Below are 222,033 nucleotides of genomic sequence, written 5' to 3'. Positions count from 1 at the left end.
GCGCGAATTACGAGATCATCGGCAAGCCGGACGGGCGCTGGGGCACCCTGTTCGCGGACCTCGCCGCCAATGTCGCGGAGGCCGCGCCGCACCGCCCGACGCCGCTCTCGCAGGACGGGCTGCTCGGCCTGTTCTCCAGCGAGACCACCGGCCGCGACGTCGTGCTGGTTCCGGCGACCCACGAGGACATGTGCGGCGTCGCCCACGTGTCCAAGCCGTCCCTCGAAGTCGTGTACGACGAGGTCTGACGCGCATGGCCGTCTCCCTCGACATCGCCGATCTGCGGGCCCGCAAGGCGCCGGCCACCATCGACCTCGCCGCGGCGCAGAGCGACGGCCTGGGCTGCCACGCCGGTAAGGACGCGATGGTGGCGGCCGCGGAAGCCGCCGGCATGTCGGAGACCCTGGCGCAGCTGCGCGAGGATTATCCCCAGGGCCCGCACGACCAGCCGCAGAGCATGTGCCCGGCCTTCGGCTCGCTGCGGGTCGGTCTGCGGATGCGCCGCACGGCGACGATCCTGTCGGGCTCGGCCTGCTGCGTGTACGGCCTGACCTTCACGTCGCATTTCTACGGGGCGCGGCGCAGCGTCGGCTACGTGCCGTTCAACTCCGAGACGCTCGTCACCGGCAAGCTGTTCGAGGACATCCGCGAGGCGGTCCACGCGACTGCGAAGCCGGAGGATTACGACGCCGTCGTCGTCATCAACCTCTGCGTTCCGACGGCCTCCGGTGTGCCGCTGCGCCTGCTGCCGAAGGCGATCGACGGCGTCCGGGTGATCGGGATCGACGTGCCGGGCTTCGGCGTCCCGACCCACGCGGAAGCGAAGGACGTGCTCGCCGGCGCCATGCTCAAGGTCGCCCGCGCGGAGGCCGAGCAGGGGCCCGTCGCCGCCCCCCGCGGTGGCCGTTCCGAGCGCCCGAGCGTCGCGCTGCTGGGCGAGGTCTTCCCGGCCGACCCGGTGGTGATCGGATCGCTCCTGGAGCCGCTGGGACTCTCGGCCGGCCCGGTCGTGCCGACCCGGGAATGGCGCGAGCTCTACGCGGCCCTCGACTGCGCGGCGGTGGCGGCGATTCACCCGTTCTACACGGCCTCGATCCGCGAGTTCGAGGCGGCCGGCCGCCCGATCGTCGGCTCCGCTCCCGTCGGCGTCGACGGGACCGCCGACTGGCTCGACCGGATCGGCGAGGCCTGCGGCGTGCCCCGCGCCACCGTCGAGGCCGCCAAGAACCGCATCCTGCCCGGTATCCGCGGCGCGCTCGGCGCGATGCCGATCAAGGGGCGGATCACGCTCTCGGGCTACGAGGGATCGGAGCTGCTCGTGGCGCGCCTCCTCGTCGAGAGCGGCGCCGAGGTCCCCTATGTCGGCACCGCCTGCCCGCGCACGCCCTGGTCGGAGGCGGATCGCGACTGGCTCGAGTCTCGCGGAACGGAGGTCCGCTACCGGGCCTCCCTCGAGGATGATCTGTTCGCCTTCGAAGCGCTGAAGCCCGATCTCGCCATCGGCACGACGCCGGTGGTGCAGCGCGCCAAGGAGCGCGGCACGCCGGCGCTCTACTTCACCAACCTGATCTCGGCGCGCCCGCTGATGGGCGCGGCCGGCGCCGGGTCGCTCGCCACGGTGATCAACGCCGCCCTCGGCAACAGGGCGCGGTTCGACGCCATGCGCGACTTCTTCGAGGGCGTCGGCACCGGCCACGCCGCGGGCGTCTGGCAGGAGGTGCCGCAGAAGCGCCAGGGACCGAAGATCGAGGGTCCGAAGAAGCCGATCGGGGAGATGGCCTGATGCTCATCCTCGATCACGACAGGGCCGGGGGCTACTGGGGCGCGGTCTACGTCTTCACGGCGATCAAGGGCCTGCAGGTCGTCATCGACGGCCCCGTGGGCTGCGAGAACCTGCCGGTCACCTCGGTGCTGCACTACACCGACGCGCTGCCGCCGCACGAGCTGCCGATCGTGGTCACCGGGCTCGCCGAGGAGGAACTCGGCCGGCACGGCACCGAGGGCGCCATGAAGCGCGCCCACGCGACCCTCGATCCGGGCCAGCCCAGCGTCGTGGTCACCGGCTCCATCGCCGAGATGATCGGCGGAGGCGTGACCCCTGAGGGCACCGGCCTCCAGCGCTTCCTGCCGCGCACCATCGACGAGGACCAGTGGCAGGCCGCCGACCGCGCCATGCGCTGGCTCTGGCAGGAATACGGCGCCAAGAAATTCGCCAAGAAGGGCATCCCGGCCCGGCCGGAGAAGAAGCCCGGCGAGAAGCCGCGGGTGAACCTGATCGGCCCGGCCTACGGCACCTTCAACATGCCCTCCGACCTCGCCGAGATCCGGCGGTTGGTCGAGGGGATCGGCGCCGAGGTGAACCTCACCTTCCCGCTCGGCGCGCACCTCGCCGACGTGCCGAAGCTGGTCAACACCGACGCCAATATCTGCCTCTACCGGGAGTTCGGGCGGCTGCTCTGCGAGGATCTGGAGCGCCCGTACCTTCAGGCGCCGATCGGCATCCTGTCCACGACCAAGTTCCTGCGCTCGCTCGGCGAGATCCTGGGCCTCGATCCCGAGCCGTTCATCGAGCGGGAGCGGCACACCACGATCAAGCCGGTCTGGGATCTCTGGCGCTCGGTGACGCAGGACTTCTTCGGGACCGCGAGCTTCGGCATCGTCGCGACCGAGACCTACGCGCGGGGCGTGCGCCACTTCCTAGAAGACGAGATGGGCCTGCCCTGCCACTTCGCCTTCGGGCGCTCGGCCGGTCTGAAGCCCGACAACGCGGCCGTCCGCGCCGCCGTCGCGGCCAAGCCGCCGCTGGTCCTGTTCGGCTCGTTCAACGAGCGGATGTACCTCGCCGAGTGCGGCGCCCGGGCGACCTACGTGCCGGCCTCGTTCCCCGGCGCGATCATCCGGCGGCACACCGGCACGCCGTTCATGGGCTACGCCGGGGCGACCTACCTGGTCCAGGAGGTCTGCAACGCCCTGTTCGACACCCTCTTCCACATCCTGCCGCTCGCCCGCGACATGGACAAGGTCGAGGCCACTCCCACGCGGCGGCACGCCGAGCTGCCGTGGGACGAGGCCGCCCGGCAGGCACTCGACGCCCTCGTCGAGGCCCAGCCGGTGCTCGCCCGGATCTCCGCGGCCAAGCGCCTGCGCGACGCCGCCGAGCGGGCTGCCCGGGACACCGAGGCCGCCGCCGTAGCGCCCGCCCACGTGGCGCGGGCCCGGGCCGCCCTCGCGGGAGGAGTGCCCGCATGAGCCGCCTTTCCGTTTCACCCAGAGGAGACCTGACGATGCGAACGATGGTCCCGACCGGCCGCCAGCACCAGGAAGCGTTTCAGTTCCGGCTGATCCTGGCGGCGACCTACCCGTTCTTCCTCGCCGCCGCGGCGCTGAACCGGTTCCGGCCCAGCCGCGAGACGGCCCGCCCAGGCCTGGCGCCGGCGCGCCGCTCGGTCTTCGGCGAGGCCCGCGCCATGGCGGTTCAGGCGATCCCCTTCGCCTTCATGGGCTGAAACGCCCCTGAGCGAGACGCTTCCGTCCGGTCACGCGGGGGAAGTCGGGCCGTGACAGCCGAAAGGCATCGCGGCTGAACCCGTCGCGCCTCGCCAGAGGCGCGGCCAACACACGGAGGTCTGAACGATGGCGAGTGGACCCGTCACAACAGAAAGACCGAGCAGCCTGTCCGGGCTGACGGAACCGGAAGCCAAGGAGTTCCACGCGATCTTCCTGACGAGCTTCCTCATCTTCACGGCGATCGCCGTGGTCGCCCACATCCTCGTCTGGCTGTGGCGTCCGTGGCTCCCCGGACCGCAGGGCTACGCCTCTCTCGAGGGCGTTCGCGATGCGGCCCACGCCCTCGTCACGATGATCGGCTGAGGAGGATCGGATGCACAAGGTTTGGTTGCTCTTCGATCCGCGGCGCACGCTGGTGGCTCTGTTCACCTTCCTCTTTATCCTGGCGCTGCTGATCCACTTCATCCTGCTCTCGACCGACCGGTTCAACTGGCTGGACGGCCCGAGAAACAACAAGGCGGCCCAGAACACCATCACGCTCGCGCTGCCGCAGATGCCGGCCTGAGTGCCGGTCCGGACCGCGGCGCGCGAGGGCCGCGGTCCACCAACCTTCTTCTCCGGCCTGACTGAGGAGCAGCCGCCATGGCGATGCTGAGCTTCGAGCGCAAATACAGGGTTCGCGGCGGCACCTTGCTCGGAGGCGACCTGTTCGACTTCTGGGTCGGGCCGTTCTTCGTCGGTTTCTTCGGCGTCGTCGGTATGTTCTTCACGGTGCTGGGCACCGCGCTCGTCATCTACGGCGCCGCGATCGGACCGACCTGGAACATCTGGCAGATCAACATCGCGCCGCCCGATGTCAGCTACGGCCTGAGACTCGCGCCGCTGAAGGATGGTGGGCTCTGGCAGATCATCACCATGTGCGCGCTCGGCTCGTTCGTTTCCTGGGCGCTGCGCGAGGTCGAGATCTGCCGCAAGCTCGGGATCGGCTACCACGTCCCCGCGGCCTTCGGCATGGCGATCTTCGCCTACTTCACCCTCGTGGTGATCCGGCCGCTGCTGATGGGCGCCTGGGGCTACGGCTTCCCGTACGGCATCCTCAGCCATCTCGATTGGGTGTCCAACACCGGATACCAGTATCTCCACTTCCACTATAATCCGGCCCACATGCTGGCCGTGACGTTCTTCTTCACGACGACGCTGGCCCTGGCGATGCACGGCGGCCTGATCCTGTCGGCGACCAACCCGAAGAAGGGCGAGACCGTCAAGACGCCCGAGCACGAGGACACCTTCTTCCGCGACACGATCGGCTACTCGATCGGCACGCTCGGCATCCACCGCCTCGGCCTGTTCCTGGCGCTCTCTGCAGGGTTCTGGAGCGCGGTCTGCATCGTCATCAGCGGGCCGTTCTGGACGCAGGGCTGGCCGCAATGGTGGGGCTGGTGGCTCAACCTGCCGGTCTGGCGGTGACGGGTCGGACGCGATCGGAACGAGGGGACTAACGCGGGTCGCCGCCGCTCAGCGCGCGGCACTCCGGGGGAGGGCAGGCCATGGCCTATTACCAGAACATCTTCACGCAGGTTCAGGTGCGCCCGCTCGTGCCGGATCAGGGCGTTCCGGTCGCGGTCGACGAGCGGGTCGGCAAGCCGTTCAACAGCTACCTGTTCGGGCTGATCGGCAACAGCCAGGTCGGGCCGATCTACATCGGCTACATCGCGGCCCTGTCGATCACATGCGGGGTGATCGCCTTCGAGATCATCGGGCTCAACATGTGGGCCTCGGTGAACTGGGACCCGGTCCAGTTCGTCCGGCAATTGCCGTGGCTCGCCCTCGAGCCGCCTCTCCCGAAGTACGGCCTGAAGGTCCTTCCGCCCCTGAACGAGGGCGGGTGGTGGCTCATCGCCGGCTTCTTCCTGACGGCCTCGATCCTGCTGTGGTGGGTCCATCTCTACAAGCGGGCGCGGGCGCTCGGCCTCGGCCTGCACGTGCCGTGGGCCTTCGCGTCGGCGATCTGGCTCTACCTCGTCCTCGGCTTCATCCGGCCGGTGCTGATGGGCTCGTGGTCGGAAGCCGTGCCGTTCGGCATCTTCCCGCACCTCGACTGGACCGCGGCCTTCTCGCTCCGCTACGGGAACCTCTTCTACAACCCGTTCCACATGCTCTCGATCACGTTCCTCTACGGGTCGACGCTGCTGTTCGCGATGCACGGGGGCACGATCCTGGCCTGCTCGCGCTACGGCGCGGAGCGCGAGATCGACCAGATCGTCGACCGCGGCACGGCCACCGAGCGCGCCGCCCTGTTCTGGCGCTGGACCATGGGCTTCAACGCCACGATGGAGTCGGTCCATCGCTGGGCGTGGTGGTTCGCCGTGCTGACGACGCTGACCGGCGGCATCGGCATCCTGCTCACCGGGACCGTGGTCGACAACTGGTACCTCTGGGCCGTCAAGCACGGCGTCGCGCCCTCGTACCCGCAGGTCTACGGCCCGATCGTGGATCCCGCCCATCTCGCACCCGGCATGAAGCCGTGAGGAGGCCGTCATGAAGACGATTCTGGCGGTGGCCGGCGGCGCACTGGCCCTCTTCCTCACCATCGCGATGTTCGGCGGCGCCGGCTGGACCCACCCGCCGATGGCGAACAAGCAGACCGGCTTCCGCGGGACGGGCATGGACCTGATCCGCACCCGCGCCGGCAACGAGGCGCTGGCCGCCGCGAACGTCGCCCCGACCCCGGCCGATCCGGCCGATGCGGGCGGCGACAAGGCCTCGGCCGTCTACCAGAACGTCCAGGTTCTGGGCGATCTTTCGGCCGAGCAGTTCAACCGGCTGATGGTGTCGATCACCGAGTGGGTGGCCCCGCAGCAGGGCTGCACCTACTGCCACAGCACCGAGAACATGGCGTCCGACGAGCTCTACCAGAAGCGCGTCGCCCGGCGGATGCTCCAGATGACCCAGTACATCAACTCGTCCTGGAAAGAGAACCACGTCCATCAAGCGGGCGTGACCTGCTACACCTGTCACCGCGGCAATCCGGTGCCGGCCAATATCTGGTTCGACCGTCCGGTTCAGGGGGCGGGGCGCTTCATCCCGCGCAACAACAGCCAGAACCTCGCCTCCGCAGAAGTCGGCAACACCTCGCTGCCCTACGACGTCTATCAGGCCTTCTATCAGCACAAGGAGACGTCGGAGGACGCGGTCCGGGTCAACGCCACCACGGCGCTGCCGGAGACCAAGGGCAAGCCGATCCAGGACGCCGAGAAGACCTTCGCGATCATGATCAGCATGTCGCAATCGCTCGGGGTCAACTGCACCTTCTGCCACAACACCCGATCGGTGGCGCAGTGGGACACCAGCACGCCCAACCGCGTCCATGCCTGGTACGGCATCCGCATGGTGCGTGACCTGAACCAGGATTACATGGAGCCGCTGAAATCGACATTCCCGCGGAACCGGCTCGGGATCCTGGGCGACGTGCCGAAGATCAACTGCGCCACCTGTCACAACGGCGCCAACAAGCCGCTCAACGGCGCCAACGTGATCGAGCCCTATCCGGAGCTGTCGCACCCGACGATCGCCGTGAGCCTGCCGACCGGCGAGGCCAAGGACCCGATCCCCGGGACCGAGACCCCGACGCCGAAGCCCTGATCCGCCCCGGGGCGGCCGGACCACCGGCCGCCCCGCCCAAGCTACAGGGAACCTCCGTGGGGTAGAGGCGTCGATACCGGCGGCCAAGCTCGGCCCTCAGGAGGCGTCCGTGACCATCACCATCTCGAACCTCCAGCCGCTGATCGCGATACTCGCCGGAATCCTGATCCTGGTGATGCCGCGGCTGCTCAACTACATCGTCGCGATCTACCTGATCGTCGTCGGCGTGATCGGGCTCGGAATCCTGCATTGACGGGCCGCGCCCGCGCCGCGACGGCGCGGACCTGACAGACCGCTCGAGCCGTCAGTCGCGCACGCACAGGGCCATCGCGCGTTCATCTTGCGTTGCGCTGCGGGATGGTCCAACCCCGCCCATCAGCTCGGCCGGCGCCGGGCACCAGATACGGACGGGATCGACATGGCGACCGGCAGCGCGAAGTGGGTCTATGCCTTCGGCGACGGCAAGGCGGAGGGCAAGTCGCAGATGCGCGACCTGCTCGGCGGCAAGGGCGCCAATCTCGCCGAGATGTCCAACCTGGGCCTGCCGGTCCCGCCGGGCTTCACGATCACCACCGAGGTCTGCACCTACTTCTACGATCACGGCAAATCCTATCCGCCGGAACTCAAGGATCAGGTCGCGGAAGCGCTCGCCCAGGTGGGCAAGCTCACCGGCCGCAAGTTCGGCGACGCGACGAACCCGCTGCTCGTGTCGGTCCGCTCGGGTGCGCGCGCCTCGATGCCCGGCATGATGGACACGGTCCTCAATCTCGGCCTCAACGACGAGACCGTCCTGGCCCTCGCCAAGGAGGCCGACGACGAGCGTTTCGCCTACGATTCGTACCGCCGTTTCATCACGATGTACTCGAACGTGGTGCTCGGCGTTGAGCACCACGCCTTCGAGGAGGCGCTGGAGCAGTACAAGGAGGGCAAGGGCTTCGACCTAGACACCGAGCTCGGCGCCGGCGACTGGAAGACCCTCATCCAGACCTACAAGAGCATCGTGCGCGACGAGCACGGCTCGGACTTCCCGCAGGGCGCGGACGACCAGCTCTGGGGCGCGATCGGCGCCGTGTTCAATTCGTGGATGATCCCCCGCGCGAAGAAGTACCGGGAGCTGAACAACATCCCGGAGAGCTGGGGCACGGCCGTCAACGTGCAGGCCATGGTGTTCGGCAACATGGGCGACACGTCGGCCACCGGCGTCGCCTTCACCCGCAACCCCTCCACCGGTGAGAAGGCGCTCTACGGCGAGTTCCTGATCAACGCGCAGGGCGAGGATGTCGTGGCGGGCATCCGCACCCCGCAGAACATCACCGAGAAGGCGCGGGAAGAGGCGGAGAGCGACAAGCCTTCCATGGAGAAGGCCATGCCCGAGAGCTTCGCGGAGCTGACCCGGATCTACGGGATCCTGGAGTCGCACTACCGCGACATGCAGGACATGGAATTCACCATCGAGAAGGGGAAGCTCTGGATGCTCCAGACCCGCAACGGCAAGCGCACGGCCAAGGCCGCCCTGCGCATCGCCGTTGATCTGGCGGGCGAGGGGCTGATCTCCCGCGAGGAGGCGATCGGCCGCGTCGAGCCCGGCGCCCTCGACCAACTCCTGCACCCGACCATCGACCCGAAGGCCGACCGCAAGGTGATCGCCTCCGGCCTGCCGGCCTCGCCCGGCGCGGCGACCGGCGAGATCGTATTCAATTCCGAGGACGCGGAGGCGCACCGCAAGGCCGAGCGCAAGTGCATCCTCGTCCGGATCGAGACCTCGCCCGAGGACATCCACGGCATGCACGCCGCCGAGGGCATCCTCACCACCCGCGGCGGCATGACCAGCCACGCCGCCGTGGTGGCCCGCGGCATGGGCAAGCCCTGCGTCTCCGGCGTCGGCTCGATCCGGATCGACTACAAGGCGCAGACCCTGACGGTCGGCGGCACGACGCTGAAGGCCGGCGACCGGATCACCATCGACGGGTCCACGGGCCAGGTGATCCAGGGCGAGGTGAAGATGCTGGAGCCCGAGCTGTCGGGCGACTTCGCCACGCTGATGGAGTGGGCCGACGCGATCCGCGGCATGAAGGTCCGCGCCAACGCCGACACGCCGACGGACGCCCGGACCGCGCGCAATTTCGGCGCCGAGGGCATCGGCCTCTGCCGCACCGAGCACATGTTCTTCGAGGGTGACCGCATCATCGCGGTCCGCGAGATGATCCTCGCCGACGACGCCGAGGGCCGACGGACGGCGCTGGCGAAGATCCTGCCCTACCAGCGGCAGGACTTCCTCGAGCTGTTCACGATCATGTCCGGCCTGCCGGTCACGATCCGCCTCCTCGACCCGCCGCTCCACGAGTTCCTGCCGCACACCGACGCCGAGGTCGCCGAGGTCGTGAAGGCGACGGGCGTCTCCGAGGAGAAGATCCGGCACCGGACGCGCGAGCTGTCCGAGCACAACCCGATGCTCGGCTTCCGCGGCTGCCGCCTCGCGATCGCCTTCCCGGAGATCGCCGAGATGCAGGCCCGCGCGATCTTCGAGGCCGCGGTCCAGGCGGCCGCCGATACCGGCAAGGCGGTGACGCCCGAGGTGATGGTGCCGCTGGTCTTCACCCGCGCCGAGTTCGACATCGTGAAGGCCCGCATCGACGCCATGGCGAAGGCCGTGGCCGAGGAGAAGGGCGCGACCCTCGACTATCAGGTCGGCACGATGATCGAGCTGCCGCGCGCGGCCCTCAAGGCCAACGAGATCGCCGAGACCGCGGAGTTCTTCTCCTTCGGCACCAACGACCTCACCCAGACGGCGCTGGGCATCTCCCGCGACGACGCCGCCACCTTCCTGGGCCCCTACACCCAGAAGGGCATCCTGCCGGCCGACCCGTTCATCACGATCGACCAGGAAGGCGTGGGCGAGCTGGTGCGCATCGGCGTCGAGCGCGGCCGCAAGACCCGGCCGGACATCAAGCTCGGCATCTGCGGCGAGCACGGCGGCGATCCCGCCTCGGTCGGCTTCTGCCAGGAGGTGGGACTCGATTACGTGTCCTGCTCGCCCTACCGGGTGCCGATTGCCCGGCTGGCGGCCGCCCAGGCGGCGCTCGGCAAGGTCGCCGGCAAGGAAGGCTGAGACCGGTCCGGGGGACGCCGAGCACGTCCCCCTTTCGGCTATCAACCTTCCGTATGAGGATCAGTGGAAAAATTCGCCTTTCGGTCGAACTCGCCTCTTTTTGAGGCGTTCTTCGATTGAATGGGTACGCCCGACGTGCGCCTAATCGGCCCGCGTCGGGTTCAGCATCGCCCGTCAGAAGCGGCCGCCACCATGTCCCACAGCCCATCGCCGCTGTGCCTCGCCGAGACCGAAGCGGTCGCGGCTGTCCCGAGCGTCGCCGTTCGCGCCTACCTCGCTCTCGTCGCCGGTCTCGGCGGTGTCGTCACGGCCGTGATGCTGATGATGTCGGTCGCGGCCAACAGCGGCAGCGAGGCGGAGCGCATCTCGGCGACGCAGGAAGACAGCTACGCGACCACGCTGGTCGGCGCGCTGGCGGTCAACCTGTCCAAGCCTCTGCGCTGAGCGGGTATCCGGCGTCGACCGCCCCGGGTGGCCCGGCCCACTGCGTGGCTCCGATCCGGACGTCCTGACGACGACGGTCGAATCACCGCGCCCCCGACACGGCCCGCGCGGCCGAGCCGGTGAAACGGGTCGGCAGGTCGTCGCCGGGGCTGCGGGGACTGAAGCGCGTAGTGACCCGGTCGGGCGCTGCGCCGACCACCGCGTCGGGCGCGGCGCCGCGCAGGCGCGTGGCGGCCACGTGCACGGGGGTCGCGCGGCTCGCCGGGGCAGCGCCCGGGCCGGCCGATACGGAGTCGAACAGGGCGCGCAGTTGCGCCTTGGCATCCGCGTCCGGAGCCACGAGGGAGCGGGCGCGAGCCGGAACCGCCGCCGCCGGCTTGTCGAGGGCGCGGATCTCGGCCGCCGGCGCGAGGTTGGCCATCCCGCGCTCCAGCGCCGCGAACTGCACAGGGCGGGGCGGCGGCAGGGGCATGTTCAGGCTCGCCGCGACGGCGGCCATATCGGCGGGGCGCCGCGGCGGGAGCGGTGCCGTGACGGCGGTCACGGTATCGTCGACGGCGACCGGCTGACTGGCGGTCAGGAGCGCCTTGGCGTCGGCGGGCCTGGTGTCGGAGGGCTTGGTCTCGGCGCCTTTCGCCTGCGCCCGCTCGGCCAGCGAGCCGCGCAGGGCGTCGTCGGCCGCGGGCGCCGCGTAGGCGAGGGCCGCGCGCGCGCCCGCCGGATCCTGCGGATCGGCGCTCGCCACGGCGACGACGGGCGCGCGGCGCGACTTCCGCGCCGTCTCCACCGGGGCCGGCACCGGCGCGGGTTCCGGTGCCGACCGGCCGCCGCCGAACAGGCTGGCCAGGAAGCCGAACAGGCCGGGCCCGTCCTCCTCCTCGCCGCTGGCCATCTGCGTCGTGAGGCCCGCCACGGTGCCGCCGCGGGCCAGGATCTCGGCCTTGGCCTCCTCGTAGCGAGGGAAGGGGCGGTTGTCGCTCGGGAGCAGGACGGTCTTGCCGTCCGGGAAGAGGCGGGCGAGCTGATCGTGGGTCATGCGCGGCCACATCCGCACCGAGCCCACGTCGAGGTGCACGAACGGCGTTCCGGCATGGGGGTACCAGCCGACGCCGCCGCGCTGCATCCGGAGACCGACCTCCCGGATCCGGTCGATCGACACGTCCGGCAGGAAGAAGTCCATCGCCTTGCCGAGCATGTGCTGGCTGTACTCGGCCACCATCCTGGAGCGGCGGCGCAGCATCGCGTTGGTGCCCGGCGACCGGTAGGCCGACACGACGTGGATCGGCTGCGTCGCCCCGACCTGGCGATAGGCCTCCCAGACCGTATCGAACAGCCGCGGGTCCATCTTTGTCGGCTCGTTGACCCGCCAGTCGCGCAGGAGCCAGTTCAGCTGCTCGAGAGCCGCGCGGTCGTAGCGCCCATCGCGCTTGAACGTGATGGTCGCGCTCTCCTGCGTGTGGGTGTGGTAGATCGACAGGGAGCGGGTGTCGCCGTTGGCGACCGCGTCCTCGGTCTCGGCCGTCCCGGCGATCAGTCCGAGCGCGAGGCCGGACAGGGCGAGAGTGAGGTGGCGAAGGGCGCGCGGGAGACTGGGCACGACGGTCCTGATCCTCTCCCGACAGCCTGACCCGACGCCTGTTGAACCGGGTTCGCGACCGAAACGGCTAAGGCTCGACCGTGGCGAAATCGTGCCCGGCTGTGCGGCCGCGCACCTGAAAGTTGCTGGTGGCGCGGGTGGGCTACCACCACCCGCGCGGCGCCGCCTGCTGCGGCGCGGGCGTCCAGAGGCCGGGCTCGCCGTATTCCGGCGCGCTGTCGGCACGGGCGGCGCGACGCTGGGCGCGGCGCGGCGTCTCCGCCTCCTCGTAGCGCCCGCCCGGCCACGCGTCGGCATCCGCGATCGGCCGCTCGGGCGCGCGGCGATGGACGGTCCGGGGCGCGGGCGGCTTCGGGGCGCGCTCGGCCTTGCGTCGCGCCGGCTCTTCCGGGAGCCTGGCGATCGCCGGACCGCCGCCGCCGGGCAGCCCGAGGGCCGCGCGCATCGGCGCGTCGTAGCCGTAGAGATCCGGCAGGGTGCGGTAGGTGCCGCCGTCGTCCACGAACGCCGTGAAGTAGGCGAGGTGGACCGGCAGCTTCTCCGGCAGCCGGATGGTGCGCTCGCCCTTGCCGATCAGCTTCTTCAGCCGATCCGCGGACCAGTTCGGCAGCACCGCGTCGGCGAGGCGGAACGGGTCGTCGACGCGGACGCAGCCGTGGCTGAAATCGCGCTTCGCGGCCGAGAACAGCGAGCGGTTCGGCGTGTCGTGCAGGTAGACCGCGTGCTGGTTCGGGAACATGAATTTGATGAAGCCGAGCGCGTTGCGCTCCCCCGGGGGCTGGCGCAGCGAGATGTGCCCGCCGCGACGGACGACCTCGTAGCCGCCCCAGGTCTTGCCGCCGTAGCCGGCGAGCTTCGGCGCCATCGTCTTCAGGATCGACGGCGGGACGTACCAGGACGGGTTGACGACCGCATACTCCATCATCCCGGAGAACAGCGGCGTGCGCGATTCCGGCTTGCCGACGATGACCCGCGCCTCGTCGCGCATCACACCGCCCCGGTAGGCGCGCAGGCGATACTCCGGCACGTTGACGAGGATGTAATCCGGCCCCAGATCGCCCGGGAGCCAGCGCCACCGCTCCATGTTGACGATGAGTTCGGCCTCACCGCCCGTCGGGCGCGCCGTGCGGCCGGCATCGGCGAGGGCGAGCACCGTCTGGACGTTCAGGACGCCGTTCCCAGGTAGGCCGCGGCCGCGCTGGAACTTGGCCACCGCGTCGGCGACCATGGAATCGTACTCCTCCGGCTCGCCGGGCCCCTTGTCCAGGGTCGCGGCCGGACGGCTTTCGAGGTTGAAATGTGCCCGCAGCAGCGGGACGCGGGCATCGCGCATGCCGACGCGCAGGGCCGGCCCGGCCGGGAGGCGCAGCGGCTTCACCGCGGTCGGCGCAGGCCCCCGCAGGCTGGCGAGCCGCGCCTTCAGCGCGAGATAGCCCGGAGTCGCCGGGTTGTAGGCCTGCAGTGTCTCGCCGGCTTTCGCGCCGGCCTCGTCGAGCTTCGCCAGGACGTCGTTGCCGGCCGGCAGATCGAGGTGCGGGGTGATCAGCCGCGAGATCGAGGCCAGGTTGATCCGGCCGCCGCGGGCGTCCCGGGCATAGAGAACCGCCGCCGCGGACAGGCGCAGATCGGCGTCGGCGACCGCCTTCTCGTCCGGTTTGTCGGCGAGCGCCGGGACCGTGTAGGCGCGGGGGTCGAGCCCGTCCTCGGCGGCGGCCGCCAGCCGCGCCGACACCGCCTTCGCGGCGTCGGTCCAGGCCCCGCCGGAGATCCAGAGCGGCTTGAAGCTGCGGGCCTCGTAGAAGCTCCGGATCGCGTCGCGGTCCTTGCCGGCGAGGCGGAGCAGCAGGGGCGCGGCATCCGCGAACCGGGCGAAGATTGCGGCGCCGAGCGGGTCCGTCGGGGCGACCGGGGCCGCCGCGGCGGGAGCCGGGGACGGCTCGGCCGCCGGCGCCTCAGGCTTGTAGTCGGGAAGGGCGGTCGCGGCGGGCGCCGATGGGTCCGCCGGCGCGGGCGCCGCCGGCCCCGGCGCGGCAGTGGGCGGGGTCGCGGGGACATCGGTGGCCGGCTGGTCCAGCGCGGCCGTCGCGGCGCGGAGGGAGCCGGCCGGTGCCAGCGTGCCACCGAGAAGGGCGGCCAGCGCGATGAGGCTGGAGCGCGGGACGCGCATTGTGATCTCCCGGGGCGCGGCGGCAGGACCGCACGCTCAGATTGTGATTATCCGCGCAAGCGTGGCTTTGAGCAACCGCAGTTATCGCGAATAGAGGCTCGGTCCTGCAGATGAATGTGTCATTTCTAATGCTGCTCAGCTTACGATCCGCTCAATCATCTGCCGGCGCGACGCAGCAGGGCCGAGAATTTCAGCGACCGTGGCCGAAACGAATGCGCGCGGTGCGCTAGCGCACGCCGCGCTCGATCAGGCCGCGTCCTCGGTTTTATCGTCCTCCTCCAGCCCCAGATCCTTGAGCTTGCGGTAGAGGGTGGAGCGTCCGATGCCGAGGCGGCGCGAGACCTCGGACATCCGCTGCCGGTAGAACTGGAGCGCGAAGCGGATAATCTCCGCCTCCAGGACGTCCATCGGCTTCATCTCGCCGGTCTCCTCGGCGACGAGCGACATAGCGTGCGGGTCGCGGACCTCGACGCGGACGATCTCCCGCACCGGTTCGGGGGCGTAGGCCGGCATCTGCGGCTGGACCGGCGCTGCCGGGATCCGCACGTCGAAGCCCTCGACCTGCGCGGCGATCTGGGGGAATTCGGAGACGGTCAACTCGTCGCCGTCCGCCAGCACGACGGCGCGGAACAGGGCGTTCTCCAGCTGCCGGACGTTGCCCGGCCAGGGATAGCGCGTGAGCAGGGCCATGGCCTCCGGGCTGATCGCCCGCACGCGCTTGCCTTCCTCGGCCGAGAACCGCGCGCAGAACGAGCGGACGAGGTCCGGGATGTCCTCGCGGCGCGCCCGCAGGGGCGGCAGCGTCATCGGGAAGACGTTCAGGCGGTAGTAGAGATCCTCGCGGAACTTGCCCTGCTTCACGAGGTCGAGCAGCGACCGGTTCGTCGCCGAGACGAGTCGGATGTCCACCCGCACCGAGCGCTTGCCGCCGACGGGATCGACCTCGCCCTCCTGGAGGGCCCGGAGCAGCTTCACCTGCGCGTCGAGGGGCAACTCACCGATCTCGTCCAGGAACAGGGTCCCGCCCGAGGCCTCGACGAACTTGCCGGCGTGCTTCTCGGTGGCGCCGGTGAACGCCCCCTTCTCGTGGCCGAACAAAGTGGATTCCACCAGGTTCTCCGGGATCGCCCCGCAATTGACGGTCACGAAAGGCTTGCCGCGCCGGTCGCCGGACCCCTGGATCGCCCGGGCCAGGACCTCCTTGCCGACGCCGGACTCGCCCTCGATCAGAACGGGGATGTTCGACTTCGCCGCCCGCTCGGCGAGGCGGATCACCCGCTCCATGTCGGGGCTCTTCGAGGTGAGATCCTTGAAGGTGAGCGCCCCGGAGGCGCGGCGGCGCATGCGGCGCACCTCCTCCTCAAGCGTGTCGACCCGCAGGGCATTCTTGATCGAGACCTGGAGCCGCTCCGCGCCCGCCGGTTTGACCACGAAATCCACGGCGCCGGCCCGCATGGCGCTGACCACAGTGTCGATGGAGCCGTTGGAGGTCTGGACGATGACCGGCGTGGCGAGGCCGCTCTTGCGCATCTCGGCCAGGACACCGAGCCCGTCGAGCCCCGGCATCACGAGGTCGAGGAGCACGACATCCGCACCCTCGGATCGCAGCAGGGTCAGCGCGTCCGCACCGGTCTCGGCGATCCGCGCCTCGAAGCCGAAGCGGCGCACGGCCGCCTCGGCCAGGCGCCGCTGGACCGGATCGTCATCCACGATGAGCACGGTGGCGGACATGGCGGCTCCCTGAACGGCGCGCGAAGGCCGGACACGCGACGCGGGCTCGACCCGGTCGCGGCCTTCCGATTCGGCGACTGTTTCGTTTCGAGCCGTAGGGTGACCGACAGTCGTAAAGTGCCGCTTAACGACGTTTGCGCCGCGTCGTCACCGATCGCGCGCCGGTCCGACGGTCCCTCCGCGTTGAACGCGTGGCGGCACGCTCGATATCAGGGTACGGGGCCGGAGCCCTTGGAGAGGATCGCACACCATGATGCCGAGCCACACCGCCTCGCCGGTGACTGTCCGCCTGCCGGAGAGCGTGAGTGCCGCGCGCGCCGCCGCGAAGGCTGCCGACCTCGGCCATCTTCCGGAATGGGACCTCACGGATCTCTATTCCGGCCTCGATGATCCGAACTTCTCCGGCGACATGACCCGCGCCGAGGAGGAGTGCCGCCGCTTCTCCGAGACCTACGCCGGCCGGATCGCGGAGCTCGCCGCGGGCCCGGACGCGTCCGCGCGGCTGGCCGAGGCGGTGCGCGCCTACGAGGGCATCGAGGACCTGCTGGGCAAGCTCATGTCCTTCGCGGGTCTCGTCTATTCCGGCGACACCACCGACGAGGCGCGCGCCAAGTTCTACGGCGACACCCGCGAGCGGCTGACCAGCGCCTCGGCGGATCTCCTCTTCTTCGCCCTGGAGCTGAACCGCGTCGACGATACGGCCATGAACGCCGCGATGGCCGAAGGGCCGCTCGCCCACTACGCCCCGTGGATCGAGGACCTGCGGCGGGAGAAGCCGCACCAGCTCGACGATCGCACCGAGAAGCTGTTCCTCGAGAAGTCGGTCACGTCGAACGCCGCCTGGGACCGGCTGTTCAACGAAACGATCGCCGCGCTGCGCTTCACCGTGCAGGGCGAGGAGATGCCGCTGGAGCCGACGCTCAACAAGCTTCAGGATCCGGACGGCGCAGTCCGCAAGGAGGCGGCCGGCGCGATCAGCGCGGTCCTGCGCGGTCAGCTGCGGGTGTTCACGCTCATCACCAACACGCTGGCGAAGGACAAGGAGATCAGCGACCGCTGGCGCGGGTTCAAGGACGTCGCAGACGCGCGCCACCTGTCGAACCGGGTCGAGCCCGAGGTGGTGGAAGCCCTCGTCGACGCCGTGCGGGCGGCCTATCCCCGCCTGTCCCACCGCTACTACACGCTCAAGGCGAAGTGGTTCGGGCAGGAGGCTCTGCCCTACTGGGACCGCAACGCGCCGCTGCCCCGCGTCGAGCAGCGCACGATCCCGTGGACGGAGGCCCGCGACACGGTGCTGTCCGCCTACGACGCCTTCTCGCCGAAGATGGCGGGGATCGCGCGGCGCTTCTTCGACGAGCGCTGGATCGACGCACCGACCCGTCCCGGCAAGGCGCCGGGCGCCTTCGCGCATCCGACCGTGCCCTCCGTCCACCCCTATGTGCTGGTCAACTACCAGGGCAAGCCGCGGGACGTGATGACGCTGGCGCACGAGTTGGGCCACGGCGTCCACCAGGTGCTCGCCGGGCCGAACGGCGCCCTCATGGCGCCGACGCCCCTGACGCTGGCCGAGACGGCGAGCGTCTTCGGCGAGATGCTGACCTTCCGTCGGCTCCTCGCCGCGACCACGGACACGACCCAGCGTCGGGCCATGCTCGCCGCCAAGGTCGAGGACATGATCAACACGGTGGTGCGCCAGATCGCCTTCTACTCGTTCGAGCGGAAGGTCCATCTCGCCCGCGCCAAGGGCGAGCTGACCACAGATCAGATCAACGCGCTGTGGCTGTCCGTCCAGGCAGAATCGCTCGGTCCGGCCATCACGCTGGATTCCGGCTACGAGCCGTTCTGGGCCTACATCCCGCACTTCATCCACTCGCCGTTCTACGTCTACGCCTACGCGTTCGGCGACTGCCTGGTGAACTCGCTCTACGGCGTCTACGCCCGGGCGGAGGACGGCTTCGTGGACCGCTACTTCGCGTTGCTCGCGGCCGGTGGCTCGAAGCCATACGGCGAGCTGCTCGCGCCCTTCGGCCTCGACGCCAAGGACCCGGGCTTCTGGCAGATCGGGCTCGGCATGATCGAGAGCATGATCGTCGAGCTCGAGAGCATGGAAGGACAGGCCTGAGCCGAGCGCCGCGGACCCCGTCGGCCCCCGCGGCGCAGGGACCCACGCCCCTGGTTCGCGGCCGGGGGCGGCTTATCTGCGCATCATCGTCAGACAAGCAGATCGAGTGATGGCCGAGACCGACCGCGAAGCCAACCGCTTCTCCGCCCGCGCCGGGCGCTACGCCAGCGTGGGCGCCAACGTCGGCGGCGTCGCCGCCCGGATGGCCGTGGCACGGCTGTTCGGAAAGGAGGGCACTACCAACGCCGCCGCCCTGGCGCAGGCGCTGGGCGGCCTGAAGGGCCCGATCATGAAGGTGGCCCAGCTGCTGGCCACCGTTCCGGACCTGCTCCCGCCCGAATACGCGACCGAGCTGCAGAAGCTTCAGGCGGACGCTCCGCCGATGGGCGCGGCCTTCGTCCGGCGCCGGATGCAGTCGGAGCTCGGCGCCGGCTGGCAGGAGCGCTTCGGCAGCTTCGACCTCAAACCCGCGGCGGCGGCCTCGCTGGGCCAAGTCCATCGCGCGACCACCAAGGACGGCGAACGTCTCGCCTGCAAGCTCCAGTACCCGGACATGCAGTCGGCCGTGGAGGCCGACCTGAAGCAGCTGGAGGTCGCGTTCGCGCTGCACCGCCGGATGAACACGTGGCTCGACACGCGCGAGATCGCGAAGGAGATCGGCGCCCGGGTGCGCGAGGAGCTCGACTACGAGCGCGAGGCCAAGCACGCGGCGCTCTACGGGGCCGTGCTGAAGGACATCGCGGCGGTGCGCGTGCCGCGCGTCTTTCCGGAGCTCTCGACGAAGCGTCTGCTCACGCTCGGCTGGCTCGACGGGGACAAGATCCTGGGCTTCGCCGACGAGCCGGTCGAGGTGCGCAACCGGATCGCCCAGGCGATGTTCAAGGCGTGGTGGCACCCGTTCAGCCGGGCAGCGGTGATCCACGGCGACCCGCATCTGGGCAATTACACCGTGTTCTCGGACGCCGGCGAGGCCGCGGGAATCAACCTGCTGGACTACGGCTGCGTTCGGATCTTCCATCCGCGCTTCGTCGGCGGCGTCGTGGATCTCTACCGCGGCCTGTTGGAGAACGACGATGCCCGCATCGTCCACGCCTACGAGGTCTGGGGATTCAAGGATCTCGACAAGGAGAAGATCGAGATCCTGAACATCTGGGCCCGCTTCATCTACGGGCCGCTGCTCGAAGACCGTACTCGCACCGTCGCCGACGGCGTGAAGCCGGGGGAGTACGGTCGCCGACAGGCCTTCCAAGTCCATCAGGCCCTGAAGGAGCGCGGGCCCGTGACTGTCCCGCAGGAATTCGTCTTCATGGATCGCGCGGCCGTGGGGCTGGGCGCCGTGTTCCTCCACCTCAGATCTGAGCTCAACTACCACCGGTTGTTCGAGGCCGAGATCGAGCATTTCTCGCTGGACGAACTCACGAAACGCCAGGGCCGGGCACTCACCGAAGCCGGTCTGCCGAAACCGGCCTGATTCGACGCGAAGATGCACCGGGAGAGCGATCAACTTGCGTGCGTCCGATTGCGGCAGGTAAACGCTTGAGCTACATCCGACCGCGACCGCAAGAAGTCGCGTCTTAGGGAAACGAGCGCACGATGGCCGAGAGTGACACGGTGGCCGGGCACACCTACAGCCCGGCGATGGACGCGACGACGCACGAGCAGACCTATCGCGGATTTGTCCGGTTCGTCGAAATCGCCACTGGCGTCGTCATCTGCTGGGTGCTGGCCCTCGCCATCGGCGGGATCCGCGAGGCGTGGCTGCTGGCCATCGTCGGCGTGATCGCCTCCGGAGCCGCGGGCGCGGTGGGCGCCCTCGCGCCGGCCGTGGGGTGGAAGGCCCCGCTGGTCGTCGGCATTCTCCTGGTCCTCTACCTGTTCTTCGCCTGAGAGGGCCGTGGGCGGCGGCGTCGAGCGTCGCCGCGGATGACGAACCCGCTCGCGTTCGCCGGGCGGGTCGCTGACACATTGTTGGCAATTAAATTGGGCGCAAGTTACATTCCGGCCGCATCCATCGCGGTATCGTAGATCCGCCTCTCGAAAAGCTGCGCCGGTTCGCGCATTCGAAAGGCCGAGCTTTTCCAGGGGAACCCTCGCATGCGCATTGCTGTGCTGTCCGAGACGGACTCCGCGGAGCCGCGCGTCGCCGCGGTTCCTGAGACCGTCAAGAAGTTCAAGACTCTCGGTGCCGACGTCGTGGTGCAGTCCGGGGCCGGTCAAAAGGCCGGAATCCTGGACTCCGAGTACGAGGCCGCCGGCGCCAGCATCGCTGGGAGCGCCGCCGATGCTGCCGGGGATGCCGACCTCGTGCTCAAGGTCCGGCGCCCGAGCGCCGAGGAGCTGCCGCAGTTGAAGCGCGGCGCCACCGTGATCGCGATCATGGACCCCTACGGCAACGAGGACGCCCTCAAGGCGATGGCCGAGGCGGGGATCAACGGCTTCGCCATGGAGCTGATGCCCCGCATCACCCGCGCGCAGGTGATGGACGTCCTGTCCTCGCAGGCGAATCTCGCCGGCTACCGCGCGGTCGTCGACGGCGCCGCCGAGTACGGGCGGGCCATGCCGATGATGATGACCGCCGCCGGCACCGTGCCGGCCGCCCGCGTCTTCGTCATGGGCGTCGGCGTGGCCGGCCTCCAGGCCATCGCGACAGCCCGCCGGCTCGGCGCGGTCGTCACCGCCACCGATGTCCGGCCCGCCACCAAGGAGCAGGTCGAATCGCTCGGCGCCAAATTCGTCGCCGTCGAGGACGACGAATTCAAGCAGGCCGAGACGGCCGGCGGTTACGCCAAGGAGATGTCAGCCGAGTACCAGAAGAAGCAGGCGGAGCTGGTCAAGGGCCACATCGCCAAGCAGGACATCGTCATCACCACCGCACTGATCCCGGGCCGGCCGGCGCCGAAGCTGGTCTCCGAGGAGATGGTGGCGTCGATGAAGCCGGGTTCGGTCCTCGTCGATCTTGCGGTGGAGCGCGGCGGCAACGTCGCCGGCGCCAAGGCTGGCGAGGTCGTCACGAACGATCGCGGCGTGAAGATCGTCGGCCACGTCAACGTGCCGGGGCGGCTCGCCGCCACCTCGTCGAGCCTCTACTCTCGCAACCTCTACGCCTTCGTCGAGACCCTGATCGACAAGGAATCGAAGGCGCTGGCCATCAACTGGGACGACGAGCTGGTGAAGGCCACGAACCTCACCCGAGACGGCTCGGTCGTCCACGCATCCTTCCAGCCCAAGACCGATGGCGCAGCCTCGGAAGCCGCCTCCGTGGGGCTGGCCAAGTCGGAGGCCAGCAAGGCGTCCGGTGCGGCCACCCCGGCAGGCGCGCAGTGAAGCCTGGCCGAGAGGAGTAGCAGAATGGCAAACGTCATCGTCCCTCCCGATCAGGCGGCCGATCAGGCCCGCGTGCTGGCCGACGCCGCGCGCGCCGCGGCCGCGGTGGCGCGCAACGCCGCCGACCAGGCGCAGGTCATCGCCGACGGCATGGGCCACGGGCTCAGCGCCGCCACCGGCGGCGCGGTCGATCCGACCGTGTTCCGGCTCGCGATCTTCGTGCTGGCGATCTTCGTCGGCTACTACGTGGTCTGGTCGGTGACCCCGGCCCTGCACACCCCGCTCATGTCGGTGACCAACGCGATCTCGTCGGTGATCATCGTCGGCGCTATCCTGGCGGTCGGCGTTCCGCTGATCGAGAAGGGCACGGGCCTCGCCCGGTTCTTCGGCTTCATCGGCATCGTGCTCGCCAGCGTGAACATCTTCGGCGGCTTCCTCGTCACGCAGCGCATGCTCGGCATGTACAAGAAGAAGGGCTGAGCCGGTGTCAGAGAACGTCTCCTCCCTTCTCTATATCGTCGCCGGCGTCCTGTTCATCATGGCGCTGCGGGGGCTCTCGCACCCCACGACCTCCCGGCAGGGCAACCTGTACGGCATGGTCGGCATGGGGCTCGCCATCCTGACCACTCTGGTCGGCCACCCGCCGGCGGGTGCCGGCGCCTGGATCCTCGTCCTGCTGGGCTTAGGGCTCGGCGGCGGCGCCGGCGCGGTGATCGCCAAGCGCGTGCCGATGACCGCGATGCCGCAGCTCGTGGCGGCCTTCCACTCGCTGGTCGGCCTCGCGGCCGTCTTCGTGGCCGCGGGCGCCCTCTACGCACCGCAAGCGTTCGGCATCATCGAGAACGGGCACTTCCACAAGCAGTCGCTGTTCGAGATGGGTCTCGGCGTGGCCATCGGCGCCATCACCTTCACCGGCTCGGTGATCGCCTTCGCCAAGCTCGACGGGCGCATGTCCGGCAAGCCGATCATGCTGCCTCAGCGCCACCTCATCAACGCGCTGCTGGCCGCCGGCCTCGTGCTGCTGATCGCCCTGTTCATCGGCACCGAGTCGAAGGCGATCTTCTGGCTGATCGTCATCGCCTCGCTGGTGCTCGGCGGCCTGATCATCATCCCGATCGGCGGCGCCGATATGCCGGTGGTCGTGTCGATGCTCAACTCGTACTCGGGCTGGGCGGCGGCCGGGATCGGCTTCACCCTGGGCAACCTCGCGCTGATCATCACCGGCTCGCTGGTCGGGTCCTCGGGCGCGATCCTGTCCTACATCATGTGCCACGCGATGAACCGGTCGTTCATCTCGGTGATCCTCGGCGGCTTCGGTGGCGACACCGCCGCGGCCGGCACCGGCCAGGTCGAGACCCGGCCCGTGAAGCAGGGTTCGGCCGACGACGCGGCCTACATCATGAAGAACGCCGAGCGGGTCATCATCGTCCCGGGCTACGGCATGGCGGTCGCCCAGGCGCAGCACTCCCTGCGCGAGATGGCCGACATGCTGAAGAAGGAGGGCGTCGACGTGAAGTATGCCATCCACCCGGTGGCGGGCCGCATGCCGGGCCACATGAACGTGCTGCTCGCCGAGGCCAACGTGCCCTACGACGAGGTCTTCGAACTGGAGGACATCAACGGTGAGTTCCCGCAGGCGGACGTCGCCTTCGTGATCGGCGCCAACGACGTCACCAACCCGGCCGCCAAGACCGACAAGGCCTCGCCGATCTACGGCATGCCGATCCTCGACGTGGAGAAGGCCAAGACCGTGCTGTTCATCAAGCGCGGCATGGGCTCCGGCTACGCGGGTGTCGAGAACGAGGTGTTCTTCCGCGACAACACCATGATGCTGTTCGGCGACGCCAAGAAGGTCGTGGACAGCGTGCTGAAGTCGCTCTGAGACCCAGGTCTCCGGCAGCGTCGAGGGGCGGGCAGCGATGCCCGCCCTTTCTCGTTGTGGCGATCGGGTTCACCGTCGCTGTTGCGGCGGGGCGCAAGATTCCCCGCGCCGGCCGGTGTAGGGTGGCGCCCGTGTCGTCCGCTCCGCTCCTCGCCGAATTGCCGCCCTTCCTGGGTGTGGCCGCCTCCGTGACCGGCCGGCGCTGGCAGGAGCGCTGCGGCGGCGCGGCCGTCCAGAATCACATCGCCAAGATGGTCCAGGCCCACGGCCTGCCGGAACTGCTGGCCCGGGTGCTCGCGGGACGCGGGATCGTACCGGAGGCGGCGCCCCGCCACCTCGCCCCGCGCCTGCGGGACCTGATGCCGGATCCGGACACGCTGCTCGACATGGAGGCGGCCGTCCGCCGACTCGTTCGGGCGGTGAAGCGCGGGGAGACCGTGGCGGTTTTCGGCGATTACGACGTCGACGGCGCCGCGAGCGCGGCCCTGCTCGCCGGATACCTCCGCGAGCTGGGTTTGCGCGCGCCGATCCACATTCCCGACCGGATCACCGAGGGCTACGGACCCAACATCGCGGCGATCACCGCGCTCGCGGCCGAGGGCGCGACGCTCCTTATCTGCGTCGATTGCGGGACGAGCGGCCACGCGCCCCTGGAGGAGGCCGAGAAATCCGGCCTGGACGTCATCGTCCTCGACCACCACGCGGCCTCCGAGGTGCTCCCGCCGGCTCGCGCCGTGGTCAACCCGAATCGCCTCGACGACCTCTCGGGCCTCGGCCATCTCTGCGCCGCCGGCATCGTGTTCCTGACCCTGGTCGCGCTGAACCGCGCCCTGCGGCAGGACGGCTTCTTCGGCGGCCATCGTCCCGAACCGCAGCTCACCGACGCCCTCGATCTCGTCGCCCTGGCGACCGTTGCCGACGTTGTGCCCCTCACGGGCCTCAACCGGGCCTTCGTGACCCAGGGCCTCACGGTGATGCGCCATCGCGGCCGCACCGGGCTCGCGGCGCTGCTGGACGCCGCCTCGCTCGGCGAGCCGCCGGAAGCCTGGCACCTCGGCTTCGTCCTCGGGCCGCGCATCAATGCCGGGGGCCGCATCGGCGATTCGGCACTGGGCGCCCGCCTGCTGACCACGGCGGACCCGAGCGAGGCGGCCCGGATCGCCGCCGACCTCGATCGGCTGAACCGCGAGCGCCAGGCGATCGAGGCGCAGGCCGTCCAGGAGGCCGAGGCCGAGATGGACCGGGCGCTGACGCTGGATCCGGCCCGCACCGTGCTGGTGATCGCCAGCGCCGAGTGGCACCCCGGCATCGTCGGCCTCATCGCCTCGCGGTTGAAGGAGCGCTTCAACCGCCCGGCCTTCGCGTTCGCGATCCGCCCGGACGGCACCGCCACGGGGTCTGGGCGCTCGATCCCGGGCGCGGATCTCGGGCTCGCGGTCCGCGCCTGCGTCGAGGCCCGGCTCGCCAGCAAGGGCGGCGGCCACGCCATGGCGGCCGGCGTCACCGTGCGGGCCGACGACATCCCACGCTTCGAGGCGCACCTGGCGATGCTGCTCGGGGCGAGCGTCGCGGTGGCCCGCGCGGCCGACGCCCTGCTGATCGACGGCGGCCTCAGCGCCGGCGGCGCCACCGCGGAGACGGTCCGGCTGCTGCAGCAGGCCGGCCCGTTCGGCCAGGGCGCGCCCGAGCCGCTCTTCGCGCTGGGCCGGCATCGCCTCGTCGATGCCGGCGTGGTCGGCTCGAACCATGTCAGGGCGCGACTGCGCAGCCGCGACGGTCAGGTGGTCGGGGCGATCTGCTTCCGCGCGGCCGAACGGCCGCTCGGCCTCGCCCTCCTGAACGGGATCGGCCGAGAGATGCACGTGGCCGGGACCCTCTCCTGCGACCGCTGGCGCGGCGCCGAGCGGGCCCAGCTCCGGATCGTCGATCTCGCGCGGTCCGAACCCTGAGACGCCCCGGCGTCAGGTCCCGGCCATCACGAGCGCCCAGAAGCGCTTGTACCGCGTCGTGGGTGCATCGACCCGGGCGATCCCGATCCTGCGGATTTGCGGGAGCAGCATGTTCTTGTTGTGCTCGGGGCTCGCCTTCCAGCGGGCGAGCACCTGTTCCAGGGTCTCGGAGCCGGCGCTGAGATTCTCGGCTGCCCAGGATCTCGCGAGACCGGCCGACGCCATGCGCGAGGTGAAGCTGCCGCCGGCATCGTGGCTGAGCTGGCCGCGGCGGGCGTTGTTGCCGGCCTGGAAGGCGGCCGCCTTCACGAGAGCCGGATCGACCACGACCGGGCTCAGGCCGTGCTGGACCCGGTAGGCCGAGATCGCCGCGGCGGCCGCGACCTCGTCGAGCACGGCGGTGTGCGTCGCGTTCTCGACAGAGGACTCGGGAAGGACCGAGAGACCGCCGCACCCGGTGAGGGCCAGCAGGAGGGCGGCGGCGATGGCGCGACTGAGTTTGGGCACGGTCCGGACGGCGTTGCGTGAGACGGGATCGCTTCCCTCCGGCGCGGTTGCGGCGAAAGCGCGGCGCGCGGCGCGCCGGCAGGATCCCGCCGACCGGCGTGGCGCCAGAGCCACGCCCGGCCGCGGATCAGGCCGCGAGTTCAAGCTGCGGATTCAGGCCGCCAGGGCGCTGCCTTTGAGCATGGAGGGCGCGAAGGCCCGCAGGAGATCCGGATCCAGATGCCCGGCGCTGTCCGTCATGATCGACAGCGCCTCGGCGGGCGAGGCGGGCTGCCGATAGGTCCGCCGCTCGGTCAGCGCGGAGAACACGTCGCAGATCGTCACGATCCGCACGAGGTCGGAGATCGCGGGGCCGGACAGCCGATCGGGATATCCTTTCCCGTCCAGACGCTCGTGGTGGTGGCGGACCACGTCGATCACCGCGTCCTCGAAATCGCCGTGCGCCCGGAGCAGATCGGCGCCGATGTCGGGATGGCGCTGCATCAGCCGCAATTCCTCGGCGTTGAGCGGCCCCGGCTTGTTGAGGATCTCCACGGGGATGCGCGCCTTGCCGATGTCGTGCAGGAGCGCCGACCGCACCAGCAGTGCGAGATCGGTCTGACCGAGCCCGATCTGCGAGCCGAACGTGGCGGCATGGCCCGCGACGCCGAGGGTGTGCTGATAGACGCCAATCTCGTGGCGCCAGACCTCGGCAAGCCACTCGGAGATCCCGACCTCGGAGATGGCCGCCAGAACGAGCTCGGTCCCGCGATCCGCGTCGGCGCGCTGCAGCCGGGCCCCGAGGGCGGCGCTGTCGAAGATCTCGGCGACGACGGCGGTCGCGCCCGAGACGCGCTCCAGGAGCCGGCGCTGCCGCAGCTCTGCGGACCGCGTCGCCTCCTCGATCATGGCGAAGACGTTCGCCAGAACGAGTTGCCGGGGCGAGGCGGCCGGCAGCTGACGCAGATAGCGGGTAGCCGGCATGGGTTCGCCGCGCACGAGGACGAGGCGCGGAACCGGCGGTCCGTGTTGGGGGAGGGTCGACTGCACTCTGGCGGTCTGGGCCGGCGGCAGGTCGAGGATGACGAGGTGCGGGCGGCCTGACGGTAGCGGCGCGCCGGGCGGGATCGACCAGCAGTTCATCACGAGCGCGATGGCACGCTCGAGGGCCGATCGTTCGGACGGGCGGTCCGATACGAGGAGGACGAAGGGGCCGTCCGAGAAAACCGAGGCTGCGCCGAGGGCCAACGCGGTAGCTCCTCGCCCGCACGGTCAACGATCGGTTCACCCTACGCGTAAAATTTGAGGAAAGCGTTACCCCTACGCACTCTCTGGTATCGCGGATCCAGCTCTGACTTCAGGCGAGCTTGGCGTTCGCGACGTCGGCGGTCGGCTCGACAGTGTTCCGGGCACGGTCGGCGGAGAGGAAGTCCGCGAACTTGACGGTGAGCAGCGCCTGGCAGGCGGCGAAGGCGACAAAGATGGCGAGGAAGCTGGCGATCATCGGATTCTCCGGCGCGGTCTGGAACCGCCTCATGTTGCGACGCAATGCGTGCCATGCTGCTGCGCAACTTGGTATGCCAGATTACGAATACCGATTATGTCGAACATGCATGGGGCGCGCAGATCGAGCCCACAAAGTTCGGATTGTTGCCCAGTCATGCATAAAAATGCACAACCGATCAGCTTTGAAAGGTTGTGGCCTCGCCGAACATGTTCTGCAGTGCATCAACGCTTGCGCGCGATTTATATTCAGGCGCGTGCTGAGCTTGTGTGATAGCCGGCGCGGCAAACGAGGGTTCCCCCCGAGCGCCGCTCGCGCCCTTGGCCCATCATCATGCCGCACAGGCACGAGGTGTCGTCCGGGCCGGGCGATCCGTCAGGCGAGGACTGAACGGTCGCTCAATCCAGATAATCGCCGTAGGTGTCGACGTGCTGCGCGAGACCCAGACCGTGCTCGCGAACGAGTCTCTCGGCCAGATCGGCATCACGGGCTTCGAGCGCCGAGATGATGGCGACGTGCTCCCGGATGGAGCGCTCCGCCCGATCGCCCTGCCGGAGCGCGGTGCTGCGGATGCCGCGCACGTGCATGAGCAAATTGCTGGTCAGATCGGCGATCGCCTCGCAGTGACCCAGCGCGATGATCCGCTGATGGAATCGGATGTTCGCGTCCGAATACTCGTCCATGTGTTCGGACGGCTGGCCCTCGAAGAACTCGGGGAAGGATTCGCGCAGCGAGCGGAGCTGGCCGTCGGTGGCGCGCGCGCAGGCGAGGCGTGCCGCCATGCTCTCCAGCGCCGTCCAGGCGTGGATCATGCTGACGATCTCGCGCTTGTTCTTCTTGATCACGAAGACGCCGCGCCGGGCCTCGGAGCGGACGAAGCCTTCCTGCTCCAGAACCGTCAGGGCCTCCCGCACCGGGGTGCGGCTGACACCGAGATCCTGCGACAGCTTGCGCTCGTCGAGCCGCACCTCGTCCGGACGCCCGTAGATGTCCATGTTGGTGATGGCCGTCTTGAGCGCCTCGTAGGCCAATGTCCGGAGACTGGAGCTGGCGACGATGGGCTTCACGCTCAGCGGTTCGGAATTCGACATCCCTCGTCCAGTCAGCTCACACGCATGATGTCTCGCACGCATTCTCTGTCGTGCGCTCTCAAACGACCTAACCCAAACCTTTGCGAGATCCTAGTCGATCGCGGAGCGGTCCCACAGACCTGTGACCATTGCCGGCGCTCGGCACCTGAAAAATTGGCCGCGGCGCGACCATCACCCGTCGCCTAGCGCGACACGTTCGGGAAGGCGATTTAATCCCCGGTCGCGAACCTGTGTTTTTTTGCAGGTTTGATTGACACCCCGGGATTAAATCAGCACCATCTTGCTGGCATACCGTCGACCATCGGACATCAAGGCCGACTCGGCGTCGGATGCTGCTGTACTGCAGAGATTATTTGTCTGCGGGCCAAGAATTTTTCGAAGAATTCCGATCACGTTGTTCTGACAAGCTGCGCCGTGGCAGGGCATAAGCCCGGTTCGAGCGCGAACGCCGACAAGAATACTGCCAAGAGGGAACGGTATGTCCGAGATCGTCAAACCGGTTGGGCGCGGCCGCTGGCTGCAACTCGCCTTCGGCGTCGTCTGCATGTGCATGATTGCCAATATGCAGTACGGCTGGACCTTCTTCGTGAGCCCGATGCAGGAGCGGCACGGCTGGGATCGCGCGGCGATCCAGGTGGCGTTCACGCTGTTCGTCGTCACCGAGACGTGGCTGGTCCCGATCGAGGGCTGGTTCGTGGACAAGTACGGTCCGCGCATCGTCACGCTGTTCGGCGGCCTGCTCTGCGCCGTCGCGTGGGTGATCAATTCCTACGCGGACTCGCTCACCGTGCTCTACATCGCGGCCGCGATCGGCGGCACCGGTGCAGGCGCGGTTTACGGTACCTGCGTGGGCAACTCGCTGAAGTGGTTCCCCGACCGCCGCGGCCTGGCCGCCGGCATCACCGCCATGGGCTTCGGCGCGGGTTCGGCACTCACGGTCGTGCCGATCCAGGCGATGATCAAGTCCCAGGGCTACGAGGCGGCCTTCTTCTACTTCGGGATCGGGCAGGGCGTGATCGTCATGCTGATCGCCCTGTTCCTGCGCGCGCCGGCCAAGGGCCAGGTTCCGGAAGTCGCCCGGGTCAGCCAGTCGAAGCGGGACTACAAGCCCTCCGAGATGGTCCGCACCCCGATCTTCTGGGTCATGTACGCGATGTTCGTCATGATGGCCGCCGGCGGCCTGATGGCCACCGCGCAGCTCGGCCCGATCGCCAAGGACTTCAAGATCGCCGACGTCCCGGTCTCGCTCCTGGGGATCACGCTGCCGGCGCTGACCTTCGCGGCCACGCTCGACCGGGTTCTCAACGGCGTGACGCGCCCGTTCTTCGGCTGGGTCTCCGACCATATCGGCCGCGAGAACACGATGTTCCTGTCCTTCGCGATCGAGGGCCTGGGCATCTACGCGCTGAGCCAGTTCGGCCAGAATCCGATCGCCTTCGTGCTGCTGACCGGTCTCGTGTTCTTCGCGTGGGGCGAGATCTACTCGCTGTTCCCGGCGACCTGCGGCGACACGTTCGGCTCGAAGTACGCGGCGACCAATGCCGGGCTGCTCTACACGGCCAAGGGCACCGCGGCGCTGATCGTTCCCTACACCAGCGTGCTCACGACCATGACCGGAAGCTGGCACACGGTGTTCCTCGCGGCCGCGGCCCTCAACATCCTCGCGGCCCTGCTGGCGCTGTTCGTCCTCAAGCCGATGCGCGCCGCCTACACCAAGAAGCCCGAGGCGGGCCTCGCGCCGGTGCTGGCGCAGTAGCAGGCCCCGATCGCTCGCCGCCGCGGCGCCGAACCGAAGCGAATAAGCCCGGCGCCGTCTTTACGGCGCCGGGCTTCCTGCATACCGGGAACCGGGCCTTCCGGAGATCGGGCATGGACAGGGACGAGCGGATCGCGCGCGAGGGCGTCGTAGCGGCGGCGCGGGCACTCGACGCACAGGGGCTGAACCGCGGCACGTCGGGCAATGTCTCGGTGCGCTTCCGCGACGGGCTCCTGATCACCCCGTCGGGCGTGCCCACCGAACGGATCGGACCGGACGACGTGGTCCGGATGGGTCTCGACGGCACCCACGCGCCGGATCGGAAGCCGTCATCGGAATGGCGCTTCCACCGGGACATCCTCGCGTCCCGTCCGGAATTCCACGCGGTGGTCCACGCGCATCCGGTCTACTGCACCGCCTTCGCGATGTGCGGAGAGGCCATCCCGGCGGTCCACTACATGATCGCGACCTTCGGCGGCCCGACGGTACGCTGCGCGCCCTACGCGCCCTACGGCACCGCGGAACTCTCGGACCTCGCCCTCGCGGCGCTCGTCGACCGCAACGTCTGCCTCCTGGCCAATCACGGCATGATCGCGGCCGGGGCGAGCCTGGAGAAGGCCCTGTGGCTCGCCGTCGAGCTGGAGACGCTCTGCCAGCAATACGCCGTCGCGCGGCAGATCGGGACGCCGATCATCCTGTCCGACGACGAGATCGGCACGACGGTCGAGCGCTTCCGCGGCTACGGTCTGAATGCGGCGCGGCCGACCGCGCCGGAGACGACCTGACGCGCGGGTGACCTAGCGCCCGAGAAACTGACCGACCGCCAGCCCGGCCTCCCGGGCGTACTCGGCGGCCGCGACCTTCTTGCCGCCCTCCGCCTTGACCTTGCGGATCTCGAGGCGCCCGCCCTGCGCGCAGACGCTGAAGCCCTCGTCGTCGACGGCGATCACCTCGCCGGGCTTGCCGACGACGTCGGCGAGCTTGCGGATCCGATGCAGGCTGCTGTCGAAGATCTGGAGCTTCTTGCCGTCGTGCGTGGTCCAGGCACCGGGTGCCGGGTTCGCCGCGCGGATCAGGTTGTAGATCTGCTCGGCGTGGGCCGACCAGTGGATCTCCGCCTCGGCGCCGCGGAACCAACCCTCGTAGCTCGCGGCGTCCTCGTCCTGATCGATCTCGACATGCTGGCCGGCCACGACGAGGTCGGCCGCCTCGAGCATGGCCTCGACGCCCATCGGGAACAGGTTGTCGAAGTAGACGTCGCCCAGGGTCGCGTCGGCGCCGATCGGGCAGGATTTCTGCAGGATCACCGGCCCCTCGTCGAGACCGTCGGTCGGCCGGAAGATCGTCAGGCCGGTCTGCAACTCGCCCCGGGCGATCGGCCAGTTGATCGAGGAGGGGCCCCGGTAACGCGGCAGCAGGCTCGGATGATACTGGATGGTGCCGTGCTTCGGGATGTTGACGAAGCTCTGCGGCGCGAACTGGAGCACGTAGGCCATGACGCCGATATCGGCGTTCAGGCCGCGCATGGCGTCCTCGGCCTCAGGGCTCTTCAGGCTGGGGAACTGGAAAACCGTCAGCCCCTTCTCGACGGCCGCCGTCTTGAGGACGTCCGGCTTGGCGCCGGGCTTCTCAGGCGCGCAGAACACCGCCGCAACCTCATCGCCTCGTTTGAGGAACGCCTCCAGGACCGCTTTTCCGAAATCCTGTTGACCGATGAAGGCGATGCGCATGCAGGCTCCTGGGTGTCATCCGGACCCTGAGCGGGGCCGGGGAGAAACAAACCGAACGCGGGCTCGGCGGCGCGACCGTGCCCCGGCTGTCGAACGGCGTCACCCGGAATCCGGGGCCGCGCTTCACGCACGCCCCCGGATTGTAACATCGGCGATCCGGGATCTCGCCCCCGGATCGCCGGAGACCGATCACTCCGCCGCGATCTTCTGGACCGCGCCGATCGCGCCAGATTCGGCGATCTCGCCAACCTCGGCCTCGGAGTAGCCGAGCACGGAGCGCAGGATCTCATCGGTGTGCTCACCGAGGAGCGGCGAGCGGGTGACCTCGCTCGGGCTCGCCGACAGCTTGATGGGGTTGCCGACCGTCAGGTACTTGCCGCGGGTCGGGTGATCGACCTCCACGATGGTGCCGGTCTTCCGCAGGGACTCGTCCTCGGCGATCTCCTTCATCGACAGGATCGGGCCGCAGGGGATGTCGTACTTGTTCAGGGTGTCCATCACCTCGAACTTCGACACCTTCATCGTCCAGGCCTCGATCCGCGTGAAGATCTCGTTGAGATGCGGCAGGCGGGCCTTCGGGGTCGCGTAGTTCGGATCGGTCTTCCAATCCGGCTCACCGATGATGTCGCAGATCGGCTCCCAGACGGCGGCCTGGGTGATGACGTAGATGTAGGAGTTCGGGTCCTGCTCCCAGCCCTTGCAGCGCAGGATCCGGCCAGGCTGGCCGCCACCGGAATCGTTGCCCGCACGCGGGGTCGCCTCGCCGAACGGGATGCCCTCGCCGAACTGGCTGTACTCCCTGAGAGGCCCGTGCGCGAGACGCTGCTGGTCGCGCAGCTTGACCCGGCAGAGGTTGAGCACGCCGTCCTGCATGGCGCAGTCGACCTTCTGGCCGAGGCCGCTCTGGGTCCGGTGGTAGAGCGCCGTGACGATGCCGAGGGCGAGGTGCAGGCCGGTGCCGGAATCGCCGATCTGCGCGCCCGTCACCATCGGGATTCCGTCGCGGAAGCCCGTCGTCGACGCGGAGCCGCCGGCGCACTGCGCGACGTTCTCGTAGACCTTGCAATCCTCGTAGCGGCCCGGACCGAAGCCCTTCACGGAGGCCAGGATCATCCGCGGGTTGACCTCATGGATCTTCTCCCAGGTCAGGCCCATGCGGGCGAGGGCGCCGGGCGCGAAATTCTCGACCAGGACGTCGCATTCCTTGATCAGCCGCCAGAGAACCTCCTTGCCCTTCGGGTTCTTCGAGTCGAGCGTGATCGACCGCTTGTTGTGGTTCAGCATCGTGAAATAGAGGCTGTCCACGTCCGGGATGTCCTGAAGCTGCTGACGCGTGGCGTCCCCCGCGCCCGGCCGCTCGACCTTGATGACGTCGGCGCCGAACCAAGCCAGGAGCTGCGTACAGGTCGGGCCGGATTGAACGTGGGTGAAGTCCAGGATGCGGACGCCTTCGAGGGCCTTGGTCATGATCGGTCTCGGAGCTGGAGTCGGTTTGGGGATGTCGGAGGGCGGCTCAGGCCGCGCGGGATATCGGTTCGATGCCTGCACGGGCCCGTGTCGCGCGTGCCGCGACTGAGGGGCAGGGGCCTTCCATCCTCGAACGGATCATGTCTGTTCTCCCTCCCACAGCGCGGTCCCGTCGTATCGCGACACCGTCACGCGGACCCGGGGTGACGAGTCCGCCAATTTGTATACCACATGCCATTTGCCGGATGCGAGTGCCTATTGTGGACACCTCCGGCACCGGCCGATGGCCGACCGTAAGCCGGTGCGGGCTCGCGCTCAACACGCTGCACAGCGTGCAGGGGGTCCGGGGCGGCGACCCCTTGGCATTCGCCGACAGGCGGTCCATGATTTCGCCAAAATTGCCCCAGCCGCGGGATGAAATACGCGTCGCGGCCGTGGGTGAAACGATGTAACGCTGCACGAGGAACGCCCATGCTCGCCAGCACCAGCCTGATCAAGTCGTCCTGGATCGCCGTCGACGTCGCCCACGACCGCGCCGAGCGCGTGTTGGTGGTCGAGACCTACATCGCCGTCAGCCCGCTCGAACCGAATTACGACGCCGCGCAGTACGAGCGGGTGCTCGCTTGCGTTCAGAAGGTGCTCAAGACGCACCCGGAGATCGACCGCGCGTCGATCCTGAGCATGCATCGCGGCTCCGGCTGTACGGCTCTGTTCCGCGACACGCCCGCGAAGCAGCCCGCGGCGGCCTGAGGCGTTCAGGCCTCGCCGCCCTCGGTCGGTCGGGACAGGTCCGGCGGCTCGAGGGCGACTCGGGCCGCGTGGAACCACCAGAGCGGGATGTCGCGATTGGCCTTCGCCAGTTCCGACGCCCATCCCTCCTTGGGCATGACGTCGGCCCGGTCGGCGAACAGGCGCAGCGCCGCCTCCGCGCGCTCCCGTCGGCAACGCTCCTCGATCGCCCGCCGCTCGGCCTCGGCGCGGGCGTCGGTCTGCTCGATGAGGCGCCGGGTCGCGAGATCGTCGGCGTCGAAGGCGAATTGCTGCCAGAACGCCTCGGCTTCCCGCGCGACATCCCGCTCGCGGCGCAGCGTCGCGAGCGCTTCCTCCGCGGTGTGCCGCGCCGTCTCGGCGGCCTCGGCGCGGGCGACGAGGCGGTTGTTCGCCTCCAGCAGCTCCCGCTCGCGCTCGGGCGACATCCTCTGCCGGCGCAGCACCCGCAGTTCCTCCTCGTCGGCATGGCGGGCGGCCATCAGGTCCGCGAGCGGACCGGCCGCCAGGGCGTCGGCGGATCGGCGATAGCGCTCGCGCAGGCCCGGGTGGCGGGCCTCAAGGTCCGTGTCGGTCCAGGCGGCGCGATCCTCCCCGTCCGTCCGCTCGCAATCGTACAGAGCCTGCGCCAGGGCTTCGCGCAGGTCGTCCGGAAATCGTGCCGCGGCGTGTCCGTTCATGAACCTGCATTCGCGTTGAGCGATCAACAGAACCTAGAACGCGCGCGACCGCCGGGAGAGACCGTCGCTGTGTGACGAACGCGTTTTTTTTCGACGCGGCTCGGCCGCGCAGCGGCGGCGATACGCGCCTGTCCACCGAGGCATTCCGGCCGGGATGCCAGCGTCGCCGTCATCCAGCCTCTGGCGCGCATCCTGTCTGCCGGTCTCGTCTGACGGGGGTCGCGGTGCATCATCGCTGACCCTGCTTGCCTGAGCCTGTGTGGCGCGCACCGGGATGCCGATCGCGGTGGCCGATCCGTTCTGGTCCCGGCGCCGGTCTCGGTGCTCGCCGACGCGGCTCGATGTTCGGGAGCTTCATGCGTCTCGGAATCGCGATAGCGCCGACGGATCACCCGGGATACATCGCGAGAAGGCTCATTCACGCGTCGATCGCAGTCGATGGTCCATACTGGCTACAATCCGGCGCTGGTCGCCCTGTCGATCGGCCTCGCGGTCTTCGCGTCCTACACCGCGCTGGACCTGGGCGCGCGGATCCGCGGGCCCGTCGCGGGACCGCGCTGGCCGTGGATCGCCGGCGCCGCCCTCGCCATGGGCGGGGGCATCTGGTCGATGCACTTCATCGGCATGCTGGCCTTCGAGATGGGCCTGCCGGCCGCCTACGATACCGGACTCACGCTCCTGTCCCTCGCGATCGCCGTCGCGGCGACCGGCGCCGCCTTCCTGTGGGTGGCGCGCGTCGGCGAGGGGACCGGCAGCCTTCTCGTCGCCGGCCCGCTGATGGGCCTGGGCGTTGCCGGCATGCACTACACCGGCATGGCGGCGCTGCGGATCCCCGGCGACCTCGCCTATAGCCCGGCGATCATCGCGCTCTCGGTGGCGATCGCCGTGACCGCGGCGACCGCCGCCCTGTGGCTCTCCTTCCGGCAACACGGCGTCTGGCAGAAGCTCGTCGCGGCCTGCGTGATGGGCCTCGCGGTGGCGGGCATGCACTACACCGGCATGGCGGCGGCGACGATCACCGCCGAGGCGGGCGGCGCCCACACCGCCCACGCGGTGACCGGCGCTCCGGCTCAGCAGAACCTCGCCCTCTACGTCGCCGGTGCCACGTTCCTCATCCTGTTCCTGGCGATGCTCGCCTCGTCGCTGGACCAGCAGCGCGTGCAGCGCGAGCTCCAGGCGAGCGAGGCGCGGTTCCGGGCCGCCGTGCAGGCCGTGCGCGGCGTGCTCTGGACTAACGATGCGACGGGCCGGATGCTCGGCGAGCAGCCGGGCTGGAGCGCGATCACCGGTCAGACGCGGGCGGAGTATCAGGGTTACGGCTGGGCCGACGCGGTCCATCCCGACGACATGGAGGCCTCCGTCGAGACGTGGAACGCGACCGTCCGGGCGCGGCGCACCTACGTCCACGAGCACCGGGTTCGGGTGCGCGACGGGACGTGGCGACACTTCGCGATCCGTGCCATCCCGGTCATCGACGCGCGCGGCGAGATCCGCGAGTGGGTCGGCGTCCACACGGACATCACCGAGCAGCGTCAGGCCGAAGCCGACCTGCGCGAGTCCAACGAGGAGATCCAGCGCTACGCCTACATCGTCAGCCACGACCTGCGCGCGCCGCTGGTCAACGTGATGGGATTCACGAGCGAGCTGGAGGCGACCCGGACCGAGGTCGCCGCGGCCCTCCGGGATCACCCCGCGGCAGAGCGGCTCGACGCCGATTTCGGCGAGGCGCTCGGCTTCATCAAGGCGGCGGTGAACCGGATGGAGGGGCTGATCGCCGCCATCCTCAAGCTCTCGCGAGAGGGCCGGCGACAATTCTCGCCCGAGGCCCTCGACATGACGGGCGTGCTCCGCGGCGTGGCCGATGCCCAGCGGCATCAGGCGGAGGCGGTCGGGGCCACGGTGACGATCGCCCGCGACCTGCCCGAGATCGTCGCCGACCGGCTCGCGATCGAGCAGGTCTTCGGCAACCTGCTGGACAACGCCGTGAAATACCTCGACCCGAGCCGGCCTGGACGGATCACCGTCACGGCCAAGGCCGTGGGCGAACGCGGCGTCTGCTTCTCCGTCGCCGACAACGGCCGGGGGATCGCCGCGCGGGACCATGCCCGCGTCTTCGAACTCTTCCGCCGATCGGGCGCCCAGGACCGCCCGGGCGAGGGGATCGGTCTCGCCCACGTGAAGGCGCTGGTGCGCTCGTTCGGGGGCCGGATCGAGATCCGTTCAGAACTCGGTGTGGGCACGACGTTCGACGTGACCTTGCCGCACGGGACAGCTACAGCGGTCCGGATCGACCCCGAACCGGCGCCCATCGCCGCCTAATGAGCGTGGAGCGGCCCGTGCACCCCGTCAGCATCGTGATGATCGAGGATGACGAGGGCCATGCGCGCCTGATCGAGCGCAACATCCGACGCGCCGGCGTCAACAACGACATCGTGCCGTTCCGCAACGGCACTTCGGCGCTGGACTATCTGCTCGGGCCGGACGGCTCCGGCGAGGCGAGCGCCCGACGGCACCTGCTGATCCTGCTCGACCTCAACCTGCCGGACATGACCGGCCTCGACATCCTCGAGAAGGTGAAGGCGAACCCGCACACGCGTCGGTCCCCGGTGGTGGTCCTGACCACGACGGACGACAGCCGCGAGATCCAGCGCTGCTACGACCTCGGGGCCAACGTCTACATCACTAAGCCGGTGAGCTACGACGGCTTCGCGAACGCGATCCGCCAGCTCGGTCTGTTCTTCTCGGTCATGCAGGTTCCGCAGAACCCATGACTGCTCGGCGTGCCAGCGGGGACGGCACCGCCGCGGCGGCACGCATCCTCTACATCGACGACGATCCCGGCCTCGGCCGCCTGGTCCGGCGCGCCCTCGAGGCGCGCGGCTACGCGGTCGAGCTCTGTCCCGACGGCGCGGCGGGGCTGGCGCGGCTCGCCCAGGGCGGGATCGACGCCGTCGCCCTCGACCACCACATGCCGGGACAGACGGGCCTCGACCTGCTGCCCGAGATCCGCGCGCTGCCCGAGGCGCCGCCGGTCATCTACGTGACCGGCTCCGAGGACAGCCGCGTCGCCGTGGCGGCCCTGAAGGCCGGAGCTGTGGACTACGTCTGGAAGGACGTCCAGGGTCAGTTCCGCGAGCTGCTCGGCGAGGCCGTCGCCACCGCCCTCCGGCAGGAGAGCCTGCGGCGCGACAAGGAGCGGGCCGAGGCCGAGATGCGCGAGGCGCGCGACCGCGCCGAGCTGCTGCTGCGCGAGGTCAACCACCGCGTGGCCAACTCCCTGGCCCTCGTCGCCGCCCTGGCGCACATGCAGCGCAACGCCGTCACGGACCCGGCCGCCAAGGCGGCGCTCGACGAGATGCAGGCCCGGATCTCGGCGATCGCCGGCATCCACCGCCGCCTCTACACGTCCGACGACGTCGAATCCGTCGAGCTCGACGCCTACCTGCAGAGCTTGGTCGAGGAGTTGCAGGCCGCCATGCGGGCGAGCGGGCGCGACCACGCGATCCGCCTTCGTGCCGTGCCGGTGCGGCTCTCGACCGACAAGGCCGTGTCGGTCGGCGTTGTCGTGACCGAACTCGTGACCAACGCCTACAAGTACGCCTACCCGGTCGGCACGTCGGGCGAGATCCGCGTCGCGGTCGAGCGGGACGCCGCCGACACCGTGCTGCTCGCCGTCGAGGATGACGGTATCGGCTGGACCGGGGAGGGCGAGGTCCGCGGCACCGGTCTCGGGTCGCGCATCGTGCGCGCCATGGCGTCGAACCTGCGCTCGGCCCTGTCGTATGCCCCCCGAAGCGCCGGGACGCGCGCCGTCCTCGCGTTCCAGGCCTGAGCGTCCGGATCTAGCCGCCGGCTCGCCCGGCGATGCGGTCGAGGGCCTCGAGCATCGGCGCCAGGGCGTCCTCGTCGAGTTGCTGGAAGCCCAGCGCCCGGCTCATGAACAGACCGAGGATGGCGAAGTACAGGACGGAGCCCTCGCCCGGGGGAGCGCCCTCGATCCGTCCGAGCTGGTCCAGCTGATCCGCGACGAACGCCTGGAAGTCTTTCTGCGCCTCCGGTGACTCCATCGATGCCAGCAGGAGTGCGCGCGCCGCTTCGTTGTCGTCGCAGTAGTGCCCGCGGATATGCGCCACCATCGCCCTGGGAAGCTGCGACGGGCCGGCCGGTATCTCCCGCGCGCAGGCGTCGATCTCCGCGCGCACGTCCGCGAGCTTGCGGGCGACCAGCGCCCCCACCAGGGCGTCCTTCGACGCGTAATGGTGCAGGACGCCGCCTTTGCTCAGCCCGGCCTCGGCCGCGACCGCGTCGATGGTCAGCCCGCGGACGCCTCCCTTCAGGAGAACGGCCGCGGCCGCCTCCAGGATGATCTCGGGGCGCGCCGCCAGTCGCTGTCGCTTCGCCTGCATCACGGACCTGCACTAAAAACCGTCTGGACGGTATGTAACGGATGGCGTAGGAACGCGCCACGCAATTCGCACGAGTCGCGCCGACACGGTCGATCGCATGAACCGCATCGCCTTCCTTCCATCCGCATCCGCGCTGCTGATGTTAACCGCGCTCGCGTGGATCGGGTGCGCCCAGGCCGCGCCCGAGACGGCGCTCGACTCCGCCGTGGCGCGCGTGCGGGTCGTGCAGGCGCGTCGCACACCGATGGCGCTCGACGTGGTGGTGACCGGCGACGTCCAGGCCCAGGCGCAGGTCAACGTCTCGTTCCGAACGAACGGGAAGGTCGCCGAGCGGCGCGTCGAGATCGGCGACCACGTCACGGCCAATCAGGTCCTCGCCGTCCTCGAACCCCTGACGCAGCAGGCGAATCTCGACAACGCCAAGGCCGCCCTGGCTTCGGCCGAGGCGCTGCTCACGCAGGCGAAGATGTCGTACGAGCGCCAGAAGCAGCTCCTGGCCGGCGGCTTCACGACCCGCTCGACCTACGACAACGCCGAGCAGGAGCTGCGCACCACGCAGGCGGCGGTCGACTCGGCCAAGGCGGCGCTGGGAACCGCGCAGGAGCAGTTCTCCTATACCGAGCTGCGCGCGGGCGTGTCCGGCGTGGTGACGAGCCGCAGCTTCGAGGTCGGCCAAGTGGTCCAGTCGGGCCAGACCGTGCTGGTCGTCGCGCAGGACGGGCCCCGCGACGCGGTCTTCAACGTCTACGAATCGCTGCTGGCCCAGCCGCCGGCCGGCGACACCGTCGCGGTGGCGCTGCAGTCGGACCCGTCCGTCACCGCGGTCGGGACCGTGCGGGAGATCTCTCCCACCGTGGATGCCGCCAGCGGCACGGTGCGGGTCAAGATCGGCCTTAAGTCGACGCCCGACGCCATGGGGCTCGGCGCCGTCGTGATCGGTCGCGGGCGCTTCGCGCCGCACGAATCGGTGATCCTGCCCTGGTCGGCGCTCTACCGCTACGACGGGAAGCCCTCGGTGTGGGTCTACGATCCGGACCGGAAGACCGTCTCGGTCCGCGCGGTGGAGATCGATCGCTTCGGCCCCGATATCATCGCGCTGAAGCGCGGCGTCGAGCCGGGCGAGCGCGTGGTCATCGCCGGCATCCAGTTCCTGCGTCCCGGCCAGACGGTCGCGGCCGCCGAGATCGGAGACCGCCCATGACAGCGCGCGCGTATCTCGTCCTGGGCCTCCTCGCGACGGCACTGGCCGGGTGCAACGGTCACGGCGAGGAGGGAGGCGAGGCCGCGGCGGCCCCGGTCCGTCCGGTGCTGACGCAGGTTGTCGTACCGAGTGACACCGTCACGTTCGGGCCGTTCGCCGGCACGATCGAGCCGCGCTACCAGGCGCAGCTCGGCTTTCAGATCCCCGGGCGCATGGTCGCGCGGGACGTGACGATCGGCGACCTCGTCACCCGCGGCCAGCGCCTCGCGGCCCTCGACACCATCGTGACCCGTTTCGACCTGACCCGCGCCGAGGCCGACTTGGCCGACGCGAAGGCGCAGGCCGAGAACGCAGAGGCCGCGGAGTCGCGGACCCGGCGCCTGATGACCGGCAACGCCGTCTCCCAGGCGACGCTCGACCAGGCTGTCGCCAAGCGCGAGACCGCCCGGGCCCGGGTGGATCAGGCGATGGCGAGCCTCCAGAAGGCCCGCGACCAGATGGACTACACTGAGCTGAAGGCCGAGTTCGACGGTGTCGTGACCCAGCGCCTCGCCGAAGTCGGCCAAGTGCTCAGCGCCGGCCAGGGCGTCGTGACCGTGGCGCGGCCCGACGTTCGCGAGGCGGTGGTCGACATTCCCGAGGCCCATGTCGGGGCTCTGCCGTCGGACGGCGTGTTCACCGTCGCGCTCCAGAGCGCTCCGGAGCTGACGGCGCGCGGGCGCGTCCGCGAGATCGCGCCCCTCGCCGAGTCGGGGACGCGGTCCAAGCGCATCCGGATCACCCTGGACGATCCCGGCCCGGCCTTCCGGCTCGGCGCGACCATCAACGTGTCGCTCATGCGCAAGGTCGCGCCCACCGTCCTTCTGCCCGCCTCGGCGCTGCTTGAGGACGGTGACCGCCGCTCGGTCTGGGTCGTCTCGCCCGACGGGAAGTCGGTAGCGCGCCGCGACGTCACCGTGGCGGCGCGGGACAACGCCGAGGACGGCCGCGTCGCGGTCGTCGCCGGCCTGAAGGCCGGCGAGCGCGTCGTGGTCGCGGGCGTCCACGTCATCAAGGAAGGCCAGGCCGTGCGCCTGACCGACGGCGCCGTCTGATCCGGCCGCACGGGGTTTTCGCGTGAAGGACTTCAACCTTTCCGACTGGGCGCTCGGGCACCGCTCGTTCGTCTGGTTCCTCATGCTGGTCTCGCTGATCGCGGGCCTGATGGCCTACACCCGCCTCGGCCGTGAGGAGGATCCGCCCTTCACCATCAAGACCATGGTGGTGCAGACCACGTGGCCCGGCGCGACCATCAAGGACACCCTCGATCAGGTCACCGACCGGGTCGAGAAGGAGCTTCAGCAGCTCAACGGCCTCGACTTCGTCCGCAGCTACACGACGCCCGGATCGTCGACAGTCTTCGTCCAGTTCCGCGACACGCTCAAGAAGAACGAGATCCAGCCGGCCTTCTACCAGGTCCGCAAGCGGCTCGGCGACATCAAGGGTCAGTTCCCGGAGGGCGTGCAGGGTCCGTTCTTCAACGACGAGTTCGGCGACGTCTACGGCAATATCTACGCGTTCACGGCCGACGGCCTGACGCACCGGCAGCTGCGCGACTACGTCGAGGGCATCCGCACCGAGGTCCTGCGGGTGCCCAATATCGGCAAGACCCAGCTGATCGGCACGCAGGACGAGACGATCTACCTCGACTTCTCCACCCGGAAGCTCGCCGGCTACGGCATTGATTTCCAGGCCCTGATCAAGGCCCTGCAGGCGCAGAACGCGGTCTCGGCCTCCGGCGTGGTGCAGGCCGGGCCGGAGCGCATCTCGCTGCGGGTCAGCGGCTCCTTCGCCTCCGAGGCCTCGCTCCAGGACTTCAACCTGCGGGTCAATGACCGCTTCTTCCGCCTCGCCGACATCGCCGAGATCAGCCGCGGCTACGAGGATCCGCCCGCACCGCTGTTCCGGGTGGACGGCAAGCCCGCGATCGGCCTCGCCATCGCGATGCGTCCGGGCGCCAACCTGCTGCATTTCGGAGAGGCCCTGAAGGAGCGCATGCGCGCCATCGAGGCCACCCTGCCGCTCGGTGTCGGCGTCCATCTCGTGTCGGACCAGCCCAAGCAGGTCGAGCACGCGGTCGGCGGCTTCACCCAGGCGCTGGTCGAGGCCGTCATCATCGTGCTGGGGGTGAGCTTCGTGAGCCTCGGCGTCCGGGCCGGCCTCGTCGTCTCGGTGTCGATCCCGCTCGTGCTGGCGATCGTCTTCGTCGTCATGCAGATCATGGACGTCACCCTCCAGCGCATCTCCCTCGGCGCGCTGATCATCGCGCTGGGCCTCCTCGTCGACGACGCCATGATCACCGTCGAGATGATGGTGGCCCGCCTGGAGCGGGGCGACACGCTGCGGAAGGCCGCCACCTTCGCGTACACGTCGACGGCGTTCCCGATGCTGACCGGGACGCTCGTGACGGTGGCGGGCTTCCTGCCGATCGGCTTCAACGGCTCCGGCGCCGGCGAGTACACCTACTCGCTGTTCGTGGTGATCGCGGCCTCGCTGCTGGTCTCCTGGGTCGTGGCGGTCCTGTTCGCGCCGCTTGTCGGTGTCACGCTCCTGCCGAAGACCATGAAGCACCACACGGAGAAGGAGGGGATCTTCACGCGCCTGTTCGTCTGGGCGCTGCGGCTCGCCATGCGCTGGCACTGGACGACGGTGGTGGTCTGCCTCGGGCTGATGGCGGCGGCCATCGTCGGGATGGGGCACGTTCAGCAGCAGTTCTTCCCGTCCTCGGACCGGTCCGAGGTGCTGGTCGACCTGACCCTTCCGCAGAACGCCACCATCGCCGAGACCCGGGCGCAGATGGACCGGTTCGAGGCGAACCTGAAGGACGATCCGGACGTGACGAGCTGGTCGTCCTACGTCGGCGAGGGCGCGGTGCGCTTCTACCTCCCGCTCGATCAGCAGCTCGCCAACGCTTTCTTCGGCCAGATCGTCATCGTCACAAAGTCGCTGGAGGTGCGCGACCGCGTGATGGCGCGCCTGCAGACCATCGGCCTGCGCGACTTCGTCGGCACCGACGTGCTGGTGCAGCCCCTGAGCCTCGGGCCGCCCGTGGGCCGGCCGGTGCAGTACCGCCTCAGCGGCCCGAACATGGAGACGGTGCGCCGCCTGTCGCTCGACCTCGCCAACGTGGTCGCGGCCGACAAGCGCCTCGACGTGCCGACCTTCGACTGGAACGAGCCCGGCAAGGTCCTGCGGGTCGAGATCCTCCAGGACAAGGCGCGCCAGCTCGGCGTCACCAGCCAGGACGTCGCCGGCATCCTGAACGGGATCGAGGGCGGCCAGGCGATCACGCAGGTCCGGGACTCGATCTACCTCGTCAACGTCGTCGGCCGCGCCCGCGCCGCCGAGCGGTCGTCGCTGGACACCCTGCAGTCGCTGCAGGTCGGTCTCGCGAATGGCACGGTGGTGCCGGTGCTCGCCTTCGCGCGGATCGGCTACGATCTCGAGCAGCCGATCGTCTGGCGCCGGGACCGCCTCCCGACCGTGACGGTGCGCGCCACGATCCACGACGCGACCCAGCCGGCCACCATCGTGGCCGCCCTGCAGCCCGGTCTCGACGCCTTCATCAAGGCGCTCCCGGAGGGCTACACGGTCCAGACCGGCGGCGCCGTCGAGGAATCCGCCAAGGGCCAGGGCCCGATCGCGGCCGTGGTCCCGGTCATGCTGCTGGCCATGGCGTTCCTGCTGATGATGCAGCTCCAGAGCTTCGGCCGGATGCTCCTCGTCTTCACCGTGGCACCGCTCGGCCTGATCGGCGTGGTGCCGGCGCTGCTCCTGTTCGACAAGCCGATGGGCTTCGTCGCCATCCTGGGCATCCTGGCGCTCATCGGGATCATCATCCGCAATGCGGTGATCCTGGTGAGCCAGATCGAGGAGTTCCGGGCCGAGGGGATGGCGCCCTGGCAGGCGGTCTTCGAGGCGACCCACCACCGCATGCGGCCCATCCTCCTGACTGCGGCCGCGGCGAGCCTGGGCCTGATCCCCATCGCCCGCGAGGTGTTCTGGGGGCCGATGGCCTTCGCGATGATCGGCGGGATCCTGGCGGCGACCTTCCTGACGCTCCTGTTCCTGCCCGCGCTCTACGTCGGCTGCTACCGTATCCGCCCGGAGACGGGCGGCGCGCCGGCGGCCCACGCCGGCTGATCGGCCGGCTCACGCGATCGCGGCGCCCGCGGGCGCTGCGAGAAACGGTCGGCCCGCCCCTCCGCCCCCTCAGGGCGGGCCGACCGTGACGATATTTCACGCGAGCGGGGCCACACCGCCGGAAACCCGACGGTGTTCCGGCGCGTAGGGTGCGACGGAAACGAGGACCGTCCCGCCCATGAACGCCTTCATCGCCGTCGTCCTGGTCTGCGCCAACGGGATCGCGCAGGAGTCCTGCACGGACGCCCAGGCGCTCGAGGTCCGCAAGGTCCGGGTCGCCAACGAACTCGGCTGCGCCACCGGCTGGCAGGAGATCATCGCCCGCACCGAGCTGCGCGAGGAGATCGGCAAGACCGCCTACCTGAAGACGGAGTGCCGCCGGGTGAAGGAGCCGCGGTGACGCACGCGGCGGCCGCTACTTCTCGTACTTGATGTAGGCGAAGCGCGGATCGGTCGGGGTGCCCTCGAGCCCCTGTCCCTCCAGGCCCGGCTGCCAGGAGACGACCTCCTCGATCTTCCGGGCGAGGGCGAAATCCTTGTCGGTGATGCCCTTGGCCGCGTGGTTCATCAGCCGGACCTCGACCCAGGCGTAGGAGGCCGTGATGTCCGGATGGTGCCACGCCGCCTCGGCGAGGTGGCCGACCGTGTTGATCACCATCAGGGTGCTCTTCCAGCCGGACGTCTTGTAGGTGCGCCGGATCCACCCGTCCTCCAGCCGCCAGGCGGGCAGCTCGGCCTTCAGCCGCGCCTCCACGGTCGCGTCGTCCAGTGCGCCCTCGCGTCGCTCGCTCATGATCCATCTCCGATGAAACCGTCGCTGCCGAGGGTGCCGCCGCGGCCGGTTGCGCGCAAGCGTGTTTGCCGCGGTGGACGGAAACCGATGTGAGCCCTATGACCTTTTGGCAATGGCGTCCGGCTCGATCGGCACTCCAGTCTGCCGCCGCTGAAGACTGCGCAATACGATGGGAGAAGGCGTGATGCTGTCACGGCGCGCGATGCTCGCCGGGGGCCTGCTCGGCGGCCTCGGCCTGCGGGCGGCGCGCGCCGACGTGCCGACGATCCGCCTCGGCAGCCTGCCCTTCGGCACGTCTACCTGGGAGGCGGCGGTGATCAAGGCCCGCGGCCTCGACACGGCCAACGGCTTCGAGCTCGACGCGGTCAAGCTCGCCGGCAACGACGCGGCCCGGATCAGCTTCATCGGCGGGCAGGTCGACACGATCATCGGCGACCTGCTCTGGGCTGCCCGCCTCGGCAACGACGGCCAGGCGGTCCGCTTCATCCCGTACTCGACCTCCGAGGGCGGCGTGATGGTGCCGGGCGGCAGCCCGGTGAAGAGCCTCAAGGATCTCGCGGGCAAGCGCCTCGGGGTGGCGGGTGGCCCCCTGGACAAGAACTGGCTCCTCCTCCGGGCACAGGCCAAGGACGCGGCCGGCATCGACCTCGAGCAGGCCGCCGAGATCGCCTACGGCGCCCCGCCTCTGATCACGCTGAAGCTGGAGCAGGGCGCCCTCGACGCGGCGCTGACCTACTGGACCTACTGCGCCCGCCTCAAGGCCAAGGGCTATCGGCAGCTGGTCGGGGCCGAGGACATCATGCACGCCCTTGGGGTCCCGGGCGACGTGGCGCTGATCGGCTACCTGTTCCAGGACGCCACCGTGAAGGAGAAGCCCGCGGCCGTGGCGGCCTTCGCCCGGGCCTCGCGGGCCGCCAAGGACATGCTCGCCTCCGACCCGAGCACGTGGGAGATCGTGCGCCCGCTGATGGCGGCGGAGGACGAGGCGACCTTCGAGGCTCTGAAGCACGATTTCCTGGCCGGCATTCCGCGCCGCTCCATCGCGGAGGAGCGCGCCGACGCCGAGAAGCTCTACGCGGTGATGGCGCGGCTCGGCGGCGCCCGCCTCGTCGGAAAGGGCAACGCGCTCCCGCCGGACCTCTACTACATCGGCCGCAATGGTTGAGGCGGCCGCCCGGCGGGCGCGCGTGTCGACCGTCAAGACTATCAGGATCATCGGGACCGCATGGGCGCGCTGACCCGTATCGCGTCCCTGGCCGTGCTCCTCGCCGCCTGGCAGTTCGCCGCGATGGAGGCGGGCTCCCGCCTGCTGCCGGCGCCCCTCGCGGTGCTGCGCTTCATCGTTCAGGAGGCGGAGCGCGGCGACCTCGCGCACAACGTGGGCATGACGCTGCTCCGCGTGGCGATCTCCTTCACCGTGGCGATGGTCCTCGGCGTCCTCCTCGGCGTCGCGCTCGGACGGTCCAAGGCCGCCGACGTCACCCTCGACACGCCGCTGCTCGTCCTCCTGAACACGCCTGCCCTGGTGATCACGGTCCTGGCCTATGTCTGGGTCGGCCTCACCGAGACCGCCGCGATCCTGGCGGTGGTGCTCAACAAGCTGCCGAACGTCGCGGTGATCGTGCGCGAGGGCGCGCGGAATCTCGATCCCGGGCTCGACGAGATGGCTCGCGCCTACCGGCTCGACCGGCGCAGCTGGGCCCGCGACATCCTGATCCCGCAGCTCCAGCCCTACATGGTCACGGCGGCGCGGTCGGGCCTCTCGCTCGCCTGGAAGATCGTGCTTGTCGTGGAGCTGCTCGGGCGCCCGGACGGGGTCGGCTTCGCGATCAACTACTACTTCGTCCAGAGCACCGACGTGGCGGCCATCATCGGCTACAGCCTCGTCTTCATGGCCGTGATGATCGGCATCGACGTCCTCCTCCTCCAGCGGCTCGAAGCCTATGTCCGTCGCTGGCGCTGAGCCCGTCCTCCAAGTCGCGATCGCGTCGAAATGGTACCGGCCCGCCCGGGCCGAGGCGGTCGAGGCCGTCCGGAACCTGACCTTCGGCGTCGGCGCCGGGGAGATCGTCTGCCTGATCGGGCCGTCGGGCGCCGGCAAGACCACCACCCTGCGGATCCTGCTCGGCCTTGACACCGCCTTCGAGGGCCGCGTCTCCGGCGCGGACCGGGCGGGCATCGTGTTCCAGGAGCCGCGGCTGCTGCCCTGGCGCAGCGTCGAGCACAACGTCCGCCTCGGCCTACCCCGGGCACGGCGCGGGCGCGATCTCGACGATCTGTTCGCGCGGCTCGGCCTGACGGCGTGGCGGACGCGCTACCCGAAGGCCCTGTCGCTGGGCATGCAGCGGCGCGTGGCGCTGGCGCGCGCCCTGGCCGACGGCCCGCGCGTCCTCGTCCTCGACGAACCGTTCGTGTCCCTCGACGACGCCGCCGCCGCGGAACTGCGCGGCCTCGTGGTGGACACGGTGGACCGGGCCGGCATGAGCGTGCTGATGGTGACGCACAACGTCGCCGAGGCGATCGGGATCGCAGACCGGCTGCTCCTCGTGTCGCGGCGCCCGGCCAGTCTCATCGCCGACGTCCGCCTCGACCGGCCGCGCCGGGAACGCGACCGCGCCTGGGCCGAGGCGACGCGGGCGAACCTCGCCGCGCGGCATCCGGAGATCATCGCGCAGTGACGCGTGTCGCGCCGGCCGTTCGGCCGATGCAATCGGTCCAGGTCGGCCACTGCGTTCAGCGCGCCTCCCGAACGGATCGTTGAACCTCCCTCCATCTCAACCTCGGACGATCCCCGGCCAGGTAGGCCATCTCCCCGCGGGACCCGAGCGGCGTAGGGTCGCTCGAGGGAGGTGGGGATCAGTGTCGGCAGGTCGTTCGCGCGGGCGGCCCTCGGCGGTCTCGCGCACGCGGCGCGGGAGGTGCTGGAACGCGGCACCTTCAGCGACGCGGCGGAGGCCGTGTCGGGCAGCGGGGCGAAAGCCTACATGGCGGAAGAGCCGCGGCAGGCGCGACCGCTCGGGATCGCTGCCGCACGGCGGGCGATCCTGCGGCGAGCGGGCGCCGATCGGCCCGGATACGCGAGTCGCGGCGAAGGACCGGGCGGCACGGTTTGTCATCGCATCGCGATACGGACGGGAACGCCGCCGCTATACCGGTGCCCTCGTCGCACCGGCCGGCCGCGGAGCCTTGTCGAATCCAGAGCGTCCCGACGTCCCGCACGTCCCCCTCGGCCATCGACCGCGCGCCCGTCGCCGACCGGTCGGGCACCGGCAATGTAGTCAGGCTAGCCGTCGCGCAGGCCCTCGCCGGCGCGAACTCGACCGTCGTGTTCGCGACGGGCGCGGTCGTCGGCAACATGCTCGCGCCCAGCAAGGTCCTGGCCACATTGCCGATCTCGATCTTCGTGGTCGGGATGGCCGCCTGCGCCCTTCCGACCGGCAGCATCGCCAAGCGCCACGGGCGCCGCACCGCCTTCATTGTCGGCACCGGGTGCGGCGTGCTCGTCGGCCTGCTCTCGGCCTGGGCGATCGTCGCGGCCAGTTTCTGGCTGTTCTGCGCGGCGATGTTCCTCGGGGGCGCCTACGCGGCCGTGGTCTTCTCGTTCCGCTTCGCCGCCGCGGACTGCGTTCCGGCCGACCGCCGCCCGCGGGCGCTGTCGGCCGTCATGGCCGGCGGTGTCTTCGGCGGAGTGATCGGGCCGCAGCTCGTCACCCACACCATGGACCTGTGGCCTCCCTACCTGTTCGCCGCCACCTTCCTGGCCCAGGCCGCCGTCGCCGCCGCGGCCGCCCTGATCCTGGCGGGCGTTCGCCTGCCGCGGCCGTCCACCGGGTCCGTCTCGGGCGGACGACCGCTAGCCGTCATCCTCGCGCAGCCGCGCTTCGTGATCGCGGTGATCTGCGGGGCCGTGTCCTACCTCCTGATGAACTTCGTCATGACGGCCGCCCCGCTGGCCATGCGCCTGTGCGGCCACGCGCAGGAGGATGCCAATCTGGGCCTGCAGTGGCACGTCATCGCCATGTACGGCCCGAGCTTCTTCACCGGGCGGCTGATCACGCGCTTCGGCGCGTCCCGCGTGGTGGCGACCGGCCTCACCTTGACGGGGGCGGCCGCGCTCGTCGGACTCGCGGGCGCGGACGTCGGGCATTTCTGGCTGTCCCTCATCCTCCTCGGCGTCGGATGGAACTTCGGCTTCGTCGGCGCCTCCGCGATGGTGCTGGACTGTCATCGCCCGGAGGAGCGGACGCGGGTGCAGTCGATCAACGACTTCATCGTGTTCGGAATGGTGGCGGTCGGTTCGTTCTCGTCCGGGGGCCTGCTGACGAGCTACGGCTGGGACACGGTTCTCTGGGTGTCCTTCGCGCCCTTGGCGCTGGCCGCGACGGCGCTCGCGCTCACGACAGGGCGCGGCGCGAAGGCGTGGTAGCCTGGATCGTCCCTCGCGGTCGCAGAGCCCGTCGATGACCCTCGATCAGTTGCGCATCTTCGTGGCGGTCGCCGAGCGTCAGCACGTCACCCGCGCGGCCGAGGCCTTGAACATCGTGCAGTCCGCAGTCAGCGCCGCGGTGTCCGGGCTGGAAGAGCGCCACGCGGTGAAGCTGTTCCACCGGGTCGGCCGCGGGATCGAGCTGACCGATGCCGGTCGCGTCTTCCTCGAAGAGGCCCGCGCGGTCCTCGCCCGCGCCGAGGCGGCCGAGCGGGTCTTGGCCGACCTGAGCGGCCTGCGGCGGGGAAGCCTGCGCGTTCACGCGAGCCAGACCATCGCCAGCCACTGGCTGCCCCGCCATCTCGTCGCGTTCCGGGCCGCCCATCCGGACGTCACGATCCGGCTCGCCGTGGGCAACACCGCGGAGGTGGCGCGGGCGGTCGCCGATGGTTCGGCCGAACTCGGCTTCGTCGAGGGCGAAGTCGAGGATCCGATCCTGGCGAGCGCGGCGGTCGCGCAGGATCGGCTCGTGCTCGTCGTGCCGGCCGGCCACCCCTTCTCGGCCCGGGAGACCCTCACGGCCGCCGATCTCGCGGGCCACCCGTGGGTGCTGCGCGAGGCGGGCTCCGGAACGCGCTCCGCCTTCGAGGCGGCGCTCGCGGCGGCGGGGCTGGCGCTCGCGGATGTGACGGTGTCGCTCGAGCTGCCCTCCAACGAGGCCGTGCTCGCCGCGATCGAGGCCGGGGCCGGTGCGGGCGTCCTGTCGGAGGCGGTCGTGGCGGGCAAGCTGGCCGCCGGCGCGCTCGTCGCGCCGCCGTTCCCGTTGCCGGCACGGACCTTCCGGATGCTGCGCCACAGGGAACGGTACCGGAGCCGCGCCGCGGACGCCCTGCTCGGCCTGATCCGGGACGGGACGCCGTGAGCGGCGCAGTCAGGGCCGCGGCTTCAGCGCGGCGAGATAGTCGATGATGGCCTGCCGGTCGGCGGGATCCACGCTGGCCTTGTAGCTGTGAATCATCTTGTCGACGATCCCGCTCCACTGCGCCTTCGACAGGGCGGGCTGCGTGAGGATCATCCCGGCCGAGTGACAGGCGAGGCAGGTGTTGCTGATCGCCTCGGCGCCCGGTCCCGCCGGGAAGACCTGATCGGACGTGGGCCATTCGACCTGCTGCGACGCGAAGCGCATCGGCTCCGGCGCGGCGGCCGCGGAGACGGGGATCAGGGCGAGCGCGGCCAGGCAGCGCGCTATTGGCGTCAGGGACATGAAACTCCTCCTCAGGCGACCTGGAGCGTCACGGTCTCGACGCCGTTCTGCATGAAGCCCGCGCCGTTCCAGACGGGGTCCATCGGCTGCGCGAGTCCGTTCGTGTTGGTGCAGCGGACCTTGATGGCGCGGGTGCCGGTCGCGAGGGCCGGCAAGTCGACGTCGAAGCGGCGGAAACTGTAGGCGCCCGCGTCGGCCCCGAGCCGCGTCGGCGCCCAAGACGCGCCGCCGTCGGTGGAGATCTCCACGGACCTGACCCCGCAATCGCCCCCGAAGGCGATGCCGCGCACGGCCACCGGCGCGCCGACCGCGACCCGGGCGCCGTCCTGCAGGTTCGTCACGAAGGCGCGCGGCACCATGCGGTCGATCGGCACCGTCTTGAAGCCGGTCTGGCCGGGCTGGACGTTGGCTCCCGGCACGTCCGGGATGCGGTAGGCCGTCTCCATCCAGTACTGATCGTCGGGCCTGTCCAGAACCTCGATGTCCGACAGCATCTTGACCCAGTAGGTCGAGTATCGGCCCGGGACGACCAGGCGCAGCGGGAAGCCGTTCAGCAGCGGCAACTGCGCGCCGTTCATCGCGTAGGCGATCATCACCTCGCCGTCGCGGGCATGGTCGAGGGCGAGGGATTTCCGGAAGTGCGGCGCGTCGCTCACGACCGGCTCGTCGAGGCCGGCGAAGCGCACCTGCACGGCCCCAGCCTTCACGCCCGCACGGTCGAGCACGTCCTTCAGGCGCACGCCGGTCCAGAGGGCGTTCCCCATCGCGCCGTTGGCCCACTGCGCGCCGGGGACCCGCGGCACGAACAGGCCCCGCGAATTGCCAGAGCACTGGTTCACCGCCGCGATCTCGAATCGCGGCATGCCGGCGAGCGTGTCGAGGGACAGCGACAGGGCCGTCTCGACGTGGCCGCGCACTGTCAGACGGAAGGACGATGCGTCGATCGCGGTCGGAATCTCGGCCCAGTGCCAGCGCACGTAGAAGCGGTCGTTGGGGGTGAACACGCCCTCGTCGAACACCGCGAAGGGTGTCTCCAGCAGCGGCGGCCGGGTGCGCTGCAGGATCATCGCGCCCTTCCCGGGGAAGGCGGTCGTGATCGCGCGCTGCTCGGGACCGCCGGGCAGAGGGAGTCTGACAGTGCCGGCGGCCCAGGCCGGGGCGGCCGCAGCGAGGCCTCCGAGACCGAGGCCGGCCAGCACGGCACGGCGGGGAAGGGCAGGTTGGCTCACGGCGATGTCTCCTCAACAGCGTGGGGTTAGCTCGGTTTCCGTTGCTCCGCGGTGGGCGGATCGCCGTTCCGCGGCCCGATTTCACTCCTGACGCTCCTCGAACGTGACCCGAGCAGCACCCGATGCCGAGAAGTTGGATCAGGTGGAGACTGACGGCGGCGAGCGAGGCGATCGCCGCCATCGCCACCCGCAGCCCCGATCCGGCGACGCTGCGCAGCTCGCGTTTCCGCACGCGACGAGGATCGCCGAGCGAGCGTGCAGGCCCAGAGCACGGCGGATGATCGCGACCTCGACCGCCGCCAGGGCGACGGCTGCCAGAGTGACGGCGAAGCAGAAGCGAAGCTTGGCTACGGAACCGCGGATGCGGCACGTAATCGAAAGAGAGTTGGTCTTGCTCGACACGGCTCGGCTCCAGATCGGGGAGCCACCATCCCTCTCCACGAGCGTTCAATCCAACAGAACTTATCGAACGAACCGATCGCGATTCTCGATCGTTTGGCCAAACGGCGAATTGCGACGGTGAACCCTGCTTAACGCGGTCGGCACGACAGCCCCCGGTCGGGGCAGCGCCGGCCGTGCGATATCAGGCTCTGCCGCTCGCCTCCGGATCCTGGGCCTCGGGCAGGGCGACGTAGATCATCACGCCGAGGACCGTCATGGCGAAGCGGAAGGCCGATTGCTGGCCGTTCCAGACCTTCGACATCCACATGCCGAACCACTCGGCGCCGATGCCCAGGAAGCCCGCCTGCCAGACCAGGAAGCCGACGCTCAGGCCGGCGATCGCCCAGGTCTTGGCCCGGTCGAAGTCGCCGCGCGGGGCCCGAAGCCGCGCGAGCATCAGCGCGACGCCGATCCAGAGCAGGAGTGCCGTCACAGCCTCCGCGGCGACGATCATTGCGAAGGCGCCGCGCTGCAGTGCCGGATCCGTGATCGCGCGGTCGGCGATGCCCGAATCCGGCAGGATCGTGTCCATCGACAGCACGTGCTGCACGAAGGCGAGGTTCACCGCCGGCTCCGTGACGTTGCCGTACACGACCAGCGTGCAGGTCATCGCAAGGGCCCCGACGAGGGTGACCTTCGAGAGGCGGACGGCGAGCATGGGCGGCCCCTCCTGACATGCGGGCGTCGCCATCGGAGCCGGGCCATGGCCTCGGCCGGTCGCGGCGTCCCTCAGTTCGCCTTCGCCTCGACCTCGAGCCGGTCGAGGACGGCGGCCGGCGAGCGCGCCGCGCCGAGGTCGATGAAGCCGATCCCAGCGGGCTCCTTGGACTTGGCGTGCACCACGAGCTTGCCGGGCTTCATCACGAACTGGCCCATGGCGGCGCCGATTCCCTTGGCGGCCGCGCTGTTGCCAAGGATGATCGGAACGCCGAGCAGGCTGGCGGTGACGTATTCCTTGCGCAGCTCGTCCGGCTTCAGGCTGAGGTCCTTCGACTGCGCGGCCAGGAAGCGCTCGAACAGGCCGGCATTCTCCACCGTCAGGTCCAGGGTCTTGGCGCTGCCCGAGAACATCACCATCGTCGCCGCCGGCAGGGTGCCGGAGAACAGTTCGGGCCCGATGCCTCCGAGCGTGCCGGACAGGCGGACGGTGCCGATGTCGCGCCCGGAGATCGTGACCTCGCGCAGGGCGAGGTCGCGGGCCTTCTCGTCCAGGCTCGCGTCGGCCACGAGGTTGAGGTCGAGGTCCCGGTAGCCGTAGGCCGGCAGCAGGCCGAGGAGCGGCGCGCCCGCGAGCAGGTCGGCGGGCAGGCTCAGGCCGGTGAGGCTGATGCGGGTCGCGCTGGGCACGCCATCGGTCAGCGGGCCGAAGGCCAGGGCCGCCTCGCGCAGCGCGACGCGGGGGGACGTCCGCGGCGACACCGTGACCGCCAGGGGATCCGCGGTCCTGTCGGCCGGCCTGGGCTCGGGTGTCCGCGCCGACCGGCCCGGCTCGGGCAGGGCGCCACGGGCCGGGGGCCGGACGTCGCGGGGAGGCGCCCGCTCGACCTCCGCCTCGGGCGGCAGGTCGATCGACAGGTCGGTGAGGGTGAGCGTGCCGAGCTTCGGCGTCAGGCGACGCATCTCGACGTCGGAGAAGCCGGCGCCGCCCGTCGGCTCGGCGGCGATGCCCTGGAGGGTCGCGACGGTCGGCGCCAGGGAGGTCCCCAGCGCGGCCACGCGGCCGACATGGATCCGCAGCGCGCCGCGGGTCATCGACAGGTTGTCCAGGGTGGTGCCGCCCTCGGAGCCCGAGGAGGTGTAGGCGGCCCGGCCGATCTCGAACAGCACCGGCCCCTTCGGATCGGTGTCGCTGACGCTCAGGCCCTGCATCTCCAGGCTGCCGACCGAGGTGGCGTCGATGAGATCGGCGGCGGCGGCGGCCAGCGGTCGGCGGTCGCTGGCGCCGTCGAAGCCGTTCGCCACGATGGCGAAGGCACCGCTCCAGCCGTCCGGGACCTGCCGGCCGCCGAGGTCGCGGCCGTCGAGGCGGGCGATCTTCACGGTGGTGCCGCGCGCGTCCGAGTAGGTGACGTCCGAGACCTGGATGGTGCCGTAGACGCGCTGGACCGGTCCCTTGCCGTCGCCGGGCACCGTGTAGAGCCGGCTGAGCGCGGCGAGATCCAGGTCCGTGGCGCGCACCTGACCGTAGGTCCCGGACCCGCGGTTCGGCCCCGCGACGGAGCTGACCGTCGCGCCGGCCGCCGTCAGCTCGCCGACGCGGCCGGCCCGGATGTCGCGGGCGACCACGTCGCGGTAGGTGACGGTCTGCCGGTTCTCGCCGGGACCCGCGTTCTCGGAGACGAGGACCGGGACGGTCAGGCTGCCGGCGTCGAGCCGGGCGAGGCGCTGCTCCCAGGGCACGTTGGAATCCGGGCGCAGGATCGCCGCGAGATCCTCCTTGGAGAGGCGGGTGCCGCTGGCCGTCAGCTTCGGAGCCTTCAGCAGCGTGCCGCCCAGCGGGATCACCACGTCGTTGACCGTCACGTCCTGGACGGCGGCGGCGCCCTCCTGCGCGGCGAGCGGCGCGGGCGCGAGGCCGAGAAGGGCCAGCGTGGCGGCCGTCGCCCAGGCCGACCGGAGGCGGAGACGGGCCTTCGGGTGGTTCATGGCAGCGTCCGGACCAGGGCTCTCGCGGGGATGCCCTAGCCGTGCCGTGTTTTGCCGGGCGAGGCAATCGCGCGCGCCGGCCCGGGCGATCGAGCCTGGAAAGGTGTCGTACGGACGCAACGGCGCGTCGGCGCCGGGGCGGGGGCTACAACGAGAAGGAGGTCCCGCAGCCGCAGGAGGCGGTGGCGAGCGGGTTCTCGATCTTGAAAGACTGCCCGATCAGATCGTTCACGAAATCGATGGTCGAGCCGCTCATGTACTCGAGCGAGACCGGATCGACGATCACGGTGGCGCCGTCGCGCTCGATCGCGACGTCCTGCGCCTCGCGGGCGCGGGTGATGTCGAAAGCGTAGGAGAAGCCCGAGCAGCCGCCACCGTTGACGCTGATCCGCAGCGACGAGCCCGCCGGCTCCGCCACCATGATCTCGTTGATGCGCTTGGCCGCGCGGGCGGTCAGGGTGATCTCAGCCATCGGTCTCTGGCCACGCATTCGTTCGGTGGACGGCGCGCCCGGCCCGTTGCCGAGGGCGCCTCGACCCACAAGATATGAGCCGCAAGCCCGCGCCGCAACGCGCCGGGCGGGGAGCCGTCATGAGCAGGGTGCGTGAGTTACAGAGCGGATGCCGTGCGACCGAACGGTGAGCGCTGGCGCGCGCCCTACGCCACCGACCCGGCCCGCACCCGGGGCCGCCTGATCCCGGAGGCCGGCTCGCCGACCCGCAGCGACTTCCAGCGCGACCGGGACCGGATCATCCACTCGACGGCGTTCCGGCGCCTGAAGCACAAGACGCAGGTCTTCGTGCATCACGAGGGCGACCACTACCGCACCCGCCTGACCCACACGCTGGAGGTGAGCCAGATCGGCCGGGCGCTCGCACGCGCCCTCGGGCTCGACGAGGACCTCGCGGAAGCTCTGGCCCTCAGCCACGACCTCGGCCACACCTGCTTCGGCCATACCGGCGAGGACGCCCTCGACACCTGCATGGCGCGCCACGGCGGCTTCGACCACAACGCCCAGGCGCTGCGGATCGTCACCCGGCTGGAGCGGCGCTACGCCGGCTTCGACGGGCTGAACCTCGCCTGGGAGACGCTGGAGGGCCTCGTCAAGCACAACGGTCCGCTGCTCACCGCGGACGGCCACCCGACGCCCCGCTACGCCGCCCGCGGCATCCCGGCGGCGATCCTGGAATACGACGCGCTGAATCCCCTCGACCTGTGGAGCCAGGCCGGCCCCGAGGCCCAGGCCGCCTCGCTGGCGGACGACATCGCCTACGCCGCCCACGACCTCGACGACGGGCTGCGCGCCGGCCTGTTCGAGATCCCGGAGCTGCGGGCGGTCCCGTTCCTGGCCGGGCTGCTCGACGAGATCGACCGGCTGCATCCGGGCCTGGAGCCGTCGCGGATGATCCACGAGCTCGCCCGCCGGGTGATCACCCGCTTCGTCGAGGACGTCATCCGCGAGGGCGGCCGCCGCATCGCCGCCCTGGATCCGCAGCGCGTCGAGGACATCCGCGACGCGGATCAGCCGGTCATCGTGTTCTCGCCGGAGATCGCGGCGGCTGACGCCGAGATCATGCGCTTCCTGTGGGAGCGGATGTATCGGCATCCCGGCGTGGTGGCCGTGCGGAAGAAGGCCGACGCCATCGTCAACGACCTGTTCGCCGCGTTCACCGCGGCGCCGGCCCGGATGCCGGAGGAGTGGAGCGCCGGTCTCGACGGTGCCACCGAGGCCCGGGTCGCCCGCCGTGTTGCCGACTACATCGCCGGCATGACCGACACTTACGCGGTCCTGGCGCACCGCAAGCTCTACGCGACGACGCCGGACCTGCACTGGGAGTTGCCCAGCCGGGGCCTGCCCCTCGCCGAGCCCTGAGGGCCCGGCGCGGGGCCGGCGCGTGTCAGCAGCCGCAGCCGCAGGTGAAGCTGCCGTAGCACCCGCCGTAGCCGTAGCCACCGTAGGCGGCGGGATAGCCGTAACCGTAGCCGTAACCGCCGTAGGCGGCCGGGTAGCCGTAACCGTAGCCGCCATAACCGTAGCCGCCGTAGACGCTGCCGGCGGCGAGCCCGAGCCCGAGGCCGATCCCCGCGCCGGCCAGCCCGTAGCCGAGGGCCCGACCGTAGCCGCCGCGGTAGCCGTAACCGTAGCCGCGCCCGTAGAAGCCGCGGGCCGCGTAGCCACCGCGGTAGCCGTAGCCGCCGCGGTAACCGCCCCGGAATCCGCCACCATGGAATCCGCCACCATGGAATCCGCCGCCGCGGAACCCGCCCGCCTCGGCACTCGGCGTGGCCAGGATGAGCGCGCAGAGCGCCGTGCCCGCAATCGTCAAGGTCTTCATCAGTAACTCCGCGATCGGCCTACTCACGATCGCCAACGATGACACCGTGTCGTCTCGTTCGAGACAAGACGGACACTGGGCGATCCGTATTCGTCGCGCGGGATAACCCGTCGGCGACGCGCACGTGGTTACCGGAGCGATGCCGCGACCGCGGATTCCGCGCGGTCGGTGCGCGGCCCGGCGCCGTGACACCCTCCCGCCCCCTTGCTAGACCGCCGGGGCGGGCGCAGGCCGGACGGGCCGGGCGACGAGACCCCCGCGCGAGCGAGATCGAGACCCATGAACATCTTCGCCCTGTTCGAGGCGCGCGTGCGCGAGGCCGTGGAGGCGCTGACCCGCGCCGGCCACCTGCCCGAGGGCCTCGACCTGGGCCGCGTGGTCGTCGAGCCGCCCCGCGACGCGTCGCACGGCGATCTCGCCACGAATGCCGCCCTGGTGCTCGCCAAGGAGGCGCGGACCAACCCGAAGGCGCTCGGCGAGGCCCTGGCGGAGGAACTCCGCGCGGACCCGCGGATCGTCGAGGCGAGCGTCGCCGGGCCGGGCTTCATCAACCTGCGGCTCGACCCCGCGATCTTCCACGCGGTCGTGCGCGACGCGCTGACGGCGCCGGAGGCGTTCGGCCGCTCGCGGCTGCCCGGCGGCCCGATCAACGTCGAGTACGTGTCGGCGAACCCGACGGGGCCGATGCATGTCGGTCACGGCCGCGGCGCGGTGTTCGGCGACGCCCTGTGCAACCTGCTCGTCGCCGCCGGCCGGCAGGTGACGCGGGAATACTACATCAACGACGCCGGCGTTCAGGTCGACGTGCTGGCCCGCTCGGCCTTCCAGCGCTACCGCGAGGCCCTGGGCGAGCCCTTCGCGATCGCCGAGGGCCTCTACCCGGGCGACTACCTGAAGCCCGTGGGCGCCGCGCTGGCCGAGACCCACGGCCGCGCGCTCCTCGACAAGCCGGAGGCGGAGTGGCTGCCCGCGGTGCGCGAGACCGCGCTCGGCATGATGATGGATATGATCCGGGCCGACCTGGCGGCGATCGGCATCCGCCACGACGTGTTCTTCTCCGAGCGCACGCTCCAGGAGAGCGGGGCCGTGAAGTCCCTGCTCGCGGAACTGCGCGCCAAGGGCCTCGTCTACGAGGGCCGCCTGCCGCCGCCCAAGGGTCAGCTGCCGGAGGATTGGGAGGACCGCGAGCAGACGCTGTTCCGCACCCGGGAATTCGGCGACGACAGCGACCGCCCGCTGCTGAAGTCGGACGGCTCGTACACGTACTTCGCCTCCGACATCGCCTACCACCGGGCCAAGTACCTCGCCGGCGCGACCGAGCTGATCGACGTCCTGGGGGCCGATCACGGTGGCTACGTGAAGCGCATGCAGGCTGCCGTGAAGGCGGTCAGCGACGGCAAGGCCACGCTCGACGTCAAGCTCTGCCAGCTCGTGCGGCTGTTGCGCGCAGGCGCGCCGGTGAAGATGTCCAAGCGGGCCGGCGAGTTCGTGACCCTGCGCGACGTGATCGACGAGGTGGGCCGCGACGCGATCCGGTTCATGATGCTCTACCGGAAGAACGACGCGACTCTGGATTTCGACCTCGCCAAGGTCGTGGAGCAAACGAAGGACAACCCGGTCTTCTACGTCCAGTACGCCCATGCCCGCGTCCGCTCGGTGCAGCGGCAAGCGCGCGAGGCCTTCCCGGACGCCGACCTCTCGGCCGCGGCGCTGGCCCGCGAGGCGGATTTCTCCGTGCTGAGCGACCCGGGCGAGATCGAGATGATGCGCCTCATCGCGCAGTACCCGCGGGTCCTCGAATCCGCGGCGCTGGCGCACGAGCCGCACAGAATCGCCTTCCACCTCTATGAACTGGCCTCCGCGCTGCATAGTTTCTGGAACAAGGGCAAAGACTTGCCGCAATTACGGTTTGTTAATGCAACCGACCGAAAGTCGACGTGGGCCCGGCTGGCGCTCGTCGAAGCTCTGCGGAGCACGCTGGCGGCCGGCCTTGCGATTCTCGGTGTGACCGCGCCGGACGAGATGCGATAGGCCCGGGTGCATCGGGCCGGTCTTCGGCGTTGATGTGAGGATGCTGCCATGACGAACGCTTCGCGCGCTCAGGTCGATTTGGACGCCCTCGCGCGCGATCTGCGTCAGGAGAAGGGCCAGGCGCCGCAGGCGTCCGGCAAGGGCGACCCGCTGGCGGAACTCGCCCGCATCGTCGGCCAGGACGACCCGTTCCGGGCGCTGCTCGCGGCCCGCGACGAGATGCGCGCCGTCGCGCCCGCCGCCCCGCAGCAGGCCGCCTGGAATGCCCGGGTCGAGCCGAGCTTCGCCCCGGAACCCGCCAAGGCCACGCCGGCCGACGCGTTCGACCAGTATCTCGCCTCGGTAGAGCAGGACACGCACCGCGAGGGCGCCGGCTACGCTCCGGAGGGCGGCCCGACCTCGACCGGCGACGAGGAGACCTACGCGGACAGCCGCGCGCTCCGGCGCGCCAATCCGCGGCGGCGGCTCGCCTCGGTGGGTGCCGGCGTCGCCGTGGTGGCGCTCGCCGTCACCGGGGCGCTCACCTACAAGGGCCTGAGCAATTCGGGCCACGGCGGCGTTCCGGTGGTCCAGGCCGATTCTACGCCCCTCAAGGTCGCCCCGAAGGTCGCCGACGGCGTCGAGATCCCGGATCAGAACCGGCAGATCTACGACCCGAAGGGCAAGAAGGACGGCCAGATCAAGATCGTGAACCGCGAGGAGCAGCCCCTCGACGTGGCCGAGGCCGCGCGGGCGGCCCAGGGCCCGTCGCAGCCGAGCGGCGCCCAGGGTGGCACGACGCCGGGCAGCGGCCCGTTCGAGGCCTTCGGGGAGCCGCGCCGCGTCCGCACCGTGGCGGTCAAGCCCGAAGCGCCGCCCGCGCCGCCGCCGCGCGAGCAGCAGGCCGCCGATGCCGGGCCGGCCCCGATCCCCACCATGGTCCTGCCGAGCGACGAGCCGCCCGCTCCGCCGGCCCCGAAGTCCAGGCCCGTCCGCCAGACCGCCGCAGCCATGCCGGCGACCACGGCCACGCCCGTCGACGCGCAGCCGGAAGCCGCGGTCGAGCAGCCGGCGCCCAAGCCGGTGGCCGTGAAGCCGCCGCCGAAGGCCGCCCAGCGCATCGCCGCCGTCGCTCCGGCCGGGGCGGCCGCGCCCGACACCACCGCCAGCACCACGACGGACGACGACGCCGTGAAGTCCGGCCCGGTCAGCGGCTTCTCGGTCCAGCTGGGAGTGCGCAGCTCCGCCGCCGAGGCCAAGGCCGCGTTCCACCAGTTGCAGGCCAAGTACGCGCAGCTCGCCGGCAAGCCCGAGCTGATCCGGCAGGCCGAGGTCAACGGCAAGACGATCTACCGCGTCCGCGTCGGACCGCTGGAGAAGGCTCAGGCCGCGAGCCTGTGCAGCGCCCTGCAGGGCGCGGGCGGCCAGTGCTTCGTGGCCAAGAACTGATCTCCTGACGGCACCTCGCGGACGGGACGGCGTGCCCGTCCGCGGTGATCCGCGTCGCCCGTCCGACCGAGTCCCCTAGGCAACACGGGCGGCGCGATCGCCCCGGCCACTGGTCCGGGGCCCCGGTTTGGTCTTGCCGGCTCCCCGTTCCCGCCCGACTCTGTCGCCATCGATTCGCGCCGCCCGGCGGCCCTGCCGCCGTTCTCGCGCCGTCTTCGCGCCGCCACCGAGCAGTATCCGAGCCGTTCCAGATGACCTCCCGCGCCCTGATTCTCGGCTGCACCGGCCCGTCGCTCACGGCGGAGGAGAGGGCCTTCTTCCGGGACGTGAAGCCCTGGGGCTTCATCCTGTTCAAGCGCAACATCGGGACGCCCGACGAGGTCCGCGCCCTCACCGGGGCACTCCGGGACTGCGTTGGGTCCGACCGGGCGCCGATCCTGATCGACCAGGAAGGCGGCCGGGTCCAGCGGATGGGCCCGCCCCACTGGCCGGCCTATCCGGCCGGCGGTCGCTACGGTCGGCTGAACGGCAGCGCCGCGACCATCGCCCGCCTCGGCGCGCGCCTCATGGCACACGACCTCGCCGAGGTCGGCATCAACGTCGACTGCGCCCCCGTCCTCGACGTGCCGGCGCCGGGCTCGCACGACATCATCGGCGACCGCGCCTACGCGACGAGTCCGGAACGGGTCGCCGAGATCGGACGCGCCGTCGCCGAGGGCCTGATGGCCGGCGGCGTCCTGCCGGTGATGAAGCACATTCCGGGGCACGGGCGCGCCACCTGCGATAGCCACCACGGCCTCCCGGTGGTCGACGCGACCCGCGCGGATCTCGCCGGGCAGGATTTCCGCACCTTCCGCGCCCTCGCAGACCTGCCGATGGCGATGAGCGCGCACGTCGTCTTCACCGCCATTGACCCCGACCGGCCGGCGACCCAATCAGACACCGTCATCCGCGACATCATCCGCGGCGCCATCGGCTTCGACGGCCTGCTGATGACCGACGACCTGTCCATGCACGCGCTGACCGGCACGTTCCGCGACCGGACGGAGCGCGCCTTCGCGGCGGGGATCGACATCGGCCTCCACTGCAACGGCGCGCGCGACGAGATGCAGGCTGTGGCCGAGGCGGCGCCCGAACTGACCGGCGAGGCCGCGCGGCGCGCCGCCGCTGCGCTGGCGCGGCTCGACCCCGCCGGCGACGGGCTCGACGTCGCGGAAGCCCGCGACCGCTTCGCCGCGGCCCTCGCCGCCGCCTGACCTGAGACACCGCGCGGCGATCCATCGCGGCCTTCCACCGGCCGTGGCATCGCCTCTGCTTGTGTTCGGGCGGCGCGATCCCTAGGTTCGCCCCGAAATCCTCAACCGGACGTGGCGTCACGCTCCCGCTTCTTCGGGGCGCCCGCAGGAGGTTGCCATGGGCAGCATGAGTATCTGGCACTGGGTCATCGTCGCGGTCATCGTGATGCTGCTCTTCGGACGCGGCAAGGTGTCCGACCTGATGGGCGACGTCGCCAAGGGCATCAAGGCCTTCAAGAAGGGCATGGCCGAGGACGAGACCCCGCCGGCGGCCCAGGCCGCGCCGCCGCCGGCCGAGCCGGTTCGCACCATCCCGCACACCGCCGAGACGAGCCCCGGCACCGCGATCCCGGCGAGTCATATCCCCGGCGGCGAGCGCAAGCCGGTCTGAGGGCGAGCTTGACTGTAGGACTGTCAGAGCGCGCGCGCTCGTGTAGAGCCTGACGGGGTCCGGCCGCCGTGCCGGATCTCGGGGCAGCAGGACCGTCGACGACATGCTGGACATGAGCTGGGGCGAGGTGATGCTGATCGGCGGCGTCGCCCTCATCGTCATCGGGCCGAAGGATCTGCCGAAGGCGCTGCGCACCGTCGGGCAGATCACCACGAAGCTGCGCCGCATGGCCGGCGAGTTTCAGATGCAGTTCAACGAGGCGATCCGCGAGGCCGAGCTCGACGACGTCCGGCGCGAGGTCGACGGCATCCGCAACACCGTCCGCACGGCGGGCTCGACCTTCAATCCGGTGCAGACGATCCGCGACGAGCTGAAGGGCGCCGTCGAGGGCCGGGCCAAGATGGGTCCGGAGAAGATGGGACCGGAGATGCCCGGCCCCGAGACACCCCCGGTCGAGACCCGGTCGCTGGCCGACGCCACGGCGCAGCTGAAGGCCGAGCAGGAAGCCGCGGCGGCGCCTCACGCCGCCGATACGCATCCGGTGACGCCAGCCGGCGCGTCGGACCATGGTGCGGCGACCGAGGTCGCGGAGGCGCCCCTGCCCGTGCCCGGCTCGGTGGACGATCCGTTCGGCCCTCCGCCCGACCCGCCCGCCGCGCATCCCGCCACCGAAGAGTCCAAGAACGGCACGGCTGCCCGATGATCAGCGAGGCGGACGAGGCCGAGATCGAGGCGTCCCGGGCGCCCCTGCTCGAGCACCTGATCGAATTGCGGTCGCGGCTGATCAAGTCGCTCATCGCCTTCGTGCTGATGTTCTTCGCGTGCTTCTTCTTCTCGCGCGACATCTACAACGTGCTGGTCTACCCCTACGTCTCGATCGTGGGTGCGCAGAACGCCGAGCTGATCGCCACGCACTTTCTCGAGCAGGTCTTCACCAACATCAAGCTCAGCGTCTTCGGCGCGGCCTTCCTGGCCTTCCCGGTGATCGCGACGCAGATCTACGCCTTCGTGGCACCCGGCCTCTACCGCAACGAGCGCAAGGCGTTCCTGCCCTACCTCGTGGCCACCCCGATCTTCTTCCTGCTCGGCGCGCTCGTGGTGTTCTTCCTGGCGATGCCGCTGCTGATCAAATTCTCGGTGTCGCTCCAGCAGGTGGGCGTCGCCGGGGAGCCGACGATCAAGCTGCTCCCGAAGGTCGACGAGTACCTGTCGCTGATCATGACGCTGATCTTCGCGTTCGGCATCGCCTTCCAGCTGCCGGTAATCCTGACGCTCCTCGGCCAGATCGGGATCATCGACGCGGCGTTCCTGCGCGAGAAGCGTCGTTACGCGATCGTGCTGGTCTTCGTCGCCGCCGCCATCCTGACCCCGCCGGACGTCATCTCGCAGCTCTCCCTCGCGATCCCGATGCTGCTCCTCTACGAGGCCTCGGTGTTCTCGGTGGCGCGGGTCGAGAAGCTGCGCGCCGCGCGGCGCGTCGAGGAGGGGCTGGAGCCCTGAGCCGGTGCGCCGGGCTCAGTCCGGCGCGCGCAGGCGGTAGCCGACGCCGGTCTCGGTGAGTAGGTAGCGCGGGCGCTCGGGATCGGGCTCGAGCTTCTGGCGCAGCTGCCGGATGTAGACGCGCAGGTACTGCGGGTCCGACGAGGCCGGCGCGTGGCGCATGAGCTGCGCGTGGGTGAGCACCTTGCCGGCGTGCTGCACCAGCACGCGCAGGAACTCGTATTCCCGCGGCGACAGCTTCACCTCGCGCTCGCCGACGCGGACGATGCGGCGGACGAGGTCGACCGAGAGGTCCTCGACCCGGAAGACCGGCCGCTCCCCCTGCATGGCGAGGCGATGGCGCAGGGCCGCGCGGATGCGCGCCAGCAACTCGTTCATGCTGAAGGGCTTGGTGACGTAGTCGTCGGCGCCGAGATCGAGAGCCTCGACCTTGCCGCGCTCGTCGTCGCGGCTCGACAGGATCACGACCGGCAGGTCGGGCCAGCGCTCGCGGATCGCCGCCAGGAGGGCGTGGCCGGCCATGTCGGGCAGGCCGAGGTCGAGGATCGCGAGATCCACCCCGCCGGCCTCCAGGGCGGCGAGCGCCGCGGCCCCGTCGGCGGCCTCGACGACCGCGTAGTCCTGCGTCCCGAGACCGGTGCGGAGCAGCCGGCGGATCGGCGGCTCGTCGTCGATCACCAGGATGCGGGCTATGCTCACGCGTTCCGTCCCTCGTGGCGGTCTCGGGCGGCCTATTCGGGCCGCAACAGCACGTGCCGCTTCTTGCCGAAGGAGAGCTTGATCACCCCGTCCGCGGTCACGTCGCCGCGGCCGAGGACAGCCTTCTCGTCCGTGACCGGCACGTCGTTGACCCGCAGGCCGCCGCCCTTGATCTGACGGCGCGCCTCGCTGGTGGACGGCACGAGCTTGGCGACCTCCGGCCCGAAGGCGGTGAGCACGCCGAGGCCCGCCTCCAGGGCGGCGGACGGCACGGTGACGCTCGGGAGGTCGGCGGCCAGCGTCCCCTCGACGAAGGTCTTGCGGGCGGTCTCGGCGGCGGCCTCGGCGGCCTCGCGGCCGTGCATCAGCGCGGTCGCCTCCGTGGCCAGCACCGTCTTGGCCGCGTTGATCTCGGAGCCGGCGAGGGCGGAGAGGCGCGCGATCTCCTCCATGGGCAGCAGGGTGAACAGCTTGAGGAAGCGGGCCACGTCCGCGTCCTCGGTGTTCCGCCAGAACTGCCAGTAATCGTAGGGCTTCAGCATGTCCGGGTTGAGCCAGACGGCGCCGGCCGCGGTCTTGCCCATCTTGGCGCCGGACGACGTGGTCAGCAGCGGGCAGGTCAGGGCGTAGAGCTGCGGCGTGCCCATGCGGCGGCCGAGATCGATGCCGTTGACGATGTTGCCCCACTGGTCCGATCCGCCCATCTGCATGACGCAGCCGTAGCGGCGATTCAGCTCCACGAAGTCGTAGGACTGAAGGATCATGTAGTTGAACTCGAGGAACGACAGCTCCTGGTCGCGCTCCAGGCGCAGGCGCACGCTGTCCATCGACAGCATGCGGTTCACCGAGAAATGGCGGCCGACGTCGCGCAGCATCTCGATGTAGTTGAGCTTGGTCAGCCACTCGGCGTTGTCGACCATCACGGCGTCGCCGGCCGCGTCGCCGAAACGCAGGAACCGGTCGAAGGTCTTGCGGATCTCGGCTTTGTTGGCGTCGATCTGCTCGACGGTGAGGATCTTGCGGGTCTCGTCGCGGCCGGACGGGTCGCCGACCCGGGTCGTGCCGCCGCCCATCAGGGCGATGGGCCTGCCCCCGGTGGCCTGCAGCCAGTGCAGCATCATGATCGACAGGAGGTGCCCGACATGGAGCGAGGGCGCCGTGCAGTCGTAGCCGACATAGGTGGTCAGCCGGCCCTCGAGGGCCGCGGCGTCGATGCCGGCGAGGTCCGAGGTCTGGTGGATATAGCCGCGCTCGGTCAGGATCCGCAGGAAGTCGGATTTCGGCGCGAAGCTCTCGGCGGTCATGGATGCCATCTCGGGTCGCGCGCTGGCGCGACAGGCCGAGGCCCCGCATGCTAGCTCGCGCTGGGTTCAGGATACGGCGCGCTCTTAGCAGGGCGTTGACCGAAAGGCACGGGGCAGCACGGCATGGCGATGATGCGCGCGATCGGACTGATGAGCGGCACCTCGCTGGACGGCGTCGACATCGCGCTGATCGAGACCGACGGCGAGCGCGTCCACGTGGTCAAGGGCCACAACAACTTCCTCGAGCCGCTGGGCCCCACCGGCTACCGCGGCTACGCCGACGACGAGAAGGCGCTGCTGCGCGCCGCCACCAAGGACGCCGAATCCGTCCTCCATCCCGCCGACCGGCCGGGGCGTCTGCCGGAGGCCGAGGCCTTCGTCACCCTCGCCCATGCCGAGGCCGTGGAGCGCTTCCTGGAGGAGCACGGCCTGAATGCCTCCGAGATCGACGTGATCGGCTTCCACGGCCAGACCGTGATCCACCGCCCGGACCAGCGGATCTCGATCCAGATCGGCGACGGGCAGGCGCTGGCGACCCGGCTCGGCATCCCGGTCGTCTCGGACCTGCGCCGGGCCGATATCGAGGCGGGCGGGCAGGGGGCGCCGCTGGTGCCGGTCTTCCATAAGGCGCTCGCCGAGGCGTCGGGCTTCGACGGGCCCTTCGGCATCCTCAACATCGGCGGCGTCGCCAACGCGACGCTGATCGACTCGAAGGGGGGCGTCATCGCCTTCGACACCGGTCCCGGAAACGCCCTGATCGACGAGTGGATGCAGGAGCGCGAGGGCAAGAACCTCGACGATGGCGGCCGCACCGCCGCCCGCGGCCGCCCGGACGAGCAGCTGCTCGCCTGGCTCCTGACGCACCCGTTCTTCTTCCGCAAACCGCCGAAGTCGCTGGACCGGAACTGGTTCTCGCACAAGCTCGCCGGGCAACTCTCGACCGAGGACGGCGCCGCGACGCTCACGGCCTTCACGGCCCGGGCCGTGGCCCGGGCCCTCGACCACGCCCCGGAGGTCCCGACCCGCTGGATCGTGGCCGGCGGCGGCGCCCGCAACGGCGAGCTGGTGCGGCTCCTGAACTACCACCTGCGCGCCGAGATCACGACCGCGGACGCGATCGGCTGGTCCTCCGCCTATCTGGAGGCGCAGGCCTTCGCGTACCTCGCGGTGCGCTCGCTCAAGGGCCTGCCGATCACCTTCCCGGCGACCACCGGGGTACGCGAGGCCATCACCGGCGGGGTGCTGGCGCGGCCGTGAGCCTCGGCTACGCCCTCCGGCGGATCGTCGAGGAATACCCGCTCGCCCGGCTCGACCCGCCGGCCGGCCACCCGCTCGCCGCCGTCATCCGCAGGGGTGCGCCGGACGAGCTGCGCGCCGCCCTGGAGCCGATCGACGGGCCGTTCCTGGTGAAGGGCAGCCCGGGGCGCGGGAGCCACTGGGCCGCGATCCCCTGGATCGCCGTGTTCGATCCCGCCGTCACCACCAGCGCCACGCGGGGCTACTACCTCGTCTACCTGTTTCCGGCGAACCGCGAGGCGGTGCACCTGTCGCTGGCGCAGGGAACGGTGGCGGCGATCCGCAGCCACGGTCCGGCGGCCGGTGCCCATCTTCGCGCCAGCGGCGCCGCGCTCAGGACTCGGCTGTCGGACTTCGCCGACGCGCTGCCGAACGCGGCGATCGCCCTCGGCAGCGCGGGCGAATTGCCGGAGGGCTACGAGGCCGCCCACATCCTCGGCCTCACCTACGCCCTCGCCGATCTCGGCGACGAGCGCCGGCTGCGCCGGGATCTCGCGGCGGCGGTCGCGGCGTACCGGGCGCTCAAGGCGCGGGGCGGGCTCGATCTGCCCGGTTCGCCGAAGGCCCGGTGAGGCTGCCGGGCGCTCCGACCCGTCACCGCGCGCGGGTCTGCCCGGCCGCCCTGCACGGGCCGCGTTTGTGCCCCCGCCGCTCCCGCGCTAAGGCAGCCGCGCCATGTCGCACAACACCTTCGGCCACCTGTTCCGCGTCACGACCTTCGGCGAGAGCCACGGGATCGCGCTCGGCTGCGTCGTCGACGGCTGCCCGCCCGGCCTGCCCCTGGAGGCCGAGGAGATCCAGGCCGAGCTGGATCGCCGGAAGCCCGGCCAGTCGCGCTTCACGACGCAGCGCCGCGAGCCCGATCAGGTCAAGATCCTGTCCGGCGTCTTCGCGGACGACCGCACCGGCGGCCGCCAGCTCACCACCGGCACCCCGATCGCGCTGATGATCGAGAACACGGATCAGCGCTCGAAGGACTACTCGGAGATCCGCGACAGCTACCGCCCCGGCCACGCCGACTACACCTACGACGTGAAGTACGGCATCCGCGACTACCGCGGCGGCGGCCGGTCCTCGGCGCGAGAGACCGCCGCGCGGGTCGCGGCCGGCGCGGTGGCGCGCAAGGTCATCCCGGGCGTGACCATCCGGGCGGCCCTCGTGCAGATGGGCCCGCACGCCATCGACCGGTCCCGCTGGGACTGGGACGCGGTCGGCAACAACCCGTTCTTCTGCCCCGATGCCGAGACGGCGTCCTTCTACGAGACCTATCTCGACGGGCTCCGGAAGGACGGCTCGTCGGTCGGCGCCGTCATCGAGGTCGTCGCCGAGGGCGTGCCGCCCGGTCTCGGCGCACCGGTCTACGGCAAGCTGGACGCGGACCTGGCCGCCGCGATGATGTCGATCAACGCCGTGAAGGGCGTCGAGATCGGCGACGGGTTCGCGGCGGCGGCCCTGCGCGGCGAGGACAACGCGGACGAGATGCGGGCCGGCAACGGCGGCCGGCCGCGCTTCCTGGCGAACCACGCGGGCGGCATCCTGGGCGGCATCTCCAACGGCGAGCCGGTCGTGGTGCGGTTCGCCGTGAAGCCGACCTCCTCGATCCTGACCCCGCGCCGCTCCGTCACCCGCGACGGCGGCGAGGTCGATCTCGTCACCAAGGGCCGGCACGATCCCTGTGTCGGCATCCGCGCCGTGCCGGTCGCGGAGGCCATGATGGCCTGCGTGCTGGCCGATCACTATCTGCGCCATCGCGGACAGGTCGGATCCCAGCCCTGATCCGGGTCCGTCCCAACAATTCGAGAATGCCCGTGCCCCACTGCACCGTCACAGAGGCCATCGCGGCCTTCGCCCGCGGCGAGATCGTGGTCGTCACCGACGACGACGACCGCGAGAACGAGGGCGACCTCGTCGTCGCCGCCTCGCTCTGCACGCCGGAGAAGATGGCGTTCATCATCCGCAACACCTGCGGCATCGTCTGCGCGCCGATCACGCAGGCCGAGGCCCGGCGCCTGCACCTCGCGCCGATGGTGGCGTCGAACGACGCACCGCTGGGCACCGCCTTCACGGTCACGGTCGACGTCAAGCACGGGCTGACGACCGGCATCTCGGCGGAGCAGCGCTGCAACACCGTGCGGGCGCTGGCCAACGGCAACATGGGCGCCGGCGACTTCGTGCGGCCCGGCCACGTCTTCCCGCTGATCGCCCGCGACGGCGGCGTGCTCATGCGCTCGGGCCACACCGAGGCCGCCGTCGACCTGTGCCGCCTCGCCGAGCTGCCGCCCGTAGGCGTGATCTGCGAGCTCGCCAACGACGACGGCACCGTCATGAAGGGGCCGCAGATCGAGACCTTCGCCGAGAAGCACGGCCTCAAGCAGGTCTCGGTGGCTGACCTGATCGCCTATCGGCAGGCCCGCGATCGTCTGGTGGAGCGGGTCGGACACTTCCCGGTGCGCTCGAACCACGGCGACCTGAACGCTTACGTCTTCTCGACGCCCTTCGAGTCGATCCAGCAATTCGCGTTCGTGATGGGCGAGATCGGCGACGGCCGCGACGTGCTGGTGCGCCTGCACCGCTCCAACGTCGCTGCCGACGTGATCGGCGGCGGCAAGCAGATCGACGCCGTGCTCAAGCGCTTCGCGGCGGCCGGGCGCGGCGTGCTGGTCTATCTCCGCGACGGCACCGCGGGTGTCCCGGTCAAGAGCGTCACCGACGAGGGAACGGAGGCGCTGCGGGCGCGGCAGTGGCGCGAGGTCGGGCTCGGCGCCCAGATCCTGCGCGATCTCGGCGTGGTCTCGATCCGCAACCTCGCCACCTCGTCCCGCTCCTATGTCGGCCTCTCGGGCTTCGGTATCGAGCTCCTCGGCGACGAGCCCCTGGAGGGCTGAGGCCCGGAAGAGCGCCCCGGTCAGGCGCGGCGCAGGACGGTCCAGAAAGCCGCGCCGGCCATGATCGCCGCGGCGCCGCGGTTCAGCCGCGCGCGAAAGGCCGGCCGCCGGAGAGACTCGCGCGCCCGCGCCGCCAGCGCCGCGTAGGGCGTCATCACGGCGAAGAGGATCGCGGCCGTGATGACGACGAGGGTGACGCAATCCGCCGCCGTCACGCCCCGCAGATCGACGAGCGTTGGCAGGATCGCGAGGTAGAAGACGATCGTCTTCGGATTGCCCAAGGTGATGGTCAGCCCGGCGACGAAGCTGGTCCACGGCCGGTCCCGCGATTCCCCCTCGACCCGGGCTGCGGCTCCGGCCGCGCGCCAGAGCCGGAACGCCAGGTAGGCCAGGTAGAGCGCCGCGCCGTAGCGGACGACGACGAAGACCGCCCCGAGCGCCTCTGCGATCAGCGACAGGCCGAAGATCGCGGCGGCGAGATAGGTCAGGTCGCCGAGGATCAGGCCGAGCGAGAAGGCCATCGCGGCGCCGAAACCGGCGCCCAGGGCCCGGGCGACGAGGGCGACGACGCCGGGCCCGGGGATCGCGGCAGCGACCCCGAGGGCCAGCGCGTAGGTCAGGAAGCCCGCGAGCGTCATCGAGCGGTGCCCGCGGCCGGGACGGGAATGCTCCGCAGGGGTGGGCGCAGACGGCTCCGTGGCGGCATGGCGGCGATCTCCTCCGAGACGCCGATTATCGCCTGCCGCCGGACGACCGCAACGCAGCCGCCGTCAGCGGCCCATCAGCGCGTCGACGTGGGCGGCCACCGACTTGCCGAGGCCCTCGAGGCTGTAGCCGCCCTCGAGGATCGAGACGACCCGGCCGCCCGCGCAGCGCTCGGCCAGGTCCATCAGGCGGCGGGTCGCCCAGCCGAAATCCTCGGCCTCCAGCCGCAGATTGGCGAGCGGGTCCAGCCGGTGCGCGTCGAAGCCGGCGGAGATCACGATCACGTCCGGCCGGAACGCCTCCAGGCGGGAGAGGATGCCGGTCTCGAACGCCTCGCGGAACACCTCGCCGTCGTCGTTCGGCCGCAGCGGCACGTTGACGATCGTGTCCTTCTCGCCCCGCTCGGACGGCGATCCGGTCCCGGGATAGAGCGGCATCTGGTGGGTCGAGCAGTAGAGCACCGAGGCGTCGTTCCAGAAGATGTCCTGGCTGCCGTTGCCGTGGTGGACGTCCCAGTCCACGAGCGCCACCCGCTCGGCGCCGTGCTTCTTCCGGGCGTGCAGGGCCGCGATGGCGGCGTGGTTGAACAGGCAGAAGCCCATCGCGCGGGTCCGCTCCGCGTGGTGGCCGGGCGGGCGCATGGCCACGAAGGCGTTGCGGCACTCGCCGCCGACGACGGCGTCGACGGCGTGCATCCCGCCGCCCACGGCCCGCAGCGTCGCCTCGAGGCTGCCCGCCGACAGGATCGTGTCGGAATCGATGCCGACCATGCCGTGCTCGGGCACCGCCGCCACCAGCGCGTCCACGTACTCGCGCGGGTGCGCGAGGGTGACGGCCTCGATCTCGCCCCGGGGCGCCGTGGCCCGCACGAGGCCCGCGAAGCGCTCGTCCTCCAGGGCCCGCTCCACCGCGCGCATCCGGGCCGGTCGCTCCGGATGCCCCTCGGGGACCTCGTGATCGAAGCTGGCGGGATGGCTCACGTACAGGGTGGTCACGAGGGTCGCTCCCGGGATGCTCGCCTGTCGCGCACCGGCAACAGGAGCCGGCAATGTGCCACGGGCCCAACGCGCGGACTACGGCGGGGTGCCGTTGCCCCCTTATGGTTGCGTGATTCTTCCACGGGACGGACCCGGATCGGCGATCCGCGCGCCCCGTCCGCGGCCGCGACGACCTTCGAGGCGGGGATATGCGCATTATCTCGGGACTCGGCTGCGCCCTGCTGCTGGCGGGCTGCACCTTCAAGGGCGTGCCCGATCCGGCGCTCTCGGCCCGCGACGCCGAGTACATGGCCCTGGTGCCCGAGGCCGAGTTCGATCCGCACTTCGCCCGCTACGAGATCGCCGACCCGACCCGGGAAGCGCCCGGCACGATCGTCGTCGAGACCAAGGAGCGCCAGCTCTACCTCGTCCTGCCGAACGGCCGGGCGATGCGCTACGGCGTGTCGGTGGGCGACGAGGCGTATGGCTGGACCGGCACGGCCCGGATCGACCGCAAGGCGGAGTGGCCGGCCTGGAACCCGCCGGCCGAGATGATCCGGCGCTGGCCGCACGTCCACGCCATGCAGGGCGGCCCGATGAACCCGCTCGGCGCCCGCGCCCTGTACCTGTCGGATCGCGGTCGGGACACGCTCTACCGGATCCACGGCACGAACGAGCCCGAGAAGATCGGCCAGGCGGTCTCCTCGGGCTGCATCCGAATGCGCAACATCGACGTGGTCGACCTCTACAACCGGGTGCCCGTGGGAGCCACGGTCATCGTCCGGTAACGCAACCGGTCAACGTCCCAATAAGCCTGCTTGCTCGGGGGGTGTTTACCTGAACTTCCGTTCAGATCTCGCCATTAACCTCTGGAAGGGGAGCGGTCCCGTAAGCTGAAGACACACAGGGACTAGAGCCGACCGCAACAAAGGTCGGGGAGGCAGGCGATCATGACCACCATTTCCGTTCAACAGTTCTGCAACCATGCTGTCTCGGCCGGCACGATCAGCGACGAGGACCTGCTCGTCCTGAAGCGCGAGGTTCTCCCGGACGGCCTCATGAACCGCGAGGAGGCCGACCTCCTGATCGCCCTCGAGCGGGCGGTGATCGGTTCCGACGCCTTCGCCGACTTCCTGGTCGCCTCGGTCGTCGACTTCGCCGTGTGGGGCTCGCGCCCGACCGGCTACATCGACCGCGACGTCGCCGCGTGGCTCGCCGCCTCGCTCAGCGGCCGCGACGGCCCGAGCGCGGTGGGTGCCCGGATCGCCATGGAAGTCGTCCGCGAGGCCGAGAGCAGCGCCGAATCACTGGTGGCCTTCGCCCTCGAGGCCAACCGTCGCGCCCGCGACACGGTCCAGGCCCCGCGCATGACCTTCGCCCTGGCCGCCTGAGCCTCAGACCAAGGCGCAGCTTCCGTCGGCGGCGCAACTGATCTATCGGGACAGTCAAGCCGGTGCGCAATCCGGCGATCTCGAAAGCAGTGCGCCAGCGATGTTCGACAAGATCCTGATTGCCAACCGGGGTGAGATCGCCTGCCGGGTGATCAAGACGGCCCGGAGGATGGGCATCAAGACCGTAGCGGTCTACTCGGATGCCGATCGCGACGCCGTGCACGTCGCCATGGCCGACGAGGCCGTGCATATCGGGCCCGCTGCCGCCTCCGAATCGTACCTCGTGATCGAGAAGATCGTCGAGGCCTGCAAGAAGACCGGCGCCCAGGCCGTCCATCCGGGATACGGCTTCCTCTCCGAGCGCGAGGCCTTCCCGAAGGCGCTCGAGGCCGCCGGCATCGTGTTCATCGGCCCCAACCCGGGGGCCATCGCCGCCATGGGCGACAAGATCGAGTCGAAGAAGGCGGCGGCCGCCGCCGAGGTCTCGACGGTTCCGGGCTTCCTCGGCGTGATCGAATCACCCGAGCACGCCAGGAAGATCGCCGACGAGATCGGTTACCCGGTGATGATCAAGGCCTCCGCGGGCGGCGGCGGCAAGGGGATGCGCATCGCCTACTCGGGCGAGGAAGTGGCGGAGGGCTTCGCCCGCGCCAAGTCGGAGGCGGCCTCCTCCTTCGGCGACGACCGCGTCTTCATCGAGAAGTTCATCACCGACCCGCGCCACATCGAGATCCAGCTGATCGGCGACAAGCACGGCAACGTCGTCTACCTCGGCGAGCGCGAGTGCTCGATCCAGCGCCGTAACCAGAAAGTGATCGAGGAGGCGCCGTCGCCGCTCCTCGACAAGAAGACCCGCCGCAAGATGGGCGAGCAGGCCGTCGCGCTCGCCAAGGCGGTGAACTACGATTCGGCCGGCACGGTCGAGTTCGTCGCCGGGCAGGACAAGTCCTTCTACTTCCTGGAGATGAACACCCGTCTGCAGGTCGAGCATCCGGTCACCGAGATGATCACCGGCCTCGACCTCGTCGAGCTGATGATCCGCGTCGCGGCCGGCGAGAAGCTGCCGATCACCCAGGACGACGTGAAGCTGAACGGCTGGGCGGTCGAGAGCCGCGTCTACGCCGAGGACCCGACCCGCAACTTCCTGCCCTCGATCGGTCGGCTGACCACCTACCGTCCGCCGGAGGAGGGCCAGCAGGGCACGGCGATCATCCGCAACGATACCGGCGTGGAGGAGGGCGGCGAGATCGCCATCCACTACGACCCGATGATCGCCAAGCTGGTCTCCTGGGCGCCGACCCGGGCCGAGGCGATCGCCGCGCAGGGCGAGGCCCTCGACGCCTTCGCCATCGACGGCATCCGCCACAACATCCCGTTCCTCTCGGCGCTGATGGCCCATCCGCGCTGGCAGGAGGGTCGGCTGTCCACAGGCTTCATCGCCGAGGAATTCCCCGAGGGTTTCACGGCTCCGGAGCCCGCCGGCCCGGTGGCGATCCGCATGATGGCGGCGGCGGCGGCGATCGACCACAAGCTCAACCAGCGCAAGCGCGGCATCTCCGGGCAGATGCGCGCGCCCGGCCTCTTCGCCTTCGAGCGTGAGCGCGTGGTGATCCTGGCGGGTCAATCCTTCCCGGTGACGGTCGAGCCGGAGGGCGAGGACATCCTCGTCACCCGCGACGACGGCACGGCGCTCACGGTGGCGAGCGCCTGGCGCCCGGGCGAGCCGGTCTGGATCGGCACGATCGGCTCGGAGCGCGTGGCGATCCAGGTGCGCAGCCTGCTCAACGGCGTGTTCCTGCAGCACGCCGGCGCGGCCGCCGAGGCCCGGGTCTACACCCGCCGCGAGGCGGAGCTCGCCGCCCTGATGCCGGTGAAGGAGCAGGCCGGCTCGGGCAAGCAGGTGCTCTGCCCGATGCCCGGCCTCGTGAAGCAGATCCTCGTCACCGAGGGCCAGGAGGTGAAGAACGGCGAGCCGATCGCGGTCGTCGAGGCCATGAAGATGGAGAACGTCCTCCGCGCCGAGCGCGACGCGACGGTGGGGAAGATCCACGCCAAGGAGGGCGACAGCCTCGCGGTCGACGCGGTGATCCTGGAATTCGCCTGATCGCGGGGCACGCGTCGCGCTCGCGGCCGTGACTACGGTTCACAATGAGCAGACCAAGCTGCTGGCGACGGCGCTGAACAACATCGCGGTTGCCTACGTCGTCATCGGCTTCGTCACGCCGATGACGGCCGCGAGCTTCGGTGTGCCGAGTGCACCGGCGCTGCGCGTCGAGAACGCGATCTTCACGCTCGTTTGGCTGGGGACCGGCTGCGCAGTACTGTTACGGTGCGAGGCGTGCCCTCCGGAGCCTGAAGCCGTGAACTACGACTGGATCTTCGTAACGTTCGGCATTCCGGCGATCACGCTGGCGATCGCCTACGCGGCCGTGCGCGCGAACGAGCGGGCCGCGCAGCGCCTCGATCCCCCAGCGGGCGAGTAGGCTCTCACAGCTCCGGCATGCCCCTCTATTTCGCCTACGGCGCCAACATGGATGCCGCCGCGATGGCGCTGCGCTGCCCGGTTTCGCGGCTGATCGGCGGCGGACATCTGCCGAACCACCGCTTCATCATCATGCGCGAGGGCTACGCGTCGGTCGTGCCCGATCGAAGGCGCACCGTCTGGGGCGTCCTGTGGGAACTCGCTCCCGACGACATCCCGGCCCTCGACCGCTACGAGGGCGTCGCCGGGGGGCTCTACACCAAGGCGGCGCTGCCGGTCCGCACCGGGGAGGGCGTCAAGCGCGCCCTGATCTATCGCGGATGCTCGACCGCGCCCGGCCGTCCGAGGCCCGGATACCTGGAGGCGGTCGTCGCGGCGGCGCGCGCGGCGCAGCTGCCGCCCGCCTATCTTCGGGAACTCGGCACCTGGGCCCGCGGCCTGCCCGCCTGAGCGTCGCGCAGTTGGTACGCGACATGCTTGCCCACGAGCGAGCTGGAGGGCGAGCGGCAGCACCGCGCCCGTCCGGCCATCCGTGATTGCGCGGCGCGCCCGTCGGTCAACGACGATCGGCGTGCGTTCGCGAGGGAGAGTTGTGCATGTCGTATCTGGCGCCCGCCGATTTCGTGAAGAAGGCCGTCGATGCCGGTGAGGCGAAGGTCTTCATGGCTACCAAGGACACGTTCATCCGAGCCTACATGGCCGGCGCGATCCTGGCGCTCGCCGCCGCCTTCGCGGTGAGCGTCAACCAGGCGACCGGCCAGCCGCTGGTCGCGGCGCTGCTGTTCCCGGTCGGCTTCTCGATGCTGTACCTGCTCGGCTACGACCTGTTCACCGGCGTCTGCGTGCTCACGCCGCTCGCCCTCATCGACAAGCGCCCCGGCGTCACCGTGGCCGGCGTCGCCCGCAACTGGGTGCTGGTCTTCTTCGGCAACTTCGCGGGCGCCCTGACCACCGCGGTGATGATGTCGATCGTCTTCACCTTCGGCTTCGCCACCGAGCCGAACGCCGTCGGCAAGCTCATCGCCGGGATCGGCGAGGCGCGCACCCTCGGCTACGAGAAGTACGGCGCCTCGGGGATGCTGACGCTCTTCGTCCGCGCCATGCTGTGCAACTGGATGGTCTCGACCGGCGTCATCGGCGCCATGCTGTCGACCTCGGTGCCCGGCAAGGTCATCGCGATGTGGATGCCGATCACGGTGTTCTTCTTCATGACCTTCGAGCACTCGGTGGTGAACATGTTCCTGTTCCCGTCGGCGATCCTCATGGGCGGCCACCTCACGGTGATGGACTACCTGCTCTGGAACGAGATCCCGACGCTGATCGGGAACATCGTGGGCGGCATCGCCTTCACGGGCCTGATGCTCTACTCCACGCATGTCCGCACCGGCGCGACGCGGACCCCGGCCCTCGGTGCCGGCATGCGTCGCCCGATCGCGGCCGAGTGAGGCCATCCCGGCCCGCGCCGCCGGCGCGGGCCCATCCAGGCGAGACCGCGCCCGCATGAGCGAGACCCGGACGATCTCCGTCATCGTCACCGGTCGCGTCCAGGGCGTGTCCTACCGGGCCTGGACGCAGTCCGAGGCCCGCGCCCGCGGCCTCGCCGGCTCCGTGCGCAACCGCGACGACGGCACGGTCGAGGCGGTCTTCAGCGGCGCGCCGGAGGCCGTGGCGGAGATGGCGGCCCTGTGCCGGTCGGGTCCGCCGGGTGCGCGCGTGACCGACGTGGCCGCGCGGGACGGCGGCGACGTGCCGCGCGACGGCGAATTCCGGATCCTGCGCGACTGAGATCGCCGCGGCGGGTTCAGCGCGCGCCCGCGGACTGGTATGGCGGACGGCCCCTTCGCGTATCCGCCATCCGGAGACCATGACCGACCTGTCCGCCGGCAGCGCCGCCTTCTCGCATCTCGATCTCGCGGCGCTGCTCTACTTCGTCCTCGCCTGGATCGCCTACGGCCTGTCCGTCGGCCGGCTGCGCGGCAGGATGGTCTCCCTCAGCCAGATCATGAACGGCCACCGGGCCAACTGGGCGCGCCAGGTCATCGGCCGCGACAACCGGGTGGTCGACACGCAGATCAACGCCTCGCTGCAGAACGGTACGGCCTTCTTCGCCTCGACTTCGCTCATCGCGCTGGGTTCCGTCCTGACCCTGTCGCGCTCCGGGGACGACGTCCTGAACCTGTTCGCCACGCTGCCCTTCGGGACGGTGGCCAATCGCCTGACCTGGGAGCTGAAGGTCGCCGGCCTCGCGCTGATCTTCGTCTACGCGTTCTTCAAATTCGCCTGGGCCTACAGGCTGTTCAATTACACGGCGATCCTGCTGGGCGCCGTGCCGCACAAGGGGTCCGGCACGAGCGACGTCGAGATGCTGCGGGCGGTGCGGCGGCTCGCGGCCATGAACGTCAGCGCCGGGCGGCACTTCGCCCGCGGTCAGCGCGCGTTCTTTTTCGCGCTGGCCTATCTCGGCTGGTTCATCAGCCCCTACGTGCTGTTCGTCTCGACGACGGCCGTCGTGATCATCATGTGGCGCCGCCAGTTTGCCTCGGAGATCCGCAAGGCTCTCCTCGAAGCCGGGGAGGGGCCCCACGAGGGACCGCTCGAGGCGCCGCTCCTGTCGCCCGCCGAAGAGGCCCGCACATGACCGACCCACGACCCGACGACGCCGCGATCGAGACGGCGATGCTGCGCCTCGTGGCCGAGCGCGGCGCCGACAAGACCGTCTGCCCCTCGGAGGTCGCCCGCGCCCTCGGCGGCCCGCACCCGGACGGCTGGGGCCCGCTGATGCAGCCTGTGCGCCGGGTCGCGGTGCGGCTCGCCCATGCCGGGCGGATCGCGATCCTGCGGAAGGGGAAGCCCGTCGACCCGGACGATTTCCGCGGGATCTACCGCCTGTCGCTGCCGACCTCCGATGCGGCCTCGGAAGCCCCCCTGGAATCCGGTCCCGGCAGCCAGTCCGGCGTGTAGCCGGACAGGCGATAGGCGACGAGGCCGATCCACTCCTTCACGGCCAGGTCGAACTGGAGCAGCCCGTCCGACGCGAAGCCGTGGAAATGCGCGACGTCGCCCCAGCCGCGGGTCCGGTAATCCACCGGGAACGCGTCCACCGCGAATCCGGCCTGGCGGAAGCAGCCGACCGCCCGGGGCATGTGCCAGGCCGAGGTCACGAGCAGCCAGCGCTCGCCGGGCTTCGGCTGCACCAGGGCCGCCGAGAAGGCGGCGTTCTCGTGGGTGTTGCGCGAGCGGTTCTCCAGGATAAGGCGCGTCCGCGGAACGCCGATCACGTCCGCCTGCCGGCTCACGATGTCGGCTTCGGCCATGCCGCCCGCGATGAAGCCGCTGCCGCCGGAGAAGACCAGCCGCGCCGCCGGGTAGCGCCGGGCGAGGTCGGCGAGATAGATCGGCCGCTCGCCGGCATCGTTGACGACGATCTGGCGACGCGCCTCCGAGAGGCCCGTCTCGATGCCGCCGCCCAGCACGATGATCCCGGCCGGGGCCGGCCCGTCATCCGGATAGGCGGGGAAGCGCTGCTCGAGGGGGATCAGGGCCACGTCCGACAGGGGCGCCAGCCCGGCCGCGCCGAGCAGCAGGGTGCCGAGCAGCGCCAGACCGAGGCCGGCCCTCCGCCACCGCGTCACCGCCGCGACGGCGATCCCGAGCAGGATCGCGAAGATGCAGAAGTTCGACGGGGTGATCAGGAAGAAGATCACCTTCGAGACGGGGAAGAACACGGTGCTCAGGCCGGCTTCGTCTCGGCCTCGAACCGGGCGAGCGCCGCGGCGTCCGGCGGAAGGAGACTCGCGAGGTCGGCGCCGCGCTCGACCTCGCGCTGGATCCAGAGATCGAGGCGCTGCTGCTCGACGGCCTCCAGGGCGACCCGCTCGGCGAGCGCCGCCGGCACGGCGACGAGGCCGCTCGAGTCGCCGACCAGGATATCGCCGGGATGGATGGCGGCGCCGCCGCAGGCGACGCGCTCCTGCGTGCCGACCAGGGCCAGGGCCCCTGTGGCCGCGGCCGGCCGGCACCAGGCGGGGAGGCCGATCTCCTCGGGCAGGGCCGCGTCGGTGATCAGACCGACGGCGCCGCGCTGGGCGAGGCGTGCCGCCAGGATCGCTCCGAATGGCAGGGCGAGGGCGGAGGCCGCGGCATCGATCACGACCACAGCGCCTTCGGGGACGGCATCGATGGCCGCGGCGAGATCGCCCGCGGCGTCGTCGCGGGCCGGGATCATCCGCATCGTGTAGGCGGGCCCGACCACGGTTCCGCTCCCCCGCGCCGAGAGCCCGTGTGGCGTGCAGGCCTTCACCCCGGCCCGCGCAAGGGCGCGGGCGAGGCTCGCCGGTGTCACGGCGGAGAGCGCGTCGCGCAGGGTTGGGTCGATCGCCATCGGGGGCTCCGTGAAAGGCCGGTCCCGGTCCGGGCGGCGCGGTCGGCGAAGGTGGATCGCGCGGGCGTGCCGGCAAGGCTCCGGGCGCCCGCGGCGGCCGTCAGGCGATGGGCTCGCCGAGCGCCCGGGCGGCACCGGGCCGGACGGCGATCCGGTCGTACCAGCGCCGCAGCGCCGGGCGCTCGATCCGCTCGGCCGGAAGGTTCAGCCAGCGATGCGCCGCGCAGCCGAGGGCGATGTCAGCGATGCCGAAGCTGTCGCCGACCGCGTAGGTCCGGTCCGCGAGATGGCGGTCGAGGATCTCCGCCATGGCCTCGCTCTTCTTCAGCGATGCGGCGATCAGGCCGCGGTCCGGATCGGCCGCGCGGTAGAGCTGCCAGAAGGCGTCGCGCATGGCCGGCGTGAAGCTCGTGGCCTGCCAGTCGAGCCACTGCTCCGCGTGGGCGCGCGCCCGGGGGTCAGCCGGCAGGGCCAGGGCCGGGCTCACCGCCGCCAGGTAGCGGAGGATCGCGTTGGATTCCCACAGGACGAAGCCGTCCTCCTCCAAGGTCGGGACGAGGCCGTTCGGGTTCATCGCGCGGTAGCCGGGGTCGTCGACGACCCCGTGGGCGCCGCCGGCCTCGACCCGCTCGTACGGCAGGCCCGTCTCGTCGAGTCCCCACACCGCCTTCTGCACGTTCACCGAGGTGAGGCGGCCCCAAAGCCTGCGCATAATCGAAGAGTCTCCGTCACGCCTTCGGCGGGTAGGCGTGGTCCTGCCCGCCCGGATCGGTCACGCGCACCCCGTCGGGGGTGTCGTGCAGGTAGCCCGGTCCGATCGGCACCTTGCCGTGGCCGCCGGGAATGTCGAGCACGTAGGTCGGCTGGGCGAGGCCGGAGAGGCGGCCGCGCAGGGCGCGCATCAGCGCCTGTCCCTTGGGCACGTCCGTGCGCAGGTGGGCCGTCCCGGGGGCCAAGTCGCCGTGGTGGAGATAGTACGGTTTGATCCGGTTCTCGACGAGGATCCGCATCAGCGCCTCGAGGGTCGCGGCCTCGTCGTTGACGCCGCGCAGGAGCACCGACTGGCTGACCAGGGGAATGCCGGCATCGACCAGCCGGGCGCAGGCGGCGCTGGCGGCGGCGGTGAATTCCCGCGGATGGTTCGCGTGCACGGCGACGAAGACCGCCCGCCCGAACCGCTTGAGCGCCTGGACCAGGGCATCGGAGACGAGATCGGGCTTCACCACGGGCACGCGCGTGTGGACCCGCATGACCCGGACATGGGGGATGGCGGCGAGGCGCTCCGCGATGGCGCCGAGGCGGCGCGGCGAGAGCGCGAACGGGTCGCCGCCGGTGAGCACCACCTCCCAGATCCGCGGATCCTGCGCGATGTAGGCGAGGGCGGCGTCGAGTTCGGCGTCGGTGAGGGTCCCGAGCCCGTCGGGTCCGACCATCTCCCGGCGGAAGCAGAAGCGGCAGTAGACCGGGCAGATGTGGAGCGGCTTCAGCAGCACGCGGTCCGGGTAGCGGTGCACGATCCCCGTCACCGGGGCGTGGGCGGCGTCGCCGATCGGGTCGGCGCGCTCCTCCGGCGTCGCCACGGCTTCCGCGGCGCGGGGCACGAACTGGCGGCCGATCGGGTCGTCGGGGTCCTGCGGGTCGATCAGCTCGGCCATGTCGGGCGTCACCGAGACCGCGTACCGCGCGAGGACGGCGCCGAGGGCCTCGGCCTCCGCCCCCGAGATCAGGCCGGCGGTGAGGAGGTCGTCCGCGCTGCGCAGGACCCGGTTCATGGCCGCGTCTCCGCCACGGGAGTCCAGATCACGTCCTCGACCCGGGTAGCCCCGCAGGCCAGCATCGCCAGGCGGTCGAAGCCCAGGGCAACTCCCGACGCCTCCGCCATGACGGCCAGCGCCGCGAGGAACTCGTCGTCGATCGGGTAGCGCTCGCCGTAGACCCGCTGCTTCTCGGCCATCTCGGCCTCGAACCGGCGGCGCTGCTCCGCCGGGTCGGTCAGCTCGCCGAACGCGTTGGCCAGCTCGACGCCGCAGGCGTAGAGCTCGAACCGCTCGGCCACCCGCGGGTCGTGCGGCGCCGGACGGGCGAGGGCGGCCTCGCTGATCGGGTACTCGCACAGGATGGTCGGGCGGCCGAGGCCGAGATGCGGCTCGATCCGCGCGACGAGAACGCGGGAGAACAGGTCGGCCCAGGTATCGTCCGGGGCGACCCGGAGGCCGGAGGCCGCGACGGCGGCGGCCAGAGTCTCGCGGTCCGTCTCGCCGCCCGGCGCGACGCTCGCCAGAAGGTCGATCCCGGCGAAGCGGTCGAAGGCCTCGGCCAGGGTCAGGCGCTCCGGCTCGGCGAAGGGATCCGTCTCCCGGTCGCGGAAGGTGAAGCGGCGGGCGCCGGCGGTCTCGGCCGCGCCGGCGAGCAGGTCGGCGCAATCCGCCATCAGCGCCGTGTAGGGGTCGCCGGCGCGGTACCACTCGAGCATCGTGAACTCGGGATGGTGCAACGGCCCGCGCTCGCGGTTTCGGAACACCCGGGAGACGCTGAACAGTCGTGGCTCGCCCGCCGCCAGCAGCTTCTTGCAGGCGAATTCCGGCGAGGTGTGCAGGTAGAGCGGCGTGCGGGCGCCGCTCGCGCCGATGGCTTCCGTGGCGAAGGCCGACAGATGCGCCTCGTTGCCGGGCGAGACCTGCAGGCAGGCGGCCTCGACCTCGACGAAGTCGCGGTCCGCGAACCACGCGCGGAACGCCGCGAGGATGCGGTTGCGCAGGATCAGCGCCGGGCGCCGGTCGGCGTGACGGCCGGCCGACCACCAGGGGGAGGCGGGTCCGCTCACGACCGGCCTCTGCACCGGATCGGGACCGGCCGGCTCCGACCGGGACGCGTCGCGTTCTGGAGCACTCTCATCCTCGGACCTGACTGGCTCCGGGCCGCGGAGACGCGCCGCGGCCGATGCCGGTTGCCATCGACGGTCCACGCCCGCCCGCTGGCAACCGCGGCGCAGATGCGATAGTGGCGGGGTCCGAGATGCAGCGCCCGCGCTTGGCGCGTGCCGGCCCCCATGTCAATGCAGGACGCAATTCCGTGAAGGTGATCGCCTCAACGCTCCGTAAGGGCAACGTCGTCGAGAAGGACGGCAAGCTCTACGTGATCCTGTTCGCCGAGAACATCCACCCCGGCAAGGGCACCCCGGTGACCCAGCTCGACATGCGCCGGATCACGGACGGCGTGAAGGTGTCCGAGCGCTACCGGACGACCGAGCAGGTCGAGCGCGCCTTCGTGGAGGATCGCGAGCACACCTTCCTCTACAGCGACGGCGAGGGGTTCCACTTCATGAACCCGGAGAACTACGAGCAGATCGCGGTGCCGCAGGACGTGGTCGGCGACGCCGCCCCGTACCTTCAGGAGGGCATGGCGGTGATGCTCTCCGTCCATAACGGCGTCCCGCTGACCATCGAGCTGCCCCAGCGTGTCACGCTCGAGGTCGCCGAGACCGAGCCGGTCCTGAAGGGCCAGACCGCCTCGTCGTCCTACAAGCCCGCGACCCTGTCGAACGGCGTGCGCACGACCGTGCCGCCCCACATCGCCGCCGGCACCCGCGTCGTCGTCATGACGGCCGACGGATCCTACGTCGAGCGCGCCAAGGACTGATCGGGTCCGCGCCGGCGACCAACCCTGCGAGGTCGGTCGCCGCGTTCAGCGCGCGGATCGCGTGGCGGCCTCCATGGTGGCGTAGCAGCCCTGCGAGATGGCCTGCGCGCGCAGGCGCTCCGTCCCGCTGAAGGGACGGCCATCCTCCCGGAACAGGTCCTCGCGGAGGAGCGCCTCCGAGGTGCAGCGGGCGGCGATGCGGCAGAGCGGCGGCTCGCCGCCGGTGCGCGCGCAGATCGTCACGTAATCGGCGCGGAACGCCCGCAGCCCGGCGCGCGGATTGGCGCCGACCACCGTGACGAGCCCGGTCAGCAGCGCCAGCAGCAGCGGCTGGTGGATGAGGTAGATCGCGAGGCTGTGCCGGCCCGCGAAGGTGGCGGCGCGGCCGAGCCGCGTGCGCGGCGCCCAGGCTCCCAGCCGCGACCGGGCGAGCCGCGGCAGGGCCAGACGACCCAGGACGATGCCGGCCAGCACAAGCCCGAACCAGGGGAAGAGCGGCACGTAGTCGTTCGTCCGCGGCAACACCGAGCCGAGGCCGAGGAAGAACAGGGCCGGCGCGTCGAGGACCGGCGCGTGCACCACGTGCGGCGCGGCGAGCACGGCCGCGGCCGCGACGGCGGTGACCGGGACCGGCAGGAACAGGAACGGCAGCCCGAGCAGGCTCGAGACGGCGATGCAGTGGAGCACGCCGAAGAACACGAAGGCGTCCGGGAACATGACCCAGGTGCCGAGGGTCACGAGGAGCGCCGCCCCGCCGATCCGCGCAAGCCGCAGCAGCGTCGGTCGAAGCCGGACCCCGCGCCCGTTCATCAGCACGAGGCCGATGCCGACCAGGACCAGGAAGGTGCCAGCGATCGCCTCGGCGGCGTGCCGCCCCGTCGGCGTCAGCGCGTAGTTCTCCGCGGTCAGCCGCAGGTGACCGAGATCCCAGAGCGTGTGGTAGCTCGCCATCGCCAGCAGGGCGGCCGCCCGCGCCGCGTCGATGATCGGCAGGCGGCGCCGCTGCGAGGCGGGCGCGACCGGGGAGGCGGCGACGGGACGGTCGAGGGTGACGTCAACGGACATGATGGTGCACCCAAACCATGTCGGGGCCGCCCTTTCCATCGCGCCGTGCGACGGACGCTCCGACCGAGCCCGAAGCGGGTACGTCGGCTCTCGGAAACGTGAACGCCGACGCGGCGTGCGCGGGAGTGCCGGGAGGGAGAGCCGGCATCCGGAAAACCCCTCGGCAGCCCCGACGCTTAAACGCCGGTTTCGCCCGAGCCTGCGACCGATCGACTGTTGCGGCCCCGCCTCCTTGCGCCAAGATTGCAACTTGGCGTCACTGTTCTGCCGGCCAAATGGGCTTCCCGGACATCAGGACTTCGTTAATCTTGCTGGGAGAGCGCGCGGCGTGATTCGGTGTAGGTTGCTCGGCCATGTCTGACGAACGCGGATCCGGGCCGGAGAACCCCGAGCGGGGGATTGTCGCCCGAACCGGCGAACTGGATCAGCACGAGGATGAGGCGCTCGACCTCGTCGAGGTGGCCGGCCGCATCAAGTGGTTCGACGTCTCCAAGGGTTTCGGGTTCATCGTGCCCGACGACGGTGCGCCCGACATCCTGCTCCACGTCACGTGCCTGCGGCGCGACGGCTACCAGGCGGCCAGCGAGGGCGCCCGCATCGTCGTGGAGGCCGTCGAGCGGCCCCGCGGCTGGCAGGCCTTCCGGGTCATCTCCCTCGATCAGGCGACGGCGGTGCATCCCTCCGAGCTGCCGATGCCGCGCACGCACGTCACCGTGACGCCGACCAGCGGGCTCGAGACCGCCGTCGTGAAGTGGTTCAACCGCCTGCGCGGGTTCGGATTCCTGACCCGCGGCGACGGGACGCCGGACATCTTCGTGCACATGGAGACGCTGCGGCGCTACGGGATCGCCGAGCTGAAGCCCGGCGACTCCGTCCTGGTGCGCTACGGCGACGGCTCGAAGGGCGTGATGGCGGCGGAGGTGCGGCTGATCGACGGGACGATGCCCGCGTCCCATTGAGGCCGCGTTTCCCCGGCCCGACATACCCCGTCCTATCTCCTTGCCGATGCTCGGAAAATCCGGAGCCGGATTTCCCTTCGGCATGTCCTGGTCTATCACCGGGCGACGGGCCTCACGGTCCGCGCGCCATCCCACGAGAGGCATGAGCCTGTGAGACCCCTCCTTCGCACCGCCCGGGCGGCCGCCATCGCCTGCCTCGCCCTGACCGCGATCGCCCCGGCGCCCGCCGTCGTGGCGCAGGCGGCCGCCCGGGCCGCCGCGACCAAGTCGGAGCCGCTGACGATCGTCACGAAGGCCGGGCCGAAGCGCTTCGACGTCGAGGTGATGCGCGACGACGCCGCCCGCGCCCGCGGCCTCATGTTCCGCCGGCACATGGCGGCCGACCACGGCATGCTGTTCGACTTCGAGCAGAACCAGCCCGTCACGATGTGGATGAAGAACACCTACCTGCCGCTCGACATGGTGTTCATCCGGCCCGATGGGACGATCAGCCGGATCGCCGCCGACACCGAGCCGCTCTCCACGGCGATCATCCCGTCGGGCGGCCCGGTGGTGGCGGTACTTGAGCTGAACGCCGGCACCGCGGCGAAGCTCGGGATCGCCCCGGGCGACCGGATCGAGCACACCATGTTCAAGGCCCGCTGAGGCGCGCCCGCGCGATTCGCGAACGCACCGGGAACAAGCGCCTTGACCACCGCCGATTTCCGCTCCAGTGTTCCGGCAATGTTCCGGCGCGCCGGAAGGCTGGTTCAGGGCGGAGGACCCGATGGGCGACGCGGCTGAGGTCGAACTGTTCGGCAACGACGACTGGTCGGTGCAGGCGGACGGAATCGAGCACCGCCAGACCGGCTACTTCATCGCCCGCTCCGCGCTCGCGACGCGCCGGGCGGAGGGCCTGTGGGACTGGCCGCTGCAGATGGCCGAGAAGCGCTGGTGCCGGCCGAGCCTGTTCCGCGAGGCGTTCCTCGCCGCTCTCGACCGGTTCGGCATCCCGCGGGACGCCGAGCTGATCCGCTCCTTCGCGCTGGGCTACGGCATCCGCGCCGTGATCTCGCCGGCCGCCGAGACCTTCGTGAGCCTGGGCGACATGCTGAAGCCCCGCGAGATCGCCGAGCCGGCGCGCGCCGCCAGCCCGCGGCCCGTCCGGGCCCTGGCGGCCGCTGGCGCCTGAGGACCCGGCGACGGCGGCCGATTTGACCCGGGCGGCCGCCCGCGGATAGCCCTCAGCCTCGGAACGAGGGAGAGAGCACGATGGCGGATCACGACCGGGCCGGACTCGACGGGTTGATCACGCCGCCCCTGTCGCGACGGGGCTTCGTGATGACGAGCCTGATGAGCGGGCTGACGCTCGCGACCACCCGCGTCGAGGCCCAGGTGATCCACACCGACAGTGCGGGCATCGAGGCCGGCGAGGTGAAGATCCCGGCCGCGGACGGGCCGATGCCGGCCTACCGCGCGGTTCCGGAGGGCGCGGGCCCGTTCCCGATCGTCCTGGTGATCGAGGAGATCTTCGGCGTCCACGACTACATCAAGGACATCTGCCGCAGGCTCGCGAAGGCTGGCTACTGCGCCGTGGCCCCCGAGCTCTACGCCCGCCAGGGCGACCTCTCGACCATGTCGGATCCGAAGCAGATCATCCGCGACGTCATCGCGAAGACGCCGGACGCGCAGTGGATCGGCGATCTCGACGCGACGGTGGCCTGGGCGGCCTCGGCGGCGAAAGGCGACCCGAACCGCCTCGGCGTCATGGGATGGTGCCGCGGCGGGCGCGCCACGTGGCTCTACGCGGCGCATCGTCGCGACCTGAAGGCGGCCGTTGCCTGGTACGGGCCGGTCGGTGGCGAGCGGACCGACATCCAGCCGCGCACCGCCGGCGACGTGGCGGCCGAGATCCACGCGCCGCTCCTCGCCCTCTACGGCGGGGCCGATACCGGCATCCCCGTGGCGGCGGTCGAGGAGGCGCGCGACCGCGCCAGGGCGGCCGGCAAGAGCGTCGAACTCGTGGTTTACCCGGACGCGCCGCACGGCTTCCACGCGGATTATCGTCCGAGCTACCGCCGCGAGGCGGCGGAGGACGGCTGGAAGCGCGCGCTGGCCTTCCTGAAATCGCACGGCGTCGGCTGAATAGTCGGCCCAGGACGCCCGATCGGGCGCGTTCCGGAGTGGCTGTGTTACCCAAGACACGGCCACAACTTCACAATCGTGCAAGGATCCAAGGAGGATCTGTGCCCGCGCGGGTCTGGCCCTTCGCGGCGCTCGGGCGTTGAACCGATCGAAGCGACCGCCGTTCAGCCCCTGTAGAGTGTCCTGGTCCATGAGCGATTCGGTACAGCCTGGCCAGAAGCCCGTGATCCTCGTCGTGGAGGACCAGCCCGACGAGCGCTTCCTCGCGGCCACGCTGCTGGAGGATACCGGCTTCACGGTGATCGAGGCCGAGACCGCCGATCGCGCCCTGGCGATCCTCAACGATCGCGCGGACGAGGTCAGTGTCGTCTTCTCGGACGTCCGCACGCCCGGACCGATCGGCGGCTTCGAGCTCGCGCGGATCATCGGCGTGACTTGGCCGCGCGTGCGGGTCCTGCTGACCTCGGGCGACGCGGGCGACCAGCCGAGCGACCTGCGCGTCTCGGCGACCTTCATCCCGAAGCCGTGGCGCGCCGAAGACATCCTCGCCTGGGTGGAGCAGGCGGCCGGGCGACCCTCGGCCGGGTCGGGACCGTCCGTTATCGGACCGGGCGGCAAAATAATCCCGTCCGGCTTGGAAACCTGAGGCGGCCGCACAGTTGTACGCCACTCCGGAGCGCGCCGCGCCCGGACTTCCGCAGTACAACCGATCCCCGACGCCGCCATGAAGATTGTCGCAACCAACCACGCCGATTCACTCCGACGCCCCGGTTCGCGGGATTCGGCGGAATCCGCCGTTCTCGACACGGTCCGGGAGGGGCTGCTCAGTGTCTACGGCACGGCGGATCGCGACCTGCCGGCGGAATTGGCGGCGCTGGCGCGGCAGCTCGACCGTCCGGGTCCCGCGGGCTGCGGCCCGACCTAGCTTCCGCCGCGGAACCTTGACAGGAGACTGCGCCAGCGGGTCGCCAAGACGAGAGAATCTGCTATTCAGCGCATTCTGACCTGCCGACGCAGTGCGTCTCTCAGTCGAGTCCCGGATGCGTCTCACAGTTCTTCGCGGATCGCTCACCGCCGCCGCGATCCTGACCCTGGCCGGTCTCGCGTCCGTTCAGGCGGCGACCCCGCCGGCCCAGCCCGCCGACGGCGCGGGCGGTGTGGGTGACCGCAAGGCGACGGTGACCAAGCGGCTGCTCGGGCGCGGCACGGCCTCGACTTACGCGTTCTACGCCGCGGGCGCGGCCCCCGAGAAGGGCCGGCCGGTCGCGATCGTCCTGCACGGGTGGGGCGCGGTCAATCCGCAGAGCTACGGCGGCTGGATCGATCATCTCGCCCGCCAGGGCTGGCTCATCTTGTATCCACGATTTCAGGAGGTGAACCGGACCCGCCCGGCCGACGCCCCGGCCATCGCGGAATCCCTCGTCAAGGCGGCCCTCGCCGAGATCGCGACGGACGGCGAGGCGAAGCCCGACCTCGGCCGCGTCGCGATGATCGGCCACCTCGCCGGGGCTCCGCTCGCCATGGATCTGGCTGCCGCGGCCAAGGCCCAGGGCCTGCCGGTGCCGAAGCTGATCTTCGCAGTGATGCCTGGCGGCATCGCCAGCGGGCCGAAATCCCGCGGCATCGCCCTCAACGACCTGTCGGCGATCGATCCCGCGACGCTGATCGTGACCATGGTCGGCGACAAGGACACGCGGGCCGCCGATCTCGCGGCCAAGCGCCTCCTGCGCGAGGCGAGTGCCGTGCCGCTGGAGCGCAAGCTCTTCGTGCGGGCGCTGTCGGACGATCACGGCTTCCCGGCCCTGACGGCGACCCTGGCGGCCCCGGCCGGCGTGGACACGGCCTACGACGGCGGCGCCATCAAGCCGGGCCCTGAGCCGAAGGACGCGCCCAAGGACGCGACGAAGCCGCCGCCGTTCCGCTGGTCCGCCGACATGGCGCTGTCCGGCGAGCAGCAGACCCTGGTCTCGCAGATCAACCTCGCCCGGGTCGACGCACTCGATTATCTCGGTTTCTGGAAGACCTTCGACCTCGCCGCCGCGGCGGCCTTCGCCGGATCGGACGCGACGGCGCTGAAGAACAATCCGCGCCTCGCCGACATGGAGCGCTGGAGCGACGGCTGGCCGGTGAAGCGGCTCGCCGTCGAGACGCCGCGGCCCACGCCGGCCGCGCAGGCCGGGACGCCGGCGCCGGCACCCGCCGGACGCAAGCGCTGAGGTCGGACGGCCCGGCAGCTTGGCCTTGGCGCGCGGCTTGCTAATCTCTCCCCGTTCGACACGGGAGGGAGATCATGCCCGAGTTCGTCGCCAGCCTGCTCGCCGCCGCGGCCTTCTGCCTGACGTTGCTCGCGCTGAACGCGCTGACACGGCTGCTGATCCAGGCGCATATCGCCCCCTCGGATCTCGGCGAGACCGGCTTCCTGCAGGTCGGCGGTGCGCTCCTGATGGCCCGGGCGGCCTACCGGCGGGCGCCCCAGCGCCGACCGGGCTGACGCTCAGCGCAGGAACGCGCCGAACGAGCGTGGGCCGTTGCCCGTCGGGATGGTCGCCAGCACCTTGAGCGTCTTCGAATCGAGAACGCTCAGCGTGTTGTCGCCCCAGTTGGCGACGTAGAGGCGTCCGTCGGGATCCGCGGCGATCCCTTCAGGGTGGTCGCCGACATCGACATCGGCGATCGGCTTGAGCGTGGCGAGGTCGAACGCCGTGACGCTGCCGGCATACTGGTCCGTCACGAAGCCGCGCCCGCCGGCGAGGGCGATGACGTAGGGCCGGCGGCCGGTCGGGATGCGGCCGATCTCGCGCCCTGTCTTCAGATCCAGCACCGAGACGTCGTCGCCGGTCACGTTGGCCGTGTAGGCGCGCCCCGCCGCGGCATCGAGCGTGATTCCGAACGGATGCTGCCCCACCGGGATGACCTTGGTCTCCCGCCGGGTCGCGGCGTCCACGACCGAGACCGTGTCGGCCTCGCGGTTGGCGACGTAGAGCGTCGCCCCGTCGGGGCTGACGGCGATCCCCGAGGGCGAAGCGCCGACGGCGATCTCGCCGTCCGGAACCAGGGTGCCGTCGCGCTCGGTCAGCACGAACAGGCGGTGCCCGTACCAGTCGGCCACGTAGACCGCGCCGCCCCGCGGGTCGGAAGCGACGCCGAGCGGGCCGCCGGGCAGCGGCACCTCGGACAGGACCTTGCCGGCGTCGAGGTCGAGGATCGCGAGGCCGTGCCCCTCCGGCCGCGTGACGTAGGCCCGCCGGCGATCGGGCGACAGGGCGATCCCAGCCGGGGCCCCGTCGACGGGGATGCGGCGCACCACCTTCCCGGCGGCCAGGTCGACGATCTCGACCGCGCCGCCGAGCTGGGCGGTGACGATGGCCTCCCGGGCCGGTTCGGCGCGGGAGGCGGTCGCCACGAGGACGAGGCCGGCGACGAGGGTCGCGCGGCCCCGAGCCGGGCTCACGAGCCCTTCTCGACCTTGGCCTTCAGGTTGGCGAGGCTCGCCTTGATCCAGTCGCCGACGCCCTTCTCGGAGGCCTCGTCGTTCAGATCCGGCGGCGGGTCGTTGTTCATGTAGCCGCGATAGAACGCCGCCTTCCACTCGACCTTCGACTTGGCGTTGCCCTCGGGCTCGACCGTGATGGTCGCCGAGTAGTCGTTCGCCGGAAGATCCTTCACGTCGACCTTGTCGATGTAGTAGGAGAACAGCTTGTCCTCCGGCTTGTACTTGTTGCTGGTCTCGGAGATCTGATTCCCGTTCTTGAGCGTCAGCACACGCTTGAACTTGCCGGCCGGGTCGCCGTTGAGCTCCGTCTTGGTGACGTTCTGCATCCAGTCGGAATTCTTCAGGTCGCCGACCACGGCCCAGACCTTGTCGGCGGGGGCGTTGATCTCGATCGACTCGGTGATCTTGCGCCGGGTCGGGCCGTGGGCCTGCGCGGTCGCCGCCACCAGGGCCGCCGTGGCCGCCAGGGCCAGGGTGATTTTCTTCATCTTGTCCTTCTCCTCCCGCCCTCAGCGGTCGTCGCGATCGAGGACGCGCGCCTCGGGGCCGAGGGCCGCCGCGACCTTGTCCTCGATCCAACCCCAGGCCTCGCGCTCGCGCGGTCCCGCGGTCTTGCCAATGGCGATGGCGAGGTAGGCCATCTCCGTCAACACCTTCTCGGGCTCCAGCATGTGGAGCCGGGTCGAAAGAATGGCGGCCTCGAGGACCGCCGCCTGCGCGCGGTTGAAGCCGATGAACGGCGAATGCGCGGCGCTGTGGACCATCCGGCCACGGAAGCGAGGCCGAGTCTCGTGGGCTTCGACGGAGGCGACCGCGAATTCCGCGTGGCCGAAACTGTCGGCGAGGCGGCGGCCCTCGATCGCCGCGCACGGCAGCGTCGGCCACTCGCGCCGGCCCGTCACCGCGCCGGCGATCACCCGGATGTCGCGCGGGCTCGAGGCCGCGAAGCAGGGATTGGCCTCCAGGTTGACGATCGTCGGCGATGGCCGGAACGGCGCGAGGACGTAGCCCTCATCCTCGCCGATCAGCCCGAACGGGACGAGGTGCAGCTCGCCCGCCGGGGACAAGGTGGTGACGATGGTCTCGAGAATCAGCGGCATGGCCTCACGCCTTGTCGGCGGGGACGAGGCGCCCGCAGACTAGCTTCGACGGCGGATCCTGCGGGCGCTCGGGCGCGACCGCGGCGCGCGCCGCGGCCTCCGGGACGGTCTCGGGCGGGCTCGCGCCGGCCTCGGGCCCGGCCAGGCGCGCGTCGCGGGTCCCGGGCGGGGGCGCGTCGGGTCCGGAATGGCGGGTGTGGCCGGCCTTCTTGAAGGCGGTGGCATCCTCGATGTCGGCGTCGGCCGCGCAGCCCCAGTCGAGGGCCTCGTCCTGAACGTAGCGCTTGCCGAGCCGCCACGCCGTCTCGGCCTTGGCGAGTTCGGCGCCGAGATAGAAGGCGTGGGCGCCGTCGCTCGCCACGTCGAGGTCGGGGAAGAAGGCCATCGCGTCGGTGCCGACCCTGTGGATGTCGCGGTTGTAGAGGTGGATCCCGTCCTCGGCGATCACGATCCGGTAATTTGGGTCACGCACCTCGGCGGCGGCCTGGGCGATCTCGTCGGCGGTCTGCACGAACGGGCGCTTGTCGTGAAGGGCGAGGAGCGCCCGGCCGTAGCCCTTCGGCAGCGCCGAATCGGCCTTGGCCGCGTACATGACCCGCCGGGCGGCGTCGTGCTCCTCGACGGTGCGGCGGGTGTGGTTGGAGACCTGCACGATCAGCACGTTGCGGATCGACAGCTCCGAGCACATCCCGACGAGCAGCGCCGTGACGCCCAGGGAATCGGCCTCGGTCAGCTCGGTGAGGTTGCCGGTGCCCATCATCATGTCGATCTCGGGCCAGCGGACGCGGGTGTCGCGGTAGCGCGCGATCGAGTCGACGAAGCCGTGGTGGATCGGCTCGAGGATCGGGTCGGCCAGGAACGGCCGCCCCGCCTTGAGCATGCGCTCGATCGCGCGATCGAGGGAGGGCAGGTCGTCCGGCCGCATCGGCACGAGGATCGGCATCGCGTCGGTCTCGAAGGCGAGATCGAGGGTCTCCTCGTTCAGGCTCAGCAGGAAGTCGGCGCCGGCGCCGGCGCCCCGGACCAGTTCCTCGCGGGAGAAGGAATCGACGCTGACCCTCAGGCCGGCGCCCTTCAGGGCCCGCACGGAATCCTCGAGGTGCGGGAACGAGGTATCGGGCAGACCGCCGAGATCGATGACGTCCGCGCCGCGCCCGGCGAGATCGAGCCCCTTGGCGAGGATCTGGTCGACGCTCATCTTCGACGCGTCTACGATCTCCGAGAAGATCCGGAGGTCGTGCCGGGACAGGTCGACCTTGCGGGCGGTCAGGCCGAGCCAGGCCGGCAGGTCGACCACCTCGTCGGGGCCGCGCTCCACGGGGACGCCGAAATGCGCCGCGAGGTGCTCGGGATTGGCCCGGCACCGGCCCGGCAGGACGATCCGCGTGGCGCCCTCGGGCAGCACGACCCGCCGGCGGATGATCTCCTCGGTCATCAGCGCCGCGACCTTCACGCCGGCATCCGCGATGCTCCAGTGGAGGGTCTGCGGGAGCCCCGCCGCGACCTTCTCGAGCCGCGCCCGGGCGAGGCGGCCGGTGACGAAGACGATGTGCTCGGCGGTGCTCACGCGGCGGCCCTCGTCTCGACCGCGACGCGGCGGTGCGGTCCCCAGACCTCGATCGTCCCCCCGAAACATGCCGCGAAGCCCGGGAAGGCGGCATCCACGATCCGGTCCCGCGCCAGCGCGGCGGGGTCGACGCCCGGCGGCGCATCGACGGATTTCACCAGGACGCAGCGCTCCGCCCCGACCCGCGCGGCGAGCCAGAGGGCGAGGCTGTCCGAGGTGACGTCCCAGGTCTCCGGGATGTCCGGGTGGCCGGCTCGGAGAGCGCGCGGGTTCCAGACCCGAATCCGCGCGGGCGCCGTCTCAGCCCAGGGCTCCAGGCTCTGCACGAGCCGCGGCTCGATCCCGCGGAAGATGCCGGCCGCGTCGCTCATGGCGTCGAGCGCCCGGCGATGGGCCTCGGCGTCGCCGAAGCGCTCCCGCGCCTGCGCGGCCCGGACGGCGTCCGCGAAGGCGCCGCCGCCCGGCACCACGATGCAGCGCCCGTGCGTGCCGTCGCCGATCGCTTCCAGCAGGGCGCGGCGGCGATGCGGATCCGCCTCGAGGCTGCCGCCGATCTTGATGACGCTCGTCACGCCGCGTCCTGCCGGCTCGGCCGCAGGGCGCGCAGGGCCTCGGCCACGCGCAGCGGATCGATGCCGTTGCGGCGGTCGAAGTCCCGGCACAGGCCGCCGCGGAAGCCGAGGTAATCCGGCCGATGCGCGCAGAGGCCGGGGATGTCGATGACCCGCAGCGACCCGGCGAGGCCGCTCATCAGGCCGTTCGCCCGGCAGGCGGTGGTGAAGGCCGAGAGGTCCGAGGGCGCGGCGAGGTCGGGCAGGCGGGCGCCGGTCTTGCCGGCGGTGTCGATCATGGCGCCGGCAAAGCCGGCCGCCGCCAGGGCGGGCACATGCGGGGCCGCCGGCCCGTCCTCGGCGAACAGCACGGCGATCAGCCGGCCCGGCGCGGCCGCGACGCGATCGGCCAGCGTCGCCGCGTCCCGGATCTCGGCAGGACGTAGACCGACCTTCACCCAGTCGACGCCGGTCCGGGCCAGGGCGGCGACGGATCCGGCCGCCGGATCGGCCACCGCGCTCGTCGCGGCACCGCCGGACACGCGGGCGACGATCTCCCGCACGACGTCCTCGTCCAGGGCGCCGAGCGCCCCGCGCTCCGGGTCCTTGGCGTCGATCAGGTCGGCGCCGGCGAGGCGGGCTGCCTCGGCCTCGGCCGGATCGCGAACGCTGACGAGGAGCCGGGGCAGGGGGTCTTGCTGGATGGTGGACGCGGGCACGAAACACTCGAACTTGAACGGGCCGTCTCAGGACTTCCCGGGCAGCGGCTCGGCGAGCAGGCGGTTCTTGACCACCCAACGCATCGCATGCGCCCAGGTATCGTCGGTGTCGGCCCGGATCGTCACCTGCCCGCCGCGCACCACCTTGCCGGTATCGGCTTCGGCGATCGCGACGCTCAGGTTGAAGATCTGGCCGGACCCCTTCTCCACATAACCGGTCACGACGAGGTCCGCACCCAGGCTCTTGGCGATGTCGGCCGCGCAGCCGTTGCATTTGTAGAGCGGCCCCTCCTTGGCCACGACGTCGGCCTTGGGCGCGGTATCGACGATCTCCAGACCGGCCTTGTCGCGCAGGGCGTTGCGCAACTCGTCGGTGACGAGGGCGAGCTTCCGGGCGTCCACCGGCCGCGTCCGGGATCCGTAGGCGGCACCGGGATCGAACAGCTCGACCGGGAAGACGGCGGCCTTCTCGGCGGCGCCGGCCGCACCGGGCAGGGTGGTCCACAGGACGACGCCGCAGGCGAGCGCGGCGCGGAGAGACGTGTGGCGCATCGGCGGGAGCTTCCTCTCGAGGCGTTCGACCGCCCGAGGCGGCGGCATCGTTCCCGCCATAGGTCGGGCGAAGGGACAATTTGGCAATGTACTTCCGCGCCCGCCTATCCCACGACGGTAACGTGAACGTCGGGACGAGACGCCGCGGTTGAGCGGCCTGAGCGGAAGCTGATAGAGGCCGCGCGCATGCACCATCCTGCACCCGACACGGCCCTCCGGCACAAGACGCGCCCGTCCTGGCTGCGCGCGGCCGCCGTCGCGCTCGCCATCGCCCCGGCGGCGGCGCGGGCCGAGGACCCGGCGCCGGCCGCGGCGGCGCAGCCGGCCCAGGCCGCCGCTCCGCAGGCGCTCGAGACCCATGTCGGCCTGATCTACCGGCCGCAGTCCGCCCCGTCCTCGTACGATGCCGAGGCGGCGCCGGAGGACGAGGGCCTGGCCGGCGCCAAGATGGGCATCGCCGACAACAACACCACCGGCCGCTTCACCAAGCAGACCTACGTCCTGGACGAAGTCGCCCTGACCGACGACAAGCCGGACGCCGTGGCGGCGGCCAAGGAGCTGATCGGCAAGGGCGTGCGCTACTTGGTCCTGGCGCTCCCCGCCGACGCGGTTCTGGCCGTGGCCGACGCCGTCAAGGACACGGGCGCGGTCGTGCTCAACGCGGGGGCGCCCGACGATCGTCTGCGCGGCGCCGAGTGCCGCGCCAACGTGTTCCACATCCTGCCGTCGCGGGCGATGCTCACCGACGCCCTGGCGCAGTACCTGACCGTGATGCGCTGGCGGAAGCTCTTCCTGATCGTCGGCCCGACCGACGCCGACAAGGCCTACGCCGACGCGATGCGCAACTCGGCGCGGAAGTTCGCGCTGAAGATCACCGCCGAGAAGCCCTGGACCTTCGGCCCCCTCGCCAAGGCGCGCGGCGACACGCCGACCCGCGCCGAGGCGATGGTCTTCACCCGGGGCCTCGACTACGACATGGCCATCGTGGCCGACGAGGAGGGCGACTGGGGCGACTACGTGCCCTACCGCACCGTCGATCCGCGCCCCGTCGGCGGCACGCAGGCGCTGACGCCGACGACCTGGTCCCCCGTGCTGGAGACCTGGGGCGCCGCGCAGGCCCAGAACCGGTTCCGGCGGCTCGCCTCCCGGCTGATGCGCCCGCTGGACTATCAGGTCTGGGCCGCGGTGCGGACGGTGGGCGAGGCCGTGACGGCCAAGAAGACCAACGACCCGGCCGTGATCGCCCCGTACCTCGTCGAGCCCGCCTTCACGCTGCCGGCCTACAAGGGCGTGCCGCTGAGCTTCCGGCCCTGGGACCACCAGCTCCGGCAGGCGATCATCGTGGTACAGCCGAAGGCGCTGGTCTCCGTCGCGCCGGAGCAGGGTTTCCTGCACCAGCGCACGCCCCTCGACACGCTGGGCGTCGACCTCCCCGAGACCACCTGCAAGTTCAAGTGAACCCGCGGCCTGCGGCGATGGCGAGCGGCCAAGGCCCTCGCAACGCGCGGAAATCGCACTACAAACGTCCCCCGAGAACGTCCGCCCAGGGCGCCGGGCCGTCGCAAGGGAAGGAAACCGTATGAGCCGCCGCGTCGAGGCATGTCTGAGTGGGGTCGCCCTCGGTGCGTGGTTCGCCCTGTGCGGGCCGGCCGCCGCCTTCACCGCCTACGTGACGAACGAGAAGGGCAACTCGGTCAGCGTCATCGACACCAACACGATGGCGGTGACGGCGACGTGGAAGGTCGGGCGGCGCCCGCGCGGTGTGACCGTCTCCAAGGATGGCAAGGAGCTGTTCGTCTGCGCGAGCGACGACGACCGGATCGACGTGCTCGACACCAGTTCCGGAAAGGTGGTGCGCTCGCTGCGCTCCGGGCCGGATCCGGAGCAGTTCATCCTCGACGCCTCCGGGAACCCGCTCTACGTGGCCAACGAGGACGACAGCCAGGTCACGATCATCGACATCGAGAAGAACAAGGTGCTCGCCGAGGTACCGGTGGGCGTCGAGCCGGAGGGCATGGGCCTGTCGCCGGACGGGAAGATCCTCGTCAACACCTCCGAGACGACCAACATGGCCCACTTCATCGATACGAAGACATTCCAGGTCATCGACAACGTGCTGGTCGACGCCCGGCCGCGCTTCGCCGAGTTCACCGCCGACGGCAAGTTCCTGTGGGTCTCGGCGGAGGTCGGCGGCACGGTGAGCGTGATCGACGTCGCCCAGCGCCGCGTGATCAGGAAGATCACCTTCAAGATCCCGGGCGTGAACGACGAGGCGATCCAGCCGGTGGGCATCCGGATCACCAAGGACGGATCCAAGGCCTTCGTGGCCCTCGGGCCGGCGAACCGCGTCGCCGTGATCGACGCCAAGACCTACGCGGTCGAGAAGTATCTGCCGGTCGGCCAGCGGGTCTGGCAGCTCGCCTTCACGCCTGACCAGAAGCAGCTCTTCACCACGAACGGCACCTCTAACGACGTCTCGGTGATCGACGTGGCCGCCGAGAAGGTGGTGAAGAGCATCCCGGTCGGGCTCCTGCCTTGGGGCGTGGCGATCTCGCCGAACTGATCCGCGCGACCTCCGGGCGCCGAGCGAGGACGGCCGCGCGCGACGCGGCCCTAGGGTGGAACACGACATGACACGCATGTTTCGAACGGCGGCCCTCGGCTTGGCAGGGCTGCTCGCCGCGGCACCGGCCAGTGCCCTCGACCTGACCAAGAAGCGGGAGAACCTGCCCGACCTCGTCCTGGGCGACGATCAGGGCAACGACTTCGTGGTCGAGAACAAGGACATCACGCTGGAATCCGGCAAGGCCTACCGGCTACGGATCGTCGCCAAGGGGCGCCAGGAATACAAATTCTACGCGCCGGAGTTCTTCCGCTACATCTGGTTCAACCAGATCGTGATCGAGCACAAGGAGATCCACGGCGGCGGCCCACCCGATCACCTGGAGTTCGACGATCCCGGTGAGATCGCCATCGAGTTCGTCGCGATCAAGCCCGGCACCTACACGTGGTCGGTGCACGGCCTGGAGTCCAAGGGCATGACCGGCACGCTGACGGTGAAGTGATGCGCATCCTCCTCCTCTCCGCCTGCCTCCTCGCCGCCGGCCCGGCCCTCGCGGCCGACGACGCCTCGTCCTGCGCCGAGGGCATCACGATGATCCGCGACGCCCTCGCCCTGAACCCGCCCGAGACGGCGGTGCCGAAGCTCAGGGAGGCCCTGCGGGTGGCCGAGCGGGAGCAGAAGGAGGGCGAGTTCGACGAGTGCCTCGACGCCGTCTCCGACGCCCGGAAGGTCCTGGGCCGATGAGCGCGACCGAGCCGGCGGCCCTCCTGATCGAGCATGTCGGCCACAAGTTCGGCGCCCGCGCCGCGCTGAACGACGTCTCGATCACGGTGGAGCGTGGCCACTTCGCCGCGCTGCTGGGGCCGAACGGCGCCGGCAAGACGACGCTGTTCTCGGTTATCACCCGGCTCTACAACAACCAGACCGGGCGGGTTTCGATCTTCGGCCACGCCCTGGATCGCGAGCCGTCCCGGGCGCTGGCGCGGCTCGGCGTCGTGTTCCAGGCCCGCACCCTCGACACCGATCTCACCGTCGAGCAGAATCTCCTCTACCACGCGAGCCTGCACGGCATCGCCCGCGGCGCCGCCAAGGTCCGTGTGGGCGAGCTGCTCGACCGCGTCGGACTCGCGGACCGCCGCCACGACAAGGTGCGCACACTCTCGGGCGGCCAGTCGCGCCGGATCGAGATCGCCCGCTCGCTGATCCACCGCCCGGACCTGCTGCTCCTCGACGAGCCCACCGTCGGCCTCGACCTCGAGTCGCGGGCCGACATCGTGGCGATCGTCCGCGCCCTGGTGCGGGAGGAGGGCTTGTCGGTGCTCTGGGCGACCCACATCTTCGAGGAGATCGCGGACGACGACGACGCCGTGGTGCTGCACTGGGGCCGGATCGTCGCCCGGGGCCGGGCCGGCGGGATCGGCAGGCCCGGCGAGGCCCTCGCCGACGCGTTCCGCCGCTTGGTCGCCGAGCCGGGGAGGGCGGCGGCATGACGAACCCGACGCCCCTCGCCACCCGGATCGGCACCGCCCCGCCGCGCGGCCAGGCCGCGCGGATCGGCCGCCTCGATGCGGTCGGCTACCTGATCTGCCTCGGCGGCATCGTCCGCCGCGAGCTGCTGCGATTCTTCAATCAGAAGGAGCGGTTCTTCTCGGCGCTGGTCCGGCCGCTGGTCTGGCTGTTCATCTTCGCGGCCGGCTTCCGCAACACACTCGGCGTGTCCATCGAGCCGCCCTACCAGACCTACGTGCTCTACGAGGTCTACGTGGTGCCGGGCCTCGCCGTGATGATCCAGCTGTTCAACGGCATGCAATCGTCGCTGTCCATGGTCTACGACCGCGAGGTCGGCTCGATGAAGGTGCTGCTCACCTCGCCCTATCCGCGGTGGCTGCTCCTGCTCGCCAAGCTGATCGCCGGCGTCGCCGTGTCGATCGTGCAGGCCTACGCGTTCCTGGCCGTGGCGTATTTCTGGGAGAGCGACATCCCGTGGCTGGGCTACCTCGCGGCCCTGCCGGCCTTCCTGGCCACGGGGCTGATGCTGGGGGCGATCGGGCTGTTCCTGTCCTCGCTGGTCCGCCAGCTCGAGAACTTCGCCAGCGTGATGAACTTCGTGATCTTCCCGATGTTCTTCGCCTCGTCGGCCCTCTACCCCCTGTGGCGGATCCGGGAATCCTCCGAGACCCTCTACTGGATCTGCGAGCTGAACCCGTTCAGCCACGCGGTCCAGCTCGTCCGCTACGCCCTCTACCTCCAGTTCGAGCCGGTCGCCTGCGCCGTGGTGCTGGGCGTGGGGCTCGCCTTCTTCGGCATGGCGGTGGTCGCCTACGACCCCGGCCGCGGCATCATGGCCCGGCGCGGCGGCCCGGCCGGCGACAACACCTGATGGAGTCCGCCCAATGAACGTCCTCCTGACCCGCATCGTCGGCCCGGCGCTCGGGCTCGTGATCCTCGCCGGTCCAGCCCTGGCGCAGCCGAAACAGGATCCGGATTGGCCCTGCGTCCAGCGCAAGGTCGCCACACTCAGTCCCGGCCAGTTCTGGACCGGCCCCGACGTGGAGGCCGCCGGCGACTGGGGCAGCGACAACGACGCCGCCGTCCTGGCGCAGAAGATCGCGTCGCGCCGCACCGACCTCTCGCAGGTCGGCCCGCTCCTCGACACGTTCGCGGAGAAGTTCGGCTCCGACAAGGACGCGAAGGACAAGGCCCTGACCCGCGTCTACTCTGGCGTGTTCGAGGTGCTGAACGGCGAGCGCAACAAGGTGGTCGGCGGCATCGCGCGCTACGCGCAGGGCCAGCGCCGTATGGCCGAGCGGATCCGCGACGAGGCCGACAAGATCAGTCAGGTGAAGGACGCGCCGAGCGCCTCCGACGCCACGGAACTCCCGAAAGACCAGTCCGAGCTGGAGACGAAGTTCGCCTGGGATCGCCGGATCTTTCAGGAGCGGAGCCAGTCGCTGACCTATGTCTGCGAGGTTCCGCAGCTGCTCGAGCAGCGGCTCGGCGAGATCGCGCGCCTGATTCAGGCACGGCTCTGACCACGCGCCGGCGATCATTGCCAAACTATCCCGGGTAGATTGCCGAAATATCCTTAAGTGGCTGAAATCTTTACCGAAACTGTTGCTGTTTAACCACGTGGCGGCGGCTTCGCTCGGCGCAGGCCGGAAATGAGGCCGAAACGCGTCTCACGTGTTCTTGAACCAATTGTGCGCGTTCCCGGCACCCTCCAAGAAAGACCCAAGCTCGGCAGTCACGAGCACGTGTTTGGGTTTGAGGGGGTTGGGGATGTCACTTCGGGCGCTTCGGAGCGGCCTGGTCGCGTCGGCATCGGTTCTCGCCGGGACGGTTCTCCCGGCGGCGGTGCAGGCTCAGCAATCGGTCACGCTCGGCGAGATCAGCGTCGTCTCGACGTCGCCGGTCGGGTCCGGCGGCGGAAATTCGAGCCAGGCGCAGATCTTCAACGGTCCCGGACCGGTGCCGCCGGCCGGCTCCCTGGGACCGAGCACCGGCGTGCGGCTGCGCGGCTCCGAGCAGCCGCTCTACAAGATCCCCAGCACCGTCGAATCGGTCACGGCGAGCGATATCACGATCGATCGCGCCAGCGACAACCTGACCACGACGCTGGCCCGGCGCACGCCCGGCATCAACGTCTCCGACTCGCAGGGCAACAACAACCGCGTCGACATCACCTACCGCGGCTTCACGGCCTCGCCCGTGCAGGGCGTGCCGCAGGGCCTCGCCGTGTATCAGAATGGCGTGCGCATCAACGAGGCCTTCGGCGACATCGTCAACTTCGACCTGATCCCGCCGCAGGCGATCCAGCGCATCGACGTGGTCACCGGCAACCCGGTCTTCGGCCTCAACGCGCTCGGAGGCGCGGTCAACATCCAGATGAAGAACGGCTTCACCTGGCAGGGCACCGAGATCTCGGCCTGGGGCGGCTCGGACGCGCGCACCGCCGGCTATCTCGAGTACGGTAAGGTCTCCGGCCCGTGGAGCGTCTACTTCACCGGCGACGGCCTGAACGACCGCGGCTGGCGCTACGAGAGCCCGAGCACGATCGGCCGCCTCTACGGTGACATCGGCTACCGCTCGCAGGATGCGGAGTTCCACCTGATCGGGCTCGCCGCCCGCAGCTTCTTCGGCGCGGCCGCGGCCACGCCGGTGGACTTCACCCACCGCGACCCGCGGGCGATCTTCACCTTCCCGCAGACCACCACCACCGAGGTCGGCACGCTCCAGCTGACCGGCCGGGTCGACATCTCGCCGACCTGGGATCTCGCCGGCAACGCCTATTTCCGCCGCTTCAGCCAGACCTACGTCGACGGCAACGACGGCAACTTCGAGAACTGCAGCACGCGCTCCAGCTTCCGCGGCAACCTCTGCTTCGAGGATGACGGGTTCAGCCCGGCGGCCGGACAGTCGCAGCTCGCCTTCCGCAACCAGTTCCTGATCCTGGGGCAGCAGAACCAGCGCATCCCGTTCCGGGCGGGCATCCCGTACGGCACGCTTGACACGACCCGAACGGAAGCCACCGGCTTCGGCGGCTCGCTCCAGGCCGCCAATCGCGACCGGATCTTCGGCCTGTCCAACACCTTCGTGGTCGGCGGCAGCATCGACGCGGCCAATTACGGCTTCAAGTCGTCCAGCACGCTCGGCGTCATCAACCCGGATCTGTCGATCACGACCAACCCGAGCAACCCGTTCTACGGCAACGTCCCGGGCCTCGGCACGCCGCAGCTGCGGACCGCCGGCGCGCTCGGCATCGCGCCGAGCTCGGTCAACGGCTCCAACCTCTACATGGGCCTCTACACCCTCGACACGCTCGACGTGACCGACCGGCTGTCGCTGACCGCCGGCGCCCGGCTCAACTTCGCGCGCATCCAGAGCGAGGACCTGACCGGCTTCTCGCCGGACGTAACCGGCACGCACTACTTCAACAAGATCAACCCGGTCGCCGGCCTGACCTACCGGTTCTTCGACGCGCTGAACCTCTACGGCAGCTACTCGGAGTCGAACCGCGCCCCGACCCCGCTGGAGCTGGCCTGCGCCAACCCGGACCGGCCGTGCCTGCTGCCGAACTCGCTGGTGGCCGACCCACCGCTCAAGCAGGTCACCGGGCGGACCTACGAGGTCGGCTTCCGCGGCCAGCTGCCGAACACCTATGACGGCGGCATCATCACCTACAAGATCGGCGCCTTCCGCACCGATCTCGCCAACGACATCCTGTCGCTGGCCACCCCCGGCAACACCGCCCGCGCCTACTTCGTCAACGTGCCGTCGACGCAGCGGCAGGGCATCGAGGTCGGCGGCGAGTACACGGCCGATTACCTGCGGGTCTACGCCAACTACGCGCTGGTCGACGCGACCTTCCAGTTCAACGGCACCCTGTCGTCGCCCAACAACCCGCTCGCGGATGACGGCGCGATCCAGGTCCGCAAGGGCAACGTCGTGCCGCTGGTGCCGACCCACCAGATCAAGGCCGGGTTCGACTACTTCGTCACGCCCAACTGGCAGTTCGGCCTCTACCTCCAGGCCTTCTCCTCGTCCTACTTCCGCGGCGACGAGTCGAACCTGAACCGCAAGCTGCCGCCCTACTACGTTCTGAACTTCCAGACGAAGTATCAGGTGACGAAGAACCTCGAGGTCTTCGGCCTCATCACCAACCTGACCAACAACCGCTACACCACGTTCGGCACCTACGCCGAGCCGGGCGCGGTGGCGGGCAACCTGCGGATCAGCGATCCGCGGACCACGACCCTGGCGCAGCCCTTCTCGGTCTACGCCGGCATCCGCTACGCCTTCGGCGCCGATCCGGTGCCGATGTCGCCGGAGCCGATCATCCGGAAGTACTGATCCGTCAGCGGCGTCGAGAGGCGGGCGCCTCCCGCGGCCAGAAGGCCGCGCGGGGCGCCCGTCGCGTTTCCGCACTACCGCATGCGGCCTCCTGTCTCGGGAACGGGCCCGTTCGCCCGGCGTCTCCCCGGTAGCCGCACCGGCGCATTACCGTCCGCTCATGCATGAGGGGTCGGCGCCGGCCGCATCCCGACACCGTGGAGCCTCGTCCCGATGATCATGCGTTTCGCCGTTGCAGCCCTGGCCCTGGCGGCCGCTACGCCAGCCCTGGCGACCCCGTGCGCCGACGAGGTCGACACGCTGCAGCGGCGGCTGGACAGCGCCGGCGCGGCCTCGGTGACCGGCACGACGCCGCCCGGCGGCACCACGTCCTCGAACTCGCCCAAGGCGCTCGACACGCCGCCAGCGCTCACCAAGTCGGACGCCGCCGTGAAGCCCACCGCCGCGGGCGTCGAGGAAGCCAAGAAGCTGGTCGCGCTGGCGCGCCAGCAGGACAAGGGCGGCGACGCCCAGGGCTGCCGCGACACGATCCTGAAGGCCAAGGAGAAGGCCGGCGCGCTGCCGTAGCGCGCTTCCGGCCGGCACCGCTCCGGTGCCGGCCCTTCCGCTCAGTAGGCGTTCTCGGTCTTGAACAGCGCGAACGGCGTGGTCAGCAAGATCTGCAGATCGAGCAGCACCGACCAGTTCTCAATGTAGTAGAGGTCGTGCTCGACGCGCCGCTGCAGCTTCTCTGAGGTGTCGGTCTCGCCACGCCAGCCGTTGACCTGCGCCCATCCGGTGATGCCGGGCTTGACCTTGTGGCGCGCGAAGTACCCGTCGACCACTTGGTCGTAGAGCGTGTTGGCGGCTTTGGCCTGCAACGCGTGCGGGCGCGGGCCGACCAGCGACAGGTCGCCCTTGAGCACGTTGAACAGCTGCGGCAGCTCGTCGAGCGAGGTCTTCCGGATGAAGCGCCCGACCGGCGTGACCCGGGGATCGCCCCGTGTCACCATCTTGGCCGCGCCGGCGTCGCACTGATCCACGTACATCGAGCGGAACTTGTAGACCTCGATCAGCTCGTTGTTGAACCCGTGGCGCTTCTGCCGGAACAGCACCGGCCCGCGCGATGTCAGCCGGACCGCGAGGGCGATGACCAGCATGAGCGGCGATAGCGCCAGCAGCATCATCAGGCCGACGCAGCGGTCGAACAGCGCCTTCACCACGACGTCCCAGTCGGCGATCGGACGGTCGAACACATCCAGCACCGGGACGGAGCCCAGATACGAGTAGCTGCGCGGGCGCAGGCGCAGCTTTGCGGCGTGCGCCGAGAGGCGGATGTCGATCGGCAGGACCCAGAGCTTGGCGAGCATCTGGAGGATCCGGGCCTCCGCGGTGATCGGGATCGTGAAGACGATCAGGTCGAGCCGGGCGTGTCGCGCGTAGGCGACGAGGTCGTCGACGTTGCCGAGCTTCGGGTGCCCCGCCACCACGTCCGAAGAGCGATCGGCATTGCGGTCGTCGAACACCCCGACGATGCGGATGCCGCTCTCGCTCTGCGTCTCCAGGGCGGCGATCAGGTCCTCCGCGGGCTGCCCGCCGCCCACGATCGCGGTGCGCCGGTCGAACCGTCCTGCCCGGGTCTGGGCATCGATGATGCGGAACAGGACGAAGCGGCCGACCAGCAGCATCACGAGGCCGGTGCCGAAGAAGGTCGCGAGCCAGAGGCGCGAGTAGTGGTCGGCGACCTTGGCCAGCACGAGGCCGGCGGCGACCATCAAGAATGTCATCGACCACGCCGCGATCAGCCGGACGGCGGTCTTGAAGAAGCTCCGGAAGGCAGCGACCCGGTAGCCGCCGGACGCCTGGATCAGCGTCACCGTGATCACCGCGATCATGCCGATCGCGCCCGCGTAGGTCAGTCCGAACGGGACGCGGCCGCGGAGCATCAGCACGTGCAGCAATGCGCCCAAGCCGAAGATGAGCGCGCATTCCAGCCCGCGCACCAGACCGGCCACCACGACGGGCGAGATCGCCGTCGGGCCGGGGACGGCGGTCTCGGCGAGGGGCACGCTGCCCGCGGCCGGGGTCGAGGACGCCTCCATCGGGACGGCGGCCTCGAGAAGATCGCGAATGTCGAACGCGCTCATCGATCGGCTCCCCCCGAGCCTTGCGGTCGCTGCCTCGGCGAAACCCTGGCACGGGGCGTTGTGGGAACATTTAAGAGCGCGGGCGCCGCCGCCTTTTCCACCGCGGCGCACAGGCCCCCGTTCCTCTTGCTGCTGGTCTCGTCGTCAGGCGGTCCGGGCCCCGGCGATCGCGCGCGGTGCGGGATCGCGGCGCTCCGCGCGGGCCTCGAAGGCCGCGGCGTAGCCGGAGATCACCTCGCTGCCCATGCGTTCCAGGGAGAAGCGCTGCCGGATCGAGGCGCTCAGACTCTGCGTCCGCTCGGCCAGGGCCTCCGGCGCGGCGTCGAGGACCCGTCGGATCCCCTCCACGAGCGCCGCCGGGTCGCGCGACGGCACGAGGTCGCGCGCGGCCGCGCCGAAGATCTCCGGGATTCCGCCGACCCGAGTGGCGACCAGGGGCTGCGCCGCCGCGGCAGCTTCCAGCACGACGTAGGGCAGCGACTCCGCGAGCGACGGGACAACGAGGATCCGCCCGCGGGCGAGCACGGAGCGGATCGCCTGCGGCGGCTCGAACGCCACCGCGTCGGCGAGGCCGAGCCGCGCCACGGTGTCGCGAAGGATCTCGGCATCCGGTCCCGACCCAACGAGGAGCAGGCGCAGCGCCCGGCCCTCGGCCCGCAGCCGGACGAGGGCCTCGAGCAGGTAGGGCAGGCCCTTGGCCTCCCGCAGCTCGCCGACGTAGAGCAGGTCGAAGGGCTCGGCGACGCGGTCCAGCGGCGCGAACTCGGCCTCGGCGATGCCGTTGTGCACGATCCGCGTCACCCGCTCGGGACCGCCGACGAAGCTCCGATGGCGGCCGGCGACGTACTCGCTCTCGAACAGGAACGCGTCGGTGCGGCGGGCGAGCACCGCCTCGGCACCCATGTAGAGGCGGTGCAGCGGGCTGCCCGGCCGGTAATTGTAGCTGCCGCCGTGCGGCGTGTAGGCGCGGATCGCCGGACCTGCCGCGGCGAGCCGGGCATAGGCGCCGCCCTTGGCGCCGTGTCCGTGCAGGACCTCCGCGCCGACCTCCGCGGCCCTCTGCGCCACGGCCCGGAGGCAGGACCAGTCCGACGGATGCGGATTGCGGCGCATCGGCAGCCGGACAAGGCCGAGGTCCAGGCAGGGCACCAGGTCCGCCAGGGCGCCCGCAGCGCGGTCGCCGCCGGTGCTGGAATCACAGATGAGACCGACATGGTGCCCCGCGGCCGCCTGGAGGCGAGCGAGATCCATCACGTGCCGAAACAAGCCGCCCACCGGCGCGCGGAACACGTGCAGGATCCGGTAACGCTGAGCGATGCCAGAGTCGTTCGTCTTCGGGACCACGGTCCAGCTCCCGGGAATATCAGTCCCTAGGTTGTGGTTCACCCGTGGTCGCAGGAAACTTAAAGCAGGTCGCCGCGTCTCGACCTTTCCATCAGGACGGTAACCGGAATTTTACGCGCACGATCGCAATCGATCCCAACGCTAAGTCATCGGCGAGCCGTTCAGGCTGGCCCAGATCGTCCCGTAGTGGCAGGCCGTGGCGGCGAGGACGAAGCCGTGCCAGATCGCGTTCTGGAAGGGCAGGGTCCGCCAGATGTGGAACACGACGCCGATCGAATAGAGCGCTCCGCCCATTCCCAAGAGCCACAGGGCGGTCGGCTGAAGCGCCGCGATCACTGATTCGTAGGCGAACAACCCGCTCCAGCCGAGCAACAGGTAGAGCCCGATCGACAGGCGGTCGAACCGGCCCGGCAGAAACAGCTTCACGGCGATCCCGATGAGGGCCACGACCCAGATCATCGCCAGGAGCGCGTAGGCCCGCGGGCCCGACCCGACGAGGGCCACCAGCGGCGTGTAGGTCCCGGCGATCATCAGGTAGATCAGCGCGTGATCGGCGCGGCGCAGGAGCCATTTGCGCGGGCTCACAGGGTAGAGATTGTAGACGGCCGAGACGCCGAGCATCAGGACGAGGGCCGTGGCGTACACGACAACGGCCGCACGTTCGCCGAGCCCGAGATGCGCCGTGACCGCGGTCGCCACCAGGGCAACGGCACCGGCGAGGCCGAGCACCACGCCGAGACCGTGGATCACGCCATCCGCCATGATCTCCCGCGGCGTGTAGTGCCAGGTCAGGGAGAGCGGTCGACCATCCTCCGCGAGAGACATCTTGAAGCCTCCTGCAACGCGTGCAGCTTAAAGCTTGAGAAGTCTTAGTCGTTCCATGTGCAGATTGCTGATGGGGAGTTATCCCAAGGTTCCACTGAAAGCGGTAAAAGTCTCGTGCGGCGCAGCAAGGCCGCTGCACCGCACGAGAGCCTAGATGCGGCCGGCGGCGAGCCCCTCGAAGCCCAGCGGCGGCTCGGCGGCTGCGGGCTCGACCAAGCCGGATCCCCGGCCGAGGCGGGCATGGACGGTGGCCATCGTGAGCACCGCCATGGCGAGCACCTGATGCGCGAGCGCCGCCCAGAGGGGCACGGCGAGGAGCAGCGTCGCGATCCCAAGCGCCATCTGGGCGAGGACGAGGATGACGACCCCCGTGGCCCGCCCGGCCGCGCTCTTCGGGCCGGTGAGCCAGGCGTCGACGGCGTGCAGCACCGCCACGACGAAGACGAGGTAGGCCGTCACCCGGTGGTCGAACTGAACCAAGGCGTGGTTGTCGATGAAATTCTCGATCCACGGCCGGATCGCGAACAGGCTGTCCAACGGAGGGACGAGATGGCCGTCCATGGTCGGCCATGTGTTGTAGACGAGGCCGGCATGCGAGCCGGCGACGAGGCCACCGAGGAAGATCTGCACCAGGACCAGGATCGGCAGCAGCAGGGCGGTCGCCCGCAGGCGCGCCGGGGCGGGCGCCAGGACGCCGGGGCGCTGGCCCGCGGCCAGCCAGACCAGCCCGGCCAGGATCAGGCTCGCGGTGGTGAGGTGCAGGGCGAGCTTGAGCGGCGCCACGGCCGTCATGCCGGGCTGGAGGCCCGAGGCGACCATGATCCAGCCGATGGCGCCCTGGAGGCCGCCGAGCGCGCCTAGACCGAGCAGGCCGAGGCCGAGCCGCCGGCTGATCCGGCCCTGCCACCAGAACACGATTAGCGGCAGGAAGAACACGAGGCCGATCACCCGGCCGAGCAGGCGATGGCCCCATTCCCAGCCGTACAGCACCTTGAAGGCGGACAATCCCATCCCCTGGTTGAGGATGTTGTATTGCGGCGTGTCCCTGTACTTGGCGAACTCGGCCGCCCAGTCTGCCTCCGTCAGCGGCGGGATCGCGCCCGTGACGGGGCGCCACTCGGTGATCGACAGGCCGGACCCGGTCAGCCGCGTCGCACCGCCGACCGCCACCATGGCGACCACCAGGGCCGCGACCACGTAGAGCCAGGTTCGCACCGCCCCCGACCGCCGGTCGCCCGCGCCGCTCATGTCCATGCACGTCCCTTCCGCGGATGCCGGGATGCCCCCCGCAGTGCCCGGGTTAGGGGATGTCCGGTCGCCCATCAACGGCGCCGGCGCCGCAGCCCGCGTCAGCGGGCGCGTTGCCAACCGGGTTCCGGGAAGGTAGCCGTCGCCCGTCCGAGCCCGCGGCGCCGCCCGCGGGACCAGGAGCACAGTCCGAAGGCACGGTCCAGGAACACAGCAATGCGCCGCCGCACCCGGACCCTGATCGGCACTCTCGCCATCCTGGTCTTCGTCTGCCTCTACGGGCCGCTGGCGATGACCCTGGCCGATAGCCGCATCTCGGAGACGCCGGCGGCGGTGCAGGCGGTGATCTACTCGATCCTCGGCATCGCGTGGATCTTCCCACTGATGCCGCTGATCCGGTGGATGGAGCGACCCGATCGCTGAGGCCAACCCTCGATTTCGCCGCACTCGGGGATCACAAGCCTGCCGTCGCCGCTCGAGACCCCCTCCGTGCACCGCCCGACTCTCTGCCTCAAGCCGCTGGCCGCTCTCGTCGTGCTGCTCGCGCCCCTGCCGGCCCTGGCGCAGGGGACACCGCGCTCCATCGGTGAATGCGAGCGTCTCAAGAACGACCTCGCCTACAACCAGTGTCTCGCGATGTTCGGACCGGCGGCCAAGAACGTCGCCGGGGGCTACGCCTCGGCCGATACGGCGGTCGCCATGGCGGCAACGCCCGCGGCGGCCATGGCCGAGCCGATCCCGCAGGTGGAGGAGACGGTCGAGGCCAGCACCAGCCGGCGTCGACGCTACCGGTCCGTGCGCGGCCGTCAATACGCCTCGTTCTCGACCGGCTATCGCCACCGGCGTCGGCGCTAGCGGCCACCGGCCCGCGTCACTGCACTAACGGCGATCCGGAGCTTCGAGCGCCTCGAGGACCCGCGTACCCGGAACCGAACCGTCGCCGGGCCAGACGTTCCAGTCGGCGACCTGATCGAGGGCCTCGGCAAGGCGGCGCTTGTAGACGTGGCGCGGCACCTCCTCGGCACCGAACTGCGACAGGTGGTCGGTGACGAATTGGGTATCGGCGAGCCGGTAGCGCCCGGCGCGCAGGCGGGCCATCAGGTGGACGAGGGCGACCTTCGAGGCGTCGCGGACCTCGTGGAACATGCTCTCGCCGAAGAAGGCCGCCCCCAGCGAGACGCCGTACAGGCCGCCGACGAGCCGGCCGTCCGCGCCCGCGTAGACCTCGACCGTGTGGACGTGGCCGATGTCGAACAGGGCGCCGTAGAGCTCGCGGATCCGCCCGTTGATCCAGGTGCGCTCGCTGTCCCGCCGGGGCGCAGCGCAGCCGTCGATCACCCCGTCGAAATCGGTGTCGCAGCGGACCACGAACTGGTCGGACCGCACCGTCCGGGCGAGGCGCCGGGGAACGCGGAACGTGTCGAGGGGCAGAACGCCGCGCGCCTTGGGTTCGACCCAGTAGAGCGTGGGATCGTCGGCATCCTCCGCCATCGGGAAGATGCCCGCCGCGTAGGCCTTCAGCAGGATCTCAGGGGTGATGTCCACGCGGGCGGTGTCGTGCATGCCGTGAATGTCGCGCGCGGACGGCGCGAAGACCAGATCCCGCGCGCGCCGCGCTCGCCGCAGCCCCGCCCAGGTCCGGTCAGGCTTTCATGCCGCCGTCTTCCAGGAAATGCTCCAGCCAGTGAATGTCGTAAAGGCCGTTTTGCACGTCCGGGTTGCGGACCAGCGTCCGGAACAGCGGCAGCGTCGTGTCGATCCCGTCGATGACGAACTCGTCCAGGGCGCGCCGCAGGCGCATCAGGCACTCGTTGCGGGTCCGGCCGTGGACGATCAGCTTGCCGATCAGCGAATCGTAGTTCGGCGGGATGCGATAGCCCTGGAACGCGGCCGAATCGACCCGGACGCCGAGGCCGCCGGGCGTGTGGTAGTGGGTGATCTCGCCGGGCGACGGCCGGAAGGTCTCCGGGTGCTCGGCGTTGATCCGGCACTCGATGGCGTGGCCCTCGACCTTGATGTCCGCCTGGCTCACCGACAGCGGGCCGCCCGAGGCGACCTGGATCTGCTCGATGACGAGGTCGATCCCGGTGATCATCTCGGTGACCGGATGCTCGACCTGGATGCGGGTGTTCATCTCGATGAAGTAGAAGCGTCCGTCCTCGTAGAGGAACTCGATGGTTCCGGCGCCGAGGTAGCCGAGCTCCTTCATGGCGTTGGCGCAGATGCCGCCGATCTCGGCGCGCATCGACTCGTTGAGGGCCGGCGAGCCGCCTTCCTCCCAGACCTTCTGGTGTCGGCGCTGGAGGGAGCAGTCGCGCTCGGCGAGGTGCACGGCGCCGCCGCGGCCGTCGCCGAGCACCTGCACCTCGATGTGCCGGGGCTTCTCCAGGTATTTCTCGAGATAGACCGCGTCGTCGCCGAAGGCGGCCTTGGCCTCGGACTTGGCCATGCCGATCGCCTGCTCGAGGTCGGCCTCGGAGCGCGCGACCTTCATGCCGCGGCCGCCGCCGCCAGCCGCCGCCTTGACGAGCACCGGGTAGCCGATCCCGGCAGCCACGCGCTTGGCCGTGTCGATGTCGTCGACGCCACCCTCGGAGCCCGGCACGCACGGGATGCCGAGCTTCAGCGCCGTGCGCTTGGCCTCGATCTTGTCGCCCATGGTGCGGATGTGCTGCGCCTTGGGTCCGATGAAGCCGATCTGGTGATGGGCCAGAACCTCGGCGAAGCGGGCATTCTCCGACAGGAAGCCGTAGCCGGGATGCACGGCATCGGCCCCGGTGATCTCGCAGGCCGCGATGATCGACGGGATGTTGAGGTAGCTGTCGCGGGCGGCCGGTGGCCCGATGCAGACGCTCTCGTCGGCGAGGCGCACGTGCATCGCGTCCGCGTCGGCGGTGGAGTGGACCGCCACGGTAGCGATCCCGAGCTCCTTCGCCGCCCGCAGGATGCGCAGGGCGATCTCGCCGCGGTTCGCGATCAGGATCTTGTCGAACATCGGACCCGTTAGGGCGTCCTGGCGATCCCGGACCGCGCAGGATGCTCTATCCTCTCGTGTTGCGGCGTCGTCCGGGACTGGGCGGCGGGCGCCCGGCGGACGTCCTAGGTGATGACGAGCAGGGCCTCGCCGAACTCGACCGGCTGACCGTCCTCGACGAAGATGGCGCTGATCGTGCCGGCGCGGGGCGCCACGATCTCGTTGAAGGTCTTCATCGCCTCGATCAGCAGCAGCTTGTCGCCGACCGCGACCGTCGAGCCGACATCCACGAAGGCCTTGGCGTCGGGCGAGGGGCGGAGATAGGCGGTCCCGACCATCGGCGAGGGCACGGTGCCGGGCTGCGCGCGGGCCGGCTCGGCCGGGGCGAGGGGAGACGACGCGGCGGGCGCGGAAACCGGAGGCGGGGCGACGGCCGCGAGCGGCGCGGGCGCCGCGACCTGCACGCTCACGGGCTCGAGCCGCCGCGCCACGCGGATGCGCAGGTCGCCCTTCTCGACCTCGATCTCGGACAGGCCGGTCTCGGTCACGAGGTTGGCGAGCTCGCGCACGAGCTCGGGATCGATGGCGTCGTTCTTTGGCATCCGGCCTACTTCGTCTCGCGGCACGTCGGTGCGTACATCCGGGCTCGGCCCTGGACCCCACCGCGGCCCTGCGGCTGGCGGCTCTTAGACGAAGGCGCCCCGGCGCGACAAGGCTGCGCGGACCGCCTTCGGGGTTCCTCGGCCCGATCCGTCAGCTCAGCAGGAGGCGTGGCCGCACTGGCGCACGTCGGCGATGGTCTTGCGCATCGGCTCGACGCCGACGGCGCCCGGGATCACCTCGTCGCCGATGATGAAAGCCGGCGTGCCCGACAGGCCCAGGCGGTCGCCGAGGCCGCGGTTCTCGCTGAGCGCGGCCTTCACCTCGGGGGAGGCCATGTCCTTCTGCAGCTTGGCCGTGTCGACGCCCATGTCCTTGGCGACCTGGATCGCGCGGGCGCCGTTCACCCGGCCCTTGGTCTCCAGAAGCTTCTGATGAAACTCGAACAGCTTGTCGCCCTTCAGCTGCTGGCGCACCGCGACGGCGACCTGGCTGGCCTCCAGCGATTCCGGGCCGAGGACCGGGAAGTCCTTGATGACCACCCGCAGCTTCGGGTCGGATTTGATCAGCGCCTGGATGTCGCCCAGGGCCTTGCGGCAGTAGCCGCAATTGTAATCGAAGAACTCGACCAGCGTGACGTCGCCCGACGGGTTGCCGGCAACGACGTCGTGGGGACCGTTGTGGAGAGCCTCGCGCGACTCCTTGAGGGCGGCGGCCTGGGCCAGGCGCTGCGTCTCGGCCTGCTGCTTCTCGGCCTCGGCGAGGGCCTCCTGGAGCACCTCGGGATGCTTGATCAGGTAGTCCTTGACGATCGCCTCGATGCCGGCGCGCTGCGCGTCGGTGAACGGCGCGGCGGGGGGCGTCGCGGTCTGCGCGAGGGCCGGGACGGCGACGAGGCCGAGCGCCAGGACCAGCGCGGGCAGGGGGCGGATGAAGGGCATAGATCCTCGCTTGCGCGGCGGGGCGGCCCGCGCGTGGCGCGAGCGGTAGGGGCTGGGTTAGGCGTTTTCGCGGCGTCCGGTCAATTCCCGCGGCGAGGGCGGCGTGCGCCGCCGGCTTGAGGCGGGAAGGGGGAGCGTCTAACCCCCGGAGGCTCCAGCGTCGTCCGGCTCAGAGCAGACCCCATGATCCCGATCTCCCGGCGCGCCGCCGCCGTCCAGCCGTTCCTCGCGATGGATGTCATGGCCGCCGCCGCCGCCAAGGCGCGGGCCGGCAGCGACGTGGTGCGGATGGAGGTCGGCCAGCCGTCGGCGCCGGCGCCCCGGGCGGTCATCGCGGCCGCGCAGGGGGCGCTCGCGACCGGCCGCGTGCCCTACACCGAGGCCCTGGGCCTGCCGTCCCTGCGCGCCCGCATCGCCCGGGACTACGCGGAGCGGCACGGCGTCGCGGTGAGCCCGGAGCACGTGGTGATCACCACCGGATCCTCGGCCGGCTTCATCCTCGCCTTCATGAGCCTGTTCGACTCCGGCGCCCGGGTCGCCGTCCCGCAGCCCGGCTATCCCGCCTATCGCAGCATCCTGGCCGCCCTCGACCTCGTGCCGGCGCCGATGGTGCTGCGCGCCGAGGACCGCTTCGCGCCGACCGCCGCCCTGCTGCGCGAGACCCACGCCCGCGCGCCAGTCTCCGGGGCACTGGTGATGAGCCCGGCGAACCCCTCCGGCACAGTCATTACGGAGGGCGCCCTGCAGGATCTCTGCGCGGCGGCGCGCGGCCTCGGCCTGCCGCTGATCTCCGACGAGATCTATCACGGCCTCAGCTACGGCGAGCCCACCGTCACGGCCCTGCGCTTCGACCCCGACGCGGTCGTGATCAACTCGTTCTCGAAGTACCACTGCATGACCGGCTGGCGCGTCGGCTGGATGGTCGTGCCGGAGGCGCTGGTCCGCCCGATCGAGCGGCTGGCCCAGAACCTCTACATCTCGGCGCCGTACCTGTCGCAGGTCGGCGCCCTGGCGGCCTTCGATGCGACGGACGAACTCGACGCCGTTCGCGACGGCTACGCACGCAACCGCGCGATCCTCCTGGACGCGCTGCCGGCCCTCGGCCTCGGCCGCGTCCACCCGGCCGACGGCGCCTTCTACCTCTACGCGGACGTCTCGAACCTCACCAACGACGCCTCGGACTTCTGCCGGCGCATGCTCGACGAGGCGCACGTCGCGGCGACGCCGGGCCTCGATTTCGATCCGGACGTGGGCAACCATCACGTCCGCTTCTCCTTCGCGGGCTCGGAGACCGAGTGCCGCGAGGCGGCGCGGCGCCTGAAGGCGTGGCTGCGCTGACAGGTCAGGCCACCGGCACGAGCGCGCCGACCGCCTCGACCAGCTCCGAGAAGTGCTCGATCACCCGGTCGGGCCCGAGCTCGGCGACCGGGCGGTCGGTGTAGCCGAAGGTGACCGCCACCACCGGGATCCCGGCGGCCTTGGCGGTGTCGATGTCGGTGCGGGAATCGCCCACCATCACGGCGCGGGCCGGATCGCCGTCGGCGCGGGCGATGGTGCCGGTCAGGTGGCGGGGGTCGGGCTTCGACTGCGGGAAGGTGTCCCGACCGCAGATCGCCGCGAAGCGGTGGCCGATGCCGAGGAGGCGCAGCAGCTCGACCGACTGCCCCTCGTACTTGTTGGTGCAGACCGCGAGCCGGAAACCCGCCGCCTCGAGGGCGTCGAGCGCCTCGACGACGCCCGGGAAGAGGTGGGACGTGTCGGCGAGGTGCGCCCCGTAATGGGCAATGAAGGCGTCGAACAGCCGGTCGTGGTCCTCCGGCGAGAGTGGCCGGCCCTCGGCCTCGAAACCCCGCCGGATCAGCGCCCGGGCGCCGGCGCCGATCAGCCCGCGCGCCTGCGAGAGGGGCAGCTCGGCCAATCCCTCGCGCTTCATCAGCACGTTGAGGGTGCCGATAAGGTCGCCCGCGGTCTCAGCGAGCGTCCCGTCCAGGTCGAAAACGGCGATCGGGGGCTTGCGCGTCGATTCGGTAGACATGCCTGGGCGGTTCCGTGCTCGGCGGGATCTCGAACGGCGTCGCTATCGGGGCCGGGCACCCGGGGCAAGCCGACTGGCGCAGCACGGCGGATGCGCGGATCGTCTCACCGGGCGCCCCAGACTCGCCCGAAAGCGCAGCGAAAGGCAGCGCGTACCAGCCCCGGGACCCGCGATGAAACTCTTCCTGCCCCTCCTGGCCGCCTGCGCCGCGCTGCAAGCCCTGCCGGCGGCGGCGACCTCCTTCGAGTTCGTGCCCGCCCCGCAGACCGACCTGAACCGGATGTACCGAGTCGACAAGGTGACCGGCGAGGTGACCTCTTGCCAGTACGGCCTCCAGGAATCGGCGGGCGGCATCGGCCAGACGGTCTGCTTCGGATCGGGAGAGGGCGCCGGGCCGCAGACCCCGTCCGAATACGGGCTGGTGGCGAGCCGGCATACCCGCGAGGCCGGCGTCTTCCGGGTGAACTACCGCACCGGCGAGATGAGCATCTGTTTCGTGCTGGTGAAGAAGGAGCAGGTCGTCTGCACCCAGCAGGGCAAGCCGGGCGCCGAGGGCGCGTCCGACGCGCCGCTGACCGGTCCGGCCCCGGGTCGCGCGGGCGCCAGCGCCACCCCGACACAGGGCGGCCGTCCGTGACGCGGCCGTGCGGGCGGGGCGTTCCGGTCGGCCCGGTCCCGTGCTAGGGGCCGCCCGACGCCCACGGAAAGACCGGCTGCCCATGACCCGCGCTCCCTCGCTCCCCCTCGCCGACCGGGCCGTGTCCCGGTGAGTGGGCCGGACCTGCGGCGGGCCGCGGCCGCCCGCGCCCTCGACCTCGTCGAACCGGGCATGCGGCTCGGCCTCGGCACGGGCTCCACGGCGGCGGCCTTCGTGGCGCTCCTCGGCGAGCGCGTCCGCGCCGGCCTCGACATCGTCGGCGTCCCGACCTCCGAGGCCACGCGCGCGCAGGCCGAGGGCCTGGGCATCCGCCTCGCGACCCTGGACGAGCAGCCCGAGCTCGACCTGACCATCGACGGCGCCGACGAGGTCGACGACCGGCTGCGCCTGATCAAGGGCGGCGGCGCGGCACTCCTGCGCGAGAAGATCGTCGCCTGCGCGAGCCATCGCATGGTGGTGATCGCCGACGCGGCCAAGCACGTGGCGCGGCTGGGCGCCTTCCCGCTCCCGATCGAGGTCAATCCCTTCGGCCTCAAGGCCACGCACCGGGCCGTCGAGGCCGCAATCGCCGGGACCGGCTGCTCCGGCGAGGTCCGGCTGCGCGCCCTGACGGATGGCAAGCCCCTGGTCACCGACGGAGGCCATTACATCCTCGACGCGCGCCTCGGAGCGATTCCTGATCCGGAGGCCCTCGGCGCCGCCCTCTGGGCCGTGCCGGGCGTCGTCGAGCACGGTCTGTTCCTCGGCATCGCCGACGCCGCGATCCTGGCGGCGGCGCGGGACGGGCAGGCCGAGGTCACCGTTCTCGGCAGCCTCACCTGAGGCGCCGCCCTCCATCGCCGGCCATCCTCGCAAGAAAGTCCAGCATGTCCCGTCGCCTCACCGCCGTGCCAGGCCTCGCGCTCAGCCTCGCGCTCGGCCTCGCGCTCCCGGCGCTCCCCCACGCGGCGGTCGCGCAGCCGCAGAAGGCCGCGCAGGCCAAGCCGGCGGCGCAGCCGGCCGCCGGCGCCCCCGCGGCCAACAGCCCGGCCGCGGCCACCTACACGCCGGCCCACCTCGCCCTGGCCCGCGAGGTGATGCTCAGCTCCGGCATCGCCCGGTCGTTCGACTCGGTGCTGCCGGCCTTCGCCGACCAGATCCGCAAGCAGGCGGTCACCCGTCCCGAGCTGTCCAAGGACCTCGAGGAGGTCCTGGCCTCCCTGCAGCCGGAGATGGAACTGCAGAAGCAGCGCATGATCGACATCGCGGCGCGCACCTACGCGTCGAAGTTCTCGGAAACCGAGTTGAAGGAGATCGCAACCTTCTTCCGCTCGCCCGCCGGCAAGCACTACGTCGAGGCGCAGCCGCAGCTCCTCGACGAGATGGTGCAGGAGATGCAGGACTGGACGCAGGACGTCTCCGAATACGTCATGGTCCGCGTCCGTGCCGAGATGGGCAAGCGCGGACACCAGATGCAGTGAGGGCAGCCGCTCCCGGGGGCGGATCGCCGTGAGAGGTCGTCCATGAGAGCGGCCGGCCGCATGTACGCGGCGGGCGGCGCGCTCCTCGCGGCCATGCCGCTCGCCATGGTGCTGGCCAACCGGTCGAGCCCGCTGGTCGTCGGGCTGGCGGCGCTCGCCTTCCTGGCCGGACGATGGGCGGAGGACGCGTCCGCCCTGCGCCGCGCGCTGCTGTCCCCGCTGCGGACGCCGCTCGCCGGGGCGGCGCTCGCCTTCCTGGCCTGGGCGCTGGTCTCGCTGGCCTGGAGCCCGTTCGAGGCGGCCTCCCTGCGGGTGCTGGGCGAATTCATCCCGACGCTGCTTGCCGCCTACCTGCTGGCCTGCCTCGCGCCCGGCCGGATCCCGGCCTTCGCGCCGCGGCTCGGCGCGATCGCGATCGCGCTGGCGGGACTCCTGATCGCGGTGGATCTCGCCTCGGATCTGGCCCTGGAGCGAGCCCTCGGGCGCCGGGTCGCGGCCTTCGTGCACAACCGGCCGGCCCTGACCCTCGACCTCGTGGCCGGCCCGCTGGCCCTCGTCCTCTGGAAGGACCGCGCCCGCGGCCTCGCCGCCGCGACGCTCGCCTTCGCGAGCCTCGGCGTGGTCCGCTCGATCAGCGGCGCCGCCCAGCTCGGTCTCCTGGCGGGCGCCGCGATGGCGACCCTCGCGCTTTCGCTGCCCAGGCGGGTCGGCATAGGCCTCGCCGGACTCGGTCTCGGCCTCGCGCTGGTCCTCGCCCCGGTCGAGGGTGACCTCCTCGCCCGCGCCATGCCGGAGGCCGCCCACGAGCGCCTCGTCCAGTCCTCGTCCCGGGCCCGAGTCGCGATCGCGCGCAGCTTCGGGGCCGCGGTGGCGGCCGATCCCTGGCGCGGCGCGGGCGTCGGCACCAGCGCGCGCTTCGCCGAGACAGCCGTCGCGCAGACGGTGCCGCCGGAGATGCGCGTTCTCCTCGGGGTCGGGCACCCGCACAACAGCTTCCTGCAGGTCTGGGCCGAACTCGGCCTGCCCGGCGCGATCCTCGCTGCGCTGACCGCGATGCTGATGCTCGCCCGGATCGCGCGGCTGCCGCGGCCGGACCGCGCGGCGGCGCTCGGCCTCGTGGCCTGCGCGGCTTCGATCGCCTTCGTCGAGCACAACGGCTGGGCCGCGTGGTGGACGGCGGGGCTCGGCGCTGCCATCACCTGGATGCGCGCGGCCCCTCGGGGCGGCGCGATCGTGAGATCCGAGCGGGACGGTCCGGCATGAGCGCGTTCGACGTCGACCTCTTCGTCATCGGCGGCGGGTCCGGTGGTGTCCGCGCGGCGCGGATCGCGGCCGGGTACGGCGCGCGGGTGATGCTGGCCGAGGAGTACCGGGTCGGCGGAACCTGCGTGATCCGCGGCTGCGTCCCGAAGAAGCTGATGGTCTATGCCGGCCGCTTCGCCGACGAGTTCGAGGACGCCGCGGGCTTCGGGTGGACGGTGGATAAGCCCCGCTTCGACTGGGGCACGCTCAAGACGCGGCGCGACGCGGAGGTGACCCGGCTCGAAGGCATCTACGACACCAACCTGATCCGCGCCGGCGTCGAGATCGTACCCGAGCGGGCGGTGATCGAGGATCCCCACACGATCCGCCTCGTCGCGTCCGGCCGCACCATCCGGGCCGAGCGGATCCTGGTGGCGGTCGGCGCGCACCCCGTGAAGGAGCCGGCGGTGCCGGGCATCGACTTAGCGATCACCTCCAACGAGGTGTTCGAGCTGGAGCGCCTGCCGGACCGGATCCTGGTGATCGGCGGCGGCTACATCGCGGTGGAGTTCGCCGGCGTCTTCGCGGCGCTCGGCAGCCGCACGACGCTGCTGCACCGGGGCGACAGGTTGCTGCGCGGGTTCGACGACGAGATCCGCGACGCTCTGGCCGAAGCCTACGCCCAGCGCATGGACCTGCGGCTCGGGCGCACGCTGCGGCGCATCGAGCGCCGGGACGGCGACCTCTGCGCGCAGCTCGACGACGGCGACGAGATCCTGGTGGACGAGGTGCTCGTCGCCACGGGGCGGCGGCCGAACGTCGAGGGCCTCGGCCTCGACCGGGTCGGCATAGAGACCGACGCCGCCGGCGCGATCCCGGTCGACGCCTACTCGCAGACCAAGGTGCCGTCGATCTACGCGGTGGGCGACGTGACCAACCGCGCCAACCTGACGCCGGTGGCGATCCGCGAGGGTCACGCCTTCGCCGACACGGTCTACGGCGGCAAGCCGGCCTGCGTCGACCATCGCCTGATCCCGACCGCGGTGTTCTCGACCCCCGAGATCGGCGTCGTCGGCCACAACGAGGCGGCCGCCCGGGCGATCTACGGCAAGATCGACGTCTACAAGGCGCGCTTCCGCCCGATGAAGGCGACCCTGTCCGGCCGCGAGGAGCGGATCTTCATCAAGGTGCTGGTCGACTGCGCCAGCGACCGCGTGGTCGGCGTCCACATCTTCGGCCACGATGCCGGGGAGGTGATCCAGGCGGTGGGCATCGCCGTGACCATGGGCGCCACGAAGGCCGATTTCGACCGGACCATCGCGGTCCACCCGACAGCCGCCGAGGAGCTGGTGACCATGCGCGTCCCGGAGGTCACCAAGCACCCGGTCGGCGTCGGCTGAGACCTCCGCCGCGGCCGGGGCTCGACGCGGTGCGCGACCGAGCCATATCAGGGTCATGGGCAAGCAGGGCACCGGCAAGGGACGACGCGAGGACGACGCGCACGCGCGGCGGCAGGCGATCATCGACGGCCTGCTGGAGGATGCCCTGCGGCCGGCCTTCCACCGGCCGCCGAGCCACGAGGCCCTCTCCCCCGACATCCGGCATGCGATCGACCGCCTCCTCGCCAAAGCTGAGGCGCAGCGCAGCCGCAACCTGACCTACGACGACCTCGAGGAGGCGCTGCCGCCCCGGGACGTCTCGGCCGAGGATCTGGAGGCGATCTTCTGGATTCTGGCCGAGCACGGGATCGAGGTCGAGGACGGCGAGGCCTGATCCGAGACCTGAATCCGGGACGCGCCTGCCCCCCGGTTCACGGCACTCGCCAGTGTAGAGGAACCTCTCTATAAGCCGCGCTTCGCGCGTAGGCGCGATCGCACGAAGAGGTGCGCGGAGAGAGACCATGGGCGAGCGTTGGACACCGAAGAGCTGGAGACATCTGCCGATCGAGCAGGTCCCCACCTATCCGGACGCCGCCAGCCTCGGTGCCGTCGAGTCGCAGATCGCGAGCTTTCCGCCGCTGGTCTTTGCCGGTGAGGCCCGCAAGCTGAAGGCCGCGCTCGGGCGCGTCGCCGCGGGCCAGGCCTTCCTGCTCCAGGGCGGCGACTGCGCCGAGAGCTTCGACGAGCACTCTGCCGACAACATCCGCGACTTCTTCCGGGTGTTCCTGCAGATGGCGATGGTGCTGACCTTCGCGGGCGGTTCGCCCGTGGTGAAGGTCGGGCGCATCGCCGGGCAGTTCGCCAAGCCGCGCTCGTCGCCGACCGAGACCCTCGAGGGCGTGAGCCTGCCGAGCTACCGGGGCGACATCATCAACGGCATCGGCTTCACCGAGGAGTCGCGGGTGCCGGATCCGCGCCGCCAGCTCGAGGCGTACCGGCAATCGGCCGCGACGCTGAACCTGCTGCGCGCCTTCGCAACCGGCGGTTACGCGAACCTCGAGAATGCGCATCGCTGGATGCTGGGCTTCGTGAAGGATTCGCCGCAATCCTCGCGTTACCAGGACGTGGCCGGCCGCATGACCGACGCGCTCGACTTCATGCGGGCGATCGGCATCAACCCGGAGACCCATCCGGAGGTGCGGACCACCGACTTCTACACCAGTCACGAGGCCCTGCTGCTCGGCTACGAGGAGGCGCTGACCCGCGTCGATTCGACGACCGGCGACTGGTACGCGACCTCCGGCCACATGCTGTGGATCGGCGACCGGACCCGGCAGCCGGACCACGCCCACGTCGAGTACGCCCGCGGCATCAAGAACCCGATCGGCCTCAAGTGCGGCCCGTCCATGAAGGCGGAGGGCCTGATCCGGCTCATCGACCTGCTCAACCCGGAGAACGAGCCGGGGCGCCTCAGCCTGATCTGCCGCTTCGGCGCCGACAAGGTCGGTGACCACCTGCCGGCGCTGATTCGGGCGGTCGAGCGGGAAGGGCGCTCGGTCGTGTGGATCTGCGATCCGATGCACGGCAACACGATCCCGGCCGGCCGCTACAAGACCCGGCCGTTCGAGCGGGTGATGCAGGAGATCGAGGGCTTCTTCGGCGTCCACCGCGCCGAGGGCACCTTCGCGGGCGGCATCCACCTGGAGATGACCGGCAAGGACGTGACCGAGTGCACGGGCGGCGCCCGGGCACTGACGGCGGACGACCTGCAGGACCGCTACCACACCTACTGCGACCCGCGTCTCAACGCGGAGCAGGCGCTGGAGGTGGCGTTTCGCACGGCCGAGCTGGTCAAGGCCGAGCGCAGCCACATCGAGCGCCCGCGCCTCGACGCGGCCGAGTAGGGCGGATCTCCGACCGGTCATCCGACCGGCCAACGACGCGCGCTGTCCCCTCGCGGGGGCGGCGCGCACCGCCGGACGCCACGATGGTCAGGCGATCGCCCGGAGCGTGCCGTTCCAGCGGCGGATGACCGAGGCGACCTCCGAGACGGGGACGGCGCGGCTGAACAGGTAGCCCTGGACCTCGTCGCAGCCCTCGGCACGCAGTTGCGCGAGTTGCGCCTCCGTCTCGACGCCCTCGGCGGTCGTCGTCATGCCGAGGCTGGCACCGAGACCGATCACCGCCCGAACGATGAAATCGGTCCCGTCCTTCACGCACAGGTCGCGCACGAAGGACTGGTCGATCTTGATCTTGTCGAACGGGAAGGAGCGCAGGTAGCTGAGCGACGAGTAGCCGGTGCCGAAATCGTCCATCGCCACGCGCACGCCCAGCGCGCGCAGGCTATGCAGGATCGCCGTCGTCGCACCGGGATTGGCCACCAGGACCGTCTCGGTGATCTCCAGCTCCAGGCGCCGGCCCGGCAACCCGGTCCGCCGCAGCGCCTCGCGCACGGCGGTGACGAGGCTCGCCGAGGTGAACTGCACGGCCGAGACGTTGACGGCGACCTTGAGCTCGTCCGGCCAGCGGGCGGCCTCCTCGCAGGCGCGGCGCAGCACCCACTCGCCGAGCGGCACGATCAGCCCGAGCTCCTCGGCGATCGGGATGAATTCGGCCGGCGAGACGGAGCCGCGGACCGCGTGGTTCCAGCGCAGCAGCGCCTCGAAGCCGCAGATCCGGTCCGTCTCGAGGCTGTAGATCGGCTGGTAGTAGACCTCGAACGCCTCCCGGGCGAGGGCGTCACGCAGGTCGCGCTCCATGATCCGCCGGGCCATGAGGCGGGCATCCATGGCCGGCTCGAAGAAGCGGAACGCGCCCCGCGCCTCGGCCTTGCCCCGGTCGAGGGCGACCTCGGCGTTCTTCAGGAGCTTGTCCGCGTCGGACCCGTCGCTCGGGGCGAGGGTGATGCCGATGGTGAGCCCGACGCAGATCGTGTGGTGGGTGAGGCTGTAGGGCGCGCCGACGACCTCGATGATGCGCCGGGCGAGGATGGCGGCGTCCTCGGGCCGGTCGACGCCGCGCTGGACCACGATGAACTCGTCGGCTCCGAGGCGCGCGACGCAGTCGATCTCGCGCACGCAGGCGGTGAGCCGATTCGCGACCGCGACGAGCAGCTCGTCGCCGATCCCGTGGCCCAGGGTCTCGTTGACCGGCCGGAAGTCGTCGAGGTCGATGGCGAAGACCGCGAAGCCCTGGTCGCGCCCGGCCTGCGCCACGGCCACGTCGATCTGCTGCCCCACCGCCACCCGGTTAGGCAGGCCGGTCAGCATGTCGTGATGCGCCAGGAAGGCGATGCGGGCCTCGGCCCGGCGGCGCTCCGTGACGTCCTCGTAGGTGGCCACGAAGCCGCCATCGGCGGCCTCTCGCCGGTCGATGGCGACGATTCGGCCGTTGCTCAGCTCCTGGAAATGCGTCTGCCAAACGCCGTTGCTGAAGGCGTCCCGCTGCTGGCGCAGCAGCGCTTCGAGATCGCAGCCGGGATGGTTGCCGGCCGCGAGACTGGCGCTCAGGATCTCGAGGGCCGTCATGCCGGGTACGACCGTGCCGGGCGGCAGGCCGTAGATCTCGCCGTAGCGCCGGTTGACCACCATCAACCGATGCTGCGCGTCGTACAGGCAGAGCCCCTGGGACATGGTGTCGAGGGCCGCATCGAGGCGCAGGTTGGTCCGGGTCAGGAAATGCTCCTGCTCCTTGAGCAGGCTGATATCGCTGCACACCGCGATGAAGCCGCCCTGCCGGGTCGCGGTGCGGCTCACCCGCAGCCAGCGGCCGTCGGCCAACCGGACGTCGCCGTCCCGGGCCAGGGCTCCGAAGCGATCCTCCGGGACATCCGAGCGGTAGTCCTGCGGCTCGTGCGCAACCTTCGTCAGCGACAGACCGGCCTCGATGGCAGCGTCGAGCCCGTCGAAGAAGCGCAGGGCCTGCGCGTTGGCCAGGGTGATCCGGCCGTCGGCATCGACCACGACGACGCCTTCCCGTGCTGTCTGCAGCGCGTCCGTCACCTGCGTCTCGGTGCCCCGGCGCTGGCTGCCCTCGCGGAGCGTGAGAGCCCGGATGGTCGACCGCATCGCCGCGACGGCGTTCAGCAGCCGGCTCAACCGGTCGCGGCCGCCGGTGGGGATCCGATCGTCGCGCTGGCCGCCCGCGATCCGTTCGGCCGCCTCGGCCGCCGCGCCGACCGATCCGCCGATGTGGCGGGTGAGCAGCCAGGCGATCAGCCCGCAGGCGATGATCACGAGGGCCGCCGCGATGGCGTGCCACCGGACGACGCCCCGCACGCGCTGCCGCGCAGCCTGTCGGAAGGTGAAGCCGTCGCCGGCCATGACGTTGATCAGGAGATCGATCTGGCCTTCGATTGCGTCGGCCTGCCGTTCGAGAGACGCCTTCTGATCCGGCCGCACCGTCACGGGATCGAAAGCGCGGCGCAGGCTCTCCCAGGACGCCACGCTGGTCTGGACGGCCTCGGCCGTCCGCGCCGCCCGCTCGGACTGGGCCCGCTCGGCCGCGATGGTGAGATCCTCGGCCAGGATCGCCGAGAGGTCGGTGATGTCCGCATCCCGCTTCGCCACCTCGGCAGCGTCGCCGGTCTGCATCCGCCGGACGAGGGCAGCGCGCATCTTCGCGAAGTCGGCCGCCACCGCGCGGGCGAAGCTGATCGAGGTCAGGGATTCGTCGTAGGTCCGTGTGACGAGCGTGCCGACCTGCGTGATCGCCACACCAGCCGAGAGCGCGAGCGCGCCGAGGAGAAGACCGACACAGAGGAAGGCGACGCTGACCGCGGCGCGGATCGATGTGATACGGCCCGTCCGCGTGGCGGCCGCGCGGGTGTGCCCGGCTCGGTCCGCGCACGCCGTCGGTGTCTCGGGATCTCGCATCGCACAGGTCGCTGGGTCACACGTCCGGCCAGCGATAAATGTCACTTGTTAAGAGGCAATTAGCTGGCTTGTCTCAGATCACGGATCAGCTGTGCGCGACCGTCACGGAGCAATCGGCGGATCGTGCACAGTCGACCGCACGATCGGTGAAATCTTCGGCACCGCGCTTGTGCCGGCGAGCGGATCCCGTCGATTGAACGCAACCTTTCATTACGAGTGGCGCGCATTTGAGCAACGGAGCCGACCGGCGCGATGCTCATGTCGCCAGCTCGGCACCGATATACCGACCGGTTTCCGACAGCTCAGAGGCCGTATCCGCGCGCCGGCCCGCCGTCGCGACGCGGTCCGCGGCCGGCGCGCCCGAATGATTCCCGCGGTCGAGTGTTTCCCGCGTTCACCGCTGCGCCGAGCGGAGCGGCCCGGGCGGAGGCGGTGACTTCAGGGGCTCGACCGACTGGCCGTCCCGCAGATCCGGGGCGGGGCTGTAGATGATCCGGCTGTCGGCGGGCAGCCCCGAGTCGAGCTCCAGCGTGCGCCCGAGATCGCGCCGGACGCGGATCGTCCGCCACGTCACCCGGTCGTCGTCGCTGAGGGTGGCGACCCTGAGGTCGTTGCCGTCGAACACCGTCGCCTCGGCGGGGATCGACACGCCGGGCTCGGCCCGGGGGATCTTGAGGGTGACGTAGGCGTACAGCCCGGCCCGCAGCGCCCGGTCGGCGTTGGGGACGTCCACCTGGGTGGTCAGCGTGCGCGACGCCGCGTTCAGCGCGACGGAGCTGCGCTCCACGTAGCCTTCGAAGCGCCGCCCCGGCATCTGCGGCACAGTGATCTCGGCCCGCACCCCGGGTTTGACGCCGACGGCATCCTTCTGCGGCACGTTGACGGTGATGCGCAGCAGGCTGTCCTGATCCATGGTCAGCAGCGGCGTGCCCCCGTTGTCGGCGCGGACGAGGTCGCCGACATCGACGTTGCGCACGGTCACGACCCCGTCGAACGGCGCCACGACACGCTCGAAGGCGGTGAGCGCCTTCAGGCGGTCGACCACGGCCTCCTGCGCCTTGATGTTGGCGGTGGCGACCTTCACGCCGGCCTCGGCGGCGGCGAGCGCGGCAGCTTGGCTCAGCACGCCCGCCTTGGTGTTGTCGGCGTTCTGCCGCGAGGCCCAGCCCTGCACGGCCAGGGTGCTGGTGCGGTTGTTGGTGAGGTTGGCGAGGTTCACATTCGCGCGGGCCTGCTCGACCTGCGCCTGCGCCTGGAGCAGCTGCGCCTTCAGCTGGCCGACCTGCGCCTCGGCCTGCGAGAGCTGCTGGTCGAGATCCGGTGCGGCGATGCGCAGAAGGAGGCCGCCCGCCTTGACCCGGGATCCGATATCAACCCGGCGCTCCGCGATGTAGCCAGTGGCGCGCGCGGCGATCGCCGCCGTGGTGAAGGCCTGGATCTCGCCGGGAAGCACGAGATCGAGGGGGCCCTCGGCCCGCTCGGCGGCCACGGTGCGCACCTGCGGCACGAGGGTCTTGATCCGCTCCAGCGTCGCGGTCGCCTCCACGTCGCGCTGCCAGTGACCGTAGGCACCCCAGGCGAGCAGGCCGAGTCCGGCGAGGCCGACCAGCAGGAACGGGGCCTTGCCGGGCGGCGGAGGGACGTCCGAGCCCGCGTCGTGCGCCTTCATCGATCGGCTCTCCGCCCCGGACATCCGGCCAAGTCACGGTGAGGGTAGCGCCCGGCGGGCCGGCCGGCCAGCGTGTGCATTGGCCGCATCGGCGCGTCGGCCTAACGCGCTGGCCCGGCCACCAGCGGGCGCCGGCTGAGGCGCTTGTGCAGGTGGACCATCAGGGCGATACCGAAGAGGGGCGTCAGCAGGTTGAGGACCGGGACGATCATCAGGCCGGCCAGGAGGCACCCGGCGCCGAGCGTCCGGACCGAGAAGGCGCGGCGCATCTCGGCGGCCTCGGGAAGGGGGCGGAACCGGGCCGCCGCCATCTCGAAGTACTCGCGGGACAGCAGGTAGGCGTTGGCGGCGAAGAAAGCCGCGATCCCGATGACGGGAACGAAGAAGATCACTAGGGCCGCGAGGTTCACCAGCAGCGTCACACCGGCGAAGCGCAGGGCGTAGAGCATGGCGGTCCCGAACGGCATGGCGCGTCCGGGCGGCTCGTTCGGGAAATCGGTACGCTCGACGATCTCGGCCGCGTCGTCGAGGAAGAAGCCCGCCACCAGGATCGAGACCGCCGGCATCAGGTAGGCGAGGGCCACGACCAGACCGAAACCCGCGAGGTAGTAGGCGAGGCTGTCGAGGATCGGGTACTGGGCGGAAATGTGGTGGCTCGCCTGGAAGGCCTGGATCAGCCGGGTCAGGCCGAGCCAGATCAGGAGCAGGAGCCCGACCGTCAGGCCGAGGGACTTCCACAGGATCGCGCGCAGCGGCGGCGAGAAGGTCTGGCGCAAAGCCGCCGCGGCGGACTCGACGAGCATCGGGCGAGAATTCCGGCCTGCGCCGGAAGCGGCGCTGGCGCGTTGTGGAGCGGTGCGGCGACCGGTGCAAGATCGGGCTCCGTCGCAGGGGCGGCAGGGTGCGGGGAGCACGCGTGCAGGACACGACAGGACAGGTCTCGGCGCCGCGGGCGCCCGATCACCGGTGGAGCGACCCGGTCGTCCGGCCCACCTACAGGCCGCGCCTCGCACCTCTACCCGAGAAGCCCGAGGTGCTGGTGATCGGCGCGGGCGCCGCCGGCATCGGCGCGGCCCGCACCCTCGCGGCCCGGGGCGTGTCCGTCGCGGTGCTGGAGGCGCGGGAGCGCGTCGGCGGCCGCGCCCTGACGGTGACCCTGCGCGGCCACGCCCTCGATCTCGGGGCCCACTGGCTCCATGCCGGGCCGATCAACCCCCTGGTGGCTCTCGGCCGGGCGCGCGGCGAGCGGCTCCGCCGGGCCGCGCAGGAGAGCCATGTCTGGGTCGGGGGCCGGCCGGGCCGCGCCGACGACGTCCGGGCCAACGCGCGCGCCTTCGACCGCGCGGACCGCGCCATGACCCGTGGCGCCGCGCAGCCCGGCCCCGACCGACCGGCCGCCAGCGCGCTGCCGCCCGGGCTCGGTGCCTGGGGCGGCCGGGTCGCGCAGGTCCACGGCCTCGTCTCGGGCCGGCCGCTGCAGGCGGTCTCGCTCCACGACTTCCCCAGCATGGAGTACGGCGACAACTACTTCCTGGCCGACGGCTACGGCAGCTACGTCGCCCGCCTGGCGGACGGCCTGCCGGTGGCGCTCGCGACGCCGGTGACCCGGATCGACTGGTCGGGCGGCCGCGTTCGCGCGACCGGCACCGACGGGACCGCGTACGACGCCCGCGCGGTCATCGTGACGGTGCCGATGATGGTGCTCCGGGACGGGCCGGCTTTCACGCCGCCGCTGCCGAACGCGGTGCGCGCCGCCATCGACGGCTTCACCACCGGCATCTACGAGCACGCGGTGCTGCACTGGCCGTCGAGCCCGTTCCGCGGCCGCGACCGGCTCGCCGCGATCCACGGCGGGCGGCGCGCCCCGCCGGGCCTCCTCACCCGCATCGACGACACGCCGTTCCACTACTACGAGCTCGACCTGCACGAGGCCGCGGCGATCGACGCCGCGGGATCCGGCGCGGACGGCGTGCGCCGCCATGTCCGCGCGGTCCTGGGCGAGCATTTCGGCCGGGCGCGGCTGCGCGACCTGACGATCCCCGCGGTGAGCGCGTGGCGCCACGACCGGTGGTCGCGCGGCTCGTGGGCCGTGGTCCCGCCGGGCCACGCGCCGGCGCGACAGGCCCTCCGCGCCGCCGTCGCCGACACCGTCTGGTTCGCCGGCGAGGCGCTGTCCCGGGAGCAGTGGGGCACGGTCGGGGGCGCCTACGCGGAAGGCGTCCGGGCCGCCGAGGCCGTGTCCGCCGTCGTACAGACGGGCGCCGGCAAGCGTATCCGGGCGGGCACAGGCTGAAGCGCGCGCGGCGCGGAACCTGCCGGAACGCTTGCCGCAGCCGGACAAGACAGGCATCCCCCGGCCGAAACGCGACAGGGGGCGGCGATGGATTGGGTCGAGGGCATCGGCTATCTCGGGACGGCGCTGACCATCACGGCGACGGCCATGAGCACGATGATCCCGCTGCGGATCATCTCGCTCTGCGCGAGCTGCGCCGTGATCACCTACGGCATCATGATCGGCAGCATGCCGGTGGTGCTGACCGAATTGATCCAGATGCCGTTCAACGCCTACCGGCTCTGGCAGATGCTGCGCCTCGTCCGGGACGTGGAGACGGCCGCCGAGAACGACCTGTCCCTGGAATGGCTCCGACCCTTCGGCTCCCGACGCCCGTTCGGCATCGGCGAGGTGGTGTTCCGCAAGGGGGATCTCGCCACCGAGATGTACTACATCGAGAGCGGCGTGTTCCGGATCCCGGAGGTCGACCTCGAGGTGCGCCAGGGCGGGATCGTCGGCGAGCTCGGGCTCCTGTCACCCGGCAACGCCCGCACCGCCTCGCTGGTCTGCGTCGAGGCGGGACACGCGCTGTGCGTGTCCTACTCGGACGTGAAGCAGCTCTACTACCAGAACCCCGAATTCGGGTTCTACTTCCTCAAGCTGACCAGCGAGCGGCTCTTCCAGGGTGTGCAGGGCATGTCCAAGCCCCAGGCGGTGGCCGGCGACGCCCTGTGAGGCGCCGCCGTCCGCGGCTCAGAGATCGCCGCTCAGAGCATGCTCGGCAGGATGCGGTCCGGCGGCCGGTGTCCGTCCATGAAGGTCTTGATGTTGATGATGACCTTCTCGCCCATGTCGGTGCGGCTCTCGTAGGTCGCCGAGCCCATGTGGGGCAGGAGGACGACCTTGCCCTGGCGGGCGAGCTTGACGAGGCGCGGGCTGACGGCGGGCTCCTGCTCGAACACGTCGAGGCCGGCCGCCGAGACCTCCCCGCCCTCGATCAGGCGCGCCAGGGCGTTCTCGTCGATCACCTCGCCGCGGGCCGTGTTGACCACGATCGCCTCGGGCTTGAGCAGCTTGAGGCGCCGGGCCGAGAGCAGATGGTAGGTCGCGGGCGTGTGCGGGCAGTTCACCGACACGATGTCGACGCGCGCCAGCATCTGGTCGAGGGATTCCCAGTAGGTCGCGTCCAGCGCGCTCTCGATGGCGGCCGGCACCCGGCGGCGGTTGTGGTAGTGCACCTGCAGTCCGAAGGCGCGGGCGCGCTTGGCCAGCGCTTGGCCGATCCGGCCCATGCCGACGATGCCGAGGCGCTTGCCGGTGATGCGCCGGCCGAGCATCCAGGTCGGCGACCAGCCGGTGGTCCACTCGTCGTCCGGGATGATCCGCGCGCCCTCGGTGACCCGGCGGGCGACCGCGAGGATCAGCGCCATCGTCATGTCGGCGGTGTCCTCGGTCAGCACGCCGGGCGTGTTGGTGACCGTGATGCCGCGCTCCAGTGCCGCCGCCACGTCGATGTGATCGACGCCGTTGCCGAAATTGGCGATCAGGCGGAGGTTCGGGCCGGCCTGGGCGATCAGTCCGGCATCGATCTCGTCGGTCACGGTGGGGACGAGCACGTCGGCCTCGCGCAGGGCCGACGCCATCGCGTCCGGCGCCATCGGCGCGTCCTCGGAATTGAGCCGGACGTCGAACAGTTCGCGCATCCGCGTCTCGACGGCATCCGGCAGGCGCCGCGTCACGACCACCAGCGGCTTGCGCTTCGACACGTCTCTCTCCCCCGTCAGCCCAGCGGCCTTGATTGCGGCTCGCGCCCGGCGGCTCCCGCCCGGACCGCGTCCCGCAAGCGTCCGTTAACCGAACTCGGCCAGACAGGATCGGTCACGGGGCGCCGGTTCCGGAGCCTGTTCCGACCCATCGGCCTCTCTACCAGAGGTGGGCCGGAACACAATCGGATGCGGACCGGTCCGCGTGTCGAACCGGCCCCGCTTTCGACATGTCCGGCGCCCAGCAACCCCACGTCTGGATAGGGAGACGACCATGCGCGTGTCATGCCTCAGCCTCGCCGTCGCGGCGGTGCTGGCCGGCGGCCTCGCGACCGGTGCCCGCGCGGCGCCGCCGACCGGCCCCGAGGCCGGGGTCGGGCCGGTGACCAAGCTGCCGCTGCCGCGCTACGCGAGCCTGAAGACCGATCGCGTCAACCTCCGCGAAGGCCCCTCGAAGGATCACCGGACGCTCTGGGTGTTCCAGCGGGCCGGCCTGCCGGTCGAGATCGTGGGCGAGTTCGAAACCTGGCGCAGGATCCGCGATTCGGAGGGCACCGAGGGCTGGGTGCTGCACTCGCTGCTGTCCGGGCGCCGCACCGCCATCGTGAATGCCGGCCCCGACAAGGGTGTCGAGAAGGCGGCCGTGTCGCTGCGGGCCAAGGCCGACGACGGCGCCGACGACGAGGCCAAGCTCCAGACCGGCGTGATCGGCAGCGTCAAGAGCTGCACCGGCACGTGGTGCCGCATGATCGTCGCGCTTCCCAACAAGCGGGACGTCGACGGCTACATTCGCCAGAATCGCCTGTGGGGCGTCTACCCGAACGAGGTCGTGGAATAGCGGTCCGGGCGCCCCGACGGCGCCCGTCCGTCATCCCGAGCGGCGGCGCGCCAGCTCCCGGCACGCCGGCAGCCCGAAAAAGCGAAGGCCCGGACGATGGCGGGCCTCGCGTCGCTCGCGTACTGCGTTGGACCCGGGCCTCAGCCCTGGCGGCGGCCCGCCGGACGGCTGCGGCGCAGGCGCACGATCACCTCGACCCCGGCGATCTCCATGCCCTCGGGCGCCTCGGGCAGCGAATCGACCGTGATGCCGCAATCCGGCATGTCGATCACCTGGCTCTCGTCCTCCAGGTAGAAATGGTGGTGCTCGGTCGGGTTCGTGTCGAAATAGGCCTTCGACCCGTCGAGCGCCAGTTGGCGCAGGAGCCCGGCCTCGGTGAACTGGTGCAGCGTGTTGTAGACGGTCGCCAGCGAGACCGGCACCTTGGCGCGCATCGCCTCGTCGTACAGCATCTCCGCCGTCAGGTGGCGGTCACCGCGGCCGAAGAGCAGCCAGCCCAGGGACAGGCGCTGCCGCGTCGGGCGCAGGCCGGCCCGACGCAGACGGTCGCGCAGGTCGGACAGCGGACAGCCGCGGCGCGGAGTCCCGTTGGCCTCCAACTGGGGGGCGGGGACCCGGCCGTTGAAGACGGCCTGGAATGGCACCGGTTCGGACATCGCTGGACTGAACGCTCGACGAGGGGCCTGAAGGAACGGATGTCTCCTCAGTATATTGAAGTGGTCGGACAGTCGCAACCCGAGCGTTGCCGCATACCCGCGGCTGCAGGCTTTGAAGGCGCGGCGCCCCGTGCTAACCCGCGCGCCAGCCGATGGGCCGAGTATAGTCGCCCGCGACGCGAAGATCGCGCACATCCGAGGAACCAGCCAACGCAATGCCGCCAGACGCCGAGACACAAGCGCAGGGTGCGAACCGCCGGTCGCACTATTCCTACGAGGATCTTCTGGCCTGCGGGCGCGGCGAACTCTTCGGATCCGGCAACGCGCAGTTGCCGCTGCCGCCGATGCTGATGTTCGACCGGATCACGTCCATCGGGACCGAGGGCGGCGCCCACGGCAAGGGGCACGTGACGGCCGAGCTCGACATCCGGCCGGACCTCTGGTTCTTCCCCTGCCATTTCCAGGGCGACCCGGTGATGCCGGGCTGCCTCGGCCTCGACGCCCTCTGGCAGATGCTGGGCTTCCATCTCGGCTGGCTCGGCTCGCCGGGCCGCGGGCGCGCCCTGGGCGTCGGCGAGGTGAAGCTCGCCGGCCAGGTGCTGCCGACGATCAAGAAGGTCGTCTACAACGTCGACGTGAAGCGGGTCCGTCAGGGCAAGCTCGTGCTCGGCATCGGCGACGGCTGGCTCGAGGCCGACGGCGAGCGCGTCTATCAGGTCCAGGACATGCGGGTCGGCCTGTTCCAGAGCTGAGCCGCAGCCGCCGCGCGTCCGGTTCGCGGCTTGGCCGCAACGCCGGACGGTCTCGGCGGTTGAGATTGTGTCCGCGTCACCTTAGCTGACCGTGACGCGGCCCGGGCGACCGGGACCGCGACGGAGGTAGTGTCACCATCATGCGCCGTGTCGTCATCACCGGGATGGGCATCGTCTCGTCCATCGGCAACAACACGCAGGAGGTGCTCGCCTCCCTGCGCGAGGCCCGCTCGGGCATCGCGCGCGACGCCAGCTACGCCGAGCACGGCTTCCGCAGCCAGGTCTCCGGCGCGCCCACCCTCGATCCCGAAGGCGTGGTGGACCGGCGCGCGATGCGCTTCCACGGCGGCGGGACCGCCTGGAACCACGTCGCCATGGATCAGGCGATCCAGGATGCCGGCCTGGATCAGGGCGACATCTCGAACGAGCGCACCGGCATCATCATGGGCTCGGGCGGTCCCTCGACCCGCGTGATCGTCGAGGCCGCCGGCATCGCGCGGGATAAGGGTCCCAAGCGCATCGGCCCGTTCGCCGTGCCGAAGGCGATGTCGTCGACCGCCTCGGCGACGCTCGCGACGTGGTTCAAGATCCGCGGCGTGAACTACTCGATCTCCTCCGCCTGCGCGACCTCGAATCACTGCATCGGCAACGCCGCCGAGATCATCCAGGGCGGCCGGCAGGACATCATCTTCGCGGGCGGCTGCGAGGATCTCGACTGGACGCTCTCGGTGCTGTTCGACGCCATGGGCGCCATGTCGTCGAAGTACAACGACACGCCGTCCCGTGCCTCCCGCGCCTACGACGCCAACCGCGACGGCTTCGTCATCGCGGGCGGCGCCGGCGTGCTGGTCCTCGAGGAGCTGGAGCACGCCAAGGCGCGCGGCGCCCGGATCTACGGCGAGGTCGCGGGCTACGGCGCCACCTCGGACGGCCACGACATGGTCGCGCCGTCGGGCGAGGGCGCCGTGCGCTGCATGCGCCAGGCGCTGGACGGGCTGAAGGGCGCGCGGATCGACTACATCAACCCGCACGCCACCTCGACCCCGGTCGGCGACGACAAGGAGATCGAGGCGATCCGCGAGGTGTTCGGCCGCGGCGAGGATTGCCCGCCGATCTCGGCCACCAAGTCGCTGACCGGCCATTCCCTGGGCGCCACCGGCGTGCAGGAGGCGATCTACAGCCTGCTGATGATGAACAACGGCTTCATCTGCGAGAGCGCGCACATCGACACGCTCGACCCGGCCTTCGCGGACATGCCGATCCTGCAGCAGCGCCGGGACAACGCGCAGCTCGGCCACGTGCTGACCAATTCCTTCGGCTTCGGCGGCACCAACGCCACCCTGGTCCTGAAGCACGTCGACGCCTGATTGCCCGGCGCGGAACCGCCGGCCGCGGGCCGGCGTTTACCCGCTGTTGAGATCTGGTGGTGGTGATGGGGACTTTCATCTTCGGAACCTTGGGCGGCCTCATGATCGCCGGTGTCGCGGCGATCTACGCGAAGCAGGTCGCGCTGGAAGAAGCCGATTCCCACACGGACGGGCATTTCTGAGCCCGGCCTACCACGCCACAAACGCCCCGCCCGTCGGCGGGGCTTTTTTTTGCCCGCCGTCTGCCGGTGTCGCGTTTGGATCGCGGCGCGAGCCGCGTTAAGGCAGCCTGCCGCGGTTCGCTGGTCGCGACCGCGGTCGGGACCCGCTTCGCGGGTCCGGCGTGGTCGGTCAGGATGTGAGTCGGCATGACGGGTTTGATGGCGGGCAAGCGCGGCCTGATCATGGGCGTCGCGAACGATCACTCGATCGCCTGGGGGATCGCCAAGGCGCTGCACGCCCAGGGCGCGCGACTGGCCTTCACGTACCAGGGCGAGGCCCTGGGCCGCCGGGTGGCGCCCCTCGCCGCCAAGCTCGATTCGGACATCGTTCTGCCCTGCGACGTCGAGGATCTGGCCTCGGTCGACGCGACCTTCGAGGCCCTGGACGCCCGATTCGATGGTGGCCTAGACTTCGTGGTCCACGCCATCGGCTTCTCTGACAAGGCGCAGCTCAAGGGCCGCTACGTCGACGTGACGACGCGCGAGAATTTCGTGCGCACGATGACGATCTCGTGCTTCTCGTTCACCGAGATCGCGCAGCGCGCGGCCAAGCGGATGAACCAGGGCGGCTCGCTGCTGACCCTGACCTACGGCGGCGCGACCCGGGTCATGCCGAACTACAACGTCATGGGCGTCGCCAAGGCGGCGCTCGAGGCCTCGGTGCGCTACCTAGCGAGCGACCTGGGCCCGGACGGGATCCGGGTGAACGCGCTCTCCGCCGGCCCGATGCGGACGCTGGCGGGCGCCGGGATCGCCGACGCGCGGCTGATGTTCAACCACCAGCGGGCGCACGCGCCGCTGCGGCGCACGGTCAGCCTGGAGGATGTCGGCGGTTCGGCCCTCTACCTGCTGTCGCCGCTCTCGGGCGGCGTCACCGGCGAGGTCCACTTCGTCGATGCCGGCTACAACATCATCTCGATGCCGCGCCCGGACGTGCTGCAGGCGCAGGACGAGGCCGGCGTCGTCGGGGACGCCTGAGGCGCCTCACTCCTCCGGGATGCGCCCCGGGGGCAGGGGACCGGCCGGCGAACCGCGCTCGCCGCGGACCGAGCGCCGCTCCCGGGCGGCGCGCGCCTCCTCCGCGGTCGGCGGCGCCGAGGGATAGTTCGACGCGAAGGGGTTCGGCGGCGCCCCGCGCCCGGAGCCGCCGAACAGCTTATCGAGGAAGCCCTCTTCGGCGCTCGCGGGTCGGGCGACCAGGAGAAGGGCGAGGGCGAGGATCGGGCGTAGCTGCATCGTCGTCGTCTGCGTGCCGGGACCGTGCCGGGTTAGGGCCACTTTCCGGCGGATCGGAGGCCGAGGCACCGTCGCCTGGAACCCCGGCGCGTCCGGCGGGTTCGCGGTCAACGATGAGGGCGCGTACAGGAGGCGTGATGTCCGAGGTAACCTATCGCATCGTCGAGCACGACGGCGGCTTCGCCTACAAGGTCGGCGACGTGTTCTCCGAGACGTTCCCGAGCCGCGAGGAGGCGCTGCAGGCGGCGCAGGCCGCGGCGGCGGAGCAGCAGGTCCCCGGGTCGACCGAGGGGATCCGCTACCAGGATCAGGCCGGCGGCTGGCACGACGAGACGGCGCAGGGCAGCGACCGGCCCCGCGCCCGGGTCGTGGAGTAGCCGCGGCGGACGGGACGGACATGCGCGATCGTCCGCAACGGCGGGAAATCTCGTGGCGCGTGCGCGGCGCGTAACCCCGGCCGCGGCGCCGACCGGTCGCAGGGCGCCCGCCCTGCCGAAGGGCGCACGCCGCACGACCCCGTCGCCGGAGACGCTGGCGTCGCTCGGCCCGGACCGGCTGATCGCGCTGATCCTCGGCGAGACCGGGCGCAACCCGGCCTTCAAGAAGCTGGTGAGCGCCGCGCTCGCCTCGCTCCAGGGCCCCGAGGCCGTCGCGGCGATCGTCGACCGGCGGCTGACGGCCCTCGAGGGCGCCCAGGGCTACATCGACTGGCAGAAGCGCCGGACCTTCGCGGCCGACCTCAACACCACCGTGACGGTGATCCTCAACGAGCTGCGGCCCCTCGATCCGGGGGCCGCGCTCGACCGGCTCCGCCGCTTCCTCGACGGCGCCGACGCGGTCCTGAACCGCGTCGACGACAGCACCGGCGCCGTGCAGGGCGTGTTCGACCGCGCCGCCGCGGCGTTCGTGGAGATCGCCGGCGCCCTGCCGCCAGAGGACGCTGCCCGGGTAGCGGCGCGCCTCGTCGAGCCGTTCGCGGCGGATCCGTTCGGCCCACTCGGAACCGTCCTCGGCGAGATGATCCCGGCGCTGCCCGAGCCATCCCTCGCGGAGATCGACGACCGGCTCGCCGCCGCCGAGGCGGCCCTGCCGCAGGGCGGGGATCCCCGCCGCGACGCGACCCACCACCGGCAGGCGGCCCGGATCCAGATCCTGCGCCTGCGCCAGGCCGTCGCCGACCGGCGCGGCGACACCGACACCTTCATCGCCCTGGAGCGGGCGACCTTGCCGGGGCGGGAGAACCGCGTCGCGATTGCCCGGCGGCTCCTCGGCGCGGGGCGCGCCGCCGAGGCGCTGGACTGGATCCGACGCATGCAGGATCCGGGTCTGCGCATCGCCACCCGGGCCGACCTGATCGCCGGCTTCGACCTGCGCGGACCCGAGCGGGAACGGCAGGCGCTGGAGATCGAGATCCTCGACGCGCTCGGCCGGGGCGATGAGGCGCAGGCCCTGCGCTGGGGGCGGTTCGAGCGCGAACTCGACGCGGCGATGCTGCGCACCTTCCTCGCCAAGCTTCCGGATTTCGAGGACGAGGAGGCGCTACGGCGCGCCCTCGACCACGCCGAGGCCTTCCCGCAGCCGCACCGGGCGCTCGCCTTCCTGGCGGCCTGGCCGGATCTGCGCCGTGCGGCCGCGCTGGTCGTCGCGCGGCCTGAGACCTGGCAGGGCGACCAGTACGCGGTGCTGGCGCCGGTCGCCGAGGCGCTGGCGCAGGATCACCCCCGGGCCGCGACGATCCTGTATCGCCGGCTCCTCAACTCGATCCTCGAGACCGGCCGCAGCGCCGCCTACCCGCACGGCGCGCGCTACCTCGCGGAGCTCGACGCCCTGGCGGGGCGCCTCGCGACCGGCGACGTCGATCCGGATCCGCAGGCCTACCGCGCTGCTCTGCGGCGGGCGCACGGCCGCAAGCACGGGTTCTGGAGCCTCGTGCGCGACTGAACCGGATGCGCGGCCGGCTCAGTCCTCCAGCACGATGGCGTCGACCCGGTCCGGGTAGAAAGCCACGTGGTCGCGGATTGCCGCGACGGCCGGGTACGGGTCGCCGTAGCTCCAGACCGCGTCGGGGCGCCGATCGCCGTCGACGACGAGGTCGAAATAGTGGGCGTCGCCCTTGTACGGGCAGTGGCTCGTCCGCGCCGAGGCGACGAAACAATCGGCGCGGATGTCGCTTCGCGGCACGTAGAAGACCGGTGGGTACCGAGCCTCCTGCAGCCGCAGGGCGTTCCGGGTCTCGGCGACCGCGGCGCCCGCCACGACGACGCGGACGCGGCGGGACTCGGGCTCGACGGTGATCGGGTGGTCCGGTCCGGGCAGCTTCATGGCGTGTTCCCTCCCTCGGGCTTCAACTCGACGGTCCCGAGCGCGTCGGCGAGGCGCGTCTTCGCGGTCCCGGGCCGCAGGGGCTTCTGCTGGGTCTCGTGCGGCACCCAGCCCGAGAGCCACAGCACCTCGAAGGTCGCCCGCACGCGACCGTCCGGGTCCGAGAACCGCTCGGCGTAGATCTCGGCCATGCGCAGCAACGTCGCCCGCCGCAGCGGAGTCCGCCGCCGCTCGGTGAGCACGTTGGTCATGCCCATGGCCCGCAGGTCGCGCATCAGGCCGAACGGGTCGGCGTAGCGGACCGTCAGCGTGTCGGTATCGGCCACCGGCAGCGCGAAGCCCGCCCGCTGCAGCAGGCCGCCGGCCTCGCGCACCGCCGCGAAGGGCGCCACGCGGGGGCTGACCCCACCCTCGACCTCGCTCTCGGCCTGGGCGAAGCTCTGGCGCAGCTCCGTCAGCGTCGCGCCGCCGAGCAGGCAGCCGACGAACAGCCCATCCGGACGGAGGGCGCGGCGCAGCTGGATCAGCGTGCCGGGGAGGTCGTTCACGGCGTGGAGGGCCAGCAGCGACACGGCGAGGTCCAGGCTCCCGGTCGCCAGCGGCAGCGCTTCGGGATCTCCGACGATCAGGTCGCCGCCCGGCTCTGGCAGGGCCGCGAGGCGGACATGCCGCGCCGCCGGATAGCGGGCGGCGAGCAGCCGGGTCGCCACGGGACGCGGCGTGGCGAGGTCGAGAACAGAGACGAAGCTGCGCAGGACGGCGCCGAGCCGGTCGTCGAGATCCTCGGCGAGGCGGTCGAGGAGGAAGCCCGGGTAGCCGAGGCGCCCGGCACGGGCGAGGCGGCGGCGGGCGAGGCGCGTGTCGAACAGGGCGGCGGGAGCATCCATCGGGGGGCAGATGGCATCTGCGGTCGCGTCGCGCCACCGTCGCCGCGCACGGTCTCGTGAGCTGCGCTAGGATGCTGGAACGACTCGGGAGCGTCGCTGTTCCTGCTGCAACCGGCCCAACGGCCGAGATTCCTCAGGGAGCACACATCATGAAGCGCATGCTCGTCGGGGCCGCCGTGGCCCTCACCACCCTGGCCGCCGCGGGCGGCGCCGAGGCGAAGGGCTGCATCAAGGGCGCCATCGTCGGCGGCATCGCGGGTCACTACGCCGGCCATCACGGCCTCGTCGGTGCCGCGGCCGGCTGCGCCATCGGCCGCCACCGCGCCAACGCGCGCGACCGTCAGGTCGAGCGGCAGCAGATGGCGCCGCAGGCGCGCCCCGTCTCGGCCCAGTAAGCCAGCTCTGCGGGAGCGCGTCGCGCGCATGACGGCCTTCCAGGCCGTCGCCACGGCCCTGCGCGGTCTGCCGCGCGGGGTCGTCTCCCTGATCTACCCGCCCACCTGCGCGGGCTGCGGCGGCGCCACCGCCGACCCGGGCGCCCTCTGTCCGTCCTGCTGGTCGAGCCTGCGCCTGATCGAGGAACCGGTGTGCCAGCGCTACGGTACACCCTTCGCGGTCGACCTCGGGGTCGGCCCGCTGGTGTCGCCCCGGGCCATCGCGGAACCGCCGGTCTTCGGCCGCGCCCGGGCGGTCGCCCTCTACGATTCCGTGGCGCGGCGGCTCGTCCATCGCCTGAAATACGAGGACCGGCTCGATCTCGCCGGCGTGATGGCCCGGATGATGGCCGCGAGCGGCCGGACTCTGATCGCCGAGGCCGAGTGCCTCGTGCCGGTACCGCTCCATCGCGGACGCCTGTGGCGGCGGCGCTTCAACCAGTCCGCCCTGCTGGCGCGGGCGATCGCGGATGCGGCAGGGCGGCCGTGCGTCGCCACGGCCCTGGTGCGCGTGCGCGCCACGCGATCCCAGGTCGGCCTGAGCCGCGCGGCGCGGGCCGAGAACCTGAGCGGCGCCTTCCGGGTCGCTTCCGCCGAGCAGCACCGCGTCCGCGGGCGCCGGGTCCTTCTCGTGGACGACGTCATGACCACCGGCGCCACCGGCAACGCCGCCGCCCGCGCGCTCCTGCGCGGCGGGGCGACGTCCGTGGATCTCCTGACCTTCGCCCTCGTCGGCGACATCGCCGGCTGAAGCCTGCCTTCAGCGCCCGGCCTGCACCCGCTCCGGGAAGCCCGCCGCCAGGGTGAAGTCGAACGCCTCCGCGATCCCCTCGTACCAGAGCGAGAACGGCGTCGGACGCGCGAGGTGCAGGGCGCCCTCGGTCTCGCGCCCCTCGTGCTGGAGGGCCGCCCCGTGCTTGGCCGCGAGCCGCAGCATGGGCCCGTTTCCCGACAGGCAGCGGACGTGGAGATCCTTGACGCCGCGATGCCGCGCCGCGCGGGCGATCCGGGCGAACAGGGCGGCCCCGATCCCCTTCCGGCGGAAGGTCTGCTCGACCGCGAAGGCCGCCTCAGCGTGCGGCCCCAGGGCGTAGCGGGACGCGCCCGGCCCCATCGGCCGCAACTCGGCGAGACCGCGCAACACGCCGCCCACGAAGGCGCCGTACATCACGCCCTCCGCGGTCAGCGCCTGCGCGGCGTAGGCCCGGACTCCGGCCTCGCTGACATTGCCCATGAAGCGGCTCGCCCGGGTCTCCGGATCCAGCCGCAGGAAATAGTCGAGGACCGCAGCGCGGTCCGCCGGCCAGAGACGCCGGATGGTGTGGGTCGGCCCATCGAGGGCTTGTACCGCCATGATGAAGCTCCGGTTCGTGCGCGCTGCCGCGCGGAGTGATCCGGACGCTCCTCCCAAGAGACCGCCGGGATGTCGCATCCCCGTATTCATTGTGCAATGCAGCAGAGTGCGGGGCCGGCCGGCCGCGGGCCTGCCATGCGTGGGACCGATGCGAGGCTTCGATGGGACGCCTCAATGGGACGCTTGCCCGCGGCTGTTCGGCCGCGGGCTTGATTCAGGCCGAGCTTGCGCGGCACTGGAACAGGCCCCGGGTCGTTGACCGCCGACGCGGGTGCAGGGGGTGCCGAACCGGTACCGCGATCAGCAGCGAGGAACCGGCGGCGTGAACGACAGATCCGGCAAGCCCATAGCTTCGTCGCCGGCGGCGCTCGCCGGTGCGGTCTCGCCAGGCCCGGTCCACGAGCGCTACGAGGCGCTGGTCGCCACCGGCGCCATCGAGCGCGATCCCGCCCAGGCGCACCTCGTGCGCGCCCTCGACCGGCTGGTCGTCGACCTCCAGCGCCGCAAGCGGGCCAGCAAGACGAGCGCCCTGGGGTGGCTGTTCCGTCGCAAGGACGAGGCCGAGGCGATCAAGGGCCTGTACATCTGGGGCTCGGTCGGCCGCGGGAAGACCATGCTGATGGACCTCTTCCACGAGGCGGCGCCGGAGCCGAAGCGGCGCGTCCATTTCCACGGTTTCCTGGCCGACGCGCACGAGCGGATCCACGCCTACCGTCAGGCGCTGAAGGCCGGCACCGTCAAGGGCGACGACCCGATCGGACCGGTGGCCGACCAGCTGGCCGACGAGGCGACCCTGCTGTGCTTCGACGAGTTCACTGTCACCGACATCGCCGACGCGATGATCCTGGGTCGCCTGTTCAACCACCTGTTCCGGCGCGGCGTCACCGTCGTCGCGACCTCGAACGTCGAGCCCGACCGACTCTACGAGGGCGGCCTCAACCGGGCGCTGTTCCTGCCCTTCGTGGCGAACCTCCAGGAACGCGTGACCGTCGTCCGCCTCGACTCCCGGACGGATTTCCGGCTGGAGAAGCTCGGCGGCGCGGCGGTCTACCATGTCCCCGCCGACGCGGCGGCGCGCGCGGCCCTCGACGCCGCCTTCAAGGCCCTGACCGGCAAGGCTCGCGGCCTCCCAGCGACGGTCACGGTCCACGGCCGGGCCGTGGCGGTTCCCGAGCAGGCGACCGGCGTGGCCCGGTTCGGCTTCGACGATCTCTGTCGCCAGCCCCTCGGCGCCTCCGACTACATGGCACTCGCCCGCGCCTACCACACGGTGATCCTCGACGGGATCCCGGTGATGGGCGAGGCGGAGCGGAACGAGGCCAAGCGCTTCATCACGCTGGTCGACACGCTCTACGACCGGCATGTGAAGCTCGTGGCCTCCGCGGCCGCCGAAGCGCAGGACCTCTACACCGCCCGGACCGGCCGCGAGGCCTTCGAGTTCGACCGGACCGTCTCGCGCCTCATCGAGATGCGGTCGCGGGAATATCTCGGCCAGCCGCACGGCCGGCCGGATTCCGAGGCGTCGGGCGCCACCACCGGGCTGGTGGAGACGTGAGCGCCCCGTCGCGTGCCGGATCGATCTTCGGCCTGCGCCGGCGCAATTGGCGCGGCGCCGGCCCGCTGGGCTGGCTCCTCGGCTCGCCCGTCGCCTTCATCCTGCTGATCGTCGCCCTGGGCAGCGGCACGGCCAATTACGTGACCGGCGAGACCGACCGGGCCGCGACCGCCCGGGCGAACGCGACGATCGCCGGGATCGAGCGCCTGATCTCCGAGGTCAAGGACCTGGAGACCGGGGAGCGCGGCTTCGTGCTGGTCGGCAGCGAGGATTACCTCCGTCCCTACACGACCGCCCTCACCAAGATCGACACGGAGCTGACCGGCCTCGGCGCCGCCGCGCAGGAGTCGGTCCGAGCCGGCGGCCCGTCGCTCGCCGGGCTGATCGCGCAGAAGCGCGACTTCGCCGCCCGGGTGGTGGAGGCGCGGCGGAACCGGGGCTTCGACGCCGCCATCGACCTCGTCCGCACCGGCGAGGGCAAGCAGCTGATGGACGCGATCCGCGCCGAATCGGCGGCCCGGCAGGCCGCGACCCTGGAGCAGCTCGCGACCATCCAGGCGCACGAAGCGTGGCGCGAACTCCTGCTGTTCCTCCTCTCCGCGGCGGCGGCCCTCGGAGCGATCGTGCTGCTGGCGCGCCTCGCCCTGGTGCGACGGCAGGAATCCCTGCGGATGTCCCGTCTCCTCGACGGGGTGCTGGCCAACGCGCCGGTGGGGCTCGGCTTCCTCGACCGTGACCTGAAAATCAGGCACATGAACCGGGCGCTCGCCACCATGAGCGAGCGCGGCTTCGGGGCCGATCTCGGCGCGCCGATCTGGGCCATGCTCCCGACGCTGCGGGAGGAGCTGGCCCCGAAGCTGGCCGCGGCCCTGACGGAAGGCCTGGTCTCGCCGAACGTGCCGGTGGCGGTGCCGACCCCCTCGGCGCCGGGCGGCGTGCGGCATTTCTCGATGAGCTTCTATCCGCTCCGGGGCGAGGAGAGCGCGGCGGCCGACCAGAGCGTCGAGGGCGTCGGCCTTGTGGTGGTCGACGAGACCATCCGCCACCTCGCGGAGGCCCGGCTGCGCCGGAGCGAGGAGCGCTTCCGCTCGCTGATCGAGGCGAGCGCCGCCATCGTCTGGACCGCCAACCCGGAAGGGAGCCTCCATCGCCGCCAGACGGCCTGGACCCGCTTCACCGGCCAGGACGAGGCCGCCTACGCGGGGCTCGGCTTCCTCGACGCGGTCCACCCGGAGGACCGTGCGCATACCCGCGCCGCGTGGACCCGCGCTGTCACCAGCCTGGAACCCTACGCCACCGAGCACCGGATCCGAGCCGCCTCCGGGACCTACCGGCACATGAGCGTGCGCGCCGTCCCGATCCTCGAACCCGACGGCACCCTGCGGGAGTGGGTCGGGACCCACACGGACATCACCGAGCGCAAGGAGGCCGAGGCCGCGATCGAGGCGGCGCGCGCGGCGGCCGAGGCCGCCAACGCGGCCAAGAGCCAGTTCCTGGCCAATATGAGCCACGAGCTGCGCACCCCGCTCTCGGCGGTGATCGGCTATTCCGAGATGGTGCAGGAGGAGTTGGAGGATATCGGCGAGGCCGATCTCGTCACCGACATGAAGAAGATCGAGACCAACGCCCGCCACCTCCTCGGCCTGATTAACGACGTGCTCGACATCTCGAAGATCGAGGCCGACCGGGTCGAGATCTACGCGGAGGATTTCGAGGTCGCCGCCGTGGTGCAGGAGGTCGCGGTCACGGTCGAGGGTCTCGTCGCCAAGAAGGGCAACACCCTGGCGCTGGAGCTGGAGCCAGGCCTGGGCAGCGCGCATACCGACGTGACCAAGCTGCGGCAGTGCCTGATCAATCTCCTGAGCAATGCCGCGAAGTTCACCGAGGATGGCCGGATCACCCTGGCGGTCGCCCGGGCGGACGGTGCGCTGCGCTTCTGCGTGACCGACACCGGCATCGGCATGACGCGGGAGCAGGTCGGCAAGCTGTTCGAGCGGTTCACCCAGGCCGACGCCTCCACGACGCGCCGGTTCGGCGGCACCGGGCTCGGCCTCGCGATCACCCGGGCCTTCGCCGAGATGCTGGGCGGCTCGATCACCGTGGACAGCCGCGAGGGGCAGGGCACCACCTTCACGCTGACGTTGCCGGACCGTTTCGAGGCCGCCGCGGCCGAGGACGCGGACCCGGCCGCATCGGGAGACGGCGACCGCGGGACGATCCTGGTGGTCGACGACGACGCCGCGACCCGCGATCTGCTGGCGCGCTTCCTGGAGCGCGAGGGCTTCTCGGTGACGGTCGCCGAGGACGGGCGGCGCGGGCTCGATCTCGCTCGCAGCCTGCATCCGCGGGCCGTTCTCCTCGACGTCACCATGCCGCAGATGGACGGATGGGCGGTGCTGCGGGCCATCCGGGCCGATCCCGAGATCGGCGCGACGCCGATCGTGATGGTGACGGTCCTGGACGAGCAGAACCTCGCCTTCTCCCTCGGCGCCACCGACTACCTGCAGAAGCCGATCGACTGGGGAAGCCTGCGCCAGATCGTCGACCGCTTCCGCCTCGCCTCGGGTGACGGCGCGATCCTCGTCGTCGAGGACGAGGCCGACGTCCGCGAGCACGTCTGCGCCTATCTCGCGCGCGAGGGCTTCCCGGTCCGCGAGGCCGAGAACGGCCTGCGCGCTCTGGCAGCCCTGGAGACGGAGCGCCCATCCCTCATCCTGCTCGACCTGATGATGCCCGAGATGGACGGATTCGCGTTCCTGCGGGCGCTGCGGGCCCGGCCTGACAGCCGCGACGTGCCGGTGGTAGTGCTCACCGCCAAGGACATCACGGCCGAGGACCGGCGCCGTCTGGCCGGTCAGGCCGACAGGGTGCTCGCCAAGGGCTCGACCGGGCTCAAGGAGCTGGCCCGCGAGCTGCGTGCCCTGGTCCCCGCGACGGAGGACGCGCCCGCCCAGGGACCCGGGCCCGGCTGAGCGCCCGCGGACCACGGCGGTCCCGGTCCCGGATCGGGGATGGTGCCGCGTCAGAGACCCCGGAACGCCAGTATCAGCGCGCCGACGGCGATGCCCCACAAGGCCAGCGTCGACCAGATCGCGCGGTAGCGTTCGTTGCGGGCGAAGCGCTCCAGCCGGCGGGCATCGCCGGTGCCGGCCTCGTCGAGGCGGACCAGCACGCGCTTCAACCGTATGGCAAGGTCCGGGATGTCGCCGACGACGTCGGAGACGACCTTGAGGGCGTCCAGGCCGCTCTGCGCCCGGCCGACCGGCCCCATGTTGCGGGCGATCCAGGCGCGCACGACCGGCTCGGCCGTGGTCCACATATCGAGGCGCGGGTCGAGGGAGCGGGCGACGCCCTCCACCACCACCATGGTCTTCTGGAGCATCACCAGCTCGGTGCGGGTGCTCATGTCGAACAGGGCCGTGACGTCGAACAGCAGGGTCAGGACCTTGGCCATCGAGATCTCGTCGGCCCGGCGCTGGTGGATCGGCTCGCCGATGGCGCGGATCGCCTGCGCGAAATCCTCCACGGAGTGATGGGCCGGCACGTAGCCCGCCTCGAAATGGACCTTCGCCACCCGGCGGTAATCCCGCAGGATGAAGCCCAGCAGGATCTCGGCGAGAAACCGGCGCTCGTTCGGGCCGAGGCGGCCCATGATGCCGAAATCGACCGCGACTAGCCGGCCCTCGGCATCGACCAGCAGGTTCCCCTGGTGCATGTCCGCGTGGAAGAAGCCGTCGCGGATCGCGTGCCGCAGGAAGCTCTGGATGACGGTCCGGCCGATTATCTGCGGATCATGCCCCCGGGCGGCGAGCTCCGCGGCGCTGTGCAGGCGGGTCCCCTCGATCCACTCGGCCGACAACACCTCACGGGCGGTCAGCTCCCATTCCGGCCTCGGCACACGGAAGTCCGGATCGTCCTTGGTGTTCTCGGCGAGCTCGGAGGCGGCCGCCGCCTCAAGGCGGAAATCCATCTCCATCAGCACCGAGCGCGCGAGGATCTCCACCACCTCGCGCGGGCGCAGCCGCTCCGCCTGCGGCGACAGGGCGTTCACCACCCGCGCCATGAAGCGCATGACCTCGAGGTCGCGCATGAAGCGCTCGCGGACGCCAGGCCGCATCACCTTCACGGCGAGGGCGCGCTGCGTGCCGTCGGGATCCTGCACGATCGCCTTGTGGACCTGCGCGATCGAGGCGGCGGCGATCGGCTCGCTGAACGACACGAACAGGGCGCTCACGGGCTTGCCGAGGGCGGCCTCGACGGTGCGAAGCGCGACCGCCTGCGGGAAGGGCGGCACCCGGTCCTGCAGTTTCTCCAAGTCGAAGGCCGCGCGCATGCCGACGATGTCGGGCCGCGTCGCCAGGAACTGGCCGAATTTCACGTAGGACGGGCCGAGGCGCGTCATCGCCGCAGAGAGCCGGGCCGCCCCGTCGTCGAGGCCGGGCCGCTCGAGGGAGCGGCCGATCCGCAGGGCGAGGCGCAGGTGCGGGGGCAGCTCAGAGGGGTCGACGAGGGCGAGGGCGCCCTCGCGGGCCAGCACGAAGCCGACCCGCGCGCCGCGAAACAAGTTGACGGCGGCGCTGATCACCGGTGCTGGCTCCCGTCGCGCGCGGCGGCGGTCAAGAGACCTTCCAGCCCGAATGGATCGCCACGATCCCGCCCGTCAGCGCCCGGTCGGTGACGTGCCGGAAACCCGCGCGCTCGATCATGCCCGCGAAGGCGCCGCGGGTCGGGAACTTCCGGATCGACTCCACGAGGTAGCGGTAGGACTCGGCGTCCCCGGCTACCCGGGCGCCGATGCGCGGGATCACGTTGAACGAGTAGGCGTCGTAGATGCGGTCGAGCAGCGGGATGTCGACGGCCGAGAATTCCAGGCAGAGGAAGCGCCCACCGGGCTTCAGCACCCGCCGCGCCTCGGCCAGCGCCGTCTCGATCCGCGGCACGTTCCGGATGCCGAAGGCGATCGTGTAGGCGTCGAAGGACGCGTCCGGCAGCGGCAGCGCCTCGGCGTTGCCGGTCACGAAGGCGATCCGGTCGCCGGCCTCGTCGACCTTGCGCTCCCGTGCCCGCTCGGCGCCGACCCGCAGCATCGACTCGTTGATGTCGAGTACGGTGACGCGGGTGCGCGGACCGCCCGCGGCCAGCACCCGGAAGGCCACGTCGCCGGTGCCGCCGGCGACGTCGAGATGCGCGAAGGCGCGGTTCTGCGGCGGCCGCAGCATCGAGACGAGCTGCGCCTTCCAGGCCCGGTGCAGGCCCGCCGACATCAGGTCGTTCATGATGTCGTAGCGGCGGGCGACCGAGTGGAAGACGCTGTCGACGCGCCCCTGCTTCTCGTCGAGCGCCACGCGCTCGAAGCCGAAATCCGCGCTCGCGCGCTCAGACGCCCCGTCTCCGGCCTTCATGACGCTCCCAATCCTCGATGGGCGCGTCATAGCGAAGGTCGCGCCCGACCGCCATGCGTCGAAACACGCGGCTGGGGACCGACCCCGGTGCTGCGACGCGCCGAAGACGTGTCTCAGCCGACCCGGGTGCGGAGCGCGTCCGCCACCGCGCTGGCCATGGCGCGCGTGCCCATCGGGTTCGTGCCCTCGCCGGCGATGTCGGCGGTGCGCGCGCCGCCCGCGAGGGCGTCGGTGATGGCGCCGTCGAGGGCGTCGGCCGCGTCGCCGAGGCCGAAGGAGTAGCGCAGGCACATGGCGAGCGAGCCGATCATGGCGATCGGGTTGGCCTTGTCCTGGCCGGCGATGTCGGGCGCCGAGCCGTGGACCGGCTCGTAGAGCGCGCGGCGCAGGCCGCTCGCGTCGACCGCGCCGAGGGAGGCCGACGGCAGCATGCCCAGCGAGCCGGTGAGCATGGCGGCGATGTCGGAGAGCACGTCGCCGAACAGGTTGTCGGTCACCAGCACGTCGAACTGCTTGGGCCGGCGCACCAGCTGCATGGCGCAGTTGTCGGCGAGGATGTGCTCGAGCTGCAGGTCGGCGTAGTGCGCGGCGTGCACCTTGGTGACGACCTCCTTCCAGAGAACGCCCGACTTCATCACGTTGTGCTTCTCGGCCGAGGCGACCCGGCCCGAGCGCTTGCCCGCGAGGTCGAAGGCCACGTGGGCGATCCGCTCGATCTCAGCCGTCGTGTAGACCTGGGTGTCGACCGCCCGCTTGGAGCCGTCCTCCAGCGTGGTGATCTCCTTCGGCTCGCCGAAATAGACGCCGCCGGTGAGCTCCCGGACGATCATGATGTCGAGCCCCTCGACGAGTTCGCGCTTCAGCGCCGAGGCCTCGGCCAGCGCCGGGTAGCAGATCGCGGGCCGCAGGTTGGCGAAGAGGTCCAGCTCCTTGCGCAGGCGCAGCAGGCCGGCTTCGGGGCGGTTCTCGTAGGCGACACCGGCCCATTTCGGTCCGCCGACCGCGCCGAGCAGGATGGCGTCCGCGTCACTCGCGCGCTGCAGGGTCGCGTCCGCGAGCGGGACGCCGTGCGCGTCGAGGGCGCTGCCGCCGACGAGGTCGGTCTCGGTCTCGAAGGTCGCGAGACCGGTCTCCTTGAGGGTGTCGAGCACCACCTGCATGCCGCCGGCGACCTCCGGGCCGATCCCGTCGCCGGGGAGGAGCAGGAGCTTGTAGCTGGCCATGACGGTCTCGCGGGTTCGGTCTCGACGTGCCGGCGGGCTTTATCGAGGCTGCACCGTCATTGGCAAGCTTCGGCAAAGCGCCGGCCCGCAGGCCGGGACGGATCGGGCACCGCGGTCAGAGGATCACGACCCGGCCGGTGCCGATGTCGTAGAAGCCGCCCACGACCTTCACCCGCTCGGCGGCGACGGCCTCCGCGATGATGGGGCCGGCCTGCTCGAGGCGCCGGACGCTGTGCCGGACATTCTGGGCGACGGCCTCGGCCAGGGGATCCTGCGCACGCGCCTTTTCGGCCAGATCCACCGCCGGGCGAATCGCCTCGATCAGCACGGGGAGATGACCGGGGAGCGACGCGTTGGTCTTCATGACGTCGATCGTCGCCTTCACGGCCCCGCAATCGGAATGGCCGAGGACGAGGATCAGCGGCGCGCCCAGGACCGACACGCCGTATTCGAGGCTGGCGAGACCGTCGGTGGTGACGAAGTTGCCGGCGACGCGGACGACGAACAGATCGCCCGGTCCCTGGTCGAAGATGAAATCCGGGGCGACCCGGGCATCGGCGCAGCCGACGATACAGGCGATCGGATACTGCGCCGCGGCCCGCGCGGCGCGACCGGCCGAGAAGTCTCGGTTCGTCGACGTGTTGGCGACGTAGCGGCCGTTGCCGTCGCGCAGCCGCGTGAGGGCCGCCTCGGGCGTGATGGCGTTCGATCGCGCGCCGTCGGGGGCCGCCTCGGCCCGCCGGATCCCGGCGGAAGCCCCCATCACGGTACCGGCCGCGGCCGCGGCCAGCAGGCCGCGCCGGGAGAGAGAGGGTCGATGCAGATCGCACACGGTGGACGGTCCCCTTCGGATCTGACGCCGGCCAGGCCCGGCGGACCGCTCGCTCCGGCAGCGCTGAGACAAGCACTGCGAGTCGTATCCCGGCGCGTTCTTCACCACCGAGTCCAAACTTTGCAGGAAATCCTGGACCGAAGGCCGGGCGCGCGGCATCCCTTCGGTCGGGATCCGGCTGAGTCGGGGCGCGGATGTTGGACGATCATTTCCGGGCGCGGATCACTCTGCTTCGATCCGAGCGCGATTTCCGCCCGGCGGTCGCCGGTTACTGCCAGGGCATGATCGAACCGGCGCAGATTGTTTGGCCGAGCCACAAGCTGCTCAATCAGATCGGGCGCTACGTGGTCTCGTTCATGCTGATCCACAACGACTACGCGTGGCGCCATCACGGGGGCCCGCGTCCCACCCTGACGGTCCTCCAGGCGATGGTGGGATCGAGCCCGAGGCAGACGGCCGGCTTCGTGTCGGCCCTGAAGGCCGGGCGCTTCGTCACCGCGGTGGCGGATCGGGGCGACGGGCGCGTGAAATGCCTGCAGGCGGCGCCGGCCCTGGTGACCGAGATCGCGCGGAGCGGGCGCCTGTTCGTCGCCGCCATGGACGCGGTGACCCGTCGCGACCCGGGCCACGCCGGGATGCTCGACGGCCCCGACCGGCTCGGGGAGTTGGTGCGCCTTTCGGCCGCCCACGTGCTGCGGCACGGCACGCTCATCGCGCCGTTCCCGCGGGTGCTCCATTTCGCAGGACGGGACTGCGGCTATCCGCTGCTCACGGCCCTGGTCGGGGCCCACTATGCCGCCACGGTGCCCGGCGCGCCGGCGGCGGTGTCGCTCAGCCTGCGCAGCCTCGCCGAGCGGCTGGACGTGTCGCGGGCCCATGTCGGCAACCTGCTCGGCGAGGCCGAGGCCGCGGGATGGATCCGGATCGCCGGCGGCCACCTGACCGCCTTCGACCCGACGCTGCTGGCGGAGTTCGAGGTCTGGGCCGCGGGGCAGATGCTGTTCTACGACGATCTCGCGGCGGCGATCCTCGCGGACCTGCCGGCCGCGACAGCCCCGGTCCGCGCCTCCGGACGCGCCGGTCTCGCTTGTGTTCCGGTCGATCCGGGGATACCTACGGGCCGCACCGCGCCGTGAGAACGTCCCGCGCGGGTCGCCGACAGGAGAGACGAGCCTTGGCCAGAGCCGGCTCAGCGATCGAGACCGCCCGCGCCGCCTCTACGGCGCTTCGGTCCCGTGCGCGCCGCTCCGGGCTCCTTCTTCCGCTTCTGCTTACCCGCCCCTGAGGGCCGTCCGGGCGCGCGCCTGGGCCTTCAGGGGAGTTCTTTCATTCGCGAATCCGCCCGCGAGGGCACCACGCCGCGCCGCGCCATCACGTGCCGGGCGGCCCGCGACAGGGTAATGCCATGACTACGACCAGCACCGCTTCCGCCCGCGACCGGATCCTGATCTTCGACACGACGCTCCGCGACGGCGAGCAGTGCCCCGGCGCCACCATGACCTTCGACGAGAAGCTCGCGGTCGCCGAGTTACTCGACACGATGGGCGTCGACATCATTGAGGCCGGGTTCCCCATCGCGTCGAACGGCGATTTCGAGGCGGTCTCGGAGATCGCCCAGAGGACCAAGCGCGCGACCATCGCCGGACTCGCCCGCGCGATCCCCGCCGACATCGCCCGGGCCGGCGAGGCCGTGCGCCACGCCAAGCGCGCGCGGATCCACACCTTCGTGTCGACCTCGCCGATCCATCTCGCGCACCAGATGCGCAAGAGCCAGGACGAGGTCGTCGAGATCATCCTGAAGACCGTGGCCCAGGCCCGCGACCTCGTCGAGGACGTGGAGTGGTCGGCCATGGACGCGACCCGCACGCCGCTCGACTACCTGTGCCGCTGCGTCGAGGCGGCGATCAAGGCCGGCGCCACGACGATCAACCTCCCCGATACGGTCGGCTACGCCACGCCGACCGAGTACCGCGACATGTTCGCGAACGTCCGCGCGCGCGTGCCGAACGCCGACAGGGCCGTGTTCTCGGTCCATTGCCACAACGACCTGGGCCTCGCGATCGCCAATTCCCTGGCTGGCATCGAGGGCGGCGCCCGGCAGGTCGAGTGCACGATCAACGGCATCGGCGAGCGGGCCGGCAACGCCGCGCTCGAGGAGATCGTGATGGCGCTGCGCACGCGCGCCGACGTGCTGCCCTACGAGACCGGCGTCGAATCGACCATGCTGACCCGCGCCTCGAAGCTCGTGAGCCACGCCACGAACTTCCCGGTGCAGTTCAACAAGGCGATCGTCGGCCGCAACGCCTTCGCGCACGAGAGCGGCATCCACCAGGACGGCATGCTCAAGAATGCCGAGACCTACGAGATCATGACGCCGGCCTCGGTCGGGCTGACCAAGACCTCCCTGGTGATGGGCAAGCATTCCGGCCGGGCGGCGTTCCGCTCCAAGCTGGAGGATCTCGGCCTGCACCTGTCCGACAACCAGTTCCAGGACGCCTTCGACCGGTTCAAGGCCTTGGCCGACCGGAAAAAGCACGTCTACGACGAGGACATCGAGGCGCTGGTCGACGAGAACCTCGCCACGGCCCACGACCGGATCCGGCTGGTCTCCCTGTCGGTGATCGCCGGAACCCGCGGACCGCAGCGCGCGACGCTGCGGATCGCCGACGAGGCCGGCACGCGGATCGAGGAGGCGGACGGCAACGGGCCGGTCGACGCGGTGTTCAACGCGATCTCGGCGCTGGTCCCGCATCAGGCGCAGCTGGAGCTCTATCAGGTCCATGCCGTGACCGGCGGCACGGACGCGCAGGCGGAGGTCTCGGTGCGGCTGCGGGACGGCGAGCGCAGCGTCACCGCGCGCGGCGCCGATCCGGACACGCTGGTGGCGTCCGCGAAGGCGTATCTCTCGGCGCTGAACAAGCTGTCGGCCCATTCCGTGCGCGTGCATGCACAGCATGCGGCGGCGGAATGAGAAAAAGCGGCGGCCGGGGGTGGACAGGCCCCGGCCGCGTTGGTATCAGCCCGCCACCCCGGACGGACTTGGTGGCCACCGGGCGGTCGCAGAAGCGATCGGGCGCATAGCTCAGTTGGTAGAGCAGCTGACTCTTAATCAGCGGGTCCTAGGTTCGAACCCTAGTGCGCCCACCAAGACTTAGCCTACTTCCTGCGAGCCGGACCTCAATCCCGGTGAGCGAAGGGTAAGAAGGCGAAGCGATCAACAATCTTCATTGCAGCGATGAGCCGCTCTCCGTTCGCCGAACTGCGACGGGCGAGCCAAGTCCGCGGAAGCCTCGCTTCATGGCCGAGGGCTACGATTCGGTTCGCCAAGCCATCGCAGCGCTTCGAGATTGAGTTCTGACGGTCGGCTTCGAAAATACGCGTCGATGGAGGGGACTGGCTCACGATTGTTACCGTCGCACGATTGCGCCTCGCCCGCATTCCCCTCTGTCCGCGCAAGCCGCCGAAAAAGCCCCACGCGGCGGTGCCGGCGGGGCTGAGGGTCGGCGCCGGATGCCCCGATCGACGCTACGCTGCCAACAGCGCGATCCAAGACCCTGCCGCATCCATCCGCTTGGCGCACATCAGGAGGCCATCGGCCGACCGACGCACTTCGACACGATGATGCACGTGTGGAGCGAGGCGTACATGCACACCGAGGTCGAAGCCGCATCGCCCGTCGCCGAAGCCGGCCGCAGCAAGGTCCGACCGGAACTCGGCCGCCACCGCGAACGCGACGACGGCACCGTCTACCAACACGTCCAGGCACAGCGGGGTGTCGGGATGCGCCTCGTCGCGCGCCCAGCCCCCGACGTGCAGCAGGCCATCGCCCGTCACGACGCATCGGTCCAGCCACGCTCGCACCGAGCCCGGCTCTGCCGCACCGTCCAACGAGACAGCGCGGAGGGCTAAGCGCCCGCGCAGCGCGGCCAAGTCGGGGCCGAGTTCGGCGCGCGGAGCGTAGGGCATGCGCCCGGTGCCGACGTCGAGGGCCTGCACGCCATCGAAGCCGCCGCGCACGCCGGGCGCCGCCAGGAAGCTCTCCGCCGGAGCATTCTCCGCGAGCAGCAGGTCGTGGGTGTCCAACTCGACGTGCCAGTATGTGAGATCCGCCACCGCCTCGCCACGCGTGATGCTCGAGCCGTTGACCAGATGTCCCGCGGCCGCGAGCAGCCCGTCCAGCCACAGGCAGTGATCTGGAGAGACAAGCAGGTCGCGGGCGGGCACGCCCTCGCTCAGTGCGTCGGCCCGGATGCGGACGGGGCGCTCGGCCGGGGGAACCATCGATCCCCGGTACGCGCGGGTGCCGATCCAACGGATCGGGCGCGGCGTACCGGCAACCGTGATGGCGAGATCGCCCACCGCGAGCTGCTCCACCGGCACGTCCGAGATGACCCGATCGCGCAGGACACGGATCCGCGTCCCGGTCACGTAGCAGGGTGCAGGGTTGGCCGGCTGAGATGGGTTCGTGGGATTCGTGGGGTTCGGGGCCGTAGCGGCGCGCACGATCGTGCCGCCCTGGCCGTCCGACACCGCCGCGAAGCTGGTCGTGCGGGGGGCCGACAGCACGAAGTTCTCGCTCACCTGGCCGCCACCGGAGCGGGTGCCGGTGATGGTGATCGAGCTGTTCGCACTGTTGTAGCTGACGCTGGAGTTGGTCAGCCCGGCGAGCGCGATCTCGTTGCCCGAACCGAAATTGGAGATGGTGTTGGCGAAGGTGCCACCATTGGTCGGCTGAGCGGCCACGTTGAGCCCGAGGCGCGCTGTCGCCGTCCCCGACATCGTGCCGAAGGTGATCGTCCCCGTGCCGGCCGAGGTCGGACCGCCGAGCTGAAGGGTGCTCGACACAGCGCCGCCGTTCGAACCGATCGCGGTGCCGCCGGAGTAGGTGCTGACCCCTGTCAGCGTCTGCGTGCCACCGGTGACCGCCACGCCGCCAGTACCGGAGATCGCGCCGCTGTAGCTGGTCGAACCGTTGGTGATGGTCAGGGCCTGCGCACCGAGCGTCGTCCCGCCGGTGCCCGAGAGCGTGGTGATCGAGGCACCGGCCGTCGTCCCCGAGATGTCGAACGTGCCGGCGTTGGCTACGGGTCCGAGATTGTTGGGAGCGTTGCCGAGGACGCGCAATGTCGTGGCGCCGCCGGCGATCCCGAGGCCGCCGTTCAGCGTTCCCGTGCTGGGGGTCAGGCTGTTGGTGCCGCCCGTGACGTTGATAGCGACGGCCCGGACGGTTGTGCTGCCGCCGGTGAAGCCGCCCGAGATCGTGCCGGTGTTGGTGATGGCGATGTTCGCGCCGGACAGACCGGCTCCCCCCTGGCCCGCGATGCCCGCCGTGCCACCATTCGCGGCCCCGCCCAGACCACCGTTTCCGCCCGTGATCTGGCCGGTGTTGGTGCCCGTGCTCCCGTAGAGGAAAAGTCCGATGCCGCCCTCACCGCCGGAACCGCCGAAAGCGCCGGGACCGCCGGCGGCACCGCCGGCACCGCCGTTCCCGCCGGTGATCTGAGCGCTGGCGATGAAGGATCCGGGGCCGGGCTCAACGAAGCCGTAACCACCGCTGCCGCCGCCGCCACCTCCGCCCGTCCCGTTGCCGGCACCGCCCGTTCCACCGGTGCCGCCGGTCCGGGAAAAGGTGAAGCCTACGCCATTCCCCGTGTTGGAGAGGTACTGGCCGTGGCTGCCGCCGCCGCCGCCGCCGCCGCCGTCGCCGGGATTCGGACCGGCAAGGCCAGCCCCGCCAGCCCCCCCGAAAAAGCTGGAGCCCGTGTTGGTCGAGTAGGCGCCACCCGTTCCCGACGTGTTGGTGACAGTTCCACCAGCCGCCGCGCCCCCGTTGCCGCCGGCGCCTCCGACCGAGCCTGCGGAACCGCCCGCACCTCCGCCGCTCCCCTGGGCAGAAGCGCCGCCGTTTCCACCGGCCGCGCCGGTGCCGTTCGCCACCTCGTCCGCCCCGGGCTGACCGCCGGTGCCGTTGACCGGATCTGCGCCGCTCCCGCCCTGACCGCCCGACATCGCCGCGTTCCCAACCATCCGCATCTACCCGTCATCCGCAATCTTGCGCGGGCGGGTGCTTGCCGTCAGCGTGGCGCCTGTAGGCCCTCGGAGTCGAGGATGCAGCGTCGCCTAATCGGTGATCGCCGGGCTCGAGACAGCGCTTTTTGATCCGTTGTGCTCTCTCCGCGACAGGAGGTCAGACTGATCTGGCACGGAAACTGATTTGATGGCCTTTCATGCTCCTCTGCTGGGAAGAATAGTTATCAACAAGTCGACGGGTTGGTTCGCACGCCACTCATGCGCCCCAGCGCAGGGGTCGATCCGGATGTGGTCCGTCCGCAGTGTGACATATCTCAGAACGGATTCGGCGAAGTCCCGCGCGACGAATGCCGGCGGGGCTGAGGTCGGCTCAGGGATGAGAGCATAGTCTGCGCGCGGGCGGCGCGGCTCCTGTCAGCCGGGAGGGGGGGGCGGGCGGATCCTTCGGCGCGGTGCGATTGCCGATGATAATCCTGACCATCGGCGTCAAGAGCGCCTGTGCCGGGAGTCAGGCTTGAGCGCGGCCGGATCGGCCGGGCAGGCAATGCGCCACCGCCGCGACAGCTCAGTGTGCGCTGGTCCGGCATCCGCCGCGGCAACCTTGACGCCTGGATTGCGACGTCGAAGACCCATGCACAGCCGATATCGACAGGACGCTCGAAGGCCGAAACCTTAGCTCAGTTTCACTCATGGAGAGCCTTGCGCCCCGGCCTGATGATGGCGCCACGGGCGTAACTGAGGATAGATTTTGCGGTTCTGGCGAGCAGTGTTCTACCATTCAACCTGACACGAAGTATCAGTTTTGATACACGATTAGGTAAGAAGATCATGGAGATCGCCGCGCTCAAGGTCATCAATCTCCTCGCCGAACCGTACCATTTCGGAAAATATTCCGCCAGCTCGACTACCTGTTTCAACGTGAGCTTTTCCCCAGAGACAATATTGATGTATATCTGGTCTCTCAAGTATATATAATTTCTGCGACTCCCAATAATGTCATGGTCAATTTTTCTGGCGGAAAGTATGTGCTTCAAATGTTCCAAACGATTGGAAAATCGTTCTTGACTGTATTGAAGCCGCTCGACTGAAGGCAAGCGCCCGGTCGAGGACATATTTTTATCGTGAACCCTATAGTAGCCCAGCGCCTCATTGAACGTGTAGATTTCGCCCATGAACGGAGCCGCGATAAGGATTACACCGTCCACCGTATCATAGGATGCCTCCCGAAGAAGATCGCACACATCTCTTCGAAAAATATTCCCCGAGGTCGGAGGCGAAACATATGCTCCTGTTTCAGATATGTCCTGAATGTAGGAATTTTTGGTTTTTTGAGCGCTCAGATCAGGGAAAATTCTACCTTGTTCGTCCCCTTTTTCATCGATTATTGACAAGGGAAACTGAAGCTTAGAGTATTTTTCATCTAATGCACCGACAATTTTCCGTAAAGACCCTGAAGAAAGCTTATCGTCAGCATCCAAGAACAGAACGTGCCTCGCTGTCGTATTATCTAAGCCGAGTACGCAGGCGCTTACAGGACCACCGTTTTCCTTACGTAGACATTTTACCCCAGTGCCCTGAATCAAAGTCCACGAATTATCTGTCGATCCATCGTCCACGACCACCAGTTCACAGCCATCAAGGAGCTGTAAACTCACACTTTCGATCGCTTCGACTATATATTTCTCGTAATTATAACAGTTGACAATGATCGCGAGCTTCTTGCCACCCATCTGTCGGCTCCCAGTTCAGCCACTGAAACCCCGGGGGCCCAGCCGCGAATCATCCGCATCTGAATCTATCTTCGACTGCAAATACGGCAAATATCACCCATACGGATACGGGGAATTTCACTGAAGATTTGCTGGCGGCCAATTCAGATCAAGAAAAGTAATTTTTGGTCTCAGCTATCCTTTTTCGGCTCAATCCCACATCATCGCGTAGGAAAATTATTTCATTATTTTTCAATTGCCATCGAATGTTCGGCCCTACGTGACAAAGATTCTAAATCTAGCCGTAATAGCCCCCAGTTTCGGAAACAGTGCTGTGCTCATTTGCCAATGGAGCTTCGAAATAACCGACTGAGCGGTCCGCAACGATTGTGTGGCCGAGAGAAATTCGACTCCTGATCGAGCGCCACCCTCCTTTCAACATTATAGAGGGTGTGGTTGTAGACATCGACCACATCTCGGGATCCCGAGATGTGGTCGAGCAAAGCATCGACACCGTGAGGCAGCACGCCCCGCTCGTTCATGCCGGTGGACACCGTCCGCCGCAGATCGTTCAACCGCCACTCCGTGACGCCAGACCGCTTGTTTGTCGCGGCCTTCGCGTTCAAGAATCCCGAGAACCTGGCGGCGCCCCCACCGAACAGGAGCGGCCAGCCAGCACTGGGCTGGACCTTTGCGAGCAGGTCGAGGCGCGGGACAGTGGCACGTCGAGCAGCAGACTATTCTTGGTCCGCTGGCCCGGTAGTCGCCAGATGCCGCTCGCCAAATCAAGCTCGGCCCGCGTCATGCCCGCCACCTCCTCGCGGCGCTGACCGGTCCGCGTTCGCGAGCGGACGATGCGGCCGAAGTCGTCATCCCGACAAGCCTTCAACGCAACCTTGATCTCGTCGGGCGCGAGCAACCCGGCAGCGCTTCTCCTCCTGGGCCGTCTCGATCGTGCCGACTACTGGGTTGGGCTCGGCCCTGCCGTTCCCGATCAGCCACCCAAAGATGGCTGAGAGCGTGGCCCGCGCCCTTTTCGCCGCGTCCGGCTCGTTCTCCTTCAAGATCACCCCGAGGCGCTCGGCGACTGTCGCCCGGCTCACAGCGTGAAGCGACTCGCGCAGCTTCCCGGTGGCTGCTCGGTCTTCGATCCGAACGTCACGGTGGCCCGCGCCTCGGCGAAATGCTCCTCGTCAGGCGAATCCGACCCGAGCTTGGCCAGCGCCGGCCGCTCGCTCGCCGCTCGCCAGGCATCGGTCGAGCAGCACGACCCGGCCGAGGGTGTCCCGCTTGGTCTGACCGATCGCGTTGCGGTATTGGACGATCCGCTGCCGCGAGCCGCCCGCGCCGACGCGCAGGCCGAAGCCAGGGAAATCGAACACGATCAAGCGTTCTATTCCGACCGAGAGTTCGCGGCGGCAGCGGTCTGATCGGCGAGGCGCATTCCGGCACACAGGCGGAGCGATTTCAACAGTGCCCAGCGTTGGACAATCGGCGGGTCCATTGATTTCGAGAGCGCGCTCGAGCTGTCGGCGACGCCGGCAAGCAGAACATGCGTGTCTCGGCGCCCGGAGCGTCGTCCTCTTACGCAGCGGGTCCGAAGTTCGAACCCCAGCGCGCCCACCGAGCCTTCGAGGACCATGGCCGAACCGCTCGGCAGCGTACTCCGCCAACCTTTCTTGCCTTCGGCGCGTCCTACGAAGGTGCGGCGCGTTTTCCGATCTCGACGTGGGGGCGCCGTCCCGGTTAGCTGGTGTGACACGGATCGGAGGGTCAGGAGGGAGCTGTGACAGGAGTTCGGCTGCGCGTGTCCGCCCCAAGGTGTCGTGCCCGCGCCGGTCGCGTCGGCGTAACGCCCTGCATGTCCGGCGGAGAGCGGGATCGGGAGGGGACATGACGTCCACCGCTCTCGCCGTGATGATGGCCGGCGTGCTGGGGGCCTTCTGCACGATCGTGTTCGCGGTCGACTGGGTACCGGGCTCCGTCGTTGGATTGCCGAACCTGCCGAGCCGGCGGGTGATCGGCCTGTGGGTCTACAACGGCGTTCTCTGCCTCGCCCTGGCCGCTTGGTTGGTGTGCACGTATTTCTGCACCGTCGACGGCTACGACGACATTCCCGCGGTGCGCGACAGCTACTGCAGGCCGCACGCGACCGTGGGCGCGTGACCGGCGCTTCTCCGGGCTCGGCGGGGTGCCGTGGCCCGCACGGGGGCCACGCTGAAAGTCGGGTCCGCGGCAGCGCGGTACGGGTCGGGGCATGATCATCCACTCGCCGCGCGGCATGCCGACGGTGCTGGATCGGCCGGTGACGTCCGGCCGGAATGCCCGGCGCGGATCTGTTAGCTGAGCTTGTCGTCGGGCTCCGTGGGCTCCACGCTCGTGCCCAGCGCACCGCCCGCGGGCGGATCGGTCCGACCGCGCTGGTCCCGGCCCGAGACTCCGTCCGTCTCGCCCGCCCGCTGCCCATGCGGGTGCAGCGCGTGACGGTTGGCGCGGGCCATCTCCTTGTGGGTCGGGATGGACCGCCACGGCGCGGAAGCGGTCCCCAGGCGAAGCGTTGAAGGGGACCGCGTGAGGAACACCGCGAGCAGGACCCACGGAATGACGAACACGGCGAACGCGGTGAGGCCCATGGCGATCCTCCGGAGAATTCAGCAGTAACGGTGGAAACTCCGGCGACTCAGTACTGATCCCGCAAACCTCACTTTAATCGATACTGCACCGCAGCGCGTTCTCCGGCGCGCAAGACGCGGAACACGATCGACCGGCCAGACCGTCGGACCACTGCCGGCAACCCGGCGCGTGACGCGTGCGCGCGGCACGCCTTCGTCCTCCGAGCCCTGTGCCGGCCGCGGTGGGTGACCTCAGCCCGGCGGCCGCGTGCGGACCGTCGCGAATTCCTCGCGCAGATAGGGCGCCGTGCGGCCGGCCGCGGCCGCGGCGACGATCTCGGGCCGGCCGGCGGCCACGACGGTGCCGCCCTGGTCGCCGCCGCCGGGGCCCATGTCGATCACGTGGTCGGCCCGGGCGACGACGCGCATGTCGTGCTCGGCCATGACGACGGTGTTGCCCGCGTCGACCAGACCGTTGAGCTGGACCATGAGGCGGTCGACGTCGGTCGGGTGCAGGCCGGTCGTCGGCTCGTCGAGGACGTAGAGCGTGCCGCCGCGCTGCCCGCGCTGCAGCTCGGTGGCGAGCTTGATGCGCTGGGCCTCTCCACCGGAGAGTTCGGTCGCCGGCTGGCCGAGCCGCAGGTAGCCGAGGCCGAGATCGCGCAGCACGGTGAGCGGCCGCAGCACGGACGGCTCGTCCGCGAAGGCCGCGCAGGCCCGGTCGACGGTCAGCGCGAGCACGTCCGCGATGCTCAGCCCGTTCCACGTCACCGCCAGCGTCTCCGGCGCGTAGCGCGTGCCGTGGCAGGTCGGGCAGGGGGCGTAGACGCTCGGCATGAAGAGCAACTCGACGCTGACGAAGCCCTCGCCCTCGCAGGCCGGGCAGCGCCCCTTGGCCACATTGAAGGAGAAGCGGCCCGCATCGTAGCGGCGCCGCCGAGCCTCCGGGGTCGCGGCGAACAGCTTGCGGACGGCGTCGAACAGGCCCGTGTAGGTGGCGAGGTTCGAGCGCGGCGTGCGCCCGATGGGCTTCTGGTCGACCTGCACCAGGCGCCCGATCCCGTCCATGCCGCCGGCGATGCGGCCCTCCGACGGGCCCGGCACCTCGTCCAGGGGATCGTCCGGCTCGTCCTCGGTCTTCACCGGCCGGCCGAGACGCTCGCCGACCAGCTCGAGCAGGGCCTGACTGACCAAGCTCGACTTCCCGGAGCCCGAGACGCCGGTCACGGTGGTGAGACACCCGATCGGGAAGGGGACCGAGACGCCCTTCAGGTTGTTGCGAACGATGCCTTCGAGGCGCAGCCACCCCGCGGGCTCCCGCGACGGCCGCGGGGGCGCCTCCACCAGCCCGAACAGGTAGAGCCGCGTCCGGGACGCCGCGACGTCACGCAGGCCCTCCGGCGGCCCGCTATAGAGGATCGTGCCGCCGTTCTCGCCCGCTTCCGGCCCGACGTCGACCAGCCAGTCGGCGCGGCGCATGGTGCCGATGTCGTGCTCGACGACGAAGAGCGAATTGCCCGCGGCGAGCAGCCCGGCCAGCGCGTCGTGCATGGCATCCCCGTCGGCGGGGTGCAGACCGGCCGTGGGCTCGTCGAGCACGTAGACGACGCCGAACAGCTGCGAGCGCAGCTGGGTCGCGATGCGGAGGCGCTGCAGCTCACCCGACGACAGGGTCGTGGTGACACGGTCCAGCGAGAGGTAGCCCAGGCCCAGATCCGCGAGCGTCCCGATGCGCGCGATGAGGTCCGAGGCCAGGCGCTGGGCGGCGAGGCGCTTCTCGATCGACAGGTTCGGCGTGACGCGCACGTCCGGCGCGCCCGCATGGGCCGAGCCACCGGACGCGGCACGCTCGGCGCGGTCCTTCCGGCCCACCGCGCGGTCGAGGGTGGCGGGTGCGGCGTCGGCCTCGGGCTGCCGGTCCTCGGCCGCCGGCCTCAGGGCCTCGGCGAGCGCCGAGAGCGGCATGCGCGAGAGCGCGCCGATATCCAGCCCGGCGAACGTGACCGAAAGCGCCTCGGGCTTCAGCCGCTTGCCGTGGCAGGCCGGGCAATCCTCGCTCACGAGGTAGCGCGCGGCGCGGCGGCGCATCAGCGCGCTCTGCGAGTTGGTGAAGGTGCCGAGCACGTGGCGGCGGACGCTGGTGAAGGTGCCCATGTAACTCGGCTCCAGGCCGCGGCGGCGGGCGAGCTGCGTCTGCTCCGGGGTGAGGCCGGCATAGACCGGCTCCTGCGGCTGCTCGTCCGTGAAAAGGATCCAGTCCCGGAGCCTCCGGGGCAGCGCTTTCCAGGGCGTGTCGACGTCGACGCCCCGGCTGACAAGGATGTCCCGCAGGTTCTGGCCGCCCCAGGCCTGCGGCCAGGCCGCGACGGCCCGCTCGCGGATCGTAAGGGACGGGTCCGGCACCATCGAGGCTTCCGTCGCCTGGTAGACCCGCCCGAGGCCGCCGCAGGACGGGCAGGCGCCCTGCGGCGTGTTGGGCGAGAAATCCTCGGCGTAGAGCATCGGCTGGCCGGGCGGGTAGGTGCCGGCGCGCGAGTACATCAGGCGCACGAGGCTCGACAGGGTCGTGACGCTGCCGACCGACGAGCGCGCGCTCGGCGTGCCGCGCTGCTGCTGGAGCGCGACAGCGGGCGGGAGGCCCTCGATCGCGTCGACGTCGGGGACGCCGACCTGGTCGATCATCCGCCGCGCGTAGGGCGCGACCGATTCGAAGTAGCGGCGCTGCGCCTCCGCGTAGAGGGTGCCGAAGGCCAGCGAGGACTTGCCGGATCCGGAGACGCCCGTGAACACAACGAGCGCGTCGCGCGGCATCTCCACGTCGATGTCGCGCAGGTTGTGCTCCCGCGCGCCCCGGACCGTGACGTAGCCCGTCCGCCCCGCACCCGCCCGCGCGATCGTCGTGTCGCGCCGGGGTTTCGCTTGGTCCATGAGCAGCCTTCTCGGAGGAGGCCGGCGCCCCCGGCGGATCGTGAAATCGGGAGACCGGAGACCGGCGCGGGCGACGGGGCCGTCACCGCGCGGGCCGCCGTGGCGACCCGTATACCGTCCGGCCCACAAACCGAAACCGGACCGCGCCGGGAACGCGTCAGACCGCTGGCTTCGCGGCGGAGCGACCGGGATAGCTCGGTCGCAGGCGAGGACCGTCGCCGCAGCACCACCGGACCGGATCAGGTCACGGGCCTTCTCCTCGCTCATGGCGACCGGCGGCCCGAGACGTGGGGTGCGGTCGACGGCCTGGCGATTTTCCGAAGGCGGGCGCAGAACGTGTGGGCGCCCCGTCGAGGAACCGAGCATGGTCAACGAGCACGTCGCGATCCGGACCGAGGACGGCGTATGCGGGACGCACGTCGTCGCGCCGGACGGCGCGGGGCCCTGGCCGGCCGTGATCCTGTACATGGATGCCGGCGGTATCCGACCGGCCCTCGTCGACATGGCGCGGCGGCTCGCGACCGGCGGCTATCTCGTTCTGTTACCGGACCTCTTCTACCGCTACGGGCCCTATGGCCCCTTCGTCCCCGCGGACGTGTTCAAAGGCGATTTCCGAGCGATCCTCGGCCCGCTGATGGCGACGACGGACAATCTCAAGGCCGCGACCGATACAGCGGCGCTCCTCGCCTATCTCGACACGCGCGACGACGTCGCGGGGCGCGCGGTCGGGGCGGTGGGCTTCTGCATGGGCGGCCGCATGGCCATCACGGCGGCCGGCACGTATCCGGACCGGTTCGCCGCCGGCGCCAGCTTCCACGGCGGCAATCTCGCGACCGAGGAACCCGCGAGCCCGCATCGTCTGGCACCCGCGCTGAGGGCCGAGGTGTATATCGCGGCAGCCGAGAACGACGGAAGCTACCCGTCCGCGATGGCCGAGCGGCTGGAGACGGCGCTGTCGCGAGCCGGTGTCCGGTATGCAGCGGAGACCTATCCCGCCGCGCACGGCTGGATGATGCCGGATTTCCCCGTCCACGATCGCGTAGGCGCGGAGCGCGGCTGGGCGGCGATGAGCGCCCTGTTCGACCGCACCCTGCGCAGCACGGGCTGAGCGCGGCTGCGTCGCTAAGCGGCCACCGGCAGCCGCAGCACGTCGTCCATCGTGATCGGCCGGCCGGCCTCGCGGCAGAGGTGGAGCAGGGTGGACTGGCGGAACCGCAGGTCGCCGGTCACCTCCTCGCCGAGCCAAGCGGGCTTGCTGAAGAACTGATCGGCCCGCGCGAGCTCGACCTCGGCCAGGACCATCCCGGCCAGCGAACCCTGGAAGACGTCGACCTCCCAGGTCAGCCCGTCGTGCGGCACGCAGTAGCGGATCTTTTCGATCACGTTGCCGGTGCACACCTGATCGACCATGGCGGCGCCGTCGGCATGCGGGATCTCGTACTCGAACTCCGCGCGGGCGATGCCTTCGCGGGCGCCCTTGACCGTTAGCCAGGCACGCTCGCCGTCGAGCCGCACCCGGACCTTCCCGCGCGCGAAATGACCGACCAAGCCGTCCTTCAGGTGCCGAATGGATGTGGCCGCGTCGCGCCAGCCCGCGCCTGCCACGAGGAACTTCCGCTCGATCTCTAACCGCATCCACGCGTCCATTGCTTCGGCCGGACGCCTCGTAGCCCATCGGGGCCGCCGAGTCAGGCGTACTGGATCATCCGGTGCGGACGCACGGGAACGGGACTCGGCCTCGACGCAGATGTGCCGCTCACCGTTGCGGCAGAACGATCGTCAGCCTCTCGGATCGCCGTCGATCCGGCGACGTCGTGCCCGGGCGCGAACCGTGCCGTCGGCGTGACCGAGTCGATGATCGTGGGAGCGTGAAGAACAAGCGGCGGCGCCGCGAACGATGCGCCTGCAAAGGAACGCGAGCGTTCCTGCACAATATGTTCTCATCGCTGTCTAAATCGGTACCAATGCTGCAGTGCATTGTGAATTCATGACGGTAAAATTCCGGACGCGTCGTCTTCCCGCCGGAAAGCGTCGCAGGAAGGCAAGCCCGTGAGGGGCCCGCCGGTAGCTTTTCATTGTCATTGATAAAAGGCTCTCTCGGCTCAGGGCAACAAATGACGACTGGAAAGTGCAATAGATCGCAGAGTTCGTAACCACATGGGTCGTATTACCTTAGCGGGCGCGAGCTAGATCTTCGGCTGGAGCTGCGCGAGGGCCTCAGGACCCAGTGTCAGAACCACTGGCCGTTCCAGCGCTACGATGTCGGCGCGGTGAACGACCTGCTCTTGCCAGTCTTCGTCGCGGGGTTATACTACAAGACCTTCATGTGGCCCCGGAAATTCTGGGACGAGGTCTACGAGCCGTTCATCCGCGGCGCGGCCGGTCTCGGCAAGGCGCCGACCGAGGCCGATCCGGAGCGCTACGCCAACCGCCACTCCCACTGCGACGTCCTGATCGTCGGCGCCGGGCCGGCCGGCCTCGCGGCCGCGCTGGCGGCGGCGAGGACCGGCAAGCGGGTCATCCTCGCCGATGAGGGCGCGGAGCCCGGCGGCAGCCTTCTGCACGACGTGACCTCCGAGATCGACGGCCGCCCGGCCGCGGAGTGGCTGAAGACCGCCCTCGCCGACCTCGACGGGCGGGAGAACGTCATCCTGCTGCCGCGCACGACGAACTTCGGCTACTGCAACCACAACCACCTCGCGCTGGCCGAGCGGATCACCGACCACCTGCCCGCCGGGTCCGCGCAGACGCCGCGCGAGCGGCTCTGGCAGGTGCACTCCGGCGAGGTCGCGCTCGCCGGCGGCTCGCACGAGCGGCCGCTGGTCTTCGCCGACAACGACCGTCCGGGCATCCTGCTCGCCGAGAGCGTGCGGGTCTTCATCAACCGCTACGGCGTCCTGCCGGGACGGCGCGTCGTGTTCGCGACCGCCGGCGCCTCGGCCTACGTGGCGGCCCTCGACGCCAAGCGGGCCGGGGCCGACGTGACCGTGGTCGACCTGCGTCTCGAGGCCGATTGCGGGACCGAGCCGGCGCGGTCCCCGCTCGTCGGCGGCCAGTTTTCCCCCTCGACCGCCCGATCAACACCCTGTCGGGCGACGAGACTCGGTGGATCGCCCGCCTCGGTCCCGACGAGTGGCTGATCGACGCGCCCGAGACCGATGCCGACATCCTGGCCGCCGCCGTGAGCACCGACCTCGCCGGCCGGACGCACGCCCTCGTGGACGTGTCGCACCGCAATGTCGGGATCGACGTCCGCGGGGACGCGGCCGCGATCGCCCTCAACGCCGGCTGCCCCCTCGACCTCGGCGACGCCGCCTTCCCGGCGGGCAGCGCCACCCGCACGCTCCTCGGCAAGGCCGAGATCGTGCTGATCCGTCGCCCCGGCCCGGTCCCGACATACCGGGTTGAGTGCTGGCGGTCCTTCGCGACCTGCGTGTATGGCTTGCTGCAGGAAGCCGCCTTCGGGGCCGGCCCGCTGGAGAGAGCCGCCGCGCGATGATCAGCGCCTTCGATCTGTTCAAGATCGGGATCGGCCCGTCGAGTTCCCACACGATCGGGCCCATGGTGGCCGCGCGCCGCTTCCGCGACCGCGTCTCCGGCCGGGCCGGCGTCGCGCGGGTGTCCGCGGAGATCTTCGGCTCCCTCGCCTGGACCGGGCGCGGCCACGGCACCGACCTGGCGATCTTCCTCGGCCTGCTCGGCCACGAGCCCGCGACCGTCGATCCGGACGCCGTGACGGACTACACGCGAACCCTGGCCGAGACCGGCGCCATCGGCCTGCCGGGCGTCGCCTTCGACACGACGAAGGACCTTGTCTTCAACTTCGCCGAGGTCCTGCCCCGCCACACCAACGGCATGCGCTTCCGCGCCCTGAACGCCGACGGCGCCGTGCTGGACGAGGTGGTCTGCTACTCGGTCGGCGGCGGCTTCGTCGAGGAGGAGGGGGCGGGGGAGACCGGCGGCCTCGGCGCCGTCGCGGTGCCCCACCCGTTCGAGAGCGGTGCCGACCTGCTGCGGATCTGCGCCGAGACCGGCCTCACCATCCCGCAGGTCCAGATGGCCAACGAGCGCGCCCTGCGCACCGAGGCGGAGATCGAGGCCGGGCTCGACGCCGTCCGCGACGCCATGCTGGCCTGCATCAGTCGTGGCCTGCGCATGGACGGCGAGCTGCCCGGCGGCCTCAGGGTCCGGCGGCGCGCGAAGCGCCTGCACGAGACCCTCGAGGCGAACCGCCTCACGAACAGCCGGCCGGCCCACGAGATCATGGACTGGATCAGCCTGTTCGCCCTGGCGGTGAACGAGGAGAACGCGTCCGGCGGCCGGATCGTCACGGCGCCGACCAACGGCGCGGCCGGGATCGTGCCGGCGGTGCTGCGCTACATCGTCGACTTCTATCCCGGCTGGAGCGAGGCGCGCGGCCGCGACTACCTCCTCGCCGCCGCGGCGATCGGCGGCCTGATCAAGCGCCGGGCCTCGATCTCGGGCGCCGAGGTCGGCTGCCAGGGCGAGGTCGGCTCCGCGGCCGCCATGGCGGCGGCCGGGCTCGCGTCCGTCCTCGGGGGCGACGCGCGGCAGGTCGCCAACGCCGCCGAGATCGCCATGGAGCACCATCTGGGCATGACCTGCGACCCGATCGGGGGGCTCGTCCAGATCCCCTGCATCGAGCGCAACGCCTTCGGTGCCAACAAGGCGGTGGCGGCCGCATCCCTCGCCCTCCACGGCGACGGGGTGCATTTCGTCAGCCTCGATCAGGTCATCGAGACGATGCGCCAGACCGGCCACGATATGCAGGCCAAGTACAAGGAAACCTCCCTCGGCGGCCTCGCGGTCAACGTGGCCGCCTGCTGAGCGCGACGTCCCGCGCGGCCTCGCAGGGGACCGTGTCAGGCCGCCTGCGACGCCCCCGGCAGCGCGAACGGCTCCGGCGCGTGACCCTCCGCGCGGAGCGCGGCCAGCAGGTCGTCGGGCGCGAGGTTGAGGGTGCGCGTGCTCACCAGGGGATGGACGTTGATCCGCGCCTCCGCGAGCAGGCTGTCCTGGACGAAGATCCGCACGCTGCCCGGCGCGGCGTTGAGGGCGGCGAGCGGCGACACCGCGCCGCTCGCGACGCCGAGCTGCGCGCCGAGCGCCTCGGCACTGGCGAAGGACAGGCCGCCCCGCGCGCCGAGGACGGCCCGGAACGCCTTCAGGTCCACCTGGGCGTCGTGACGGAGCGTGACGAGGAAGTGCGTCTTCTTGCCGTCGCGCAGGAACAGGTTCTTGGTGTGCGCGCCGACGATGTCGCCGCAGGCCGCCATCATCGCCTCGACGGTCAGGACCGGCGCGTGCTCGTAGAGCTTGTAGGCGACCCCGAGCGCGCGCAGCCGGGCCAGGAGATCGTCGGAGTTCAAAGGCATCGGGTTCCTCATCGCGGTTCGGAGGCCGGCGGCGCGAGGACGCCGATCCGGCGCAGGTGAGCCAGGATCTCGCGCGCGGCCGCGTCGGGCTCGGGCCGCACGAGCAGGCGCCCGCCGACGGACGCCGCCTCGCCGGTCGCAGCCCTCAGCCGCTCCGCCGCCGAGCCGCCGGACGGCGCACCTTTCACGAGTTTCGGCCGGCGGCGATAGGGGCGTTCCTCGAAGACCGGGACGGGGGCGGCGGCCGCGGCCGGGTCGCCCGCGACGGTCTCGATCACGCCGCGCCGCGCCTGCCCGTAGGCGAAGGGGAGCGGCGCGGGCGCGTCGGGATGGATCGTGGCCAGGACCGGGCCGCGCAGGGTCACGCGGCGGCGCGCGCCGCGGCCGAGGGTCTGGTCGAGGGACAATGCGCCCGCGTCGCCGGCCGCGAGGGCGACGACGTCGGGGATCAGGAGGCCGTCGAGGGCCTCCGCGACCGCGTAGGGAACCATCCCGGTCTCGTCGCCCCCCTGGCCGCGCCGGCCCGCGAGGATCAGGCCGGGCGCCATCCCCGCGAGGCGGGCGGAGAGGGCCGGCACCGGATCTGCCCCCGCCGGCACGCGGACGTGGACGATCCGGGACAGGCCGTGGCCCAGCGCGTCCGCGACGGCGGCCGCGGCCGGCCCGGCATGGAGGCCCACGGCCTCGCCGAGGCCCGTCGCGAGACGGATCGCCTGGGCCTCCAGCCGCGGCAGGGCCGTCGCGCCCGAGACCGGATGCCGTCCCGCGGAGAGGAGCACGACGCTGGTCAGGGGCTGCCCACCGGGCACGCGGCTTCCTCGGCCAGGAGCCGCAGCAGGGCGGGCATGACCGGCTGCGCGTCCTGCACGATGGCGAGGCCCGCCCGCTCGATCATCGCCGCGTGCAGGTCGGTGTTGACTGCCACGACGTGCTCGCAGCCCGCGACACCCTGCAGGTGCTGCGGCGCGCCCGAGATACCGAGGGCGAGGTAGCAGGTCGCCGCCAGGATGGTGCTGGAGGCGCCGACCTGGGTTCGGCGCGGCATCTGCCCGAAATCGCACAGGACCCGGCTCGCGCCCGGGGTTGCGCGGAGCGCCGCGACGAGCTGCCGGAACGCGTCGAGGTCGGTCACCCCGTTCCCCGCGGCGGTGACGAACGCGGCGAGCGCGAGCGGCACCGTGGCCGGATCGGCCGGGACGTGCCGCACCGAGAGGACCGCCGTCCGGGCGGGCGCGAGCCCCGCCATCGCGACCGCCAGCGGCCGCGCTTCCCGGGGCGGGCCGGCATACTCGGCCACCGCGTCGGAGGCGACGGTGGCGAGGAGACCCGGCGCGGCCCTCTGCTCAACGCTGCGGCCGCGCGCCGGGCGGATCAGCCCGGAGGCGGAGACAACCTCGGCCTGGGTGAACAGCGGCGCGCCGAGCCGGACCGCGACCCTTCGGGCCAGGTCGCCGCCGTCGATGGATTCTGGGAACAGGACGTGCCGCGGATCGAGCGCCGTCAGGGCCGCGGCGATCTGGGCGGCCCGGCCGGCGGGATCGTAGGCGCTATCGTGGAAGGCCCGCACGGCGCCGTCGTCGTCCCGGACGATCGCCACCGAGGTCTTGCCGATGTCGACGACCATGACGTCGCCGGCCTCCGGCACGTCGGGCTCGACGCCGACGTAGATCCAGTGGCGGCCGAAGATGACCGCCATGTCGGCCTTGAAGACTTCGGGGCTCAGGTAGAACTCGGCCGGCAGGCTGTAGCCGCGACGGCGCTCGCACCAGAGACGCTGCAGAGGGGTCGGCGTCACGTCGAGCATGGGACCTCCGGAGCCATTCAGGCCCCGAAACTATCGTCGCCGGACCGGCCGCCCGCTGCCACGCCAGCGACACTCGCTTGGTCAACGGCGACGTGGCGTGGACCGGCCCGCGCCGGGGGCCGGGGCGCCGCTACTCGGCGGCCGACCGCGTGACGGTCTCCGCCCCGTCGTCCACGCCGAAGCGCGCGATGCTGTCCTCCAGCCGCAGCGCGGCGTTGATCAGGGCCATGTGGGAGAAGCCCTGCGGCGTGTTCCCGCGCTGTGCCCCGGTGGCCGGGTCGATCTCCTCGGCGAGCAGCCCGACATCGTTGCACCGGGCGATCAGGCGCTCGAATGCGGCCCTAGCCTCGCTGGTCCGCCCGTCGAGGGCGAGGCAGCCGACCCGCCAGAACGCGCAAGCCGTGAACGTGCCCTCGTCGCCCTCCAGCCCGTCCTCCATGCGGTAGCGGTAGATCAGGTCGCCGACGCCCAGTTCGCGCTCGACCGCCGCCAGGGTCTCGCGCATGCGCGGCTCCCGAGGGTCGAGAGCCCCGAACAGGGCGACGCGCAGGACCGCGGCGTCGAGGTGGTGCGAATCGTAGGCGCCGACATAGGCCCGCTTCTCGGCGTTCCAGCCCTTCTCCAGGTATTCCGACCGGATCTCGGCGGCGATCCGCTCCCACTCGGCGATCCTCGCCTCGGGCACGCCCGCGATGTTGCGGGCGATCCGGGCCGCGTCCCGCAGCGCGACCCAGATCATCGCCTTGGTGTGGACCTGCTGGCGCGGCCCGGTGCGCAGCTCCCAGATGCCGTTATCCGCGTCGTGGCGGTGGCGGATGGCCCGGGCGGTGAGGTTGTCCAGCACCTCCGGCAGCCGATCGTTGACCTTCTCGGGCGGGTCGTAATCGACCGCCTCGAGGAAGACGCACAGCGCCCGGATCAGCTCGCCGTAGATGTCGTGCTGGTCCTGGCACTCGGCGATGTTGCCGATCATCACCGGCCCCACGCCGTTCCAGCCGGCGAGGTGGCTCAAGGCCTCCTCCGGCGGCATGTCGCCGGCGATGCCGTACATGAGCCGCGTCTCCCGCCCGAAGGTGCCGTCGCGCTCGCGCAGGAAGCGCAGGAACTCGGACGCCTCGCGGACGTAGCCCAGCATCACGAAGGCGGTGACCGTGAAGGCGGCGTCCCGCATCCAGGTGAAGCGGTAATCGTAGTTGCGGTTGCCCGGGACCGCCTCGGGCAGGCCGGCCGTGGCCGCCGCGACGATCCCGCCCGAGGGTGAGTAGGTCAGCAGCTTCAGGCACAGGGCGGACCGCATCACCGCGTCCCGGTAGGCGCCGCGATAGGTGCTCCGGGCGCACCAGCGGCGCCAGTAATCGGCGGTCGACTCCAGCCGCCTTTGGGCGCCGGCGAAATCCTCGATGCAGGCCTCGTCCTGATCCTCGCCGTGGGTCAGGACGAGGTAGGCGGTCTCGCCCTCCGCGAGGTCGAAGCGGACCTCGGCCGCGTCGCCCGCGAGGGTCGGGCACGCGTGCGCGTTGACCCGCACGCGCCAGTCACCGGCCTCGAACAGGACCGACCCGCCCTCGACCAGCGGGGTGCAGGGGCGGCGGGCGTAGTCGAAGGTCGGGCGGATCCGGAACACGCCCGAGACCCGGCCCTGCTCGCAGGTCAGCAGCCGGATCAGGCGGCTCTCGCTCTCGCCGTCCGGCCCCTCGTCGGGCTCCGGGCTCGGCGGGTTGACGGGCATCAGGTCGACGAGGCGCGCCCGGCCGGTCTCCGTGGTGAAGGTCGTCTCCAGGATGTTGGTGTCGGGCAGGTAGCGGCGCGCGCTCCCGGTCGGGCCGTCGAGGGCGAGGCTGCACGATCCGCCCTTCTCGTCGTCGAGGAGCTTCACGAACAGCGCCGGCGAATCGTGGCGCGGCCAGCACAGCCAGTCGATGGAGCCGTCCCGGGCGATCAGCGCGCAGGAATGGGTGTCACCGATGAGGGCGTAATCGCTGATGGGCTTCGACACGGGGCTTCCGGATGGCGGCACCCGGTCCGCCGGGCAGGACAGAGTCCTGAGGTAGCCGGGCGGCGCCGGGCGGGGAGTCCCGATCGACGATTCGCCGCACGGCCGCGCGCGATCGCTCCCGGTCGGTCAGGCCCCGGGCCGCGGCAGCATGCGGTCGCTGATGATCCGCCGCTGGATCTCGCTCGTGCCCTCGAAGATCGTCGTCAGCCGCGCGTCGCGCCAGTAGCGCTCGACCCGGCGCTCGGTGGTGTAGCCGTTGCCGCCGTGGAGCTGCATCGCTTGGTTGGTGACCCGAACCGCCATCTCGGTGGCCAAGAGCTTCACCATCGCCGACTCGCTCTCGGCGGCCTCGCCCTGGTCGAGGAGGTGGGCGACCTGATGCCAGAAGGCCCGCGCCTGCGCGACCTCGGCGGCCATGTCGGCCAGCGCGAAGCGCAGCGCCTGGAAGTCGCCGATCGGGTGTCCGAACTGGACGCGCTCCTGCAGGTAGCTCTGGCAATCCTCGACCGCCGCGCGTGCGACGCCGACGGCCCGGGCCGCCGTGTGCACCCGGGCGATGTTGAGGCCGCGCTGGACGGCGGCGAACCCTCCGGAATCCGCGTCCGCCCCCTGGTCGCCGTAGAGCCCGGTGAGCCGGTCGCTCTCGGGCACGCACACGTCCTCCAGGCTCAGCTCGAAGGTCTGGAAGCCGTGATAGCCGATCTTGTCGATCACCCGGCCGGTCACGCCGGGCGGGAAGCTGTCGCGCTCCTTGAGCACGAGGAACGGCTCGAGGCCGGCCGAGCGCGACTCGCCCGGCTCCGGGTCGCGGGTCCGGGCCAGAACCTCGATGAAGTCGGCGCCCTTGGCGAATCCCGCCCAGCGCTTGGTCCCGGTGATCCGCCACCGGTCGCCGTCGCGCACCGCGCGGGTCTGCACGCCGGCGAGGTCGGACCCGGCATCGGGTTCCGACAGCGAGATCGAGCCGATCCACTGCCCCCGGGCCGAGCGCCGGATCAGCTCCGCCCGGCGCTCCGCGTCGAGGGTCTGGGTGCCGAGGCCCTGACCGCGGGCCAGGATGCTGCCCACCGAGAGCCAGGCCCGGGCCAACTCCTCCGAGACGAGGCAGTACTCGAACACGCCGAGCCCGAGGCCGCCGTGCTCCGCCGGGATCGTGATCCCGAACCAGCCCTTCTCGGCCATGGCGTCGATGAGCGACCGCGGCATCTCGGCCTTGTGACGGTCGAGCTCGTCGGCGAGCGGCAGGACGGTGTCGCGGGCGAAGGCCCGGGCCTCGTCCTGCAACGCCGCCCGCGCCTCGGTGCGCCAGGGCGAGGCGAGTTCCGGCGGCTTCGGCGCGATCAGGTCCTTCCGATCCTCGGTTCCGGTCATCGTTCCCCCCTGTGATGTGACGCCGTGTGGCAACTCAGTTCAGGTCCGTGCGGGAAACACGCGCTTACAAAATGGTTCCGTGCCCCATCTTCGATTAATCGGCGGACGGGGTCATAATAGCTTGATGATGCAGGCCGAACCGCAGACCGACTCCTTCGCGATGAGCGCACCCGCAACACCCCACATCCTCGTCGTCGAGGACGATCGGGAGATCTCGGCGCTGATCGCGCGCTACCTGCGCGGCAACGATTGCCGCGTCACGCTGGCTGGCGACGGCGCCGACATGGACCGGGTCCTGGCGGAAGCGCGGATCGACCTCATCGTGCTCGACCTGATGCTTCCCGGCGAGGACGGGTTGAGCCTGTGCAGGCGCCTGCGCGGCACCTCGCAGATCCCGATCCTGATCCTGACCGCGAAATCCGAGGACGTGGACCGGATCCTCGGCCTCGAACTCGGCGCCGACGACTACCTCGCCAAGCCGTTCAACCCGCGGGAGCTGCTCGCCCGCATCCGCGCCATCCTGCGCCGGGTCGCCGCCGAGGCGCCGGACGCCGACGAGCGGCGGCGGCTGCACTTCTCAGGCTGGACCCTCGACGTCTCCCTGCGGCAGGTCCTGTCGCCAGAGGGTGCGCGGATCTCGATCACCGGCGCGGAGTTCGACCTCCTCCACGCCCTGTGCCTCCGGCCGGGGCGGGTGCTGTCGCGGGACCAGCTCCTCGACCTCACCCAGGGCCGGGCCGCGGGCCCGTTCGAGCGGAGCATCGACGTGCTGATCTCCCGGATCCGCCAGAAGATCGAGCGCGACACCCGCAACCCGGAATTCATCCGCACGATCCGCTCCGGGGGCTACCTGTTCACGCCGGAGGTCACGCGGTCATGAGCGGGCTGGAGCGGCTCCGCGCGCGGCTGCGTCCGAAGACCATCGCGGGCCAGATCGCGCTCCTCGTGGTCGCCGGCATCGCCGTGGCGCACGTGGTCGCCACCGCGGCGTTCCTGATGCTGCACGAGTCGCAGAATCCCGACACGCTGCCGGGCGTGGCCGCGAGCCGCCTCGGCGTTCTGGTGAGACTCATGGACGCCGCCGACCCGGCGGCGCGACCGGCGCTGCTGGCGAGCGGCCGCAGCCTGCCGCTGATCCAAGTCGAGCCCTGGGACGGGACGGTGCCGCCGGGGGCGAAGCCGGCCCCCGACCTGCCGGTGATCCGCAAGCTGCGCTACGGCGCCGGCCGGCCGGTGACGATCACCGATCTCGCCGCGGCCGACCCGGCGCGCGACAAGTCGGACGGCCGCCTCCATATCGGCATCGTCACGCCGGCGGGTGTGCGGGTCCAGGCGACGCTGCCGAACGATCCTCTGCGGGGACCCCGCCAGGGGGCGCTGATCTTCACCGTGGTGTTCCTGGCGCTGACGCTGGCGCTGCTCTGCGTCTGGGCCACGCGCGCCCTCACGGCGCCGCTGAAGCGGCTCGCCGGCGCGGCGGAAGCCTTCGGCGCCCGCGACGACCACGTGGCGCTGCCGGAGGCGGGGCCGCGCGAGGTGCTCGCCGTGTCCCGGGCGCTGGACCGGATGCGGTCGCGCGTCCGTCGCCTGATCGACGACCGGACGCAGATGCTGGCGGCGATCAGCCACGACCTGCGCACGCCGATCACCCGGCTGCGCCTGCGCGCCGAGTTCATCGAGGACGAGAACGCCCGGGCCTCGACCCTGCGCGACCTCGACCAGATGAACGGCCTCGTCGAGGCGGCGCTCTCCTTCGTGCGCGACGGCCAGATCCGCGACGCGAACAGCCACAGCCTCGTGGATCTCGCCTCGGTGGTGCAGACGGTCTGCGACGACTTCTCGGATTTCGGCGCCCCGGTCAGCGTCAGCCGCAGCCGGCACGTCCTGGTCCAGGGCCGGCCCGAGGAACTCCAGCGGGCGGTGACCAACCTCGTGGACAACGCCGTGAAGTACGGCGGCCGGGCCGACGTGCAGATGGAGGCCTCCGAGCGCGGCGTCCGGGTCTGCATCCTGGACAACGGCCCGGGGATCCCGGAGGCGGAGCGCGAGGCGATGCTCCAGCCCTTCGTGCGCGGCGACCGGGCGCGCAATCTCAACGAGGCCAGCGGCTTCGGCCTCGGCCTCTCGATCGTGCAGGCCATCGTCGAGGCCCATAACGGGCGCCTGCGGCTGGAGAACCGCCCCGAGGGCGGGCTCTGCGCGGCGATCGAGCTGCCCCTGGCCGCCCAGGCCTTCGCGGGGCGCGCGGCGCAGAAGCCCGCGCCGCTCCCGGCCGAGGCGGCCTGAGGCCGCCTCGGGTCACGTTCGCTTCTACGCCGCCCGCACGTTGCGGAGGAACTGCGCCACCTCGGCGCGGAGCTGCTCCGAGCGCGTCGCCAGCGAGTCGGACGCCTGCGCGACCGAGTCCGCGGCCTCGCCGGCATCGCCAGCGACCCGCGCGACCTCGGCGATCTCCAGGGTCATCGTGCCGGTGCCGGCCGACGCCTGCCCCATGCTGCGCACGATGTCCTGCGTGGTGACGCCCTGCTGGTCCACCGCGGCGGCGATGCTGGTCGACACCTGGTTCATCGCCTCGATCTGGGCGGTGATGCCCTGGATCGCCCCGGCCGCGTCGCCCGTGACCGTCTGGATCGAGGCGACCTGACGGCTGATCTCCTCGGTGGCGCGGGTGGTCTGCGCGGCGAGTTCCTTGACCTCGGCGGCGACCACCGCGAAGCCGCGGCCCGCCTCGCCGGCGCGGGCGGCCTCGATCGTGGCGTTGAGCGCCAGCAGGTTCGTCTGCCCGGCGATGGTCGAGACCATGCCGACCACATCGCCGATGCGCGTCGCGGCGGCGGCGAGGTCGGTCATGGTCTGCTCGGCCCGGCGGGCCTCGCCGACGGCGGTGGCGGACATGCCGGCGGCCTGCTCGACCTGCCGGCCGATCTCCTGGACGGTCGCGCCGAGTTCCTCGGCCGCGGCCGCCACGGTGTTGACGTTGTCGGAGGTCTGCTGCGCGGCCCCGGCGACGCTGGTCGAGCGCTCGGAGGTGCTGGAGACCGCGGCGCGCATCGTGTCCGAGGCGCCCTGAAGCTCCGTGACGGCGCCGGTCAGGCCCTCGACGATGCCACCGACCGAGTGCTCGAAGCCGTCGGCCAGCTGCTTGAGCATGGCGCGCCGGCTCTGCTCCTCGCGCAGGCGCGCGGCCTCGGTGGTCTGGAGCTGCTGGGCGGCCTCCTCCAGCGACATGTCGCGGATCGTGACCACGGCGCGGGCGATGTCGCCGATCTCGTCCCGCCGCTTGCTGCCCGGCACGTCGGTCAGCGCCTGGCGATCGGCGAGGGCCTTGAGCGCGCGGGTGAGGGCACCGAGCGGCGCCACGATCGAGCGGGCGAGCAGCAGGCCGAGCAGGGCCGTTCCGGCGAGCACGAACAGGCCGGTCAGGATCAGCGTGCGCGACAGGGCCTGGACCGCGTCGATCGCCTCCGCCTGGGTCTGCTCCGCCACCACCGTCCAGGGCGCGCCCAGGACGGTCACCGGCGAGGCGGCCGCCATGTGGGTGCCGTTCTCCGCCGCGAAGTCGACGGGACCGCCGGCCTTGACCCGGTCGGCGGCGAGGCCGATCCCGGCGAGGCCCGCGCCGGCACGCACGCCGGGGTTCAGCGGCGGGTTGCTGCGCAGGAGGCCGTCCGCGCCGACCGCCAGGATCTGGCCCGTGTCGCCGAGACCGGTCCGCTTCGACAGCGTCTGGTCGAACAGGGCCGGCGTGACCCGCATGACGATGAAGCCGATCCGCTCGGCCGCCTGCGCGGTGCCCATGGCGACGTTGGCCCGCTTGGTCATGGCGCGGCCGAGGAAGGCGGCCGGGACCCCGTCCACCGGGTAGGCGGCGAAATCCTCGTACAGGACCGCGCCCGGGTCGGCGGATTTCAGGCGCTCGACGAGGCGCGCGAGCGCCGTCCCCGCCAAGCCGTCCTCCGTGACCGCTTTGCCGAAATCGGCGCCCTTCGTCGTGGTGTAGTCGATCCGGCCGTTGTCATCGATGAACATCAGGTCGGCGTAGCCCGGCTGGGCCACGAGCTTGCGCGCCACCTCCTGGACCTTGACGTGCCGGCGGGCATACATCGACGACATGCCGCTGCCGTCGAGGGCGACCCGCGCCTCGGCGGTCTGCGGCGCGCGGAACGCCGCGATGACGCTCTCGGTGTCGGGCTTCGCCGGGTCGAGGTTCTCGAGCAGGTCGGGGAAGTTCGAGACGATCTGCGGGTGGGCCGCCACCGCCAGGAAGTCGGCCTGCGCCCGATCCGCCACCAGCTCGATCGCGTCCCGGCGCGCCGCCGCGGCGAGTTCGAGGCGCTCGTGGGCCGCGGTCATCAGACCCGCCCGCGCCGAGTACCAGCTGAATCCGCCCATGGCGGTGGCGCTCAGGAGCGCCAGGCCGACGGTCGTCGCGGGAAGGCGCGTGCTCAGCCGCGATAGCGAGATCATGATGCCCCTGTACTCTTTGGAAGATTGGTTTGACGTGAACCAATCGCCCAATCCTTATAAAAATCTCGTAAACACCGATACACCGCTCAAAACTTGAGCACACGCGGAACATACAACTTAAAGAACAGTCTAGGCACCATGATTCCAAGTTGTGAATGGTCGAGCGCCCGTTCCGGCAAGATTTCGCCGCGCGGGTCGTCACGGACGCCCGCGCGGCGTTGAGGGATGCGCGGCATCCGGCGAAGTTTCGGCCAGCCCGTTTCGGGCAGCCCGTCCTCCCGCAGCCGCCCCGGACACACCGTCACGGATCTTGCTGACCGATCCCGTCTCGCGGTCGGCGTCATCGGCCGGTTATGAGTCCGGGTGGTAGAGCGGCCGCGGAGAACGGTCGCTTCGTGACGGCGATGGAGGTGGGATGAGCGGCGAAGACCAGCCGGACCGGGCGCGCAGCATCGCGCTGATCGGGGCCCCGATCGAGGTCGGGACCAGCGAGGCCGGCGCCCTCATGGGCCCGGCGGCCCTGCGCACGGCCGGGCTGTTGCGGGCGCTCGCCGAACTCGGCCACGCGATCGCGGATCGCGGCGACGTCGCCCCGGACGGACCCGCCGGGACACGCGGGCTGGACGGTGTCGCCGCCTGGACGCGGGCCCTGTCCCGCGCCGTGGAGGACGCCCTCGACGCGGGGGCGCTGCCGCTGACCGCCGGCGGCGACCACAGCCTGTCACTGGGCTCCGTCGACGGGGTGATGCGGCACTGCGCGCGGCGCGGCCAGCCCGTCTTCGTCCTCTGGCTCGACGCCCACGCCGACTTCAACACGCCGGCGACCTCGCCCTCCGGCAACGTCCACGGCATGCCGCTCGCCGCCCTGTGCGGCGAGCCGGGCTTCCCGCCGCTGTTCGCCGAGCCGGCGCCGGCGCCCCTGCCGCCCGCCGACGTCCACCTGTTCGGCCTCCGGTCGATCGATGCCGGCGAGCGCGCCCTCGTGACGGCGCGCCGGGTCGGCGTCACCGACATGCGCACGATCGACGAGTTCGGCGTCGTGGCGCCCCTGCGGCGGGTGCTCGACCGCGTCGCCGCGCGGGGCGCGCACCTCCATGTCAGCCTCGACATCGACTTCCTCGATCCGTCGATCGCCCCGGCCGTGGGCACCACCGTTCCGGGCGGTGCCACCTTCCGGGAGGCCCATCTGATCATGGAGATGCTCCACGATTCCGGTCTGGTCCGCTCCCTCGACGTGGTGGAGCTCAATCCCTTCCTCGACGAGCGCGGCCGCAGCGCCCGGGTGCTGGTCGAGCTGGTGGCCAGCCTGTTCGGCCGGCGCATACTCGACCGGCCGACCCTGCCGATCGAGGCCGTGCCGGCAGAGCCGGCCGGGCGCGCCTGATGCACGGCCCTCTCGCGCACTCATCCGCGCCCGAGATGACCGCGCCCGCGCGCCAGCGCTCGGACGGGCGCGTCCAGCTGCGTGTCGGACTGGCCCGTCCGGGCGGCGCGACGCGCATCCTGGATCTGGCAGAAGCCGGGCCGTCGCGGCTGCGCTTCCCCCGGGGCACCGGCGCGCCGGAGGCGGTCCTCGTCAACACGGCGGGCGGCGTCGCCTGCGGCGACACCTTCGCCATCGACCTCACGCTCGAACCGGGGGCTGAGCTGGTTCTGACCACGACGGCGGCCGAGAAGATCTATCGCTCTGACGGCCCCGTGAGCCGCATCGTCAACACGCTGCATCTGGGGGAGGGGGCCGGCCTCGCCTGGTTGCCGCAGGAGACGATCCTGTTCGATCGGGCCCGGGTGCGGCGGCGCTTCGTGGCCGATCTCGCCGAGGGGGCCGCGCTGCTCGCCGTGGAGGTCGTGGCGTTCGGCCGCGCCGCCCGGGGCGAGCGGATCGGCGACGGGCTGTTCGCGGATTCCTGGCGGATCCGCCGGGGCGGGCGCCTCGCCTACGCCGACGACCTCCTGCTGGAGGGGCCGATCAGCGACCACCTCGCTCGCCCGGCCATCGGCGGCGGCGCCCGCGCCTGCGCGACGATCCTCGACCTCTCCGCCGGGGCGGAGGCGCGCCTCGAGGAGGCGCGGACCCGGCTGGCCGAGGCCGCGTCGCCCGGGACGACGGCGGCGGCGAGCGCCTGGAACGGCCATCTGGCGGTCCGCGCGCTAGGCGACGCGATCGGGCCCCTGCGGGGGCTCGTCGCCCGCTTCCTCGCGGGCTACCGCGGCCTGCCGATGCCGCGGGTCTGGCAGAGCTGACGCGGTCCGCGCGATCCGGGCCTCGGGGCCGTTGCCTGCGACCGCCGACCTCTGCTAGAGACGCGCACCCGGAGCTGTCCGCCAAGCTCCGGACGGGACGGCAGCGCCGTTCGGGAAGGCCTCGTGGCGGAGTGGTTACGCAGAGGACTGCAAATCCTTGCACCCCGGTTCGATTCCGGGCGAGGCCTCCATCCTTCCCAGACAGATTGTGCCGGCCGTGACGGGCCGGTGCGCGCCCGTCAGGCGCCGTGGACCTCCACCATGAAGGTCTCGATCGCCCGCTGCAGGCTGTGGGTCCCGGCATTGACCCGGGCGGCGCTGCCGCGCACCTGCCCGGCCTGCGCCTCGTTGGACGCGGCCGCGGCCTGAACGCCCGCCACGCTCTCGGAGACCTGCCGGGCCTCCGCGGCCGCGCCGAAGATCGCCCGCGCGATCTCCTGGCTGGCCTGCCCCTGCTGGTCGGTGGCGTCCGCGACCTCGGAGGCGATCAGGCTCATCCGGGCGATGGTCTCGCCGATCGTGCCGATGGCGCCGACCGTGCGCCCGGCGGCCCCCTGGATCGCCCCGACCTGCCCGGTGATGCGGTCGGTGGCGAGCGCCGTCTGGCCGGCCAGCGCCTTCACCTCCGCGGCGACCACCGCGAATCCCCGCCCCGCGGCGCCCGCGCGGGCCGCCTCGATCGTGGCGTTGAGCGCGAGGAGGTTCGTCTGCTCGGCCACCTCGCGGATCAGCGTGACCACGGCGCCGATCTCCTCGGCCGCCTGCGAGAGGCTCATCACCGTCTCCTTGAGCCCCTGCGTGTCGGAGAGGGCCGAGGTTGCGATCGCGCTGGTGTGACGGACCCGCGCCTCGATCTCCCGCGCCGAGGCCGAGAGCTCCTCGGCCGCGCTGGCGATGCTGTCGACGAGGCCCGCGCTCTGCTGCGACGCTCCGGCGACGACGGCCGACTCGGCCGCCATCGCGCCCGCGTTGCCCGAGAGCGTGTCGGCCGCCACCTGCATCGCCTCGGCCGAGTCGGCGAGATCGGTGACGGCGCGGTGCGTCTCGGCCTCGAAGGTGCGCGTGGCCGCGGCCAGGGCCTCCGCCCGGCTGCGGTCGCGGTCGCGCCGCGCCTGCGCCTCGGCGTCGAGGTCGCGCTTCTCGATCAGCGCCGTCTGGAACGCCGCGATGGCGGCGGCCATCTCGCCGATCTCGTCCCGGCGATGCGTGAACGGGATCGCGCGGCCGAGATCGTTGGCGGCGAGCGCCGTCATCCCGTCCTTGAGCCGATGCAGCGGCCGCCGCACCTGGCTCACGATGATCCAGATCGCCGCGAGGAGGCCGAACGCCAGCGCCGCGGCCGGCACGGCCACCAGGGTGATCCGCGCCCGACGGCGGTCGGCCGCGTCCGCGGCGCGACGGGCGTTCAGGCGGTTCAGCACCTCCCGTCCGAGAATGCCGATCTCGGCGACCATGCGCTCGCGGTTCTTCACGGTCGCCTCGTCGGTCGCCTGGATCAGCGCGGCCTTGGGCGAGACCGTTAGGCCGAGTTCGGCCGTATCGGTCTGGTAGGCGACGAATTCCTTGACGAAGAGGTCGAACCGCCGCCGTCGGTCGGCGGGGAGCTGATCCTCCATGGCCTCGAGGAAGGGCACCCGCACCTGCTCCACGGTGGCGAGGGCGTCGTGGAGCGCCGACAGCCGCGTGCGCGCCTCGGTCGTGTCCTCCGCGGTGTAGAGGGCCGTAGCCTGCACCACCGCGTGCTCGATCGCCTGCCCCAGGGCGCCCGCCTGAAGGCCGGCGTTCCAGATCCGGTCGGTGGCGGCCGCCCGCTTCTGCTCCCAGTTCGATTGTCGAACCGCGAAGGCAGCGATGCCGATCGCCACCAGGGCCAGCAGCCCGATCACCGCGGAGAGCTTCAGGCCGAGTGAGATGCGCATGGCGACGAGCCGCTTCTGGCCGGAGATTCGTGTCACGGCAGCTATATCGAAGCAAATCTTTTTGAACAGGTAAATATAGCCGGCAAAAACATTTATCTTATACTCCGAAGATCCGAGATCTTTGCCATCGCGCAGCCCGGCTCAACCTCAGCATCCAGGGGCTCATCGGAGGACGAATTCGCGGATCTCGGCCGGTGCCGGATTGTCAGTTCAGTCTCGCGAGCGCTGTCGGCAGATGCGCCGGCAGGCAGGAGGACTGTTTCGCCCGGACGAAGCTGGATCGCCGCGCGCCCGACCGCGCGGGACACGGGTCGGCGATCAGGGCAGGCGGATCTCGGTCCGACCTGGGATGCACGGCTCCGGAAGCGGTAGGGCGGCCACGATCTCGCGACGGAGATCGTCGCGCTGGGCCTCCACGAGGTCGGGGAGGATATCGGCCTCGTGCTCGTCCAGGGCCGCGATCAGGCGGGGGTGGTCGGCGCTCCACTCGAAGGCAACGCGCACCTCGCGTTCGGCGTAGGGGTCCTGTGGGTCGAGGCAGCGATGGGTCGGCATAGCGGCAGGGTCGTCACACCGGCGCGCCGGCAGGCGGTCCCCGTAGGAGCAGGAGACGACAGACGGATGACCTCCACCGGCCGCGGACCGGCAGAGCCGGCGACGGGCCTCGGCGGCGATGTTGCCGATCAGTCACATTCCGGGCCTCCCGACCTCCGCGGAAGGCGCCACGCGCTGTGTCGGGGGGCGCAGCGCGTCGGTTTGGACGCGGATCGTGCATCGAGGCCCTTGCGTCCCGCCATCCCGGTGTGTAGAGACCCCCTCGTGATCCCCGATAGCTCAGTTGGTAGAGCAGGCGACTGTTAATCGCCTTGTCGCAGGTTCGAGTCCTGCTCGGGGAGCCATTCACTTACCAACATCTTGATCGAACTGAGTTTTCGGCTCTCTCTCCCGTCCCGGGTTCTGAGGTTCGGGAACAGCGTTGCCGTTCCGGCATCCGTCAATACGTGCGACGTGCCGTGTTCGACTGGCGCGATGCGGGCGTGCCGGCGCCTCTGCCGACCGATGCCGTCGCAGATCGATCCTCCACACTCCCCGCGGGATCCGGCGCGCGGTGGCGCCGATGGATGGCGGGATGTTTCGCGCGCCCTCGAACGTCTACGTCGTGCGCCCGTGCCGCCCGCCCCGTTGTGGCGCGGCGCGCTGAGCCACGACGACAGGCACGGCGGTGATCCCGATGTCGGGCGGCATGCTCGGTTCCCTGGCCCTGGCGGCCGTCTTCACGCTGGGGTGCTTCGGCATCCACAGCGCGCGCCGGCATCCGGACGCGGTGACCATCGGTCTGTTCCTCCTGCTCGGCCTGCTCGCGTCCCTGTATGTCGGCCAGCACGTCGGACCGGACGCGCACCATCCCACGTGGCAGCACGAGGCCCTGTATCGCGAGAGCGCGCCGACGTCGCATCCGACGATGTGACGGATGCGGCATGGCGCTGTCGGAGCGCGCGGCGACATCGACTGTGATCGATCGCGACGACTGTCGCGTGTGGCCGATGGCCTCGCGGTGACCTAGTTCCCGGAGCCCTCCTGCGAGAGACCGGCCATGGCTTTCCCCGATGCGAACGAACCCAGCGCCCCGTCGATCAGCGCCCTCGAGCTGGTCAATACCCTGATCGAGCGCAAGGAGAGCGGCGAGCCGGTCGACGCCGACATCCTGTCCTTCCTGACCGACATGGAACGGCTCGGGCTCACCGACACCGATGCCTACGCGACGCTCGACGCGTATCGGCCTGGGCCCGCACGGGGTGCGACCGGCGGGGATGACGCGAGCGAGGCGGACGCCTAGCGCCGGCGATCCGCCGCGCCGTCCTGGCCGGTCGTGACGATGGCACCTTCATCCCCGCCGACGCCGCGGCGGGGATGGTCCGAGCCGGATGCGGCCGTCGTCAGGACGGTCGCGGCTCACCGGCAGCGGTGGCGACGTCCATCCCGGCCGAGATAGGTTCCGCTCTGCGGGTCGTAGGATCGGAACCGGCGCGCGCAGTAGCGGTCGTCGTCCGCGACGCGGTAGGTTTCGGTGTCGGCGTAGCCGTACGTGACGGGCGCGTAACCGCCGTAGTACCCGGTGTCGTAGCCGTATCCCGGATAACCGTAGCCGCCGTACAGACCGCCCACGGCGACGCCGAGGCCGAGCCCGTATCCGCCCCGTCCGTATCCGTATCCATAGGGGCGGCCGTAGTAGCCGCGGTTGTAGCCGTAATGGCGATGATGACCGTAGCCCCGGTGGGCGCCGAGCCCGTGCCCGAACCCGGGATTGGCGAATCCGCCGCCGACAGCCGGTCGGCCGAAATTGTGGTTGCCGAAGCCGTTATTGGCGAAGCTACCCCCTCCGGCACCGGCAGCCGGCCCGAAGGCGTGATTGCCGAAGCCCCGGTTGGCGAAGCCGCCGCCCGCGGCGCCAGCCCCGACACCGGGACTGCTGAAGCCGCCGCCGCCGACGGCCGCGGCTCCGAAATTGTGGTTGCCGAAGCCGTGGTTGGCGAAGCTGCCCGCCTGCGCCTGGGCTCCGGTCGGCGCCCCGAGAAGAGCGCCGGCAAGGATTGCCGACGCGATCGCTGTGACTGTCGTGTTCATGGTCGCCACTCAGGCTGTGTTGCGTCTACTCTGATCAACGTCGCGCCCGAGACGGCCAATCCCGCTTCCTTTTGTCCCGCCACAGATCGGAGAGCGGCGCGCCGCCCTGCTCGTGAGCCGGAGACCTACGAGTGTTGCTGGGCCTTGAGGCTGCTCTGCGCCCCGGACTCGTCCGTCTTCGGGTTCGCGAGGCCGCTCGTGTTGCCGTCGGTGTCGGCGTCCGTCTCGGCAACCACCTGCCGGTTGCCGGCGTGGTCCTGGTACTGCTCGGTCTGGACGTTCTTGCTGTCCAGCCCGCGCTCGTCGCTGTGCCGCGACTTGTCGCGGTTGCTGAGCACCATGTTCTCCGGCAGCACGCCTTCGGGCAAGTCCGACATGGCCCCGGATCCGGTTCCCTTGCCCTGAGCGCCGGGACCGACTTTGTGCCGACTGGCATTCGCCATGATCTCTCTCCGATGCGGATCAACACGTCTCGGGCACGGCGGCTCGCGGTGCCCGCGCGGATCGGGCGGTCAGCGATCCTGCTGGTAGCCCTGGTTGGTGGTGTTCACCTTGGAGTTTCCGGCCTGGCCCACCTTGTCCGGATCCTTGGTCTGGGATCCGGCGCGCCCTTGCGTGAGCGGCGCTTCGGTGGCGCTGCCGGGGCCCTTGTCGGACCGGTTGGCCGGCGGAACGGGCGGTGGCTTGGTCGTCATGTGCACCTCGTGGTGACCAGTAAGGAGCCAACCCGACAGGGTACTCATCGTTCCGGGCGCAGTTGTTCCGGCCACGCTCGAGAGCTGAGCCGTGGCGCGCGAATAGAACGACACAGGCACCTCCGCTCATCGCGACTGCGATAGAGCGATCGATCGACTGTTCTACTTCGGACAATCGCGCGACGACGGCGGCACGTCGCGGCTGTTCGAGATTCCGCGCGAGACGATGCGAACGGGCTCGGATCTCCGTGGCGGCGACCGCGGCACCGCCCGAGAAGCTGCGCCGTCGCGACGACCGGCGCGCGCGACCCGACCGAATCCGTGCCGATGCGGTATCCGTCGGTCGGCGCGGCCGGCAGATTCTGCCGCTCGGCCGATCCTGCCGGCCGAGAGCCCGGACCCGCCGCTGAGATCATTGGGAAAATTCTGGAACGACCCGTGCCTGACCACCGTGAGGGCGGTCGCGGAGGCGTACCATGTCGGTCAACACGGTTTCGGGCAGTTCACTCCAGCGGGATCTCGTCAGCGCCCTCAGGCAGGCGCGGGCGGCGAACGTTGCCCGCCTCGATGTCGGCACCGCCGCGACGGCGAACCAGGAGACCGGCAAGCAGGCGGCCGCGGACGACACCGCCCCGTCGACCGGGACGGCCTCGACGCCGACCCTGTCGAACGACCTGATGGCGTCGCTCCTCCAGCTGCAGTCGGACTTCAGCCAGATGGGGCTGCAGAACGGCGTCACGGCGCCCGCGGAAGCCGCGGCCATCGCCGACGACACGTCGACGACCGGCACCGCCACCGGTACGGCGCCCGGTCAGGCCGCGGGCGGTGCGTCCGCCGTCCATCACCATCGCGGCCATCACGGCCACCGGCCGGCGTCGGATGCCGAGCAGAGCGAGGGTGCGGCCCAGGCCGGCACCGCGACCGACGCGTCCGCGGCCTCATCCGCGGCCTCGTCCGCGAGCACGTCCACCAGCACGTCCACCAGCACGTCCGCCACCGCGACCGCCGATCCCGCGACGGCGACCGGCAGCGGCAGCGACCTGCAATCCTTCCTGCAGCAGGTGACCAAGGCGGTGACCGCCTACGCGGCCGGCGGACCGCTCGGCATCGCGGCCGCGCTGACCAGCACCACCAAGGCCTGACGATCCCGGGCCCGGCCCGCGGCTGGAGCGGCGTGGCCGCCTCTGGCATGATCGGGGCAACCGGAGAGCGCCATGGCCCTGACCGTCCCCGTGATCCTCGGCAGCGTTCGGAGCGACCGCATCGGCATCCGCGCCGCGCGCTTCCTGATCGCGCAGCTGGAGTCCCGCGGCCACGCCGCCCCCCTGGTCGATCCGGCCGAGCTGGCGCTCCCGCTCCTCGACCGGATGTACAAGGAATACCCGGCCGGGACGGCGCCGGAGCCCCTGCAGCGCTGCGCCGACCTCTTCCGCCGCGCCGACGCCTTCCTGGTCGTCACGGCGGAGTACAACCACGGTGTGCCGCCGGCACTGTCGAACACGCTCGATCACTTCCTCGAGGAGTATTTCTGGCGGCCCTCGGCCATCTGCTGCTACTCGGCCGGCCAGTTCGGCGGCGTCCGGGCCGCGATGCCGCTGCGGGCCATGCTCGCCGAGATGGGCATGTCCAGCATCCCCTCCCTTCTGCCGATCCCGCGACTCCAGAAGGTCATCGACGCGCAGGGCGTCCCCGCCGAGCCCTGGCTCGCGGCGGCGGCCGGCCGCTTCCTCGATGAGCTGGAGTGGCACGCCGAGGCCCTGCGGGAGCGGCGCCGGGGCGGCACGCCGTACTGACCCGCGGAGCGCCCTCCGGACGCCGCGGGCCCGGGTCGGACGGTGGCTCGAGCGGTGCGGCCCCCAGCATCGCCCCTGCCGGAGCGGAGGTATTCGGACGGCGAACCGGGCCTCCACGCGGGCGTTTCTGTGCGCTGAATCTGTCGAGACGGCGCATTCGATTCTGGAAATGCCCAAATACTCGGCACACGATTGTAGAACAACTGTGCCGGATCGGGCCCGCGAGACGTTGAACCCGCGGAGCGCTCATGTCGCGAGACAGTATTGCGCTGTTGCAAAAAGGTGGCTGCACACAGCCCCGAAGTATGAGAGCTTGGCCGTGTTCCCGAACCCGGACCGATTCCGATGAAGATCGACGAGAGGGCGCTCCTGCAGGAGCGCGTGCGGACGCTTGTCCTGCGCCACGCCCTGGAAGCCGTACTGGACCGCCTCGCGTCGGTGGCGCGCGAGGCCGGGAAAGATGCCGAGACGGAATTCCTGAGCCTGGAGCAGTCGCTCGTCTCGGCCGCGCGCGGTCTCGCCGATCGGGCCACCGCCCAGAAGCTGGCGGTGCTGGTCGCCGTCGAGGACGCGGGCACGACGATCCGGGCCGCGTTCGACAACGCCCATGACCGCCTCGAGGCGCTGCGGCCGGCCCATCTCACCCTCGTCGCACCGACGGCGGCCGTCGCCGCCTAGCTGCGCGCGGTCTCGGGCTGAGCCCGGAGCGCCCGGCGCGGGCGCGATGTCGGTGCGGCCGCGCCTCGGGCTGGGACGCACCGCCGCGGGATCGTCGAGGACAGCGGGGATCTGGAACGCAGGGACCGGAATCCGGGACCGAACGTCCCGCCGCGCAACCGATACAGGCGGCGTCTCCTGCCGCACCGCTCGAAGATCCGGTCCCCGACTCGCCGTGGCTCACCGGAGACGTCCGCGAGGCTCCGCTCCGGCGCGGCCGGGGCTGGCGGAAGCCCGGATCGGGCGGGCGCGTCCGCGACGCGCCCGCCAGCTCACTGCCAGCTCACTGCTTGGCGCGATTGATGATCGCCCAGAGCGCGTGAGCGACGGGCTCGGTGACGGTGCGGCGGTACTTGCGGTGAACCAGTTGCCCGTTGTGGTAGACGTCCTGCTCCACGTAGAGCCGCTCGCCGTCCCAGCGGACGATGTTGTCGGACTCGGTGGTCTCCTCGACGCCGAGATCGCCTCGGAGAATCGAGTTGCCTGTCTGGGTCAGCATACGCGCGTCCTCGTTCACGCAGTCGGTTCTACCCGGGAAGCGCCGCCGCGGCCCGTGCAGCGCGATCCCAGGCAGCCCCCGATGTGGGCAGCATAGGAGGGCATCGGCGGACTTGCCAGCGAGGTGATGGACGCAAGCGCCCGACCGTCACGTCGTCCCCGCCGGCCCCGCGATCCGGGCACGACCTTAACGTTACCCATGTGCGCTTCGGCACGTCCAGCTCGGCCGTAAGGTGCGATCCTTCACAGGCGCACCCAGTCTGTCTGCACGACGCGGGCGGGATCGGCGGCGCGACGGAGGCGTCCATGCTCGCTCGCCCGTTCCGCCTGCTCGCCCCGGCGCTCGCAGCCCTCGGACTCGTGGCCCTGCGCCTCGCGAGCCCGTTCATCGGGCCGGTGTCGCCCGCGCAACCGGCCGCGACCGACGACGCGGGCGTCGTCTTCCGGCACTATCTCTGACGCTCAACCCCGGCGGCTCAGCACGGGAGCAGCGGCCGGCAGCGGGCAAGACGCGCCGGCCGCGGGCCCGAGGATGATGTCGCCTTGGCGCGGGTTGTTGACGGTGAACGGGGCCGTCTCCTGGAGACCGATGAAGCCGCGCCCGATCTGCGGCACGAACAGGTCGCCCCCGAACCGGACGAAGCAGCGGTCGAGCACCGCCTCGTAATCGAAGGTCCGCTGGGTGACCGGGGTCCCGCCCGCGCCCGGCGCACCGCAATAGGCCGTGATGTCGATCTGGCCCGGCCGCGCCAGCCGCACCGGGAGCGACTGGCCGGGCAGCAGCGTGGCGGGCGGGCCGCCGTCCTGACGGGCGACCAGAACGAGGTTCGACCGGTTGTAGACCCGGCGCAGGCAATCCGCCGACGCGCCGGAGACGACCGAGACCGACCCGACGATGCCGAGCACGAGGCCGGCCCATGCGCACGCTACACGCTTCGTCACCGCAATTCCTCCGCCGGCCGGGCGCTCGACCGGCCGAGGCCGTCGATGGTGCCGTCCCTGACTTGAACAGCGGCCAGCTTGGCCGCGCAAGACGAACGCGGCAAGACCCGCCGCGTTCACGCGCGCATCGTAAATTCCCGCGCGCGCCTCGGGATCAGCGGCGCTCGTAGAGGAGGCGGGCCCGGATCGTGCCCGGGATGGCGCGGATCTCGGTGAGCAGCGCCTCGGCATCCGCGTCGGTGGCGTCGGTCTCCAGCACCACGTAACCGACCTCGCCGTCGGTCTGGTAGAACTGCGCGGCGATGTTGACGTGGCCGCGGGAGAACACGTCGTTGAGCCGCCCGAGCATGCCGGGCAGGTTGCGCTGGACGTGGATGAACCGCGTCCCGGTCGGACGGGCCGGGAGCTGCACCTGCGGGAAGTTCACCGCGCCGACCGTCGAGCCGATATCGGAATAGTCCACGAGCTTGCGCGCCACCTCGGAGCCGATCCGCTCCTGCGCCTCCTCGGTGGAGCCGCCGATATGCGGGGTGAGGATCACGTTCTCGAGGCGCTGGAGCGGGCTCACGAACGCTTCGGCGTTCGAGCCGGGCTCCACCGGGAAGACGTCGACGGCCGCGCCCTTGAGATGGCCGTCGCGCAGGGCCGCGGCCAGCGCTTCGAGATCGACCACGGTGCCCCGGGCGTTGTTGATCAGGAAGGCGCCGGGCTTCATCGCCCGGATCTCGGCGGCGCCGATCATGTTGGCGGTGGCGTCGGTCTCCGGCACGTGCAGCGAGACGACGTCGCTCTGCGCCAGCAGGGCGTGCAGCGTCTCGACCGGCTCGGTGTTGCCGTGGCGCAGCTTGTCGGTGTGGTCGTAGAACAGCACCCGCATGCCCATGGCCTCGGCCAGGGTCGAGAGCTGCGTGCCGATATTGCCGTAGCCGACGATGCCCAGCGTCTTGCCGCGCACCTCCAGCGAGCCCACCGCCGACTTGTCCCAGCGGCCCGCGTGGGCGCCCACCGAGCGCGGAACGATCCGGCGCAGCAGCATCACGATCTCGCCGATCGTCAGCTCCGCCACCGAGCGGGTGTTGGAGAAGGGCGCGTTGAAGACCGGGATGCCCCGGTGGCGCGCCGCGTCTAGGTCGACCTGGTTGGTGCCGACCGAGAAGCAGCCCACGGCCAGGAGCCGGTCCGCCGCCTCGAAGGCGGCCGCGTCGAGCTGCGTGCGCGAGCGGATGCCCACCATGTGCACGCCCTGGAGCGCCTCGTGCAGGGCCTCCCGGTCCAGCGCCTTCGGCAGGCGGGTCAGGTTGGTGTAGCCGGCCGCCCGCATCAGCGCCACGGCGCTGTCGTTGATGCCCTCGAGCAGCAGGACGCGGATCTTGTCCTTCGGCAGGGAAAGCTTGTCGGGCGTCATGGGCGTCGATCGTCTGGCAGCAGGCCGGGCCGGGCGGTGCCGGCAGGCCCTGGAGTCGAGCGGCCTGGGATAAGAGGGCGCCGTGTGCGTTGCAACATGGCGCGGTGACGGACCGCCCCGCTTGACCGCAGCCCCGCCCCCGGCCTGCCGCATGGCTCACCGGATGCTGGCCGGCCCAGACGCGGCACGATTGCCGCAGGCGTCACCCTGCCAAATATTCGGGCAGCCCCAACCGTCCTGAACTGACCTCGCCGACGGAACTCGGCCTCCTCTCGCGGCTTATTGGGCCCTGTACTGTAACGACCCGCCTGCCGCTCCGTCGGCCGGCGTCCTTCCTCACGGTCCCCGACGATGCATATCCGCACCGGCTTCTCGATCGCCTTCGACACATTCGGCCCCACGCCGATGAACCTGCTCCTCAACGTGCGCCCGGAGCGGCGGGGCGACCTCCTGACGCCGGAGGTGATCGCCTTCGATCCGCCGGTCGCGGCGTCGCAGCACGTCGACGCCTTCGGCAATGTCTGCACGCGCATCGTCGCGCCGGGCGGCCGGATCACCATGGCGGCCGATTTCACGATCGCCGACAGCGGGCTGCCGGACGATCAGGCCCCCGGCGCCCGGCAGATCGCCGTCCAGGACCTGCCGGACGACGTCGTGCCGTACCTGCTCGGCTCCCGCTACTGCGACACCGACAAGCTGTCGAGCATCGCGTGGTCCCTGTTCGGCGGCACGCCGGAGGGCTGGGCCCGCGTCCAGGCGATCGTCGACTTCGCCCACACCCGCCTGCGCTTCGACTACCAGCAGGCCGACGCGACCCGCACCGCCTTCGACGGCTACACGCAGGGCGTCGGCGTGTGCCGGGACTTCGCGCACCTGGCGATCACCCTGTGCCGGTGCATGAACATCCCGGCGCGCTACGCCACCGGATACCTCGGCGATATCGGCGTGCCGAAGGACCCGGCGCCGATGGACTTCTCCGCGTGGTTCGAGGTCTTCCTCGAAGGGCCCGAGGGGCCGCGCTGGTACACGTTCGACGCCCGCCACAACCGGCCCCGCATCGGCCGCATCGTCATGGCCCGCGGCCGCGACGCCACCGACTGCGCCCTGACGACGAGCTTCGGTGCCGCCCATCTGGTCCGGTTCGACGTCCACACCGACGCGGTGGTCGAGCCGCCGGAGACCTTGGCCCGGGCCGCCTGAGGCGCGCGCCCGCCGCGTCACCCGGCCCCACCCGCTAGATCGCCTCGGCGGTCTCTCGGGCCGGCGCCGGGTTGTTCGCCAGGTGCAGGAACGTCTGGTCGAACTCCGCAACCTCCGTCAGCGCGTCCCAATCCTCGATGGTCAGGATGCCGCCGCTCAGCGTGACGAGCCCGCGTCCACGCAGGGTGCGCAGGACTCGGTTGAGGTGGACGCTGGTCAGGCCGAGCGCGTCGGCGAGTTCGGACTGCTTGGGCACCAGGGGGCAGCTCAGGCCGCGCGCGAGCCCGACCGCCTTCTGCCGCAGGTACAGCTCGCAGAACAGGTGGGCCACGCGGCCCAGCGCCTGCCGCCGCCCGAGGCTGGTGATCCGCTCGCGGTAATGGGCGGCGTCGATGAGGCTGTCGCGCCAAAGCGTGCCGGCGAGCCCCGGATTGCGCAGGAGGACCGCGCGCAGGTCGTCGTGCGCGATCAGTGCCACGACGCAGGACGTCAGGGTGGCGAGGTTGTGATCCATCCGGTGCAGATGGAGGCTCTGCAGATCCGGCAGGTCGCCAGCGATGTAGAACGACAGGATCTGCCGCCCGCCCTCGGCGAGGGCGGCGTAGCGGTAGACCCATCCCTGCAGGACGAGGCAGCTGTGGGTCGGCCGGTCACCGAACCGGACGATGTCGTGGCGGGCCGGCAGGTTCCGGACCGTGTGCGGCAGATCGAGAAGCGCCGCGCGGTCGGACTCGGCGAGCCGCGCGATGCTGTCGAGCTTGCGCGCCAGCATCTCCATCGGGGCGTTGTACCCGTTCGGCATCGGGGGCTCAGGCCCCGGAGCGCGCGGTGCCGCTGCGCCGACGGGGGGCAGACCGAGAGTCGAGATCAGGACAACCCACGCTTCACCCCCCCTTACGCCCCGGATCGCCGACCGGCGCGGACCTCGGTCGAGCGGGGTTACCCCCTCAGCCGGCGGAAGCGCGACCGCAAACGTTCGACGGCGGACAAGTTTGCCGGATCTGCGGCCGGCGGCAAGACCACCGATATCGCCCGGACCCCGCGGACCGTCCTCCGCCCCGCGAGCCTAAAACCCTAATCGGTTGAAGTCGCAAGGCCGATGTTGTAAGGGACGCGCGTCCTCCCGGATCCGCCCTCGCGCGCTCGTCTTCTGGCGCGCCCGCCGGGCCGCCGGACGGACCGCCCTCGTCATCCGTATCGACGCGTCGGCAAACCGGGTCCCGCGGGACCGGTCGCCTCTCCCGAAAGACTCCGGGAAGGCCGCGGCGAACGGGGGCGCCTGCAACGCGAGCCGCCGACGCAACGGGCCTCCGCCGGGGGCCGTTCAGGAGACAGAATGACCGCAGGTACCGCTCTGGGGCGTGGCCCGAGCCGCGAGGATTTCGCAGCCCTCCTCGAGGAGAGCTTCCTCGAACACGAGATCACCGAAGGCTCCGTCGTCAAGGGTCGCGTCGTCGCGATCGAGAAGGACGTGGCCGTCATCGACATCGGCGCCAAGACGGAAGGCCGTGTCGCGCTCAAGGAATTCACCGGTCCCGGCCGCGAGGGCGAGCTGAAGGTCGGCGACGAGGTCGAGGTCTACGTCGACCGGATCGAGAACGCGCTCGGCGAGGCCGTCATCTCGCGCGACAAGGCGCGCCGCGAGGAGAGCTGGGTCAAGCTTGAGAAGTCGTTCGAGAACAACGACCGCGTCACCGGCACGATCTTCAACCAGGTCAAGGGCGGCTACACGGTCGACCTCGACGGCGCCGTGGCGTTCCTGCCGCGCTCGCAGGTCGACATCCGCCCGGTCCGCGACGTCACCCCGCTGCTGGGCACCCCGCAGCCGTTCCAGATCCTCAAGATGGATCGCCGCCGCGGCAACATCGTCGTGTCGCGCCGGACCGTCCTCGAGGAGAGCCGCGCCGAGCAGCGCTCCGAGCTGGTGGCCAACCTCGAGGAAGGTCAGGTCATCGACGGCGTCGTCAAGAACATCACCGAGTACGGCGCGTTCGTCGACCTCGGCGGGATCGACGGCCTGCTGCACGTCACCGACATGGCGTGGCGCCGCGTGAACCACCCGTCCGAGGTGGTCACGATCGGCCAGACCGTGAAGGTCAAGATCATCAAGATCAACCACGAGACGCACCGCATCTCGCTCGGCATCAAGCAGCTGCTCGCCGATCCGTGGGAGGGCATCGCCGCCCGCTACCCGGAGGGCGCCAAGCTCAAGGGCCGCGTGACCAACATCACCGATTACGGCGCCTTCGTGGAGCTGGAGCCGGGGATCGAGGGCCTGATCCACGTCTCCGAGATGAGCTGGACCAAGAAGAACGTCCATCCGGGCAAGATCGTCTCCACCTCCCAGGAGGTCGAGGTTCAGATCCTGGAGGTCGATCCGGTCAAGCGCCGGATCTCGCTGGGCCTCAAGCAGACCCTGCAGAACCCCTGGGAGGCCTTCGCCGAGAAGCACCCGGTCGGTTCCGAGGTCGAGGGCGAGGTCAAGAACAAGACCGAGTTCGGCCTGTTCATCGGCCTCGAGGGCGACGTCGACGGCATGGTCCACCTGTCGGATCTCGACTGGAACCGTCCCGGCGAGCAGGTCATCGAGGAGTTCAAGAAGGGCGACATGGTCCGCGCCCAGGTTCTCGACGTCGACGTCGAGAAGGAGCGGATCTCGCTGGGCGTGAAGCAGCTCGGCGGTGACCCCTTCGCCGAGGCCGGCGAGATCAAGAAGGGTCAGATCGTCACCTGTGAGGTGGTCGAGGTGAAGGATGCCGGCGTCGAGGTGAAGATCGTCGACACCGACATGCAGACCTTCATCCGCCGGGCCGAACTCGCCCGCGACCGCGGCGACCAGCGCCCCGAGCGCTTCGCCACCGGCGAGAAGTTCGACGCCCGCGTCGTCCAGTTCGACCGGAAGGCCCGCCGCGTGCAGGTCTCGATCAAGGCCCTCGAGGTCGCCGAGGAGAAGGAGGCCATGGCCCAGTTCGGCTCTGCCGATTCGGGTGCCTCCCTCGGCGACATCCTCGGCGCCGCCTTCAACAAGAAGCGCTCCGACGACGAGTGAGACACTGGCTCCGCCGCCCGGCCTGTCCGGGCGGCGGAGCCGACGGTTGAGACCCGCGCGGGACCCCGGTCCCGGGCGGGTTTTTCTTTGGGCGCCGGCAATCCAAGGTTGCCAGGAGCGCGCGGCCGGTCCGGTCGTGCCGCCCGACGCGACAGCGACGGGCGGCCCCGTCATTTTCTTCGCGCGCCCCGTATCCAGGCCCGCGGAAAATGCTCTAGAACACCGGCCTCGCTCGGCTCGGGCCGGGCGAGCCGAAGGAAACCAAGGACTTGCCCGGCGCGGGGGTACGCCTCCCGCACCCCGTCGAGGGGCCGGTCGGGGTGCTTTAGGGGAAGCGACAGCATGGCAGCCGATGCCGAACTGCTGATTGACCGGCGGCGCCTGCGCCGCAGGTTGTCCCTCTGGCGCGTGCTCGGCGTCGGCGGCCTCATCGTGGCGGTCGGGGCCCTCGGGTACCGGGTGCGGACGGGCGCGGACGGCGCCTTCGCGGTGCAGCCCCAGATCGCCCGCATCTCCGTCTCGGGCTTCATCGCCGGGAGCGAGGCCACCGCCAAGCTGATGAAGCGGGTCGGCGATTCGGACGCCGTGAAGGGCGTGATCGTCTCGATCAACTCGCCGGGCGGCACGACTACGGGCTCGGAGGAGATCTTCCGCAACCTCCGGGCGCTCGCCGCCAAGAAGCCGATCGTGGCCTTCGTGGACGGCACCGCCGCGTCCGGCGCCTACATCACCGCGATCGCGGCCGATCACATCGTCGCGCGCGAGACCAGCCTGGTCGGCTCGATCGGCGTGCTGTTCCAGTACCCCGACTTCTCGGGTCTGCTGGACAAGGTCGGCGTCAAGGTCGAGTCGGTGAAGTCGTCGCCGCTCAAGGCCGAGCCCTCGGGCTTCACCCCGACCTCGCCGGAGGCGCGCGCCGCGCTGGCCTCCGTGGTGGGCGACACCTACGCGTGGTTCAAGGGCCTCGTCGCGGAGCGCCGCGGCATGGATCCGGCCCAGCTCAGCACCGTCTCGGACGGACGGGTGTTCAGCGGGCGCCAGAGCGTGCCGCTGAAGCTCGTCGACGAGCTCGGCGGCGAGCGGCAGGCGGTGGCGTGGCTGGAGAGCGCCCGCGGCGTCCAGACGAACCTGCCGATCAAGGACTGGAAGCCTGCCTCGGAGAGCCGGTTCTCCCTGTGGTCGGCCGCCGGGATCGGCGCCGACCTCCTCGGCCTGGAAGGCCTGGCGGCGCGGCTGCGATCCGTCGGCGCCGAGGCCGAGGCCGCCCGAGGCGGGATGCTCGCCCTCTGGCGCCCGGAACCCTGAACGACCGCCGCCGCGCAGCCCGCCCCGATCCCGCGAGAAGATCCCACGCCATGATCAAGTCGGAGCTCGTCCTCAAGATCGCCGAGCAGAACCCGCATCTCTACCAGCGCGACGTGGAGATCCTGGTCAACGCGATCCTCGACACCATTTCCGACGCGCTGGCCCGCGGCGACCGGGTCGAGCTGCGCGGCTTCGGCGCTTTCTCGGTCAAGCGCCGGGAGGCGCGCCGGGGACGCAACCCGCGCACGGGTGCCGCCGTTGCCGTGTCCGAGAAGGCGATCCCCGTGTTCAAGACCGGCAAGGAGATGCGCCAGCGCCTGAACGCCGCCGGGATCGGCGAGAATGCCTCGGCCGCCGAGTAGGAAGGACCTGTGAGCGCGATGATCCGTTTCCTGAAGAGCCTCGTGCTGCTGCCGATCGCCGCCCTGGTGATCCTCCTGGCGGTGGCCAATCGCGCGCCGGTGCGGCTCTCCTTCGATCCGTTCAACGTGGACGCGCCGGTCTTCAGCGTCGATCTCCCGCTCTACGCGATCCTGTTCGGCGCGGTGGCCCTGGGCATCGTGGTGGGCGGCATCTTCACGTGGCTCGGCCAGGGCAAGACCCGCGCGCGGGCGCGCTATCACCGCCGCGAGGCCGTCCGGCACGAGCGCGAGGCGACCCGCCTGCGGGCCTACGCGCCGGAGACCGAGACCTCGGGCGTCTACACGGTCCCGAATACCGGCCGGACGGCCCTGCCGGCCCCGCGCTGAGGCGGCCCCCTCAGCGCCGGCCGCGCGCGGCCGCCACGAAGGCCGCGATCTTCGCCGGATCCTTCACCCCGGGCGCCGTCTCGACACCCGACGAGACGTCGACGGCGCCGATCCCCGTGCGGGCGAGGGCGTCGGCCACGTTTCCGGCATCCAGTCCGCCCGACAGCATGGTCCCGGGCGGGAGCGCGGCGCCGCGCAGGATCTCCCAATCGAAGCGCCGGCCGTTGCCGCCCGGCAGGGCGGCGTCCGGCGGCGCCTTGGCGTCCAGCAGGATCCGGTCGGCGACCGCCGCGTAGGCCGGCAGGGCCGCGAGATCCGCCGACGTCGCGATGCCGAGCGCCTTCATCACCGGCCGCCCGGTCCGGGCACGGATCGCCGCGACGCGCTCCGGGCTCTCCCGGCCGTGGAGCTGGACGAGATCCGGATCCACCGCCTCGACGGACGCGGCGAGAAGCGCGTCGTCCGGATCGACGAGCAGGATGACCCGCTCGGCCCGGCCGCGGGCCAGAGCGGACAGCGCGGCGGCCCCCGCCAGCGCCACGTGCCGGGGACTGCGGGGGAAGTGCACGAGGCCGATCCAGTCCGCCCCGGCCTCCAGAGCGGCGGTCAGGGTCGCTTCGGTGCTGAGCCCGCAGATCTTCACGCGGGTCGGGGGCGGGGAGGAGGCCATCGGCCTCCTATAGCCGATCCCGCACCGACGAGCAGGCCCGCGGCGCGCCGAGCGGTCATACCGGTCGCGCCCGCACCGCCCACCCGGCAGTGCCGGCCGGCAGGGCCGCTCGCCTAGTACAGGGCCGGCACGTAGACGTTCGGGATCGGGAAGCCGCTGAAGACGAGCTTGCCGTCGACGAGCCGCAGCGGCGGGAGCGCCTTCAGCGGCGTCCCGTCGGCCGGCGCGTCGGGGCCGGGGCGCTGGGCCAGCCCCAGGAGCCCGCCGACCAGCTGGCCCACCAGCGCGCCCCGGTCCGAGCCGAAGCGCTGGCCGACGATGCTGCCGACCAGCGCGTCGACGCCGGCCGCCCGCAGGTCGATCTGCCCGGCGGGCCGGTGGGCGGCGTCGAGGGCGAGGCTGCCCTTCGCCTGGACGCGCTGCGGGCCCTTGGCGAGCGACAGGGCCGTCAGGTCCAGGGCACCGCCGGCCTGACGCCAGCGCTCCAGCTCGCGCGCCACCGTCCCGGTGCGCAGCACGGTCGCCTGCGTCAGGGTCGCGTCCAGGGCGAGGTCGGCCGGATCCTGCGTTCCGGTTACCGCGTCGAGCTGCGGAACCGCCGCCTGGTTCAGGCGCAGGCTGACATCCACGGCGCCGTCGGAGTCGAAGCGGCCCGGGCTCGGCCGGGCATGCAGCTCGAGGTGCCGCCCCGAGACCGCGATCGGGCCGGGCTCGGCGCCCGTCACGGTGATGTCGGGCTTGTCGACGACCAGGGACGCGCGGCTGAAGCCCCCCGCGGCGCCGTGGAAGCTGCCCTGGAGCGCGGTCCAGGACGCGTCGCCGGTCAGCGGGCCCTGCTCGACGTGGAAGGGGCCCGCGCTCTCGAAGACGACCAGGCGGGGCTGGTAGATCTGCGCCACCGCTGTGCTCGGGCCGAGCCGGAAGCGCCCGTCGGCGCGCTCGAGGGTCACGGCGCTGCAGCGCAGTTCCAGGCGGAACGGGTAGCCGCCGAGGGATCGGTCCGCGCAGGTCCAGGTGCGTCCGGCGGTCGCCTCGCGGGCGATCCAGCCGTCGATCTCGCTGGCCGCGCGCTCCCGCATCCACAGCCAGCCGGCCGACCAGCCCACGACCACGAGTGCGAGCAGGATGTAGGGCAGGAACAGCCCCCGCCGGGATCGCCGCGCGCCCCGTACCGGAGCTGTCTCAGCGGCACCCTCCGGCCGCGTCCGATCCTGCACCATGCGTTCCGCTCCCCGACCCGTCCCCGCGGGGACATCGTGACCCCGGCTTGTGGCCACGCAAGGGGCGAAACTGGGGCAGCACCGCCACGGGTCGACCGCCGCGGACGCGATCCGTCCGCGCGCGGCGCGTTCCCGGTCAGACCTGCGCCGGCTCGACGGTGTCGACCTGCAGATCCTCGACGATCGCCGTCCGCTCGGCCTCGTTCTCGGCGAGGCGGTGGACGTGCATCTCGGTGGCGCCCCGGCGGCGGACACGGTCGAGCCAGGTCCGGCGCAGGTGGTCGCGCGGGCTCTCGCTGGAACTCGCCACCGAGACCATCTCGGCGATGCCGGCGTTGTCCCGGCGGACGGCGATCACCACGGCCTGCGCCATCTCGTCGAGGTCGAAGCCGCCGGCCGGGTGGACACCGACCACGTAGCGCCGGCCGGAGCGGCCGCGCCAGGCCGAGAGCGGGAGCGCGGGGGAGCCGCGCAGACCCGCGGTCGTCTTGAGGCGTTCTTCACGCACATCCTGCCTCCGGGTGCGATCGTCCTTCAGGTCGCGGAGCGCGGCCGACCAGGACAGGGCTCTTCTGTTCGCCATTTGTTCTAACCTAACGCGCGATATCCACAGGCGTCAAGGGCGACGTTCCTAGAGCGAGATGTGGCGACGATGCCCGTTATCCACAAGCCGCCGGGCGCCGGTCCGACGCGGAAAACCGCGCTCGCGAACGGCTCAGCGTCGGGCGTCTGCGGCGGCCGGCGCCTCGTCGGCCGGCACGGCGTGCCCCTCGGCTGCGAGGCCCTGGAGGCCGCCCTCGACGAGGGCGTTCGAGGCCGTCTCGAGCCGCTCCTGGGCCAGCGCCTGGAACTCCTGGCGGGGCAGGCCCGGCGGGATGGGCGGCAGGAACTCGATCACCGCCCGGCCCGGCCGGCGCACGAGGCTGTTGCGCGACCAGAACAGGCCGGTGTTCAGCGCCACGGGCAGGCAAGGCACGTTCAGGGCGGTGTAGAGGTGCGAGAGCCCCTGCTTGTAGGCGGGCGGCGCCCCGACCGGACGCCGGGTGCCCTCGGGGAAGATGATGAGCTGGCGGCCGTCCCGGATCGCCGCGCCGGCGGCGGCGTTCATCAGGCTCATGGCCCGGCTGCCCTTCGACCGGTCGATCGCCACCATGCCGCTGCGCGACAGGTACCAGCCGATCAGCGGGATAAGCAGCAGCTCCTTCTTCAGGATGTAGGCGAAGTTCGGCAGCACCGTGCAGAGGGCCAGCGTCTCCAGGGCCGACTGGTGCTTGGCGGCCACCAGCAGGGGGCCGGCCGGGATGTTCTCCAGCCCGCGGAACTCGACCCGCGTTCCCGCGACGACCCGCAGGAGCCACAGGGTGATCCGCCCCCAGGCGCGGGCGAGCCGCAGCACCGACCGGCCGGAGACCAGCATGGGCAGGCCGGCGAAGGCCAGGACCGTCGTGACGGCGTAGAAGCAGATGTTGAAGGCGAGAGAGCGGAGGGTGAGCATCGGGAACCGTGTCGTGGCGGCTCCCCTGTAGCGCGCCCGCGTGTCCGCGGCCAAGGGCGACGTGCCGGGCGGCGTCAGGTCCCCTCGGGGCGATGCCCGTCCCGGACGAGCCCCGCGCCGCGCCCGGCGACCAGCCAGTAGACCAGGCCGGCGCTGGCACCGACCGCGAACAGGATCAGCGTCAGGCGCGCCTCGCCCGCGAGGAGGGCGGCGTCGCGGGCGCCGCCGGACCGGAGCGCGCCGCGCGTCAGCCAGGGGAGGGCGGCGGTGAGCAGCCCGCAGCCGGCGCCGTACCACAGCAGGCCGCGGCGCCCGAGGATCTCACCGCCGAAGCCGATCACGGCCGGGGGTACGAACAGCAGCGCGAACAGCGCCTTGGCGAGGCCGGCGAGGAGCAGGGCGAGCCCCTCCGGCGGCAGCCAGGCCGAGAGGTCCGGCAGGGCCATGTCGAGTCCGGCGAGCGCCCCGCCGGACAGCCAGGCCTGCGCGGCCGGGTCGACGAGCAGCGCCAGGACCAGGACCGCGAGACCCGTGGGGACAGCGAGCAGGAGGGCGAAGGCCCCTAGAATCAGGCGACCGAGGGCGTGCATGCCGCGAGCCTCTACACCGGGTGCCCCCGCCCGTCGCGCGGAAGCCGCGCCCGATCCTCGCGGATCCGGCGCGGCTTCCATCGTTCCGCGGCCCGGGGGGCGTATGCCGTCAGCCGTGGGCCGGGGCCGCGCCGCCGGGATCGCCGTGCGTGTGCTTCTTCCGGAACCGGCCCAGCCAGATCGAGAAGTGGCGGATCACCACGTAGAAGACCGGGGTCAGGAACAGGCCGAAGAAGGTCGCGCCGATCATCCCGAAGAACACCGCGGTGCCGAGCGCCTGGCGCATCTCGGCGCCGGGGCCGGTCGCCACGACCAGCGGAAGGGTGCCGAGGATGAACGCGAAGGCGGTCATCAGGATCGGGCGCAGGCGGAGACGGCAGGCCTCGACCGCCGCCTCGACCGGGCCGCGATGCTCCCGCTGCTCGATGTCGTGCGCGAACTCGACGATCAGGATCGCGTTCTTCGCCGCGAGGCCGATGAGCACGATCAGGCCGATCTGGGTCAGGATGTTGTTGTCTTGCCCCCGGAACTGCACGCCCGCGAGCGCGGCGAGCACGCCGGTCGGCACCACCAGCAGGATCGCGAGCGGCAGCGCCCAGGATTCGTACTGCGCGGCGAGCACGAGGAAGACCAGCAGCACGCCGAGGGCGAAGACCGCGCCGGCCGTGCCGCTCGCCGCCTTCTGCTGGTAGGCGATCTCGGTCCAGTCGTACGAGTAGCCGTCGGGCAGCGCCTTCTTGGCGATCTCCTCCATGGCGGTGAGCGCCTGTCCGGTGGAGACGCCGGGCTTGGCCACGCCCTGCACCGGGACCGAGTAGTACAGGTTGAACCGCTGCACGATCTGCGGACCGGTCACGTCCCGCACCGAAGCGAGGGTGCCCATCGGCACCAGGGCGCCGGTGGAGGAGCGCACCTTGATCTGCGAGATGTCCTGCACCGACGTGCGGAACGCCGCGTCGCCCTGCAAGCGCACCTGGTAGATGCGGCCCAGGGTGTTGAAATCGTTGACGTAGGTGCCGCCGAGATCCGCCTGGACCGACGAGAACACGTTGGCCAGCGGCACGTTCAGCATCCGCGCGATGGTGCGGTCGATGTCGAGGAAGAGCTGCGGCGTCGAGTTGTCGAAAGTCGTGAACACGCGCTGCACGTCCGCGCTCTGGTTCGCCTGGGCGATCACCTCGCCGGCGGCGGCCATGAGCGGGCCGATATCCGAGGATTGGCGGCTCTCGATCTGCATCTTGAAGCCGCCGCCGTTGCCGAGACCGCGGACGGGCGGGGGCGGGATGACGATGACCCGCGCCTCTTGGATGTCCGAGGTGGCCTTCAGCACGTCGCCGGTGATGACGGCCGCGCTCCGACCCACTTCCGCGCGCTCCTTCGCCCCCTTGAGGGTCAGGAACATCACGCCGGCATTGGTCGTGTTGGTGAAGGTCGCGCCGTCGAAGCCCGCGATGATCACCGCGTTGGCCACGCCGTCGACCGTCCGGGCCTGCTTGGCGGCGCGCAGGCACACCTCCGTGGTGCGGTCGAGGGAGGAGCCGGACGGGAGCTGGACGACGCCGATCAGGTAGCCCTGGTCCTGGTCCGGGATGAAGCCCGTGGGGGTCGTCTGCGCGAGGTGGAGCGTGCCAGCGATCACCGCGGCGTAGACCAGCAGCATCACGCCCAAGCCCACGATCCCGCCGGTGAGCACCCGGATCGTTCGGCCGTAGGCGTTCGACGTGGCGTCGAAGCCGCGGTTGAAGCCGTTCGCCAGCCAGTTCACGAACCGGGTCAGGAAGAACTTCGGCTCCTTGCGGGCGTGGTGGGGCACCAGCAGCAGCTTGCAGAGCGCCGGCGACAGGGTCAGCGAGTTGAAGGCCGAGATCAGGGTCGAGGCCGCGATGGTGAGCGCGAACTGCTTGTAGAACTGGCCCGAGATGCCCGGGATGAACGCCGTCGGCACGAACACCGCGGCGAGCACCAGCGCGATGGCGATGACCGCGCCGCCGACCTCGTCCATGGTCTTGTGGGCGGCGTCGCCCGGCGACAGGCCCTCGGCCATGTTGCGCTCGACGTTCTCCACCACCACGATCGCGTCGTCGACCACGATGCCGATCGCGAGCACCAGCCCGAACAGGGTCAGGTTGTTCAGCGAGAAGCCGAAGGCGGCCATCGCCGCGAAGGTGCCGATCAGCGAGACCGGGATCGCGATGACCGGGATCAGGGCGGTCCGCCAGCTCTGGAGGAACACCAGGACCACGATGACCACGAGGCCGACCGCCTCGAACAGGGTCTTGTAGACCTCGTGGATCGATTCCTCGATGAACTCCGTCGGGTTGTAGGCGATGCGGTACTCGACGTCCGGCGGGAAGTTCTTCTTGACCTCCTCCATCACCTTCTTGACCGACGCCGCCGCGTCGAGCGCGTTGGTGCCCGGCCGCTGGAAGGCGCCGATGCCGACCGCGGGCGTGTCGTTGAGGAACGAGTTGGTCGTGTAGTCCTTCTGGCCCATCTCGACGCGGGCGATGTCCTTGACCCGGACGAGGCGCCCGTCCTGCGCCTTGATGATCACCTCGGCGAACTGCTCGGGCGTCTTGAACCGCGCCTGCGACTGCACGACGAGCTGGAACGCCTCGCCCTTGGCGGCCGGCGGACCGTTCAGCTGGCCGGCGGCCACCTGCACGTTCTGCTCCTGCAGGGCCGTCGTGACGTCGGTGACCGAGAGGCCGTAGGCGGCGAGCTTGTTCGGGTCGACCCAGACGCGCTCGGCGTACTCGTTACCGCCGAAGATGGTGATGTCGCCGACGCCGTCGAGGCGCAGCAGCTCGTCGCGGATGTTCAGGTAGATGTAGTTGGCGAGGTAATTCTGGTCATAGGTCTTGTTCGGCGAGAGCAGGTGCACGACCAGCATCAGGTCGGGCGAGGCCTTGCGGACCGTGACGCCGAGGTTGCGCACGTCCGGCGGCAGGCGCGGCTGCGCCACCGAGAGCCGGTTCTGCACCAGCACGTTCGCGATATCGAGGTTGGTGCCGACCTTGAAGGTCACGGTCAGCAGCATGTTGCCGTCGTTGGTCGACAACGACGTCATGTAGAGCATGTTGTCGACGCCGTTGACCTCCTGCTCGATCGGCGTCGCGATCGTGGCGGCCACGGTCTCGGCGTTGGCGCCCGGGTAGGAGGCGCGCACCGTCACGGTCGGCGGCACGATCTCGGGGTACTGCGAGACCGGCAGGCTCTCGTAGGCCACGAAGCCGAGGATCAGGAACACGATCGACGTGACGGACGCGAAGATCGGTCTGTCGACGAAGAAATGGGCGAAACGCATCGGTCAAACCTCTGAGGCCCGCCGGTCTCCCGGACGGGGCCCTGCGTCGTCGGTGCGGGGCGCGCCGCGCGGCGCGCACGAAGGCGTTCGTGTCGAGCCGCGCGGGCTCAGGTCTTGCTCGGGGGCAATTCGATCGTCTCGGGGGTGACCTTCGCGCCCGGACGGACACGAGACAGCCCGTTGACCACCACGGTCTCGTCGCCCTTCAGCCCTGACTGGATCACCCGGTAGCCGTCGACCTTCGGTCCCAGCACGACGTCCTTCTGCTGGATCACGTTCTCGGGCCCGACGATGTAGACGATCCGCTTGTCCTGATTGGCCGCCACGGCGTCGTCGGGCAGCAGGATGCCCTGGAACGGCTTGGTCGCCGGCATCGAGACGATGCCGAACAGGCCGGGCTTGATGAACAGGTCGGGGTTCGGGACGGTCGCGCGCAGCAGGATCGTGCCGGTGGCGTTGTCGACGCGGTTGTCGACGAAGTCGAGCGTGCCCTTGCGGGTGGGCTTCGCCTCGCCGGACAGGGCGATCAGGATCGGCACGCCCTTACCCTGCTGGGTCTGGCCCATGCCGATGCCGAGGCTGTTCTGGTACTTGAGGAACGACTTCTCATCGACCGTGTAGCTGAAATAGATCGGGTCGAGGGACACGATCGTCGTCAGCATGGTCTGGTCGGCGCTGACGATGTTGCCCTCGGTCACCAGGCGGCGGCTGATACGGCCGTTGATCGGCGCCTTCACCTCGCTGAAGTCGTAGTTCAGCTGGGCGTTGTTGAGGGCGGCCTGGGCGCTGTCGACGTCGGCCTGGGCGGTCTGCGAGGCCTGCCGGCGCTGGTCGGTGACCTGCTCGGAGATGTTGCCGCTGCGGGACAGGGTCTGCGCGCGCTCCAGGTCCGTCTGCGAGAAGGACTGGCGCGCCTTGGCGGAGGCCAGGGCCGCCTGGGCCTGCTCCAGCGCCGCCTTGTAGGGGCGCCGGTCGATCACGAACAGGACGTCGCCCTTCTTCACCGTCTGGCCGTCGACGAAGTTGATCTTCTCGAGGTAGCCGGTGACGCGGGCGCGGACCTCGACGTAATCGATCGCGTCGAAGCGGCCGGTATACTGATCCTGCTCGACGATCTGGCGCACCACGGGCTTGGCCACGGTGACCTTGGGCGGCGGGCCGCCCGGCGCCTGCGCGCGGGCCGAAGTCGCGAGGGGGCCTGCCGCGAGAGCCGCGATCAGGCCAGACAAGACGGTGAGTAGGCTGGGAAGCCGGCTGCGCATCGGGTCCTGCTGTCCGTTGGCCGACCGTCCGGTCGCGCCGAGCTTGACGATTGTTCCGCCGCGGGTGCGCCGTAACCCGCGGTCGACGGTGTTGCTTGTGCGCGAACGCACATCACGGTCCCGCGAGCCGGATTGAAACGGCAGATTAGGCGACAGTTTCGCCCGCGCTGTACCAGTCCTTGAAACCGCCCTTGTAGTGTTCGGCGAGGTCGAGCCCGGCATTCTGCGCCGCCATGAGCGCGTGAACCGAGCGGACGCCCGAGGCGCACGAGAACACCGCCCGCCGGCCGTCCTCGGCGACGAGGGCCGCGACCGCCTGCGGGTCGAAGCCGGAGAGCGGGTGCGAGACGGCGCCGGGGATGTGCCCGGCCTCGTACTCGTGCGATTCACGGACGTCGATGAGCAGCATCGAGCCGTCATCGAGCCCTTGCTTGACCGTCTCGCGATCGAGGTCGACCACCCGCATCGGCAGGATCTCCGTTCCGCCCGCTCTCGGCCAGGCTGGCTGACTGACGCTTTTCCTTATTCGTCAGACTCCGGCGGCGCAACGTGCGTCGTCGTCCCGCGGTCGCGGGCCGCGACCGTCGGCCGGCGGGCAGGCGTCTGGGTCCGGCGCGGATCGGCGGTCGCCGTCAGAGCGCCGCGAGGGTCGGCGCCACGGCCGCGAAATGCGCGGGCCAGTCCGGCGGCCGGTACCCGGTCAGACGGCCGGCTAGTTCGGCGCGGAGCGACCCGTCGGGCCGCGCGAGCGCCTCGATCGCCTCGATCCAGCCCGGACCGTCCAGGGGATCGCGGAACAGCGCGAAGCCGTCGGCGATCTCGCGGTGGACGGCGATGTCAGAGGCGATTACCGGCAGCCCCGAGGCCGCGGCCTCGACGACGGGGATGCCGTAGCCCTCGGTGAAGGACGGCATCAGCAGGGCGGTGCAGCTGCGCATCAGTGCCGCCAGACCGTGGGTCGACAATCCCGAGGCCTCGATGACGTGGGCGCGCACGCCGGGGCAGCGCTCCAGCATGTCGATGGCGCTCTCCGCCTCCCAGCCCCGGCGCCCGACCACGACGAGCCGGGGTGCCGCCGCCCCGTGGCGCTCGGCCAGGAGCCGCCAGATCTGGAACAGCAGCAGGTGGTTCTTGCGCGACTCGATGGTGCCGCAGACCAGGAAGGTCGGCCGGTCGGGGGTGAACCGGGGCCCGGCGTGGCCGAAGGCGGGCTCGACCCCGAGATGGCCCACGGCCACCGGCGGCCGCCCGAACCCCTCGGCGGCGAGATGCGCGAGGGTGCGCCGGCCGGTATCCTCCGAATTCACCAGGATGGCGGAGGCGTGCCGCCCGATCGTGCGCAGGCGCGCCCGGTGCCGGTCAGCCTCACCGGACCGGCCGTATTCCGGGTGGGTGATCGGGATGAGGTCGTGGACGAAGAACGCCGCCCGCACGTCCCGCCGGGTATAGAGCCAGTCGAACCGCCGCGGGTCGTCGAGGCGCAGGTGCGAGGTGTGCAGGTATAGCGCGTCCCGGGGCAGGATCGCGACCGACCGGCCGCGCAGCGCGATGTCGACGGTCTTGCGCGCCTGGATCCGCCGCCGGTCGGCGGACCCGGCCTGCGGTGCGGTGCCGGGCGCCGGCGCGGCGGCGGGATCGCCGCAGCGGGACGCGAGCCGCCGGTAGACCGGGTCCGACGCGGCGTCCCGGTCCTCGACCCAGCCGGCCGCCACGGCCTCGACGATCTCCAGCGCCTGCGCGCGGTCGAGGATGCGCGGTCCGAACGCCGTGGAGACGACGCCGACGCCCGTCTCCGCTCGGCCGAGATAGGCGCGCGCGTAGGCGAGGTCGACGCGGTCGATGCCCGACGGGCTCGCGTGGCGCAGCCGCGTGACGAGGCGCGTGAGATCGAAGGCGATCGGTCGGTCCGTCATGATCCTCTGGCAATCGCGGGGGCGAGGCCTCCCCGTAGCGGGCCTGACCCGCGAGAGCCAGCACATCCGCGCGGCCCGCGCGCCGAAGGGCTTGCGCGGGCGCGGCGCGGAGGCTAAGAGCCGCGAGCCCTAGCGGCGTCGGAGTGTAGCGCAGCCCGGTTAGCGCACTAGTCTGGGGGACTAGGGGTCGTGGGTTCGAATCCCGCCACTCCGACCATTCAAGCCTTTGGGCAACAAGGCTCTGTCCTGGAACGATCGCTAGTCAGTCCGCGAGCAAAGGCGGAACGCGCGGTGCACGTGGGCACTATGGGCCACCAGAGCCACCCACGGTCTGTTCTCGGTCGGTGCATTCCTGGCGGCGAAGGGTCGCCGAAGCCCATGGCCTCGAACCCGACCGTCTCGGCGCTTCACGAGGCCGCCGAGCTCTCTGACGAGGCGATCGACTTGGATCCCCGGCAGCGCGGCCGGCGGCGGAGGCGCGCCTCCCCGACTTTCATCGCCCGCAGGTAGGCGCGGCCGTCCAGGCTTCGCCCTGCCTTGGCCAGATCGGATCATTCCACCACACGTCGACGAAGCGGTGCGGAGCTGCGGGTGCTGTCGGTGTGCCTGGTGAGAACTCCCTTCCGCGCTGCCCAAACTCGCCATCGCGCGACGCGGCGCGGAGGGTCAGGATCGACGGCGCTGGCGCCCGGCCGATCTCAACCCCTGCACGCCGACACGCGCCGGATCCGCGACCTCTCCGGACTCGCGATCACGGGACCTGCGGGAGGCGCATCTCCTTGCGGAAGCTCTTGTCGAAGGCGGTGGCCGGCACGAAGCGGCGCAGCAGGCTGACCTGCTTCGCCTTGGGGCCCGCCGTGTAACGGCGCTTCGGGCTCGTCGCGGTGGCGGCTTCGACGATGACCTTCGCCACGACCTCGGGCGCATCGGCGGACTTCATGACCTCGCTCAGGAACCGGTCCCGACCGGCGCGCTCCGCCTCGTAGATGCCGAGCGGCGCGTCGGGGCGCACGAGGTTCCGGTCGAAGGCCGTCCGGGTGAAGGCGGGCTCGACGAGCACGATCCGGATCCCTTGCCCACGAACCTCGTGGTCCAGCGACTCGGAGTAGCCTTCGACGGCGTGCTTGCTGGCGCCGTAGAGCGCCATGTAGGGGGCCGGGATCAGGCCCTGAACAGAGCTGACGTTGACGATCCGGCCGCCCTTCTGCGCGCGCATCAGGGGAAGCACGGCGCGGGTCGTCCGGATGACGCCGAACAGGTTCACGTCGAACATGGCCTGAGCCTGCGAGACCGACGATTCCTCGGCCGCGCCGCTGATGCCGAAGCCGGCGTTGTTCACGAGGAGGTCGATCCTCCCCGTCTCGCCGAAGACGGTCTCGACCATCTCAGTGACCGATCTCTCATCGGTGACGTCACAGACGATGGTAGCCATCCCGCCGTCCACGGCCGGGGACGCCCTCCGGCTGGTCCCGAATACGCGGTAGCCTGCAGCCTGAAGGGCCTTCGCCGTCTCCAGCCCGATGCCGGACGAGGCGCCTGTCACCACCGCGGTCTTAATGCTGCCCTTGCTCATATCGCCCTCCGATCCACGCGGCACCTTGCCCGCCGCGGCTCGATATAAATTATGGTCATCATTTTTGAAAGCAAGCCAGATCCGAGGGCCTCGCCAATCCGGTCCAGGGTCTCGGAGGATTCATCGGCGATCTCCGTCATGGATCACGAGCGCGGGTCGGTCGGTTCGAGGATCCTGCCGAACTGCTCCTCGGGTGCTCCCAGCACCGTCGCCTCGAGACAGGCGGGCGCCCCGCTCATCCCGAAGGAGACGCGGCCCCGGGACGCGGACGCCGTTCGCCTCGGAGGCGCCGACACCCATCGGCCTCGTCCGCGTCGCAGGCCTCGTCTCAGCGTCCCGAATTGGCGGCCGCCGTAAGGCTTGGCGGAACAGGGGATGTGCTCGGCGCGGGCTCCGCCAGGAACATCCGGCCGGTCGCGAAGGCGGCCGCGTTGACGAGGCCCATGGCGACGAAGCCGGCCGAGAGGGCGACGAACATCCCGACCAAGCCCAGCCCGAGCCTCGCCGCGATCCAGGCTCCCCCCAGGGCCACGGCCATCCGAAGGACGCTCGCGGCGAGCGGCCAGCCGACACGCCCGGCCCCCTGGGCCGCGAAGTAGAGGGCAAGGCCGGCCCCGAAGAATCCGTAGAACGGTCCGACGACGCGCAGGTAGGTCGAGCCGGTGGCGAGCATCGCCGGATCGTGCCCGAACAGGCCGAGCCACCCGGCAGGATGGAGGGCGGCCGTGAGGCCGATGGCCTCCGTCAGGACACCCGCCACGAGGGCGCCGGTCAGCGCGGCCTGACGGGCGCGTGCGTGCATCCCGGCCCCGAGGGCGGTCCCGACGAGGGCGGCGATCGGCGAGCCGAGCCCGAACACCAGGGGGACCAGCAGGTACTCAAGCCTCGCGCCGGTCCCGTATCCCGCCACCGCCGCCGGTCCCGCCGTCCCGACGAAGCCGGTCGCGGCGATGACGGTGACGTTGGAGGTCATGCTGGCGATGCCGGAGAGCAGGCCGACGTGCAGGATCTCGCGGGACGGCGCCCAGGTCAGCCTCGGCGGGCGAGGGCTCGGGCGCAGGACACCTCGGCCGGACCAGATGTAGGCGGCGAAGACGGTGGCGCCGACGGCGTAGTAGGCGGCGAAGGCGACACCGCCGCCCACGACCCCGAGGCGAGGGAACGGCCCCCACCCGAAGATCAGCGCGGGCGAGAGCGGGATCAGCAGGACGGCCCCGGCGCAGGTGACGCCGGCCGGGAGCGCCATGTTGCCGGTCCCGCGGATCACCGCCGCCAGCGCGTTGAACAGCCAGATCAGGATCGCCGCGCCGAACACGACGGTCGCGTAGGCCGTCGCGGCCCGGAGCGAGGCACCCGTACCGCCCATCGCCGCGTAGAGGCGCGGTCCCAGGGTCAAGGCGAGCAGGCTGGTCACCGCACCGAGGCCGAGGCCGATGGCGGCGGCGTGCCACGCGAGCAGACCCGCCGCGTCCTGCCGACCGCCGCCCAGGGTGCGCGAGACCGCCGACTGGATGCCGCCGCCCATGCCGCCCGCGGACAGCATCTGGACGAGCATGACCACCGGGAAGACGAGCGCCATTCCGGCGAGGGCGTCGGTGCCGAGCTCGGCGACGAAGTAGGTCTCGATCAGGCCGATGGAGGTCTGGACGACCATGACCGCGACATTCGGCACGGCCATCCGGGCCAGTGTCGGCAGGAGAGGGGCCGTCAGCAGTCGGCGCGTCCTGATGTCCATGAGGGCTTCCTCGTCCGTGACAGCTTCGGCGGCCGGCTACGCGATGCCCGAGGAGCGGACTCGGGAGGTCGGGCCCCCTCGTCCGGCTTCGGGGGTATTGGACAGGAGCCCCGGCCGGCCATCCGAGACCTGGATGTTGGCGTCGACGATGGTCACGCCGATGGGGCCTCCGAACTGCTCAAGGCCCTCGATCTCGGCGCCGCTACCCTCGACCATCCCCGCGGCCGGCGCGACCTCGGAGGCCTGGACCAAGGCTGGCTTCAGGGTCACGGAAATCCGGGCCGGCCAAGCCGGTGCGTACGATGACCAGTCCGCATCCATCGCCGGCTCCCCCGCGGGCCCTCGACGGTTTGATATGACGCCCATAATCTATTATGATCGTCATCTATCGTCAACGGCCTTCCCATCTGCCAAGCGAGGCTTTCTTGGACAATCGGGCCGCGCATCCCGAGCCGGCGGTCGGCGAGGCCCGGGGCCCACGCGAGGTCCTCGAAGCCCGGGGCGTTGCCTGTGTCAGCGCCGATCTCCCGGCCGTCGCGACGCGCGGTCGTCACGCCCTCCCTGGTCAAAGGGATTCTGCGGAACCTCGAGCCTTTCGCGACGCCCGATGCGCCGAACCCGATCCTGGCCCGCTTGCCAGCAATCCGCTCGCAGCAGTGCGGTGACACGGCAGCAGCCGCAGCGCCCGCACTCGGATGCCAGGGTGATGATGGCAGGGGTCAACGCGTCCTCTTCGGCCGACACGGAGGGCACATCGCGTCGCGTGCCGCGGCGCTGGTCGACGGTCCGGCAGGCGTGGCGTTCCGGAAGACCGTACCTCTCCCGGATATCTGCAACCGCCTAGCGGCGTCGCTCGGATGCTACGAGGCTCCGGCCGCCACGTCCGCCAACATCTGCTTCTTCAAGGTCAGATCGGCCACGAGCCGCCGCGGCCGAGCCTTCTCGCGGTCTGGATCCTTCATCTTCCGAGCCTGATCGACTCGGAGACCGGCGTACGCCTTGCGCCAGCGTGAGGCACTCTGCTCAGAGATCTCCGCTTCCTCGCACGCAAGCGCCAAGTTCTTGCCCCGGGCTGTCTGCACCTCGATCTGGTGCAGCTTCGGCGCGCCCTGCTCCGCGCGCGTCGTCCGACCGCGCCGCCTGTCCGGCTCCTCCGGTCCTGGCAGATCCTCTCGATCAGCTCGGTCCGAAGGCGGCCGGTCAGGTCAGCCTGGACGCAGGCCGGGCGCCGTCCTCGTCGGAGGCTTAAACCGTCCCGCCTGCCCACGCGTCGACCGGGCCTCGGCATGCCCTCGAGGCTACCGCCTTCAGCCCCGACGGCACCGCCGCGCGGGACGTTCTCGCTGCCGCTGCACGCCCGCCGGGGCTCGAATCCGGACGGGCCATCCGGTTCGCCGGTCGGAGCTTTCCTGTCTCGCCTCTAGGCTTTCATCTCGGCGAGCATCTTCGCGCCCTCGGTCAAAAAGAACGCCTTGATCTTCGGGTTGCGGACCCGCAGGGCGCAGTGCCTCGCGATCTCGCTCATCGACCGGTTCTTCGGATTGTTGAGGAGATCGGTCAGGTACGTCTGAGCCTGGGCCTCGGTGTCGATGGTGAATGGCTGGGGGTCCACGAAGCACCTCTCGCTTTGACCTGCCCGGCGCGCCGTGGCGCGCCTCTCGATGCCCCGCCGACCGATGAATGGCGAGTCCGTGTCGAGCGCCCTTAGCGCGTCGCCTGCAAATCGATGATCGGGCCGCCGATGTCGAAGAATTCGTCGTCGGTGAACTCTGCCAACTCGATCTCCTCGCGCGGACGCTGAAACGGCAGGAACGCGGAGATCATTCCGAGACACAGCGCCCCGGCAATCAGGACGGCCAACAGCGCGAGGGTCATGGTCAACATCGGAACGCAATGCGATGTCAGACATATAGAACGGTAATCTTAAAACTTGCTTTCGGTGCACGGGATACCGCCCGGTAACCGCCGGCCGCGAACCTGCCGCCGGGCCGCGTTGCGTATCGGCTCGGCTCACACGCTGGTGAGATCAGGCGCTCCCCCGCCCCGTGAGCAGATCGGGGCGGGGCCGAGCGGACTTACCGACCGAGGGACGGGCCGCCCGACGTGCCGCCAGTGCCGGGCGGCCCACTCGTGGGGGTGCCGCCAATGTTGACGCCCGGCGTCGTGCCCGGGATCGACGAGTTGCTCGGGTTGGCCTCATTTCCACGGGTGACCGGGCTCGGTCCAAGATCCCGGGCACCCGGGCCGGCACCTCCGGTTGTCGCCGGCGGGGCGACCCCGGTGTTTCCAGCGCCGCCTGTCACCGTTTGCGCTGAGACCGGCGCGGCCAGGGCGATGGACAAGGCTCCTGCGAGCGCCGCGAGCGTGCGAGTCATGAAGTCGTCCCTGCGATTGCTGTGGCACAGGAACGGTTCATGTCGAGGGAAGTTCAGGGACGGGCGCGTCCATCACCCGCGCGCCGCTCGCCAGCCCGCGGCCTCGACCTCGCGGCAGAGTAAGCGCTCGCCGGAGCCCGTGTCGATCATGGTCCGGTCGTAGTCCCTGCTTCCGGGAAGCTGGTCGATCTCGTCGCCCTTGCGCGGGATGTCGCCCTCGATCGCGCAGACAGCCCGCGTGAGCGCTGCCGTGGGCGCCACGGGCTTCTCCATTTCCGGCCGGTCTCGACGCCACTGGCGCACTCGGCACGCTTCCAGTCCGACGGCGGATGCGGGTCCGGCAGATCACCCCGGTGTCGCCGTCGGTGACCGAAACGCGGCCGATCGGCAAACGCTGGGATCAGCCCGCAGCGATAAAAACCGGTCAGCCTGACCTCACCCGCAGCCTGTTCCCTCGGCGACAGCGCTATCGAGGGGGGCAGCAACGGCGGTGCGCATCCCGGTGCACCCCGAGGGTGACTGATCGGAGCAGGCGTCTCGCTGGTCCAGAAATGGAGAGTTCGTCGCGGGACCGTCGAGCATTTCGCCTGTGCGAGACCACCATTCGCGCTCGAATGTATCACCGCGGGAACGTTATTTAGTTGCATGCCCGCGCATTGGCTGCGATTTCAGCTCAAGCAGACAATGTTATATCATCATCGATAGGTAAATTATTACTGAATTATCATCTGGCCGACATCGAGGATCATCGTGTCGAAATATAGATCCAGCTCGTCCGGCTGAATTCTGCAGTGGCCCCTCACTGCTGCCGGAGGGAGCCGCATTCCATGTGTATCGTGAGACAAAAGTGCAAGTGCTCGACCCGCGTTCGGTATCAAATCGGGCAATCGCTTGGTTCACGCGACAAGTGCGCGCATCCGGTCGTGCGCTGGATCGGCTTCTCTAAACGTCGACGTAGTGAGATATCTCGGAGACGATCTGTCGGACAAGAAAGAATCAGCGTCATTCAGTTGAGTTGGGCACAGACATTTGGTCGACCGGTCAGTGTAGCGACGACCGGAATCGTTCAGCCTATGGCCACGGTGGTGCCGTTCGAATCGCCCTCGCGTTGACCGGCTCGAAGCCGATCGCGAGACGAAGAGACCGTTCTCGAGACGGCCGGTCTGGGGTTCGCGGCCAAGGGGCGCGGCTAACGATCAGCCCTGCAGGCTGTCGGCGACGTCGTCGGGGATCTGCACCCCACTGTCCGGAAATCGTGACGCTCTCCGCCTCGCCGGTCTCACCGCCGGCCACCACCTTCTGCGCCGCTGCGCCCGGCATCCGGCGTCCGGCATCCGCTTGGCCAGATTCTCGGCCTTCTTCGCCACCCCGCTCCCGGCCTGCGCCGGCGTCCTGTCCGCGGCCGACGGTTCCTCGAAGGCGCGCTGGAACTGCCCCGCTGGCGCGTGCCGAACCCACCCGCCACCTTCCTGCGGCGTAGCGCGGGCTCGTCAGGGAGGGCGCCGGCAAGTTCGCGTTGCGCACCCCGCGTTGCGCGACGCAAGTGAGCGAACTGCCGGTTGCGCACTTACAGGGTGCGCACCGTCCGGTTTCGCGACGGCTTGGGGTGGAGAGCGGAAGCCACCTCAGGCCAAGGGTCGACACTGGACAGGCGGTCTCGCGCAGCTGAACGTCAAGATTGACGCGGATCATTCTGCGGATCCCGTCGTATCTTCGCTTTCGCCGTTCGACGGGGCAGCGCAAGCGCCGCCGTCGCGCTAGGATGGTTGAACGTCGTGATGAAGCGATCATGAAAGCGGATCGACCGGACGGTGTGAGGCCGCGCCGTGTCCTCTTCCTGGGAGCGACCGGCACAATCGGCCGGGCAACGGTTCGGGCACTGGTCTCGCGCGGCCACGAGGTCGTCTGCCTCGTCAGGCGCCCTGCCGAAACCGCGATCCCGTCAGGCGCTACCGCGCGCATCGTGGATCTGACCGACACGGTGTCGCTGGCGCGCGACGGTGTCCGCGGCGAACGCTTCGACGCCCTGGTGTCGTGCCTCGCCTCGCGCACGGGGCTGCCCGACGATGCCTGGGCGATCGATTACGGCGCGCAGGTCGAGGCCTTGCACGCGGGTCTGACGGCCGGCGTCACGCATGTCGTGCTTCTGTCGGCGATCTGCGTCCAGAAGCCGATCCTCGCTTTTCAGCACGCCAAGCGCGCCTTCGAGGCAGAGCTGATCGCATCGGGGCTCGACTACACGATCGTTCGGCCCACCGCCTTCTTCAAATCGCTCTCGGGACAGATCGAACGCGTGAAACGCGGCAAGCCATTTCTGGTGTTCGGGGACGGGACCTTGACGGCCTGCAAGCCGATCAGCGACGACGACCTTGGCCGCTATCTCGCGGACTGCCTCGACGATGGGGACCGCCGCAATCGCGTTCTGCCGATCGGCGGCCCGGGCGAGGCGATCACGCCGCGCGCGCAGGGCGAGCGGCTCTTCGCCCTTCTGGGGCGCGAACCGCGCTTCACGCACATTCCGGTCGTGCTGCTGGACGCGATCGTCGCCGTTCTGACGACGATGGGCCGATGGGTGCCGGCCCTGGCCGCCAAGGCCGAACTCGCGCGGATCGGGCGCTACTACGCGACGGAGTCCATGCTCGTCCTGGACCCGGCGACGGGGCGATACGATGCCCAGGCCACTCCCTCGACGGGATCGGAGACGCTCTTCGACTACTATGCGCGCGTGGTCCGTGGCGAGGCGGTCGCCGAGCGCGGCGACCACGCGGTGTTCTGACGACGCGCAACAGGAGGTGTCGGCTTTTCCTGCAGTTTCACTCCGGAGCAGACCGGCATCTTTCGGCCAGCTTCTGCCGCCGCGCATGGCTCTCCCCAACGTCTCAGATGAATGGTTCCCTGCCCGACCGCATCTGGATTGTGGACGCATCGAAGCGGGCGTAGCCGTGGACATCGCTCGAGATCCTCTCGAGGTCGCTCGCTGCATCCGCTTTGCGCACTTGAGACAAGGGCGGTTAACTCCGCGGGTGGAAGATGCAACCACGCCCTCTGTGGTCATCTCTTCATCATTCCAGCGTTGGCTAACCCGCTCCCATGATCCGCATTCTCGGCAAGGCCAGCTCGATCAATGTTCGCAAGGTGCTTTGGACCTGTGCCGAGATCGGATTGGATTACGATCGCCAGGACTACGGCAGCGGCTTCCAAGCAACGGATACCCCGGAATTTCTGGCTCGCAACCCGAACGGCCTCGTGCCCGTGATTGAAGACGCGGCAGGTGCCTTGTGGGAGTCAAATACGATCTGCCGCTACCTCGCTGCGAGCGCCGCTCGGACGGATCTGCTCCCTGCTGACCCGCGTGGACGCGCTCTGGTTGAACAATGGATGGACTGGCAAGCGACCGAGTTGAACGCGTCTTGGCGGACGGCTTTCCTCGGCCTCGTTCGTCGTGATCCGGCCTACGCCGATCCAGACCGGATAGTGGCGGGGGTCGAGGCCTGGAACGCGAATATGGGGATCCTTGACCACCGTCTCTCCTCAACCGGAGCTTATGTGACCGGAGGAGCCTTCACGTTGGCGGATGTCGTACTCGGCTTGTCCGTAAACCGTTGGCGCATGACGCCAATGGAGCGCCCGAGCTATCCCGCCGTCTCGGCCTATCATGATCGCCTTCTCGCTCGATCCGGCTACCGAGACCACGGGGCGAATGGGATTCCTTAGTGGAATGCCAACCGCGCCTTCAATCCGAGGTTGCTGGACGATCGATAAGTGGCGGCTTTCGGCAGGCAACGACCGCTCTCCGAACGCCTGGGTTGGGTAGCTTGCGAATCGGCAACGTGGCGTGGATTCCCGCCGGTCAGCTTCGGCGTCGCGGATCTGTCGGAGCGCACGCCGTCATCCGGCCGCGTCGATATCCCTTCCGGCCCCCGGCGGGTACAGGTCAATGATCGGAACGTGCAGAACAAGAACTTCATTAGCGCTCTTGCTTTTTGTGGCGAAGGCTATAGACAGTACCGACGACTAAGATGATAAATCAACAGCCTCCGCGTCGGCGCAAAGCGCCACTCTCGAGTTTAAGAAAGACGTTCTTGGTCGGCATCTTACCGGAAGAAGGGAGCAGAATATCTGCTTCGGCCGCCACAGCTACGTTTATTTATTTTCATCCAAATCCGTTCGATTAAGACTGTGGCCCCAAATGAATACGCGCTCACCCGATAGCAAGAACTCGAGAGGCCACCCGTGACCGAGAGATGGTCTGATTGTTGCTCCGACCGCAGAAGATAGCAATCCGTTTCGTCAGGACATCATCATGCGATATGAACATGGTGTTTCTGTTGTTCTTGCCACGCATAACGGATCGAGATTTATCCGCGAACAGCTTGAAACTCTCGTCGGGCAAACAGTACATCCTCTTGAGATCATCGTTTCCGACGATGCATCTACGGATGACACGCTAGAAATTGTCCGAAATCTCTCTTGCGGCAGCGCAACCGAGTTCAAAATCCATGAGAACGTGCCCGCGCTCGGCTTTCGAAGCAATTTCTTGAGAGCCGCTCGGTTGGCGCGTGGAAAATTCGTCGCCTTCTGCGATCAGGACGATATCTGGGACACGAAGAAGATCGAGTTTTGCTCACCCTATCTGGACGATCGCAGCGTCTCGATGATCGCCCATACGGCCATCACTATCGACTCCAACAATCGCGAGCTTGGCGTCTTTCGGCAAGGCATTCATCGTACCGGCCTCAGAAAACCGCTCACCTACGATCCGTGGTTGACGTTCTTCGGATTTTCGATCGTCTTTCGACGAGAACTCTTGGATCTGTGGGATGTCGATGACCGTTTTATCGATTTCATTGTCCCCAGCGAGATGATCGCTCACGACCGTTGGGTAATGTTCCTGGCGCAAGTCGTCGGTCAGACCGTCGAGATCGATGTACCCCTGGTCCGCTATCGGCAGCACGCCCATAATCTGTTCGGAAACGGTGAGCGCGAGCGGAGCGCGGGTCGGAGGACGGTAGCTGGGGGCTTGGATCCCTACAGGGAAGCCACGACCGCCATGATCGATATCGTCGAGCGGCTTCCGGAAGCGACGGCTGAGCATTTTCCACTCTTCGATCGGGCAAGGGCGGCCGCTTTCTTTCGCAGCGCGCTTGACCAGCTCGAGAAGCGCGAAGCGATCTATCGAACTGAGACGCGCCTGGAGGCACTCCAGGGCCTGTCGGCACGTGTCGCCGGTGGAACCTATCGGGCGGTTCACAACGGCCGTCCACGATGGCGATCGATCGCGAAAGATCTCAGATTCGCACTCCTTCGTCGTTGACCGCCTTGGCGGGCTTGCAACAGGTCCCGTCGAACGTCTTCATCCACGCCTTTACGACACAGCATCGCCTGTCATTCTGACTTAAGCTTCGGTTTTACCGGACACTGGGTTTAGGCTTGCTATGACGCCGAGATTTACCGGCGATCGGCAAAAATTACGCTCCACGACGAGCACTGCGATCGAGCAGGGAGTTTGGGCCAACGCTTCGGACGGTCGCCACCTCATGGTCGAGATGCCGGGTCCCGCCCCGAACAAAGATTTCCGAACCGCCGACGGATGGCCGCTCGCGAACCGTCATACAGACCTCGCCACATGGTCCTGCGTCACCGGATGGCTGCGTTGCGCAGCCAGTCGATCAGCACCCCGACGCGTCCCGCCTGGGCCGGATGTCGCGGGTGGACGACCCAGTAGGGGTGCGCGTCGAGGACGGGGCCGAAGGGTTGAGTCAGCGTGCCGCTCGCTAGGTCGTCGGCGGTCAGTACGACCGAGACCAGCGCTATGCCCTGACCGGCGATCGCGGCCTGGATGACGTGACCTTCGTCGCTGAAGCGGATGCCCGCACCGCCATCGATATCGGTGATCCCGGCCTTCCGCAGCCAGGCCGGCCAGGTCGGCGTCTCGTCGGTCAGGTCGGGCCACTCGAAGTGCAGCAGGGGGTGGCGGGCCAGATCGCTCTCGGATCGAATGGCGAGACGCGGACTGCAAGCGGGTGCGACCCGGTCGACCACCAGCCTGTGCGCGTCGAGGCCGGGATAGGGACCGGGCCCGTATCGGACGGCGACGTCCACGCCGTCGCGGGCGAAGTCGACCAGGCTGTCGGACGCGTGCAGTCGCAGATCGCAACCGGGATGCGCGGCCCGGAAGTCGGCGAGCCGGGGCACGAGCCACTTCGCCACGAAGGCGGTCGGGGCCGAGAGCGTGAGAACGCCGGCCGCGTGCCGGCCGCGGATCTCATCGATGGCTCGGGCGAACGCGTCGAAACCGTCGCGCAGCACGGGCAGGAGAACGGTGCCCTCGGCGGTCAGCCGGACCCGGCGCGTCTCGCGGTGGAAGAGACGCAGCCCCAGGGTCTGCTCGAGAAGCCGGATCTGATGACTGATGGCGGTCGCCGTGACACCCAGCTCGTCGGCGGCAGCGCGGAAGCTCAGGCGGCGCCCGGCCGCCTCGAAGGCCCGGAGCGCCGCGAGGGGAGGAAGCGATCTCCGCATCGTCATGGCTGAACGTAGCTCATCGGCCTCGTGAGGAGAACGCGTTCGTCATCCCGCAGCCCGGCTGACACAAGGTTGGCCGGTCAGGACGGGAGGCTCTCTTGAAGGCGATGGTGTTGACGAAGTTCGGGGGGCCGGACAGCTTCGAGCTCCGGGAGCTGCCAGACCCTCGGCCGGGACCCCGGCAGGTCCGCGTGGCCGTGCATGCCACGTCGATCAACCCGCTCGACGGCCAGATCCGCCGCGGCGACTACGCCGCTCAGGTCGCGCTGCCGGCCATCATCGGGCACGACGTGTCCGGCGTCGTCGACCAGGTCGGATCCGACGTGACCGAGTTCCGCGCGGGGGATGAGGTCTATTACACGCCGCGGATCTTCGGCGGTCCGGGATCGTACGCTGAGTACCACGTCGCGGATGCCGGCATCGTCGCGCGCAAGCCGGTCAACCTCACCCATTCCGAGGCCGCGAGCGTCAGCCTCGTCGGCGTGACCGTCTGGGAAGGGCTGGTCGAGCGGGCCCGATTGCAGGTCACAGAGACCGTCCTCGTCCACGGCGGTGCCGGGGGCGTCGGGGCGATCGCCGTCCAGGTCGCGAAGGCCAT

General features: G+C 70.6%; 215 protein-coding genes, 4 tRNA genes and 4 pseudogenes (2 of these 223 cut by a window edge). 128 read left to right on the top strand and 95 right to left on the bottom strand.

All coding sequences use genetic code 11. The features are described from left to right. The 12 genes from ABIC30_RS09400 to ABIC30_RS09345 all read left to right on the top strand — a co-directional run. Positions 1–248 carry the final stretch of a chlorophyllide a reductase iron protein subunit X gene (locus ABIC30_RS09400; protein ID WP_020091989.1) on the top strand. It extends 757 nt beyond the left edge of the window, so only the last 248 of its 1,005 coding nucleotides appear in the window; its start codon lies off the left edge, out of view; its stop codon occupies positions 246–248. Between the two features lie 5 nt (positions 249–253). Next, positions 254–1,783 carry a chlorophyllide a reductase subunit Y gene (gene bchY / locus ABIC30_RS09395; protein WP_020091990.1) on the top strand — a complete coding sequence of 510 codons (1,530 nt, stop codon included), beginning with the start codon at positions 254–256 and terminating at the stop codon, positions 1,781–1,783. Beyond that, positions 1,783–3,249, top strand: coding sequence for a chlorophyllide a reductase subunit Z (gene bchZ / locus ABIC30_RS09390; protein WP_020091991.1), 1,467 nt, complete (start codon positions 1,783–1,785; stop codon positions 3,247–3,249). Before bchY ends, bchZ begins: the two co-directional genes overlap by 1 nt. Positions 3,250–3,284: 35 nt before the next feature. Next, positions 3,285–3,506 (top strand): hypothetical protein, encoded by a 222-nt coding sequence (locus ABIC30_RS09385; RefSeq protein ID WP_026604760.1) that lies wholly within the window; start codon positions 3,285–3,287, stop codon positions 3,504–3,506. 127 nt (positions 3,507–3,633) lie between these two features. Further along, positions 3,634–3,870 (top strand): light-harvesting antenna LH1, beta subunit, encoded by a 237-nt coding sequence (pufB, locus tag ABIC30_RS09380; RefSeq protein ID WP_012319767.1) that lies wholly within the window; start codon positions 3,634–3,636, stop codon positions 3,868–3,870. A 10-nt stretch (positions 3,871–3,880) separates the two neighbouring features. Next, on the top strand, positions 3,881–4,072 hold the full coding sequence (pufA, locus tag ABIC30_RS09375; protein WP_020091993.1) for a light-harvesting antenna LH1, alpha subunit: 192 nt from the start codon (positions 3,881–3,883) through the stop codon (positions 4,070–4,072). Between the two features lie 77 nt (positions 4,073–4,149). After that, positions 4,150–4,974: a photosynthetic reaction center subunit L gene (pufL, locus tag ABIC30_RS09370; protein ID WP_020091994.1), complete on the top strand. Its 825-nt coding sequence runs from the start codon at positions 4,150–4,152 to the stop codon at positions 4,972–4,974. Between the two features lie 80 nt (positions 4,975–5,054). After that, positions 5,055–6,035, top strand: coding sequence for a photosynthetic reaction center subunit M (gene pufM / locus ABIC30_RS09365; RefSeq protein WP_020091995.1), 981 nt, complete (start codon positions 5,055–5,057; stop codon positions 6,033–6,035). 10 nt (positions 6,036–6,045) lie between these two features. Further along, entirely contained in the window at positions 6,046–7,149 is a 1,104-nt protein-coding gene (gene pufC, locus ABIC30_RS09360; protein WP_020091996.1) for a photosynthetic reaction center cytochrome PufC, read from the top strand. A gap of 109 nt (positions 7,150–7,258) precedes the next feature. Then, a complete protein-coding gene (locus tag ABIC30_RS09355) occupies positions 7,259–7,402 on the top strand; it encodes a DUF3096 domain-containing protein (protein ID WP_012319762.1) in 144 nt (47 codons plus the stop codon). A 165-nt stretch (positions 7,403–7,567) separates the two neighbouring features. After that, positions 7,568–10,258: a pyruvate, phosphate dikinase gene (ppdK, locus tag ABIC30_RS09350; protein ID WP_042671174.1), complete on the top strand. Its 2,691-nt coding sequence runs from the start codon at positions 7,568–7,570 to the stop codon at positions 10,256–10,258. A gap of 192 nt (positions 10,259–10,450) precedes the next feature. Continuing rightward, a complete protein-coding gene (locus tag ABIC30_RS09345) occupies positions 10,451–10,702 on the top strand; it encodes a hypothetical protein (RefSeq protein ID WP_020091998.1) in 252 nt (83 codons plus the stop codon). 82 nt (positions 10,703–10,784) lie between these two features. Here the strand turns inward: ABIC30_RS09345 and ABIC30_RS09340 are convergent, their stop codons facing one another. The 3 genes from ABIC30_RS09340 to ABIC30_RS09330 all read right to left on the bottom strand — a co-directional run bounded on the left by ABIC30_RS09340 (position 10,785) and on the right by ABIC30_RS09330 (position 16,197). After that, on the bottom strand, positions 10,785–12,299 hold the full coding sequence (locus ABIC30_RS09340) for a peptidoglycan L,D-endopeptidase MepK (RefSeq protein ID WP_103984769.1): 1,515 nt from the start codon (positions 12,297–12,299) through the stop codon (positions 10,785–10,787). A gap of 142 nt (positions 12,300–12,441) precedes the next feature. After that, entirely contained in the window at positions 12,442–14,466 is a 2,025-nt protein-coding gene (locus ABIC30_RS09335) for a L,D-transpeptidase family protein (protein ID WP_103984768.1), read from the bottom strand. 246 nt (positions 14,467–14,712) lie between these two features. After that, positions 14,713–16,197, bottom strand: a complete 1,485-nt coding sequence (locus ABIC30_RS09330; RefSeq protein WP_020092001.1) for a sigma-54-dependent transcriptional regulator — start codon at positions 16,195–16,197, stop codon at positions 14,713–14,715. Positions 16,198–16,447: 250 nt separating this feature from the next. Here ABIC30_RS09330 and ABIC30_RS09325 point away from each other — a divergent pair, with 250 nt between their 5' ends. From ABIC30_RS09325 to recJ, 7 genes are all read left to right on the top strand, one after another. Beyond that, positions 16,448–18,319: a M3 family oligoendopeptidase gene (locus tag ABIC30_RS09325; protein ID WP_020092002.1), complete on the top strand. Its 1,872-nt coding sequence runs from the start codon at positions 16,448–16,450 to the stop codon at positions 18,317–18,319. Between the two features lie 109 nt (positions 18,320–18,428). Next, positions 18,429–19,790: an ABC1 kinase family protein gene (locus tag ABIC30_RS09320; protein WP_020092003.1), complete on the top strand. Its 1,362-nt coding sequence runs from the start codon at positions 18,429–18,431 to the stop codon at positions 19,788–19,790. 122 nt (positions 19,791–19,912) lie between these two features. Beyond that, the gene (locus ABIC30_RS09315; RefSeq protein WP_020092004.1) at positions 19,913–20,206 is read left to right on the top strand and encodes an aa3-type cytochrome c oxidase subunit IV; all 294 of its coding nucleotides are present in this window, start codon (positions 19,913–19,915) and stop codon (positions 20,204–20,206) included. A gap of 207 nt (positions 20,207–20,413) precedes the next feature. Next, positions 20,414–21,643 (top strand): Re/Si-specific NAD(P)(+) transhydrogenase subunit alpha, encoded by a 1,230-nt coding sequence (locus tag ABIC30_RS09310; RefSeq protein ID WP_020092005.1) that lies wholly within the window; start codon positions 20,414–20,416, stop codon positions 21,641–21,643. Between the two features lie 24 nt (positions 21,644–21,667). Beyond that, positions 21,668–22,123, top strand: coding sequence for a proton-translocating transhydrogenase family protein (locus ABIC30_RS09305; protein WP_020092006.1), 456 nt, complete (start codon positions 21,668–21,670; stop codon positions 22,121–22,123). A gap of 4 nt (positions 22,124–22,127) precedes the next feature. Then, positions 22,128–23,525, top strand: coding sequence for an NAD(P)(+) transhydrogenase (Re/Si-specific) subunit beta (locus ABIC30_RS09300; protein ID WP_020092007.1), 1,398 nt, complete (start codon positions 22,128–22,130; stop codon positions 23,523–23,525). 131 nt (positions 23,526–23,656) lie between these two features. Further along, positions 23,657–25,474, top strand: a complete 1,818-nt coding sequence (gene recJ, locus ABIC30_RS09295) for a single-stranded-DNA-specific exonuclease RecJ (RefSeq protein ID WP_020092008.1) — start codon at positions 23,657–23,659, stop codon at positions 25,472–25,474. Positions 25,475–25,486: 12 nt separating this feature from the next. Here the strand turns inward: recJ and ABIC30_RS09290 are convergent, their stop codons facing one another. The 4 genes from ABIC30_RS09290 to ABIC30_RS09275 form a co-directional block, all read right to left on the bottom strand. Continuing rightward, positions 25,487–25,981: a CAP domain-containing protein gene (locus ABIC30_RS09290; protein WP_020092009.1), complete on the bottom strand. Its 495-nt coding sequence runs from the start codon at positions 25,979–25,981 to the stop codon at positions 25,487–25,489. A 153-nt stretch (positions 25,982–26,134) separates the two neighbouring features. Beyond that, on the bottom strand, positions 26,135–27,208 hold the full coding sequence (locus tag ABIC30_RS09285) for an HD-GYP domain-containing protein (RefSeq protein WP_020092010.1): 1,074 nt from the start codon (positions 27,206–27,208) through the stop codon (positions 26,135–26,137). A 109-nt stretch (positions 27,209–27,317) separates the two neighbouring features. After that, positions 27,318–27,464: a hypothetical protein gene (locus tag ABIC30_RS09280; protein WP_020092011.1), complete on the bottom strand. Its 147-nt coding sequence runs from the start codon at positions 27,462–27,464 to the stop codon at positions 27,318–27,320. 398 nt (positions 27,465–27,862) lie between these two features. After that, positions 27,863–28,555 (bottom strand): GntR family transcriptional regulator, encoded by a 693-nt coding sequence (locus ABIC30_RS09275; protein ID WP_020092012.1) that lies wholly within the window; start codon positions 28,553–28,555, stop codon positions 27,863–27,865. A gap of 478 nt (positions 28,556–29,033) precedes the next feature. Between ABIC30_RS09275 and oxlT the strand changes: the two genes are divergently transcribed. Together oxlT and ABIC30_RS09265 are read left to right on the top strand one after the other, a co-directional pair. Next, positions 29,034–30,311: an oxalate/formate MFS antiporter gene (oxlT, locus tag ABIC30_RS09270; RefSeq protein ID WP_020092013.1), complete on the top strand. Its 1,278-nt coding sequence runs from the start codon at positions 29,034–29,036 to the stop codon at positions 30,309–30,311. Positions 30,312–30,424: 113 nt separating this feature from the next. After that, complete coding sequence (locus tag ABIC30_RS09265) at positions 30,425–31,096, top strand: class II aldolase/adducin family protein (protein WP_020092014.1); 672 nt, start codon at positions 30,425–30,427, stop codon at positions 31,094–31,096. 12 nt (positions 31,097–31,108) lie between these two features. On the opposite strand, the gene ABIC30_RS09260 is transcribed toward ABIC30_RS09265, so the two are convergent. Together ABIC30_RS09260 and frc are read right to left on the bottom strand one after the other, a co-directional pair. Further along, positions 31,109–32,041, bottom strand: coding sequence for a methionyl-tRNA formyltransferase (locus tag ABIC30_RS09260; protein ID WP_020092015.1), 933 nt, complete (start codon positions 32,039–32,041; stop codon positions 31,109–31,111). A gap of 189 nt (positions 32,042–32,230) precedes the next feature. Beyond that, on the bottom strand, positions 32,231–33,508 hold the full coding sequence (frc, locus tag ABIC30_RS09255; RefSeq protein WP_020092016.1) for a formyl-CoA transferase: 1,278 nt from the start codon (positions 33,506–33,508) through the stop codon (positions 32,231–32,233). Positions 33,509–33,979: 471 nt separating this feature from the next. Between frc and ABIC30_RS09250 the strand changes: the two genes are divergently transcribed. Beyond that, complete coding sequence (locus ABIC30_RS09250; RefSeq protein ID WP_012319741.1) at positions 33,980–34,258, top strand: hypothetical protein; 279 nt, start codon at positions 33,980–33,982, stop codon at positions 34,256–34,258. Between the two features lie 5 nt (positions 34,259–34,263). Here the strand turns inward: ABIC30_RS09250 and ABIC30_RS09245 are convergent, their stop codons facing one another. Then, the gene (locus tag ABIC30_RS09245) at positions 34,264–34,956 is read right to left on the bottom strand and encodes a hypothetical protein (RefSeq protein ID WP_020092017.1); all 693 of its coding nucleotides are present in this window, start codon (positions 34,954–34,956) and stop codon (positions 34,264–34,266) included. A gap of 438 nt (positions 34,957–35,394) precedes the next feature. On the opposite strand from ABIC30_RS09245, the gene ABIC30_RS09240 reads away from it, so the two are divergent. From ABIC30_RS09240 to ABIC30_RS09230, 3 genes are read left to right on the top strand one after another with little or no spacing between them, the layout of a single operon-like run. Next, positions 35,395–37,275, top strand: a complete 1,881-nt coding sequence (locus ABIC30_RS09240; protein ID WP_103984767.1) for an MHYT domain-containing protein — start codon at positions 35,395–35,397, stop codon at positions 37,273–37,275. Beyond that, positions 37,275–37,727 carry a response regulator gene (locus ABIC30_RS09235; protein ID WP_020092019.1) on the top strand — a complete coding sequence of 151 codons (453 nt, stop codon included), beginning with the start codon at positions 37,275–37,277 and terminating at the stop codon, positions 37,725–37,727. The genes ABIC30_RS09240 and ABIC30_RS09235 overlap by 1 nt, the downstream gene beginning before the upstream one ends. Further along, the gene (locus ABIC30_RS09230; RefSeq protein WP_354454749.1) at positions 37,724–38,788 is read left to right on the top strand and encodes a sensor histidine kinase; all 1,065 of its coding nucleotides are present in this window, start codon (positions 37,724–37,726) and stop codon (positions 38,786–38,788) included. Before ABIC30_RS09235 ends, ABIC30_RS09230 begins: the two co-directional genes overlap by 4 nt. 10 nt (positions 38,789–38,798) lie before the next feature. On the opposite strand, the gene ABIC30_RS09225 is transcribed toward ABIC30_RS09230, so the two are convergent. Continuing rightward, on the bottom strand, positions 38,799–39,362 hold the full coding sequence (locus tag ABIC30_RS09225) for a TetR/AcrR family transcriptional regulator (protein WP_020092021.1): 564 nt from the start codon (positions 39,360–39,362) through the stop codon (positions 38,799–38,801). A gap of 97 nt (positions 39,363–39,459) precedes the next feature. Between ABIC30_RS09225 and ABIC30_RS09220 the strand changes: the two genes are divergently transcribed. From ABIC30_RS09220 to ABIC30_RS09205, 4 genes are all read left to right on the top strand, one after another. Further along, positions 39,460–40,563, top strand: coding sequence for an efflux RND transporter periplasmic adaptor subunit (locus ABIC30_RS09220; RefSeq protein WP_020092022.1), 1,104 nt, complete (start codon positions 39,460–39,462; stop codon positions 40,561–40,563). Further along, complete coding sequence (locus ABIC30_RS09215; RefSeq protein WP_020092023.1) at positions 40,560–41,657, top strand: efflux RND transporter periplasmic adaptor subunit; 1,098 nt, start codon at positions 40,560–40,562, stop codon at positions 41,655–41,657. Before ABIC30_RS09220 ends, ABIC30_RS09215 begins: the two co-directional genes overlap by 4 nt. 22 nt (positions 41,658–41,679) lie before the next feature. Further along, entirely contained in the window at positions 41,680–44,745 is a 3,066-nt protein-coding gene (locus ABIC30_RS09210; RefSeq protein WP_020092024.1) for an efflux RND transporter permease subunit, read from the top strand. A gap of 178 nt (positions 44,746–44,923) precedes the next feature. Beyond that, positions 44,924–45,145 carry a hypothetical protein gene (locus ABIC30_RS09205; RefSeq protein WP_020092025.1) on the top strand — a complete coding sequence of 74 codons (222 nt, stop codon included), beginning with the start codon at positions 44,924–44,926 and terminating at the stop codon, positions 45,143–45,145. Between the two features lie 15 nt (positions 45,146–45,160). Here the strand turns inward: ABIC30_RS09205 and ABIC30_RS09200 are convergent, their stop codons facing one another. Then, on the bottom strand, positions 45,161–45,538 hold the full coding sequence (locus ABIC30_RS09200; RefSeq protein ID WP_020092026.1) for a 4a-hydroxytetrahydrobiopterin dehydratase: 378 nt from the start codon (positions 45,536–45,538) through the stop codon (positions 45,161–45,163). A gap of 184 nt (positions 45,539–45,722) precedes the next feature. Between ABIC30_RS09200 and ABIC30_RS09195 the strand changes: the two genes are divergently transcribed. The 6 genes and pseudogenes from ABIC30_RS09195 to ABIC30_RS09170 all read left to right on the top strand — a co-directional run bounded on the left by ABIC30_RS09195 (position 45,723) and on the right by ABIC30_RS09170 (position 50,886). Continuing rightward, on the top strand, positions 45,723–46,703 hold the full coding sequence (locus ABIC30_RS09195; protein WP_020092027.1) for an ABC transporter substrate-binding protein: 981 nt from the start codon (positions 45,723–45,725) through the stop codon (positions 46,701–46,703). A 60-nt stretch (positions 46,704–46,763) separates the two neighbouring features. Next, complete coding sequence (locus tag ABIC30_RS09190) at positions 46,764–47,501, top strand: ABC transporter permease (RefSeq protein ID WP_020092028.1); 738 nt, start codon at positions 46,764–46,766, stop codon at positions 47,499–47,501. Beyond that, on the top strand, positions 47,482–48,216 hold the full coding sequence (locus tag ABIC30_RS09185) for an ABC transporter ATP-binding protein (protein ID WP_020092029.1): 735 nt from the start codon (positions 47,482–47,484) through the stop codon (positions 48,214–48,216). Before ABIC30_RS09190 ends, ABIC30_RS09185 begins: the two co-directional genes overlap by 20 nt. A gap of 177 nt (positions 48,217–48,393) precedes the next feature. Next, positions 48,394–48,487: pseudogene (locus ABIC30_RS09180) on the top strand (isocitrate lyase/phosphoenolpyruvate mutase family protein); the annotation flags it as partial. Between the two features lie 283 nt (positions 48,488–48,770). Then, a complete protein-coding gene (locus ABIC30_RS09175; RefSeq protein WP_354454796.1) occupies positions 48,771–49,964 on the top strand; it encodes an MFS transporter in 1,194 nt (397 codons plus the stop codon). A gap of 34 nt (positions 49,965–49,998) precedes the next feature. Beyond that, positions 49,999–50,886, top strand: coding sequence for a LysR family transcriptional regulator (locus ABIC30_RS09170; RefSeq protein ID WP_020092031.1), 888 nt, complete (start codon positions 49,999–50,001; stop codon positions 50,884–50,886). A gap of 9 nt (positions 50,887–50,895) precedes the next feature. On the opposite strand, the gene ABIC30_RS09165 is transcribed toward ABIC30_RS09170, so the two are convergent. Both ABIC30_RS09165 and ABIC30_RS09160 read right to left on the bottom strand, forming a co-directional pair. After that, the gene (locus tag ABIC30_RS09165; protein ID WP_020092032.1) at positions 50,896–51,228 is read right to left on the bottom strand and encodes a hypothetical protein; all 333 of its coding nucleotides are present in this window, start codon (positions 51,226–51,228) and stop codon (positions 50,896–50,898) included. 11 nt (positions 51,229–51,239) lie between these two features. After that, on the bottom strand, positions 51,240–52,457 hold the full coding sequence (locus ABIC30_RS09160; RefSeq protein ID WP_354454744.1) for a molybdopterin-dependent oxidoreductase: 1,218 nt from the start codon (positions 52,455–52,457) through the stop codon (positions 51,240–51,242). 255 nt (positions 52,458–52,712) lie between these two features. On the opposite strand from ABIC30_RS09160, the gene ABIC30_RS09155 reads away from it, so the two are divergent. After that, positions 52,713–52,991 carry a hypothetical protein gene (locus tag ABIC30_RS09155; protein ID WP_354454742.1) on the top strand — a complete coding sequence of 93 codons (279 nt, stop codon included), beginning with the start codon at positions 52,713–52,715 and terminating at the stop codon, positions 52,989–52,991. A gap of 49 nt (positions 52,992–53,040) precedes the next feature. Here ABIC30_RS09155 and ABIC30_RS09150 read toward each other — a convergent pair whose 3' ends face one another. The 3 genes from ABIC30_RS09150 to ABIC30_RS09140 form a co-directional block, all read right to left on the bottom strand. Beyond that, complete coding sequence (locus ABIC30_RS09150; RefSeq protein ID WP_354454740.1) at positions 53,041–53,556, bottom strand: DUF2165 family protein; 516 nt, start codon at positions 53,554–53,556, stop codon at positions 53,041–53,043. Between the two features lie 71 nt (positions 53,557–53,627). Further along, complete coding sequence (locus ABIC30_RS09145; RefSeq protein WP_354454738.1) at positions 53,628–55,544, bottom strand: aq_1923 C-terminal domain; 1,917 nt, start codon at positions 55,542–55,544, stop codon at positions 53,628–53,630. 145 nt (positions 55,545–55,689) lie between these two features. Beyond that, positions 55,690–56,016, bottom strand: coding sequence for a HesB/IscA family protein (locus tag ABIC30_RS09140; RefSeq protein ID WP_020092036.1), 327 nt, complete (start codon positions 56,014–56,016; stop codon positions 55,690–55,692). 153 nt (positions 56,017–56,169) lie between these two features. On the opposite strand from ABIC30_RS09140, the gene ABIC30_RS09135 reads away from it, so the two are divergent. Next, positions 56,170–57,417, top strand: coding sequence for a deoxyguanosinetriphosphate triphosphohydrolase (locus ABIC30_RS09135; protein ID WP_020092037.1), 1,248 nt, complete (start codon positions 56,170–56,172; stop codon positions 57,415–57,417). A 25-nt stretch (positions 57,418–57,442) separates the two neighbouring features. Here ABIC30_RS09135 and ABIC30_RS09130 read toward each other — a convergent pair whose 3' ends face one another. Beyond that, positions 57,443–57,880: a hypothetical protein gene (locus ABIC30_RS09130; protein ID WP_020092038.1), complete on the bottom strand. Its 438-nt coding sequence runs from the start codon at positions 57,878–57,880 to the stop codon at positions 57,443–57,445. 279 nt (positions 57,881–58,159) lie between these two features. Here ABIC30_RS09130 and argS point away from each other — a divergent pair, with 279 nt between their 5' ends. The 6 genes from argS to tatC all read left to right on the top strand — a co-directional run bounded on the left by argS (position 58,160) and on the right by tatC (position 64,525). Next, positions 58,160–59,911 (top strand): arginine--tRNA ligase, encoded by a 1,752-nt coding sequence (argS, locus tag ABIC30_RS09125; RefSeq protein ID WP_020092039.1) that lies wholly within the window; start codon positions 58,160–58,162, stop codon positions 59,909–59,911. A 48-nt stretch (positions 59,912–59,959) separates the two neighbouring features. Continuing rightward, positions 59,960–61,339: an SPOR domain-containing protein gene (locus tag ABIC30_RS09120; protein ID WP_020092040.1), complete on the top strand. Its 1,380-nt coding sequence runs from the start codon at positions 59,960–59,962 to the stop codon at positions 61,337–61,339. A gap of 251 nt (positions 61,340–61,590) precedes the next feature. Beyond that, positions 61,591–62,595, top strand: coding sequence for a beta-N-acetylhexosaminidase (gene nagZ, locus ABIC30_RS09115; RefSeq protein ID WP_020092041.1), 1,005 nt, complete (start codon positions 61,591–61,593; stop codon positions 62,593–62,595). A 157-nt stretch (positions 62,596–62,752) separates the two neighbouring features. Beyond that, positions 62,753–63,025 carry a twin-arginine translocase TatA/TatE family subunit gene (locus ABIC30_RS09110; protein ID WP_020092042.1) on the top strand — a complete coding sequence of 91 codons (273 nt, stop codon included), beginning with the start codon at positions 62,753–62,755 and terminating at the stop codon, positions 63,023–63,025. A 103-nt stretch (positions 63,026–63,128) separates the two neighbouring features. Next, a complete protein-coding gene (gene tatB, locus ABIC30_RS09105) occupies positions 63,129–63,728 on the top strand; it encodes a Sec-independent protein translocase protein TatB (RefSeq protein ID WP_056528755.1) in 600 nt (199 codons plus the stop codon). Continuing rightward, positions 63,725–64,525, top strand: coding sequence for a twin-arginine translocase subunit TatC (gene tatC, locus ABIC30_RS09100; RefSeq protein WP_020092044.1), 801 nt, complete (start codon positions 63,725–63,727; stop codon positions 64,523–64,525). The genes tatB and tatC overlap by 4 nt, the downstream gene beginning before the upstream one ends. Before the next feature lie 15 nt (positions 64,526–64,540). Here the strand turns inward: tatC and ABIC30_RS09095 are convergent, their stop codons facing one another. Both ABIC30_RS09095 and tyrS read right to left on the bottom strand, forming a co-directional pair. Next, on the bottom strand, positions 64,541–65,224 hold the full coding sequence (locus ABIC30_RS09095; protein ID WP_103984760.1) for a response regulator: 684 nt from the start codon (positions 65,222–65,224) through the stop codon (positions 64,541–64,543). A 32-nt stretch (positions 65,225–65,256) separates the two neighbouring features. Continuing rightward, positions 65,257–66,528, bottom strand: a complete 1,272-nt coding sequence (gene tyrS, locus ABIC30_RS09090; protein ID WP_042675258.1) for a tyrosine--tRNA ligase — start codon at positions 66,526–66,528, stop codon at positions 65,257–65,259. A gap of 123 nt (positions 66,529–66,651) precedes the next feature. On the opposite strand from tyrS, the gene ABIC30_RS09085 reads away from it, so the two are divergent. The 4 genes from ABIC30_RS09085 to ribB all read left to right on the top strand — a co-directional run bounded on the left by ABIC30_RS09085 (position 66,652) and on the right by ribB (position 70,709). Further along, the gene (locus tag ABIC30_RS09085) at positions 66,652–67,785 is read left to right on the top strand and encodes an anhydro-N-acetylmuramic acid kinase (RefSeq protein ID WP_020092047.1); all 1,134 of its coding nucleotides are present in this window, start codon (positions 66,652–66,654) and stop codon (positions 67,783–67,785) included. Further along, positions 67,782–68,396 carry a DUF3578 domain-containing protein gene (locus ABIC30_RS09080; RefSeq protein WP_042675259.1) on the top strand — a complete coding sequence of 205 codons (615 nt, stop codon included), beginning with the start codon at positions 67,782–67,784 and terminating at the stop codon, positions 68,394–68,396. Before ABIC30_RS09085 ends, ABIC30_RS09080 begins: the two co-directional genes overlap by 4 nt. 103 nt (positions 68,397–68,499) lie before the next feature. Beyond that, positions 68,500–69,600 (top strand): chorismate synthase, encoded by a 1,101-nt coding sequence (gene aroC, locus ABIC30_RS09075; protein ID WP_020092049.1) that lies wholly within the window; start codon positions 68,500–68,502, stop codon positions 69,598–69,600. 32 nt (positions 69,601–69,632) lie between these two features. Next, on the top strand, positions 69,633–70,709 hold the full coding sequence (gene ribB, locus ABIC30_RS09070; protein ID WP_026604765.1) for a 3,4-dihydroxy-2-butanone-4-phosphate synthase: 1,077 nt from the start codon (positions 69,633–69,635) through the stop codon (positions 70,707–70,709). Between the two features lie 20 nt (positions 70,710–70,729). On the opposite strand, the gene ABIC30_RS09065 is transcribed toward ribB, so the two are convergent. Next, on the bottom strand, positions 70,730–71,347 hold the full coding sequence (locus tag ABIC30_RS09065) for a LysE family translocator (protein WP_020092051.1): 618 nt from the start codon (positions 71,345–71,347) through the stop codon (positions 70,730–70,732). 132 nt (positions 71,348–71,479) lie between these two features. Continuing rightward, on the bottom strand, positions 71,480–72,409 hold the full coding sequence (locus tag ABIC30_RS09060; RefSeq protein WP_020092052.1) for a histone deacetylase family protein: 930 nt from the start codon (positions 72,407–72,409) through the stop codon (positions 71,480–71,482). Positions 72,410–72,600: 191 nt separating this feature from the next. Between ABIC30_RS09060 and ABIC30_RS09055 the strand changes: the two genes are divergently transcribed. From ABIC30_RS09055 to ABIC30_RS09015, 9 genes are all read left to right on the top strand, one after another. Continuing rightward, positions 72,601–73,179 carry a L,D-transpeptidase gene (locus ABIC30_RS09055; RefSeq protein ID WP_020092053.1) on the top strand — a complete coding sequence of 193 codons (579 nt, stop codon included), beginning with the start codon at positions 72,601–72,603 and terminating at the stop codon, positions 73,177–73,179. A 162-nt stretch (positions 73,180–73,341) separates the two neighbouring features. Continuing rightward, positions 73,342–73,782 (top strand): hypothetical protein, encoded by a 441-nt coding sequence (locus ABIC30_RS09050; RefSeq protein ID WP_020092054.1) that lies wholly within the window; start codon positions 73,342–73,344, stop codon positions 73,780–73,782. A 100-nt stretch (positions 73,783–73,882) separates the two neighbouring features. Continuing rightward, the gene (locus ABIC30_RS09045; RefSeq protein WP_020092055.1) at positions 73,883–75,886 is read left to right on the top strand and encodes an acetyl-CoA carboxylase biotin carboxylase subunit; all 2,004 of its coding nucleotides are present in this window, start codon (positions 73,883–73,885) and stop codon (positions 75,884–75,886) included. Between the two features lie 28 nt (positions 75,887–75,914). Further along, on the top strand, positions 75,915–76,265 hold the full coding sequence (locus ABIC30_RS09040; RefSeq protein ID WP_020092056.1) for a hypothetical protein: 351 nt from the start codon (positions 75,915–75,917) through the stop codon (positions 76,263–76,265). 17 nt (positions 76,266–76,282) lie between these two features. Beyond that, positions 76,283–76,714, top strand: a complete 432-nt coding sequence (locus tag ABIC30_RS09035; protein ID WP_091676826.1) for a gamma-glutamylcyclotransferase family protein — start codon at positions 76,283–76,285, stop codon at positions 76,712–76,714. Between the two features lie 146 nt (positions 76,715–76,860). Then, entirely contained in the window at positions 76,861–77,709 is an 849-nt protein-coding gene (locus tag ABIC30_RS09030; RefSeq protein WP_020092058.1) for a formate/nitrite transporter family protein, read from the top strand. A 55-nt stretch (positions 77,710–77,764) separates the two neighbouring features. Next, the gene (locus ABIC30_RS09025) at positions 77,765–78,049 is read left to right on the top strand and encodes an acylphosphatase (protein WP_020092059.1); all 285 of its coding nucleotides are present in this window, start codon (positions 77,765–77,767) and stop codon (positions 78,047–78,049) included. 79 nt (positions 78,050–78,128) lie between these two features. Beyond that, entirely contained in the window at positions 78,129–78,902 is a 774-nt protein-coding gene (locus ABIC30_RS09020) for a DUF599 domain-containing protein (RefSeq protein ID WP_020092060.1), read from the top strand. Then, positions 78,899–79,225 (top strand): DUF3253 domain-containing protein, encoded by a 327-nt coding sequence (locus tag ABIC30_RS09015; protein WP_020092061.1) that lies wholly within the window; start codon positions 78,899–78,901, stop codon positions 79,223–79,225. The genes ABIC30_RS09020 and ABIC30_RS09015 overlap by 4 nt, the downstream gene beginning before the upstream one ends. On the opposite strand, the gene ABIC30_RS09010 is transcribed toward ABIC30_RS09015, so the two are convergent. The 5 genes from ABIC30_RS09010 to epmA all read right to left on the bottom strand — a co-directional run bounded on the left by ABIC30_RS09010 (position 79,144) and on the right by epmA (position 83,469). Then, the gene (locus ABIC30_RS09010) at positions 79,144–79,989 is read right to left on the bottom strand and encodes a YdcF family protein (RefSeq protein ID WP_020092062.1); all 846 of its coding nucleotides are present in this window, start codon (positions 79,987–79,989) and stop codon (positions 79,144–79,146) included. The two genes, ABIC30_RS09015 and ABIC30_RS09010, sit on opposite strands and share 82 nt — an antisense overlap. A gap of 5 nt (positions 79,990–79,994) precedes the next feature. Then, a complete protein-coding gene (locus ABIC30_RS09005; RefSeq protein WP_020092063.1) occupies positions 79,995–80,645 on the bottom strand; it encodes an RraA family protein in 651 nt (216 codons plus the stop codon). Positions 80,646–80,745: 100 nt separating this feature from the next. After that, positions 80,746–81,357 (bottom strand): glutathione S-transferase family protein, encoded by a 612-nt coding sequence (locus tag ABIC30_RS09000; protein ID WP_020092064.1) that lies wholly within the window; start codon positions 81,355–81,357, stop codon positions 80,746–80,748. A gap of 16 nt (positions 81,358–81,373) precedes the next feature. Next, on the bottom strand, positions 81,374–82,417 hold the full coding sequence (locus tag ABIC30_RS08995; protein WP_103984757.1) for a lysine-2,3-aminomutase-like protein: 1,044 nt from the start codon (positions 82,415–82,417) through the stop codon (positions 81,374–81,376). Then, positions 82,414–83,469 carry an EF-P lysine aminoacylase EpmA gene (epmA, locus tag ABIC30_RS08990; protein ID WP_354454727.1) on the bottom strand — a complete coding sequence of 352 codons (1,056 nt, stop codon included), beginning with the start codon at positions 83,467–83,469 and terminating at the stop codon, positions 82,414–82,416. The genes ABIC30_RS08995 and epmA overlap by 4 nt, the downstream gene beginning before the upstream one ends. 191 nt (positions 83,470–83,660) lie before the next feature. Between epmA and efp the strand changes: the two genes are divergently transcribed. Further along, positions 83,661–84,284, top strand: coding sequence for an elongation factor P (gene efp, locus ABIC30_RS08985; RefSeq protein WP_199778764.1), 624 nt, complete (start codon positions 83,661–83,663; stop codon positions 84,282–84,284). A gap of 45 nt (positions 84,285–84,329) precedes the next feature. Here the strand turns inward: efp and ABIC30_RS08980 are convergent, their stop codons facing one another. Beyond that, complete coding sequence (locus tag ABIC30_RS08980) at positions 84,330–85,349, bottom strand: heparan-alpha-glucosaminide N-acetyltransferase (protein WP_354454725.1); 1,020 nt, start codon at positions 85,347–85,349, stop codon at positions 84,330–84,332. Positions 85,350–85,702: 353 nt separating this feature from the next. Between ABIC30_RS08980 and ABIC30_RS08975 the strand changes: the two genes are divergently transcribed. The 8 genes from ABIC30_RS08975 to ABIC30_RS08940 all read left to right on the top strand — a co-directional run bounded on the left by ABIC30_RS08975 (position 85,703) and on the right by ABIC30_RS08940 (position 90,923). Continuing rightward, complete coding sequence (locus ABIC30_RS08975) at positions 85,703–86,308, top strand: cold-shock protein (protein ID WP_020092069.1); 606 nt, start codon at positions 85,703–85,705, stop codon at positions 86,306–86,308. A 150-nt stretch (positions 86,309–86,458) separates the two neighbouring features. Next, a complete protein-coding gene (locus ABIC30_RS08970; RefSeq protein ID WP_502915834.1) occupies positions 86,459–86,953 on the top strand; it encodes a DUF192 domain-containing protein in 495 nt (164 codons plus the stop codon). A gap of 121 nt (positions 86,954–87,074) precedes the next feature. Continuing rightward, positions 87,075–87,479 carry a hypothetical protein gene (locus ABIC30_RS08965; protein ID WP_020092071.1) on the top strand — a complete coding sequence of 135 codons (405 nt, stop codon included), beginning with the start codon at positions 87,075–87,077 and terminating at the stop codon, positions 87,477–87,479. An 80-nt stretch (positions 87,480–87,559) separates the two neighbouring features. Further along, positions 87,560–88,432, top strand: coding sequence for a dienelactone hydrolase family protein (locus tag ABIC30_RS08960; protein WP_020092072.1), 873 nt, complete (start codon positions 87,560–87,562; stop codon positions 88,430–88,432). 190 nt (positions 88,433–88,622) lie between these two features. Continuing rightward, entirely contained in the window at positions 88,623–89,078 is a 456-nt protein-coding gene (locus ABIC30_RS08955) for a response regulator (RefSeq protein ID WP_042675510.1), read from the top strand. A 78-nt stretch (positions 89,079–89,156) separates the two neighbouring features. Continuing rightward, complete coding sequence (locus tag ABIC30_RS08950) at positions 89,157–89,357, top strand: hypothetical protein (RefSeq protein ID WP_020092074.1); 201 nt, start codon at positions 89,157–89,159, stop codon at positions 89,355–89,357. A 115-nt stretch (positions 89,358–89,472) separates the two neighbouring features. Next, complete coding sequence (locus ABIC30_RS08945; RefSeq protein WP_020092075.1) at positions 89,473–90,648, top strand: alpha/beta hydrolase; 1,176 nt, start codon at positions 89,473–89,475, stop codon at positions 90,646–90,648. Between the two features lie 74 nt (positions 90,649–90,722). After that, complete coding sequence (locus ABIC30_RS08940) at positions 90,723–90,923, top strand: hypothetical protein (RefSeq protein ID WP_020092076.1); 201 nt, start codon at positions 90,723–90,725, stop codon at positions 90,921–90,923. Positions 90,924–90,926: 3 nt separating this feature from the next. Here the strand turns inward: ABIC30_RS08940 and ABIC30_RS08935 are convergent, their stop codons facing one another. Genes ABIC30_RS08935 through ABIC30_RS08905 form a run of 7 tightly spaced genes read right to left on the bottom strand, consistent with a single transcriptional unit; the run spans position 90,927 to position 96,414 of the window. Next, positions 90,927–91,883, bottom strand: a complete 957-nt coding sequence (locus ABIC30_RS08935; protein WP_020092077.1) for a YncE family protein — start codon at positions 91,881–91,883, stop codon at positions 90,927–90,929. Next, entirely contained in the window at positions 91,880–92,413 is a 534-nt protein-coding gene (locus tag ABIC30_RS08930; RefSeq protein ID WP_020092078.1) for an SRPBCC family protein, read from the bottom strand. The genes ABIC30_RS08935 and ABIC30_RS08930 overlap by 4 nt, the downstream gene beginning before the upstream one ends. A 21-nt stretch (positions 92,414–92,434) precedes the next feature. Next, a complete protein-coding gene (locus ABIC30_RS08925; protein WP_020092079.1) occupies positions 92,435–93,025 on the bottom strand; it encodes a DUF447 domain-containing protein in 591 nt (196 codons plus the stop codon). A gap of 4 nt (positions 93,026–93,029) precedes the next feature. Then, positions 93,030–94,592, bottom strand: a complete 1,563-nt coding sequence (locus ABIC30_RS08920; RefSeq protein WP_020092080.1) for a DUF6513 domain-containing protein — start codon at positions 94,590–94,592, stop codon at positions 93,030–93,032. Continuing rightward, a complete protein-coding gene (locus ABIC30_RS08915; RefSeq protein ID WP_020092081.1) occupies positions 94,589–95,164 on the bottom strand; it encodes an amino acid kinase family protein in 576 nt (191 codons plus the stop codon). The genes ABIC30_RS08920 and ABIC30_RS08915 overlap by 4 nt, the downstream gene beginning before the upstream one ends. Beyond that, positions 95,161–95,862, bottom strand: a complete 702-nt coding sequence (locus ABIC30_RS08910; protein ID WP_020092082.1) for a (5-formylfuran-3-yl)methyl phosphate synthase — start codon at positions 95,860–95,862, stop codon at positions 95,161–95,163. Before ABIC30_RS08910 ends, ABIC30_RS08915 begins: the two co-directional genes overlap by 4 nt. Before the next feature lie 27 nt (positions 95,863–95,889). Beyond that, entirely contained in the window at positions 95,890–96,414 is a 525-nt protein-coding gene (locus ABIC30_RS08905; RefSeq protein WP_026604768.1) for a DUF3280 domain-containing protein, read from the bottom strand. Positions 96,415–96,600: 186 nt separating this feature from the next. On the opposite strand from ABIC30_RS08905, the gene ABIC30_RS08900 reads away from it, so the two are divergent. From ABIC30_RS08900 to ABIC30_RS08860, 9 genes are all read left to right on the top strand, one after another. Further along, a complete protein-coding gene (locus ABIC30_RS08900; protein WP_042672901.1) occupies positions 96,601–97,872 on the top strand; it encodes a lanthanide ABC transporter ABC transporter substrate-binding protein PedA1 in 1,272 nt (423 codons plus the stop codon). A 121-nt stretch (positions 97,873–97,993) separates the two neighbouring features. Then, complete coding sequence (locus tag ABIC30_RS08895; protein WP_020092085.1) at positions 97,994–98,977, top strand: YVTN family beta-propeller repeat protein; 984 nt, start codon at positions 97,994–97,996, stop codon at positions 98,975–98,977. A 67-nt stretch (positions 98,978–99,044) separates the two neighbouring features. Next, positions 99,045–99,479 (top strand): cupredoxin domain-containing protein, encoded by a 435-nt coding sequence (locus ABIC30_RS08890; protein ID WP_081636452.1) that lies wholly within the window; start codon positions 99,045–99,047, stop codon positions 99,477–99,479. Continuing rightward, complete coding sequence (locus tag ABIC30_RS08885; protein ID WP_020092087.1) at positions 99,479–99,721, top strand: hypothetical protein; 243 nt, start codon at positions 99,479–99,481, stop codon at positions 99,719–99,721. The genes ABIC30_RS08890 and ABIC30_RS08885 overlap by 1 nt, the downstream gene beginning before the upstream one ends. Then, a complete protein-coding gene (locus ABIC30_RS08880) occupies positions 99,718–100,467 on the top strand; it encodes a lanthanide ABC transporter ATP-binding protein PedB/LutE (RefSeq protein ID WP_354454717.1) in 750 nt (249 codons plus the stop codon). The genes ABIC30_RS08885 and ABIC30_RS08880 overlap by 4 nt, the downstream gene beginning before the upstream one ends. Continuing rightward, a complete protein-coding gene (locus ABIC30_RS08875) occupies positions 100,464–101,357 on the top strand; it encodes a lanthanide ABC transporter permease protein PedC (RefSeq protein WP_020092089.1) in 894 nt (297 codons plus the stop codon). Before ABIC30_RS08880 ends, ABIC30_RS08875 begins: the two co-directional genes overlap by 4 nt. A 13-nt stretch (positions 101,358–101,370) precedes the next feature. After that, entirely contained in the window at positions 101,371–102,009 is a 639-nt protein-coding gene (locus ABIC30_RS08870) for a hypothetical protein (protein WP_020092090.1), read from the top strand. A 247-nt stretch (positions 102,010–102,256) separates the two neighbouring features. Beyond that, positions 102,257–104,827, top strand: coding sequence for a TonB-dependent receptor (locus tag ABIC30_RS08865; protein ID WP_020092091.1), 2,571 nt, complete (start codon positions 102,257–102,259; stop codon positions 104,825–104,827). A gap of 213 nt (positions 104,828–105,040) precedes the next feature. Further along, complete coding sequence (locus tag ABIC30_RS08860) at positions 105,041–105,394, top strand: hypothetical protein (protein ID WP_234082503.1); 354 nt, start codon at positions 105,041–105,043, stop codon at positions 105,392–105,394. A 41-nt stretch (positions 105,395–105,435) separates the two neighbouring features. Here ABIC30_RS08860 and ABIC30_RS08855 read toward each other — a convergent pair whose 3' ends face one another. The 4 genes from ABIC30_RS08855 to ABIC30_RS08840 all read right to left on the bottom strand — a co-directional run bounded on the left by ABIC30_RS08855 (position 105,436) and on the right by ABIC30_RS08840 (position 110,376). After that, entirely contained in the window at positions 105,436–106,953 is a 1,518-nt protein-coding gene (locus ABIC30_RS08855; RefSeq protein ID WP_234082505.1) for an undecaprenyl-phosphate glucose phosphotransferase, read from the bottom strand. 144 nt (positions 106,954–107,097) lie between these two features. Beyond that, the gene (locus ABIC30_RS08850) at positions 107,098–108,297 is read right to left on the bottom strand and encodes a glycosyltransferase family 4 protein (protein ID WP_020092094.1); all 1,200 of its coding nucleotides are present in this window, start codon (positions 108,295–108,297) and stop codon (positions 107,098–107,100) included. Between the two features lie 141 nt (positions 108,298–108,438). Then, a complete protein-coding gene (gene trhA / locus ABIC30_RS08845) occupies positions 108,439–109,122 on the bottom strand; it encodes a PAQR family membrane homeostasis protein TrhA (protein ID WP_020092095.1) in 684 nt (227 codons plus the stop codon). Positions 109,123–109,272: 150 nt separating this feature from the next. Further along, the gene (locus ABIC30_RS08840) at positions 109,273–110,376 is read right to left on the bottom strand and encodes a COX15/CtaA family protein (RefSeq protein WP_331299087.1); all 1,104 of its coding nucleotides are present in this window, start codon (positions 110,374–110,376) and stop codon (positions 109,273–109,275) included. Positions 110,377–110,586: 210 nt separating this feature from the next. Between ABIC30_RS08840 and ABIC30_RS08835 the strand changes: the two genes are divergently transcribed. Both ABIC30_RS08835 and ABIC30_RS08830 read left to right on the top strand, forming a co-directional pair. After that, entirely contained in the window at positions 110,587–110,793 is a 207-nt protein-coding gene (locus ABIC30_RS08835) for a DUF2842 domain-containing protein (RefSeq protein ID WP_012319661.1), read from the top strand. Positions 110,794–110,859: 66 nt separating this feature from the next. Then, positions 110,860–111,225, top strand: coding sequence for a hypothetical protein (locus ABIC30_RS08830; RefSeq protein WP_020092097.1), 366 nt, complete (start codon positions 110,860–110,862; stop codon positions 111,223–111,225). A gap of 24 nt (positions 111,226–111,249) precedes the next feature. On the opposite strand, the gene aat is transcribed toward ABIC30_RS08830, so the two are convergent. The 4 genes from aat to ABIC30_RS08810 all read right to left on the bottom strand — a co-directional run bounded on the left by aat (position 111,250) and on the right by ABIC30_RS08810 (position 114,885). Further along, positions 111,250–111,933, bottom strand: coding sequence for a leucyl/phenylalanyl-tRNA--protein transferase (aat, locus tag ABIC30_RS08825; protein ID WP_020092098.1), 684 nt, complete (start codon positions 111,931–111,933; stop codon positions 111,250–111,252). 79 nt (positions 111,934–112,012) lie between these two features. Beyond that, positions 112,013–113,365: an acetyl-CoA carboxylase biotin carboxylase subunit gene (gene accC, locus ABIC30_RS08820; RefSeq protein ID WP_020092099.1), complete on the bottom strand. Its 1,353-nt coding sequence runs from the start codon at positions 113,363–113,365 to the stop codon at positions 112,013–112,015. A 104-nt stretch (positions 113,366–113,469) separates the two neighbouring features. Beyond that, positions 113,470–113,946 carry an acetyl-CoA carboxylase biotin carboxyl carrier protein gene (gene accB / locus ABIC30_RS08815; protein WP_020092100.1) on the bottom strand — a complete coding sequence of 159 codons (477 nt, stop codon included), beginning with the start codon at positions 113,944–113,946 and terminating at the stop codon, positions 113,470–113,472. A gap of 156 nt (positions 113,947–114,102) precedes the next feature. Continuing rightward, on the bottom strand, positions 114,103–114,885 hold the full coding sequence (locus ABIC30_RS08810; protein ID WP_020092101.1) for a DsbA family protein: 783 nt from the start codon (positions 114,883–114,885) through the stop codon (positions 114,103–114,105). Between the two features lie 183 nt (positions 114,886–115,068). Between ABIC30_RS08810 and ABIC30_RS08805 the strand changes: the two genes are divergently transcribed. Then, on the top strand, positions 115,069–116,223 hold the full coding sequence (locus ABIC30_RS08805; protein ID WP_020092102.1) for a pyridoxal phosphate-dependent aminotransferase: 1,155 nt from the start codon (positions 115,069–115,071) through the stop codon (positions 116,221–116,223). Positions 116,224–116,227: 4 nt separating this feature from the next. On the opposite strand, the gene gph is transcribed toward ABIC30_RS08805, so the two are convergent. Further along, the gene (gene gph / locus ABIC30_RS08800; RefSeq protein ID WP_020092103.1) at positions 116,228–116,920 is read right to left on the bottom strand and encodes a phosphoglycolate phosphatase; all 693 of its coding nucleotides are present in this window, start codon (positions 116,918–116,920) and stop codon (positions 116,228–116,230) included. Positions 116,921–117,092: 172 nt separating this feature from the next. On the opposite strand from gph, the gene ABIC30_RS08795 reads away from it, so the two are divergent. The 7 genes from ABIC30_RS08795 to ABIC30_RS08765 all read left to right on the top strand — a co-directional run bounded on the left by ABIC30_RS08795 (position 117,093) and on the right by ABIC30_RS08765 (position 123,563). After that, positions 117,093–117,557 (top strand): hypothetical protein, encoded by a 465-nt coding sequence (locus ABIC30_RS08795; RefSeq protein ID WP_020092104.1) that lies wholly within the window; start codon positions 117,093–117,095, stop codon positions 117,555–117,557. Between the two features lie 129 nt (positions 117,558–117,686). Further along, complete coding sequence (gene rpiA / locus ABIC30_RS08790) at positions 117,687–118,400, top strand: ribose-5-phosphate isomerase RpiA (protein WP_020092105.1); 714 nt, start codon at positions 117,687–117,689, stop codon at positions 118,398–118,400. A gap of 44 nt (positions 118,401–118,444) precedes the next feature. Next, a complete protein-coding gene (locus ABIC30_RS08785) occupies positions 118,445–119,038 on the top strand; it encodes a DUF2059 domain-containing protein (protein ID WP_020092106.1) in 594 nt (197 codons plus the stop codon). Between the two features lie 42 nt (positions 119,039–119,080). Next, positions 119,081–120,301: an O-antigen ligase family protein gene (locus ABIC30_RS08780; protein ID WP_026604770.1), complete on the top strand. Its 1,221-nt coding sequence runs from the start codon at positions 119,081–119,083 to the stop codon at positions 120,299–120,301. Beyond that, on the top strand, positions 120,298–121,680 hold the full coding sequence (gor, locus tag ABIC30_RS08775) for a glutathione-disulfide reductase (RefSeq protein ID WP_020092108.1): 1,383 nt from the start codon (positions 120,298–120,300) through the stop codon (positions 121,678–121,680). The genes ABIC30_RS08780 and gor overlap by 4 nt, the downstream gene beginning before the upstream one ends. Before the next feature lie 55 nt (positions 121,681–121,735). Beyond that, the gene (locus tag ABIC30_RS08770; protein ID WP_020092109.1) at positions 121,736–122,053 is read left to right on the top strand and encodes an RNA polymerase sigma factor region1.1 domain-containing protein; all 318 of its coding nucleotides are present in this window, start codon (positions 121,736–121,738) and stop codon (positions 122,051–122,053) included. A 127-nt stretch (positions 122,054–122,180) separates the two neighbouring features. Beyond that, complete coding sequence (locus tag ABIC30_RS08765) at positions 122,181–123,563, top strand: class II 3-deoxy-7-phosphoheptulonate synthase (protein WP_020092110.1); 1,383 nt, start codon at positions 122,181–122,183, stop codon at positions 123,561–123,563. Between the two features lie 87 nt (positions 123,564–123,650). Here ABIC30_RS08765 and ABIC30_RS08760 read toward each other — a convergent pair whose 3' ends face one another. From ABIC30_RS08760 to ABIC30_RS08750, 3 genes are all read right to left on the bottom strand, one after another. Further along, the gene (locus ABIC30_RS08760) at positions 123,651–126,533 is read right to left on the bottom strand and encodes an EAL domain-containing protein (RefSeq protein ID WP_234082518.1); all 2,883 of its coding nucleotides are present in this window, start codon (positions 126,531–126,533) and stop codon (positions 123,651–123,653) included. A gap of 394 nt (positions 126,534–126,927) precedes the next feature. Further along, positions 126,928–128,202: an efflux RND transporter periplasmic adaptor subunit gene (locus ABIC30_RS08755; protein WP_020092112.1), complete on the bottom strand. Its 1,275-nt coding sequence runs from the start codon at positions 128,200–128,202 to the stop codon at positions 126,928–126,930. A 101-nt stretch (positions 128,203–128,303) separates the two neighbouring features. Beyond that, entirely contained in the window at positions 128,304–129,005 is a 702-nt protein-coding gene (locus tag ABIC30_RS08750; RefSeq protein ID WP_020092113.1) for a sulfate transporter family protein, read from the bottom strand. A 230-nt stretch (positions 129,006–129,235) separates the two neighbouring features. On the opposite strand from ABIC30_RS08750, the gene ABIC30_RS08745 reads away from it, so the two are divergent. Both ABIC30_RS08745 and ABIC30_RS08740 read left to right on the top strand, forming a co-directional pair. Then, positions 129,236–130,495, top strand: coding sequence for a flavin monoamine oxidase family protein (locus ABIC30_RS08745; protein WP_354454791.1), 1,260 nt, complete (start codon positions 129,236–129,238; stop codon positions 130,493–130,495). 87 nt (positions 130,496–130,582) lie between these two features. Continuing rightward, the gene (locus ABIC30_RS08740; protein WP_056528908.1) at positions 130,583–131,209 is read left to right on the top strand and encodes a Crp/Fnr family transcriptional regulator; all 627 of its coding nucleotides are present in this window, start codon (positions 130,583–130,585) and stop codon (positions 131,207–131,209) included. A 32-nt stretch (positions 131,210–131,241) separates the two neighbouring features. On the opposite strand, the gene ABIC30_RS08735 is transcribed toward ABIC30_RS08740, so the two are convergent. Continuing rightward, positions 131,242–132,240, bottom strand: a complete 999-nt coding sequence (locus ABIC30_RS08735; RefSeq protein WP_020092116.1) for a 2-hydroxyacid dehydrogenase — start codon at positions 132,238–132,240, stop codon at positions 131,242–131,244. Between the two features lie 271 nt (positions 132,241–132,511). Between ABIC30_RS08735 and ABIC30_RS08730 the strand changes: the two genes are divergently transcribed. Beyond that, positions 132,512–133,075, top strand: a complete 564-nt coding sequence (locus tag ABIC30_RS08730) for an SH3 domain-containing protein (RefSeq protein WP_020092117.1) — start codon at positions 132,512–132,514, stop codon at positions 133,073–133,075. A gap of 140 nt (positions 133,076–133,215) precedes the next feature. Here ABIC30_RS08730 and irr read toward each other — a convergent pair whose 3' ends face one another. Next, positions 133,216–133,731: a Fur family transcriptional regulator Irr gene (gene irr, locus ABIC30_RS08725; protein WP_012319639.1), complete on the bottom strand. Its 516-nt coding sequence runs from the start codon at positions 133,729–133,731 to the stop codon at positions 133,216–133,218. Positions 133,732–133,946: 215 nt separating this feature from the next. On the opposite strand from irr, the gene fabA reads away from it, so the two are divergent. The 3 genes from fabA to fabI all read left to right on the top strand — a co-directional run bounded on the left by fabA (position 133,947) and on the right by fabI (position 137,049). Continuing rightward, positions 133,947–134,483 carry a 3-hydroxyacyl-[acyl-carrier-protein] dehydratase FabA gene (gene fabA, locus ABIC30_RS08720; protein WP_020092118.1) on the top strand — a complete coding sequence of 179 codons (537 nt, stop codon included), beginning with the start codon at positions 133,947–133,949 and terminating at the stop codon, positions 134,481–134,483. Between the two features lie 140 nt (positions 134,484–134,623). Then, positions 134,624–135,850, top strand: coding sequence for a beta-ketoacyl-ACP synthase I (gene fabB, locus ABIC30_RS08715; protein WP_056528916.1), 1,227 nt, complete (start codon positions 134,624–134,626; stop codon positions 135,848–135,850). 368 nt (positions 135,851–136,218) lie between these two features. Next, on the top strand, positions 136,219–137,049 hold the full coding sequence (gene fabI / locus ABIC30_RS08710; protein ID WP_091926719.1) for an enoyl-ACP reductase FabI: 831 nt from the start codon (positions 136,219–136,221) through the stop codon (positions 137,047–137,049). A gap of 6 nt (positions 137,050–137,055) precedes the next feature. Here the strand turns inward: fabI and ABIC30_RS08705 are convergent, their stop codons facing one another. After that, positions 137,056–137,307 (bottom strand): hypothetical protein, encoded by a 252-nt coding sequence (locus ABIC30_RS08705; protein WP_042672450.1) that lies wholly within the window; start codon positions 137,305–137,307, stop codon positions 137,056–137,058. 137 nt (positions 137,308–137,444) lie between these two features. Between ABIC30_RS08705 and ABIC30_RS08700 the strand changes: the two genes are divergently transcribed. After that, positions 137,445–137,684: a hypothetical protein gene (locus ABIC30_RS08700; RefSeq protein ID WP_020092122.1), complete on the top strand. Its 240-nt coding sequence runs from the start codon at positions 137,445–137,447 to the stop codon at positions 137,682–137,684. A 52-nt stretch (positions 137,685–137,736) separates the two neighbouring features. Continuing rightward, positions 137,737–139,248 (top strand): DUF6880 family protein, encoded by a 1,512-nt coding sequence (locus ABIC30_RS08695; RefSeq protein ID WP_020092123.1) that lies wholly within the window; start codon positions 137,737–137,739, stop codon positions 139,246–139,248. An 18-nt stretch (positions 139,249–139,266) separates the two neighbouring features. Here ABIC30_RS08695 and ABIC30_RS08690 read toward each other — a convergent pair whose 3' ends face one another. Together ABIC30_RS08690 and ABIC30_RS08685 are read right to left on the bottom strand one after the other, a co-directional pair. Beyond that, positions 139,267–139,629 carry a DUF427 domain-containing protein gene (locus ABIC30_RS08690; RefSeq protein WP_020092124.1) on the bottom strand — a complete coding sequence of 121 codons (363 nt, stop codon included), beginning with the start codon at positions 139,627–139,629 and terminating at the stop codon, positions 139,267–139,269. Next, entirely contained in the window at positions 139,626–140,516 is an 891-nt protein-coding gene (locus tag ABIC30_RS08685) for a methyltransferase domain-containing protein (RefSeq protein WP_020092125.1), read from the bottom strand. Before ABIC30_RS08685 ends, ABIC30_RS08690 begins: the two co-directional genes overlap by 4 nt. A 149-nt stretch (positions 140,517–140,665) precedes the next feature. Between ABIC30_RS08685 and ABIC30_RS08680 the strand changes: the two genes are divergently transcribed. Together ABIC30_RS08680 and ABIC30_RS08675 are read left to right on the top strand one after the other, a co-directional pair. Then, positions 140,666–140,911 carry a hypothetical protein gene (locus tag ABIC30_RS08680; RefSeq protein WP_020092126.1) on the top strand — a complete coding sequence of 82 codons (246 nt, stop codon included), beginning with the start codon at positions 140,666–140,668 and terminating at the stop codon, positions 140,909–140,911. Positions 140,912–140,939: 28 nt separating this feature from the next. Next, positions 140,940–141,701: a ComF family protein gene (locus tag ABIC30_RS08675; protein WP_020092127.1), complete on the top strand. Its 762-nt coding sequence runs from the start codon at positions 140,940–140,942 to the stop codon at positions 141,699–141,701. Positions 141,702–141,710: 9 nt separating this feature from the next. On the opposite strand, the gene ABIC30_RS08670 is transcribed toward ABIC30_RS08675, so the two are convergent. After that, positions 141,711–142,304, bottom strand: a complete 594-nt coding sequence (locus ABIC30_RS08670; protein WP_020092128.1) for a GNAT family N-acetyltransferase — start codon at positions 142,302–142,304, stop codon at positions 141,711–141,713. Between the two features lie 322 nt (positions 142,305–142,626). Between ABIC30_RS08670 and zapE the strand changes: the two genes are divergently transcribed. After that, positions 142,627–143,859: a cell division protein ZapE gene (gene zapE / locus ABIC30_RS08665; RefSeq protein WP_020092129.1), complete on the top strand. Its 1,233-nt coding sequence runs from the start codon at positions 142,627–142,629 to the stop codon at positions 143,857–143,859. Next, positions 143,856–146,831 (top strand): response regulator, encoded by a 2,976-nt coding sequence (locus ABIC30_RS08660; RefSeq protein ID WP_020092130.1) that lies wholly within the window; start codon positions 143,856–143,858, stop codon positions 146,829–146,831. Before zapE ends, ABIC30_RS08660 begins: the two co-directional genes overlap by 4 nt. 50 nt (positions 146,832–146,881) lie before the next feature. On the opposite strand, the gene ubiB is transcribed toward ABIC30_RS08660, so the two are convergent. From ubiB to ABIC30_RS08640, 4 genes are all read right to left on the bottom strand, one after another. Then, complete coding sequence (gene ubiB / locus ABIC30_RS08655) at positions 146,882–148,444, bottom strand: 2-polyprenylphenol 6-hydroxylase (protein ID WP_020092131.1); 1,563 nt, start codon at positions 148,442–148,444, stop codon at positions 146,882–146,884. A gap of 31 nt (positions 148,445–148,475) precedes the next feature. Further along, complete coding sequence (ubiE, locus tag ABIC30_RS08650) at positions 148,476–149,261, bottom strand: bifunctional demethylmenaquinone methyltransferase/2-methoxy-6-polyprenyl-1,4-benzoquinol methylase UbiE (RefSeq protein ID WP_020092132.1); 786 nt, start codon at positions 149,259–149,261, stop codon at positions 148,476–148,478. A 113-nt stretch (positions 149,262–149,374) separates the two neighbouring features. Then, the gene (gene leuB, locus ABIC30_RS08645; protein WP_020092133.1) at positions 149,375–150,484 is read right to left on the bottom strand and encodes a 3-isopropylmalate dehydrogenase; all 1,110 of its coding nucleotides are present in this window, start codon (positions 150,482–150,484) and stop codon (positions 149,375–149,377) included. Positions 150,485–150,599: 115 nt separating this feature from the next. Then, on the bottom strand, positions 150,600–151,316 hold the full coding sequence (locus ABIC30_RS08640) for a carbonic anhydrase (RefSeq protein WP_020092134.1): 717 nt from the start codon (positions 151,314–151,316) through the stop codon (positions 150,600–150,602). A 194-nt stretch (positions 151,317–151,510) separates the two neighbouring features. Here ABIC30_RS08640 and ABIC30_RS08635 point away from each other — a divergent pair, with 194 nt between their 5' ends. The 3 genes from ABIC30_RS08635 to ABIC30_RS08625 all read left to right on the top strand — a co-directional run bounded on the left by ABIC30_RS08635 (position 151,511) and on the right by ABIC30_RS08625 (position 154,463). Beyond that, positions 151,511–152,452, top strand: a complete 942-nt coding sequence (locus ABIC30_RS08635) for a hypothetical protein (protein WP_020092135.1) — start codon at positions 151,511–151,513, stop codon at positions 152,450–152,452. A gap of 269 nt (positions 152,453–152,721) precedes the next feature. Continuing rightward, positions 152,722–154,287 (top strand): 2-isopropylmalate synthase, encoded by a 1,566-nt coding sequence (locus ABIC30_RS08630; RefSeq protein WP_354454701.1) that lies wholly within the window; start codon positions 152,722–152,724, stop codon positions 154,285–154,287. Between the two features lie 100 nt (positions 154,288–154,387). Next, positions 154,388–154,463, top strand: a tRNA-Lys gene (locus ABIC30_RS08625). A gap of 378 nt (positions 154,464–154,841) precedes the next feature. Here ABIC30_RS08625 and ABIC30_RS08620 read toward each other — a convergent pair. From ABIC30_RS08620 to ABIC30_RS08610, 3 genes are all read right to left on the bottom strand, one after another. Continuing rightward, entirely contained in the window at positions 154,842–157,325 is a 2,484-nt protein-coding gene (locus ABIC30_RS08620; RefSeq protein ID WP_234082719.1) for a Hint domain-containing protein, read from the bottom strand. Positions 157,326–158,029: 704 nt separating this feature from the next. After that, complete coding sequence (locus tag ABIC30_RS08615) at positions 158,030–159,076, bottom strand: glycosyltransferase family 2 protein (RefSeq protein WP_205833771.1); 1,047 nt, start codon at positions 159,074–159,076, stop codon at positions 158,030–158,032. A gap of 317 nt (positions 159,077–159,393) precedes the next feature. Next, positions 159,394–159,630, bottom strand: coding sequence for a site-specific integrase (locus ABIC30_RS08610; protein ID WP_128083307.1), 237 nt, complete (start codon positions 159,628–159,630; stop codon positions 159,394–159,396). Between the two features lie 531 nt (positions 159,631–160,161). On the opposite strand from ABIC30_RS08610, the gene ABIC30_RS08605 reads away from it, so the two are divergent. Further along, entirely contained in the window at positions 160,162–160,485 is a 324-nt protein-coding gene (locus tag ABIC30_RS08605; RefSeq protein WP_128083306.1) for a hypothetical protein, read from the top strand. Positions 160,486–160,948: 463 nt separating this feature from the next. Next, positions 160,949–161,221, top strand: coding sequence for a hypothetical protein (locus ABIC30_RS08600; RefSeq protein WP_020092139.1), 273 nt, complete (start codon positions 160,949–160,951; stop codon positions 161,219–161,221). A gap of 173 nt (positions 161,222–161,394) precedes the next feature. Here the strand turns inward: ABIC30_RS08600 and ABIC30_RS08595 are convergent, their stop codons facing one another. Together ABIC30_RS08595 and ABIC30_RS08590 are read right to left on the bottom strand one after the other, a co-directional pair. Further along, on the bottom strand, positions 161,395–161,688 hold the full coding sequence (locus tag ABIC30_RS08595) for a hypothetical protein (RefSeq protein ID WP_020092140.1): 294 nt from the start codon (positions 161,686–161,688) through the stop codon (positions 161,395–161,397). Between the two features lie 231 nt (positions 161,689–161,919). Then, entirely contained in the window at positions 161,920–164,595 is a 2,676-nt protein-coding gene (locus tag ABIC30_RS08590; RefSeq protein WP_354454697.1) for an excinuclease ABC subunit UvrA, read from the bottom strand. 364 nt (positions 164,596–164,959) lie between these two features. Here ABIC30_RS08590 and ABIC30_RS08585 point away from each other — a divergent pair, with 364 nt between their 5' ends. Then, positions 164,960–165,703, top strand: coding sequence for a dienelactone hydrolase family protein (locus ABIC30_RS08585; RefSeq protein WP_354454695.1), 744 nt, complete (start codon positions 164,960–164,962; stop codon positions 165,701–165,703). 14 nt (positions 165,704–165,717) lie between these two features. Here the strand turns inward: ABIC30_RS08585 and ABIC30_RS08580 are convergent, their stop codons facing one another. Beyond that, positions 165,718–166,230 carry a CYTH domain-containing protein gene (locus ABIC30_RS08580; protein ID WP_354454694.1) on the bottom strand — a complete coding sequence of 171 codons (513 nt, stop codon included), beginning with the start codon at positions 166,228–166,230 and terminating at the stop codon, positions 165,718–165,720. Between the two features lie 563 nt (positions 166,231–166,793). Here ABIC30_RS08580 and ABIC30_RS08575 point away from each other — a divergent pair. From ABIC30_RS08575 to ABIC30_RS08565, 3 genes and pseudogenes are all read left to right on the top strand, one after another. Beyond that, positions 166,794–167,630: pseudogene (locus tag ABIC30_RS08575) on the top strand (FAD-dependent oxidoreductase); the annotation flags it as partial. Further along, complete coding sequence (locus tag ABIC30_RS08570) at positions 167,609–168,094, top strand: sarcosine oxidase subunit gamma (RefSeq protein ID WP_234082725.1); 486 nt, start codon at positions 167,609–167,611, stop codon at positions 168,092–168,094. The pseudogene ABIC30_RS08575 and the gene ABIC30_RS08570, both read left to right, overlap by 22 nt. Then, positions 168,091–169,443, top strand: a complete 1,353-nt coding sequence (locus ABIC30_RS08565; RefSeq protein ID WP_354454691.1) for an L-serine ammonia-lyase — start codon at positions 168,091–168,093, stop codon at positions 169,441–169,443. Before ABIC30_RS08570 ends, ABIC30_RS08565 begins: the two co-directional genes overlap by 4 nt. Positions 169,444–169,478: 35 nt before the next feature. On the opposite strand, the gene ABIC30_RS08560 is transcribed toward ABIC30_RS08565, so the two are convergent. The 5 genes from ABIC30_RS08560 to ABIC30_RS08540 form a co-directional block, all read right to left on the bottom strand. Next, positions 169,479–169,991 carry a prolyl-tRNA synthetase associated domain-containing protein gene (locus ABIC30_RS08560; protein WP_026604774.1) on the bottom strand — a complete coding sequence of 171 codons (513 nt, stop codon included), beginning with the start codon at positions 169,989–169,991 and terminating at the stop codon, positions 169,479–169,481. Positions 169,992–169,999: 8 nt separating this feature from the next. After that, positions 170,000–170,782 (bottom strand): adenine nucleotide alpha hydrolase family protein, encoded by a 783-nt coding sequence (locus ABIC30_RS08555; protein ID WP_042671677.1) that lies wholly within the window; start codon positions 170,780–170,782, stop codon positions 170,000–170,002. Continuing rightward, entirely contained in the window at positions 170,779–171,795 is a 1,017-nt protein-coding gene (locus ABIC30_RS08550) for an FAD-binding protein (RefSeq protein ID WP_081636455.1), read from the bottom strand. Before ABIC30_RS08550 ends, ABIC30_RS08555 begins: the two co-directional genes overlap by 4 nt. A gap of 130 nt (positions 171,796–171,925) precedes the next feature. Continuing rightward, positions 171,926–173,791: a glycoside hydrolase family 15 protein gene (locus tag ABIC30_RS08545; RefSeq protein WP_042671675.1), complete on the bottom strand. Its 1,866-nt coding sequence runs from the start codon at positions 173,789–173,791 to the stop codon at positions 171,926–171,928. A 126-nt stretch (positions 173,792–173,917) separates the two neighbouring features. Next, complete coding sequence (locus tag ABIC30_RS08540) at positions 173,918–175,162, bottom strand: acyl-CoA dehydrogenase family protein (protein WP_234082729.1); 1,245 nt, start codon at positions 175,160–175,162, stop codon at positions 173,918–173,920. 124 nt (positions 175,163–175,286) lie between these two features. Here ABIC30_RS08540 and ABIC30_RS08535 point away from each other — a divergent pair, with 124 nt between their 5' ends. Both ABIC30_RS08535 and ABIC30_RS08530 read left to right on the top strand, forming a co-directional pair. Beyond that, entirely contained in the window at positions 175,287–176,042 is a 756-nt protein-coding gene (locus ABIC30_RS08535; protein WP_020092151.1) for a response regulator, read from the top strand. After that, on the top strand, positions 176,039–177,448 hold the full coding sequence (locus ABIC30_RS08530; RefSeq protein WP_020092152.1) for an ATP-binding protein: 1,410 nt from the start codon (positions 176,039–176,041) through the stop codon (positions 177,446–177,448). Before ABIC30_RS08535 ends, ABIC30_RS08530 begins: the two co-directional genes overlap by 4 nt. A 24-nt stretch (positions 177,449–177,472) precedes the next feature. Here ABIC30_RS08530 and ABIC30_RS08525 read toward each other — a convergent pair whose 3' ends face one another. Further along, entirely contained in the window at positions 177,473–179,629 is a 2,157-nt protein-coding gene (locus ABIC30_RS08525) for a methyl-accepting chemotaxis protein (RefSeq protein ID WP_091676677.1), read from the bottom strand. A 415-nt stretch (positions 179,630–180,044) separates the two neighbouring features. Here ABIC30_RS08525 and rocF point away from each other — a divergent pair, with 415 nt between their 5' ends. From rocF to ABIC30_RS08510, 3 genes are all read left to right on the top strand, one after another. Beyond that, a complete protein-coding gene (gene rocF / locus ABIC30_RS08520; protein WP_354454687.1) occupies positions 180,045–181,013 on the top strand; it encodes an arginase in 969 nt (322 codons plus the stop codon). Beyond that, on the top strand, positions 181,013–181,873 hold the full coding sequence (locus ABIC30_RS08515) for an urease accessory protein UreD (RefSeq protein ID WP_354454685.1): 861 nt from the start codon (positions 181,013–181,015) through the stop codon (positions 181,871–181,873). The genes rocF and ABIC30_RS08515 overlap by 1 nt, the downstream gene beginning before the upstream one ends. 117 nt (positions 181,874–181,990) lie before the next feature. Continuing rightward, a tRNA-Cys gene (locus ABIC30_RS08510) sits at positions 181,991–182,064 on the top strand. Positions 182,065–182,112: 48 nt separating this feature from the next. On the opposite strand, the gene ABIC30_RS08505 is transcribed toward ABIC30_RS08510, so the two are convergent. Both ABIC30_RS08505 and ABIC30_RS08500 read right to left on the bottom strand, forming a co-directional pair. Next, complete coding sequence (locus tag ABIC30_RS08505; RefSeq protein ID WP_354454789.1) at positions 182,113–183,792, bottom strand: methyl-accepting chemotaxis protein; 1,680 nt, start codon at positions 183,790–183,792, stop codon at positions 182,113–182,115. Positions 183,793–184,110: 318 nt separating this feature from the next. Next, positions 184,111–184,347, bottom strand: a complete 237-nt coding sequence (locus ABIC30_RS08500) for a hypothetical protein (RefSeq protein ID WP_056527886.1) — start codon at positions 184,345–184,347, stop codon at positions 184,111–184,113. A 268-nt stretch (positions 184,348–184,615) separates the two neighbouring features. On the opposite strand from ABIC30_RS08500, the gene ABIC30_RS08495 reads away from it, so the two are divergent. The 3 genes from ABIC30_RS08495 (at position 184,616) to ABIC30_RS08485 (ending at position 185,629) form a co-directional block, all read left to right on the top strand. Then, a tRNA-Asn gene (locus ABIC30_RS08495) sits at positions 184,616–184,691 on the top strand. A 344-nt stretch (positions 184,692–185,035) separates the two neighbouring features. Then, a complete protein-coding gene (locus ABIC30_RS08490) occupies positions 185,036–185,260 on the top strand; it encodes a hypothetical protein (RefSeq protein WP_234082735.1) in 225 nt (74 codons plus the stop codon). Between the two features lie 126 nt (positions 185,261–185,386). Then, a complete protein-coding gene (locus ABIC30_RS08485) occupies positions 185,387–185,629 on the top strand; it encodes a hypothetical protein (RefSeq protein ID WP_020092159.1) in 243 nt (80 codons plus the stop codon). A gap of 116 nt (positions 185,630–185,745) precedes the next feature. Here the strand turns inward: ABIC30_RS08485 and ABIC30_RS08480 are convergent, their stop codons facing one another. From ABIC30_RS08480 to ABIC30_RS08470, 3 genes are all read right to left on the bottom strand, one after another. Next, complete coding sequence (locus ABIC30_RS08480; RefSeq protein WP_020092160.1) at positions 185,746–186,417, bottom strand: BA14K family protein; 672 nt, start codon at positions 186,415–186,417, stop codon at positions 185,746–185,748. A 125-nt stretch (positions 186,418–186,542) separates the two neighbouring features. Next, positions 186,543–186,860 carry a hypothetical protein gene (locus ABIC30_RS08475; RefSeq protein WP_026604776.1) on the bottom strand — a complete coding sequence of 106 codons (318 nt, stop codon included), beginning with the start codon at positions 186,858–186,860 and terminating at the stop codon, positions 186,543–186,545. Positions 186,861–186,929: 69 nt separating this feature from the next. Next, complete coding sequence (locus ABIC30_RS08470) at positions 186,930–187,112, bottom strand: hypothetical protein (protein ID WP_012319429.1); 183 nt, start codon at positions 187,110–187,112, stop codon at positions 186,930–186,932. Positions 187,113–187,588: 476 nt separating this feature from the next. On the opposite strand from ABIC30_RS08470, the gene ABIC30_RS08465 reads away from it, so the two are divergent. From ABIC30_RS08465 to ABIC30_RS08455, 3 genes are all read left to right on the top strand, one after another. Next, the gene (locus ABIC30_RS08465) at positions 187,589–188,254 is read left to right on the top strand and encodes a cell wall anchor protein (RefSeq protein ID WP_103986338.1); all 666 of its coding nucleotides are present in this window, start codon (positions 187,589–187,591) and stop codon (positions 188,252–188,254) included. Positions 188,255–188,326: 72 nt separating this feature from the next. Then, the gene (locus ABIC30_RS08460) at positions 188,327–188,905 is read left to right on the top strand and encodes an NADPH-dependent FMN reductase (protein ID WP_103986337.1); all 579 of its coding nucleotides are present in this window, start codon (positions 188,327–188,329) and stop codon (positions 188,903–188,905) included. A gap of 345 nt (positions 188,906–189,250) precedes the next feature. Further along, complete coding sequence (locus ABIC30_RS08455; RefSeq protein WP_020092164.1) at positions 189,251–189,583, top strand: hypothetical protein; 333 nt, start codon at positions 189,251–189,253, stop codon at positions 189,581–189,583. A gap of 322 nt (positions 189,584–189,905) precedes the next feature. Here the strand turns inward: ABIC30_RS08455 and ABIC30_RS08450 are convergent, their stop codons facing one another. Further along, positions 189,906–190,121 carry a hypothetical protein gene (locus ABIC30_RS08450; RefSeq protein WP_020092165.1) on the bottom strand — a complete coding sequence of 72 codons (216 nt, stop codon included), beginning with the start codon at positions 190,119–190,121 and terminating at the stop codon, positions 189,906–189,908. A gap of 305 nt (positions 190,122–190,426) precedes the next feature. Here ABIC30_RS08450 and ABIC30_RS08445 point away from each other — a divergent pair, with 305 nt between their 5' ends. Beyond that, positions 190,427–190,579: a hypothetical protein gene (locus tag ABIC30_RS08445; RefSeq protein ID WP_020092166.1), complete on the top strand. Its 153-nt coding sequence runs from the start codon at positions 190,427–190,429 to the stop codon at positions 190,577–190,579. Between the two features lie 3 nt (positions 190,580–190,582). Here the strand turns inward: ABIC30_RS08445 and ABIC30_RS08440 are convergent, their stop codons facing one another. Further along, positions 190,583–191,062: a hypothetical protein gene (locus ABIC30_RS08440; RefSeq protein ID WP_026604777.1), complete on the bottom strand. Its 480-nt coding sequence runs from the start codon at positions 191,060–191,062 to the stop codon at positions 190,583–190,585. Between the two features lie 154 nt (positions 191,063–191,216). After that, positions 191,217–192,467, bottom strand: a complete 1,251-nt coding sequence (gene serA, locus ABIC30_RS08435) for a phosphoglycerate dehydrogenase (RefSeq protein WP_354454680.1) — start codon at positions 192,465–192,467, stop codon at positions 191,217–191,219. A 351-nt stretch (positions 192,468–192,818) separates the two neighbouring features. On the opposite strand from serA, the gene ABIC30_RS08430 reads away from it, so the two are divergent. Beyond that, a complete protein-coding gene (locus ABIC30_RS08430; RefSeq protein ID WP_234082737.1) occupies positions 192,819–193,667 on the top strand; it encodes a transglutaminase-like domain-containing protein in 849 nt (282 codons plus the stop codon). Positions 193,668–193,701: 34 nt separating this feature from the next. Here ABIC30_RS08430 and ABIC30_RS08425 read toward each other — a convergent pair whose 3' ends face one another. Next, positions 193,702–194,469: a Crp/Fnr family transcriptional regulator gene (locus ABIC30_RS08425; RefSeq protein ID WP_020092170.1), complete on the bottom strand. Its 768-nt coding sequence runs from the start codon at positions 194,467–194,469 to the stop codon at positions 193,702–193,704. A gap of 534 nt (positions 194,470–195,003) precedes the next feature. Here ABIC30_RS08425 and rpsA point away from each other — a divergent pair. The 4 genes from rpsA to ABIC30_RS08405 all read left to right on the top strand — a co-directional run bounded on the left by rpsA (position 195,004) and on the right by ABIC30_RS08405 (position 198,770). Then, positions 195,004–196,716, top strand: coding sequence for a 30S ribosomal protein S1 (gene rpsA, locus ABIC30_RS08420; RefSeq protein ID WP_010683172.1), 1,713 nt, complete (start codon positions 195,004–195,006; stop codon positions 196,714–196,716). A gap of 342 nt (positions 196,717–197,058) precedes the next feature. Beyond that, positions 197,059–198,021 (top strand): signal peptide peptidase SppA, encoded by a 963-nt coding sequence (sppA, locus tag ABIC30_RS08415; protein ID WP_020092171.1) that lies wholly within the window; start codon positions 197,059–197,061, stop codon positions 198,019–198,021. 50 nt (positions 198,022–198,071) lie between these two features. Continuing rightward, positions 198,072–198,383, top strand: coding sequence for an integration host factor subunit beta (locus tag ABIC30_RS08410; RefSeq protein WP_012319412.1), 312 nt, complete (start codon positions 198,072–198,074; stop codon positions 198,381–198,383). Positions 198,384–198,401: 18 nt separating this feature from the next. Beyond that, positions 198,402–198,770, top strand: coding sequence for a LapA family protein (locus ABIC30_RS08405; protein ID WP_026604778.1), 369 nt, complete (start codon positions 198,402–198,404; stop codon positions 198,768–198,770). Positions 198,771–198,780: 10 nt separating this feature from the next. Here ABIC30_RS08405 and ABIC30_RS08400 read toward each other — a convergent pair whose 3' ends face one another. The 9 genes from ABIC30_RS08400 to ABIC30_RS08360 all read right to left on the bottom strand — a co-directional run bounded on the left by ABIC30_RS08400 (position 198,781) and on the right by ABIC30_RS08360 (position 209,227). Then, positions 198,781–199,440, bottom strand: coding sequence for a phosphoribosylanthranilate isomerase (locus ABIC30_RS08400; RefSeq protein WP_020092173.1), 660 nt, complete (start codon positions 199,438–199,440; stop codon positions 198,781–198,783). 113 nt (positions 199,441–199,553) lie between these two features. Beyond that, positions 199,554–200,660, bottom strand: coding sequence for a DUF2125 domain-containing protein (locus tag ABIC30_RS08395; RefSeq protein WP_020092174.1), 1,107 nt, complete (start codon positions 200,658–200,660; stop codon positions 199,554–199,556). Positions 200,661–200,796: 136 nt separating this feature from the next. Further along, positions 200,797–201,243, bottom strand: coding sequence for a hypothetical protein (locus ABIC30_RS08390; RefSeq protein WP_012319408.1), 447 nt, complete (start codon positions 201,241–201,243; stop codon positions 200,797–200,799). A gap of 132 nt (positions 201,244–201,375) precedes the next feature. After that, positions 201,376–202,155, bottom strand: coding sequence for a lysophospholipid acyltransferase family protein (locus ABIC30_RS08385; RefSeq protein WP_234082738.1), 780 nt, complete (start codon positions 202,153–202,155; stop codon positions 201,376–201,378). Between the two features lie 74 nt (positions 202,156–202,229). Beyond that, a complete protein-coding gene (locus ABIC30_RS08380; protein WP_354454675.1) occupies positions 202,230–202,745 on the bottom strand; it encodes a hypothetical protein in 516 nt (171 codons plus the stop codon). Between the two features lie 109 nt (positions 202,746–202,854). Further along, positions 202,855–206,052 (bottom strand): efflux RND transporter permease subunit, encoded by a 3,198-nt coding sequence (locus tag ABIC30_RS08375; protein WP_020092177.1) that lies wholly within the window; start codon positions 206,050–206,052, stop codon positions 202,855–202,857. A 107-nt stretch (positions 206,053–206,159) separates the two neighbouring features. Continuing rightward, a complete protein-coding gene (locus ABIC30_RS08370; RefSeq protein ID WP_026604779.1) occupies positions 206,160–207,314 on the bottom strand; it encodes an efflux RND transporter periplasmic adaptor subunit in 1,155 nt (384 codons plus the stop codon). Between the two features lie 145 nt (positions 207,315–207,459). After that, a complete protein-coding gene (locus ABIC30_RS08365) occupies positions 207,460–207,780 on the bottom strand; it encodes a rhodanese-like domain-containing protein (protein WP_020092179.1) in 321 nt (106 codons plus the stop codon). A gap of 166 nt (positions 207,781–207,946) precedes the next feature. Then, a complete protein-coding gene (locus ABIC30_RS08360) occupies positions 207,947–209,227 on the bottom strand; it encodes a glycosyltransferase family 4 protein (protein ID WP_234082739.1) in 1,281 nt (426 codons plus the stop codon). A gap of 139 nt (positions 209,228–209,366) precedes the next feature. On the opposite strand from ABIC30_RS08360, the gene ABIC30_RS08355 reads away from it, so the two are divergent. Further along, positions 209,367–209,444, top strand: a tRNA-Pro gene (locus ABIC30_RS08355). A 534-nt stretch (positions 209,445–209,978) separates the two neighbouring features. Here the strand turns inward: ABIC30_RS08355 and ABIC30_RS08350 are convergent. The 7 genes and pseudogenes from ABIC30_RS08350 to ABIC30_RS08320 form a co-directional block, all read right to left on the bottom strand. Then, positions 209,979–210,800: an oxidoreductase gene (locus ABIC30_RS08350; RefSeq protein ID WP_100251308.1), complete on the bottom strand. Its 822-nt coding sequence runs from the start codon at positions 210,798–210,800 to the stop codon at positions 209,979–209,981. 328 nt (positions 210,801–211,128) lie between these two features. Further along, the gene (locus ABIC30_RS08345) at positions 211,129–212,535 is read right to left on the bottom strand and encodes an MATE family efflux transporter (protein WP_234082743.1); all 1,407 of its coding nucleotides are present in this window, start codon (positions 212,533–212,535) and stop codon (positions 211,129–211,131) included. A 36-nt stretch (positions 212,536–212,571) separates the two neighbouring features. Continuing rightward, on the bottom strand, positions 212,572–212,805 hold the full coding sequence (locus tag ABIC30_RS08340; protein ID WP_158684234.1) for a hypothetical protein: 234 nt from the start codon (positions 212,803–212,805) through the stop codon (positions 212,572–212,574). A 309-nt stretch (positions 212,806–213,114) separates the two neighbouring features. Then, positions 213,115–213,701: pseudogene (locus ABIC30_RS08335) on the bottom strand (IS3 family transposase); the annotation flags it as partial. A gap of 254 nt (positions 213,702–213,955) precedes the next feature. Then, positions 213,956–214,147 carry a hypothetical protein gene (locus ABIC30_RS08330; RefSeq protein WP_020095026.1) on the bottom strand — a complete coding sequence of 64 codons (192 nt, stop codon included), beginning with the start codon at positions 214,145–214,147 and terminating at the stop codon, positions 213,956–213,958. 92 nt (positions 214,148–214,239) lie between these two features. Then, positions 214,240–214,410 (bottom strand): hypothetical protein, encoded by a 171-nt coding sequence (locus ABIC30_RS08325; protein ID WP_170855082.1) that lies wholly within the window; start codon positions 214,408–214,410, stop codon positions 214,240–214,242. A 572-nt stretch (positions 214,411–214,982) separates the two neighbouring features. Beyond that, a complete protein-coding gene (locus ABIC30_RS08320; RefSeq protein WP_234082745.1) occupies positions 214,983–215,171 on the bottom strand; it encodes a nuclease in 189 nt (62 codons plus the stop codon). Between the two features lie 1,119 nt (positions 215,172–216,290). On the opposite strand from ABIC30_RS08320, the pseudogene ABIC30_RS08310 reads away from it, so the two are divergent. The 4 genes and pseudogenes from ABIC30_RS08310 to ABIC30_RS08295 form a co-directional block, all read left to right on the top strand. Then, a pseudogene (locus ABIC30_RS08310) lies at positions 216,291–216,403 on the top strand (LexA family protein); the annotation flags it as partial. A 296-nt stretch (positions 216,404–216,699) separates the two neighbouring features. Next, the gene (locus ABIC30_RS08305; RefSeq protein ID WP_026605224.1) at positions 216,700–217,686 is read left to right on the top strand and encodes an NAD(P)H-binding protein; all 987 of its coding nucleotides are present in this window, start codon (positions 216,700–216,702) and stop codon (positions 217,684–217,686) included. Positions 217,687–218,000: 314 nt separating this feature from the next. Next, positions 218,001–218,624 (top strand): glutathione S-transferase family protein, encoded by a 624-nt coding sequence (locus ABIC30_RS08300; protein ID WP_081636526.1) that lies wholly within the window; start codon positions 218,001–218,003, stop codon positions 218,622–218,624. Between the two features lie 589 nt (positions 218,625–219,213). After that, positions 219,214–220,224: a glycosyltransferase gene (locus ABIC30_RS08295; RefSeq protein WP_354454671.1), complete on the top strand. Its 1,011-nt coding sequence runs from the start codon at positions 219,214–219,216 to the stop codon at positions 220,222–220,224. A gap of 323 nt (positions 220,225–220,547) precedes the next feature. Here the strand turns inward: ABIC30_RS08295 and gcvA are convergent, their stop codons facing one another. Next, positions 220,548–221,438 (bottom strand): transcriptional regulator GcvA, encoded by an 891-nt coding sequence (gcvA, locus tag ABIC30_RS08290; protein ID WP_020095032.1) that lies wholly within the window; start codon positions 221,436–221,438, stop codon positions 220,548–220,550. Between the two features lie 95 nt (positions 221,439–221,533). On the opposite strand from gcvA, the gene ABIC30_RS08285 reads away from it, so the two are divergent. Further along, positions 221,534–222,033, top strand: the 5' portion of a protein-coding gene (locus ABIC30_RS08285) for a zinc-dependent alcohol dehydrogenase family protein (RefSeq protein ID WP_020095033.1). Its footprint extends 457 nt past the window's final position; only the first 500 of its 957 coding nucleotides appear in the window; the start codon lies at positions 221,534–221,536; the stop codon falls past the right edge of the window.

This window comes from Methylobacterium sp. 1030, from assembly GCF_040544715.1.
Lineage (GTDB): Bacteria > Pseudomonadota > Alphaproteobacteria > Rhizobiales > Beijerinckiaceae > Methylobacterium.
The sequence above is the reverse complement of the archived record's forward strand: the minus strand, read 5'-3'. Positions and strand labels throughout refer to the sequence as shown.

Excerpts from the sequence above, each read along its gene's own strand:
- bchY (WP_020091990.1), top strand. The coding sequence starts at position 254 with ATGGCCGTCTCCCTCGACATCGCCGATCTGCGGGCCCGCAAGGCGCCG.
- bchZ (WP_020091991.1), top strand. The coding sequence starts at position 1,783 with ATGCTCATCCTCGATCACGACAGGGCCGGGGGCTACTGGGGCGCGGTC.
- ABIC30_RS09385 (WP_026604760.1), top strand. The coding sequence starts at position 3,285 with ATGCGAACGATGGTCCCGACCGGCCGCCAGCACCAGGAAGCGTTTCAG.
- pufB (WP_012319767.1), top strand. The coding sequence starts at position 3,634 with ATGGCGAGTGGACCCGTCACAACAGAAAGACCGAGCAGCCTGTCCGGG.
- pufA (WP_020091993.1), top strand. The coding sequence starts at position 3,881 with ATGCACAAGGTTTGGTTGCTCTTCGATCCGCGGCGCACGCTGGTGGCT.
- pufL (WP_020091994.1), top strand. The coding sequence starts at position 4,150 with ATGGCGATGCTGAGCTTCGAGCGCAAATACAGGGTTCGCGGCGGCACC.
- pufM (WP_020091995.1), top strand. The coding sequence starts at position 5,055 with ATGGCCTATTACCAGAACATCTTCACGCAGGTTCAGGTGCGCCCGCTC.
- pufC (WP_020091996.1), top strand. The coding sequence starts at position 6,046 with ATGAAGACGATTCTGGCGGTGGCCGGCGGCGCACTGGCCCTCTTCCTC.
- ppdK (WP_042671174.1), top strand. The coding sequence starts at position 7,568 with ATGGCGACCGGCAGCGCGAAGTGGGTCTATGCCTTCGGCGACGGCAAG.
- ABIC30_RS09345 (WP_020091998.1), top strand. The coding sequence starts at position 10,451 with ATGTCCCACAGCCCATCGCCGCTGTGCCTCGCCGAGACCGAAGCGGTC.
- ABIC30_RS09335 (WP_103984768.1), bottom strand. The coding sequence starts at position 14,466 with ATGCGCGTCCCGCGCTCCAGCCTCATCGCGCTGGCCGCCCTTCTCGGT.
- ABIC30_RS09330 (WP_020092001.1), bottom strand. The coding sequence starts at position 16,197 with ATGTCCGCCACCGTGCTCATCGTGGATGACGATCCGGTCCAGCGGCGC.
- ABIC30_RS09325 (WP_020092002.1), top strand. The coding sequence starts at position 16,448 with ATGATGCCGAGCCACACCGCCTCGCCGGTGACTGTCCGCCTGCCGGAG.
- ABIC30_RS09320 (WP_020092003.1), top strand. The coding sequence starts at position 18,429 with ATGGCCGAGACCGACCGCGAAGCCAACCGCTTCTCCGCCCGCGCCGGG.
- ABIC30_RS09315 (WP_020092004.1), top strand. The coding sequence starts at position 19,913 with ATGGCCGAGAGTGACACGGTGGCCGGGCACACCTACAGCCCGGCGATG.
- ABIC30_RS09310 (WP_020092005.1), top strand. The coding sequence starts at position 20,414 with ATGCGCATTGCTGTGCTGTCCGAGACGGACTCCGCGGAGCCGCGCGTC.
- ABIC30_RS09305 (WP_020092006.1), top strand. The coding sequence starts at position 21,668 with ATGGCAAACGTCATCGTCCCTCCCGATCAGGCGGCCGATCAGGCCCGC.
- ABIC30_RS09280 (WP_020092011.1), bottom strand. The coding sequence starts at position 27,464 with ATGATCGCCAGCTTCCTCGCCATCTTTGTCGCCTTCGCCGCCTGCCAG.
- ABIC30_RS09275 (WP_020092012.1), bottom strand. The coding sequence starts at position 28,555 with ATGTCGAATTCCGAACCGCTGAGCGTGAAGCCCATCGTCGCCAGCTCC.
- oxlT (WP_020092013.1), top strand. The coding sequence starts at position 29,034 with ATGTCCGAGATCGTCAAACCGGTTGGGCGCGGCCGCTGGCTGCAACTC.
- ABIC30_RS09265 (WP_020092014.1), top strand. The coding sequence starts at position 30,425 with ATGGACAGGGACGAGCGGATCGCGCGCGAGGGCGTCGTAGCGGCGGCG.
- ABIC30_RS09260 (WP_020092015.1), bottom strand. The coding sequence starts at position 32,041 with ATGCGCATCGCCTTCATCGGTCAACAGGATTTCGGAAAAGCGGTCCTG.
- frc (WP_020092016.1), bottom strand. The coding sequence starts at position 33,508 with ATGACCAAGGCCCTCGAAGGCGTCCGCATCCTGGACTTCACCCACGTT.
- ABIC30_RS09250 (WP_012319741.1), top strand. The coding sequence starts at position 33,980 with ATGCTCGCCAGCACCAGCCTGATCAAGTCGTCCTGGATCGCCGTCGAC.
- ABIC30_RS09245 (WP_020092017.1), bottom strand. The coding sequence starts at position 34,956 with ATGAACGGACACGCCGCGGCACGATTTCCGGACGACCTGCGCGAAGCC.
- ABIC30_RS09240 (WP_103984767.1), top strand. The coding sequence starts at position 35,395 with ATGGTCCATACTGGCTACAATCCGGCGCTGGTCGCCCTGTCGATCGGC.
- ABIC30_RS09235 (WP_020092019.1), top strand. The coding sequence starts at position 37,275 with ATGAGCGTGGAGCGGCCCGTGCACCCCGTCAGCATCGTGATGATCGAG.
- ABIC30_RS09230 (WP_354454749.1), top strand. The coding sequence starts at position 37,724 with ATGACTGCTCGGCGTGCCAGCGGGGACGGCACCGCCGCGGCGGCACGC.
- ABIC30_RS09225 (WP_020092021.1), bottom strand. The coding sequence starts at position 39,362 with ATGCAGGCGAAGCGACAGCGACTGGCGGCGCGCCCCGAGATCATCCTG.
- ABIC30_RS09220 (WP_020092022.1), top strand. The coding sequence starts at position 39,460 with ATGAACCGCATCGCCTTCCTTCCATCCGCATCCGCGCTGCTGATGTTA.
- ABIC30_RS09215 (WP_020092023.1), top strand. The coding sequence starts at position 40,560 with ATGACAGCGCGCGCGTATCTCGTCCTGGGCCTCCTCGCGACGGCACTG.
- ABIC30_RS09205 (WP_020092025.1), top strand. The coding sequence starts at position 44,924 with ATGAACGCCTTCATCGCCGTCGTCCTGGTCTGCGCCAACGGGATCGCG.
- ABIC30_RS09200 (WP_020092026.1), bottom strand. The coding sequence starts at position 45,538 with ATGAGCGAGCGACGCGAGGGCGCACTGGACGACGCGACCGTGGAGGCG.
- ABIC30_RS09195 (WP_020092027.1), top strand. The coding sequence starts at position 45,723 with ATGCTGTCACGGCGCGCGATGCTCGCCGGGGGCCTGCTCGGCGGCCTC.
- ABIC30_RS09190 (WP_020092028.1), top strand. The coding sequence starts at position 46,764 with ATGGGCGCGCTGACCCGTATCGCGTCCCTGGCCGTGCTCCTCGCCGCC.
- ABIC30_RS09185 (WP_020092029.1), top strand. The coding sequence starts at position 47,482 with ATGTCCGTCGCTGGCGCTGAGCCCGTCCTCCAAGTCGCGATCGCGTCG.
- ABIC30_RS09170 (WP_020092031.1), top strand. The coding sequence starts at position 49,999 with ATGACCCTCGATCAGTTGCGCATCTTCGTGGCGGTCGCCGAGCGTCAG.
- ABIC30_RS09165 (WP_020092032.1), bottom strand. The coding sequence starts at position 51,228 with ATGTCCCTGACGCCAATAGCGCGCTGCCTGGCCGCGCTCGCCCTGATC.
- ABIC30_RS09150 (WP_354454740.1), bottom strand. The coding sequence starts at position 53,556 with ATGCTCGCCGTCCGCCTCTCGAAGGTCACCCTCGTCGGGGCCCTTGCG.
- ABIC30_RS09145 (WP_354454738.1), bottom strand. The coding sequence starts at position 55,544 with ATGAACCACCCGAAGGCCCGTCTCCGCCTCCGGTCGGCCTGGGCGACG.
- ABIC30_RS09140 (WP_020092036.1), bottom strand. The coding sequence starts at position 56,016 with ATGGCTGAGATCACCCTGACCGCCCGCGCGGCCAAGCGCATCAACGAG.
- ABIC30_RS09130 (WP_020092038.1), bottom strand. The coding sequence starts at position 57,880 with ATGAAGACCTTGACGATTGCGGGCACGGCGCTCTGCGCGCTCATCCTG.
- argS (WP_020092039.1), top strand. The coding sequence starts at position 58,160 with ATGAACATCTTCGCCCTGTTCGAGGCGCGCGTGCGCGAGGCCGTGGAG.
- ABIC30_RS09120 (WP_020092040.1), top strand. The coding sequence starts at position 59,960 with ATGACGAACGCTTCGCGCGCTCAGGTCGATTTGGACGCCCTCGCGCGC.
- nagZ (WP_020092041.1), top strand. The coding sequence starts at position 61,591 with ATGACCTCCCGCGCCCTGATTCTCGGCTGCACCGGCCCGTCGCTCACG.
- ABIC30_RS09110 (WP_020092042.1), top strand. The coding sequence starts at position 62,753 with ATGGGCAGCATGAGTATCTGGCACTGGGTCATCGTCGCGGTCATCGTG.
- tatB (WP_056528755.1), top strand. The coding sequence starts at position 63,129 with ATGCTGGACATGAGCTGGGGCGAGGTGATGCTGATCGGCGGCGTCGCC.
- tatC (WP_020092044.1), top strand. The coding sequence starts at position 63,725 with ATGATCAGCGAGGCGGACGAGGCCGAGATCGAGGCGTCCCGGGCGCCC.
- tyrS (WP_042675258.1), bottom strand. The coding sequence starts at position 66,528 with ATGACCGCCGAGAGCTTCGCGCCGAAATCCGACTTCCTGCGGATCCTG.
- ABIC30_RS09085 (WP_020092047.1), top strand. The coding sequence starts at position 66,652 with ATGGCGATGATGCGCGCGATCGGACTGATGAGCGGCACCTCGCTGGAC.
- aroC (WP_020092049.1), top strand. The coding sequence starts at position 68,500 with ATGTCGCACAACACCTTCGGCCACCTGTTCCGCGTCACGACCTTCGGC.
- ABIC30_RS09065 (WP_020092051.1), bottom strand. The coding sequence starts at position 71,347 with ATGACGCTCGCGGGCTTCCTGACCTACGCGCTGGCCCTCGGGGTCGCT.
- ABIC30_RS09055 (WP_020092053.1), top strand. The coding sequence starts at position 72,601 with ATGCGCATTATCTCGGGACTCGGCTGCGCCCTGCTGCTGGCGGGCTGC.
- ABIC30_RS09050 (WP_020092054.1), top strand. The coding sequence starts at position 73,342 with ATGACCACCATTTCCGTTCAACAGTTCTGCAACCATGCTGTCTCGGCC.
- ABIC30_RS09045 (WP_020092055.1), top strand. The coding sequence starts at position 73,883 with ATGTTCGACAAGATCCTGATTGCCAACCGGGGTGAGATCGCCTGCCGG.
- ABIC30_RS09035 (WP_091676826.1), top strand. The coding sequence starts at position 76,283 with ATGCCCCTCTATTTCGCCTACGGCGCCAACATGGATGCCGCCGCGATG.
- ABIC30_RS09030 (WP_020092058.1), top strand. The coding sequence starts at position 76,861 with ATGTCGTATCTGGCGCCCGCCGATTTCGTGAAGAAGGCCGTCGATGCC.
- ABIC30_RS09025 (WP_020092059.1), top strand. The coding sequence starts at position 77,765 with ATGAGCGAGACCCGGACGATCTCCGTCATCGTCACCGGTCGCGTCCAG.
- ABIC30_RS09020 (WP_020092060.1), top strand. The coding sequence starts at position 78,129 with ATGACCGACCTGTCCGCCGGCAGCGCCGCCTTCTCGCATCTCGATCTC.
- ABIC30_RS09015 (WP_020092061.1), top strand. The coding sequence starts at position 78,899 with ATGACCGACCCACGACCCGACGACGCCGCGATCGAGACGGCGATGCTG.
- ABIC30_RS09005 (WP_020092063.1), bottom strand. The coding sequence starts at position 80,645 with ATGGCGATCGACCCAACCCTGCGCGACGCGCTCTCCGCCGTGACACCG.
- ABIC30_RS09000 (WP_020092064.1), bottom strand. The coding sequence starts at position 81,357 with ATGCGCAGGCTTTGGGGCCGCCTCACCTCGGTGAACGTGCAGAAGGCG.
- ABIC30_RS08995 (WP_103984757.1), bottom strand. The coding sequence starts at position 82,417 with ATGAACCGGGTCCTGCGCAGCGCGGACGACCTCCTCACCGCCGGCCTG.
- efp (WP_199778764.1), top strand. The coding sequence starts at position 83,661 with ATGCAGCGCCCGCGCTTGGCGCGTGCCGGCCCCCATGTCAATGCAGGA.
- ABIC30_RS08980 (WP_354454725.1), bottom strand. The coding sequence starts at position 85,349 with ATGTCCGTTGACGTCACCCTCGACCGTCCCGTCGCCGCCTCCCCGGTC.
- ABIC30_RS08975 (WP_020092069.1), top strand. The coding sequence starts at position 85,703 with ATGTCTGACGAACGCGGATCCGGGCCGGAGAACCCCGAGCGGGGGATT.
- ABIC30_RS08965 (WP_020092071.1), top strand. The coding sequence starts at position 87,075 with ATGGGCGACGCGGCTGAGGTCGAACTGTTCGGCAACGACGACTGGTCG.
- ABIC30_RS08960 (WP_020092072.1), top strand. The coding sequence starts at position 87,560 with ATGGCGGATCACGACCGGGCCGGACTCGACGGGTTGATCACGCCGCCC.
- ABIC30_RS08955 (WP_042675510.1), top strand. The coding sequence starts at position 88,623 with ATGAGCGATTCGGTACAGCCTGGCCAGAAGCCCGTGATCCTCGTCGTG.
- ABIC30_RS08950 (WP_020092074.1), top strand. The coding sequence starts at position 89,157 with ATGAAGATTGTCGCAACCAACCACGCCGATTCACTCCGACGCCCCGGT.
- ABIC30_RS08945 (WP_020092075.1), top strand. The coding sequence starts at position 89,473 with ATGCGTCTCACAGTTCTTCGCGGATCGCTCACCGCCGCCGCGATCCTG.
- ABIC30_RS08940 (WP_020092076.1), top strand. The coding sequence starts at position 90,723 with ATGCCCGAGTTCGTCGCCAGCCTGCTCGCCGCCGCGGCCTTCTGCCTG.
- ABIC30_RS08930 (WP_020092078.1), bottom strand. The coding sequence starts at position 92,413 with ATGAAGAAAATCACCCTGGCCCTGGCGGCCACGGCGGCCCTGGTGGCG.
- ABIC30_RS08925 (WP_020092079.1), bottom strand. The coding sequence starts at position 93,025 with ATGCCGCTGATTCTCGAGACCATCGTCACCACCTTGTCCCCGGCGGGC.
- ABIC30_RS08905 (WP_026604768.1), bottom strand. The coding sequence starts at position 96,414 with ATGCGCCACACGTCTCTCCGCGCCGCGCTCGCCTGCGGCGTCGTCCTG.
- ABIC30_RS08900 (WP_042672901.1), top strand. The coding sequence starts at position 96,601 with ATGCACCATCCTGCACCCGACACGGCCCTCCGGCACAAGACGCGCCCG.
- ABIC30_RS08895 (WP_020092085.1), top strand. The coding sequence starts at position 97,994 with ATGAGCCGCCGCGTCGAGGCATGTCTGAGTGGGGTCGCCCTCGGTGCG.
- ABIC30_RS08890 (WP_081636452.1), top strand. The coding sequence starts at position 99,045 with ATGACACGCATGTTTCGAACGGCGGCCCTCGGCTTGGCAGGGCTGCTC.
- ABIC30_RS08885 (WP_020092087.1), top strand. The coding sequence starts at position 99,479 with ATGCGCATCCTCCTCCTCTCCGCCTGCCTCCTCGCCGCCGGCCCGGCC.
- ABIC30_RS08880 (WP_354454717.1), top strand. The coding sequence starts at position 99,718 with ATGAGCGCGACCGAGCCGGCGGCCCTCCTGATCGAGCATGTCGGCCAC.
- ABIC30_RS08875 (WP_020092089.1), top strand. The coding sequence starts at position 100,464 with ATGACGAACCCGACGCCCCTCGCCACCCGGATCGGCACCGCCCCGCCG.
- ABIC30_RS08870 (WP_020092090.1), top strand. The coding sequence starts at position 101,371 with ATGAACGTCCTCCTGACCCGCATCGTCGGCCCGGCGCTCGGGCTCGTG.
- ABIC30_RS08865 (WP_020092091.1), top strand. The coding sequence starts at position 102,257 with ATGTCACTTCGGGCGCTTCGGAGCGGCCTGGTCGCGTCGGCATCGGTT.
- ABIC30_RS08860 (WP_234082503.1), top strand. The coding sequence starts at position 105,041 with ATGATCATGCGTTTCGCCGTTGCAGCCCTGGCCCTGGCGGCCGCTACG.
- ABIC30_RS08855 (WP_234082505.1), bottom strand. The coding sequence starts at position 106,953 with ATGAGCGCGTTCGACATTCGCGATCTTCTCGAGGCCGCCGTCCCGATG.
- trhA (WP_020092095.1), bottom strand. The coding sequence starts at position 109,122 with ATGTCTCTCGCGGAGGATGGTCGACCGCTCTCCCTGACCTGGCACTAC.
- ABIC30_RS08840 (WP_331299087.1), bottom strand. The coding sequence starts at position 110,376 with ATGGACATGAGCGGCGCGGGCGACCGGCGGTCGGGGGCGGTGCGAACC.
- ABIC30_RS08835 (WP_012319661.1), top strand. The coding sequence starts at position 110,587 with ATGCGCCGCCGCACCCGGACCCTGATCGGCACTCTCGCCATCCTGGTC.
- aat (WP_020092098.1), bottom strand. The coding sequence starts at position 111,933 with ATGCACGACACCGCCCGCGTGGACATCACCCCTGAGATCCTGCTGAAG.
- accC (WP_020092099.1), bottom strand. The coding sequence starts at position 113,365 with ATGTTCGACAAGATCCTGATCGCGAACCGCGGCGAGATCGCCCTGCGC.
- accB (WP_020092100.1), bottom strand. The coding sequence starts at position 113,946 with ATGCCAAAGAACGACGCCATCGATCCCGAGCTCGTGCGCGAGCTCGCC.
- ABIC30_RS08810 (WP_020092101.1), bottom strand. The coding sequence starts at position 114,885 with ATGCCCTTCATCCGCCCCCTGCCCGCGCTGGTCCTGGCGCTCGGCCTC.
- ABIC30_RS08805 (WP_020092102.1), top strand. The coding sequence starts at position 115,069 with ATGATCCCGATCTCCCGGCGCGCCGCCGCCGTCCAGCCGTTCCTCGCG.
- gph (WP_020092103.1), bottom strand. The coding sequence starts at position 116,920 with ATGTCTACCGAATCGACGCGCAAGCCCCCGATCGCCGTTTTCGACCTG.
- ABIC30_RS08795 (WP_020092104.1), top strand. The coding sequence starts at position 117,093 with ATGAAACTCTTCCTGCCCCTCCTGGCCGCCTGCGCCGCGCTGCAAGCC.
- ABIC30_RS08785 (WP_020092106.1), top strand. The coding sequence starts at position 118,445 with ATGTCCCGTCGCCTCACCGCCGTGCCAGGCCTCGCGCTCAGCCTCGCG.
- ABIC30_RS08780 (WP_026604770.1), top strand. The coding sequence starts at position 119,081 with ATGAGAGCGGCCGGCCGCATGTACGCGGCGGGCGGCGCGCTCCTCGCG.
- gor (WP_020092108.1), top strand. The coding sequence starts at position 120,298 with ATGAGCGCGTTCGACGTCGACCTCTTCGTCATCGGCGGCGGGTCCGGT.
- ABIC30_RS08770 (WP_020092109.1), top strand. The coding sequence starts at position 121,736 with ATGGGCAAGCAGGGCACCGGCAAGGGACGACGCGAGGACGACGCGCAC.
- ABIC30_RS08765 (WP_020092110.1), top strand. The coding sequence starts at position 122,181 with ATGGGCGAGCGTTGGACACCGAAGAGCTGGAGACATCTGCCGATCGAG.
- ABIC30_RS08760 (WP_234082518.1), bottom strand. The coding sequence starts at position 126,533 with ATGCGAGATCCCGAGACACCGACGGCGTGCGCGGACCGAGCCGGGCAC.
- ABIC30_RS08755 (WP_020092112.1), bottom strand. The coding sequence starts at position 128,202 with ATGAAGGCGCACGACGCGGGCTCGGACGTCCCTCCGCCGCCCGGCAAG.
- ABIC30_RS08750 (WP_020092113.1), bottom strand. The coding sequence starts at position 129,005 with ATGCTCGTCGAGTCCGCCGCGGCGGCTTTGCGCCAGACCTTCTCGCCG.
- ABIC30_RS08740 (WP_056528908.1), top strand. The coding sequence starts at position 130,583 with ATGGATTGGGTCGAGGGCATCGGCTATCTCGGGACGGCGCTGACCATC.
- ABIC30_RS08730 (WP_020092117.1), top strand. The coding sequence starts at position 132,512 with ATGCGCGTGTCATGCCTCAGCCTCGCCGTCGCGGCGGTGCTGGCCGGC.
- irr (WP_012319639.1), bottom strand. The coding sequence starts at position 133,731 with ATGTCCGAACCGGTGCCATTCCAGGCCGTCTTCAACGGCCGGGTCCCC.
- fabA (WP_020092118.1), top strand. The coding sequence starts at position 133,947 with ATGCCGCCAGACGCCGAGACACAAGCGCAGGGTGCGAACCGCCGGTCG.
- fabB (WP_056528916.1), top strand. The coding sequence starts at position 134,624 with ATGCGCCGTGTCGTCATCACCGGGATGGGCATCGTCTCGTCCATCGGC.
- fabI (WP_091926719.1), top strand. The coding sequence starts at position 136,219 with ATGACGGGTTTGATGGCGGGCAAGCGCGGCCTGATCATGGGCGTCGCG.
- ABIC30_RS08705 (WP_042672450.1), bottom strand. The coding sequence starts at position 137,307 with ATGCAGCTACGCCCGATCCTCGCCCTCGCCCTTCTCCTGGTCGCCCGA.
- ABIC30_RS08700 (WP_020092122.1), top strand. The coding sequence starts at position 137,445 with ATGTCCGAGGTAACCTATCGCATCGTCGAGCACGACGGCGGCTTCGCC.
- ABIC30_RS08690 (WP_020092124.1), bottom strand. The coding sequence starts at position 139,629 with ATGAAGCTGCCCGGACCGGACCACCCGATCACCGTCGAGCCCGAGTCC.
- ABIC30_RS08685 (WP_020092125.1), bottom strand. The coding sequence starts at position 140,516 with ATGGATGCTCCCGCCGCCCTGTTCGACACGCGCCTCGCCCGCCGCCGC.
- ABIC30_RS08680 (WP_020092126.1), top strand. The coding sequence starts at position 140,666 with ATGAAGCGCATGCTCGTCGGGGCCGCCGTGGCCCTCACCACCCTGGCC.
- ABIC30_RS08675 (WP_020092127.1), top strand. The coding sequence starts at position 140,940 with ATGACGGCCTTCCAGGCCGTCGCCACGGCCCTGCGCGGTCTGCCGCGC.
- ABIC30_RS08670 (WP_020092128.1), bottom strand. The coding sequence starts at position 142,304 with ATGGCGGTACAAGCCCTCGATGGGCCGACCCACACCATCCGGCGTCTC.
- ubiE (WP_020092132.1), bottom strand. The coding sequence starts at position 149,261 with ATGAAGGCCGGAGACGGGGCGTCTGAGCGCGCGAGCGCGGATTTCGGC.
- leuB (WP_020092133.1), bottom strand. The coding sequence starts at position 150,484 with ATGGCCAGCTACAAGCTCCTGCTCCTCCCCGGCGACGGGATCGGCCCG.
- ABIC30_RS08635 (WP_020092135.1), top strand. The coding sequence starts at position 151,511 with ATGTTGGACGATCATTTCCGGGCGCGGATCACTCTGCTTCGATCCGAG.
- ABIC30_RS08630 (WP_354454701.1), top strand. The coding sequence starts at position 152,722 with ATGACTACGACCAGCACCGCTTCCGCCCGCGACCGGATCCTGATCTTC.
- ABIC30_RS08620 (WP_234082719.1), bottom strand. The coding sequence starts at position 157,325 with ATGTCGGGCGGTCAGGGCGGGAGCGGCGCAGATCCGGTCAACGGCACC.
- ABIC30_RS08615 (WP_205833771.1), bottom strand. The coding sequence starts at position 159,076 with ATGGGTGGCAAGAAGCTCGCGATCATTGTCAACTGTTATAATTACGAG.
- ABIC30_RS08600 (WP_020092139.1), top strand. The coding sequence starts at position 160,949 with ATGACGTCCACCGCTCTCGCCGTGATGATGGCCGGCGTGCTGGGGGCC.
- ABIC30_RS08595 (WP_020092140.1), bottom strand. The coding sequence starts at position 161,688 with ATGGGCCTCACCGCGTTCGCCGTGTTCGTCATTCCGTGGGTCCTGCTC.
- ABIC30_RS08590 (WP_354454697.1), bottom strand. The coding sequence starts at position 164,595 with ATGGACCAAGCGAAACCCCGGCGCGACACGACGATCGCGCGGGCGGGT.
- ABIC30_RS08585 (WP_354454695.1), top strand. The coding sequence starts at position 164,960 with ATGGTCAACGAGCACGTCGCGATCCGGACCGAGGACGGCGTATGCGGG.
- ABIC30_RS08580 (WP_354454694.1), bottom strand. The coding sequence starts at position 166,230 with ATGCGGTTAGAGATCGAGCGGAAGTTCCTCGTGGCAGGCGCGGGCTGG.
- ABIC30_RS08565 (WP_354454691.1), top strand. The coding sequence starts at position 168,091 with ATGATCAGCGCCTTCGATCTGTTCAAGATCGGGATCGGCCCGTCGAGT.
- ABIC30_RS08560 (WP_026604774.1), bottom strand. The coding sequence starts at position 169,991 with ATGCCTTTGAACTCCGACGATCTCCTGGCCCGGCTGCGCGCGCTCGGG.
- ABIC30_RS08550 (WP_081636455.1), bottom strand. The coding sequence starts at position 171,795 with ATGCTCGACGTGACGCCGACCCCTCTGCAGCGTCTCTGGTGCGAGCGC.
- ABIC30_RS08540 (WP_234082729.1), bottom strand. The coding sequence starts at position 175,162 with ATGACCGGAACCGAGGATCGGAAGGACCTGATCGCGCCGAAGCCGCCG.
- ABIC30_RS08535 (WP_020092151.1), top strand. The coding sequence starts at position 175,287 with ATGATGCAGGCCGAACCGCAGACCGACTCCTTCGCGATGAGCGCACCC.
- ABIC30_RS08530 (WP_020092152.1), top strand. The coding sequence starts at position 176,039 with ATGAGCGGGCTGGAGCGGCTCCGCGCGCGGCTGCGTCCGAAGACCATC.
- ABIC30_RS08525 (WP_091676677.1), bottom strand. The coding sequence starts at position 179,629 with ATGATCTCGCTATCGCGGCTGAGCACGCGCCTTCCCGCGACGACCGTC.
- rocF (WP_354454687.1), top strand. The coding sequence starts at position 180,045 with ATGAGCGGCGAAGACCAGCCGGACCGGGCGCGCAGCATCGCGCTGATC.
- ABIC30_RS08515 (WP_354454685.1), top strand. The coding sequence starts at position 181,013 with ATGCACGGCCCTCTCGCGCACTCATCCGCGCCCGAGATGACCGCGCCC.
- ABIC30_RS08505 (WP_354454789.1), bottom strand. The coding sequence starts at position 183,792 with ATGCGCATCTCACTCGGCCTGAAGCTCTCCGCGGTGATCGGGCTGCTG.
- ABIC30_RS08500 (WP_056527886.1), bottom strand. The coding sequence starts at position 184,347 with ATGCCGACCCATCGCTGCCTCGACCCACAGGACCCCTACGCCGAACGC.
- ABIC30_RS08490 (WP_234082735.1), top strand. The coding sequence starts at position 185,036 with ATGCTCGGTTCCCTGGCCCTGGCGGCCGTCTTCACGCTGGGGTGCTTC.
- ABIC30_RS08485 (WP_020092159.1), top strand. The coding sequence starts at position 185,387 with ATGGCTTTCCCCGATGCGAACGAACCCAGCGCCCCGTCGATCAGCGCC.
- ABIC30_RS08480 (WP_020092160.1), bottom strand. The coding sequence starts at position 186,417 with ATGAACACGACAGTCACAGCGATCGCGTCGGCAATCCTTGCCGGCGCT.
- ABIC30_RS08475 (WP_026604776.1), bottom strand. The coding sequence starts at position 186,860 with ATGGCGAATGCCAGTCGGCACAAAGTCGGTCCCGGCGCTCAGGGCAAG.
- ABIC30_RS08470 (WP_012319429.1), bottom strand. The coding sequence starts at position 187,112 with ATGACGACCAAGCCACCGCCCGTTCCGCCGGCCAACCGGTCCGACAAG.
- ABIC30_RS08465 (WP_103986338.1), top strand. The coding sequence starts at position 187,589 with ATGTCGGTCAACACGGTTTCGGGCAGTTCACTCCAGCGGGATCTCGTC.
- ABIC30_RS08460 (WP_103986337.1), top strand. The coding sequence starts at position 188,327 with ATGGCCCTGACCGTCCCCGTGATCCTCGGCAGCGTTCGGAGCGACCGC.
- ABIC30_RS08455 (WP_020092164.1), top strand. The coding sequence starts at position 189,251 with ATGAAGATCGACGAGAGGGCGCTCCTGCAGGAGCGCGTGCGGACGCTT.
- ABIC30_RS08450 (WP_020092165.1), bottom strand. The coding sequence starts at position 190,121 with ATGCTGACCCAGACAGGCAACTCGATTCTCCGAGGCGATCTCGGCGTC.
- ABIC30_RS08445 (WP_020092166.1), top strand. The coding sequence starts at position 190,427 with ATGCTCGCTCGCCCGTTCCGCCTGCTCGCCCCGGCGCTCGCAGCCCTC.
- serA (WP_354454680.1), bottom strand. The coding sequence starts at position 192,467 with ATGACGCCCGACAAGCTTTCCCTGCCGAAGGACAAGATCCGCGTCCTG.
- ABIC30_RS08430 (WP_234082737.1), top strand. The coding sequence starts at position 192,819 with ATGCATATCCGCACCGGCTTCTCGATCGCCTTCGACACATTCGGCCCC.
- ABIC30_RS08425 (WP_020092170.1), bottom strand. The coding sequence starts at position 194,469 with ATGCCGAACGGGTACAACGCCCCGATGGAGATGCTGGCGCGCAAGCTC.
- rpsA (WP_010683172.1), top strand. The coding sequence starts at position 195,004 with ATGACCGCAGGTACCGCTCTGGGGCGTGGCCCGAGCCGCGAGGATTTC.
- sppA (WP_020092171.1), top strand. The coding sequence starts at position 197,059 with ATGGCAGCCGATGCCGAACTGCTGATTGACCGGCGGCGCCTGCGCCGC.
- ABIC30_RS08410 (WP_012319412.1), top strand. The coding sequence starts at position 198,072 with ATGATCAAGTCGGAGCTCGTCCTCAAGATCGCCGAGCAGAACCCGCAT.
- ABIC30_RS08405 (WP_026604778.1), top strand. The coding sequence starts at position 198,402 with ATGATCCGTTTCCTGAAGAGCCTCGTGCTGCTGCCGATCGCCGCCCTG.
- ABIC30_RS08400 (WP_020092173.1), bottom strand. The coding sequence starts at position 199,440 with ATGGCCTCCTCCCCGCCCCCGACCCGCGTGAAGATCTGCGGGCTCAGC.
- ABIC30_RS08395 (WP_020092174.1), bottom strand. The coding sequence starts at position 200,660 with ATGGTGCAGGATCGGACGCGGCCGGAGGGTGCCGCTGAGACAGCTCCG.
- ABIC30_RS08390 (WP_012319408.1), bottom strand. The coding sequence starts at position 201,243 with ATGGCGAACAGAAGAGCCCTGTCCTGGTCGGCCGCGCTCCGCGACCTG.
- ABIC30_RS08385 (WP_234082738.1), bottom strand. The coding sequence starts at position 202,155 with ATGCTCACCCTCCGCTCTCTCGCCTTCAACATCTGCTTCTACGCCGTC.
- ABIC30_RS08380 (WP_354454675.1), bottom strand. The coding sequence starts at position 202,745 with ATGCACGCCCTCGGTCGCCTGATTCTAGGGGCCTTCGCCCTCCTGCTC.
- ABIC30_RS08375 (WP_020092177.1), bottom strand. The coding sequence starts at position 206,052 with ATGCGTTTCGCCCATTTCTTCGTCGACAGACCGATCTTCGCGTCCGTC.
- ABIC30_RS08370 (WP_026604779.1), bottom strand. The coding sequence starts at position 207,314 with ATGCGCAGCCGGCTTCCCAGCCTACTCACCGTCTTGTCTGGCCTGATC.
- ABIC30_RS08365 (WP_020092179.1), bottom strand. The coding sequence starts at position 207,780 with ATGCGGGTGGTCGACCTCGATCGCGAGACGGTCAAGCAAGGGCTCGAT.
- ABIC30_RS08360 (WP_234082739.1), bottom strand. The coding sequence starts at position 209,227 with ATGACGGACCGACCGATCGCCTTCGATCTCACGCGCCTCGTCACGCGG.
- ABIC30_RS08350 (WP_100251308.1), bottom strand. The coding sequence starts at position 210,800 with ATGAGCAAGGGCAGCATTAAGACCGCGGTGGTGACAGGCGCCTCGTCC.
- ABIC30_RS08345 (WP_234082743.1), bottom strand. The coding sequence starts at position 212,535 with ATGGACATCAGGACGCGCCGACTGCTGACGGCCCCTCTCCTGCCGACA.
- ABIC30_RS08325 (WP_170855082.1), bottom strand. The coding sequence starts at position 214,410 with ATGACCCTCGCGCTGTTGGCCGTCCTGATTGCCGGGGCGCTGTGTCTC.
- ABIC30_RS08305 (WP_026605224.1), top strand. The coding sequence starts at position 216,700 with ATGAAAGCGGATCGACCGGACGGTGTGAGGCCGCGCCGTGTCCTCTTC.
- ABIC30_RS08300 (WP_081636526.1), top strand. The coding sequence starts at position 218,001 with ATGATCCGCATTCTCGGCAAGGCCAGCTCGATCAATGTTCGCAAGGTG.
- ABIC30_RS08295 (WP_354454671.1), top strand. The coding sequence starts at position 219,214 with ATGCGATATGAACATGGTGTTTCTGTTGTTCTTGCCACGCATAACGGA.
- gcvA (WP_020095032.1), bottom strand. The coding sequence starts at position 221,438 with ATGACGATGCGGAGATCGCTTCCTCCCCTCGCGGCGCTCCGGGCCTTC.